A 173,437-nucleotide genomic window follows, 5' to 3' on the forward strand; every position below is an offset into this window, starting at 1 on the left:
TCGCTAAATACTTCTTTCGTTTCGGCATCTTCAAGCGAGATCGTTACTTTTTCTTTTTCAATGTCTTTCCCATTGAAGACTTGATAAAATAAACTGCTCACTCCTAAGGAGAGTGTGACAAATCCATCAAAACTATTTTCAAACATTTCCTGATCGACAACCATATTTATCTTCGTAAAGTCATCATTGTATGTAATATCGTGAATGGAGGCGAATTCTTCATCTTCTGCAACCTCAGTAATCATGTTTGTTAAGTCGTCTTTCATTTCCGCTAACAATTCTTTATGTTCTTTTTTGGTCATCTTTACCGTATAAGAACCGTCATCATTTTGCGTTATATCCGAAACTTCTTCCCCCATTTCTGCCTCGATTTCCGCAAGCTCTTCTTCTCCAAATAAGGAAGTTGGAAGTGTTATTTCTACATTAAATAGTCCTTTCTCAACTTCAATTCCACCTTCTTCTTCTGTGTCTTCCGCATCTTCTGTCGCTTCCGCTTCTTTCCCTTCAGAATCATTCGCCGTTTCCTCTTTTGGTGAAGAACAACCAACAAATAGTATGGCAGTAAGCATCAAAATTAAAAAACGTTTCATCATGTAAACTATCCCCTTTTTTTTTTTTTATAGATATGCGTTGCGCGTATCTTCTACCGTTACTATACAGGAGCAACAATCCTATTCAAAGAGGAAATATGATTGATTTACATTTTTTTGCACTTATAGTGATAAAAGTATGACATTTTATTTACAATTTAATATTCGATCTCCAAATCTATTAAATAAATATCAGGTTTTGCCTGATCCTCCTTGTAAATCAATGATCATATTTGTTCCTCTATTAGAAGTTTCATCAAAGGGCACGGCAAAAGAAACGTGAAGAAAAACATAGGACCGTCCGGATTGTTCATATTTCTTCTGCCTGTGCAAGATATGTCATTTCTCCGTATACCTCTCTTGAAAGTTATCCACATTAACTAATTGTGAATAATATTCAGCCACTTCTCCTTGCGATAATGTATAATAATGAAGTCCCTTCATCTTCCTTATCAGTAATTCCCTCAGAAAAAACACTCTATTATCTTTTTTCATGACTTCGTTATCTTGAAACGTTAATCAATCGTATAAATGTCATGAATGCAGGATTTGTTTCAGTCGAAAACCGAACTCATAAACGGTATCTTTTTTCGTACAATTACACGACGAAACAAGTAGAACATAAATAAACGATTTTTCACGATCTCCCCACTCTCCCCTGCCCTATCATTTCCTTCCTCCTTGTAAAAAGCAGATCCTTTTGCAAACCATTTGCTGTTAATCTGAATTCATTTTTTCTATTTCCGCTTACTTTTTTATTCTTTTCTCGCTTATGTTTTGTCACTTATTCATTTATTTATGCTAATATAATTTTAAATAGGCTTCATCATGAATCCTTTAAGGATTTTGGTCGTAAGTTTTTATAGGGAGATCGGGTGATACGTGTGAAATCGTTTTTCGTATGGTTAACATTTTATTTAGTCGTTTGGGGGGCTTCCATCTTCCCTTTATTCGAGGATTTAGATCAGCATATATGGCGGTTATTAGGTGTTGCATTTTTCTTTTCTTTGTTTTTTATTACACCTCTTTTCAAAGAAAATAGACAGTATTTAACCATTTCATTTTGTTTACAAATAGGCATCGTAGCTTTCATTTTTTTCCCTATTGAAACGTATAACGTTAATCAGTTCGTTTTATTCATTTTCGTACTCCTTATGGCCGAAGCAACAGAGCGGTTACCTGTTAAACAAATGGTGATCGTACACCTGCTCAGTTTCTTAGCCATCATGGTGACCTTCATATTTGGTTCTGTTTCCCTCATGACTTTCCTGTTTAATATCTTTTTCATCATTATCGTATTAGCAGGGTTCATTTTTTACAAAAGTAGATATGTACGATATCAATACCTTTTATCTCAGTATGAGAAGTTATCTAGTGAATTCCGGACGCTCAAAAGAAGGATAGTCCGGGACGAAGAAAGCGCGAGACAAGAAGAACGCCATATGATTGGGCAAGAAATTCATGATTCAGTCGGACATAAACTAACTTCCCTTATCATGCAATTAGAAGCATACAGAATCCAATTAGAAACGAAAGATAGTCCGCATGTTGATCGTCTGAAAAAATTAGCGGATGAAAGTTTGGAAGAAACACGTCGTGCAGTGAAAACATATAAACAAAAAGAAGTTGGTGGATTACAAGGGGTGATGCGACTTATACGAAAATTAGAACTAGAAAGCTTTATTCGCGTTCATTTTTCCGTTAACCATGGAGCGTTTGCCGCGCCACTCACTGGTGAACAATCTTTTACGATATATCGTGCCGTTCAAGAAGGATTAACGAATATGATGAAACATAGTAAAACAAGAGAAGCCCAAATTACCTTTGATGCACCTGGAGGAAGCATTTTTCGGTTTGAAATGACGAATCCGGTTAAACATACCCACAATATCAAAGAAGGTTATGGCCTTATTTCCATGCGGGAACGATTGGAAAAGCTGGGTGGCGGTTTAGAAACCCAACGTCATGAAAAACAATTTATTTTACGGGGATGGGTAAGATTAAAAGAACGGGGGGATCGTCATGATTCGAGTGCTTCTAGCTGAAGACCAAATGATGGTTCGCCAAGGCTTAAAAGTGATGATTGAATCTGATCCAGAAATAAAAATAACTGGCGAAGCAGATGATGGTAAAGCAGCAATTAAACTTTGTGAACAACATATATATGACATTGTTATCTTAGATATTCGCATGCCTGTGATGGATGGGATTGAAGCAGCGAAAATTATTCGGGAACGATGGCCATCGGTAAAAATATTGATGCTAACTACATTTGACAATGATCAATATGTGTTAGAATCACTCAAGTTAGGTGTCAATGGCTATTTGCTTAAGAGCGGGGATACAGCATCACTCATTCGCTCTATCAAAAGTGCTTTATCTGGTGGCTTATCGATTGAAGATCAAGTAGCAGCCAAAGTGATGCCGACTTTGTTGCATCAACAATCACCACCAAAAAAGGTCGATGAGCGTTTAACCCCACGTGAAAGAGCGATTTTAACATGTATCGGTGAAGGATTAAGCAATCAAGAAATTGCTAATCGTCACGGACTTTCTGTTGGTACGATTAAGAATAATACGAGTAACATATTAAATAAGCTTGAATTACGTGACCGAACACAATTAGCCATTTATGCCATTCGCCACCGTCTCGTTGATATAGAATGAAGACAACGATTCCGATGCACAACAAGACTTGGTAGGAAAAACGTTACGACAATGCTTTTGGTTGGGCCGAGCGAAAAGCGTTTGACATTGACAACGCTAGGACGTCCTGTCCATGGAAAATAGTTATTTTATAAATAAAATGACGAAAGTAACTGTTTTCTGTTGCTTCATGACTAGAGTCAGTATCGGCTCTAGTTTTTTTCATTTATTCTTATAGATACATCAAATCAAAAGGAGTTTTCATGTATGATTGAAACCATTCAATTAAGTAAAGTGTATAAAGATAAAACGGTTGTCAACGATGTTAATCTGTATTTAGATCAAGGAGAATCTGTCGGATTACTCGGACCAAATGGAGCGGGAAAATCAACGACGATTTCGATGATTTCATCCTTATTGAAGCCAACATCCGGTGATGTGAAATTAAATGGAAAGAGTGTGATCAACGATCCGAGTGATTTAAGAAAAGTACTCGGTGTCGTCCCCCAAGAGATTGCCCTATACCAAGAACTATCTGCCTATGAAAATTTAAAATTTTTCGGACGGATTTATCAGGTGCCGAAAGATCAACTGGAATCACGTATTCAAGAAACACTAGAAATGGTTGGTCTTAAAGATCGACAAAAAGATATGATCAAAACGTTTTCAGGTGGAATGAAACGTCGGGTCAATATTGCGACTGCTTTATTACACAATCCGAAAGTTTTAATTCTTGATGAGCCAACAGTCGGTATTGATCCACAATCGCGTAATTATATTTTAGAAATGGTTCGCCAATTAAACGAGCAAAGTGGAACAACCGTCCTTTACACAAGTCATTATATGGAGGAAGTCGAGCAACTTTGTCATCGTGTCTACATTATGGATCATGGAAGAGTGATCGCTTCTGGCAACCAATCGGAACTGTTAAGTATTCTTTCTAATGAAGATACGATTAAAGTTCAACTCAATCAAATGAGCGAAGATTTTTTACAAGCAATACAAGACATCGACATTGTTCGTCAAGTTGAGGAAACAGGAGATGGTATCAAAATCATCGCCAAAAAATCGAGAAATATTATTAGTGATCTCGTTAAACTGGCAGACAAAGAAAACATTCAAATCCTCAACTTCCAAATGGAAAATCCAAGTCTTGAGGATATTTTCCTCCATTTAACTGGTCGGACATTAAGAGATTAGGAGGAGCCTATATGCTGACATTTTTAATGAAAGATTTACTATTATTTTGGCGCGACCGTAAAGAAGTTATCATTGTGATCCTTTTACCACTTGTATTAGTTGTCGTTCTCAGTGTCGCGATGTCCGGATTATTTGATGGAAATTTAAATGAGAATTACGAATTATCTTTAGGTGTAGTCAATGAAGATAACCAAGAAGAAGCAATCACAGATTTTGAGGCATTAGTCAACCAATCGCAACAAATTCCTGAAGAACTAAAACAAGAACTTCTATTACACGTTCAAGCAGCACCACCCGTGGAGTTGTTAACCGACTCTTTAACTAGCCCTGATGTAGAGAGTTGGATTACCGTTCAAACGATGTCAAGAAGTGAAGCAGAACAAAGTGTTGACAATGGTGATTTGAACGCCATGCTCGTCATTCCAGAAAATTATACAGCACAATTATTAACAAACATCTACCTCGATCAAGGAACCGAACCTTCGTTAACTTTTTTAGCAAAGGAAACAGCAGTTGAAGTGGATATGGTTTATGATGTAATCCAAAATTTCTTAGATCAAATGAACTTACATTATGCTCTATCCACATCAGGTGAGGACATAGATATCACTCACGTCGAACTGCCTGAAGGTGGCACGGAAAACATGGAAGACAATCAATCTTTTACCTTTACGATGAATCAATATTTTGCATTTTCGATGGGTACTTTGTTTGTATTGTTTATGACCAGTACAGTCGCGAGTCGAACTGGGATTGAGAAACGGGAGCATACGTTTAATCGAATCGCCTTAACGAATACACCAGCACTGCACTTTTTATTCGGCAAAACAGTTGCAACCTTTATCCTTTCCTGGCTACAAATCATGTTCGTTTTTATTGGCTCACATCTTATTTTAGGTGTTTTTGAAGATCGATCTTTTACGTTTTGGATTGGGTTAATCGTCGTGGCGTCGATGTATTCCCTTGCTATTGCAGGAGTGTCATCGATTCTGACATCGATCTCATTACGACTGAAAAATCCTGATGCTGTTGATGGTATTTTTATGATCATTATTATGCTTTTTGGTATCATCGGTGGCAGCTTTGTACCAATCTATATATTGCCGAACTGGCTCCAACAAATTGGCGAATGGACCCCAAATGGTCTGACACTTGCTACATTAATTGAGTGGTTCCAATTTGAAGATGTATCTATGCTATTGATACCTATGATCGTTTTACTCGTTATCACTTTCATTACGATCATCCTCAGTATCTTCTTATATCCTAAAAGGGGGGAATTCTCATGATTCCAATTTTTTTAGCACAGTTAGCGAAAGAGCGTCGTAACCCACTGCTGATCATCTTATTTATTGTCGCTAGTGTCGGGGCAACGGTCTTTTTTACAGATGGAACAAAAGCCCCGACAACAATAGCCATTTTTAGTGAGGGAGAAAACGCACAAACCATTGAGGAAAAATGGGAACCCTTATTAAATGAACAAGGCGATATTCGTTTCGTTATTACTGACTCTGAAACAGCAAGAGAGGATGTCCAACAGGGGCGATCAGATCTGGCAGTTAAATTATTGGAGCATGATTATCAACTGATTACGTCATCCAATTTACCGACCATCCAATACATGGATCAACATGTAAGAAAAGTTTTTGAAAAAGAAGCATTCATCGAAGCAGCCACTTCAAACTCGAATGATCCAACTGCATTGAGAATAGAAATGGAAGAAAAATTGGATAGTCCAGTCCTGAAAATGGACGTTACCTCTATTAATGGTAATGAACTTTCCAGTTATAATATGGGAACCCAATTAATGTTCGCGTTCACCTTGTTAGTAGCGATGTTTATTATCGGATTTAGAGTCAACAATGTTTTGAAAGATAAAGTGTATGGTTTATGGGATCGAATGATTTTATCACCTGTTTCAAAAACTGGTATGTATACAGGCTATATCTCTTATGCTTTCTTTATCGGCTTTGTTCAAACGTTCATCGTTCTACTCGTCTTTAAATATATTTTAAACTATGACCTTGGGAATCGTTTGGATCTACTAGTTGTCATTATCGCTTTTTTCACTTTCAGTATGGTGAGTGTTGCCACATTATTAACGGGGCTTTTGAGGAAACCTGAACATTTTTATGCGATTTATCCATCCGTCATCCCAATGATTCCATTAGTCAGTGGGGCTTATATGATGCCTGGAACAATTACCAATCCCATCTTGACATTTGTCGGAGACCTTTTCCCACTTTCTCATGCAATGGATGCTATCTTAGATGTTGTCATGTATGATGCTACTTGGCAAGATATCATACAACCACTTGTATTGATGGCTCTCATTGGAGTTATTGCCATGGGAATTGGGATTAATCTTGTTGAACGTAGAAGTTGAAGATAGTATAAGTGGCGAAAATATTTAAAAGGATGGGAGGAAGCAAAAATATGGCTTTGAAGAATAGCAATTATGGTAATTAATGATTATGTGATTATTTTTAATAAGCTACAGCTACATTAAATAGGACATACAATTTACAGTTGTTTTAAGTACTTTACTATTCGTCAAAATATTATAAGGGCTTACGTGGGTTAACTTTATCCGAAAATAAAAATAGCTTTATTCGGCACTAGGTAATCCCACCATAAAATAAACCTTGAAAGGCATTTAGCCAATCAAGGTTTTTTCAAATTCTATATTTCTTGCTTAACCAAATCTAATAAAAAATCACCAAAATCATTAGCAATTATTTCATAGGTTTGATTTTCCAAGTCAACTCCAGGCACAAAAGATACTACATTCGGTTCCCCATTATCATCTGATTGATTAAAGTCTAAACAAAATAGTTCGTCACTCCCAGTATCATATATAACTAGAAGGTTAACAGGTAGATTAATTTCTTTTCGTTCTGTTAAAGTGGACCATATAGCGTCCGGAACTGATGAATTTTCAAAATCGGCATTAATAATCCCGTAAATCTCTTGGGCTCCGAAATTACCTGCTCCAAATGTCTGTAAATAATCTAAATATAAACCAGTAAACTTTAATCCTAACTTTTCTTCTGCCAAACTTATTAATCCATCTGGATGACCACCCACAAAATCAGCAATCTCTTCTTCATTCAAAATTATTTCCTTTGCTTTTTGATAAGTATCTTTACTCATTTTCATCCCCCATTTTCACATTAGAAGTCATTGGCTCTATTTTTCCAGTATTCGGTTCTCCATTTATTAAATTCAGACCTATTTATGCCAGAAGGTATAGTATTAGGATTGATGTGAATTACAGAACTATTATCTTTATGAAACGTCTGAGTAACCTCAGCTATCGAACTTTCATTTCTTTGTGTCATGTGATGAAGGTTTATAGACTTTCCATCTGAACCAAGTGGAGCTAATCCCTTCTTCATTCTCTCAAGATTAGTTCTCCCACGTGCGTCTTTCATATTTGGATTAATAATATCATCTCTTTGGTAAACTTTCACGTTTTTAAATTGGGTGGTTTTATTCCAATATTTATAACCATTATCTGTACCCTTACCTAACTTATTCAACCCACCCCCAACATCATTCAATGATTTATATAATGGTTTTCCTAACTTAAACGGATTTGGAAATAAAAAGATACCTGCAATAACTTTTTCAGCTACGGTTGAATCTGAATCAGATAATGTGATAATCTCATCAATCGGGCTAATAACGTGATATACAATATAACCTCCCCATATAACACATTCCCTATTAAGGGTAGCCCTTCCATCGTTCCAGCATATGGAGAATTGCCTCCCATTACTTTTCTTCGATCTTGATATGTGATTGGACCATAATCAGGATTTTCATAACCCGCAAATGGATTCCCTCCAGAATTCGGCTCCAAATTATGTAAGTATTTACGAAGTGCATCTTCTTCTTTAGTAAGTTTATTTTCTTCAGATAAATCTTGATATTCCTTCGTTTCTTTTAATTTGTCAAGATCAGAGGCAGTGACAGGATGATTCCTGTACAGCACTGGAAGCATTTTGTCTGGATGTAAGAAAAAAATAAGTGGTTCAATGGTAGAAAGGATATTTACAAATTTTATAAAGCCATCTTCTACAGGATTGACCTTTCCAACTAATTCATTGAAGGCACCACTGTCCCGAAGTTGATTCGGATTAAAATCAAGAACCGTTATATCTCCATTATGAAGCATACTTCCGATTTCTTCTACATAGTTTTTCATCTTTTCAGTCTTACACAACATGCGATCCAATGCATTTGACTGAGCATGATCCAATTCATGTAAATTTTCTATCGTTGTCTTAGTCTTTTTCTTTGCCTCCTGTACTTTTTGGATTAACTCAATTTCATTCAATTTCGGCAAGGAAACAATATCTTGCACTTCATATATTTTTTTGTTCACTTCATCGGTAATTCCTTGCGTTACGTCTACCAACTTATTTAACTTTTGCTCAATGTCTGATTCTAAAAAGTTTTGTTCAATGAAACCGTCTGATTCTGGCTCATATGAATGAATTGCTTCTTGCATCTCCACTAAGGTTTTCTTATAATCCTGCAAGACTTCTGTCATATAAAGTAAGAAAGGTTTGTGACAAGTTGCATAAAACATTCGGATCGATTCAGCAGCTTTGCCTTTAAAGGAACTTTCGAGTGAAATAACTCCTTCTATAGCTTTTTGTATTGTTTCAACTTGTTCATTGCAAGCTTGTATATTTTTTTTGTCCCATCAATCCCTTTATCCAATGCATGTACATCTAAGGTTTTCATTTATACCTCCTAGCATAACGTGAACTATTTTAATGATTGGATTTCCGTGGCGATATTTTCTTCCGTTTCTTTTAAAACATCAACAGATTTTCTCGTTTTTTCTTCACTATTTAATAGCAACGTTTGATACATTTCTAAAACATTTGTAAATGCATCATTAAGTTGGTTACACTTATCGACCATTTCAAGTTTGCATTTTCCTTGAATGGTAGTTGAAAAACTTGTCTCCATCGATTGAATCGAATTTTTTAGATCATTCAAAACGTTCTCCACATCAGCTTCGATTACTTTAATTTCTGTACTCACTTACGCCATTAACTCCTTTCGTCTTTGATCCCTTAAACCAGATAATTTTGACTCTCGGAAAGAAATATTTCCTTCTATTGATGTGATTGATTGTTTGATAGACTGAATTTCATTTTTCAATTGTTGTAAGATCGAATCTAGTTGTTTCTTTGAAATAGACTGGTAGCTAACTTCGATTTCTGATTCCTGAAATGATTCAAAATCCCTTGCTAAACGTCCATGCCAAGTATGATTAGATAATCTCGGTGTGGTACAAAAATTTTTATATTGTTGAAATTCTGTTTGGCTACGTTGTAAATCGATATATGTTTTCTCCAAACGATCAAGGTTCATTCTTTGTTCATATAGCGTTCCATTTAACTCACGTATAGAGGCTTCCGTATTAAAAATTTGCATATTAATTAAAGATAATTTACTTATTTTTATCATCCCATCCGCTTCTTTTAAATATAAATTTCCTGTCTTTCCCCCAACTATTTTTGGGTTATTTACCCTTATGTTTAATATAATTTCAACAACTTTTCTGCCTTATTTATTTCATCAAAAGAAAAAGTTAAACTTTCTTTTTTGTCTAATTCTTTTTTTGCTTGTTGCAGCACTCTTAGTTTAAATTGACCATACTGTTTATACTTATCTCCGACTCCTAACATTTGCTGAAGCAATATATGATAGCGATCTTCAGCTACTGAACATAAAATATTACGATATGCTGCTAGTAAAATAAGAGCTTTTGTTAGATAATTATAATTATAATATAAAAACAGAAGACATAAACAGATGGGAAAAATTCGGAATTAATTTACTCAGTGAGGTGTTGGAAGAGGTAAATGGAAGAAATATTACGTACCCAAAAGCATATATTGAAAAAGTATTGGAAGAAAAATTTGAAAGTACTGGAAAACAAATAGAAAAAATTTGGGGCCAAAATAAAGAATACATACTAAAAAGTTTACAAATTTAAGCCTTTAATTTTCCCTTTGCTTGATGACGAAAGAGGTTGCCTTAACGGCAACCTCTAAGCCTTTAGGCAAATGAGCGCCTAGTTGGAGTAGTACCAGAAAAGCTGTCATCAAGTGCATATGCTATTTATACTGTTACTATCTTGTTAGTGTGCTGTTATTCCCGTTATGCAGAATCTGATGGCTTTTTCTTTATGATTTATACGCCACATCCAACGCAACCACGTTTAATTCTTTCTGCTTTACCTAAATATACATTTTTACCATTATAAACCGCATAGTCATATGATACTGTCTTACGATCAACCAAAGGAGATTTACCTCTTGTGTACATGTATAAATGAGATCTACCTACATTAGTTGGATATTGTGACGATGCAGCATAATTGTATGCCATTCCAACGGCTAAACTTCCCACCATACTACCAAAAGCTCCACCTATAACCCCACCGAGGATCGTTCCTATAATACCGCCTAATGCACTCGCCGTATAGGTGTGAAAGTTTCTTTGTGCATTGACATTAACCCATTTAGTTGATTGCAGTTTCCAACTGCTCATTATCCCGACTTCACCAGATTCGATAGTTTCATTATTAAACGTCAAAGCTGTTTCACTGTCGTCTGAACTATCACTTATAGTAACTTCAATGTGATGTTCTTCTCCATTAATCAAGAAGTCATATTCGCCAATCCGCTCCACTACTTCAATTATTTCATCAGTAATGGCTACAAACGTGTCCTCATTATCCGTACCTAATATTATATTCTTTTCACCATTATTAATACCTGCGTAAATAAGATTCTTCTCAAAGCTTTCTAATGACTTCTTGGCAATCTGTTTGTTTTCCTTAGATAACTCTTCGCTAGTATCGGCTGTTTTCAATTCGAGTGCTTCAAGATGATTTGTTATGTCCTGTTGTTCCGTTTTGCTTAAATTATTCATTGTTTCAGAGAGTCCATGCTCTGTCTGATTTGCAAATGCGGATGGGGTAATGTTGAATATCAACATTACGATTAATCCTAAAACAATAGGTTTTAAAAATCTTTTCTTCATTTTTTACACTCCTTATATTATATATTTACCTGATTGAAACCTTTGACACCAGTTAAAAAATGAACTAATATCCCCCCTCTATTTTAAACAATGTTTAGCTTCTGTAATGTAAATCTATCATTAAATTCAATAATTTGCAAACTATCATAGTATTCTGACATATCATAAAAATAACTTGCAATTTTTTTGTGGTTTGTTATGATGTAAAAAAGTTCAAAAACAATCGAAATGGTGGGCTTTTCAAATAAAATGTCATTTTTCACATCGAAAGGAGGGTAAATCATTATGCTATTTAATAAAGAACATCCGTGGCGTTTTACTATAGGGGGTTGGGGAGGATTTGTTCTGGCAACTATTTTGCTCTTAATATTTGGTTCTGATATATATCCGATACTTGGTTTTTTAACTGGAGCAATATTAGTGACTATTGGAAACGTTATTTATGTACTTTACACAAAGTGGAAGTCAAAGGAAGGGGAAAAATAAAGCCTTTGTTTTCAGGTTAGTTTGTTTTAAATTAATGTAAACTTCTTCCGCCTGTATTTTAGTGGCAACAAATAGATGAAGTATGACAAACATGGGCTCTGCCTTTGAATTCACCCCAAATAATAGCACACACGAGATCATAAAGTGACTAGTACTATAAACGGACGTAAATCGCGATTTTCTTTTGTTAAAGGGGCAGCGCCCAATGAGTTAATGGCTTCAGCATTAGCAACAAATTCCGCTCGTTGTTCTTTTGTCGTATTGGTAACACTGTATTTATTCAATTTTTCATACTCGGCTCCTTTTTAATACCAAGTGCCACCAGTCAACATTAGCATAATGCACATTCAAGCAATTTTCTTCTTTGTTCCGCTCAACCTTCACAATGTCCGTTAAAGTGTAGTTTTTACGCTGTTCCAATCCCGTGCTACTGGGTATGGATTGCATATGTTTCTAGTAAAACCTTGTATTCTTGGTTATTTAGATGTCTGGCTACTAGGTAGATTTTTCATTGTTTTTCCCTCGATTCATTTATTTTATCAATCAAATCGCTCAAATAAAAAATAATGAAGAAATAGGATGGTTTCCTTGGCTATCCGCTCTTAGATATAAGAATGATGTAATCTATCTCTCTTTTAACATACATATTAAAGAACTCATTTTTGAACTTAAAAATGGTTATACAAAATATGAGTTCAACTATATTGGTAATATGAGAAGCCCCTACACTATAAGATTATTTGAACTAATTAAGCAATACGCCAAGATTGGTAAAAGAAGACTTAGAGTAGAAACATTAAATTTTTAATTCTCTTTCTTGTTAATTCATCTGCAATTTGTTCAAATTGTTGGTGATATCTGTTACTTCTTATACCGGCAGCTTGCATAAATTCTGTAACAGTAAATTTTACATCTAGAAACTCTCGTTAGAACTTTCTAATATTTCCATTAATATTGAATACCATTATAAGTCTATACCAAGATGATTTGATAACAAATGGTAAAAATGCAAGCAAATAATGCTTGATGACAAATTATTTTTTCATCATCTGTTTTGCTTCTCTTGTGGAATTTTAGTAGAATACGATTATATGTGTGTGGCAGCAGTAATACTAAAAAGGAGAGTTAGTAAATGAGTAAGAATACAACAAATAATGAGCCAGTTTTCGAAACAAATCATCCATATGCTATTATTTCTGGGTGGTTAATTATTCCTGCGATTGCGACTGTGTTAACATTTATCGGATCGATTATTATGGTTACTTTTCAGAAACCATCTCAGCTTGAAGGTTTTGACTTATTTATCTATTATACTGATTTATTATTTGTTCCTTTTTTATTAATCGTATTCTATACTTGGATCAAGCGTAAGAAAATTTTGCCGATATTAATGATTGTTTTCTTTCTATTAAATTCGGCTTGGAACTTAGTATATTTAGCGAATGGATATAATATTGATTTACTCAATTTAGGAATGAGCATTATTTGGATCATTTATTTTATTAAATCTAAACGTGTGAAAGCGACATTTACCGCTTAATTATGATCTGCCTTCTATTCCCCATTAAGAAGGCTTTTCAATTCTCCCCTCCTAGTTTTCATTTTTACCACCTTTTAAAAAAACCACCATTTGCAATCTCCAAATGATAGATAAATTTTTTGTACTTGTAGAACTTCATATTTATCCTTGTCTTATAACAGATCTATAGTTTATGGCGAATCTCAGTGGTTTTATGGCGCTTCTTCCCGAGTATATGGCGAATCTCAGAGGTTTTATGGCGCTTCTTCCGGGTTATATGGCGGATCTCGAGGGTTTTATGGCGCTTCTTCCGGGGTATATGGCGAATCTCGGGGGTTTTATGGCGCTTCTTCCGGGGTATATGGCGAATCTCCGGGGTTTTCTGGCGCTTCTTCCGGATTATACGGCGAATCTCGGGGGTTTTATGGCGCTTCTTCCGGGTTATATGGCGAATCTCTATTGGTAGAACTCCTTTTATTGTTCATCAACTATTCATATACAAGAAAAAAAGACCATACTTTGAAGTAAGGCCCCCATTAATTTACAACTTCCCCCAAAATCTCAATCGTTTATACTAGTAATAAAAAAAATGAAAAGGATCTATAAAAGATAAATGTATAAATCATTGAAAAACCTATCATCCCGCCTTATCCATTACACCATCTTTTTCTATTAACTCTCCGTTTATATTCCATACAGCATACTTTACTACTCTCCCAACAACTCCCTCGTTTTATTTAAAATTTCTTCATCTTTTAGACGAAATTTAAATTCAACTCTACGTGATGCGTCAGCGCTGTAATTTCCGTCCTCATCCGTTCGAAAGTCAGTAAATGATTTGCTGTTGACGGTTAATTTTTCTTCAAGTTCGGCTTGAATATGTTTGTACGGAAATTCATTGCTCATTATATATGATGCGACACTATATGCTCTATCTTGAGCGAGTTCAAGATTGTATAAATAATCCCCATCCCTGTCCGTATGCCCTTCGATAATAATTTCAGCAATATAATCTTCATAACCACTTTCGAGTAGTACATCTAAATATCTCGGTACGAATTCATCTAAAAAAGTATATGACTGCTTTTTTAGTGCCGCATCGTCATAAGCAAATAAAATTTCTGTATCAAAAATAATGGCCCCTGTTTTTTCATCGACTTCAATTCCGTAAGCTGAATCGGTAAATTCTGTATGTAACTCTTTGACAAGTTCAGCACGCACCCCCATAATTTGGTCAAGTGTCCTCTTCATTTCTTCGATTTGAAGGGATTTGATGACCATCATGATGATAAAAATTAACATAAAACAGAGTAAAATAGTTGTCAGCAAGTCCGTAAAAGATGGCCAAAAACGCCCTTCCTCTTCTTCTCCTTTAAATAGTTTTTGATATTTAGTATTCATTTTGATCCAACCCTGTTCGTTTACTTGCTGCTTGTTGTCCAATCGATTCTACATGCCTATTCAGTGTCTGGGTTTCACGATTTAACTCTTGCAATAATTGCTGAACTTGACGTGCATGATTTTGATTGGTTTCTTCTGATAGACGTCGCATTTCTGTTATTTCTCGTTTCAATCCGTCACTTGTGACATACATAGAATTTTCGATGTTGCGGATGACGGTATCTAGTTTTTGTCCCAGGGTGCCTTCAAGGCTTGAGACATAATTAGATAATGTTTCCTTTAGCATCGCCACATTTGTTTCAAGTTGCTGGTCTCTTTGGATAAATGTTTGATTCACTTGTGTTACTGTCCGATTTATTTCATTCATTAGTTCATTATTTTTTGTTGCCATCTGTTCAAAACTTGTTGTTGCATCGTGCATATTTTTTTCAAAGTTTGCTGAGTCTGTTGCATGACTTTTCAAATGCTCGTTAAACGATTCATTAAATTGCTTTAATTCGCGGAAACGATCACCTAATAAACTTTTATATTCTGTTTGTGTTTTGTTAATGATATCTAATGCTTCAGGCAATGTTGTGATCGAACTGCCGATTTTGTTCAAGCTCGTTGTCAGTTCACCTAAGTGATTCGTCATATTCGAGAGTTTTATTTGTAAATCGTCGCCAAAAATATCTCTTAATTGCCGTTCATGCTGTCCCATTATGTTCACTAAGTCTTCTGTTTTATTCGATATCCCATCGAGTGCATCGTGAACATCTTTTTGTTCATCTAATAAGGAAGAAGTAAAACTTTTTAGATCAGAAACAGATGTATCAAACTGTTCTAAACTATTTATTTGCGCTTGAGAAACATCTTGGATTTTTTCATACGTATGTTCAAAAACATGTGCGATTCGTTCGTTTTTTCGTTCTGCTTGTTTAAAATAAGTAAATAAGGAAGCGAAATTTTTATTTAATTGGGTCGTCCCTTCACTAAATCCATCTGTAATTACTTTCATTTGCTGAAAAAGCTCTTGAAATGTTTCTAAATTTTCAGAGAGCCCATCATTAAATGCTGCTAAATCTTTCGCTGATTGCTGGAGCCCTGAAGTATAGTCTTTAAAGCCGTGAAACGCATCAACAATTCCTTCATTCGTCTGTTGTAAATGGATAATCCCCTCATGGATCTTTTCAGATACTCCAATCATCCGGTTCATTCCATGTTGCTCTTCGCCTTCTAAATGAGATTCTAATCGTAACATTAAATCGGTAAGCATATATTCTGTATTGAAGATCCGAACGAGAACGGTCATGATGAGGGAAAAGCCCATCCCGATAATGCTCGTATAAAATGCAACGTCAATACCAGAAAGCACACCAGCAACATTTTCCACTAGCTGTTCACTACTTGCATTGATGCTTCCAAGGGAGATCGTCAGTCCAATAAATGTCCCAAGCACACCGAGCAAAATAAAGACGGATATCGTCATTTGTACTAATTTGATTGCACTTATGACAGGGAGTTGAAAAATACGCCAGCTTGATATTTTTTCTTGAACGAATGTTTCTACTTTCATCGCTTCATCTGTTTGGCGGTCATCAAATTCTCGCTTAAATGTTTGAAGTGGCTCGATATCAAAACGATTTGTTTCTTTGATATAATTACGTGTTCTTCTAATCTTGAAAAACAATGCTAAATGTGTGAAAAGTGTCACCAAAAAGAGGATAAACAAAGCCATGAAGATGACTTCAATAATCGGATTTTCTAGCATTGCTTCTGCCTTTTGTTCTGTAGTGATAAGTTCTAATAAGGCTTGTAACATTATTTTTCCTCCTACAAAAATACTTCTTTCTTCATAAGTATTCGAGGCTTGGTCAAATCATGTTATAAACCTGATGTAATTTAAAAATCCACTAGCAGAAAATGGCATTGGTTACTTTTGATGCTTTTTTGAGGGATACTCGCCTGATAGAGCAGAATGCAGGTCACTTCTTCCGCTTTTCCGATAGTTCATACCCGAGGGAGATCGACGCAGGTCACTTCTTCCGCTTTTGCCGGGAGTTCATACCCGAGGGAGATCGACGCAGGTCACTTCTTCCGCTTTTGCCGGGAGTTCATACCCGAGGGAGATCGACGCAGGTCACTTCTTCCGCTTTTGCCGGGAGTTCATACCCGAGGGAGATCGACGCAGGTCACTTCTTCCGCTTTTGCCGGGAGTTCATACCCGAGGGAGATCGACGCAGGTCACTTCTTCCGCTTTTTTCGGGAGGTTCATACCAAAGTGAGCTTGGCACGAGTTATTTATTTTGCTTTTCGTTTACTTTTTCCGGTCATGAATATCTTGCACAATAGTTGTATAGTGATGATCTAATCTGTACATCCAAAGGAGAATTACTTGCCCTATTCCAAGTAGCAACGGAATATGAATATTAAGAGCATAAATCATTTGTGTAGCTGAAGCAGTTTGCTCTGGAATACCTGCAGCATAACCACCGAATGCTAACAGCCATCCAATGATTGCACCGCCAATCCCTGCTCCAAGCTTCATACCAAAACTTGCACCACTATTGATTAATCCTTCGATACGAATACCTAATTTCCATTCGGTAAACTCCGCGGTATCGTTAATCATCGCATAAAGTACTGTAATCGTTGGAATTAAGCCAAATCCTTGAATAATACTTCCAATGATATAAATAGTTACGTTTGTTGGGTCAATCAGCTTAACCAAGCCTCCAACAACTCCGATAATAACTGCAACAAGAGCGACATTACGTTTACCAAACTTGTTAACTAGTCGGGCAATAAAAAAGAAACTAACAATAGTAGGTACGAATAAGGCTAGAGCAAAAAGAGAAAATAAACTTGTATTACTAAATACATATGTTGCGTAATAGAGACCCGCACTAGAAAGCAATGCTTGAAATATATACGAGATGACACAATATAGAGAAATAATGATCCAATATTTATTTGTAATAAGTGCCTTGAATTCTATTTTAAATGCAGTCTTTTCCTTCTTCTCTAATGAAGGTTTCTTCTGAATCCGTTCCTTTGTGGATCGAAAAGCAATGTTGCTTGTAGCGACAGTGGTTAATCCTAATATGCCGGCAACGACAGTCCAACCAATGCTTCCTCCAATTGCACTTGCTATAGGTTCTGTAAGGATCATAACCGAAAGCGTAGCAAGCATGGTAAAAACACCAGTGTAAATATTAATAAGTGAACGTCCTTGTTGATCTTGTGTCATTAATCCTAACAACGTTTTATAAGGGATAGAAATAGCTGTATAACATATAATTAGGGCTATATAGGATATGTAAGCGTATACAATTTTATACGTCATACTCACATCAGGGACAGCAAAAAGTAAGACAGAGGTAACACCAAAAGGGATAGCCATCCAAAGAACCCACGGACGTGCTTTTCCATGTTTCGATTTCGTTCGATCAACAACTGTTCCCATTCCCAAGTCTGTTATCCCATCGAACACACGTACAATGAGCATAAGTGTCCCGACGACTCCTGCAGATATCCCTACAATATCCGTGTAATAAAATGTTAAGAATGATCCAACCATTGTCCAAACTAAAATAATACCAAAAAAACCAAGTCCATAATGGATCATTTCCTTACGAGCTGGAACTTCTTTGTGAACAAGGATTTGTGATCCCTGATCTTGTTTATCTTCTAACTGATTCGTAGACATTCTCTGTTCCCCCTCTCCTTACAATTAATAGATGTAAAAATGCTATTGAAATTTTTAGATTATTAAGAATTATACCACAACATGATAATGTTTGTCATGCTCATATTTTAGAAGAGATTGTCGAAATTGCTTACTATGTTTAGATGACAAGTAAACAAACCCTTATGGAGAACTTGTAGACTTATTAAAAAGTAGAATTGGATTAAACGATCATATACTAAAATTTTTAGGATAACAAATTCCATACTTCCCTTTTAGTAGGTAAAAATACTACCTTCTTAACTGTTTAAGTGCAACGTTCATTCTCGCAAGGGGGTTGGAATTAAGCCAAGTTTTCTAATCACTTTCAGTTAAATATTACGTAATAAGTATATAAATTCCGCATCTGTACAGGTTTTGGCTATTGTACATGTCTAACTAAAACAATGAATAATTTTTGAACCGTAAACTATTAATCCAACTTTATTTAACCATACACTCAAGGAAAAATAGAATACCCTTTTCTCACTAATCCTTCATACAATTTGTAGTATAATAGTTTTTTAATTGTATGAAAATTTAAATTATGCTTTATTTTCCATTAATAGTTCAGTAATATAGAGGATAACAGTATATACTGAATATATTTTTAGGAAATCCTAACTATTCTTTTGTTAAAGGGGGAAATTAAGCTTTTTTCGTACTATATTATGCTTTTTCGTAGTTGAACAGAAAAAAATTTACCTATACTATGTAAATAACCATTTTACTTTTACTAAATTTCTTTATTCATTTAGTAGCTGTAAATTGTAAAAAAAATTAGGGAGGTCATATGAGAATGAGAAAATGGTTAGTAGTTCTTGCACTTTTTATTGCTTTTGTATTTGCATTATCAGCTTGTGGCGACAGTGCGAGTAGTGGCAACGGTGAAGATAGTGACAGCTCAGATCGACTTACCCAGTTACAAGAAGATGGAACCGTTGTTGTTGGTTTCGCAAATGAAAAACCTTATGCATATGAAGAGGATGGAGAATTAAAAGGGGTTGCTGTTGATGTAGCAACTGCTGTGTTAAATGAATTGGGAATTGAAAATGTGGAAGGTCATTTAGCAGATTTTGGTCAATTAATCCCTGGACTTGAAGCGAAAAAGTACGATATTATTACTGCTTCTATGGCTATCAATGCTGAACGTTGTGAAAACGTCGCATTTGGAGAACCAGAAGTAAAATATGGAGAAGGATTAATCGTTGAAACTGGTAACCCATTAAATTTACACAGCTATAAGGATATTGCTGATAACCCAGATGTAACCGTTGCCATTATGTCAGGTGCTACGGAAATTGAATTCGTTCAAATAGAAGGTGTCGACCCTAATCAAATTCAAAATGCTCCAGATATTCCGGCGACATTTTCTGCTGTTGAATCTGGGCGTGCTCAAGCGACAACAGGAACAGAAATGACGATAAAAATGGCTTTGGAGAGTTTAGATTCAGATAAATTGGAGTTTGTAGAGGATTTTGAACAACCTAATATTGAAGGTGTACCAAGTTATGGTGCAGCGGCATTTCGTCTAGATGATAATGAACTTCGTGAAGCGTATAACGAAAAGTTGGCAGAATTAAAAGAATCCGATTTATACGGTGAACTTCTAGAAGCAAATTATTTTAGTGCGACAAGCAATGCTGTTGAAAGTGATATTACGACTGAAATGGTTTGTTCAGGTGAAGTGTATGAATAAGCTCTAATAAGCGAAGGGTCAAGTTCTTTTCTCTTGAAATGAGCTGACCCTTTTTTGAAAACGTTATCATATCAACTAATATTTAATCATTTTTCTATTCTTCTAAAGGAGGGATTACTATTAGTGCAATAGCAGAAGTATTCCCAGTATTACTAAAAGGAATTCAAATTACAGTAATTGTCCTCATTTTGTCGGCAATTTTAGGTTATTTTATCGCTATTGTTGCAGGATTATGTCGTTTATCTAGGTTTTGGATTATCCGAACATTCACTGGTTTTTATGTAGAAGTGTTTCGGGGAACTTCCTTAATTGTCCAACTTTTTTGGTTATATTATGCTTTGCCTATGTTATTTGGGTTTAATGTTGGTAGTAATCTTGTTGCTGGTGTATTAGCTATTTCTCTAAACTATGGTGCTTATATGTCAGAGATTGTTAGAGGGTCGATCGTTGCAGTGGACAAAGGACAAACAGAGGCATCTGTAGCTTTAAATATGACTAGATTTCAACGGATGCGCCTCGTTATTTTCCCCCAAGCATTTCGCATGATGTTACCCGAGTTTGGGAATTATTTAATCCAAATGTTAAAAGCAACATCACTCGTTTCACTCATTGGTATGCACGATATTTTATACCATGGTAACTTAATTAGATCTTCCAATCTATCCATGGCCCCTACTGTTTATATTTTAGTGCTTATTTTTTACTTTATTATTGCCTTACCTTTCATCTTTCTTGCACGAAAAATGGAGACTGTTTCAAAGAAAGGAGTTGCTAGTTCATGAACTGGAAATGGGAAGTATTTTTTGATGCACTCCCCCTCGTTACTAAAGGGTTAACAATAACAATTTCCTTAACAATCATCTGCTATCTATTTGCACTCCTTTTTGGCTTTGTATGGGTCTTTTTAAGGAGAATTCCATCAAAGATCATTAATTGGATTGTTACTTGGACAATGGAGTTTATTCGATCAACTCCGCCCCTTGTTCAATTATTTTTCCTTTATTTTGGTTGGCCGATGGTTCCAGTTGTAGGTGTTTCCCTTTCTCCTTTTACATGTGCAGTAATCGGTCTTGGTATCCATACGAGTACATATATTGGCGAAGTATATCGGTCAGGTATTGAATCTGTTGATAAAGGACAGTGGGAAGCATCAACCGCCTTAAATCTTACTACACGCCAAAAATGGCTGAAAATCATTTTGCCACAAGCAGTTCCACCGACAATTCCGATGTTAGGGAATTATTTTATTATTTTATTTAAAGAAGTTCCACTTGCCTCCACAGTCGGAGTACTAGGAATTTTAGCGTTGGCAAACAATTATGGTGCAGCTCATTTTAGATATCTAGAGCCATTAACGATTGTTGCTTTATTATTTTTACTGCTCAGCTATCCTTCTTCTCTTTTAATTAATAAATTAGAGAAAAAAATGAATCGCCGTTTTGATAAAAAATCATCAACTGGCTCTATATCAATGTGAAGGAGGTTTTATGATGGTAGAACCAATTGTTCAGTTTAAAGATGTACATAAATCTTTTGGAGAGTTTGATGTATTAAAAGGAATTGATTTAAATATTGCTCCATCTGAAAAAATTTGTATTATCGGTCCATCAGGATCTGGAAAAACGACTATTATTCGTATGTTAATGACGTTAGAAGAGCCTACTTCTGGTGATATTTATGTGAATGATGCGAACTTGTGGAAGATGGAACGAGCGGGTAAAATGGTTCCCGCTAATGAAAAACATCTCAGGCAAGTACGAGGTGATATTGGAATGGTGTTTCAGCATTTTAACCTATTCCCGCATATGACCATTTTAGATAATTGTATGGTCGGTCCTATTCATGTAAAGAAGGAGAGTAAAGATGAAGCGAAACAACATTCAGAAGAAATGCTAAAGAGAGTAGGATTAGAGGAGCATATGGATAAATACCCTAGTCAATTATCAGGTGGGCAAAAGCAGCGGGTCGCCATGGCAAGGGCACTAGTAATGAAACCTAAGATTATGCTGTTTGATGAAGTTACATCTGCACTTGATCCTGAGCTCGTTGGTGAAGTGCTCGAAGTAATCCGTAATATTGCCGAAACTGGGGAAACTGCTATGGTTCTCGTCACACATGAGATGGATTTTGCGCTTGAAGTGGCGGATCGTGTTCTTTTTCTAGATGACGGCGTTATTGCCGAAAGCGGGACAGCTAGTGAAGTGATTGAGCATTCGGAAAACAAGCGTCTCCAATCCTTTTTAAGACGATTTAGGAATTCAGATTAAAAGAGAGTAAGCATTGCAATTAGTTTAAATATTGCAATGCTTTTCTCATCCCATGTATGCTAAATGCATCCCTATCATTGCAGTAAATTCGGAAGCTCATTCATATCTACATTACCACCCGAGAGGATAAGCATGACCTTTTTCCTTGTAACTCCTAATTTTCCGTTCATCGCTGCTGCTACAGTAACGGCACTAGAAGGTTCGATCACTTGTTTCATTCGTTCAAATACAAATGACATTGCAGCCCGAATCTCATTTTCTTGTACTAAAACGAGATCATCTACATATTTTTTTACCACTGGAAATGTTAGATCACCTGGCTGACTAGTCCTTAACCCATCGGCAACAGTCGTTGTTTTTGCAATGCTCGTAATTTTATTGTTTCGTAACGATAAAAATGTGTCATTCGCTGTCTCAGGTTCAACCCCGATCACTTGGATGGTTGGATTTGATTCTTTTGCCGCGGTAGCAATCCCTGACATTAATCCACCACCGCCGATAGGAACGACTATCACATCGACATCTGCTACTTGTTCCAATATTTCGAGGCCAATTGTCCCTTGCCCAGCCATAATGAATGGATCGTCATACGGCGGAATAAATACTCCTCCTTTTTCACTAGCAAGTTGTTTTGCCCGTGGAATTCTTTCAGCAGAGGTTGTTCCACACTGTTCAATATTTCCGTTATACGCTTCAATCGCAGCGATTTTACATCGACTTGCATTTTCTGGGACGACAATCGTTGCCGGTATCCCTAACTGATCGGCAACATATGCAACTGCTTGTCCATGATTTCCCGATGATGCTGCAGTAATGAATTTCGCTCCTTCCTTCACGACTTGTTTCACTTTATTCGTTGCACCACGAATTTTAAAGGAGCCTGTTTTTTGTAAATGCTCGGCTTTTAAAAATATTTCATTGTCGCATGCTTTCGATAGCTGATCAGATGTTAATATCGGTGTAACTTTCGTTATGTCTGATATAGTTTCCCTCGCTTTTTGAATGTCGAATAATGTAATCAAGGTTGCTCTACTTCCTTTCTTATCATTTTTCATAGCATGTTTCACAAAAAATGTCCCCATTGTTCTGTAAATATGCTTTTATTTCCGCATCCCTCTCGTCGTTGGATATTTCATTCTCACAAAAACAAGATCATTCCCCTTTATTTCTTTTGCGCATTTGGCACATGCTGGTTTTATTGTAAACACTTTTCTTCCCCCAAAAAAGTTTATCTATCTGGAAAAACCGATAGTTTATTTTTTTCTCATGATGAAACTTAGATGTCTTCCTGTTCGTTTGTCTTCACGATACGAAAATCCTTCCGTGTTTAAAAACGTGCAAGTCGTATCTACCTTCATTTGATCTTGCGAAATGCCAGCAAGTTCACATTGTTTGATAACTGTTTTTTGGTTATCAATATGATATTTTTTTGTAGCTTCATTATAATGAATACATGATTCTGCATAGCCTAGTTCATGAAACTTCTCGTACACATCTTCGTCCACTTCAAATTTTTCCTGACAAAGTGCACTGCCAATTTGGATATAAAATTCATTGGGTTCGCACTTTTCTTCTGTGATTAAATGGTGGAAAAGTTTTCGCGTTATTTGTTTTACAGTTCCTTGCCATCCTGAGTGTATCACTCCGATCACATTTCTCTTTTCATGATAAAAAATAACTGGTACACAGTCCGCCGTAAAACAGCATAATACAATATTAGGCTCAAATGTATATAATGCATCTGTATTAGGTATCGCCGTTTCCATTGAAAATGCGCCACACCCTTTATCTTCAGCCGTTACTCGATAAAAATTTGCGCTATGTGTTTGGTTAGCACAAACGAAGTTTTCCAATTGAGTGTCTAAAGTAATAGCAAGATTTTTTCGGTTTCCAATAATTTTGGACGGGTTGTCACACGTATGAAGTGCCATATTATTTTGTTCAAATGCTGTCTCGCTTTTTAATGTCATTCCAGATACGAAATGCTCATTACGGAAGAAAAAGTGAGTGTTCATTCTATCACCTATTTTTTAGATATTTCTTTAATCATAACATACGTATATATTTGTGTGTAATTGTGTTAATTTATCTTAGCGGCGTTACTAAAACTCGCGCCTCGATAGGCAAGGGATAAGTGCTGCTAAAGAAAAAACAATGACTGACAAGCTAGAAGGGAAGTCAGAAGTGATGTTGCCCTTATATAAATAAATCGTCATTTCTTTATTTGCCAAGCTCCGAAATACTGACACATCAATAAGGAACTTGGCATATCATTATTTTCCTGGTACATAAATCACCACGTTCCCTTCACAGTCGAAAATCATTTTCAATGTAACACAGTGTAAATCTCGGCACATAATCATTTTTCTAGTTACATATTGCCCAAACCTAGCAATTGCTCCCACACCAACGGATTGTACATTCTTATTTAGTCGAACATGTACACATCTTGACAATTTATACGTATTCGGGTGAGGAAGTTTTCCAATAATGACAAAAAAGGGCCACTCCCTAATAAAAGTGACTCCAGCAAATTACTTCATGTTTGAAACTAGCTTTATGTACCCTCACTTCCTTTTTCAAAGGTATGTTTCCATTCCATATATCTTCTATCAATCACTGCTTTTATTTTTGAATAATTTCCCCAACTATCTTCCACCTCATATAGACTGTCTAATTCCGAAAAGGCTTCCTCATAATCATCTAGAAAAAGTCCATTTTCAAAATCAAAATATTCCATTGCAAATTGATTAGCTTCTTCATTTAACATATCATCTGCTAACACTCCATCTGCGTTCCTATATATTTCTGCTCCAGTTATTTCGCGCTGTATAAATTTTTGTATGTCTAGCTCCATTTCTGTCTCAAACTCTTTACTCAGCAATTGATGATCAATTAACCAACCGAGAAACATACCCGTATGCACATAGGCTTGCTTCAAGGATAAGTCATTTGGAAAATCACCTTCATAATGATATTTTGCCTTATCATATACAATTATTTCGGACATTACTCTTCAGCTCCTTTAAAAATTCCCTGTTCAAGCTTTCCCCTTGCTGTAACTATACCATAAGATAACTTCTTCCTATTTTTACGATTTGTTTTTTTACATAAAAGAAACAATCATGAACTTTTTTATCTTTTATAATTAAGGTAGAAGAGAAATAAAAATGTAAAGGAGTTGGAATATGGAGGAAAGCCAATCAGCTAAATTTTCTTGTCTGCTTTTTCTTTTCATTATCCTGTTTATCTTTTGTATACATGTAGCTATATTATTTACTTCAATACGGGACTACAAGATGCATACAGAGGAAATTAGTTTACTAGAATCAGATATCCAAACATTATCTAATCAGAAAAAGAGGAATCGGCTCTTTTACTTTTTACCGAATCAGCATCCAGTAGTGTTAATGAAAGAGTCTAGCAGTATTCGAATGCAAGAGTTAAATAAAGATGGTTCTGATATCATTCAAGAACAAATACTTGATTCGGACCCCTTTCATCATATGATTGTTGCCTATCAAAAAGATGGTCTTGCCATCGTAACAAAAGGAGCATCAGTGTTAGAGGGAAATAATCATGTTAATTTTTATTATTATGAGTCAGGTCAACCATTAAAAAAACTTGATAGTCAACCATTTTTTATAGAAACCTATTTAGATCAATCAGCTAAAGTGTTTAACAATGAAATATACTTGGTTGGAAAAGACGAAAAAGAGGACTTCATCACATCATCTATGATCAACTTAACCATCCAAATGCATCGCTTGGCAGATGAAACAGGATTGCAACAAGTTATCTCGAGCAAGCTTCAAAATAATTCGGTTATTTCCAATCTTGTACCTATGATTGAAATACAATTATATGATTTCGGTCTTCAAACAGTGAAAAATCAACCATTTCCTGTCGCCAAAGAGCATCGAAGCGATAATAAGAATATGGTTCAACATTATGTCCATGATCCAGTTGTTGCGATCGTGATGAATAATCAATTTGTGCAATATGATCTTCTGAATGACGAAATAATCCAACCGATTGAAATGCCAGAACCGCTTTATGATCCGAAAGCTTTTTCATTACCGGATTATACAGTAGTTATTGGTAAAAGTTCGCCTACTAAGTCAAGTGAAGTGATTGGTTTTATCACTAATCCTTCTGGTCAAAATGTTCAGCCACTACTTATCGAGAAAGGAAAGTTCTTACAAAGTTATGACGAGAAAACATTTAATGTTACACAGATGGGGAAACAACTTTACCTCGCTTCTGAAACAGGTGCAGGTGTTTTTGATTTAGTAACGAATGAGTTTATCTCTTACAGTGAAAAACAGTATGATGAGTTGCTACTATCTCCTATCCTTAAAAAGGAGACAGAATTAACCCGTTTGCATGAAGAAGACGATGGGTTATCTATTCAAAAGTTTTTTCACTTTATTCTAAATGATTCTGCTGGAAAAGGTGTTGTTCTTAGCTTTTCTATATTTATGGCATTCCCCTTCTTGTTCGTCATTATTAGTTTAGTTGTTCACCATCATAAAGAAGCAAACATGAAAAAAGCTTATCGACACGGCGGAAAGAAACAAATCGCCACCATTGAAAATATTGATCGAACAAGAATAACAGCCAATGATGATTCGCAAGTTAATCTAACTATTGTTTTTGCACATCAAAATGAAATGATCAAAAAAGAGGTAAAAATGTATGCAGACATTCTCTATCCACCACAAATTGGTGACACCGTCCAAATACTCTATGACCCCATCTTAGACAAAGTATTTCTTTTGAAGGAAACGAAATAGAAAAAATACACTTATTTTTACGAATGTTGTATTAAATAAGTGGTTTTCGCGATGAAATGAAATTCGATTTTGTGCTGATGCCGTGGATGATGTGTCGTAAACGAGAACGGTGTGTCACTAAATGCGTTTTTGTGCTGAATTTGAGAATTACCTTACCGTGACAACGAGTATATGCTAGCTTCTTTAATGAAGCACAATTTTTAGGGACAATTCATCTAAATTGATTTTTGGCGCCAAAAAATCCACACAAGTTCATACTTCCCTTTAATCTATTTATGGTCTTTTCCCTTCATTTGGCCATGTTACAATATCATTATCCTCCATAATTCCAAGCATGACATCAGTAATATTCGGTGATGTGAGCAATGTATCTGTAAGTTTAAATTTCACATCATCTGCTTCATCTAGTGTTAGCCCCTTCTTTAACTCAACCGTTACATCCACATGATATGCCCTTCCCTCTTGCACAACACGCATCCCATATATATCGACAACACATGAATCAGCGAGGAGCGTTTTTGCGATTCGCTCTTCTACCTCTGCAGGTGCTGCAACACCAATTAATCCAATCATATTATCATACCCTACACGGTAAGCAACAAGTAACATTAAAAGACCGATAATAATTGATACAACACCATCTGCCTTTAAAACACCAAAAAATTGAGCAAGTACAATTCCTGCGATTGCGAAAACAGCCCCTAATGTGGCCACAATATCTTCATAAAAAACGAGCTTTGTAGCTGGTGCAGCCTTCTTTGCATGTGTAAATGCGGAAGAAAATAAATTCCCTTGTTTTTTTACTCTTGCCTCATGCACTATTTCCTTCATTGTTTTTAACAAGATAGCTCCATCAATTAAAAAAGATAGTAGCAATACGATTATATTTAACAGAAAATCACTTGATTCTTGTGGATGATGGAACAATTCCCAGCCCGTTTTTATCGTTTCATACGCCATAACCGTTACGACAATAACTGCAATCATACAGACGATATTGATCACTCGACCAAAACCCGTTGGAAATCGTTTCGTCGGTTTCATTTCTGCGAGTACACTACCAACATAGACGAAAGTTTGGTTTATCGTATCTGCAAAAGAATGCATCGCTGTTGCAAACATTGTTCCATTTCCACTTATTGCTGCTACAATTCCTTTGACAATTGCAATTGCCAAATTTCCAATTGCCGCAAGTCCTGACGATACATTTCCTTTTTTGAGTAGAGTAAGGAGTCGCATCATTTTTATTCACTCCCAATTTGTTCATATTGATAATGTTCGTAACCATCTTTCAAAATATACATATTAGCAAGCGGGGAGAAAATAAGCAGGATTGAACTTAACGTAGTGTGTAATGGATCAGTTGATGTTTCACTTTAAACCCGAGTGATTGGTATAGTCCAATCGCATTTTTATTTCTATCACCTACACAAATGGTAATGGTATGAATCCGATCATCTGAAAAAAGCTGATTAATTGCAAACGTAGTTATTTTTTTACCTATTCCTCGTGCTCGATATGTTGGACAAACGGATACAAACTCAATTGAACCTTCATGATGAAGTGGATCCGCCTCCATATATACATAGGAGATTACTTTATGATCCTTTATCCAGAGAAATAATCGCTTATGGATGTTTAACTGCCTAATTATTTGTTCACCATTATAATAACTATTCGGAAAAGTTTTTTCATGTAATTGAATAAAAGATTCCATATATATGGGAGTGTATTCTTGAAAACTACTGTCAATCGATTCAAGCTTTTCTTGGTGACGAGAAACTATATATGTAATATGTCCTCCTTGTTTCTTTGCACCAATTTTATCCATAAAATCAATTGCATTTATATTTTCCAGATTAACAAAGAAAGAAAATGTATCGACATATTTTTTCATTTCAGGAAATGCCTCACTCCAAATCACTGATGCTATTTCATTATCTTTTGTAAATGGGCCCCATACTTCCGCGCTTCGATTTTCCATATCAACATCAAAACCGAATGCTCCGATGATGTGCCCTTGATTAGAATGGATGTAAAACAATTCTTTCAAGGGTAAATCTGAAAAATCTTCCGTTAATGCATGAAAAATTTCTGATTTGCTTACTCCACAGTATCCTATATGTTTCTCACTCTGACTGTTCATACTTACAAGGAATGTGCATAACTTTTGTAAATCAATCATTTTCATTTTTTCACTCCTAACTCAACAATGGATTGAACATTACGTATAAAAAAATCTGCTAAAATGGCAGATTAATCCCATTTTCAAAGATAAATAACCGAACTAGAGTCCTAATAAACCATTTGGTATGAAAGCACAAATATCGTTGATAATCATATCAAGATTTGTGCATTGATTGATTAATAAAGATTTCCGAGTAAAAATAAGGCTATAAAATTGCTACCCTATAACTGAAAATTACCTCTTACATCGCCTCATCATAAAAAAATAACAGTTTTATACACTCCCTTAAACGTAAGAAAAAATAGGTTTGAAATTAATTTTCTGTTCTGTATGGATTACTTAAAAAAACTCTTTCTTTTTTTTACATACGCTTTAGCTACTATGTTAGCATATTTATCCATCCTAGTTGGCTATATTTTGAACATTGCTGTCAAGACTGATAATGTCCTAATGAATCTTTTGGTTTACCCACACGATTATTGGTCATACTGAAGATATTATCTTAATTTCTAGGAGGCAAATGGAAATGAAGCGAATGTTGATGTTACTTTTTGTCATTGGATTACTTGGTCTTGCAACTGGTTGTGGTAACAATAATACAGATGGGACAAAGAATAAAGAAGAAACAAATCAGGAAACAAAGGAAGAAAAGAAAGAAGTAAAAAGCGAGTCAGTGAAGGAAGATGTAGAGGAAGAAAAAGGCCAAAATGTGACAGAACAGACTGTTAGCAAAGAAGATGAGGAATATATGAAGTCTAAAATGGAGGCACTCGACTTTTCAGAAATAAAGGTTGAAGTAAAATATGCTGAGGATAAAGAATACGAATTTAAAATCGAGCAAGATAAAATGGAAAATGAGCCAATCGAGGCAGAAGTCGAGGATGAATTAAATAATGTTTTTCTAAAAGGTAGAGATGCATTCGATGACATTTATCCAAAAATCGAAAACTTAGACGTGAAGAGTGATAGTACGGAACAAGATGTTGTAGATAAAATTTTAACCGCATTTGACCTCCCTACTGATTACGAAAAGATGGAAGTCGACATTACATTTAACGATGGAAAAGAGCTTGACTTTGACCATCGGAAATAACAAGGATTAAGGCTTAACAAAAAAAGTAGAGATGAATTTCACCACATTTATGCTCTACTTTTTCTTTTATTAAAAATCGTTAAAAATGATCGTGGTTTTAGCTTTTTCATTCCCACGTTTTTCTGCTATTTTCTGCGGTAAAGATTTTGCATACTTGCTTTTCTAGTGCTGGATGATGATGATTCAACGTGAAGCTATGCTCGGCTTCATACAATAATCTGATCCAATTGCATTTCTTTTTCATCTACATATCTATAATCGTAAACGACTGTACTATCTGTACGGTCAAAGAGGACCAATTTTTCATTCGAATCAATAAATCCATTCGGATATTTAATACTCATATCCCTTATGGCATTATTTGATTCTAAAAAGAGCTGAAGTCCAATAACGAACGATCTTCCAAAGTGTAGTAGTGATATCCACTCATACAATCAACCCTCCCCAGTATTTTTATCCCAACGTTTATTAATTTCATTCATTATTAGATCTACCGAATGCTTTAAAGGTTTTAATGATACACTTACTTGTGCTTTCAAATAACTACCTTCGGGTACCACTTCTTTTAATTGTTAATTTGATGAGTAAATATGGTATAACTAGAATTAATCGGAATGAGTTTTGATATACACAGAAGCCTTTCATTATACCCTCTCCATCAAAAAGTTCGCATGTTAAAGATCACCAAATTTTTCCTAAAGTAGAAAGAACCATTTTCCCTCTGTTTTGTAATAATCAATTTACATACTTGCAAAAAATCCCCTATGGTCTATATCACATCATCCCCATTCAAAATATGTTATTATTTTGATGAGTATAAAAGGTATCCCACTAACACTCTCAAGACGATTTAATTTAGGGAATAAGGTGATTAGATGAGTAAATGGTTTTTCATTAATTTAGCTGTTTTTATTTTTGCGCTTTGGAAAATGAGTACTGGCCATCTTGGTGTTCATATTCTTTTTGGTGGATTTGGCCTTTTATTTATTTTATATAATTGGACAAGGCATGCTGTTTTTTCAACGATTCGTTCTAATATTAGTCGTAAAAGAAAAATCAAATACGCAAAGTTATCCAAAAAGGTTTTACCTATACATAAATGGACAGGAACGACTGCCCTTATCCTCATTCTTTTTCATATTTTTTTCGTCATTCATTATTTTGGATTTCAAGTTACTAATGTAAAAATGGTAAGTGGACTTCTCGCAGTTATCACTTTATCACTCGTTGTGATCACTGGTTGGATGCGATTTATAAAAACAACCTATAAGAGACGGATGATACATTTAACATTAGGTTTCTGTCTATTTACCTTCGTTTTGCTACATTTAATATTTTAACGTGACTGGCGATTATCAAGTTTTCTATAATCTGCTACAATAATAGTAATCGGTTACAGCAAGAAGCAAGAAGGAGGAGAATAAATATTTCTACGTCTATCATCATATTATTCATTATTGGAATCATCACATTAGTAGCGGGATTTTTAACGAAAAAACGTTGGTTGAATTTAATTACTGTTTTTTTATTCGTACTTGCTGGTTGGATGTTAATCTCAGAATTTTTAACAGGTGCGAAGTTTTGATCTTACATGTTAAAAGCATTTCGTTCACTAAATAGGACATCTTTTTAAATTTGTCCTATTTTTTGATAGTATGATAAGTACTAAACATTGAAAGGGGAATGTAAAGTGCCGAAAAAGGTTAGACAAATTCATGATCAGTTAGAGCAATTAGATGGATCTGTTTTATCGATTTACTTGAACACGAACCCTGGAAGTGAAGATTGGAAGATTAGACTTAAAAATGGATTGAAGAAAATGGAGGAATATGTCGCCGCTTCCAATCCTGAAGAAGTCAAAGATTTGACTAAAATTTGTAAAAAAGTCGATGTTGCGATTAAGGATAGGCGACGAGAAATGACGAATAGTCTCGTTTGTTTTGCATCAGCCAATCATTTAGTTATCTATCATTTACAAATTCCTGTCATGAATGATTTTCAATGGCATGCACACGCTGCAACTGAGCAATTAGATGAACTATATAAACAATATTCAAAAACAGGAGTCCTCCTTTTACAACGAGATAAAATTACATTGATCACTTCATCTTTGGGAGAACTGATTGATGAAAAACATTTCGAACTAGATATAGAGCTTGAAAATTGGAAACAATATAAAGGTGTTGCTTATGGATCTATTTATTCGAGTAGTGCGAATCATCGGGAGAAATTTGAAAATCGCCTACGTGAAAATCAAACAAGATGGTATCGTAATATTATTCCATCGATCGAAAAACATGCAAGAACACTTAATTGGAAAGGTGTACATTTGGCCGGACCTTCCGAATTAACAAATGTAATGAAAGACTTATTAAATATAAAAGTGATTGGTGAAACAACGAGAAACTATTCTGGCAAATCTGCACATGCTGTATTAAACAGAACAATTCTCGCTACTGATTAAATCTACGTAACAATCCCACTTTGGATTACGGGTGGGATTGTTTGTTTATATGAGATCTTTCACCTGAAATATTTTTTCTTTTTTCAAAAGTTTCACTGAATCAATAACAACACATAGAATTGCTATAGTAAAAATAGCATATCCAGCATACAGACATATTTGTAAAAACACCTCGATATTACCGATTTGAACCGTATGATGTAAAAAATGATGTATTTCATTTTTAAAAACAAATTGTAAAACGACCATAAATAAAGAAGCAACTACAAGCATAATGGTAGAAATAATAAAAGAAATTCGATTAATTAAGCAAATGATGGGATGATAGACAAGTGCAATAATAAATCGAGTAAAGGGTTTTGATTCTTTTTCTTCATATTTTTCGGCAATGGAGATAATTTTCATCATAATGCGCGGCAAGAAAAATTGGATAAAAAAGAAGAAAGAAAGATATGCAAGTCCTATGTTGTATAAGCTAATTAAATTAATTAATAAACTTAACGTTATGAGAGTAACCATTAGTTTTATTTTCATGTAATATCAACCCTTTCCATGTTTCATTATTAGTTTAACAATTTAATAGCATATTTGAAAGTTGTTTTATATTTGTAGGAATGACTAAAATAATACTTTTACCTCTTACTATTTAGGTGAATTATCGATATAATGATTTTGATTACTTTTTGAAAGGATTGAGTCAAATAAAGAAGCTATTCATAACATCTATGCTCATACTAGTTCTCATCTTAACTGGTTGTATGTCCATCTTCGGGGACGATGAAAAGAAAACAAATAAGGTAGAAGACAATGCAACATCGGAGGAAACTAATGCTGAAGATGCAGATAAAAAGGATGAGGAATTAAACTCGGAAAAGGATGAATCTGAGGAAAAAGATCGTGATGCAACTGCTGGTGAAAAAGCAGATTTGACATTACAAGTGACAAAAGTTGATGCCGATGATGGTATTACGATTGAAAATAATGACATTTATCAACAGTTGGATCAAATGGTGAAAGAAAATCCACAAGACGGTGATGCGAACGACTTTAGTCTCTTTCTAATTGACTTTGTTGAGTTTGAAGATGATGAGTTACAATTACTTTTCCTCGGAATTAACCGTTTAGACAAGCCAATTAAAAATATTTCCTTCGATTTTACATTAGGGTATGAAGATGGAGAATATGTTTGGGAAGACTTAAACGTATCGATCCCTGAAGATGAGTTTGGGGCAATCAAGGTTGACCATGCCATGCCAATCCTTCTTCCAGTAACAGAGGAACAAATTGAAATTATTAATGAAATTAATTTTGATAACCAAATTTTCGAGATGGAAAACTTTGACTTTGAAACAGAATAAAGATCCATTAAGACGGACATAATTGTTCCCTTCCTTTTCCTATTAATTTAAATTAGTAAAAAAGCTGTTGGAGTTTTCTGATCCAACAGCTTTTTTAGAGGAGGCATTTCCTAGTTTTTTATTGATTTTTGTATAAATAAAGTCTTTTTCAGTTTGCTTAAGGAGCACGTCCACCTGTAAATAGACGGATAATTAATACAATTAACGCTATAACAAGTAAGATATGGATTAGATTCCCTGCGATATCAAATGAAAAACCTAAAAGCCATAGCAAAATTAAGATCCCAATAATTGTCCATAGCATATTTGAATCCCTCCCTTTTCTTTGATTCATTATTCATACATACCATCAATTTGCTACATTTAAACTTTTTATTTCTAAGGATTAAAACACGACATGTTAGGGTAAGGAAGTAACAACAGTATGTATAATGGAGGCTGAATAATATGCCATGGGATATAAATAACTATCCAAATTCGCTTAAAAACTTACATCGAATTACGCGAAAAAAGGCAATTGAGATAGCAAACGCCATGATTGAGGAAGGATATAGTGAAGGTAGAGCGATTCCTATTGCCATTGAGCAAGCAAAAAAGTGGCATCAAAATGCAACAAAAGAGGAAATTGACTCATTTGATCAATAAGGAAACATGAATGAATCGTCAAACCGACATAGTCGTACAAAATTGATAGATATACTTTGGACAATCATATCAAAGTGAAAATGGTTGGGTTGTACAAAGATGATGTGCGGGATTTCTAACGTATATGCCGCTAAAGTCGTTTATTAGAAATGAAATTTCTATTAAATACTATTTTTAGCATGTAAGGACTTACACAAACTTCTTTACACCATTGAATGTTTACAGTAGAAACCTATTACCCTGAAACATTCTTTAACGACTTTTGGTCAAGTTAAATAAAAACGCCCATTTTCATTATCATATTGAAAATGGGCGTTTCTCATCCTCTTATTTTGAAACATGTACCGCATAATCTGCAAGAAGGCGAGCACCAAAGCCTGTTGCTGAATTGCCATAGTACCCTTTTTCTTTACTTTCCATCACACCAGCCATATCAACATGAATCCATTTTGTACTTTCCGGTACGAAGCGTCTTAGGAATAGTGCAGCTGTAATGGAACCTCCTGATGCTTGGTTACTAATATTGCTGAAATCAGCATAATTACTTTTAAGCGTACGATCATAATCATCCACTAAAGGCATTGGCCAAACAAAATCGCCATTTTCATCGCCAATTTTCTTCATTTCAGCCAGTAGCTCTTCTTCACCGAAAATACCACCTAGCTTTGGCCCAAGTGCAAATGCAATCGCTCCTGTAAGTGTAGCAATATCAATCACATATTCCGCCTGTAATTCTCCGGAACGAATCAGCCCGTCGGCTAAAATGAGTCGACCTTCCGCATCGGTATTTCCTACTTGAACCGTGTGCCCATTTTTATACGTAATAATATCTCCTGGCAAAATTGAATGTTGATCAGGCATATTTTCAACTGTTTGAATAAGTCCAACGACATTCACTTTTGCATTAGATTCTGCTAAAAGTTTTACCGCACCAGCAACAGCTGCTGCTCCGCCCATATCCATGCGCATATCACTCAGGTCGCGACCACTTTTTAGGCTTATTCCACCTGTGTCAAATGTTACCCCTTTTCCAACGAGTGCAATCAGTGGCTTGGTCGCATCCCCTTCATAATGAAGCTCGATAAAAGCTGGATCGTATTTACTGCCCCGATTCACTGTAAGCAGTCCGTTCATTTGCATTTCTTGTAATTTCTGTTTATCGTGCACTATGACATTCACATTCGTATCTGCAAATTCTTTTTCTAAAATGTGTGGAAATGATTCCGGATTTAGTGTACTTGGTATTTCGTTCATTAAATCACGTGAAAATGCAGTCGCTGTCGCACGTGTTCTTCCCATTATGATAGCTGATTTTACAGCCGCTTCGTCTGAAAAAGTCAATGTTGTTACATCCGCACTTTTCTTTGATTTATACGATTCAAAAGAATAGCCACCAAGCTGCCATCCTTCCACAAATGCAATAATGATTTTTTGTTCATCAAGCGCGGAAAATGCTTGGAATAGTTCTTCGTTCTTGACAGATACTTGTGCAATTTTGCGCTTTGTCAATTCACGAGCTATGTCACCAGCAAGCATACGAATTTTTTCATATGTTTGGTTCCCTGCTTTTACATCTTTTACGATAATAAGTAATTCATTGTCGACAAATAAGCTAACATAATCACCAACACTATTTTTTACAAAATCTTGCAATCCACTATCCTCTGTTTGAAACGTAACTTTCGTTTCTATCCCCATATTATCCTCTCCTTCATTCTATCTATCTAGTTAAAAGTATCGCTTACTTTCAAATTTTTCGCAAGTAGCGCACCCAAAATGGTTAATTATGATACGATGTTAAGGAAGGAGGGACATTTATGAGAACCATTACTGACCAATTAGGACGTTCTATTTCATACGATTTTCCACCTAAACGAATTATTTCCTTCGCTCCTGCGATAACAGATACATTATTCAGTTTACAATTATACGAACATATAGTTGGAAGAACAAGATTTTGCATTCACCCGAAAGGAAAAGTTGAAAATGCGATCAATGTAGGCGGAACGAAAGATATGAAAATAGAAAGAATCCATGAGTTACAACCGGATTTAATTATTGCAGAAAAAGAAGAAAATACAAAAGAAATGGTAGAGGAACTAGAGAAATTTTACCCTGTTTATGTATTTGAAATCCAGACAGTGAACGACGCATTAAACATGATTCTCAACCTAGGAACTTTAACAAATCGAATCGAGAAAGCACGAGCTTTACATCGGACCATTACGACCGCAATGGAACACATCCCTACGAAGTATAAGGGAAAACGAGTTGCCTATGTTATTTGGAAAAATCCTTATATGGTCGTCGGAAAAAATACATATATTCAATCATTAATGGAAAAGTTAGGCTTTATCAACCCTTTTACACAGTTTGAAGGACGTTATCCGACGGTAACAGAAAGTGATTTTTGCCATGCAAATCTTGACTATATTTTACTTGCAACAGAGCCATATCCTTTCAAAGAAAAAAACATAAACGAATTTTTAAACATTTCCCCACTTTCTCAACCTGTTATCGTCAATGGAGAAATGTTTTGGTATGGCGTAAAAATGTTTGATGCTGTTACTTATTTCAATGAACAATTTTTACGATAATCGCTAATTCCAGGAGGAAGAATCTTAGCAAATTCGGATTCGCCATTGCACTCTGGGATTCTCCTAATAACGCGCCAGAATCGCCACATAATTGCGGAGATGCGCCATATTAACACCGAGATTCGCCAGATAAATACGGAGGTGCGCCATATTAAAGCTGGGAACCGCCATATATACGCAGAGATGCGCCACATAATCGCGGAATACACATATATACACAAAGTAGCGCCAGGTATACATACCCTTTTCATTCGGATGAGGATGTAAAATATGTCCCAATGAATATCCCATCAATAATAGTTCCCCCTTTTAACGCTTTGAACAAAACCTTATTCTCAAAGCTAGGCTACGTGTGGTTCAAGTACCAAGGGATGATCCGATTTTACAATCATAACCTTCTACCTTGTTTAGCGCCGCCTTTTTATTATGTCTTTCACCCACCCATCAAATGCTTTTTGCACATGAACCAAAAGGAGTGCTCTTTTACCTGTATTAAGTTCCTTTTTAAGGAAAGTTATGATAAAAAAAGAAGAAGAGGATGTCTACGATCGTAGAGAGTTGATTTCTCATCGGCATGCTCTACTTTTCGGACTCCCCTTCTTTTCATTTGTCACCCGACCATCGGTTCATCAAATTGACTTTTGTATAAATCAGCATAAAATCCATCCGCTTGAATAAGTTGTTCATGCGTTCCTTGCTCAATCACTGCTCCTTGATCCATGACTAAAATAAGATCTGCGTCTTTTATAGTCGATAATCGATGAGCAATCACAAAACTCGTTCTATTTTTCATTAATGCATTCATCGCTTGTTGAATATGAATTTCCGTTCTCGTATCTACACTTGATGTCGCTTCATCTAAAATCATCATGGGAGCATTTGCTAACATTGCTCGGGAAATCGTTAATAGCTGCTTTTGTCCTTGTGAAATATTCGATGCCTCTTCATTTAACAACGTATCATATCCATCTGGTAATGTTTGGATAAAATGATGTGCATGAGCGGCACGGCTGGCAGCGATAATTTCTTCTTCTGTCGCATTTGTTTTTCCGTAGGCAATGTTTTCTTTAATTGTCCCTTTAAATAACCATGTATCTTGCAAAACGATCCCGAAGTTTTCTCGTAACTGGCTACGTTTCATTTTCTTTATATCTATGCCGTCAATGGTAATTCGTCCTTTATCAAGTTCATAGAAACGCATCAACAAATTAATTAAAGTCGTTTTCCCCGCTCCTGTTGGTCCAACAATCGCCACCGTTTGCCCTGCTGAAATATCGATATTCAGATGTTGCATTAACAATGTATCATCGTATCCAAAATCAACTTGTTCAAAACGGACATTTCCTTGAATTTTTTTCATCACTACTGGATCAGCGACCGGCTCTTCTTCTTGTTCATCTAACAATTCAAAAACTCTCTCTGCTGCCGCAATGGTTGACTGAATAATATTGGCAATATTAGCTGTTTGGGAAATTGGTTGAGAAAATTGATTTGTGTACGTAATGAACGCTTGAATATCTCCTATCGTAATTGCCCGCTGTGTCACTAAAATCCCGCCAACAATACTAATAAGCACATAGCTAATATTACCGATAAATGACATAAGCGGCATGATAATTCCTGAAACAAATTGCGCACGTCTTCCTGCATCATATAGTTCTTCATTTACTTGATTAAATGTATCAATGGACTGCTTCTCATGCCCAAACGCTTTTACCACTTCATGCCCCGTATACATCTCTTCAATATGTCCATTTAAATTTCCAAGTGTTCGTTGTTGTTTGCCAAAATGTTTTTGTGATTTTTTTAACAACGGACGAATGACATAAATAGACAATGGGATACTGACAACCGCAATAACAGTAAGTAGTGGACTAATCCATAACATCATGATAATAATCCCAATAATCGTCACAAAGGAAGTAATAAATTGTGTCAAGCTTTGCTGCAATGTCGTTGCAATCGTGTCAATATCATTCGTTACACGACTTAAAATATCTCCGTGTGAATGACGATCAAAGTAAGCGATTGGTAGCTTATTCATCTTATCAAACACATCTTCACGTAAATCATACACCGTTTTTTGTGCGACACTTGCCATAATGAATTGTTGAATAAATTGAAAAAGGCTACTGAAAACATAAAGACCACCAAGGATAAGTAATAGTTGGGCAATCTTAGTAAAATCGATTGCTGCACCTGGTATACCTTGAAATTTAGCATAGGCCCCTTCAAATAAGACGGTAATAGAATCCCCCATTATTTTCGGTCCTAACACCGCAAAAACAGTACCAAAAATCGCAACACATAAAACGAGGATTAAGCTTTTGGTTCTCGGTTTTAAATATGTTATTAATCGTTTAAATGTTTTTTTGAAATCTTTCGGTTTCTCTAAGCCAACAAGCATCCCGCCGTGACCACGAGGGGCTGGTTGCTCTCTTTTTTCCTTTGTCATGCAATCTCCCCCTCACCAAGTTGGGAAGCAACAATTTCTTGATATACTTTATTATTTTCTACTAGTTCTTCATGAGTGCCGATCCCGACCATTTTCCCTTTATCAAGCACAATAATTTGATCTGCGTGCATGACAGAGCTAACTCGTTGAGCAACAACCATAACGATTGACTGTTTTGTTTCTGCTTGTAAGGCTGCCCTTAATTTAGAATCTGTTTTATAATCAAGTGCTGAAAAACTATCATCAAAAATGTATATGTCTGGTTGTCGCACAAGCGCACGCACGATAGATAATCGTTGCTTTTGTCCTCCAGATAAGTTCGCGCCACCTTGCTCAATCATTGTCTCATATCCTTCTGGTAAATGTTCAATAAAATCATTTGCCTGCGCGATAGTCGCCGCATGGATGATTTCTTCTGTTGTTGCATCCTGTTTTCCGAATCGAATATTATCATTAATACTACCGGAAAATAATAAGGACTTTTGTGGCACAAATCCGATTTTCTCACGGAGCTGAGGAAGTGATGTCTCTGTAATGTCTACTCCATTCAACCGAATGGTACCAGCTGTAAGTTCAAAAAAGCGAGGAATTAACTGCACAAGTGTCGTTTTTCCTGAACCAGTCCCTCCAATGACCGCCGTTATCTCCCCTTGTTTTGCCGTAAACTGAATATGCTCTAGTGCTGGTTCGTCTGCTCCTGGATAATAGAATGTAACATGGTCAAATTCAAGTACCCCTTGTCCATTGTCTATTCTTTTATCCCCTTGTTTTAACTTCAACCTTTCCATTTCAAGCACTTCCCGAATTCGATTCGCCGATACCGTTGCTCGTGGTAAAACGACAAACATCATCGACGCCATCATCAGTGCGAACATGATAAGCATGACATATTGAATAAATGCCATCAAATCACCAATTTGCATACTTCCGTTGTCAATTCGTATCCCGCCAAACCAAATGATGAAAACGACAGTGACATTCATTAACAACATCATTAATGGCATCGTAAACGCCATTAGCTTGTTCACTTTAATAGATATATCTGTTAAGTCTGTATTCGCCTCTTTCAAACGAGCTCGTTCTTCTTTTCCTTTGGCAAATGATCGAATGACTCGGATACCTGTTAAATTTTCTCGGAAAACGAGATTTAATCGATCAAGCCGCTTCTGAACCCCTTGAAAAAGTGGATATCCTCTTTTTAATATAATCAAAATTGCTAGAGCAATAAACGGTATCGCAATCAAGATAACGAGTGATAATTTTGCATCTTTTGATAAAGCCATAATAAGCCCGCCGATAAGCATAAACGGTGCCATTAAAAACATACGAAGCACCATAATGGTTGCTTGTTGTACTTGTGTAACATCGTTTGTAGTTCTAGTAATTAATGAGGCTGTTCCAATCGTATCAAATTCATGTAATGAAAAATCACTTACATTCGTAAAAATATCCTCTCTTATCTTACGACCAACTCCCATCGCAACCTTCGAAGCAAAATGACTAATCAAAATAGACATGAAGACGCCAACTGCTGCAACTGCAAGCATGACGAATCCAATTTTCCAAATATAAGCGATATCCCCTTTGACAACCCCATTATCCACAATATCACCCATTAATGTCGGAAGAAAAAGTTGGGAGATAGATTGAATAAAAATAAGGAAAAATAGTAGCATAATCAAAAATTTATAGGATAGTAAATAGTTTGCAACCTTTCGCAAAATGAGTCACCTTCTTTATATTCATACAATTATTCCATACTCCATCTTAGCATAACTAGGAAAGTGACACATAATGAGGTGTTTAAGGAACATTAAGTTTTTTAAAATGCGAGGAAGAGATATGGATCGCTTTTGAGTGAAGGGTCGTTTAACTGGGGAGTTTTATTAAACACGAAAAACAAGGGCGGAAAGGAAACATTGCATTTCAACGCATGAAAATAATAACGCATGAAATCAAGACTCATCGGATTTCATGCATTATTATTTATCTTAATAGTTTTTCCCAGACCCTTTTAATAAAAAGCAATTTTCCTTTTCTTGTTGCTTTACAAACTGATGACATGCCTCGACAATCGTCTCTTTGTCATTGTCCATCGTTGCAACATGATATGAATTCGTTAAAGTAATTATTTCTTTCTTTGTTGCACCAATTTTCTCCAAAATATATTCCGTATTTTCAGGAGGGCAGACATGGTCAATTGTTGATTTAATTCCAAGTATAGGGGTTTTAATGTTTGACAAAATAGCTGGCGTACTTTCCATTAAGTTTTGCAACTCATGAATAGCTGTTAACGGAGTCTTTTGATATGTTATTTCATGTACATTTTTTGCTTTAATATCAGGGGTTCCCTCATCGATAAATCGTGGCTCTGTGCTTCCTTTTACATATTCCAATGTCGGGATCGTTAATGCTGCATTGATTAACATAATTCCTTGAATTGACTGAAATTTATGAGCAAGATGGAGTGCTAACGTTCCACCCATCGATTGTCCCATGACAAAAATAGTTGAGCATCGTCTTTTTAACACGTTATATGCCTTTTCCATGGAATGAAACCAATCTTCTTTCGTACAATTTTCAAGATCATGATAGTGGGTTCCATGTCCTTTCAGTCTAGGAGCTAAAACAGTATACCCTAATTGTGCCAATCTTTTTCCAACATATACAACACTTTCCGGTGTTCCCATAAATCCGTGTGAAATTAGGATACCAACATCGTTCCCCTCAAAATAAAATGTTTCAGCTCCAGCAATGACTGGATATATTTCACCCATTTTAGATTCCTCCACTTATTTATGCTATTTTTTTCTCCATTTAATTCTTAAGGATCCTAAACCATCATGAGGGTGACTTTCTGTTAAAAATAATTGATACTTATTTTCTAGTTCCTGCAATGACATATGATAAAGATGCTGATCTTCTCTTTTATATATCTTAAATGCAATTAATTTATTTATTAGAATTTCCCGACGATGCTTGTCTGTAGTCTGAATAATATGAGCCAATGAAATCTCTCCTTCTTTTCATACGATATTTCGATTAATTTCATTATATAACATACAATACCAATCGGTCAAGTATGAATTGAGATCCAAAAAAGCAAAAATCGTTAAAAACTCTTTCCAATGGTCCTACCTTAGCCTCGGCCAGAAGGTATTTATTGGTCGCAGGACGGGATGCATTAATTAAACTTTGCTGAATATCGGAAGTTTCTGGTGAAAATAGCATTAAGTGACTTTGAACTGGTGGCGTAATGGCCCAACTCATCATTCCCCAAAAAACTAAAATAATCCAAAATAAGGCTACAACTTTTACCGTATACGGGATAATAAATAAACAAAAAGCTAATAAAGCAATTACTGTATATAAGCGATATCACCTTTTACAACCCCATTGATGTTGGAAGAAAAAGTTGTGATAAAAATTGAATGACTATAAGAAAAATATAAGTATAACTAGCAACTTATATGATCATAAATAGTTTGCAACCTTTCACAAAATGAATCACCTTCTTCCATTTTTTCATACAATTATTCCACACCTTATCTTAGCATAACTAGAAAATGACACATAATGAGTTGTTTAGGGAGCATTGACAATTTTTTGGAGAAGCTAACTGTTACAAAGGAATGAGATATGGATAGTCATCTTTTGAGTGAAGATAATTCATTAGGGAGTTTTATCTAAACATTTAAAACAAGTGACTAGTAAGCCTCTGTTTAAAGCCCATCGACAAGGTTGCTTTATCGTAGGAAGAAACTTGAAATTTGACTAGCTTCTGCTTAAGCAAGACACAATTAATTTCGCAAATACATTTTTATCCACAGCTATAGTCAAAGACAAGTTCCTAGACAAAAAAGAGTAAGCAAATGCTCCCCTTTAATTTCCATTATAAAACAATCACGTCCGATTAACTAAGATTCATTTTCGGAAACAGATTTTTGATTATCAAATACGGGTTCTAATACACCTAATAGTAATGCCACTATTAATTTCGTTTTCAAGGAAAGTGTGATGCTTTCCATCAACGCATCCACTATAAAAAGAACAAGCCAATTTGATGCAAATCCAAATAACAATTGTATTAAAAATGCATTTACATTTTCAGTTATGTTTTCAACAGTTAATTTGGCCATAGCATCAAAGAATAAATCCACAATAATTCCTAAAATAAAGAAACTGACAACAAAAATAAGTAATGACCAAATAGATTCATAATGAACACCTAGTAATGTAAAAACTCCTGCGAAACCAAAGAAGAAAATCCCTAAAACAAACCCGATTACTAAAACAATAAAAAGCGTAAAACCAATAATTGTTGTTGTCTTTTCTTTTAGATTCTTATTTTTAAATGAACCGTTATTATGTTCATCCATTTAAAAACCCCTTTTCAACAATCTCGCTCGTTTATTAAAATAATTCTGTCGTTCCTAATTCCTATAAAACGTTTTCGCTCGTTTCATCTTCCTCATCATCTGTCATATAATCTGGACCCCTAACTGGATACTGTATAAAGATGCTGATCTTCTCATTTATATAGTTAAAAGCAATTAATTTTTGAGAATTCCCAAAGATGCTTGTCCATAGTCTGAATAATATCTCTCTTTCTTTTCGTACGATATTTCGATTAATCTTACTATATAACACAACTTTCGCACCTATAAAAGGCGTTCAAATCGTTCGTATGGTTACGCTTGGGATACTTTAATTATCCCCTTGACAACTTTTGTATCACAACCGTTTTCAAAAAGATTGGGACTCCGGGAATATGCTCCTCCCAAATAGATTTGTTATTTTAGGCATAAGTAGAGATAAACTGTACAGTAAATTAGTTTAATTTTCATTCTACAAACCTAGTCACAGCAACGTTGATTTGCGCTTCGGACAGTCGCTTTCCGCGGGCACGGCGGTCTGCCTCCTCGCGGAGAAACCACCGCTGCGGGGTCTTCAGACACGTGGGACTGCGCTAAATGCTCGTCCCATCGAAGAACATTTGCTTTTCCCGCAGGAGTCAACTGTCCTACGCTCCAATCAACTGTACGTTAGGTTAGGTGAATATAAATGAGAATAATTTCAAACATAAATTACCGTAATGATTCAACCTCACCTGAGCGAAGGAAATACACGGAGACTCCTGTGGGAGGATAGGCCTAGATGAGACCCCACAACGAGCAAAGCGAGTGAGGAGGCTCAACAGCCGCCCACGGAAAGCGGAGTGTATTTCCGTAGCGGCCGGCTAAAATGTTATGTCGCAGCTAAGCTCAAATACGTGATAAGAACAAAAAGCAAACAATGAATCCAAAGTCAACTTGCACACCGATGTCTCACCCATTTAATGCTACGATGGCTTTTGGATCTGTTTTACTCTGCGAAAGTTGAGTATATAATAAATATTACCAATCGTTCAAGTATAAATAAAAGTATGGAAAATACTAAAATAATTAAAAAATGTCTCCGAATTCTACCTACCTTAACCTCCACCAGAAAATGTTTATTGGTCACAAGACGTGTTAGTGTGGATAACAAACGTTATATAGACATGATGCTCGTTATCAAGCTCGATCTGCTTTAACGTTTTCCACTAACGCTCTTCATATCTGGAGCTAGGAGTGCTCGATTTTTTAACCATTTAAACATGCAGAAAATTAAATTCATTGGTAATGATTTTTTTTTGTAATACACTTTTCAGACAGTACCTTGTTGTTCATTTGATCAAGCAACATTTTTGGCAAAATGGAGTTCTCGTCTTGTCGAAATCATCGCTGTAATAAAAGCAATCACAATAAAGATAACTCCAACATGTGCATTCATTTCGATAGAGCCAAAATGAACGATCATGCTACCGATAAATGTACCAAAGGCAATTCCTAAATGAAGAGATGCATTATTTAAACTTTGCTGAATATCGGATGTTTCTGGTGATAGCAGTATTAAATGACTTTGAATTGGTGGCGTAATGGCCCAACTCATCATTCCCCAAAAAACTAAAATAATCCAAAATAACACTACTATATTTACCGTAAACGGTATAATCAATAAACAAAAAGCTAATAGAGAAACGACGATAAGGATCGTCTGACGGATGCCAAATCGGTCTGCCGCTATCCCGCCTAACCCACCGCCACTAACTGCAGCAATTCCATAGACAAAATATAAAATTGAAATCGTCGTTCCACTAAACCCAAGCATTGTTTTCGTAAATGGAGTTAAATATCCATATAACGTGAAATGACCAGCTAAAAAGAAAAATGTTGTTAAATGGGCTAATGAAATTTTATAGTTTTTTAATGTCGCGATTTGTTTACGTAGTGGAATAGCCTTTTTGGGCGGAACTCTTCTCAGAAAAACTGGCATAGCAATCATTAAGCATACGGTTAGCGTTGCAATTAAAATGAATGGTGCTCTCCAAGTAAACATATTGCCTAGTGTTACACCAATTGGAAGACCTAAAACGAGCGACCCACTCACTCCCATTACAACAAGTCCAATCGCCCTTCCACGGAATGCAGGCTCAACAATGTTTGATGCAAGATTAATACATAATACAACAACTAATGAGCCACTTGCAGCCGAAATAATTCTTGCAACAATTAACATCATAAAAGTCGGACTGAAAATTGCAATGATATTTCCGATCAAAAAGAAGATTAGCGCTATAAAAGCTAATCGTGTCCGCTCGACTTTGGCAAAAATAATAAGAAAAATTGGAGCCGATATAGCAAATACAACGGCAAAAACGGAAATTAATAATCCCGCATTACTAATACTTATGCCTAAATCTATAGCAACTAAATCTAAAATACCGCCAATAATTAATTCGGCCATTCCTACGACAAACGCGATAATCGTTAGCATATAGACACGTTTATCAATCAAAATGTTCTCCTCCTACATGAAAACCTACCATTAGAACTTTACCATATTAACAGGAAAAGAAACAGTCACTCGCTCCATTTTTTTAATACGTGATTTTGGTTATACCGAGGAACCCTAGTTCCAAATCGCGATTATGGGCTTATTGTGAATTATGCCGACTTTAAAACAGGAATGTGAGCTTACCATGAATTATGCTAGCTTTAAAACAGGAATGCTCCATTAGTGTGAATTAGGATGGCTTTAAAAACGAGAATGCAGTACTTTTGGACAAAATATAGTTCAAAGAATCATCCCAAACTTACGAAGATTAAAAAAGTCGTTCCAACAAACGAACGACTTTTTCAGCTTATTACTCTCATATTTAAATAACAAATTTGTTTAATTTTTCGCGTTTTTTGCAAGTTTAAATGGTGCATAAATTAGTGCAAATATCAAGAATAATCCTAAATAACCGATTGTTGAGTAAAATTTGGAAACTAATGTTGTAAATCCTACAAAACTTGCAATAAACCCAACTACTAAAGTTACTACAGTTGCAAGATAAGCTTTTTTCGTACCCATTTCAAAAAACCTAGCAACAAATGCGTAGAACATACTTACAGCTGTATTAAAGATCATTCCGAACAATACGAGTGACATAAAAATTCCAAGTACTGGTGAAATTTCTTCAACAATTTTTAATAAAGGTAAATCATATGCTGCCACGACATCGACTTTTGAGAAGATGGCAAGATGAGCAAGGATGATAAGAACTCCAATTCCAAGTCCCCCAACAAGGCCACCGAGTGACGCAATTTTTTCATCTTTTTCTGCTCCACCCATTACGATTGCCATACCTGCCCCAACTGCAATATTAAACGATACATAGTTAATAGCAGAAATAAACCAGTTCGGCATAGAAGATTCTTGTTGTTGTGCAATCGGATTCAATTCGTTAAAAGAAGCATCCATCGTAAATAAACTATAAACTGAAATAATAATAAGTGCTAAAATTAAAAATGGTGTAATACTGCCGATTACTGCTACGACTTTATCAACTTTCAACATCATCGTTAATATTAAAAGGACAACTAAAATTAAGCTACCGACAAATGGTGCAAGTCCAAATTGTTGGTTTAATGTTGAACCAGCTCCCGCAATCATAACAACTCCAACGCCGAATAATGTAAAAACGATAATGGCATCAACGATTATTCCTAAAAAACGACCACTTATTTCATATATCGCATTTTTATGTGAATTAGTTTGTAAGCGGCTGCCAACTTTCGTTAGTGTCATACCAAGATAGGCAAATAATGCAGTTGAAACAATTGCTGCCAATGTCCCTAAATGACCAAAACTTGTAAAGTATTGCAAAATCTCTTGCCCAGATGCAAATCCAGCTCCGACAATAATACCAATAAATGCGCTTCCTATCTTTAAGATTCTAAACATGATAATCCCCCGTCGTTTTCTAGAAAATATAATATGATTTAATAAGCTAAATTATTATATCAACTTTTTTTACATTTTTCTATTATTTTAACGCTTACATAAAATTTTAATAAGCATAAATAATTACTAGCAGAATAAAATTAAATGCGCGAACTTATTTATACAGGCACGGGTAACAAGTTCGCGCTTCTTCTTAGTCGTTAGTGTTTATACATATTTAGTTAAAATCTTATTTTCCATTCGCATCATAACATAAACATTTTAGGAAAGACTCTAAATAAAAAGATACTTTTTGATACTGTTCTTATGATAGTATTTTCGACTTAGCAAATCGATCATAACGTAAAGGCTCTGTTGGAATAATTGTTTCCGACTTTTCATTAATTAATTCCTCAATTAGTTTCCCTGTCACAGTTGCTAAACTAATGCCATCTCCTTCATGACCTGCCGCAATGTAGAATCCCGGTACTTCTTCCACTGCTGAAACAATTGGTAAATGATCTTCTGTAAATGGACGGAAACCTGTATACGTACGAATAATTTTAAAGTCATCCATTTTAGGGAAAAAGCGTAACGCACGTCTTGCAAGTGTTTGCACTACTTGAATGTCGATAGAACTATCATAGCCGACAAATTGACGACTACTTCCAAGTAAAAAGTTTTGACATTCTGTTGGCTCAAGTACTAATGCAACACCATGTTCAGCTGTACGTTTATCGGCAATACGCTCGCGACCAAATTTATTCATTAAATACCCAAATTCCATTACATTTCGCATCATTACTGGCTGTTGTCTTGAACCAACAATAATATGCCCCTTCCGTGGAATGATCGGAATGTCAATATCGAGCATTTCACCGATAAATGGAGCCCAAACGCCAGCAGCATTGACCACTTTGTTCGCTTGGAATGTTCCGTCACTCGTTTCAATCGTAAAATCACTTTCACCACGTGTTATATTTGTCACTCCTGCTTGTGCTTTAACATCTAAGCCAAAATCTTTTCCGGCTTTTTCAATTAATGAGTAACAAAATAAATAAGGGTTAATTAGTGAATCTGTTTCACATTCTAGTCCCCCAGGAATATCGTGCGCAAAAAATGGTGATTCTTTACGAATATCATTTTGGTCTAATACATTAAATTTAAGTCCATTATCGCTTTGCGTTTTTACCCAATCTACTGCTGCCTGCATTTCATCGTCATTATCGCAAACTAGAATACTACCATGCTCCCTAAATTCAAAAGGAAGATTAAGTGTTTTATGCAAATCATTCAATAATTCCTGACTAACTAACGACATTTGACTATCAAAACCAGGATCTTTATCGACAATTGTAACATTTCCATCACAACGAGAACTTGTCCCGCTTGCAATATCATTCTTTTCAATTAATAAACACTTTAATCCTGATTCAGCAAGATAGTAAGCAACCGCACAACCAACGATACCTCCGCCAATTATGGCTACTTCATAGTTTTTATTACTCATAAACAATACCTCCAGCTACAATTATTAAACTTTTTCTCATTATATTCTAATTTTAACATAAAATAAAGAATGTTTTGTGTTAGAATAGAATTATTGCTTAATATTTTTTATCATATCCGTGTAAGGAGGCTAATTTATGCAACATTTAATAATATGTCGCTGTGAGGAAGTTTCTTTGAAAGATCTTGAAGAAACTGCTAAAAAATTTAATTGCACTGCCCGTGAATTAAAATTACGGACTAGAGCAGGTATGGGCTTTTGCGGTGGGCGTACTTGTCGACCAGCCGTAGATAAAGTATTAACGGACTTAACGAAAGAAAATCCAACAGATGCAATCCCATTAAAAGTTTCACCACCTGTTCGACCAATTTCTTTATCTGATTTAGGAGGAAAAGCAAGTGACGACTAAACGAATTGTGAATCACCCTGTTTTAGGTAAATTAGAAGAAAATAAGAAAATTACCTTTACATTTGATGGACAATCATATGATGGGTATGAAAACGATACGATTGCTTCAGCATTACTAGCTCATGGTATCCGTACACTAAGAAAACATGAAGAATCAGGAAATCCACGTGGCATTTATTGTAATATTGGTCACTGTTATGAGTGTCGCGTTACAGTGGATGAGGTGTCAAATGTACGCGCATGTTTAACACCCATTAAGGAGAATATGGTAATTGAAAGCGGTAAAGTTCAACCGTCTCCGTTAGATCCAAAGAATGAAGGGGATCTTCCAAGAACGTATGATGAATTTATTCGATCGGAGGAGCAGAAGAAGAATGCAAATAAATGATGTTGTAATTATCGGTGCAGGACCAGCTGGTTTATCTGCCGCTATTCAATGTAGAGAAAACGATTTACGTGTTACTGTACTTGATGAATTCCCAAAACCGGGCGGGAGACTTCTCGGACAGCTTCACCAAGAGCCAACTGGTGAATGGTGGAATGGTATTGAAGAAACGAAAATTTTAGTAGATAAAGCTGAAAAGCTGAACACAGATATTCGCTGTGGAGTTTCAGTACATCATATTGAAAAGCTTGAAGATCATTTTGTCGTACATACGAATAAAAAGAACTTCCCGGCTAAAAATATTTTAATTGCAACAGGTGCTGCTGAAACGGCTGCTCCAATCCCGGGGTGGACATTACCTGGTGTTATGTCAATCGGAGCGGCACAAGTAATGACGAACGTTCACCGTGTAAGTGTTGGCGAAAAAGGAATTGTCGTTGGTGTCAATGTCTTATCAGCTGCGATTGCACGTGAATTACAGTTAGCTGGAATTGATCTTCATAGTATGGCACTTCCTGCTCGAAATGCCGTTTCAGAAGACCAAGCAAATCCACGATTAGTAATGGAGCGTTTAGTACGAATCGCACATTTAGCCCCATCTGCATTTATTAAATTTGGAAGCAAATTCGCTAAGTTTAAGTTTGTACAAAATATTGCTTTGCAGTTTTTTCCTAAAGGTGGAGTGAAAATGTGGGACATGCCAATTCACCTTCGTAAAGCAATTAAAGAAATAAATGGAACGGACAAAGTCGAATCGGTTACGATGGTTGATGTCACTGTCGATGGTGATATTATTCGTGGGACAGAAGAAACGATTCCAGTCGATTTCGTCTGTATTGCAGGTGGATTATATCCATTGGCTGAGTTGGCTGCAGTTGTTGGTGTTCCATTCCAATATAGTGAGGAATTAGGTGGACATGTGCCTATCCATAATGAAGCAATGGAAACTTCGATGAAAGGCATTTACGTTGCTGGTAATATTACTGGAATTGAAAGTGCAAAAGTTGCCCGTGAACAAGGTGCAGTTGCAGGTTTATCAATCGTGAAAAATACGTTGCAAAATGCGACTGTTGATGGTAAATTGAAAGTTGCAATCAACAATGTTAAAGCGACACGTGAAGCAGCGACGATTCAGTTCCATCCAAGAATTGAAGAAGGTCGTGAAAAAGTTACGACAGCGTTCAACCAATTAACATAATTTTTTGTTGATCGTATGAGGGAGAAAAATGAATATTGAAAATCTATCCATGCGTGAGAAAAGCCTTGTGTTTATTGGCTTTATGGGAGTAGGAAAAACGACAGTTGCGCAACTTGTTGCAAAGAAACTGTACAGAGATTTTGTCGATATTGATCTTGAAATTGAAAGAGAGTTTGGAATGCCAACGACGGATATTTTTAAGAAAATTGGTGAACGGAAGTTTCGTGAAAAAGAAAAAGAATATGTTCTCCGCTACTGTAAACAGCCATTAAAAGTGATCTCGCTTGGTGGTGGTGCTTTTATGCAAGAAGATATTCGAAATGCTTGTCTTAAACACAGTATCGTTTTTTATTTAGATATTTCTTGGGACTCTTGGAAAGAGCGTCTGCACATGTTGGTCGACAGTCGCCCCGTTTTGCAGGATCGTTCTTTAGAAGATATTGAAGAACTATTTAACGCAAGAAAAAGCACGTATGAAGAACATAATTCAAAATTAATGACCGATCACTTTAACGAAGAAGAAGTTGCCAACTACATTATCGACTCCGTCAAACTCGCATGGGATCTTCACGAATAAAAAAGCTACCTTTTTTAAAAAGGAGCTTTTTTATTATGTATTATCAGATTTTTTGAACCAATAAAATTTATTGAACTTGGTATTTTCCTAACATTCGCTGCATGATCGATTTGAACCTTACATTATTCGTTGGAACTACGCATTCCACTTTCGAACTCTGCATTATTCTTATGAACTTGCGCATTATCGACTTGAACTTAGCATTATTTTCGTAAACTGTGCATTTGGGTTTTGAACTCTGCATTATTCTCTGGAACTCCGCATTACTGACTTGAACTCTGCATTCCACATTTAAACCTTGCATTTTTCACTTTAAACATAACATTTTACCCATAAACAATTTTTCACTTAAGCTTTTCCCCCAACTGTTGTTCTTCCCAAAATAAAACAAAAAAACGAATAGAAATTTTCATTTTACATAAATAAATCTAGCTAATTTGCCATTTCCTTATAAAATAATTGTATTTCCACATTCATTTATCACTTTTTGTTAAAAAATTCTTTCTATTTTTTATTTTTGCGATTTTGACATTCTTTTTTTCTCAAGGTAAAGTAGCAATTAGTTACTATCCGGAAAGGAGAAGGGAATGTTTTTACGAAAACGAAAAAAACCGTTACCACTTCAAACGATTGATGCAATAATTTCTCGGCTACCAGCCAGCCATAAAAAATTACCACTACTTCGAAAACAGGCTGCTTTTTATCAAAAAGGATACAATGGTGAGCGGAAATTAGATTATCATCTACAAATGTTGCCTAAGGAATATGCTATTTTAAGTGATGTTACTTTGAGGCTAAATGGAAAAGCATGTCAAATAGATTCGATCATTCTCACACCCTATGCAATTTTTATGATAGATGTAAAAAGTTTTGATGGCAATGTCAATTTTGATACAAAGTTAAAACAATTTACTCGAAGTGATGGAGAAAAGCTTGTGGGGTATAAAGATCCGATTACACAAATTGAAAATGCGCAATTCCACTTAATTCGTTGGCTACAAAATTTGAATTTAAGTGGTCTACCTATTTATTATTTTATTTCATTTGCGGAACATAGCACTGTATTTACTGTAACAGGAGATGCAAGATCAATAGAAAAAATAGTAGCTTACGTAGACGAAGTTCCCCTTAGAATAATAACAATAAATGAACAATTAAAAATAACAAATCAGAATAATAATCCTTTAAAAAATAACATCATAACGAGAATTATGAATAAAAGTGAGGACTTTCAATATAATGTATTTCAAACGTACGGGATTCAAAAAAGTGACATCTTAACTGGTGTTCAATGTCCATCGTGTAGGACACTTGGAATGAAGCGATTTACACGTTATTGGCGCTGTATGAAATGTACTTTTTGTTCTAGTAATGCACATATAAAAGCTATATATGACTACATATTACTCTTTGGAAACAAAATAAAAAATGAAGATTGCCGAAAGTTTTTAAACATCAGCAGCCGAGGCACGATGCGTACGTTATTAAATCATGCAGGACTAACATTAATGAATGGATCGAAATTTTGGATACTAGATCAATCAATAGTCAACGAAAAATAAAAAGGGCTATTCAGATCCGTGAACCTTATAGTGCTTGTTCAAAAAGGTCGATAAAAAGACCAAGAAGTTCCACTGGCTAAAAACGCCACGTCCTGGGACTCCGCTAAATGCTCGTCCCATCAAAAAGCCTTGGGACTCCGCTAAATGCTCGCCCCATCAAAAAGCCTTGTGTGGCAACGCCAGTACTAAACATCGTGTCGCCTGAGGCGGCGTAGCTCTCTGGAACGGACCTTCAGAGGATATGATGACTTCCGTTACATTCGCCCACGACGCTCAGGATGTGGGCGAATGTAACGGAAGATCCCCTAATGTTTTTACATTATTGACTAATTGAATAGCCCGTTTTCACACCTATTCCCTTTTCATTTTACCCAACCACCTTTAATCCTACCGCACCAGAGATAATACATGTTAAAAATAACAACCTTAATAATCCCGCTGGTTCCTTAAAGAATAGTACGCCCATTATAACTGCACCAGTTGCTCCTAGACCTGTCCAAATCGCATAAGCAGTTCCTAAGGGAATTTCTTTCATCGCTAGAGCTAGAAAAATAAAGCCGAAAGTAAATGTTACCACGATTGCTAGTAACCATAAAAATGATTTTCTTTTTAAAAACATATTAATACTTGCAACACCAAATATCTCACCTAAACTAGCAATAATTAAGTAAGTCCAAGCCATGTAAACTTCACCCTTTCAAAATGTTTCGTCACACAACTACAGTTTTCAGAAGAAATCATTAACTATCTACTTGCCCTTCTTCCTTTTTCAGCTTTCCTCTCCCTCTCGTTTCATCTACTCCACCACTGCTTGTCGTCAACTGAATTCCAACTACACCAGTTATAATTAGACCAATAAAAAAGGCTTTCCAAGTAGTAAACTCAGCACCTAATAAAGTAAAATCAATAATTGCTATTGCGGCAGCTCCCGAACCAGTGAAGACAGCATATACTGTACCAGAAGGCAACAGGTCACACGCTTTAATAATAAAATAAAAACTAAAAATAATTGTAATAACTGTACCCGACCACATGAGAAAGTTAGAAGAATATTTTAATCCTAACACCCAAAATATTTCTACAAAAGCGGCTAAAAAAACATATATCCACCCCAAACATATTGCCTCCTCCATTTTTTTATATCTTAATAAAAAAGATAAAACCACAACATGATTTTATCTTTTATCATTCACTTTGATTAAACTATTATTCATTTAATGATTTTATTATTGGCATTATTTCCTTTAACCTACTTACCTCATACGTAGGTGTCACTTCTGTAAGTTCTTTATTATGATGGTTAATCCAGATAGAATCGATGCCAATTTTTGAAGCACCTAAAATATCAGTTAGCGGATTATCCCCAACCATAATTACTTCTCTTTTTTCAACTTCTAATAGACTTAATGCATAATTAAATAATTCGGTACTTGGTTTTCCACTGCCAAAATCACCTGAGATGACGATATGATCAAAATAAGGCTCAATTTCAGGTGATAAAGATAACTTCGTATGTTGTAAATGAGGAGAACCATTCGTTAACATTAATAATTTATATTTCCCCTTTAATGCATCAAGCACTTCCAAAGTTTCATCATATAAAAAAATGTGCTTTTTTCTTTCTTCTGGAAAAGTTTTTGCTAACGTTTCTGCTAGTTCCTCATCTTCAATATCTAAATCTTTAAGCCCTTGTAACCAGGCTTGCTTTCTGTAAAGTGGCACAGTTTCTCGGAGTTTTTGAAATGCTTCTCCTTCATCTTGAAACTCTCCCCACATCCCTTCAAAAGTGCCTATCCCAATATTACTGACAAACTTATACGTTTCATATGTTGGATATAGATCTTCCGCATGTTTCCGTACATTTTCTTCCAACTGTAATGGGTCAATATCATATTTTTCTACTGCTTTTGCACAAGTTGATTTGAATGCCTCACTTACACTTTTATGATCCCATAATAATGTATCATCTAAATCAAATATTACTGCTTTTAACATTTATTCATCTTCCTTTGTTTGCATGCTTATAGCAATTTTTACCCTCTTCATATCTTAACGATAATTAGAGAAAAAGTCCATTAAAGAAAAAATATATTCGTTTAGTGATTATTCTAACAACTAATAGTATAATATTGGAAAAGAAGGAGGTTAGTAGATTGAAAATTATATCTTTACGTAGATATCCAGTTAAATCGATGATGGGAGAAGAACTTAATGCTTGTGATCTTACCGAAAACGGAATCTATGGTGATAGGATGTATGGTGTAATCGACAAAGAGACTGGTAAACTCGCGAATGCAAAAAATCCTAAAAAATGGCCAACGATGTTCCGTTACCATTCTACATATAGAGAGCCTGTCACCATAACGAAAACCCTACCTCATGTACAAATTATGTTACCAAGTGGTGATATGATTTATAGTAATGATCATGATATTGATGAAAAATTAACCGAAAGTTTCAACAGAGAGGTAATGCTTCGCTCTCCGTCACAATCTGCTACTTTTTTTGAAGGGTATGTTCCCAAGGAAATCGAGGAATTAGCAGATCGAGGAACCATATTTTCTAGACAATCTCCTACAAATACTTTTTTTGATATTGCTTTTATTCATATCATTACAACAAATACAATAAATTCCCTACGAAAATTACTACCAGAAAGTAGAATTGAAGCCCGACGATTTCGCCCGAATATCATTATTGACGTACCAGATGAAGAAGGTTTCGTTGAAGAAAGCTGGGTAAATAAAACCTTACAAATTGGCAAGGAAGTCAAACTTAACATTATCCAGCCGACAAAACGTTGTGTAATGACGACATTAGCACAGGGTGATTTACCTAATGATATTCATGTGTTAAAAACGCTCGTTAAAAAGAATGAAGGAAACTTCGGTGTATATGCAGAAATTATTCAACCAGGTCAAATAAAAGTAGATGATAAAGTAAAAGTTCTTGATTTGTAACACTTAATTGATTCTGATTACTTGAATGAAAGAAAATACGTAGTAGCTTCTGTTCTACTCTTTGGCTTAGACTCTGTCTAATGTAAACTATGTATAGGTAAAAGCAGGTATCCACATTGTGAACTGCACCCCAATTGTTCGTCACACCTAACAATTGGGGTGCAATCTAAAATTGAACACCTGCTTTTATTCGATATTACATCAAAGCAAGATAACATTGACTCATTTTTACTCTTTGGTTACTTAATAATAAAAATTACCACCAGCCTCTTCTACGTCTACCACAACATTTATTATCCCTTACGCCACCGACCCTTCCGTCACATTTTCCTCCATATGCACCTCTTACTTCATTACCTGGCCTCTCGTATGCACCTCTTACATCGACTTCATTTACCCTGTTTTCACATGATGTCGAATGAGGATACAAATGTTCATTTTTAATAGTATGATGATTGACTACTGTTGTGTGAGATGGGTGGATATGTTGTACGCGTTCTTCTGTATGGCAATGTTTAACCTCTTCTCTTACTGGATAAACAATTTGGCGTGGTTTTTGACAATTACATTTACCTCGGCATCCGCAATGGTTTCTACTCATTTTACCTCTCCTTTCTTTACCTATTCATTCTTAATTTATGTCACAAAATTATTTTTGTATAAACAATAACCTACTCACTATAAACATATGTCACAAATTTTTCACAGAACCTTCCATGTTTATCTATTTACGATTCAACTTTCTATGTTATGCTATGTTTAATGTTGTTTTATTGAAACATCTCTTTTATTTACGATTCTTCGAAGAAAATGATCAAAGGATGGATTTGGATGAAAAAATTAATACAATGTACAATGATTTTCACTTTACTCATATTAGCCGCGTGCGGTGGCAATAAAGTAGAAACGACGATGTCTGAAGAAGTGATGGACTTTGAAGCAACGACACAAGCTGGGGACACATTAACAAGAGATGATTTAAAAGGTGAATATTGGGTTGCTGATTTTATTTTTACTAACTGTACAACTGTATGTCTACCAATGACTCGAAATATGAAAATCTTACAAGACAAAATGCAGGAAGCAGGAATTGAGAATGTCCAACTTGTTTCCTTTTCCGTAGATCCCGATCGTGATACACCGGAAGTGTTAACGGAATATGCGAATGAATATGGAGCAGATTTAGAAAATTGGACGTTTTTAACAGGGTATGATTTTGATTCGATTAAAGAATTATCAATTAAATCCTTTAAAAGCTTAGTTGCTGAACCACCTGAAGGTGATGATCAAGTAATGCACGGTACGTCATTTTTCTTAGTTAACCCTGAAGGAGAAGTAATCAAAAACTACACAGGAATAGAAATGGATGCAATGGATGAGATTGTTTCCGACTTAAAAAACTTACAATAGTCAAATAGTCACAAATTAAATCATCTTACATAGGAATTATGTATGATGATTTTTTCTTTTATTTTCGATAAACTATATATGGTTTAACTTATCACAATTAATGGAATAACAAATGAAAAGGAGGGTTATCTTTGAAAAGAACTGGTGAAATAGTTATGACGGTTATCGGACTTATTTTAAACGTATTAGGTGCAATTGGTTTTCTATTGTTAGCATCGTTTCTCAATACTGATTATTTCCGATTAGGTTTTGAGGAAGGCTTCAATGATAGTTTAGCCGAAGATGGATTAGAAGGTGCTTTTGAAGCAGGCTCTTTCTTAAATGTGATTGCTGGTTTCGGTTGGTTCATGTTCTTTTTATGTTTGATCGGAGTCGTTGCTGGCATTGTTGCACTAATATTTTTTAAAGGAAATAAAAAACCAAAAGCTGCTGGAATCATTCTAATCTTAACTTCGATTGTTATATTACTTGGAACGCTTGGTACTGGTTTCTTCCAGTTTATCTTATACTTAATTGCTGGAATAATGGGACTTGTTAGAAAGCCACCTTTAGTAGATGAAGATATGGATGATGAAACAGTGATCGATGTAAAATAACAAACAACAGCCGTCAGTGAAAATGATCACAGATGGCTGTTTTTTATTTCAAAAGCTTCTGGAAAATAGACTCAAAATACTTAAAGAATATGACTGCCACATTTCTTGGTTAACGATTCAGTTGCACAAGAGAGACGTAGATTTGTCTTCTTTTTTTCAAGGAGTTTATGTATATGGAAGATTTTTTCTTACCCTAAAGAAGCTATAATAACGTTTCTACTCATGGCAGTTCAACGTCTAAGTGGGTTGATGTTATTTCGTACACTCTGCGGGTAAAATGAACCGAGAATAAATCAGGGGTAGAAAAGCACTATGACCATACTCAGCATAAACTCATAAACTGACAGATTTTTTGTCATGATTGTAGACTGTGAAATCCTTTGCAAAATTCAGTTCAGACTTACATAACGTAAACAATAAATAAAACACGTAACAAGTTTTTCACTTCGTTTTCTTACTTTAATTTTTTTCTTCGTCGTTCTTCTTTTTTGTAACTTTTGCTTCACCGTTCTGCCCTTTTATAAGCTCAGCAATATAAAGTGTACAACCTACGATTAACCCGCTCAAAAAGATAATGCCAAGATAAATAGGTTTTAAATGTGATTCTCTAACACCTCCCCATGGAAAAAGAATATCTTCTAAAAAAGCACCTATTATAAAGATAAATATATAACAGAAAATCATTGTAATTAATATTGTCCTCATTGCTACCACTCCTACGATCAGTTAGAAAGAAGTCCCTCATTTTTTAAAGTAGGCTAAAATATCAGTTCTGTTACTACGATTAAATATCTTTCTAATCCGTACTGAAGATACCCCACCCTTACCCTCTTCTATAATTAAAGGCTATTCTCCTGCTCCCATGATAAAACACTTAAAATGTCATAAACTTGTCATAATTGGACACTATTCAAAGCATCCTGTAGTTTATTTTTTAAATTCTAGATTGGCAATGTTTTATGCCAGCCGGTTATCTATGGAGATATTTTCAAATGAGACTTATTATGAAGTAAACAATTCATTTCATATAATGAGACGCCCACCGCTGCATCTTTTTAGGTGAGTCAATTTCATACATATTAATTCCAAGGATAAATTCGAACATGATTGAAAATACCCTTATTCGCATAATGTAACGAACACTTATAGTGGAAAGCAATAACTCAACTTTTGTAGAGTGAAATGGACAAAAAGCCTTCGTAGACTGAAATAGGATAAGATTTCAGTGCTCAATTTGACTTTGGCGGAACTGCTTGCTCTAACAGGCTGTTTACACTCAGACTCCACCTGCTCTGTTCGTTACGTTTGTTACTCTTATACGCAATTGAAATATATTTATTTGGGAGGAGAGTATTCGCGGGTCCTTATTGTACCAAGACTGTCAAGGAAATAATGTGAAGCACCCGAAGCTTAACAAGCGAACTGGTTGAACTCATTTTATTGGTGCGAAAGTTGAGTCAATAACAAATCTTCGTTATTCAAATTTCAACTACAAATTGAAGCAGTTCCATTCCATTATAATGATAACGAAAAGGTAAAGAGCCAGAAACGGTTTCGCTGATCGTTATTACATTCGCTAAACAGAAGGATTTTAAGCTGGCGTTTGAAATTTGGTTACAAGTTATCGTAAAAAATAAAAAAGTGACAAGGGATAAAAATTCATTTATCCCTTGTCACATATAAGTTTATCACTAGCGCGCCCGAGAGGACTTGAACCCCCGACGCCTGGTACCGGAAACCAGTGCTCTATCCAGCTGAGCTACGGGCGCAAATAGCTACATTGGCTATTATACCGCCTCTTATCTATTATTACAAGTCTTTCAAAAATCATTTTTAAAAACTTCTCCTGTAGTTTATTTTTGGTAAAAATTACGCTATACTTTTTATAGTTCTTAACTTTTTTCCTTATTTTTGTTTGAATAGTAATGGAGTTGGACATGATGAACGATAGATGTTTTTACGAAAACATATTATTTGACCTTTCTTGACCAAATAGTTATGATAAACTTAGGTTCAAATGAAAATTGGGATAAAGATAAAAAGGAGGATGTTAAAATGGTTTTAATACCTACAGTTATTGAACAAACGAATCGCGGAGAACGTGCATATGACATTTACTCACGTTTATTAAAAGACCGAATCATCATGTTAGGAAGTGCAATTGATGATAATGTAGCTAACTCTATCGTTGCACAATTGTTGTTTTTAGAGGCAGAAGATTCGAGCAAAGATATTTCTATATATATTAACTCACCAGGTGGTTCAATTACAGCTGGAATGGCTATTTATGATACGATGCAATTTATTAAATCAGATGTGTCAACTATTTGTACTGGAATGGCTGCTTCAATGGGTGCATTTTTACTTGCTGCTGGGACAAAAGGAAAGCGTTATGCCTTACCTAATAGTGAAGTGATGATTCACCAACCATTGGGTGGTACACAAGGGCAAGCATCGGATATTGAAATCCATGCTAAACGGATTATTCGTATGCGTGAAAAATTAAACGAAATCCTTTCAGAAAGAACTGGTCAACCATTAGACGTCATTCAAGCAGATACAGATCGTGATAATTTCATGTCTGCTGAACGTGCGGTTGAATATGGTTTAATCGATAAAGTGTTAGAGCGAAAAGAATAAAACGATATCCCCCTTTCCTTACTTAGGAGAGGGGGATTTACGTTTAAATGCGAAATAGCTTTCTAATATATTCATTTACAAATAACCGACGATGATCCAATTGTGATCGTATTTTTAAGAAATCTATTAGTCTTGGGTATAGATCAACTAATTTGTCATATGTCATCGTATGCATTTTCCCCCAATGTGGTCGCCCTTCATAATATTGAAAAATATTTTCTATTGTAGCAAAATAATCCGTATAATCCATTCCCTTATACATATGAACTGCTATATAGGCTGAATCCCGTTTATATGAAGGACTTAGCCAAATACTATCACCTTTTACATAGCGACATTCGATTGGAAAATGGACATTAAAACGTTTTTTCTTCATTGCTTTATCGATGTCTTGAAGTACTGACCCCATCGCAGCAGCCGGTACACTATACTCCATCTCATGGAACTTTACGAGGCGAGGTGTAGCATATAGCGAATGACTATCATCTATTTCTGAACCAACTGGAACTCCAATTGATGAAATTGTACTAACCATTTTTGCCGTACGGGGAACGATCCGGCTCATTTCCGACAACGCCAAAAATACACCATTTTCCATTACTATTTTTTTAAATGTATGCTGCTTTGGACGTATATTCCTTTCTCCCTCTTGCTTATTCATCGTTTTTACTTGTACCTTATTCGTATACGGAAACCAAAAAAATTCAAAGTTACGGTTGGCATCGTTTAATTCATTAAGTTGTTGCAAACAATTTTCGAGAGAATATCGGTAACTATGTCCTACCAGTTGATAAGCTGGAACAACTTTTAACGTCACTTTTATGATGATTCCAAGCATTCCTAATGACAATTTAACTGCTTCAAATAAATGTTCATTCACAGAAGGAGAAATGTCCATTAACTTACCAGAAGAAGTTAAAATAGTTACACTAGCCACTTGTGTTGAAATACTCCCAAACTTAACTCCTGTACCATGTGTTCCTGTACTAATTGCCCCTGCAATCGACTGAGTATTAATATCACCGAGATTTTCCATCGCGTATCCATGTGCATGAAGTTGTTCACCTAGTTCCTTTAATTTTGATCCTCCCCACACGGTAATAAGGTTATTATCTCGGTCAATTTTATCTATGCCAGAAAGTTCATCGATTGAAACAAGTACTTCACTCGTTGCGACGAGAGGAGTAAATGAGTGACCTGCGCCAACAACACGAATCGTTTTATTTCGTTGATGGCATTTTTCGACAATCTCGATTAGTTCCGTCAAATTTTTCGGTCTAAAATAGTCTTCTGGTTCACAATAAATTGATTCGGACCAATTTTTCCATCTTATTTGTTTCCTTTTTCTTATAGAAAGCATTTTCCTTCCCCCCGATACGTAAGAAACTCATCGATAATTTTTCCATTTTTAATAATATGCAGCTCATGAAAGCGCTCACATAATTCGCCAGCTTTACTATGCCTAAAAATGATTGGATCTCCATGTTGCAATTCAATTGGTCCATTATACTTTATAGGTGTTTGCACTTCTCCTACTCCTTCATTTTTAGTTAAGGTTGCACCTTGTGGCAAAAAAATTTCTGGCAATTTATCTTGATTAACTGCACCAGAAGCGACATATCCTCCACCAAAACAAGTATACATATTTTCTTTTGGTATTCTCGTAATTTCAACTGCAAAACCTGCAGCAACTTCTAGTTTAAAATGTTCATATTTATCGAAAAGATGTGAATTATAAAAACCTGATCCGACCGTTACTTCCGTTACACTTGCTTCTTTTATCGTTTCGTGTAAACTTCCTGTTCCACCACCGTTTACAAAACGAAGTACTATTCCTGCTTTCTTAATTTGTTCCATTATTTGTTGCCGCTTCTTTACAACTAGTTTTGATGATCTTCTTTTTAACATTCGAATTATTGTACTACGTATTTTTTCATTCGGATCATCATCTTTTACACCTGCTATTTGTGCTTCATAACCCATGAGCCCATCTAACTTTATATATGATGAATTCACGATCCGTTGTATGATATAGATAGCATCTTCCACTGTTTTAATGGGGGAACGATATACTCCAAAATACAATCCATATACATTTGTCGATACATCGATATCTACACAAACGAGAAACTTTCCGTTTTCTTCTAAAGCGATCATTTCTAGTCTTTCTATATGTTCAATGCAATCGACCATTACCGTTATCGTTGCGCCTTTTTTTACCAAATTACATATATCTCGTAATTGTTGTTCATCCCAAATCGGATACGCAATTAATAGATCATTAAATCCATATTCATTTAAAAAAATCGCTTCTTCAGCTGTAAAACACATAATCCCTTGAAAAATAGGTGATGATGACAAAATATGCTTTAATACATCGACACTTCGAATCGATTTACTAGCTATCCGAATTTTCTTATTCTGCGCTGCTTTTGTAATCGCTTCCATATTTTTTTGTAAAGCATCCATATTTAAAAATGCGCAAGGTTTCTTCGTACGAGCCAATGCTTGTTTTAAATAATCATAATGTGCCATTTATCTACCTCATTTAAGTTTTAATGTTGCGAAATATCAGTCAATAGATGGTATACTTGCTTTCTGTTCAAACAAAACAGATAAGCAACTATTAAACGTTAGGGTCATAATGATTTTGATGTAATCAAGGAAACTAGTTCATTAAGTGCAATATCTTCATCCGGACCATCTGCAATTAATGTAATTGTTTCCCCTTTTGTTATTGCGATACTCATTAAACCCATAATACTTTTCGCATTGATTCTTTTTCCTTCTTTTTCCAGAAATAAATCTGCTGTAAATCTGTTTGCTTCCTGAACAAACTGTGCAGCTGGTCTAGCCTGTAATCCTGTTTCTAGTTTAACCTCTACGGATCTTTCCACCAAAATAAATCATCCTTTCTTTTTCACTTGTTATGGAGGCGTTATCAAGTTGCCCACTATCAGTATAATTATCGTATTCGTTTCGTAAACATGTTAAATTACCGCTATTATATCATTTTAAATAATGAAAAGAAACTGAACTTAATTCGAATTACCCATTTTAAGCGTTTCTGCAAAAGCTTCGATCTTTTTCAGACGATGATTAACCCCTGATTTTGATAATGTACCAGTTGGCAGTAATTCGCCAAGTTCCTTTAACGTTACTTCTGGATATTCTAATCTTGTTTCAGCAATTTCTTTCAATTTTTCTGGTAATACATCAAGCCCAACACTATTTTTAATCATTTTAATACTTTCAATTTGGCGTACAGAGGCACTTATCGTTTTATTTAAGTTTGCAGTCTCACAATTAACGATTCTATTTACCGAATTACGCATATCCCGAACAATTCGAACATCTTCAAATTTAAATAATGCATTATGTGCACCGATAATCCCTAAAAATTCCGTGATCTTTTCTGCTTCTTTTATATACGTAATATATCCATTTCTACGTTGTAGTTCACGTGCTCGAAGTTGATATTCATTTAATAATTGACATAACACATGGTTATGGTCTTGATCTAAATTAAATATTTCTAAATGATAGGAAGATGTTTCTGGATTATTGATGGACCCTCTTGCAATAAAGGCCCCTCGTAAATATGCTCTTCTGCAACATTCTTCTTTGTAAACGGCGCTCAAGTCCGTTTGTTCAAATCCATCTTGTTCATGATCAATTTCTAAAGTTTGTAACAATAGTTCTACTTTTTCTTTCACACGGACGATATAGACATTATTTTTTTTCAACTTCATCTTTTTACGGACGAGTAATTCAATTTTTCCGGGGAAAATTGTTTTTAATAAGGTGAATATTCTCCTTGCGATTGCAGCACTCTCTGTTTGAATATCAAGTGTCTCATTTGGTTCCATTGTCGAAATAACACCATTCATTCGAATAATAGCTGCTAATTCCGCTTTTAAGCAACATTCCTTTTCATCGATGCTGATTAATTCTTTTTTTATTTCAGAAGTAAATGACATTTCACTTCATCCTCTTCTTGCTTATTTATTATAAGTATTCGGAAATTAAGTGTGGAATGATGTTTTCCTAAACCAGCACCTGAATATACTCGCTTTCAGCAGGCGATTGGCATGCCTCCCCCGGCATTCGCTCTGTGAGGTCTTGCCAATCTCTTCCCTATCCCGCAGTAGTCTCGCATATTTCGGTTGGTAGGAGAGCTAGCCAGTCTATTTTACCACACGATAATTTTTGATTACCTTTTCTTATTTATTGCCAAATCATATAGTAACTTTGCAATCTTATTCGTATTATGTCGGATCACTGTTTGCGAATGATCAATGATATCTTCTTCCATCACTTGAAGTCCTAACTGGAGCAAATTTTCCTTTTGATAAATGACTGGTGCTGAATGTTGTCGAGCATAAAGCTGTAATGTAGCTTCAGGGATTGGCTGATTATGGACGATAATCGAATCGATCGTATTAGGACCAATATGGTTATAAATAGCTTGCACATGGTCAGATGCATGATAATTATTTGTCTCACCATCTTGTGTCATCACATTACATACATAAACAACTTTTGCCTTCGTATCATTTAGCGCTTTTACGACGTCAGCAATAATTAAGTTCGGTAAAATACTCGTATACAAACTTCCGGGAGAGATAACAATTATATCCGCCTCTAAAATTGCTTGAACGACTTTTGGCATTGGTTCAAGATTGTTTGGCGTTAAAAAAACGCGTTTAATTTTTTTATTTTTCATTGGTATATTTGATTCACCAGATACGATCATTCCGTCATCCATTTCTGCATGTAATGTAACAGATTCATTTACAATTGGATAAATATTTCCCTTCACTTGGAATAAATCAGATACCTTTTTTACAGCTGAATAAAAGTCTCCAGTTAAAGCATTCATCGCAACTAATACAAGATTTCCTAATGAATGACCAGATAACCCATTAGATACTTGAAAGCGATGTTGAAACAGCTCCTTTAATTCGGCATCTACATTCGATAAGGCTGCTATGACATTCCGAATATCACCGGGGGCTGGTATTTCAATATCCTTTCTCAATCTTCCGGTACTACCACCATCATCTGCAACTGTAACGATAGTTGATAATTCAATCGGATATTTTTTTAATCCGCGTAAAAGAACCGGCATCCCTGTGCCGCCCCCTAATACAACTATTTTTGGTTCGATGCTGCAAGACATATTAATGACCCTTTCTTTTCTTTATATCCCGGTGGGTAATATGAGTCAAATTAGTTTCGGAGATGGTTTGCGAATAATATTCTGTAAGTGCTACGGATCGGTGTTGTCCACCTGTACAACCAATGGCAATGACTACTTGTGATTTTCCTTCTTTCTTATATTGCGGAATAATAAACTGCAATAAATCAAGAAGTTTTTCATTAAATTTAGTCGTATCCGTCCATTTAAATACATAATTAGCTACTTCTTCATCTAGTCCTGTTAGAGGTCTCATATGTTCGACATAAAAAGGATTTGGTAGAAAACGTACATCAAAAACTAAGTCAGCATCGATTGGTATTCCATACTTAAACCCAAACGAAACAAAATGGACAGAAAAAGTTGCTTCTTGCTCATCAGCGTATAATCCATGGATTTTTTCCCGTAACTCTTTTGGCTTTAAGTTGGTCGTATCGATAATTTTCTGTGCACGCCCTCTTAATTCATCTAAGATTTTTCGTTCTTGTTTAATTCCGTTTAGTGGAAGTCCACCTTTATCTAAAGGATGTGAACGTCTTGTTTCCTTATAACGACTCACAAGTGTTTCATCTTTAGCATCTAAGAAGATAATATGTTCTTGAAGCCAATCTTCTTCACTGATCACATCAAGTGACTCATAAAGTGTATCAAAGAACTCTCTGCCTCGTAGATCAATAACGAGTGCGACTTTCCGGATATTGTTCGTTGAATCTTTCATCAGCTCTAGAAATTTGGGGATTAATGTTGGTGGCAAATTATCCACACAATAATAACCTAAGTCTTCAAAACTTTGAATGGCGACTGTTTTTCCTGCACCTGACATTCCAGTAATAATCATTAACTTCGTTTCAAATCCAGTCATTAAACTTTTCCCCCTAAAATAGTTAGCATACATTTTAAAAAATACGAATGACGTAATTATTTTTATTCCTTACTTCTATTATACAGTATAGTACGTATTGCACCAAAAAGAACTACCGCGTTAAGTACTGAGTAAACGACAAAAGTGCAAACACTCTTACTAGTTAAAAGCGAGACGGTATGGGACTGGGACTGCGATTACTCATCCCATCGAAGACCTTTGCACTAACGCTCGTCTCATCAAAAACGTTTGTGACGTTGACGTTAGGCGCACGAGCACGCCCTGTGCGTCGAAGCTAGTAATAGCCAATTTAGCAATAAATTTTATCCACCGTATCATCAAGAATAACTTCCTAAACGACAAAAAAAGCACAGGATTTTTCACCTGTGCCAATAACTAATTTATTAAAGGGGGTCAATTAGTTTAAATATATTATACACCATGAATATTTCTAATTTATTACAATACGATTAAAAAGTAATAACGTTTTAGGTAGTAAGACTAACGCTTTTCAGGTACGTTAGCTCACTGGTGTTTTTAATTCTTCAATATATTTGATTGCTGTTTCAGCCGCAATACTTCCATCACCTGTCGCCGTCACAACTTGTCGTAAATCTTTTACCCGAATATCTCCCGCTGCATAAATACCAGGAATTTTTGTTTCCATGTTTTCATTTGTCGGAATATAACCTTCATCGTCTACAATTCCTAATGATTTAAACGGTTCACTTAAAGGTACCATCCCAATATAGATGAATACACCATCAATGGCAAATTCGCTCTTTTCATCTGTTTTCACGTTTTTAAGTGATAAGGAGCCTACTTTACCGTCTTTTTCATTAATTGTTTCAACGACAGTGTCCCAAATGAATTCCATTTTATCATTATCAAATGCACGATCTTGAATGATTTTTTGTGCACGCAATGTGTCACGACGGTGAATAACTGTTACTTTTTTGGCAAAACGTGTTAAATAAAGCCCTTCTTCTACCGCTGAGTCACCACCACCGATTACTGCTAATTCCTTGTCTTTAAAAAATGCACCATCACAAACTGCACAATAGGATACACCACGTCCTGTTAATTTTTCTTCTCCAGTAATGCCTAATTTTTTATATTGTGCCCCTGTCGTAATAATCAATGCTTTCGTTTTGAATGTTTTGCTTCCTGCGTGAACCTCTTTATAGTCACCATGATCAATTATTTCTTTAATGTCACCATAGGCATACTCTGCACCAAATTTTTTTGCATGTTCAAACATTTTATTTGATAAATCTGGACCTAAAATACTTTCATACCCAGGATAATTTTCTATTGCTTCCGTATCTGCCATTTGTCCTCCTGGTACTCCACGCTCCACCATTAGTGTGTCAAGATTTGCACGCGATGCATATACTGCGGCTGTCATTCCTGCTGGTCCTGCTCCTGCGATAATTACATCATACAAACGCTCTTCACTCATTACGATCTCCCTTTCCGTTTTGTCAAATTATCTACATTATTGTCCTATTTTGATACCATTCATCTCTCTATGTATAGCTTATAAGAATGGATACATTCCGTCTATTAATATGCTCACAATTGAACAAGCATTATTCCAAGCTTGTTGTTGTTATTTAATTGTATTATTTCCTGCTGAAACAGACGTCAAACAATGGATTTTTTTAAGAAATTTTTCAGTCATCATGGTATGGAAGAAGACATCATTTCGTGCTGATTTGGCATCCATTCATGGCTCTTAAAAATCATTTCTCTATTCCAGAATTGGTAATCGTCTAAGGGACTGTTGTTTTTCAGCTTTTCAAGATGTGATTAGAAGCTAATCGTGACCGGTTCAACAATTTCACATTCTTTTCGGACACCTTTTACCCACTAATCGTACCCTTTGACGACTCCTCACTCCAGTGAACCATTCATTCTTCGCTTACCGAATTCTTCTGTTGTCGTGCTTCCATTTCTTCTTTTGTATAAATAACTTTCATTGGGTTTCCGCCAACAAATGCCCCAGCAGGAACATCTTTATGCACGAGGGATGCAGCTGAAACAATGGCATGATCACCAATCGTTACACCAGGTAAAATCGTCGTGTTTGCACCTATTAACACATCATTGCCGATAATAACCTCGCCAATTCGATATTCTTCAATTAAATATTCGTGGGCTAAAATGGTTGTATTATACCCAATCACACTATTATTTCCAACTTTTATCTTTTCCGGAAACATAATATCTGGCATGACCATTAAAGCAAACGATGTTCTTTTGCCCACTTGCATCCCCAAGAAAGTGCGATAAAGCCAATTTTTCACACTTAAAAAAGGGGTATAACGGGCAATTTGGATAATAATAAAATTTTTCATTACTTTAAAAAAGGAAACTGTCTGATAAATATGCCATAAAGAATTTGCATCAGCTACCTTAAATCGCTTCGTTTTCCGCATATTTACACACCTACAATCGGTAATAAATCACGCATATCGTTTACCATATATGTTGGATTAAATTGTCGTAAGTATTCTTCTCCTTTTAAACTCCATGCTACACCTACCGTTTTTAAACCTGCATTTTTTCCTGATTCAATATCATGATAATTATCCCCAACCATAATCGAAGTTGTCGGAGAGCCATCTAAGTTTTTCATCGCCTTTAAAACTGGCTCAGGATGTGGCTTTGCATTATTTACATCATCTATCGTTACAATCGTATCGAAAAATCGATCTATTTCCGTGAATTCTAAACCAAGCATTACCCCTGGACGCATCTTTGTTGAAACGATACCCATTTTAAATCCATGTGCGTGCAATTTCTTTAATGTCTCTTTTACATTTGGAAATAACTTCACATATTTATTATGATGTTCTAAATTGTGAGTACGATACGTCTGAATCATTTCTTCAGCCGTATTTGGGTTTAACTTAGAAAATGTTTTAATTAATGGTGGACCGTTAAATGCTACTATTTCTTCTCTCGTAAACGAATATCCATGCTGATTAAATGTATGGACAAATGATTGATGAATAAGTTCATTCGAATCAAGTAATGTACCATCTAAATCAAACAAAATTGTATTAATGCTCATACGTAACCTCTCTCTCCTTTCGTTGATCCATTCGGTTCCAAACAAATGCAACAGCCATCGTTAAGATGATCGCCATGACAAGTCGGATCACCAGTAACGGCCATACAGGAATACCTAAAGGAATGAAAATAACGGTATCTTCGACAACAGCGTGACAAGTAACGAGGAAAATAAGCGCGAGCATCATGTCCTTTCTTGAAACTCCATCTTCCTTTACTGCCTGTATCATCACTCCCGCTCCAAAGGCTAATCCGATTGTTAAACCAGTGACAAGCGTGAAGGATGTATTTTCCTTCATGCCTAAAAATCTAGTGAATGGTGCGAATACTTTAGATAAACGTGTTAACCAACCAAGCTCACGTAAAAACTGCATCATTAGCATTAATGGAAAAATGACGAAAGAAAGTTGTAAGACCGCGATTGTCGCTGTTTTTAGTCCATACAGAAAAATAGCGACCCAACTTTCTAAAATAACATCAGATGAGGCGATCAAACCATATTGTGCTGGCTCGCTACCTCCACTCCATACTAAATTAATGATAAATGCTGCAATTAACGCTAATGCAATTCGAATTCCCGAAATAAGCCACCAACTAACACCAACCTTTGAGGCAACAGCGGACTCAATAAACAAATTATGCGAAAAAGAAAGCATCATTGCCATAATGAATACTTCCTTCACTGTAAAATCAAACGAAACAATGGCACCAATTGCCGCATATAAATTTAAGGCATTTCCTAAAACGAGTGGCATTGCCGCCTCACCAGGAAGTCCGATAAGCTGCATGACAGGTGATACTAATTTGATAAACCAAGGCAAAATCGGTGTATACTGTAATATTGTAACTAAAATAGTTACTGGAAAAACAATTTTTCCTAACGTCCAAGAAACTTGAACACCTTGTTTAAGACCTCTTTGTATGATATTCACTCTCGTACCTTCCCTAATAGAGGATGTTCAAAAAGTCCAAAAAAATGATGCATCGAATTTCTGCGTTGGCAGTTAAGAAAGGAAAAATCCCTTCTTACTGCATAAATGCTACTTTAGTTCTCGCAGTAAAGGCGTAGCGAAAGCTAAATTTTCTAAGCTTGCTTTTTTAGGTACTCACGTATGTAAAAGCATACGTGAGTACCGGAAAAGTTACGCGCCTTCGACGAACAATGTTTTCGATGGGACGAGCGAATGCGCAGTCCCAGGACGTGGCGCTTTTAGCCAATGGAACTTCTTGGTCCTTTTTATCTACCTTTTTGAACACGCACTAATATTACTATATTTTTGACCCATCATATCTTCTATCGACTTGATTTGCTTTTCGGCGATAAATCATAAAAATAATAGAACCAATAATTAAAATGACTGAGAATAATTGTGCTTGTTTTAATGGTCCGAAATATAAACTATCTGTCCGCATCGCTTCGACAAAAATCCTTCCAATCGAATAAAGGATGACATAACTTAAAAAGAGTTCGCCACGGAATGGGTTATATTTACGTATCAATAATAATAATATAAAGACAATGATATTCCACACGGATTCATATAAAAAGGTCGGATGATACATGACTCCGTTAATACACATTTGATTCATAATAAAATCGGGTAAGTATTGGAGAAAGTTTTGATAAGCTGCTTCTGATATTGGACCTCCGTGCGCTTCTTGGTTCATAAAATTACCCCAACGTCCAATTGCTTGTCCTAAAATTAAGCTTGGTGCCACAATATCAGCTAATTGCCAAAACGACACATTTTTTACCCGTGCATATACAATGGTTGTTAATACCGCACCAATTAATGCTCCATGAATCGCGATTCCACCTTCCCAAACCGCAATTAGTTTCCATAATGGTTGCCCCTTGTACATGTCCCACTCAAAAATAACGTAATAAATACGGGCAAAAAGAATGGCAATTGGTGCTGCAAACATCACTAAATCAACAACTAAGTCTTTCTTTATACCGAGTCGATCCGCCTCCCTCGTCGCTAAATAAAGCGCCAAAAAAAGACCTGTCGCAATAATGACTCCGTACCAATAAATCGAAATTGGTCCAAGTTGAATAAAAACACGATCTAACGCTTCCGCATTACAATTCAAACAAATCCCTCCTGAATCAAGATTCACTTCTATTACAACGAAAAATGCAATTAAGAATAATTATTTTCATTGTTTTTTTGAATCATCGTCGCTAGCTGATCTGAAAAATCTTCCGCAGCATTTACTCCCATTCGTTTGAGACGAAAATTCATCGCTGCTACTTCTATGATAACAGCTAAGTTTCTTCCCGGGCGAACTGGTATGGTCGCTTTTGGAATATTGACATCCATTATTTTCATCGTTTCTTCTTCAATCCCAAGACGCTCGTATTGCTTTTTATCATCCCATAATTCTAACTGAACGATATAAGAAATACGCTTATAACTTTTAACAGCACCTGCGCCAAATAAGGTCATAATATTCAAAATACCAAGTCCGCGAATTTCAAGCAAATGTTCAATTAATGGTGGCGAATTACCAATCAACGTATCATAATCTTCTTGTCGAATTTCCACACTATCATCGGCAACGAGACGATGCCCTCTTTTTACTAATTCAAGAGCCGTTTCACTTTTACCAACACCACTTTGTCCCATAATAAGGACACCTATCCCATAAATATCAACAAGGACTCCGTGGACTGCCGTTGTCGGTGCATATTTAGCTCCTAAAAAGTTCGTAATTCGAACAATGACTCGATTCGTCGTACGAGGTGATTTCAAAATGGGTACGCCCGCTTCATTTGCAGCATTTATTAATACATCTGGTATATCCATCCAATTAGTGACAACAAGTCCGGGGGTTATATCAGTACAAAGGCGTTCAGCACGATCTTGCTGTTCTTCCTCCGATAATTTTAAAAAATAATTCATTTCTGTTTTCCCGATTATTTGAATTCTTTCTTTTGGATAATACTCAAAAAAACCGGTCATTTCAAAACCGGGACGATGGATGTCATTTGACGCTATTTCACGGTGAATGCCATCTGCTCCTGCTACCAAAGTTAAGTTAAAATTATCTAATAAATCCTTTGTTCGTACAACCCGCATCATTATACCCCCAGAAAGTTGTTCCTTTGTTTTCATATTTCAATCTATTTTCAGTTTTCTTTCATCCTTAATTTTACCGTTAATTTTCGAATTTATCTATCAAAAGCATTACTATTGCATGCGCGTTTATAGAACGATTGTCTTAAAGAAACATAAAAAAGATGGATTGAACCATCTTTTCAACGTATTTATTTCTCTTTCACATCACCAACGAGTCGGTGTAAAAACATACTGATAAGTGAAATAATAATGGAAGCAATAAAGGCAACGCCAAATCCATTAATCACAAAACTATCGCCCATTATTTTTTGTGCTAGCATTAGTGTAATTGCATTAATAATTAAGATGAAAAAACCTAATGTGAGAACAGTAATAGGTAGCGTTAATATGATCAAAATTGGACGAACAATCAAGTTTAACACAGAAAGAATAACACTCGCTATTAACGCCGTTTTAAAATCTGCAATGTAAAAAGAATCAAATAATTGGCTCACCGCAATTAAAGCAATTGCATTTAAAAAAACCGATGTAAACCAACTTAAAAATGAACGTACGAACACAAATATACACCCCTCGTTCTCGCATTTAATTTGATTCGAAATTCCAAATAAAGAAACGTTCTTTTCCTAGTCTTTCTTTTAATCCATCAATATACACTTTCATTTCATCTGGCATATTTTGCATTTTCTTTAACATACCTTCTGCTTGTGATTTATGTTTTAAAATAGCTTCTAGCTTAAAATCAAATTGGTCCTTCACTGGAATAATGACATCGGGTTCTCCAAGCACTTTTTCAAAGTCCTTCGTAATTGCTGAAGCCCAAATTGTCGGTCTATCATCTGGATCCATAAGTCGAACTGCTTCAATCGTCGCTTCTCCAAGTGCGTTATGGTCTGGATGAACGCCATGTTCGGGATAATGAGTGATCACTAATGTTGGCTTTATTTCTTCCAAAATAGTTTTTACATGGGTAGCGACTTTTTCTTTGTTTTCAAATTCGATCGTTTTATCACGATAGCCCAATAAGCGGTAGTCAATATCTAAAAACTCACATGCTTCTTGTAATTCCTTCTCCCTTATTTTTGGCAATGTTTCTCGATTTGCAAAGGGAGGTGTTCCCATATTTCTCCCCATTTCTCCAAGCGTTCCACATAAATAGGTGACAGGTATTCCTTGCTTTCGAAATTGATAAATTGAACCAGCTGCCCCAAATGACTCATCATCAGGGTGTGGATAAACGATAACTACATGTTTTTGACTTTCCATTTAATCTCCCTCATTTATTCATATATTGGTAAACTTTCATTTGTACAGACTGTTCAAAAAGTCCGATAAAAATGACACTTTGCATTTCTTTGTTGGCTTGTTTTTCCGCTACTTACGTATTAAAATGCATAGGTCGCGTTACTCAAAGTTACGCCGCTTCAAAACTGCTTGGTCTTTTTATCCTCCTTCTGAACACGCACTTGTTATGACAATCCATGAAAAAAAGCATTTTCATCCTTTATTGAAATGGTGTTTCACTAATTTGCAAGGCAACCATTAGTCTTCCATCTGCATCATGACCTGCAAGTAATAATTGGTTTTGATTATACAATTCCCAATCGGTTAGCCCTTCTGCATAAAGCCAGCCTAATTCCGTTTTAAGTCCAACGCGATACCCAACATCCCCTTTGATCACGGCTTCTGTAAAGGTAATTTGTGCATTCCTTATATAAGCACCTACGTTTACACCTTGATTCCCAAAATGACTAGCATAGGCACCATTTGTCGTTTCCAAATGAATATAAACACGTTTATTTTTAAAGCTATTTAACTGCTCTTGTACAATATCTTTCCTAATGGCTTCCATTTGCGAAGACCTCCTCCAATATTCCTCTTTTTAGCTTACAAACAAAGTCATCTTACGTCAAAATATATGACTGAGTGTAAAAGAAGTAGTGTTATAAATAAGATGTGTTTCATTTTAAAAAAATTGCAGGCGTCTGTTTATTTTTAGAGGACCATTATGATATAATTCCATCAAAATGTGCTGATTTAGCGAATGATGGGCTGGGGATGTCCGTTATGTGTCCTAACAGACGATGAGTAAATAATTCAGTTATGCGCTGAACGAATGATGTTGCCTCTTCAGTTTGGTTGGACAAATATAACTTGTGCCCCCATAAATGTAGAGTTGAACTTGGTGTGATCATGAATGTAACTTCTCCTGCGCAAAAAAAGTTACCGACAAATCGGTAACTTTTCTGTTTAAACCTTATTCATTACTTTTTTGAGTGTCGATTCTAAACGCTTTCGGTCACGTGCTATCAATTTCGCCAAATATTGTCCCGTAAACGACTCTTTCACTGCCGATATTTCTTCAGGTGTCCCTGTAGCGATAATTTCGCCACCACCATCGCCACCTTCTGGTCCGAGATCGATAATGTGGTCAGCTGTTTTAATGACATCTAGATTATGTTCAATAATGATGACCGTATCTCCATTATCAGCAAGTCTTTGTAAAACTGCGAGTAGACGTTTTATATCGTCTGTATGCAACCCAGTTGTTGGTTCATCTAAAATATAAACTGTTTTTCCATTTGAACGTTTATGCAATTCACTCGCTAATTTTACACGCTGTGCTTCTCCACCAGATAATGTCGTGGCTGGTTGTCCAAGCTTTATATACCCTAAGCCGACATCTGCAACAGTTTGAAGTTTTCTTTTAATTCTCGGGATATTACTGAAAAATTGTAATGCTTCTTCAATGCGCATATCTAATACATCTGCAATGTTTTTTCCTTTAAACTTAATATCTAATGTTTCCCGATTATATCTCTTTCCCTCACATACTTCACAAGGGACATAAACATCAGGTAAAAAGTGCATTTCAATTTTTAAAATACCGTCGCCGCGACAAGCTTCACATCTACCACCCTTCACATTAAAACTAAAACGACCTTTTTTATAGCCACGAATTTTTGCTTCATTCGTCTCAGCAAACACGTCACGAATATCATCAAAAACTCCCGTATATGTTGCTGGATTTGACCGCGGTGTTCGACCAATTGGTGCTTGGTTAATATCGATTACTTTATCGATATGTGTTAAACCTTTTATCTTTTGATGCTTACCAGGACGGTGTTTCCCAGCGTATAAATTTTTCGCCAATGATTTATACAATATTTCATTTACAAGTGTACTTTTTCCTGAACCAGAAACACCTGTAACAACTGTCATTACACCGATCGGAAAGCGCGCTGTAACGTCTTTTAAATTGTTCTCTTCTGCACCAATAATTTCGATAAAACGTTCATCAGGCACCCTACGTTCGGCTGGTAAGGCAATGTATTCTTTACCAGCTAAATATTTACCGGTTAATGATTTTTTGTTTTTCATAATTTGTTTCGGTGTACCATCTGCAACAATTTTACCACCATGATCTCCTGCTCCGGGACCAATGTCAATAATCCAATCAGCCGCAAGCATCGTATCTTCATCATGTTCGACAACAACAAGTGTATTATCAAGGTTGCGCATATGTTGTAACGTTTCAATTAAGCGGTCATTATCGCGTTGATGAAGGCCAATCGATGGCTCATCAAGTACATATAGTACCCCCGTTAACGCTGACCCTATTTGGGTAGCTAATCGGATTCGTTGAGCCTCTCCGCCGGATAAGGTTCCTGAGGCACGAGCAAGTGTTAAATAACTTAAACCAACATTCATTAAAAAAAGTAAACGATCATTAATTTCCTTTAACACCATATTCGCTATTTGTGCTTCTTTTTCCGTTAACTTTAATGACTTAAAAAATTCATATGCTTCCGTAATGGAAAGTTCCGTCACTTGACTTATATGTTTGTCTTGAATGAAAACAGAAAGGGCTTCCGCATTTAGACGATACCCTTCACAGGTTGGACAGGCATTTTCCGCCATATATTTCTCTAATGTTTCACGAATATAATCGGAGGACGTTTCTTTATAGCGTCGAGCTATATTGTTCATCACTCCTTCAAATTGAATACGATTTTTTCGCTCAGAACCAAAATCATTCACATAGTAAAAATCAATATATTCCTTGCCACTACCATATAAAACTTTATTCATTAATTTTTTCGGAATGTCTTTTACCGGAATGTCCATATCAATTCCATAATGTTCACAAACACATTTTAATAATTGTGGATAATATTGCGAACTGATCGGTTCCCAAGCTGCAATCGCATGTTCATTTAAAGATAAACGCCAATCAGGAATAACGAGATCTAGATCGACTTCTAAATTTGTCCCTAGCCCATCACATGTTGGACAAGCACCAAATGGACTATTAAAGGAAAATAGCCTTGGTTCTAGCTCGTCAATGGAGAAGCCACATTCAGGACAAGCATGATTTTCATTCATGACGACTTCTTCTTTGCCTATGATATCGATAATAACTCGTCCTTCACCAAGTGGTAAAGCTGTTTCAAGTGAATCAGTTAGGCGGCTTTCAATGCCTTCCTTCACAATAATTCGATCGACTACTACTTCAATAGAATGAGTTTTATTTTTATCGAGCTTTATCTCTTCTGTTATTTCACGCATTTCTCCGTCTACACGAATTCGCACATACCCCTCTTGTTGTAAACGTTCTAAAACTTTAACATGCTCCCCTTTTCTACCTGAAACGACAGGTGCTAAAATTTGAATTCGGGTTCTTTCCGGGTAATTCATTATTTGATCGACCATTTGCTGGATCGTTTGAGACGTAATTTCAATCCCGTGAATAGGACAAACTGGTCGCCCAATTCTTGCATATAATAGTCGTAAATAATCATAAATTTCCGTCACAGTTGCTACCGTAGAACGCGGATTTTTACTTGTCGTTTTTTGATCAATGGAAATGGCTGGTGATAATCCTTCAATTGTATCAACATCAGGTTTATCCATTTGCCCTAAAAATTGACGCGCATATGCAGATAACGATTCAACATAACGTCTTTGTCCCTCTGCATAGATAGTATCAAAAGCGAGCGATGACTTTCCTGACCCAGATAATCCAGTCACAACGACAAGTTTATTTTTAGGAATATTTACATCGATATTTTTTAAATTATGAGCTCTCGCTCCACGGATTTTGATCATTTTATTTGGCATAAGGTTTGTTCATCCTCCCAATCGCCTATTCTACTTAATTTTCAACCTTCAATTCGAAAATAATATCACGTAATTCTGTTGCTCGCTCAAAATCAAGCTCTTTTGCAGCAGCACGCATTTCCTCTTCCATACGCTCAATTACTTCGGCGCGTGCTTTCTTCGGTAATTTGGCTATTTTCGCCAATTCATTTGTTTCATAATCTTCTTGATCTTCAGCAGCAACAGTTGCTCTAATTAATTCTCTGACATCTTTTTTAATCGTTGTCGGAGTGATGCCAAACTTTTTATTAAACGCCTCTTGAATTTCACGTCGGCGATTTGTTTCATCGATAGCCACTTGCATGGAATTTGTTATTGTATCAGCATACATAATAACTTGACCATTCTCATTACGAGCTGCCCGTCCCATCGTCTGAATAAGGGAACGTTCCGAGCGTAAAAATCCTTCTTTGTCTGCGTCCAAAATCGCCACTAATGATACTTCGGGAATATCAAGTCCTTCACGAAGCAAGTTAATTCCGACGAGTACATCATACTTTTTTAAACGTAAGTCACGAATAATTTCGATTCGTTCGAGCGTCTTTACTTCTGAATGTAAATAAGCCACTTTTAAGTTAATTTCTTTTAAATAATCGGTTAAATCTTCTGACATCCTTTTCGTTAATGTCGTAATTAATACTCGTTCTTCACGATCAATACGCTTATTAATTTCGCCAATTAAATCGTCAATTTGGCCTTCAATTGGTCTTACTTCAATTTTAGGATCTAACAATCCAGTTGGACGAATAATTTGTTCAACCATTTCTTTCGTATGTTCTATTTCGTATGGCCCCGGTGTTGCTGAAACATAAATACTTTGACCTGCTTTTTGTTCAAATTCTTCAAATTTTAAAGGACGATTATCAAGCGCTGATGGTAATCTGAATCCATGATCGACAAGCATTTGCTTTCTCGCTTTGTCACCGTTATACATGCCACGTACTTGTGGTAACGTTGCATGTGATTCATCGATAACGACTAAAAAATCATCTGGAAAGAAATCGAGCAATGTGTAAGGTGTGGAACCTGGTTCTCTAAGCGTTAAATGGCGAGAGTAGTTTTCAATTCCTGAACAAAAACCCATCTCCCGCATCATTTCTAAATCGTAATTTGTTCGTTGTTCAAGTCTCTGTGCTTCTAATAAATGATTCTCCGCTGTGAGCTCTTTTAAACGCTCTTCTAATTCTTTTTCAATATTTTGAATCGCGAGTTTCATTTTTTCGTCACCTGTAACGAAGTGGGACGCAGGAAAGATAGCAACATGTTCTCTGTCACCAATAATTTCTCCAGTTAAGGCATCTACTTCACGAATACGATCAATTTCATCACCGAAGAATTCAATTCGTACGCAATGCTCTTCCTTTGATGCTGGAATAATTTCGACAGAATCACCACGAACACGAAAAGTTCCCCGTTTAAAATCAATATCATTACGGGCATATTGAATGTCCACTAGTTTTCTAAGTAATTGATCCCGTTCTATTTCCATTCCCATTCGTAAAGAAAGAACTTGGTTTTTATATTCCTCAGGAGAACCTAATCCATAAATACAGGAAACACTTGAGACGATTAATACATCACGCCGTTCAAATAGGGACGATGTTGCCGAGTGACGTAATTTATCAATTTCATCGTTAATGCTTGCATCTTTTTCAATAAATGTATCTGTTGATGGTACATATGCTTCTGGCTGGTAATAATCATAATAACTAACAAAATATTCGACCGCATTATTGGGGAAAAACTCTTTAAACTCACTATATAATTGACCAGCTAATGTTTTATTATGTGCAATTACTAATGTTGGTCGATTTACTTTTTCCACTACATTTGAAATAGTGAATGTCTTCCCTGTACCTGTTGCGCCAAGTAGAGTTAAATGGTTATTTCCCTTATTCACTTGCTGGACTAATTGATCAATTGCTTTCGGTTGATCCCCACGGGGTTCATAAGACGATACAAGTTCAAACTTTCCTGCCATAATGAGAACTCCAATCTTTGATTGTACTATAGACGATGTTCAAATTCTGAAATGTTATCACACTGCTTATTATCCAATATTAGTAATTGTATCACAAAACCGAACTAACATTCCATAATTTCGGTTTATGTTACAATGAAAACTAATAGTAGAGCTGCCAGACGGAAATTCATTGATATGAGCTTTTCCATTTTTGTGTATATGCATTTACCGTATAAGCAAAAGACCTGGTACTCGTGGTGGAGTAGATCGTTCTTGTCTTGTGGAAAATGCAGAAGGTGGGTGTGGACGGAATATAGTCGCCTCTTACATGGGTAAATCTAGAAGGTTGGGCACGGGAATGGGCGAGTGCCCAATCAAGGATAAAAAATTGGAGATGCGGAACCGGGTAGGGCCAGCACACTTGTTTCAATCAGAAACATCCCATCAAAAAACTGAACATCTACCCATCTATATTTTGCTGTTTTAAAAGTCAATAAAAGACAGCAGATGGATCATTTTTAACAACAATTCATCTGCCACCTAAGTGGAATAGAAAGCACCGGCAATTTTCTTCATTATTCTGCGGAGTGATCAATAAATACATTTTGCAAAATATAGAATAACATACAGAACATTAACGTGAAAAATCCCCATCCGAGAATCTTTTGTTCACTTTCTAAATAGTTGTTACAAAGTTGAATTGGTGCGTCAATATAGAGCCACGCCATAACTCCAAACATCGGAATATAGTTAAAAATAACAAACCCTTTTGCCAGTCCGGAAAGTCGTGGCCAACTATCTCGTAACGGAATACCTACTAGAAAAGGAAAACTTACATACTTAAATACGTTAACGAAATGAATAAGTAATGCTTCATCCATTGCCCTTGGTAACATCCAATACATCGTCACTATATACACTAATGTCATACCAGGAATCCCGCTTCCATTCCATTTTTCAAAAAAGGATGGACATTTTTTAGTTACAAAATCGCCGATTAAAACCCCACTTATGAGAAGGAGTGGCATTTGCAGTAGCATATGGGTGACGATAAATTTTTCCATCAAAGAAATGACAGAAGGTAAAAGCAATACAATGTAGAGAATTATTCCATACATTAATCCTTTCACTTCATTCCCCTCCATCACTTTATTGTTTAGGCGATTTCTTTTTCCACTGAAAAATCTTTATTTCGATTTACCATGTAACGGATGAAATAGATAATAAAAATACCAATGGCAATCATTAAGAATATGCCTGATACTCCTCCGAAAATTGCAGGTGCTTGCCATTGCTCAAAATGGGTTGCAAATTTTCGCGGTGTACTGATGGCACCAGATGTTAAAAAGGAGAAACTAACACCTAAAATTGATAAGGTATATAAACAAAAAGCAAATCGATCTAATTGATTCGGTCTGATTGACTGATCATTTTGTACTAAGTAGTACATGAAACCGAAAAGCATTGCGATGACTCCTAGCCCCATATACATATGAAAATGGCCTGGCACCCATTTCGTATTATGCATGACATGGTTAACCATGATCGCCGAGTCTAAAATTGCTGGAATAACTCCAGCCGTCCACCCGAACATAGAAAGAAATATTAATGATGAGCCCATCCTCCATTTAATACCGGATTTATAGACGATCATAAGTGCACCATAAGCAGTAATGACGAGCACTGGCAAACCATTTGCAAACGATAAAACTTGTCCAACGATGAGCGCCCATGTAGGCATGACAGTATCTTGTAAAAGATGATGTGGATACACAATCATCGTAAATAATGTTGACATCGTCCAAGCGATTAAAAATGCTTTATTTGATTTCCACGGCCTTCCTGTCGAACGAGATAATATTTCATAAACGGCAATAACCGCCATGTAAATAGTTGAATTCGCTAAAATATGCCCAAAAGCAAATGTTAAGTTTTTGGCAAGAAGCGGATCAAAAGTAAATGCTGGATTTATCACATGAATAATGTTCATGAAAATGACGATTGTTCCAGAAAGTAAAGCGGCCGTGTCGACAATTACAACCATCGTAGAAGCAACAACCGCAGCAGGTGGGGCGTCTTGTTCCCTTTTCTTTCCTGTAATCACATCCCACCCTAGTCCTTTTCCTAAGCTACCATATTTTTGAATAATCGCTCGCCCAGCATCTAATAACACGATTAATAAACCAAGTCCAACTAATTGGAGACCTATTAAATAAGTAAGGGCGCCCGCAGTTCCCCACGCCCCCGACGATATCGCTGGCAACGGGTATAAAAACGTCCATGACCCTGAAAACTCAAATGCAAACACACCAACAATAATCATGACGACACCTAAAACGAATAATACGATATTCAATTTTAAAACAGATAACGATAATTTGACATATTTATTGAGAAAATACCACATAATTGCAGTTGCCGCTAACACAGCTCCACCAATCATTCCAGTGCCATGAATGGTTAAAAATTGATAAAATGCAGCTGGACCAAAATCTACTACGCCCCCTTGCTGTAACAACATTAATACACCAAACCCCATCATTAAAATGATCATCATCGCAGCAATGATTAACTGTTGAATAATCGTACTCTTTCCTTTTTCCATCCTCATAAATGATCACACCCCATTCGAAATTATTTAACTACCATTTCAGTCATCATCATGTGATGGGCTAAGCCACAATATTCGAGACAAAGCACTTGATACGTTCCTGGCTGATCAAAAGTTAAATAAAATGTATTCGTGTATTCCGGCATTGCTTGCGTTTGTCCAACGAGTACCATATCGGGATCGTATACTCCAAATCCATGGGTAACATCTTTTGTTGTCACATTAAATTCTACTGTATCGCCTACTGAAAATTCAGTCATATTGAGTTCGAAACCAAACTGAAATGCCTCTACATGAACTGGTATTACTTCAACACCTTCTACATGGGACGGTTCGTTAAATGGTAATTCTCGCAATGTATAAATCGTAACAACTAGCATTAAAACTACTAAGAGAACACCGTAAATCGAACGAGCTTTATACCACCTTTTTATAATTGGAGCATAGTCTTGTTTCTTTTTCGATGAAAAAGCTACCCATCCAAATACCACCGCAAGAAGTATGATAAAAAGTAACGTTGCATACCACACTATTAGTTGAATCATTTTCTTTCCCCCTTTTTTCACTTTATTTCCTATTTCCTCCATCATAAAATAAAAAAAAGTTACAAGTCTGTGAGCGTTATCACTTCTTGTAACTTTTTCCACTTATTCTTTCACAATATTTATCTAGTAATCTATTGATTATCTGGTTTCTCTGGAAAAATAATTCCTAATTCATGATGATCCTCTTCATACAGTGCACTATTGATGAACCGAACTTCCCCTTTATGATCTAATACATCTAGTTTGAAAAATGCACCACTATTTTGCAATGCTTCATAAAATTGTGTCGGATTTGTGACGATATTTCCATTTACTTTTAATACTGTTTCTCCTACTACGATACCTAAACGATCTGCTGGTCCATTTGGAATCGTTGCTAATACTTTAATCCCTTTATTTAGTGGACTAAAAAATGCTGGTTTCTTTTTATCTTTCAATTTATGACGATAGGTAATCCACTCTTTCCCAATAATAGCGATAAATATTGCCGCAAATGCTAAGTAAGGAAAAAACAAGCTACTAAAAGCACATGCTAGGACGAGTAAACTTAACCAAAAGGTAGCATATCCGACTCGTTGAGCTGCGATATTCGGTAATTCTCCTTGAACTCGGTAATGAAAGCCGAGTAAAAATGGGATAAATACTAAACTAAACGATTGTTCACCATAATGAAAATAAGGCCAAAAAGGAGCAATCCCAGATAGCTTATCGATTGGCATCAAAACAAAAAAAGGAATAAATGCCAATCCTTTTATATGATGCTGACCAATCCATATCCCCCTATGGCTAAGTGTAAGGTGTGGAAATGTTTGTCTATTCGTCTTTCTACTTACTAAGATTGCTTCTATTAATAAAAAAACACCTGCCAAAATAGCTAAACTAATAAAATGAATAAGGGAAATATTATTAAATCCAATGAATGATTCAATCGCGCTTAGTTGCAAAAATGGTAAAATTAATAGCAAAATAAACGTCATGCCAATTGTATAACTAGCTGATAAAAAAGTCGTCGAACCGGTTATACTCACTAAAACGGTTACAACAATAATCAAAAGAATTGTTTCAAATGTTAAAACAATCCCGCTAAAAACAGTGATGATAGATAAGATGATGCTAAAAGCGATTGAAATGATAAGCGTTTTTTGTCCCTCCGCAAAGAGATTGAATATTTTCGTGCTAAATTGCTTTCTTTCCATCTTAACCCGTTTATAGCCTGTCAACAAAAATAAAAATAATGCCCAGTACGATAAAGGGTTAAGAAAAAATTTACCAATCCCCTTTGCCATTTCAATTAACCACGTTTCTAGCATCATCCTTCACCTTCTTCGATTCTTGTTATTTATATAATACTTCCAACGCTTTTTGTAGTTGCAAATCTTTTTCACCGCTACGTATCATATCAATTACTTCTGTTTCTATTGCATAGGCCGTCTTCTCATCAATTTCTCCAGTTACTTTTATGTTATTATCCTTTTGAAATTCACTTACTGCCTGTTTTGTCTGTTTATCAAAATATCCATCCTCACGCTTTGTATCATAGCCAATACCTGATAACATTACTTGCGCATTTTTAATTTGCTCATCCGTCTCGTCTAATGTTAATGTGTCTTCTATTTGAATTGGATTTGTATAATAAAATTCAGGCTGTTTTTGTTCTACCGTAGGCTCTACACCAACTTCATTAATCCAATTTCCTTCTGGTGATAACCATTTATAAAAAGTTAATTTTACTGTACTTCCGTTTTTTTCATTTCCTAACGGGACAGCTTGTTGAACGGTTCCTTTTCCAAAAGTAGTTGTACCGACAATGTCATATCCGATCTCTTTCATTGCTACTGCTAAAATTTCCGAAGCTGAAGCACTGCCCTCATCCGTAATAATATTTATCGGATATGGTTTTTTAGCTTTTAAATTCGAATAAAATTTATCGACTTTTCCTTGACCATCTTCAATTTGTAAGTAAGGAATATCACTCGGTACAAACGATTGTAAGATTTCCTCAATCGAATCTAATAATCCACCTGGATTTCCTCTAACATCAATAATGAGTCCTTCCATTCCATCTTTTTCAAGTTTCGTTAATGTTTCATTAAATTCATTTGCTGTCGTTTCCGAAAAAGACGTGATATCAATAATTCCTGTCTTTTTTCCATCCACTTTTTTCAATTCTCCATGAACCGTTTCAATCGGTATATCATCACGTATAAGCGTATATTCAATTGGTTTAGAAGAACCTTTTCTTTGTACTAGTAAAACAACTTCTGAGCCTTTTTCCCCTCTAATTTTTTCAACCGCTTCATTTAAATCAAGTCCTTCCAATTTTTCATCATCCACTTTAATGATTTGATCATTTGGGCGCAATCCAGCTTTTTCTGCTGGCGAGTTTTTAATTGGTGCAATAATGGTCACTTTCCCTTCCACCATACTTACTTCCGCACCAATTCCTTGAAAGGAAGATTGAATTTGCTCATTAAAGCGCTCCATCGCCTCAGTATTCATATATGAACTATATGGATCATCTAACGTGTCAAGCATCCCTTGTATCGCGCCTTCAAGTAATTCATCTTCATTAACTTCTCCAACATAATGCTGGGTAATTAAATCATATGCTTGTTTAATTGTTTGTAAACCTTCCTCAATATCAGCATGTTGGTTTTTCTCTTCTTTAAATGGCACTTCGATATTTTGTGTTGCGATCATTTTTGGTTGTAATAATTTTAAACCTGTAAAAGCACCTAAAAATCCAACTGCAAAAGTTATCAAAATAAAAATAATTAAATCGCGCTTTTTAACATTCATTCTTCCACCTCAAATGTTGTGAAATCTCTTCTTTCTATAGTTTACCATAAAGACCTTCTTGTTTCCTATAAAGTATTCAACCCTTTTAATGAATTATATGAAAGTTTCATTACGAATAAATATGAAATTTATCGGTCATTTTTAATCAATTAGAAAAGTAGAGCAATAAATAGCTCTACTTTTCCTCTAGGCTTTGTAGAAAAGCCCCTTCTTATCAAATTTTCATGTTAAACTTATCGTAAATAATTCATTGGATCGACCGGATTTTTATACCCACCCGGATGTATTTCAAAATGTAAATGTGACCCAGTCGAATGACCTGTGTGACCCATGCCACCAATTTGTTGACCTTGACTTACTGTTTGACCAACAGAAACATTCACACTTGATAAATGTCCATATAAAGTAGAAAATGTTTTTCCATCTATGTAATGCGTAATAATAATAAAGTTACCATATCCTCCACCACAAGAAATATCTCCTTCGACACAACCTGTTACAACACTACTTACAACTCCCGAAGCTGATGCTACTATCGGCGTCCCTCTTCCGTTAGCAATATCTATTCCATTATGATTTGTTCCCCATCTTGGACCAAATCCTGAAGTAAATCTACCGTTTGCTGGCCAAATAAAAGAGCCACTACCTCCACTGGAAACAGCTGGACTGCCTGAAGACCCAGAGTTATCAGATGATCCTGAAGAACTAGTCGTACTATCATTACTAGTATTCTCATTTTTCGACTCGGCTGCCGCTTGTGCTCTAGCTTCTTCTTCTCTAGCAATTCTTTCGCGTTCTTCTTGTTCTAGTCTTGCTTTTTCCGTTTCTGCTAGTTGTTTTGCCTTTTCTATTGCGGCTGCTTGTTCAGCAATCAATTTATTTTCCTCTTCTAAACTTAAATTATACTCTTCTAATTCTTCGTATTCCTCTTCTAATTTTTCTTGTGCTTTTTCTTTTTCAGCCATTTGCTGATCTAATTCCGTTTTTAAAGATTGTAGTTTTTCTTTTTGTTTTTCTTGTTCCGCTTTTTTATCTTCCACATCTTTTTTCTTTTGTTCTACTTCTTTTTGTTTTTGTTCAAGTGCTTTTTGATCAGCAATTTGTTCTTCCATAATAACTTTATCTTGATCCATTATCGAGTTAACAGCAGTTGATCTACTAATTAATTCACTGAAACTTTCGGAGCCGAGAATGACGGACATGTATTGAACATTGCCCCCGATTTCTTGAATGGAACGAAGGCGATCCTTTAACAGCGCTTCACGCTTTTCAATTCTTTCTTCCAACTCTTTTATTTCATTTTTCAACTTTTTTATATCAGCTTCTAATTCGGCAATTTCCTTTTTGGTCGCTTCAATTTCCTGTTCCTTTTCTTGAATATCTGCCTTGGTAGAAGATAATTTTGTATCAATTTTATTGATCTGGTTTTTAACCGACTTTTGACTAGTTAAGTTGTCGTCCATTTTGTTTTCGACAGATTTTTTATTGCTTTTTACATCACTTTCCTTATTTTTCAACTTGCTTTGCTCTTTCTCTAATTCCTGTATTTCATTTTGATAATCATTAATAGATTCTGCATTTACTTTAGTTTGATTTCCGAGCACTATAGCAAGAAGAAAAGTAGTCATCAGTATGTAAAAATTGTATTTCCTCATATTTCGTGTCCCCTTTTTATGCTGTAAATCCAACGGTAATTTTTCCTTTCTTCCCTTTTACACTTTCAAGAACTTCCGTACGCTCATGCCACTTCCCCACATTCCTATAAAAGCACCGATAAACAAAATGATTGCTGATATTTGCCATACAAATGGACTATACGGAAGGAGTTGGACAAAATGAAAAGATGTTTGTCCACTTACATTTTTAAGGGTGTAATAATACCCAGTTGCGATAATTGCAATTGGAATAACCGACCCTAATATACCTAATAGCAGTCCTTCAACAAAAAATGGCAATCTAATAAATGTATTCGTTGCTCCAACAAGTTTCATAATTCCAATCTCTCGACTACGAGCCATAATTGTTAGTTTAATAGTATTAGAAATTAAAAATACAGCTGTTAGTACTAAACCAACAATTAACGCTACACCTATTGTCCGAGCATATTTATTAAACTTGAACAGTTGAGGTACAACTTCTTGTCCATAATTCACTTTATAAATATTATCGAGCTGTTCAATTTTACTCGCTATTTGCTCCGTATCTTGTGGATTTTTCGCCTTAATAACGTATGCATGGTTTAAAGGGTTATCCTGTTCAAATAATGCCCATGCTTGTCCTTGTTCTCCCATTCCTTCTACAAGACTTTCTAATTCGTCATCTTTAGAAGAAAATCGAACCGTATTTACTCCAGGGATACGCTCAATTTCTTCGCCTACTATTTTTACTTCATCTTCATCCGCAGTTAATTCAATCAATGCCTTTATTTCTACATCTTCTTCCACCTTTACCGCCATTTGATTGATATTTAGCATTAGGGCGACAAAAGTACCAACTAATACTAAAGTAACTGTTACTGCTCCAACTGATGCTACTGACATCCAACTATTACGTACTATATTTTTTGCACCTTCACGAAAATGTCGTTGTAAAGTTCTAAATTTCATACCCATAATCTCCTCGGTCTTCATCTCTAACAATAATCCCGTTTTCAATTGCAATGACTCGTTTTTTAATCGTATTCACTATTTCCTGACTATGTGTTGCCATAATGACAGTTGTTCCCCTTGCATTTATTTCCTCTAATATTCTCATAATCGTCCATGATGTATCAGGGTCTAGGTTACCAGTAGGCTCATCAGCAATAACGATATTAGGTCGATTTGCGATGGCTCTTGCGATGGCTACTCTTTGTTGCTCCCCTCCTGAAAGCTCATCAGGGATAGAACGGGCTTTATTCTTTAATCCTACAAGATCTAAAACTTCCATCACACGTTCCCGGATTTTATCAGGGACCTCCTCAATAACTTCTAAAGCAAATGCGACATTTTCATAGACTGTTAGCTTTGGTAATAATTTGAAGTCCTGAAAAACAACCCCGATATCTCGGCGTAATAATGGTACATCTCTATTTTTCATCTCGGCTGTTTTTATCCCTTTTATCATTATTTCACCTTTAGTCGGTTTCTCTTCACGATAAATAAGTCGAATAAACGTTGATTTACCTGCTCCACTAGGTCCAACGATATAGACAAATTCCCCACGATCAATTTCTACATTGATTCCATTTACTGCCGTAACTCCATTTGAGTACGTTTTATGTACATTTTTCATTGTAATCATCTATCAATTCACCTTCATACTATTCATATTAATGATAACTAATAAGTTTTTCCTGTTTTTTCTACAAAATGTTTAACTAACATATATAGCATACCATAAAACTACAGTATTTTTCCTTATAAAATTATTACAATTATATTTCAAATGACAATAATGAAGAAGATTCGACAAAACGAATCAGGAAATATGATATATAGGAGATAGAAAGCGAGACTACTTCATTTTAATGAAATTTTGGCGGAAAATATTGTTCAGATTTAGGAAAGATGGTTGCGAGAGTAGATCGATGGGGGTAAAAATTCGATTATGCCCGGATTCACGAATGATGGATCGCTGATTTGCCGGATGCGCAAATCATGGGTCAAATTAACTAATTTCATAGGATAAAAGCTAAGTGCAAAACGAAACATTACCTAATAAGCATTTGAGAAAGAAATGAATGCAATAAAAAACTTGTCTAACTTATATCCAAGTTAGACAAGTTTTTTTAATCTAAGTATTATTTATGCTCAGCTAACCACTCAGCGACTGCAGTAGCGTCATCTCCAGATAATAATCCACCTGGCATTGACCCTTGACCATTTGCAATAATTTCTTCAATATCAGCTGCAGTACGATCTGCACCAACTTTTTCTAGTGATGGTCCAGCTCCGCCTGAAAGATCTTGACCATGACAGCTTGCACAACTAGCTTTGTAAGCATCCTCAGCTGCCGCAGTATCTACCGCACCGCCATCTTCTGCAGGTTCTTCCGTACCTTCATCGGCTGGTTCTGATTTGTCCTCATTTGTAGCACCACCGCCACCACAAGCTGCAAGCACTAGCATTGTACCAAAAAGTACCGCCATTAACCATTTTTTCATTAAAATCCCCCTCACTAATATAGTTTAATCATTTATTATTATAACCCATTTTATATGTTTTAAAACTACATCTGAAAAGAAGTCATTAATTTGTCTTATTTATTTTACTCTATATGTGAACGTAGATAAGCGTCGATAAATGGATCAATATCACCATCCACCACCCCTTGAACATTCCCAACATCTAAATTAGTCCTATGATCTTTTACCATTGAATACGGATGAAAAACATATGATCTAATTTGACTACCCCAACCAATTTCTTTTTGTTCTCCCCGAATTTCAGCTAGCTCTTGTTCCTTCTTTTCAATTTCTAATTGATACAATTTTGATTTTAACATTTTCATTGCATGTTCCCGATTTTTTATTTGAGAACGTTCAGATTGACAAGTGACAATCGTGTTTGTTGGGATATGTGTAATTCGTACGGCTGAATCGGATGTGTTTACATGTTGACCACCTGCACCGCTTGAACGATACGTATCAATTTTTAAATCATCTGAATTAACCTCTACTTCAACATTATCATCTAATTCTGGTGAAACATCACAAGAAACAAAAGATGTATGTCTTCTACCCGATGAGTCAAATGGTGAAATTCTCACTAAACGATGAACTCCCTTTTCGGCTTTTAAATAACCATATGCATTATGCCCTTTTATCAGTAAAGTGACACTTTTTACCCCAGCTTCATCACCAGCTAAATAGTTTAATGTTTCTACTTTATAATTTTTACTTTCTGCCCATCTTTGGTACATGCGAAGTAGGATACTTGCCCAGTCTTGTGACTCAGTTCCACCAGCACCAGGATGAAGTTCTAAAATGGCATTATTTTTATCGTAAGGCTCACTTAGTAACATTTCTAATTCGAAATCTTGAATTCTATTTCTTAAATTAGCAACTTCATCTATTAACTCGTTAAGTAATTCTTGATCATTTTCTTCTTTTACCAATTCATATAATACTTCCGCGTCATCCATTTGATTGGTCAAAGCCTCAAATTGATCAACCTTGTTTTTCAACCAATTGGATTCGTCAATTACCTTTTGGGCTGCATCTTGATCATCCCAAAAAGTAGGTACAGCCATTTTTCCTTCCAGTACTTTTATTTGTTCCTTCTTATGGTCAAGGTCAAAGAGACCCCCTAAATTCAACGATTCGTTGTTTCATCTTATCTAATTCTTGTTTGCCTTCAGTAATATCCATATTTACACCTCAACTATTCCTTCTTAATAAGTGAAAAGGGAGGCTGGACAAAAGTGATTTTGACTAAAGAAAAATCCGAACAACGGTAGCTGTATAACCCGCTTCAGAAATACAAGCCTCTTTCCACATGCGACTAGTAAGCCTCCGACGTACAATGTTTATTGCACCCGAGTGAGCATAGCAGATGCAAAGGTCCTTGACGGGACGAGCATTTAGCGCAGTCCCATGACGTGACCATTTTTAGTCGACCAAGCGTCTACGTCTATTTCCTCCGCTTAGTTATTGGATTGTCCACCTTTAGAATTGATCGTTTTCGTTATGTCCTAACCTCATCTTTCTATTTTCCATGACAATGTTTATATTTTTTTCCACTTCCACAAGGGCATGGATCATTTCTGCCTACATTTTCTTTTCTCACATACGGTTTACGCACTTTCGCTCCTTCTTCACCACCACCTGAAACTGCCTTTGTATCCTTCACAACAGCTTCCCTTTGTAAATTACTCCGAATTTGAGCTTTCATAATATACTTTGCTGTTTCTTCCTCAATACTTTCAATCATCGCTTCAAACATATTAAATCCTTCTAATTGATACTCTCTAAGTGGGTCGTTTTGACCGTACGCACGTAAATGAATACCTTGACGCAATTGATCCATTTGGTCAATGTGATCCATCCATTTTGTATCTACTGTTCGAAGTAAAATAACTTTCTCAAATTCACGCATTTGCTCTGGGGATAGCTCTTCTTCTTTTTCATCATATCGATTACGCACTTTATCCATAATAATTTCTTTCATCTCAGACGGATCTTTACCTTTTATATCAGCAATAGTTATATCTTCTGCATCAAGTAAATTTCCATGTACATATTTAACAATTGCTTCTATATCCCAATTATCTTCATCGTCATCTTGAGTATGTGTGCTAACTACACGCTCGACGGTAGATGTAATCATTTGTTCAATGATGTCTCTTACATTTTCATCGGAATCGATTACTTCAAAGCGTTGTTTATAAATAATTTCTCGTTGTTCTCTTAATACATCATCGTAAGAAAGAACTGTTTTACGAGCATCAAAGTTATTTCCTTCCACTCTTTTTTGGGCCGATTCAACTGCACGGGACACCATTTTACTTTCAATTGGCTGGCTATCATCCATTCCGAGTCGTTCCATCATTGTTTTTAAATTATCGGAACCGAAACGGCGCATAAGCTCATCTTCCATCGATAAGTAAAATTGGGACATTCCTGGATCACCTTGACGACCTGCACGTCCCCGAAGCTGATTATCTATTCTTCTGGATTCATGGCGTTCTGTTCCAATAACTGCTAATCCGCCAAGATCAGTGACCCCTTCCCCTAGTTTAATATCTGTTCCTCGTCCTGCCATATTTGTCGCAATCGTTACTGATCCTTTTTGACCAGCATTTTCGATAATTTCTGCTTCACGATAATGATTTTTAGCGTTTAATACATCATGTTTGATGCGTGCTTTCTTTAACAAATTAGAAATAAGTTCTGACGTTTCGACTGCAACTGTTCCGACTAAAACAGGCTGACCTGTCTCATGTCTATCTCTAATTTCTTGTACAACAGCTTGAAACTTTCCTTCCATCGATTTATAAATCATATCTGCACGGTCATCACGAACAATTTCTCTATTCGTCGGAATCGCAATAACATCCATATTATAAATATTTCTAAATTCTTCTTCTTCTGTTTTCGCTGTCCCAGTCATTCCCGCTAATTTATTGTACATACGGAAAAAGTTTTGGAATGTAATCGAAGCAAGTGTCATACTTTCATTTTGAATTTGTAACTTTTCTTTCGCCTCAATTGCTTGATGAAGTCCATCACTATAACGACGGCCTTTCATTAAACGACCAGTAAATTGGTCGACAATAACGACTTCGCCTTCTTCAATGACATAATCCATATCACGGTGCATCGAAACATGTGCTTTTAATGCTTGGTTAATATGATGAGTTAGGGACACATTACTTAAATCGAACAAATTTTCAATACCAAAAAACTTCTCCGCTTTATTGATCCCTTCCTCTGTTAATTGAACACCTTTTGTCTTCTCATCGTACGTAAAATCTGTTTCACGATCTAATGTTGAAACAAAGGTATTCGCTTGTTGATACAGATTAACGGATTTTTGCGCACTACCAGAAATAATGAGTGGTGTTCTCGCTTCATCAATTAAAATGGAATCCACCTCATCAATAATGGCAAAATTCAAATCACGTTGTACCATCTGTTCTTTATAGAGGACCATATTATCACGTAAATAATCGAACCCAAATTCATTATTCGTTCCGTACGTAATATCGCATTCATATGCTTCCTTTTTCTCTTCTTTTGACTTCCCACTTATATTTAATCCAACTGTTAAGCCTAAAAATTCAAATAGCTTTCCCATTTCGGTCGCATCACGATCCGCTAAATATTCATTCACAGTAATAATATGGACACCTTTACCAGTCAATGCGTTTAAATAGGCAGGCATTGTCGAGGATAACGTTTTACCTTCCCCTGTTTTCATTTCCGCAATATTTCCTTCATGTAAAACTGTTCCACCCACGAGTTGGACCGCAAAAGGACGCATGTTTAATACTCGTTTAGATGCTTCTCTCACTACCGCAAAAGCTTCCACTAACATGTCATCTATACTTTCTCCATTTGCATACCGCTCTTTAAACTGCTCTGTCATTTGTTGTAATTCCGTATCCGAAAATTTCTCATATTTTTCTTCTAATGCATCTATTTCATCAACTGTTTTCTGTATACGATTTAATTGTCTTTGGTTCCCGTCTCCAAAAATCTTTTTTAACAATTTCACCATTTTAAACGCTCCTCAATAAAGTAATCCCTAATAGCTTTATATTATTTATTAGCTATCTCTTGAGTATACCAATAGCAAAGAATGAATAAACAATCTTTTTTTAAAAACACTTTCTTAATGTACTATTTAAGTCCTCTTTATGATACCACTATTCAATTATAGATGACAACTAGAGGCATCTTTCCCTTTCATGATGAACAAAAATGGTGAATTCCTTTGTGAGTAATGATGAACGAAATAAGGAGAAAACATGCAGAATATTAAAGTATGTTACTCAACTTTCGGCATTGTGAAATGAACAAGAAAGCCTTGGTAGAATTAAATGGAATGAGGATACAGTGTTTAAGTTGAGTTTGGATGATTCATTTGCTCTTAAATTTGAGCTGATATCCCCGTCTGGGCTCGCTCCGTGCTGAAGCTTTCCGCGGGCAACGCTTCAGTCACCTTAGAAGAAAATCACTTCTTCGGGGATATTCAGTCGTTCTTTTTCCCGTAGGAGTCGCCGCACTGCGCTCACCGAGACTCGTTTGGAGATATATACTAGAAACCTAACTGGAATGCCAAATCATATTTATCATTCGGAGCGGTTCAAATCCATCAAGATGCCTGTGGGAGGAAGGCCTAGGCGAGATCACATAGTGTGTCAGCACGAAGGGAGCTCAACAGCCGCCGAACTTTCAGTAGGCATCCTATCAGCTAAATTCAGTTTATTATACCGAGGTTGTCAACGATATCATTAGAAGTACCTCAAGCTTTACCAAGCAAACTGTTTGAACTTATTTTATTGGTGCGAAAGTTGAGTATGTTGCAGTAAAGTAAAAAAGAGTAGTTGGGCTACTCTTTTTTACCATGAGGAATAATGCGAAGATAATACTGCGTGGAATTATATTTTATTTATTAAATGAACCTTTTCCATACTTTCTTGTTTAACTTGTAACTCTGATATTCGATGATTAGTGGCAGCAATTATTTTCACCAACTGTGCAACTGTATCCTCCTGTTGTTGAACTTTTCTCACTAGTTCTTCATAGGAAATTAGCTGATCCAAATTTTCTCCTCCAGTCATTTTCATTTTATATTCTAACTAAAATATAACAATCAAATTCTTTTTAAGCGAACTTGTAATTTACAATTTTTATGTATCTTTCGACAAAATTATTAGTCTTTTTAGCGATTTCAACATCTTTTTTTACGCTATTTTTCAAAATTATCTATCTTTCATCTAAGAGAATTTAATTTTTGGCAAGTCGTTCGACAATTACAGACAAAAAGTGCACTGTCCTAGGACGGCGATTACTCGTCCCACTGAAAACATTTGTACTAGCACATCCGTTAGATGCGGCCAATTTCGCAAATAATTGTTATCAGTAAGTAGATTCAAATATAGTTTCCTTGAAAGCTAAAAAGCTACTCCACTTTTTAGTAGAATAGCTTTTTTTCCGTTAATTAGTTGGTTCAATTAAACCGTATTTTCCGTCTCTGCGGCGATACACAACATTTGTATCGTCTGTTTCTGCGTTAGTAAAGACGAAAAATGCATGTCCTAACATATCCATTTGTAAAATTGCTTCTTCAGAGTCCATTGGTTTTAAGTTAAAACGTTTTGTACGAACGATTTCAATATCATCCGATTCAACTTCATTGTTCGCTTCTTTTTCTAATTCCGCAAAAATATGTTTTGCTGCACCTTTTTGACGGAATTTTCGGTTTACTTTTGTTTTATGCTTTCTAATTTGTCTTTCCAATTTATCCACAACTAAATCAATAGCTGCATATAGATCTGTGTGCTGCTCTTCAGCACGTAATAATAAATCTGTCATTGGAATGGTTACTTCAATTTGTTGCTCTTCATTATAGACACTTAGGTTCACATGAACATCAGATGTCGGCGGTGTATCAAAATATCTGTTTAGTTTACCAATCTTCTTTTCTACATAATCACGTATCGGCTCGGTCACCTCAATATTTTCACCACGAATGTTGTAATTCATTTAAGTGTCCTCCTTTTTTCTTTATATCACTCATTATACTATGATTTCTCTTTTATTTCCTTCTTAATATGATACATAGTACATAAGTGTTAAAACTTACTTACATTATAGATTAACATGTTATCATTTAGATGCAAAAGAAATAGATAGATAAATAACGATAATTTTTTAAAAAATCACCCTCTTAAAAAAGGAAAAGCCCCATAAGGAGCTATTATTGTTTGCTATCCAAATACATGCCATCTGTTGTTTTAATTTGCCCATATGGATTAATGTAAGAGCGATTCAATTCTTTTTTTTGTTTTACTTTTTTCATATCACTTTTTACATCATCGTACAGATGATCCATTTTCAATTTTACTTGTTCATTCAATTGAACGACTTGTTGACCAATTTCTATTTCTTCTTCTGTATAAGGTGCTTTTATCTTTTGTATGATGGCATCCCTGCTTACGATTAATTCGTCCATTTTTTTTATGACTGACTCTCGGTCGAGTTTCTTTTCCTCTAATTGTTGAAGTGTCGAAAGCATGTTTACGGTTACGTCATGTAATTGTTGTAGCCGACCCATTATACTTGTGCACCCTGAACATAAGAAGATGATTCTGTTTTCATTACTTCTTTCCACGTATTACGAAATTCAGTAATAAAGGCAAGTGCTTCTTCTAAGTATTTTACATCGCTTTTAATATTTCCTTGTTGCAATTGAAAATAAATAAATTCATACAAAGATAAAAGTTGTTTCGAAATTTCTACCTCTTGATCCAACGTTAACATAAGTTCTTGGACAATATCTTGTGCCTTTTGAATATTTGTATTTTTTGTTTCATGATCGTTATCATTTACTGCTTTAATTGCCTGATTAATAAATTTAATACATCCATTATACAACATCATCGTTAATTGTGGACCTGAAGCTGTATTCACAGCATTATTTTGATACGTTTGAAACTGTTTTGTCATCATAAAGTATCCACTCTCCTATCGTACATAATATTACATTTCACCAAATTGAGAGAATAAATAAGATGATTGTTGATTCAAATTAGCAATAGCCTTTTCCATTTGCGTAAACTGATTCCAATACCTTTGTTCCACCATAATCATTCGTTTCTCAAAATCTGAAATTCTTTGGTTTAATTCTTTCATTCTTTTTCCAATAGTATAATTGTCTAATGTATGTGTGCTATTACCTGCTTTTTCTTCAATTTGTTTCCTTGCCCGACCAAGGGTATCATCAAACCGGTTGATCAGTCCACGATTATCACCAGTTCCACTATTCGAGAATAGTCTATACACATCATCTGGATGGTCACGTAAGGCTTCTTTTAATTTTTCTTCATTAACTTCTAATTTCCCGCCATCCAAATAATTAATTGTAGTCGAAATACCGATTTGACTAAGCAATTTGTATTCTCCATCAGTTTCAACGACGGATTGTAAACTTTGACGTAGGGCATACATACTATCTCTTATAGCTGATTCTCCACGCAAAATGCCACTTTTCGCTTTTTCTTCCCACTTTTTAATTTGCTCTTCAGACATTTCCTCTTTTTGCTCATCGGTTAAAGGTGGGAAATCACGAAATTTTTCTTCTGTTTGTGAACTGTTCATTATGTCAATCGCTTTATTGTACGTATCGACAAACTTCATAATCGCATCGAAGGATTGTTCTACATCTGTATCGACATTAATACGAGCATTTCCATCTGTTACATTATTAAACTCAAAATGAATATCGTTTAACGTATAATGGTTGTTTTTGGACTCTAATTCTAATCCATTATTGTAAATGAATGTAGCGTTTTGACCGCCTGTTTCATTAGCTGGATTTAATTTTAAGACATTTGTAAAAAAATGATTGTCTTCTTCGCTAAAAGTTATTTCTGCACCATTTGAATTATATTTACCAGTTCGTGTCGTCTCTAGCACGACCTTCCCTGATGTTTCATCTAGAAACGCCCGTACGTTATTATTTTTATCATCTGTAATACGCTTAAATACTTTATTTAATGTATCGCCTTCTTTAATTTCAAATGTATGTGTTTGGCGTTCACCATCTTCATCAAACGTATAAAATGTATATGTATCGTGATAGGATGCATCCAAAACGTCATTGCCTTTTAGATCTGTATTCGTTGTACTTATATTCATTGCATTTGTCGCCAGCTGAGTCACGTTAATTTCATACGAACCATTTGATGCATTAGACGTTGCAGTCGCTTTTACTGCATTTTCTTGTGTCGAAGTAGCCGTTTTCGGTTTATACGTAGTAGACAACTTCATGTCTGTCATCATGTTCTTTAATTCCAACAATACACTATTTATTTCCCGAAAAGCATCTCGTTTCCACGTTAATGTCGTTTGTTGCTGCTTCAGCCGTGTTAACGGCATTCGTTCCGCTTCCATTAACTTATTAACCATTGACTCAATGTCCATACCAGATGCAATACCACCGACTCGCATTACCATAATTAATGTACCTCCTTAAATCTTTTCATCTACTAATAATCCCATATACTCGGTCATTGCTGCATACATATCGAGCATTTTTTTAGGTGGGATCTCCCTTATCACTTCATTTGTCAGGGGATTAATCACCGTTACATAGTATTCATGTAAATCCTCATGAAAAACAAATTTTAAATTCGTTCGTACCGGATCAACGAAATCATTTAACTTTTCAACAGTAGATTTTACTTCTTGTTTACTTACTTCTTTTCCATTGTTAATCTCTTTATGTTCTGATGAAAGATTATTTTTTGCTTGCTGTTGTGTCCGATCCGGTGTTAGTTCACTTTTCTTTTGTATGGCGGGCACACTATTTTGGATATTACTAACATTCACTCCCATACAACTCCTAACTATTCAATTTTCTTATTATTTATATCGGTTCATTTGTGGAATAGTTTAACAATAAAGGGCGAAATACTGTTGAATAGCTTTATTTATCAAATAAAGTCGTAATATCAATCGTTAAACTTGCCGCTTCACTATTTTGCTTTTGTATAGAATCATAAATTTCTTTACGATGAATTTCGACCGACTTTGGTGCAGAAATTCCTATCTTTACTTGATCCCCTTCAATAGCCAAGATAGAAATTTCAACATCTTCACCAATCCGTATTGCTTCTTTTGTTTTTCGCTTTAAAACTAACATCGTTACTCCCCTCTCTTTTCAGTTGTGGGGAAAGATATAGTTGCTTTCATGGAATATTTTTCATCATTTAATATAAACTGTTTGCCATATTTTTTGTTTGAATTAATAATAAGCGGTGCTTGTAAATTGATCGTGCTTAAATGAAACGGCTCTTTCATCGTCATGATCGATAAAATGACCACGTCTTTTTCATCTATAATTTCTAAAGATTCAACGATATGTTCATCTAATGAAAATTCATAATCATCGTAAAAATAGTGGGGGTTCGTTACAAAAAAAGCTAAGCTAGGTGTATGAATAGATTGTAAAATTTGCAGCAAATTATTTCCCGGTATGTCAAGTACGATAAATTGGCGTTCCTCAAGAAATCCTGGTAATCCCGATCCAAAGGTTATTATTTTTCTTTCATCTATCTCCATCTCATCGAAATATTTAGTTTTTACTAACATCTTTCCTGCATCCTTTCCATAAACATTCAAATGGAATGAATGTTTATACATAGAGATTATCAAAATCTATTTTTAATTGTGCATATTGTTCCATCGATATTTGAACGCCACCTCGATGAAACGTTAATTCTGGCTTATTTATTTGTGAATCAATGATTGGCTTTCTTTCTTGTACATCCATTTGCACGTCACCACGTTCATAATGAAACTTTACAGCAAGTGGGGATGGAATATATGTAAAACTTAAAGTCTTTGTTGGCGGATGACCATTTTGCACCGCTTGTTCAGCGATTATATCGACACCAGTATGGATGTTTAATAATTCTACGCCTTGTTCCGCTCTTCTTGCTGTACCTTCTGATGCTGCTCTCAATCCTTCATCTGCATGTAGCTCATTTAATCTTCTCGTGCTCATTAAATTCATTTCTTCCCATGCTTGTGTTTGATCGATTGTTAATTTCCCCTTCATCGTCCGCATGGATACTTCTGCCTTTGGCTGTTGAATGGATAAATGTGCTTTTCCTTGCTTCATTTCAATACGTGCTGGAGTCTGCTCGATCGCAATTCGTGCCATTTGAGATTCCAGACGAAGTTGTGGAAATTGCATAGGATCTTCTCCTTTTTCGTTATCGAGCAAGCTGTTAGTAAATAAGAAAATCAAAAATAAAAGTAGGGTACAAATTGATTAAAATGCAACTCTACTTTTATTTTTAACTTTGGGACAGCCCACTTATATTTATCTTAAAAAGTCGATTAAAGATGGCTGAATTATCTTTGCACCAGCGGCTAAGGCTGCACGATGGATCACTTCTTGTGTTAAAAGATTTGTAACTGCTTCTTCGAAGTCGACCCCTTCGTTTTTTGCCATCGTATCTTTCGCAATGATTTCTTGCTGGGCTAAACGATCTTCAATTAATTCTAAACGATTCATTCTTGCACCAAGCTCAGCACGACCATTAATAATATTTAGCGAACTCTTATTTAGAGTATCCATACTATTATCAAGTTCTTCTTGATTATTATTTTCAAGTGCTTGAATAAAGTTTTGAATATTGTCAAATAAATCTTGATTGAAGATGTTCTCAGGACTAACATTAACTTCAAGTTGAATTCCTTTTGATACCTCTATTTTAACAGGATGAATTGGATTATTAGGCCCAAACGTCACTTCATATCCATTGGCGCCTGCTTCTGGATTCACAGGCTTTGTATCGGTATTTGTCCCATTAAAAATATATTTGCCATTTACATTTGTGTTAGCAAGCTCCACTAATTGTTCTTGTAGTTGTTTCACTTCCTGCATGACACTTATCCGTTCATCTTTGTCATAAGAACCATTTGCAGCTTGGACAGCTAAATATTCCATTCGCTGTACTGCTTTTGTCGCTTTATCAAGCACATCATCTGAATGATCCATCCAGTTCCATACTTCTGTCGCATTTCGGCGGTATTGTTCCACTTCTGTCACTTGTGTTCGATACCCCATCCCTTTCATTGCGATCACAGGATCTTCGGAAGGGCGTCTAATTTTTTTGCCCGTATTGAGTTGTGTTAAATATTTATCCATTTGTGCTTGACTATTAAATAAGTTTCGCAACATGTTGTTTTGTAACATTGATTGTGTTACTCGCATTTTATATCAACCTACCTTCCTACTAATCCCATTTGATTAATGATCTTATCGAGTAATTCATCGATTGCTGTCATACTTCTGGCCGCAGCATTGTATGCATGTTGAAATTTAATTAAATTGGAAATTTCTTCATCTAATGAGACAGCACTAACCGACATACGAGAATGGGATACTTGTGCTTGTAATATTTCTGAACTTTCTTTCTCACTTTTTGCTTCTTGCCCTTTCACTCCAAGCTCCCCAATTAACGCTGTGAAAAATTTCCTAGTCGAAGTATTCCCAAGATCGCTCAGAGAATTTTCGAACACTTTTGCTAGCTCAAGAGCATTGTCTGCATTTCGACTTCCAGCATCTGGATCTCCTGCAGCGATTAAATCTGAATTGTTCAGTATATCTGGGTTAATGGTAATACTTTCCGCTGTGATTTCTGTTGCACCGTCTTTTGGTATAAAAAAATCAATAGTAGGTTGATCGCCATTTAAATCTATTCCTTGACGATGAACACGATTAAACTCATTCGCAAATGCTGCTGCCATACGATCAAGTTCAGCAAGCATTTCTGGATAAGTGCCTTTCACATCTCCATCAACATAACCAAACGACTCAATTAAAGCACTTAAAGAACCATTTGACTTCATTAAGTCTAAACCTAAATCCTCACCATCGACAGATATATTAGTAATTGGACTATTCTCATTGTCAGGATAGACGTTTATTTCTTTTACTGCATTTGCAACTGTATTAGGACTTCTTGCATCAATGAGAAATACCCCATCTCCAATGGAGTGTCCCCTACTATCAAGCACTTCAATGGAAGCAATCCCATCAGCAATTTCTAGTGCACTTTCACTACTTCTTGAATAATGTACTTTAATATTCATATGTTCCGATAGTTTATCAATTAAACGATCCCGCTCATCATATAAATCATTTGCTAAAAATCCGTGTGGTTCAATCTTTTGAATTTGCTCATTTAAACCGTTAATTTGTCTTAGAAGAGAATTAATATTTTTTACGGATACGTCTATTTGATCTTTTAAGTCAGCTTGAATCGATTGCAGGCTTTTAGATAAATGGTTATATGTTTCCGCAAGTGCGAACCCTCGTTGGGCAACAACAGAACGAGCGCCTGAATTTTCAGGATGGTCTGCTAGATCTTGTAATGATTGCCAAAAACGATCCATCATGTTATTCATACCATTTGCTGATGGCTCATTTAATAGCTCTTCCATACGACTTAATGCTTCTTGCTTTGTATTCCAATAACCTAACCGGCTATTTTCCGCACGAAATTGAAAATCTAAAAATTGATCACGAATTCGTTGGACCGTACCGATTTTCACTCCTGTTCCCATTTGCCCTGCTATTTGTGGCTGGACCCGAGAAGGGACTGGAAAAGGTGTTGTTGTTTCAAAGTTTACTCGTTGCCTTGAATATCCCTCCGTATTGACATTTGCAATATTATGACCTGTCGTATACAATCCACCTCGTTGGGCAAATAACGCTTTTTTGGCTAATTCTAACCCTTGAAATGTACTCATCGTTTATCTCCTCTTACCTAATAGTCAATTTACGCTTTCGAATCAAAAACAGAACGTTTCACTGTTTCATTCCCTGAACTTTTTTCATTATAATTCATATTTTTCATAGACGGCTGTAACATATCTAAGGAAAACTGCACGAATTGCATTGATTGTTGAAGCAAGTCATTGTTTAATTGCTCACTTTGCTTTAATTTGACAATGATTTCAACTAATGCAGTAACATGATGTTCTATTTCCCTTTTTTCGTCTTCGGTATTGACATATTTTAATAGCTCACTTACTGTTTTATCTTCTGAATCGATATGTAAATGATTAAAAATATGTTCCACCTGTTGTTGACGGTCTGCTTCTATTTGTGTAATTAATTGTAACTGCTTTCGTTCTTGAATTAATAGTTTGGATAGTTGTTCCATATCACCTTTTTTAATGTATTCCGTTTTATCTTCAGATATTTGTAGGAGCTCTTCATGCAAGGAAACCAGTTTTTGTAGTCTTTTGCTAACCTCTTGTACAGCTATGAGAAAAACCTCCCGTTAAGTTCGCTTTGTCCAAAAGTCAATCATTTTTTGTGCTGTTTTATCATGATCCACTTTATATTCCCCAGATTGAACGAGTTTTTTTATTTCATCAACATATTTTGAACGTTCTATATCATAGTGTTTATTCTTTTGTAGTTGTTTTGCTTCTGTAGAAATATTAAGCTGATCTTTTTGTTGTTCGGCCCTGTTACTCATCTGTTTCTGTCGTTGTTGTTTATATGCATTTAAAACAGGATTAGGTCCTTGAATTTTCATTTCAATCCACCTCACTTACTTATTATGAACGTCCTAACGTATATTCTACTATTAATATCGGCTATTTTTATCGTTATTCAATAGTTATTTCATCTTAATTTGGGAAAACATTCTAATCTTCTTTCTAATTATCTTACATTAATTGTTTTCTTTATTAATGGTGTAATAAATCGACTCATGTTCTTTTTTTTCTGCCGATCTTTTTTCCATTTTATCATGTAATGCTAGATCCGTTTTTATTTGTGTAGAACAATTAGAACACAATCTTCCTTCCACAATATCTGCGCCACACTTTTCACAAGGATAAGCAAGCTTTGGGAATTGAGAAGAACGTAATCGCTTCTGTTTCATAAATTTTATAATTAATTCTTCCTCTACTTTTGTTGCTTCAACGATTTCATTTATCGTTGCTTCACGGTTTTTGCGTTTTGTTAAAAAACGGTATACTGTTTGAAATGCTTCTTCTTCTTCTCGATAACATTTTCCACAAATATCTCTTAATCCTCTTGCAAAAACTACTCCACAGCGTGTACAGTTGTCTAGTTGAGCCATTCTCATCACCCATTTTTCTCTTAGTATATCATAATTTATGACATGACCATGTACATAGAAAACATATGGAACTGTTTAACAGTCCATAAGGTAAGCCACTTTGTAAAGACTCGTTGTATATATCATCGTCTAAACAAGACTAATTGTTAATAGTTTTTCCAAAAGTTATCTGATTTTAATAGAAAATGAATGTTAAGGTAGTTGTGTGGTGAAAGCTAATGTAAAAAAACTTATAGAATGCCTTGACATGAGGTAGATGATATTGTTCCTGGATGGGCATATAATTAGCATGACATTTCATGAGCATATTATATTTACAGTTGGTGCATGTTTTTTTAACGCCACATAACCTTCGAAACTGGCACATATTGTATTTTCGCGGTGCATTATCCGATAAAATTGACATATAACATGTTTTGAGGGCACATTATTCTTGGAATTGTCGCAAATGTCATGCAATTATTTCCGCAAAGCGATGGAAAACTTAGTAAGTGCAATTAAACTTTTTCCGTTAAACAAGTAACTACACATTCACCAATTAAAACATACTAAAATTAATGGGTAAGGTCTTGTACAGGAAATTGGAATCAAAATGAATAAGTGAAGATATTTCATACAAACAGAAGAGGCTTGGGCAAAATAAAACGTTCCGATCCAAAGACAGGGATAGAAGTTTTAAATTAGAGGATAGATTTTACATATAAACGTAGTTGATCTAAACTGCACAGTAGCTTCAATTAGTGAATGTCTTATCGCTGCGGAAATACACGCTGCTTTTTAGCGGTTGGCTACCTTATCCTCCATATTCGCATTACTCGTTGCAGAGTCTCGTCGTCTTCGCTTTCCCCTCTTTACTAAGGAATGTCATGAGCAAAAAGCAGCGTTCCATACAGGAATGCACAGTTTTAGGAAATAAGGCGAAGTGCAATTCACGCATGCACAGTTCCGGAGAAGAATGCAGAGTTCAATTCAAGTATGCACAGTTCCAAGGAATAATGCGGAATGCAATTCACGAATGCACAGTTCCAGAGAAGAATGCGAAGTGCAATTCAAGCATGCACAGTTCCGGAGAAGAATGCAGAGTTCAATTCACGAATGCACAGTTCCAGAGAAGAATGCGGAGTGCAATTCAAGCATGCGCAGTTCCAAGGAAGAATGCGGAGTGCAATTCAAGCATGCGCAGTTCCAAGGAAGAATGCGGAGTGCAATTCAAGTATGCACAGTTCCAGAGAAGAATGCAGAGTTCAATTCAAGTATGCACAGTTCCAGAGAAGAATGCGGAGTGCAATTCACGAATGCACAGTTTCAGAGAATAATGCGAAGTGCAATTCAAGCATGCACAGTTTCAGGGAAGAATGCGGAGTTCAATTCACGCATGCACAGTTCCAGAGAAGAATACGGGGTTCAATACACCAATGCACAGTTCCAGAGAATAATGCGGAGTGCAATTCACGAATGCACAGTTTCATAGAATAATGCGGAGTGCAATTCACGAATGCACAGTTCCAGAGAAGAATGCGGGGTTCAATACACCAATGCACAGTTCCGGAGAAGAATGCGGAGTGCAATTCAAGCATGCGCAGTTCCAGAGAAGAATGCGGAGTGCAATTCACGAATGCACAGTTCCAAGGAAGAATGCGAAGTGCAATTCACGAATGCACAGTTCCAGAGAAGAATGCGGAGTGCAATTCACGAATGCACAGTTTCAGAGAAGAATGCGGAGTGCAATTCAAGCATGCGCAGTTTCAGAGAAGAATGCGGGGTGCAATTCAAGCATGCACAGTTCCGGAGAAGAATGCAGAGTTCAATTCAAGTATGCACAGTTCCAAGGAAGAATGCGGAGTGCAATTCAAGCATGCACAGTTCCAAGGAAGAATGCGGAGTGCAATTCAAGCATGCACAGTTCCAAGGAAGAATGCGAAGTTCAATTCACGAATGCACAGTTTCATCATTGTAATTCACCTTTACGTATAGTTGATTGGAGAGTAGGACAGTCGACTCCTGAGACTGCGATTTCACGTCCCAACGTAAAGGTTTGCACTAGCGCGTTCTGTCATTGGAAGCAGACTGCCGTGCCGCTAAAAGTGATTATCTGCAGGGAAATCAACTTTGTTGTGACTAGGTTTGTAGAAAAAATCTAAAAAAGTTATGTCGAAGTTTATAAAAAATTGGTAACATGCTTTTAAACACAGCTAAAGGAAAATCCGAACGAATGAAAATGGTAGAAATTTGAATCATTGTTCGGATCTCTCTATGACTAAAACACTTTGTCTTAGGTTCTTTAAGGAAAGTGATGATTAAATGATTTCATCAATTCGATACGTATGCGTATATACATTCATGGAATTACCACGAACGAAGCCCACTGTTGTAATGCCTAAATCTTCTGCTAGCTTTAATGCGAGATCGGTTGGTGCTGACTTTGATAACAAAATGCCCACTCCAATTTTCGATATTTTTAATACTACTTCAGAAGAAATTCGTCCACTAAACACGATTAATTTATCTTTTAGCGGAATTTTTTTCATTAATATTTCTCCATAAATTTTATCAAGGGCATTATGTCTTCCAATATCGGTTCTAATCGTGAAAATGTCATCTATACTACAAAGGGCCGCATTATGAACCCCACCCGTTTTGTGAAAATATGTTGATTGTAATTGTAGTTGTTCCATTAATTTATAACATTGTTCTACCGATATAGATAGTTTTCCTTTGATCATTTTTGTAGTTCTTACATCACTTTTAAAATAAAATTGGCGACTTTTCCCGCAGCATGAACCAATAAAACGTTTAGAATGATCTTGTTCAAGTGACGTAACTGGCTTATCTATCTCAACATAGGCAAATCCTTTCGTTTCATCGATATTCATGGAGAGGATTTCTTGATATGTTCGGATGATTCCTTCTGATGCGAGAAAACCTACAACCAGTTCATGCATATCTTTCGGTGTGCAAATCATTGTCGCAAATTCCTCTCCATTTAACATAATCGTTAGCGGGAATTCGGTTGCAACCTCTTCTTCCACGGTAGAACTAAAATCATTTTGAAACCGAACTGTTTTCCAACCACCATGTATGATTGTTTTCATCTTTTTCACCTTCTATGGATTCTTTTCAAAAACCGTTTGCGAAAGGATATTAGAAAAGAAACAGCCATAACTACTTATCTTAACAAATCCACCATGTCCTTTCTATCATATGGGACATGATGGATTTGTAAAACGGAAGAGCTCTCGTTAGCTTATTTCCATTTCTAGCTCTTCTACTCTTTTCTCTACGTATTTTGTATCCTTTTGAGCATAATATGTTTCAGCCTTTTCAACGATGACGGCGGTATTATATTCCGGGATACCTGCAAATTGTTCATAGACACCTTTTGGAATTAAAGGATTTCCTTCTGGCCAATGAACCTCTACATTTCCAGATTTAATCGGAACAAATTTTGCCCTTCCATTAAACGATCCATATTTGTTATAAACAACGATAGCGTCGCCTTCTTTAATTTCATGCGTCTTACCGTCTTCTTTATTCATTAACACATCGTAACGATCCGCATCATTAAATGGATCTTTTTCACCGTAAATCATTGAATTAAATTGTTTTCCTCTTCTTGTCGTTACATAAAAATGGCCTTCAGGTTTTCTTCGTTCCGGTAACTCTACCGCAATTAAATTGCCCTTTCCATCTGCAGTTGGACAAATACCGCCTTCACACAACCATGCACCACCCCACTGAAATAGATCACCACTTTCTTTCAAGTGCTGAATTCCATTATAGTTTGGTGCTGCAAGGGCGATTTCATCTCGAACAGCATATGCATCTTTAAAATCGATTAAATAACTATCTTCTTGTTTCACCCGTTTGGCTAAATCAACATAGATTTCCCATTCAGATCTAGCCTCACCAATTCTCGGTCCTTTTATTTCTGGAGAAAAATAAACCATTCTTTCCGTAGAAGTAGATGTGCCTCCTCCAGGTTGTTCATATCTTGTCATCGCTGGTAATACAATGACTGCTTCTTTCGCATCGACAAAAGTAGATGTATTAAAAATAATATCTTGATGTACCCTAATATCGACATTCTCTAAACAATCTTTTACAAAGTCCGGATCTGGCATTGTTTCAAGGAAATTCCCGCCAGACATATAATATAGTTTCAATTTTCGTTCGTGTTCTTCTGGTAATAGAGCATTTTCCAGTGAAACCCCAACAATATCTCCTTGCCACTCAGGGATATCAAAGCCCCATACCTCTTCGACACGCTTTCTTCCTTCTTCATTTATTGCACCACCAGGTAATGAAAATGGATCAGCCCCCATTTCTCCAGATCCTTGCACACCCGAATGACCGCGTATAGGCATAAGCCCGCAATGCTTCCTACCTAAAAACCCACGTAATAATGCTAGATTTGCCACTTGTGAAATATTATCCGTACCGAAACGATGCTGTGTTAATCCCATCGACCAAACGAATACACCTGATGTTGATTTTGCAAGTATTTCAGCGAGTTCACCTATACGCTCTTTTGAGAGACCAGATGTTCTCTCTAATTGGGCCCAATCATAGGCGGTAACCTTTTCACGTAATTCCTCAAACCCATTTACATGTTCTAAAACGAAGGAATGATCAATTGCGGAACCGTGTTCTTTTTCTTCCATTTCAAACCAATGTTTCATCACCCCATGCATAAAGGCAATATCACCGCCGATATTTACTTGGTACACATCATCAGCAATTTTTGTTCCAAATAAGGCGGACTCTGGAACAGAAGGTACCCAATATTTATCCATCGATGGCTCATAATATGGATTAATCATGATTATTTTTGTACCTTTACGTTTTGCCGCATACATATATTTTGTTGAAACAGGTTGGTTATTAGCTGCTACTGACCCCCAAAAAACAAGGACATCTGTACCGATCCAGTCTAAATAGTTACAACTCGACGCCCCAATTCCGACCGACCGAGTAAGGGCTGTTTTGGATGGTGAGTGACATATACGTGAAGCGTTATCGATGTTATTTGTTCCAAGAAAACGAGACACTTTAGCTGCAACGTAATAAGATTCATTCGTTATTCCGCGTGATGTTAAATAAAATGCGTATTGCTTCGGATCAATTGATTTTATTTTATCTGCAATCGTATCCATTGCTTCATCCCAAGAAATCCGCTTGAACTTTCTTTCTCCAGGTCGGCGGATAAGTGGGTATGGAATACGTCCAAGCTTCCGCAATTCCGTACTACTCATATTCCGTAATTCATCAATATCAGCATGAAGTATATCTGGTTTCATTGCTTTCATTGTATTTAAACGTAGTACATTTAGTCTTGTTGTACATATATGTGGTCCAACTAACGTTTGATCATGCAGGCCTTGTACACCTAATGCACAACCATCGCATACTCCCTTCGTTAAAATCCGTGTCGCATAAGGCAAATTATCTTTGTTTTCCCAAACGACTTTCATTGTATCACGGATATGATGTGGTTTGATTTTTCCTAATCCAAAAGGAACCTTACTTACCCAAAGACTTGGATCAGGTTTTTTTGGCAGTTTGATAGGTCCAGTATGTTTCGTTTTTTCCACAAAAAACCCCTCCATTCGTTTTGATATCGATCCGTTCATCATTCATTATGCAAAAATTTCAGTTGTTTGATCAAACTAAAATGATAGTGTCCTATTACATTGATAAAAAGCCGTAACAATCATCTATCATTGAAAAAGAAATTGCTACGGCTTTATAAATAGTATACATGAATTCGGTACATCATTAAGGCTCGCTGCACTTAATTCTTCAAATCCGTCCATCAGCACTTTTTTCGCTGCTCTTTATTCTGGTATTGACAATTGACTAGGACATAATTAAACGATCAAGTCTAAATATACGCCAAAACTAGTACATCTCGTACGTCGGAGACTCACCATTCGCCTGAGGTACGCCAAATACTATTCCGAGGCAGGTGATATGCAACTACCATTGTTCGGGTATTTCTTTCGTAAAAACACTTTTTTCCTAGCCTCATTTACTCTTTCTTATGCCTTGGTCGCTACCCTAGATACTCTAGGTTTCGATTTAACTTGTTTTTCCTGTAAACGCCTAATATCTGTACGAATCCAAATCGAAACGAAAAGTGCAACAGCAAATAGAACACCAAATATCATCATCGTCATATTATAACTATTTGTAAGATCATAAATTCGGGATAATAATACTGGACCGACAACTCCTGCAAGTGCCCATGCAGTTAATATATAGCCATGTATCGCTCCAAGCTGTTTTGTTCCAAATAAATCGCCAATATACGCTGGGATGGAAGCAAATCCGCCACCATAGCAAGTTAAAATTAGAAAAAGTAACAGTTGGAATACGATTGCATTCGTTGCAAATGGAAGAACAAAAAACGCGATTACTTGAATGACAAAAAATGCTGTATATACATTTGGTCTACCGATATAATCCGATAAGGACGCCCAGCCTAGTCTGCCCGCTCCATTGAATAAACCAAGAAGTCCAACCATTGTAGCCGCTGCAATCGCAGTCATACCAGTAATCTCTTGAGCCATCGGGGAGGCAACAGCTAAAATAGCAATTCCACATGTTATATTAATAAATAGCATGATCCAAAGCATCCAAAACCTTCTCGTTTTCACTGCTTCATTGGCAGTTAGTTGAGACAAATCTGCTTTTATTTTACTCGTACCGTTCTTTTTACTTTCAATAAACCCTTTAGGTGCCCATCCTTCTGGCGGTGGAGATAGATATTGTGCCGATAACGTCATCACAACGAAGTAAATAAGCCCTAAAATGTAAAATGTACTAGAAATCCCGACATTTTCTATTAGAGTTGCTGCTGCTGGCCCACTTATTAGTGCCGCAAAGCCAAACCCCATAATAGCAAGCCCTGTCGCAAGTCCTCTTCGATCTGGGAACCATTTTACAAGCGTTGACACAGGTGCAATATATCCGATTCCTAATCCCGTACCACCAATCACCCCATAAAAAATGTATAATAAAGATAGTGACTCCATCATCGTTGCTAATCCTGATCCCGCAACCCCAACACCGAAAAAAACCGCTGCTAGCATACCTGATTTTCGTGGTCCATTTTTTTCAACGAAACGTCCCATGAATGCTGCTGACGTTCCTAAAAAGAAAATGGCGATACTAAATGCAAGTGAAACTTGGGTTGTATCCCACCCGTACTGATCAACCATAGGATTCGTAAAAACACTCCAAGCGTAGGCAGAACCTATTGAAATGTGTATTCCTACAGCAGATGCAGCAATTAGCCAACGATTTTTTACTTTTTGCATGAAAATCCCCCTTATAAATGATTGTTATTATGATAAACCAACATAATAAAATGAAGGTTTGTTCCAAATTCATTACATTTACACTGGAAAGTAATTTCATGATGTGAAATACGTAATTTGATAGACTTCTTATATAATCAATTGTACCTATTTAGTTAAGTATTAAAGTTATGCTTTTCTATATTTAAGAAATATTCCGTTTTTTATATACGTGCTATCATATCATGTAAGCGATTGCAAATCAATAATATTGTCAACGTTTTGTCACATTTTTGTCGAAACTAGTTATTCCCCAATTATATGATGCTAGCTGTTAAATCATGAACTTACCCACGAACTAAAGTATACGCATATACTTTTGGACACCCATTTATTTTTAGGAGATTAGCAGCATGACGGATCGTTCTTCCAGTCGTATAAATATCATCGATCAAAATAACTGGTTTCGTTATTGGCTTTGTTAATGTAAAGGGGTTTTCAGACATCATGCGCTCGATTCTCGTTTTTTTTGATTGTTTTTCAGAATGAATTCTTTTCAGTATCTCCATTTGTTTCAAGTTTAAAAAAGAAGCTAATAATTGGGACTGATTAAATCCTCTTTCAATTAATCGTTCATCACTTAAAGGTATTGGAATGATCGCTGCTTGCTTTTTTAACGTTGAATAACTTTTCATAAAATGGATCAACCATTCTCTTCTGAAGACTTCACCTAATATATAATCGCCTCGATACTTCCATTTTGCAATCATCTCTTTCATAAAATGATTATACGAATAAAGGGATACATTTCTGTCCAATGGATCATTCCCTGCATAAATGCTTTTCCATTTCTCGCAATCTTCACATGTCTTGTTTCCAGATGGGCGACTACAAATCGTACAGCGATTTCCAGTGATTTTTTTAAATTTAGCTATACAAAGGGGACATAATTTTTGCTGTTTTTGCAAATGGATCACATTTCCCCAATTAGTATGAACAATTAATTCTTCATCGCACCATAAACAATAGTTCATCCATTCACTCCTTTTTTGAATTAGTTGTTAATTTCATTGCCCGTTTATTCATCTCTAGTATCGAATCACGAGCCATGATCATTGCATCTGTCTTTCCATCATGAAAAAAGACTACTTCCCCTTTCGGATCGACTGGGCTTCTTCCTGCCCGTCCAGTGATTTGTACTAATGCAGCTTCATCAAAAATGATATGACCTGCGTCGAGAACTGCAACATCAATGGACGGGAAAGTAACGCCCCGTTCTAAAATCGTTGTCGTAATAAGCGCATATATTTTCTTTTCACGGAAAGAAGTGATCTTTTCTTCCCGTACTTTATCTTCTGCATGAACACTAATCATTTCTTTTTGATTTGAAATAAGTTGATGGTGTAGAAAAAGTGAAATAAGAGGTTCTCTAAGGGAGTTTGCAAGTTGAATGGTTGGAACAAAAATAAGCATTTGTCGAGTTGGCTTTTCTCTCTCTTTTAGCCATTGAATAAACTTCTCTGGAAGCATATTGTTTTCTAACCGACGTTTCAAAGAGGAACAATAGAAGAGGTTAGGAATTTCAAGAGGAAGCCCATGAAAACGAACGGGTACAAACACATAGTCTATTTTCTTCGTCATAACTCTATTTCGCAGCTTTTTTCGCGGGGTAGCCGTCAAATAGATTCGTGCAGCGTTCTTTTTTGCTGCTCTCCTTGCTGCAAATTGAAGAGACTTGTCATGATGAAAAGGAAATGCATCAATCTCATCAATAATAAGCACATCGAATGCATGTTGATATCTTAGAAGCTGGTGAGTTGTCGCGATCATAAGTTGAGCTGTTCCATCATTATCCCGACTCCCGCTATATAATGCCTGAATATGGAGAGAAGTGAAGGCTCGCTGAAGGCGGGGTAATAATTCTCGGACAACATCTGCTCTAGGTGTTGCGATACATACTCGCTTCCCCAGCTCAAGCGCTGTCGTAATCCCTTGAAAAAGCATTTCTGTTTTTCCAGCCCCTGTCACCGCCCATACTAGCTGCTCTCCTCCTCGCTTGACTGTTTCCATAATTTTATCGGCTGCATGCTGTTGTGCTTCGGTTAATGTTCCGTTCCATGTACAAGGACTTTTTAATTGTGGCCAACGGTACCTTTCCCCCGACCAATAATATAAATGTTCACATTCCATTACTCTACCCATATTGATACAGTTTCGGCAATAACGATGTCGTTTTTGACAACGAGAACAGGGGATTTCCGCAAATAAAGACTTCTTTTTATTATTACATCGGATACACTTTGTGAAAAATAAACCGTTTTGAATGGAGGGGATTGGGGTAAATATACGGTAGGTTAGTAGTTTCTGAAAAAGTGCTTCTTGTACTACTATTTCATCTCTAAGCAACAATTTTCCTGTATATTTCTTAGCTAAGTCTTTCACATAGTTATTATCAAGTTGAACGTCTTTAGTCCTAAGGGGTGGGGAGTGATGACTTGTTATTCTCCCCTTTTTTCCAATCAGTTGATTCCACATCGAAACTAGTTTTCGGCTGACATATGTAATCAATTTTCAATACCACCTTATTCAGTATACCAACAAACACCGATCGACCCTTCACCTAAGTGCGTACCAATTACTGGTCCAAAGTAGCTGATGATCGACTCGATTTCTGGATGATTTTTCGCAAAATCTTCTCGCAATTTCGTTACTACCGCTTCATTATTTGCATGAATAAAGACAACTCGTACAATTTTTTTATTCACCGCTTCATCTTCAAGCATGGACATCATTCGGTTAATCGCTTTTTTTCTTGTACGTATTTTTTCAAACGGAACAATTAATCCGTCAACAATATGTAAGATCGGTTTAATATTTAACAAGCTTCCTAACAATGCTTGGGCACTATTTAATCTTCCACCCCTTTGTAAATGACTTAAATCATCTACCATAAAATAAGTGCGGGTTTTACTTTTCATATCATCCAAATGAGTGATTATTTCATCTACTGTTTTCCCTTGTTGAACCATTTCGGCAGCTGCGATTGCATACAAACCTTGTGGCATAGCACTTAATTCTGAGTCATATGGGTATACTTTTACGTTTTCCACCATGTTCCCTGCACTTTTCGCTGCTTCATATGTACCACTAAACTTCTTAGAAAGATGGATAGAAATAATTGCATCATAGTCCTTTGAAAGTTCCTCAAATAATTCGATAAATGTACCGATCGCCGGTTGCGATGTTGAGGGTAAATCTTTTGATTGTTTAACTTTTGCATAAAATTCTGCGGTCGTAATATCCATTCCTTCACGAAAGGACTCATCTCCAAAAACAACACTTAATGGTACGGTATGAATATGATACTTTTCTAGTAAATTTTCTGGAATATAAGCAGTACTATCCGTTACAATTGCTACTTTCATCATTGCCCCCCCTTTAACAATAAAGTGATTAAAATACTTCAACCCAACCGTTTCGAATAGCTGTAACAACAGCTTGTGTACGATCGTTTACATCCATTTTTTGCAATATATTACTGACATGATTTTTGACCGTTTTTTCGCTAATGACTAGAGTCTCCGCGATACGACGGTTGCTTTGTCCCTCTGATAAAAGTTGTAAAACTTGGCATTCACGTTTCGTTAGTAAATGTAGTGGCTTTCTATATTCTATTTCACCTGCACCTGAAGATGATTCCTTATTTTCTACTAATTTACGATACTCTTGAACTAGATTGTGAGTAACTTTAGGATGTAAATAAGAGCCACCATCATAGACGACTTTTATTGCCTCCATTAAAGATTCTGTATCCATTTCTTTTAGTAAGTACCCTTGTGCACCTGTTTGGAGTGCATGAGTAACATAACTCTCATCTTCATGGATCGATAAAATAATTATTTTTACATCAGGATTATTTTGTAATAAATCTTTCGTAGCTTCGATCCCATTCATCTCTGGCATATTTATATCCATTAATACAATATCTGGTTGATATTTTTCAACTATTTCTTTTGCATCATACCCATCGTCTGCTTCTGCGACAACTTCAAATGATGGTTCAAAGCTTAGTATTCTTTTTACTCCTTCTCGAAATAGTTTATGATCATCAATTAGTGCAATAGTAATTACTTCTTTCGAAACCATAAAAGTATTCCCTCCATTAGTTTTATTTTATTGTATCTGTTTATCAAACAAAATGCACCATATTATACGAAAACATAATATAACAAGGTTATTAAGACCTATCAAAACTTTGATTATATGGTACTATTATCCTAATAGTAGTTCCTTCTCCCCTTCCTGATTCGATCAATAATTTCCCGTCTAATATTTCAACACGTTCTTTCATTCCGATTAATCCGAATGAATCTTTTTTCTCAATATCATGATCAAATCCAATTCCATCATCTCTAATTATAACAGTTATTTGATCGGGAAGTACTTCAATCGTCACTTTGATTAAATTTGCTTCGGCATGATTTATAGCATTTTGTAGTGCTTCTTGTACTAAGCGAAAAATTGCTACTTCATAATTTGCTTCTAACCTTCTTTCATCCCCAAGTAAAATTAATTCAATTTCAATATTGTTATATTCTGACATGGTCGCAATATGCTTTTTAATTGTTGGAAAAAGTCCAAGGTCATCTAAAGCCATTGGGCGTAAATCATAAATAATCCGTCTTACCTCTTGTAAGGAAGAACGAATATTTCCGCGGATACTTTTCACTTCTTTTAGTGCTTGTTCGACATTGCCTTCTCGAAAAGCTAAATCAACAATTTCAGAGCGAATTAATATGTTTGCAAGCATTTGTGCAGGCCCGTCATGGATTTCTCGTGAAAGTCTTTTACGTTCGATTTCTTGAGCCTCGATAATTTTCAACCCAAATTGTTGTTTTTCTTTTGCTGTTTTTAATGCTTTATTTACTTTACTGAAATCATCATGTAAATACGTCAATACGACAGATACTTTTCTACCCAAGTTGGTTGCATGTTCAATCGTTCGTTTTAAACGAATAATTCGTCTTTCTAACTCGTCCCGTTTTTGGCGAAGTCTTTTTTCTTCTTGACGCATAATCGCTAAGTTTGTCTGTAAGGAATGCGTTTCTTCATAGACATGGCGAATATCGCTTTCCGTATAACGATTAAATTCACGACTTACGACCGAAAGTTTTTGCCTTGACTTTCTTACCTCTACTTCTAGTCGGTCGCCACGTTTTATATAATCTTTCACCATCATTTTAGTTTCTTCTAGTTCCCGTTGTAAATGAGCGTGTTCTTCCATCGCTTCTTCACTTATATGAAATATTTCATCTTTACTTTTTTCAACGACATTCGTCATTTCGTCTATAATAGTGTCTAACGTTTTTTTATCCATTTGATTCTCCAAAACCATTTTCCAATCACCGACCTATGTTATAATTAGGAAAGCACTATCTTATCGGAGGAATTAATCTATATGCTAAATTATTATTATACCGTAAAACAAGCTGGTACACACGAAATAATTATTCAAAAATCTCGATTTATCGGATATGTAGAAAGAGTAAAGTCAGCGGAGGAGGCTCAACAATTTGTTCAAAAAATCAAAAAAAAGCATCATGATGCCACACATAATTGCTCGGCTTACTTAATCGGTGATCATGATGAAATTCAAAAGGCAAATGATGATGGAGAACCTAGTGGTACAGCCGGCATCCCAATGTTGGACGTATTAAAAAAGCTTCAATTAAAAAATACTGCTGTTGTTGTTACACGCTATTTCGGTGGGATAAAACTCGGTGCTGGAGGATTAATCCGAGCTTACAGCAGCACAACTTCTGAAACAATTAAAACAATAGGCATCGTAAAAGGTGAGTTAATGCAAGGGATATCCTTGAGCATCGAGTATCCTTTACTTGGAAAAGTGGAAAATGCCTTACGGATGTCATCCCATGTGATCGATCATATTAATTATTTAGAAAAAGTAGAATTAATTGTCTATGTCCATATCGGAGTTGCTGATTCCTTTCAAGCGGAAATGATTGATTTAACAAATAATCAAATTATACTTAATGAAATAGATAAAAAATATATTGAAACGATCGTATCTTAAGGTCTGTTGCTTGCAATTAGTAATGTTTTCTGGAATTCTCGGACAATTAAATGAATTAATTCGTCTGTTGAAGTTATATTATCTTGTTCCGTTTCGTAAATTATATTTTGTAATAAGCTTTTAAATCTTTCTTGTTCAGTCATTAATGATCATCCTTATTCTCAGTTATTCGAAAAGTCATCTTTCATTCCTATTCCTACATTATTTTAAACAATAATTGTAAATTCGACAAGACTTTTCTATCAATTGTTTTACTTTTTTTATCATATGCTATTTCAAAAGAAATTGGAATTTGTACAAGTGTGATGGAAGAACGTTTTTTGTTGGTTTTTTTGAACGTTTAAATTGTGTTAATAAGTAATGAATATTTAATTTATTTGTTTCATTTCCCTTGGTAAGACGGTATAATAAGCGTAATAAAATGATTTAGAAATGTTCGTTTCAAGGAGTGATTTTTTGCGCAAATTATCTGTTTTTTTAATGATAATCGGAATTGGTATCATTGGTTACGCTGGCTATCAATTAGTCTTAACAAACATGTTACAAAAAGAAAGTTTAGCGGAAGCTCAAGAAATACTAACTTCAACCGACGACGTAGATAATTTACTAGAGGCATATAAAAACTTTTCTCCGAATGTGGGAGATACAATTGGAATTTTAGACATTCCAAAAATTGATGCGGAATTACCGATCGTCGAAGGAACAGATGAAGATGAGTTAGAAAAGGGAGTTGGTCATTATAAAAGTACGGTCTTTCCATCAGAAAATGATCAAATCTTGTTATCAGGTCATCGGGATACTGTTTTTAGGAGAATGGGTGAATTAGAAATTGGTGATATTTTAACGGTTAAAGTGCCGTACGGGGAATTTTCCTATGAAATTGTCGAAACGAGAATAGTCAGTGCAGATGATCGTACTGTCATAAAATCGACAGCACCTGATGAAGTATTAACGGTTTCTACTTGCTATCCATTTAATTATGTTGGAAGTGCACCAGATAGATATATTATTAACGCACTCCCTGTGGATACTAAATAATGTCATTTTGATTAAATTGATCAAAATGATTTTTTATACATTTAAGAAGCTGTTCAAAAAGTCCGATAAAAATGACATTTCAGCATTTCTTTGGCAGAAAAGCTGTGCTGGCAATATTTTATATGCAAAGTAATCGCAGACATAATCTTTTTCGATGGGAGGAGCATCCAATGCAGTCCCAGAACATCAGCGATCTTAGCTAACCTCGGATCCTTTTTTATCTTCCTTTTTGAACATGCACTTAAAGAAAAAAGTGAAACATAACGTTTGTTTCTCACATTGTCCTATATAAAGAAATAGAGAGAGATCGCTTAACCAATCTTGGGGGTTTTAAAATGAAAAGATATTTATACGTAGTTAGTCTTATATTTCTAATTTTTCTTGCAAGTTGTTCCAATGAAGAACATAACCCAGCAGAGCAGCTTGATACATACATTTCCCTTTGGAACAAAAATGAGTTTATGAAAATGTATGAGATGCTGACAGATGAAGTGAAAGCTGAATATGCAAAAGAAGATTTTGTTGATCGCTATGAGAAAATTTACAATGATCTAGGAATCGAAAATTTGGCTATATCTTCAACCGAATTATCAGATAAAGAGTTGTCCAAAGCTCGTGAAGAAGGGATTGTCACTGTCCCCTTAGAAGTAGAAATGGATAGTATCGCTGGTCCAATTCAATTCACATATGATATTACCCTTCACTTGGTGGAAGAAGATAATGAGGAAGAAACAAAAGACTGGTATATTGAATGGGATCCTGGACTTATTTTTCCTGATTTGGCGGATGGCGGAAAAATTAAGATTGATGTAGAAAGCCCAAGAAGAGGAGAAATTCTTGACCGCAATCAAATGCCACTTGCTATCAATGATATCGCTTATGAAATTGGAGTTGTCCCAAGTAAATTTGAATCTGAAGAAAATGAAAAAGAGCAAATTGCAGCATTATTAAATATGTCGGTTAATGCAATAGATGAAAAGTTAAATGCAGCTTGGGTTGAGCCTGACCATTTCGTTCCATTAAAAATAATTCCCAAAAGTGCGGAAGAAAAAATATCTCAATTGTTGCTTATTCCTTCCGTCACTTCTGTTAAAACAACTGGTAGAACATACCCATCCAATAAGGCTGCCGCACATTTAACTGGGTACATTGGGCAAATCACGTCTGAAGAAATGAAAAAATATCCAGAAGGTGCGTACAAAGAAAGTGATATGATTGGTAAACGCGGTCTGGAACTCTTTTATGAAGACAAATTACGTGGCGAAGAAGGAGTTAAAATACTAATCATTAAAGATAATGGCGATAAAAAAGAAGAAACGATTCTGCTAGCGGAGAAATCTGTAAAAAATGGGGAACATATTCAAATTTCAATTGATGTTAATATTCAAGAAAAAATATTTTCGTCTTATGAAGGTAAATCTGGAACTGCAGCTGCCATTAACCCAAAAACTGGGGAAATTCTAGCATTAATAAGCAGTCCATCGTTTGATCCGAATGAATTAACGTATGGAATCTCTCAAAGTAACTGGGATGCACTAATGAATGATAAAGAAGAACCATTTGTTAACCGCTTTACAGCAACGTATGCACCTGGTTCAGTTCTAAAGCCTGTTTCAGCTGCAATAGGGTTATCAAATGGCACGATTAAGCCAGAAGAAGGAATTACGATAAATGGGTTAACATGGGGGAAAGAAGGATGGGGAGACTTCAAAGTAAAACGGGTTTCTACCACTTCGAAACCAGTCGATCTAAGAGAAGCTATTATTAAATCAGATAATATTTATTTCGCAATGAAAGCTGTTGAAATGGGTAGTGATAATTATATTGAAGGGTTGAAAAAATTTGGTTTTGGAGAAAAGCTTCCAGTCTCTTTTCCGTTTAATGCATCACAAGTGTCAAATGATGGGAAATTGACGGATGAAGTTCTCCTTGCAAATACGAGTTATGGGCAAGGGGAAATCGAGGTAAGCTCTCTGCATATGGCACTTGCCTATACTCCTTTTTTAAATAAGGGGAACATGATAAAACCGAGCTTTTTACAAGAGGATAAAAAAGGAGAAATTTGGGTTGAAAATGTGATTAGTGAAGAAGATGCCGAACTAATGCAACAATATTTACGTGATGTTGTGACAGATGGTACTGCAAAAGCAGCGAAAGATGAGGATTTCCCTGTATCGGGAAAAACCGGAACTGCAGAGCTTAAAGTTGCCCTCGATACGAAAGGTCATGAAAATGGTTGGTTCGTCGGATATCCAACAGAAGATCAAGATATGTTAATTGCGATGATGGTAGAAAAAGCGGAAAATATTGGCTCAAGCAGTTTTGTTGCTGGTAAAGTATTGGATATTTTAAAAGATACAAAGTAATACTGCGGTTTTGAGGCTGGGACATAACTAAAACGACCATATCGAAAGACGAATAATGCATTATCTTAGCGGAGGAAATATACGTAGACTCCTGCGGGAGGAAAGGCATCGGTGAGACCCCACAGTGCGCTAGCCGAGGAGACTCACCAGCCGCCCGCGGTAAAGGAGTCACTGTGAAAACAAGCGATAGCGCAGGTTGAACAGATGTCGCTCTTATGCCCTGTGGTGAAAGCGAAGTATATTTCCAGAGCGGATTATATGCAGCTACCATTGTTCGGGTTTTTCTTTGGTGAAAACACTTTTGTCCCGGCCTCTTCTATTATGCTTACGTGAGGATAGGAATAAACGTTGTCTAGTTCCTTTACCGACGATAAAAATCGTCTCTTTCGCGAAAGGAAACACGCTGATTGGTAAGCAGTTAGGCGTTGAAAAGGCTATGTTGTCGGTTTTATTATTTCTGTGAGCAAAAAAAGAGAAACTTTCTATTGTTAAATAGAAAATTCTCCTTTTATAATAACTTCACTAACATATTAAATGTTTGAATATCTTTTTCATCCAGTGATTTATCTATTAATCTTTTAATATTTTGCACTTCTAGTTCCTTAATAATTAATTCGGTTTTATCATTCAGTTGACTTTCTTGTTTTTGTACAACTAATGATTTTTCATAATAAGGCTTAATGATTTCTTCTAATTGATCCATAAAATCAGCAAGGGAAGTTAATTTTTTTACGGTTAAATAAATAATATCTTTCCCTTTTTGAAAGGCAAATTTTGTTTCTGTATTAACAACCTGTTTTGTTTTACGATTAATTAATATTTCCTGACCTTCAATCGGAACAAAATGGTATACTTTCTTATTAATAAATAACGAAAAATACTGATACGCCAATATGATCCGGATATATTCTGTATTCATTTTAATATAATAAGGTTTTAATAATTTAACTGTCACCATTTCCCCCACCTCCTAATTGAAAGATACTATGTTAGTTGACTTATTTTACAATGAATTCAGAAAAATTGCAAGAGTAAATTTATTATTTGGGCATAATTTCCTCGACGATTTGATCAAAATTGTTTATTTCTGTATGCAGCCAACTTTTTTCTTTCTTTTCCTCTAATTCCTTTGTAGCTTCGAGTTTCTTTAAGCCCTTTTTCATTTCGGCTTTATATCTTTTTGTATAATGAGTTATTTCAGCCTCATATTTTTCATCTGTTCCCTTCGTTACTGTTTGTTCGTATAGATCGACAATTGCATCACCAATTCGTGTTGGAAATAATTCATGTGGTGGCGTGCTGTCAAATAGACAACAATCAAGATCGCGAATGATGAGCATATCAAGACTTTTTGGATCAAAGCTACAATGGTAGACTTCTACATCATATCCATATTGATGACATGCTTCTAATACTTTTTTCATAAATACTGATTTTCCTGTTCCCGCTCTCCCTTTAATAAAAATTCGATTTTGGATAGGTTCGATTAAATCTTGCACATGATTGACGATCCCATCAGGCGTATTTGTACCAAATAACCTTTTATACACTGTAATTGGTTGTGAACTTGTTTCAGTATCATGAAATAATTCCGCTATACAATTTTCTGCCGCATGATCCGCTTTTGTAAAATCCATTTCATTAATATAGATTTTTTCTAAATCATCGTGGATTTCTAATCCTCTTTTGAAATAAGCATATGCTTCTTCATATAGTTGATTTTTTTCTGGCATGTGAACAGCTTTGTCTGAACTACCTGGAATAAATTCGGTTAAATCAACGATTATTTCATTTTCTATCGAAGGGTCATTATTCGCTAATATTGCTACAGATAGCTCACGAACTATTATTCCATCCACATATTCTTTACTTTGAGGACTACTAATTATTTCAAGATCATATTCTTTACTGTAAAAATTGGCAATTTTTTTTAACACTTTCGTTTTTACTATGTTTGAAGGATGTTGTAAAATAATTATTTTCTTTATGTCTTTTATATTCGATTGTAAAAAGGTTACATATCCCTCTGCTGTATGACCATGTACATAGTATTTTATTTCTTGATGCACAACAACACTTCCTTTTATTTCTACGAGTTTATTCATATTATATGCAAATTATGTGTAGATGTTTTTGCCTACAAAAATTCAACAACTTACCATTTAAAAAATTTATCCAATACCTAATTGCTTGCGTTCTTCGGTCGTGAAAACGCGAGAGCGTGTTAAAAATCTTTTTCCTTCTGGCCCCTCGAGTGAAAACATCCCTCCACGTCCATCAACAACATCAATAATTAATTGTGTATGTTTCCAGTAATCATATTGATCTTTCGACATATAAAATGGTGTACCACCAATTTTACCTAATAAAACATCCGAATCTCCAGTTCGGAACTCATCTCTCGGATAGCACATTGGGGAACTCCCATCACAACAACCTCCAGATTGATGAAACATAAGGTCTCCATGTATCTCTTTTAAATGTTTGATTAAAGAAAGGGCTGCTTCTGTCGCTGTCACTCGTTCCACCATTTTCATCACTCCTCTTATCATATTATATATAATGGGCTACTTTCTAATGCACGTTTTATCTCTTTTGTACAAAAAACTCCCACTATTTTCTAGAGTGGGAGTTTTTCATTTGATTAAAAGAATCCAGCTGGACCTTCACTATAACTAACAAGTAAATTTTTCGTCTGCTGGTAATGGCTTAACATCATTAAGTGTGTTTCTCTACCAATTCCGGATTTTTTATATCCACCAAAAGCTGCATGCGCTGGATACTGGTGGTACGTATTTGTCCATACGCGACCAGCTTGGATACCACGTCCAAATCGATACGCTTTATTAATATTGCGTGTCCAAACTCCAGCACCTAATCCATATAACGTATCATTTGCAATTTCCATCGCTTCATCATCGTCAGAGAATGTCGTCACTGATAAAACAGGTCCAAAAATTTCCTCTTGGAAAATGCGCATTTTATTATGACCTTTAAAAATAGTCGGTTCTACATAATATCCGCCCCCAAGTTCTCCTTCCAATTTATTTGCATTTCCACCGATTAATACTTCTGCACCTTCCTCTTTTCCGATGTTAAGATAAGAAGTGATTTTCTCCAATTGCTCTGTAGAAGCTTGTGCACCCATCATCGTTTCCGTGTCGAGTGGGTGTCCGATCTTTATCTTCTTCACTCGGTCAATCGCACGCTCTATGAAAGAATCATAAATCGATTCATGAATTAACGCTCGTGATGGACATGTACAAACTTCCCCTTGGTTTAGTGCAAACATGACTAATCCTTCAATCGCTTTATCTAGAAATCCGTCATCTTCATCCATGACATCTTTAAAAAATATGTTTGGTGATTTCCCACCGAGTTCTAACGTTACTGGGATTAAATTTTCAGAAGCATATTGCATAATTAAACGTCCTGTAGTCGTTTCTCCAGTAAATGCTACTTTCGAAACACGACTATTGGAAGCAAGTGGTTTTCCAGCTTCCACCCCGAATCCATTGACAATATTCAGTACCCCAGGAGGAATCAAATCACCAATTAATTCAAGTAATACATGAATAGATGCTGGTGTTTGTTCTGCTGGTTTTAAAACGACACAGTTACCTGCTGCAAGTGCTGGTGCAATTTTCCACGTCGCCATTAAAATTGGGAAATTCCATGGAATTATTTGACCTACCACTCCAATTGGCTCATGAAAATGATATGCTACCGTATCATTGTCGATTTGACTAATCGTTCCTTCTTGTGACCTAATTGCTGAGGCGAAATAACGATAATGGTCGACAGCAAGTGGTATATCTGCTGCTAATGTTTCTCTAACTGCTTTTCCATTATCCCACGTTTCTGCTACAGCTAACATTGCTAAATTTTCTTCGATCCGATCCGCTATTTTATTTAAAATATTCGCTCTTTCTGTGACAGAAGTTTTTCCCCAAGCATCTTTCGCATCATGTGCTGCATCAAGGGCTAGTTCGACATCCTCTTTCGTTGATCTAGCAATCTCACAAAATACTTGCCCTGTTACCGGGCTTACATTTTCAAAGTATTTACCGTTTGTTGGGGGAACATACTCTCCACCAATATAGTTATCATACCGCTCTTTGTAATGAACAACTGACCCCTCTGTATTCGGATTTGCATACCTCATCCATTCATTCCTCCCTATATTTTTTGAAATCGCTTACATCAAGTTGTTAGATCATGTTGTTTTACTTAATTAGATAATATCAATAACGTGCAAACATTTCAATCCCTTTTAAAACATTTTAACTAATGATAAAGTGTGCAAAAATTAAAAAACTCGGCATATACCAAGTTTTTTGATAGAAATATTTATTTATGAATACGATAGCGCCTCCAACGCCCCTATTAATAATTCATTCCAATTCTGGTAGCATCCGTATTTCCTGCTCCATTTTTGATTGACAAAGCGGACATTCTGGTTCTTTTTCAAAGCTAAATGACTCTCTCATCCAACCTTGACATTCATCACTTGTACATGACCATACATTCGTCTCAACCTCAGGTAAAGGTTCTTTTGGACCCCGTGAAAAAGCCATGTTACCATCCCCTTTCAATATCCCTATTATACCTCTTTTTTGAAAATAAAGAAAGTTATTATATGAATCATTTGTTCGCGTATGGGTGATTGATCACCATATCAACGAACGTTTTCATTGCCTTCGTTTCAAACTCTTGCCTTATTTTTATAATGGAAAAATCGCGTTGCACAGGTGTTTGCATAACGGGTAATTGTTTCACTGTCCCAAGCTTCAGTTCTTTTTTTATTGCCCATTTTGATACTAAACTAATACCTAATCCAGCTTCCACCGCTTCTTTTATTATTTGCGTACTACCAAAAATGAGGATCTGTTTTGGATTAATGTTATTTTTACGTAAAAAATGTTCGGTTATTTTTCTCGTTCCCGAACCTTCTTCACGGATGAGCCATGTCATATCATTTAATTCTTCCGGTGCGATTGGTCCCTTTCTATGTAAGTTTTTCCTACCGCTTGCGATAATATACATTTCATCCGTCGTAAACAATAGATGATTCATTGTCTCGTCCTTAAAATTCCCTTCAATCAACCCTACATCTATTTCATGATTAAGTAACTTTTTTCCAATCTCTTCCGTATTCCCTATTAAAATATGTGGGGTTATTTGAGGGAATTGTTTAGAAAGGTTTTTGACTATTTTGGGTAAAAGATATTCACCAATTGTATAACTTGCACCAATTTTTAAGTTACCACTAGGTTCATTTTCCAATTCTGAAACTAAAGCTTCCATTTGCTCATATTTTGCGATTATTTCTTTGCCAATTACATAAACTATTTCTCCTGCTTTATTTACATGTAATTGTTTATTATTTCTTTCAATTAATTTTGTTCCAATTTTTTGTTCCAAACTCTTGATTGATTGACTAACAGCTGGCTGGGTCATATGTAATTTTTGAGCAGCGCGGGTAAAGCTCTTTGATTCAACTACTTCGATAAAAACTGCTAAATATTGATCCATAGTGAATTACTCCTTTCATAAGTATTCCTTATGCGAACCATCATTAATATCTATTTTACTAATGATATAGATCATTTTATACTATTTATGTAACAAAATAGAGAGAAGGGTATATCATGATAAAAGATTTACACTGGAATAAAGTAATTTTAGGGATTGGTTTTACTTTTTTTATCGCTTTACTTGGCTATGTATTAGCAATCGTACCAGGATTTAATCGGGTCGGTCCTTTAGCTTGTGCCATTATACTTGCAGTAATTTATCGTCAAATCTTTGGCTATCCTACATTTCTTAAAGCTGGAATTGATATTACCGCAAAATATATTTTACGATTAGCAATCATTTTGTACGGATTAAAGCTAAATATTAACGTAATATTTGAAGATGGGCTTGGATTATTAGTCAAGAGCATCATCGCGATTATTTTTGCTATTTTCCTTATGATTTATCTAGCAAAATGGTTGAAGGCCGAAGAGGAAATTTCACTTTTATTAGGAATTGGGACTGGCATTTGTGGGGCTGCGGCAATTGCAGCTACCGCTCCTATTTTAAAAGCGAAGGAAGAAGATACCGCAATAAGTATTGCCATTATCGCGTTAATTGGAACCGTATTTTCGATTTGTTATACGTTGGTTATGCCAATACTCCCAATTTCAAGTATTGACTTTGGGATTTGGTCTGGTCTTAGTTTACACGAACTTGCCCATGTAGCGCTGGCGGCTGAACCTGCTGGGGAAAATGAACTTGCGATCGCTCTGCTTGCAAAGTTAACTCGTGTATTTTTACTTGTTCCTGTCTGTTTTATCTTAATTATGTGGCTAAAACGTAAAAAGAATGGCAATGAAGGGGCTAGTATTACGTTTCCGTATTTCTTACTTGGATTTATTATGATGAGTTTGTTCGGGAGTTATGTATTAAATAAGTTCATTTTTATTTCTGATCCTATACAACTATGGATTAGTAATGGGACAACGTTTTTACTTACTTCAGCAATGGTTGGACTTGGTTTAAATGTCAGTTTATCTTCCATTCGAACGAAAGCGTTAAAACCATTGCTTGCGATGATCATTACTTCTGTTGTGCTAAGTATTGTGATGTTCTTGCTAACAGTTGTCTTTTAAGAGGGTGGGACATAACAAAACGTCCCACTCAAAAGATAAATTATTATCAAAATAGAAAGTTTAAAATATTACTCGGCAGCTGTCGGATTTTAAATATAAACGTAGTTGAACGAAACTGTGTAGTAACTTTTAAATAGTGAATATACCATCGCTACGGAAATGCACTCCGCTTTCGACAACTGAAATGGTTTTAAAAGAACTTTGGAAGGATTGGTATACACCTGCATCCTGAATATGCTGCGCTTTCCATAGGCGGCTGATGAAAAAGTCCCCAAGGTTTGTTTACATGCGTTCCATCCGAATCCACTTCGCTTTCCTCGGGCAACGCCTCAACTAATTTCAAACGTTTTATTCAAAACGTTTGAAATGGATTTTCGGCTGTTGCTTTTCCCGCAGGAGTCTTCGTGCATTCGGATTCCACACAAATATGGAATGTTGACTTTTTCTTTCATCCTATTGTATTAGCGATACAGAGGTATGGAAAACATGCCATTTGGCCATAAAATAACCGTCTTTTTGGTATAATTTCGAATAGTTTTTTTCGGTAGCCTCCCTGTCCATCCACAGGAGTCTCCGTGCATTTCCTTCGCTAAGGTGAGGTTGAATCATTAGGTAATTTATGTTTGAAATAAATATCATTTACATTCACCTAACCAAACGTATAGTTGATTGGAGCGTAGGACAGTCGACTCCTGCGGGAAAAGCAAATGGTCTTCGATGGGACGAGCATTTAGCGGAGTCCCACGAGTCTGAAGACCCCGGAGGAAGCGGTTTTCTTCCGAGGCGGGTTAAGTTCGCGACGTCCTTGTCGCAACACCCGCACTAGCACGTCCTGTGCGTCGGAGGCTGAAGCCGTGCCCGCGGAAAGCGACTGTCCGTAGCGGAAATCAACGTTGCTGTGACTAGGTTTATAGACGAAATATCAAACTAAGATACTGCACAGTTTAATTTTTATGAGCAACACGTTTTTTTAAAAAACATCATGCAAAATCCGAACTTATGCATTCTTCATTGAAGTATTTGCACCAAGTTCGGATTTTTCCATGACTAACCTATTTTTCCCGTCCTCTTCCTCTGTTATAACGCAAAGCGCTCAATTGCTTTTGCAACACCATCATCATTATTCGTATCTGTCACATAATCGGCCGTTTCAATAATTAATTGCTGTGCATTTGCAACTGCAACTCCTACTCCAACTTGTTCGATCATTTTGAGATCATTTAAACTATCACCTGCTGCCATAACGTTTTCCATTGAAATACCGAGCTCTTTACAGATCGAACGAATCGCTTTTGCTTTATTTACCCCTGCTTTGTTTATTTCTATATTTGTAAGCGATGAATTTGTTATTTCAATACTTTTATCATCTTGTAACTGTTCAAGTAAAAATTGTTTCGCCTTCTCATCCAAGTTACCATATCCAATTTTCAACCATTCATGTTGATGGAAATTTTCAGGACGTCTACGATTGACAAAAATTTCATCTGTTGCAACGATCCACATATGGTAATTGTTTTTATCTCCTAACTCCCATAATGATTCTATTTTATGAGCATCTAATGTATGTCTTTCTAGTAACTTATGATCAACAGTCCATATTTCTGCACCGTTTGATGTAATAATATAGGAAGTTAATTTTAACTCTTCTGCATAAGAAGCACACATTTGTAGTGGTCTTCCAGTACTTAAGACAATTTCAATATCCTCATTTAATGCTTGATTGATAACATTTTTCGTATAATTAGATACAATTCCATCATCATTTAACAAAGTTCCGTCCATATCTAATGCAACTAATTTAACTTTTTTCATGTAAATCCCCTTTTCTATTTATCTAGTACATATTTATTTTGACCTGCAGCCATTCCGAAATAGATGATAACAATAGTTATACCAATTAATAAATATAATGGGATTGTCCACACTTGAGTCAGATCATAAATAAAGCCAATCATAATTGGTCCGGTTGCGGCAAGAAGATAACCAATTGATTGTGCCATCCCTGATAATTCAGCAGCTTGTTTCGCATTTCTAGCCCGAATTGCAAGAAATGATAATGCTAAGGCGAAGTTCGCACTTGAGGCTGTCCCTATACAAGCGATAGCAATTAAAGTTACGACAAAAGATGGATTCATTATTAAACAAGTGACACCAATAATGTATAACGTATTGACAATCAAAACTAACAAGCTTTGTGATTTCATTTTTACGGCAATCATTGGAACAATAAAACTAACTGGGATACCGATAAACTGAAAATAAGAAAGCATCACTCCAGCCGTTGTCTTGTCCATTCCATATCCCATTAAAATTTCTGGTAACCAAGATATCGTTATGTAAAAAATCGATGATTGCAGACCCATAAATAAAGCGACTTTCCAAGCGAGAGGCGCTTTCCACATGCCACTTCCTTTATCCGGTTCAAAAAACGCCATCTTCTCTTCACTTTTTATGTTATTCTTCCGGTAAATAATCGTCCAAATAATAAGGCCAATTGCTGCGGGAATAATCCAAATGAATAAGGCGAGCTGCCATCCTAACTGTAAACCTTCCGCTAAAGGTACACTAACACCTGATGCCGAAGTAGCAAAAATGGACATAGATGATGTATATATACTTGTCATAATCGCCACTTTTGTTGGAAACTTTTCCTTAATGACTCCTGGAAGTAGTACATTGCAAATTGCGATTCCAAAACCGATAAATAAAGTTCCTAAAAATAACAAAAAGATAACCGAAATAGATCGTAAACTTATGCCTATTATTAACACGAGTAATCCAAAAGCTAGTGTCCGTTCATTTGAAAGTCTATTTGCAAGCTTCGGTGCGATAGGTGACATAATGGCAAACGCAATTAACGGTAAGCTCGTTAACAGTGCGACGCTCCAATTAGAGAAACCTACATCGTCTCGAATGGTTCCAATTAATGGTCCAACCGATGTGATAGCTGGTCGTAAATTGAAGGCGATAAAGACGATTCCAGTAAATAATAATATGGTATATGCTTTTCCTTTATTTTCTTGATGTACTATATTTTGTCCACTCAAACGATAGCCCACCTTCCTAAACTCTTATTCATCATAACATATAAACTTAGTTGAATTTAAGAGAAGTAGATTAAAATACTGCAAATGTATGGCTTGAACGTTTGAAATAAAAGGTGGCTTGCTCTTTTCGTCGAACGAAAGTCTAAATTACCATCAAAAAAACTGTCTCACAAGCCTTGGCTGGAAGACAGTTTTTTCATTTCTAGCTACAATTTATGAAGTTACCTGAGATGGAGTCTGTTGCTCTAATCCACCACTATCATCTTTTCGTTGTTTTTGAATAAACCAAACGAGACCAATAAGCCCAATCCCGACAAAATTTGTAATCATTTCCGGTAAAATTAAACACATTCCACCTATAAACATGAACAACCGCTCCCACACTCTTGAATGACGAATAAAAAATCCAATCATCGCACTACTGACACCCATCATTCCGATTACAGCTGTTGCAATGGCCACGGTTAACTCAAGTGCCGTCACATCAACTAAAACTAAAATTGGATTATACACAAATATATAAGGAATAATAAATGCCGCTATCGCGAGTTTTACCGCTGTTACACCACTCTTAAATGGATTCGCCCTAGCAATTCCAGCCCCGGCATAAGCGGCAAGGCAAACTGGCGGTGTAATATCAGCAACAATACCAAAGTAAAACACAAACATATGAACCGCAATCGGTGCTAGATCGAAACCATTAATTAAAGCTGGAGCAGCGATGGTTGCGGTTACAACATAGTTCGCTGTTGTCGGCAGCCCCATGCCTAAAATGAGGCAAGCAATCATTGTGAAGAAGAGCGCTAATATTAAGTGGCCCGATGATAAAGAAATAATACCAGCAGCAAATTTCGCCCCAAGCCCTGTAATACTAACGACACCAGCAATAATTCCTGCTGTTGCGACTGCTGCAATAACAGGTAATGCAACACGAGCACCTTGTTCTAGAACGTAGAACGTCTTTTTCAATGACATCCGTGATTCTTTACGAATTAAACTAACTAAATAAGTGGAAATAATTCCATAAATTGCGGCACGTTGTGGTGTAAATCCAATCATTACTGTTCCAATAATGACAAATAATGGAATAAGCATGTAACCATAACGAATCATTTGTTCTTTCAAATTCGGTAATTGCGACTTAGGTAATCCTAAAATTCCTAACTTTTTCGCTTCAAAATGAGTACCAATAAAAATTCCAGTAAAGTATAGAATCGCCGGAACGATTGCTGCTACCATAATTACTGCATAGGAAACACCTAAATATTCCATCATAATAAAGGCTGCAGCACCCATTATTGGTGGCATAATTTGTCCCCCAGTAGATGCAGATGCTTCTGTACCTGCTGCAAATTCAGGTTTAAATCCTGCCTTTTTCATCATCGGAATTGTAAAGGAACCAGAAGCAACTGTATTTCCTACTGAACTCCCTGATACCATTCCTTGTAAAGCGCTAGCGACAACTGCCGCTTTTGCTGTTCCTCCAGTGAACCTTCCTGTTAAAGCAAATGCTATATCATTAAAAAACTGGCCGATTCTCGTATGAACGAGCATGACACCGAAAAATAAAAACAAGTAAATAAATTTAGATGAAATTTGAATGGGCGTCCCGAAAACTCCACTCTCTTGATACCAAAGATTAGTCGCTACACGATTAAATGAAAATCCCGGATGTGATAAAACCTGAGTTGGTATATATTTCCCAAATAATGCATACAGAATCATGACAGATGCAACGATAACGATTGGGATTCCTACCGTACGACGTGTTGCTTCAAGTAGTAATAAAATTGCGACAATAGAAATAATCGTATCAAGCATACTATAACCCGAAATTCTGCTTTGAATAATCGAATCGAAAAAGATTATTTTATGATACGTTACATACATCGCTGTAAAAGCTAATATAACATCATACCAAGGAACTGTTTTTTGCTTTTTTTGCAAGCCACTTTTTGCTGGATAAAGTAAAAATATAATTCCAAGCGCTGTCCCTAAATGGATCGCCCCTTGCTTTTGTGAAGGTAGCGTTCCAAAATAACCCGCATAAATATGAAAAACCGTTAAAGCAACTCCCAAAAAGGTAACAATCCACGCCCATTTACCAATATGTTCCCGAAATTGACTTTCTCGATCATATTTTTCCAACATTTTTTTTGCGTCTTTTTCCGCTTGAGATTGTTCTTTTAAACGCACCTGTTCATCCATCTTCCCACCACCTTTTTCTAAAAAGGAAAAGAGCATATAAAGATTGCTCTTTTCCCAGCTTTTTTTACACTATCTTACTTTCCGTCTAAACTAGTAATCCCTGTCGTTTCTCTCGTAACAATTTGAACAATCTCAGGATAGATATGACCGATAAAGGCAACGTTTTCAATTACGTTCCCTTCAAAATCACCTTCCCCATTAATCGCAGCTAACGATGGAACATGAACAGCCATCCCTAAGTCCATCTCGCCTTCACCAATTGTTGCTAAATTTTCAACAGAAGCACCTGTTTCCATATTGGTAAAATTACTATCTAAATGGTTATTCCACACGTTAGCAATCTCTCCACCTAACGGATAGTATGTTCCACCTTGACTTCCCGTACCTAATATAAATTCTGTTTTACGATCTGCTTCGTCTGCGGTTAAGTCCGCAACTGGATTATCGACTGTTAATCCTTGTTCCTCATAATAACGTTTTGCGCCCGGGTGAATTGGTAAGCCTTCTGCACCATTTAAAGCGTTTTCTAACGTCATTTCGGCTCCCTGAGCATGGGTAACTTCATTCGCGTGTTCCACCATAATTCTAGCAAGCTCATACCCTAGCTCTTCATCGATTGTATCCGTGTTCCCCATTAAGACTGCATAAGCTGCAACTGTCTCAATGTCAGACTCTAAAAAATCATAACTATCTTGTGGTATAGTGTAACGTTCGTATCCAGTATTTGCTTCCATCTCTTCAATCGCTTCTTCTGATAATCCAAGCATAACAACATCCCCTGCAGACGCTTGCAAACTTTCGATACTACCAGCTGGAAGTCCTAAAATTCCTATCGAGATATCAATATTTCCGTCCTGTACCAAATCGGCTGCATCTCCAAAACCTTCTTGGTAAACTTGATAATCTCCCTCTTCTAATCCATGAGCTGCTAAAAGTATTTTAGAAACTGTGTTTGTTTCACTGGCAGCTGGACCGATTGCTATTTTTGCATCCTTCGCTCCACCACTAGTAGAACTACTTCCGCCACAAGCGGCTAGTACTAAAATAAGACCTACTAGCACCATCATAACAGTGAACAACCTAGTTTTTCTCATTGCTTATCCCCCTTATTTATTTGCCTCATGTAAACTAAACATGATGTAGGTAAGTAAAATAGTAAAGAATGGTAATGATGTCATTAGCTCACATTATAGCTTTATATAAGTATACTGATTATTCGACGAATTTTCAACCTACTTTTTCCTTATAATCCTCTACCTACCAAACAGTAATATGTATGTGCTTTCATGGAAAAATATGCTATTCATTTAAGTGCGTGTTCAAAAAAGAGGATAAAAAGAATCAAGGTCGCATAAGATCGCTGCGTTCTGGGACTCCACTAAATGCTCATCCCATCGAAAAGCTTTTGCATCTACGATTACTCGGTGCAATAAACATTGTACGTGCATTCGAGGTGGTGTAGCTTTAAGCAAGGGTGTATGCATTTTAATACGTGAGTAGCAGAGAGGCTAGCCAATTAGAAAACTTGACATTCGCCAGTCCTTCATTGTAATACCTTATTGCTACTTTGGCTATTCAAGAATGGATTTACACTTTCTTAAACAGCCAAAGAAATGTGAAGTGTCATTTTTTACCAAACCTTTAAATAACCTCTTTAAGGAATTAGTTGTTCAAATGTTAAACTATGAACGGTTCATGTTATAATACGAATGGAACAATTGAAGGAGGATTTACATTGAGTGAACCGCAATTAGTGTATAAAAGTAAAATTAATAAGATTAGAGGATTTGCACTTAGCTTAATCTTTATTGGTATAGCTGTTATGTATGGAGGAATATTAACGAAAAAAATCCCTTGGTTAATGGTTACTTTTTTCACCATAGGTGTATTATTTGTTATATTAAGTACAGTCGTTTATTTTTGGATAGGTCTTCTATCCACGAAAGCTATCCCAATCATTTGTCCAAGCTGTGAAAAACCGACAAAAATGCTCGGTCGTGTCGATGCTTGTATGCATTGTAAACAGCCACTCACATTGGATAAAGAACTTGAAGGTAAGGAATTTGATGAAAAATATAATACACGAAAATATCGTCGACAATCAGAAGAACAAAGAAAACAATAATAAGTGGTGGGGCTAATGGTAAAGCAAACCTTACAATTTGATTTTATGATAAACGAAACACAACGAAAGCCTCTTTTATTCTCACAGCCAGAAGAATTAATCATTGCTAATCACCTAAAGGATGTAGCAAATTGCTTAGAAAAAGTGGAGCAAGCGGTCGAAAATGGTTATTATGTTGCAGGTTATATAAGTTATGAAGTTGCTCATTCATTTTTTGACATACATAAAAAAACGGACAACCATATGCCTTTTATTTGGTTTGGCGTTTTTCGTGAGCCTTCTGTTCAAGTATTTGACCAAAATGGCGGATTTTCAGTTGAAAGTTGGGAAATCGCTCAATCAAAGCTGGAATATAATGAGACATTTCAGCACATTATGGATGCCATTATGGAAGGAAAGATCGATCAAATAAACTATACGGTCCCATTCCGAGCAAATTTTCATGGCGATCCTTTTACTTATTATAACCAATTAAGGAATGCACAACGTGCGAAATATTGTGCTTACTTAGATATTGGTGATTTTCAAATTCTATCGGCATCGCCAGAGCTATTTTTTCACGTTAAAAACGGTAGAATAACAGCGAAGCCAATGAAAGGCACCATTCATCGTGGAAAAACGTATGAAGAAGATATCCAAAATAAACATTGGTTACAAACATCGAAAAAGAATCAACAGGAAAATAATTTAATTACAACATTAATGTCTGATGAACTAAAAAGAATAGCAAATGAAGCAAGTATTGAAATTGTGGAAAAGTATTCCGTGGAAAAATATCCAACCGTATATCAGATGACCTCAACGATTTCTGGGGACATTTTACCAGAAGTTCGTTTCATTGATTTAATCAAAGCACTTTTTCCTTGTGGTTCCATATCCGGTGTCCCGAAACGTGAATCAATACAGATGATTACAGAACTTGAACCCGTCCCACGTGAAGTTTATTGCGGGGCAATTGGTTATATTACCCCTGAAAAAGAAGCTGTTTTTAATGTCCCTATCCGAACAGTCGTCATTGATAAACAGAATGGAATTGCTCGTTATGGTGCAGGTGGAGCAATAACGAAAGATTCAAATGTGGACGAAGAATATGACGAAGTGTTAACAAAGACAAAAGTATTACACATCAAAAACCAACCTTTTCAACTTTTGGAAACGTTTGGACTGTACGATGGGAAATATGTTGTTTTTAGTGAGCACATAAGTAGACTTGAAAAATCAGCAAACTATTTTGATTTTCACCTTAATCTTCCACGAATTAAAGAAAAACTAATGCAATATGCACATTGTCACAAAGATGGAGCATGGAAAGTCCGCTTATTAGTCGATGAAAATGGTCAGGGGCATACAGAAATTTTTAGATTACATGAAATAGAAAATCCGAAAGTTTGTTTAGCTAAAAAGCCGATCAATAAAGAAAATACATTTTTATACCATAAGACAACGAATCGTTCATTTTATAAAGAACATATGCGAGATGATGTACTTGATGTTTTATTATGGAATGAAAACGATGAAATCACCGAATTTACAATTGGAAATGTTGTAGTAGAAATCGATGGTGAACGCTTCACTCCCCCTATTGAATGCGGATTATTACCTGGTACATTTCGCGAAAAATTACTATCCGATGGTACAATAGTGGAGCGTAAAATCAAGAAAGCGGATTTACATAGTTGTACGCGAATATGGCTTATTAATAGTGTACGAAAATGGGTGGAAGTAGAATTAGTAAAACAGGATCGTTCACATTAACTAATTCGATTATTAAAAAAAGAGAAAAAACAATCTCAATAGAGCCAAGAATTCAGATATGGATATCTTGGCTCTATTCTCATTGTTATGACGATTACAAATCATATTTAATAATAAATGTTGTATGTAAACTAAAGGATTATTTAATTAAATAGAATTATCATATCCAAATATATACAAAGGAACAAATATTCGCGTTAAAATTATTTTAATGTTATTAAATAAAGGGGAAGTGAAATGAAAATAAAAAATATAAACATCCAAGAACAGATGATGCATTATAAAGTTCCAGGTTCTGTTAATTCTTGAATTACTGAATGCTTTAAAGGGAGTAAGATCGGAATATCTGCATAATAGAGCAAAAGAGATGATAAGTCCACAGGGCGGAAAGGCGTGGATTGGTCTTGGTGCATTTGCAAAAAGAGTCCATAGTAAAAGACTTTTATATTTAGAGTTCAAGGTGCTACCAATTCAACCTTAATTCTATCTGGGTCTTCAAAATAAACAGCGTAATGTTTTTCACCTCCTGCAAAGGGATGCTTATCGATATAAAGGATTTTAACCCCCTTGCGTTCTAACTTTCTTGTCATATCATCTACTTGTTGACGGGAACTTGCATGGAATGCCAAATGGTTTAGCCCAACTCTGCATCTATGGTAAGGTATGTCCATAAATCTTTCTTCTGCTTGTACGAAAACAATATATGTCTCTCCGATTTTCCAACTTTGTCCACTTTCCCACGATTGAAAAGTCTCGTATCCTAATTCCTCTAAAAACTCACCCCAAAAGTTGATTGAACTTTTTAAATCTGAAACATATATTTCAATATGGTGAATAAGTCCTTTTGACAATGGTTGACCTCCTTTGCTAAACTATATTGATTATTTTATCAGAAAACTTTAAAGTTACAATTTTTTATCATAAAAACAATAATCTTTAAGAAAACAGCCTTTCATCACAAGGTAAACCATTATAATAATATTTCTAAAATGAAGAGCTTTCATGCATTAACTGAAAGCAAAGTGAGCCTAGTAGAGAATAAGTGATAGTCAGAGTCAGGGGTTTTTAAAACTTCGAACAGATAGAAAATAGATTATACCCTCGTCAAAAATTGGAAGTCTTTAATGAATACTAATTTTTCTCTTCATTTTCCACTGTTAAATAATAGATAAAGAAAAAAATAGCAACTGATATAATCAGTTACTATTTTTTGAATCGATGCAATTTAACGTTTTTCCCATTATCATAATTTGTATACACGAAACTCTTTATTATGATTATTTATTGCACCTTTACTTTGGAACATTCATGACATTTACCGTAGAGTTCCATCCTATGATGGCTAATCTCAAATCCACTTACTTTTTCTGCTAATGATTCAATCTCATCAAGTGTCGGATAATGAAAATCTACAATCTTCCCACAATCTTCACAAATAATATGGTAATGATCATTCATATTACTATCAAATCGACTTGAATCGTCTCCGTACGTCAATTCACGAACAAGTCCAATTTCACGTAAGATGCGCAAATTGTTATATACAGTTGCAACACTCATGTTTGGGAACTTTCCCTCAAGGGCCTTGTAAATTTCATCTGCAGTTGGATGAGACATCGATGTTAGCAAATATTCAAGAACCGCATGACGTTGTGGTGTTATACGAACCCCAGACTTCTTTAATGTTTCAATCGCTATTTGTAATTTGTCGTCTATCACCGTCATGCACCTCGCTTTCACGTATATTTCATAATCCCAAAATACAGATTATAATCGCTATTATTAGTTTACATTGTTCTCGTAGGTATTGTCAATCTAAACCTAATACTGAATAATAATTAGTTTAAAGTAAGTGTGATTTCAATCACAATTTTGCCATAATAATTGAGAAGGAAATTGGTGTATTGAGAATAAGTTGTTCCTATACCAATTTATACATCTACTTGCAGCGAAATTTCTTCCCCTTTTAACTCATTGTTTACATATCTTGCTGCTACAAATAAATAATCTGATAATCGATTTAAATAGGAAATGGCTAATGTATTATGTAGTTCATCTTGAACCCCGACAGCTATTCTTTCCGCACGCCTAACTACTGTACGCGCTAAATGGAGTGAGCTTGAAGCACTATGCCCCGATGGTAAAATAAACTGCTTTAGTGGAGGTAAGTTCTCACTCCACTCATCGATTTGGTCTTCTAATTCTTTTATATGTTTATCCTTTAACTTCCATGCCACCTCACGATCACTTGGTGTCGAAAGTTCTGCTCCAACATGAAATAGGATCGTTTGGATTCGATACATTTTCTCTAAAAAATCAGCTTTTTTATCCCACTCCACATCATTTAAGAAGCTAAGCGCTAAGCCGATCATCGAGTTTGCTTCATCACAAGTGCCATATGCTTCAACACGTAAATCATTTTTTGCAACCCTTTTTCCATACACTAAAGAAGTGGTACCTTTATCACCAGACCTCGTATAAATTCTCACGTTATTTTCTCCCCCATTTTTCTTACAGTGTTTTCACAACTTCTAACGTTTCCTCGATATGACCTTTCACACGAACTTTTCTATATTCTTTTTGTATGATTCCTTCTTTATCGATAATAAATGTTGATCTTTCAACTCCATAAAATTCCTTGCCAAACATCTTTTTCAATTTCCATACTTCATAAAGCTCTGCCACTTTATGCTCAACATCTGCCAGTAATTGAAACGGTAAATCATGTTTATCAATAAATTTTTGATGACGCTCAATTGGATCCGGACTAATCCCTATAATAACTGTGTTGTAATCACTAAATGCTGCATAATGATCACGAAAATCACAAGCTTGTGTCGTACAGCCTGGAGTCATGTCTTTCGGATAAAAATATAAAACGATATTTTTACCTTGAAAATCGGCTAAACTAACCTCTTCTCCATCTTGGTTTTGTAACGTAAAATTAGGTGCTTTTTGTCCAACTTCTACAGACATCAAAATCCCTCCATTATTGTTATATATTTAACTATACCATAGGAAGCGGGCTTGCCTAAGTGATTATCACTTAAGAGCGATGCCGTTTTTGTTCAAAATTAAGATGGACTAATTTCAACACAAATGCTGTAGGTAAAATAAAGCCGATTAACGCTTGGATAATCGCAACGAATCTTCCGAAGCCTAACGGGGTGATATCCCCATAACCAATTGTCAGGAGAGTAACACCACTAAAATAAAAACTACGTAATAAAAGACTCGATGTGGATGAATCACTATCTTTTACATTTTCAACTAATGTCAGTTCATAAAAAGATAAAACAAAATAAATGAGCCCAAATCCAATAATGACGATACAATAAATGACAATAAGTGTATAAAACACTTCAAAAGATAGACTAATTTTATGTGTTTTTAACGGATGACTTTCTTGTCTAAACAAAATAAATTGAATTAAACTGTTTAATATGACGAAAAGTATAAGACTCATTATAATTATTTTCATATGATCCCTACTAACTTGTTCATTTATTTAAGCGTATGCATAACTAATACCCTGTTATTCTTCTTTTAAAAGAAGTACTAGGTTTTAAGTGGCTCTTTTATAAAAAATGGAAATGAATGATATGATTTTGTTGTTGAGGTATGTGGGGCTGGAGGAATAATGCATGAGTCAAAAGGAGAATGCAGCGTTCCTGAAAAAATGCGAAGTTCAAAGTGAAAATGAAGATCATTTGGGATAATAGTGAATTCAACAGGAAAATGCCTTTACCTAAATAGTAATTGCGTGTAATAAAACGTTTCCCCAACGTTACAGGAAAAATAATGGGAACCCCATTTATTTAAGGTTCCCTCTAAATCTATCCTTTTATTAAACTAGCACTTGAATCAAAATCTTGATGTTGATACAAGTCATAATAACTTCCTTTTTTACGCATTAATTCTACATGGGTACCCATTTCCGTTATTTGTCCATGTTCCACTACAATAATTCGGTCTGCATGTGTAATTGTTGCAAGACGATGCGCAACGATAAATGTCGTTCTATCTGCCGCTAAATTTTCAAGTGCCTCTTGAATCGTATGTTCACTCTCTAAATCAAGTGCGGATGTTGCCTCATCAAAAATAAGTATTGGAGGATTTTTTAAAAACACTCTGGCAATCGCAATTCTCTGTTGCTGACCGCCTGATAGTTTAACTCCACGTTCACCGACTAAAGTATCATACTTATTAGGTAGAGCTTCAATAAAATCATGGGCATTTGCTGCTTTTGCTGCAGCAATGACCTCTGCATCTGTTGCATACGGATTTCCCATGCGAATATTCATTGCAATTGATTCACTAAATAAAATATTATCTTGTAATACCATGCCAATATTGTTTCTCAACGACCGTTGCGTGACATCACGTATGTCAATCCCATCGACTTTAATCGATCCTTCTGTCACATCATAAAACCGCGGGATCAAACTAATTAAGGTGGACTTTCCTCCCCCACTCATTCCGACAAGCGCGACTGTTTCCCCTTTTTCGACATGTACATGAATATTATTTAATACTTTACTTTCATCTTCATTGTATTGAAAAGAAACATTTTGTATTGAAATATCACCATGAACTCGCTCTAATTCAATCGCATTTTGCTTATCATACACATCATATTTTTCATTCATAAACTCAAAAACACGATCAATCGATGCGATCGATTGCGTCAGCACTGTGGAAGCATTAATTAATCGTCGCAATGGACTATATACCCTTTCCATATACCCGACAAATGCAACCATTGTCCCAACCGTTAAATTACCAGTTATCACCTGATATGCTGCAAAAGCTATGACGAGTAATGGCGCTAAATCAGTAATCGTATTCGTAACGGCAAACGTTTTTGCATTCCAGCTCGTATGGTCGATCGCCTTTGTTAAAAAGTTTTTATTACGCTGATCAAATTGTTCTTGTTCATACTCTTCCAGTGCAAAACTACGTGTCACAGAAATTCCTTGCACTCGTTCATGAAGATGTCCTTGCACCTCTGCCAGCGCCTGCGAACGATCCCGGGTTAATTTCCGTAATTTTGCATAAAAATATTTCACTGAAAAACCGTACAACGGAAATAAGATTATCGATACAATCGTCAATTTAACGTCCATCGTTAGCATAATACCAATGGCAATGAGTATCGTTACCATATCAAGCCAAACATTCATTAAGCCAGTGATCACAAAAGTCTTCGTTTGCTCGACATCATGTATTACCCGGGAAATGATTTCTCCTGTCTTCGTATTAGAATAATACTTCAAACTAAGTCGTTGAATATGATCAAATAATCGATCTCTTAAGTCATATAAAATTTTACTACCAACTAATTGTGCCAAATATTGTCTAATATATTCAATAGGAGGACGTAATAAGAGAAACACAACAAATGAAATTCCCATTAACCAAAAAAGTTGGCTGATTTTATCTGCTTGTGACATGTTTCCCTGAATAATATTGTCGATCACATATTTTAAAATGAGTGGTATTAATAACGGAATCGCAAATTTAAATATGCCAATCATAATCGTCCAAATAATATGCCATGTATATGGACGAACAAATTTCAAATATTGTTTAATACTGCTCATGAAAAATCTTCCTTTTTATATACATAATCTTTACTTTTTTCGTATTTAAAGCCCTGTTACAAAAGCAACAAGGCGTTAAACTTCAGACTGCAATGTTAAAAACTTATCATACCAATAATGAATAAATGATTCGTTAAATGGATCATGATGATGTTGAATCCAGTTTTGTAACACGATTAAATCAGTTTCAATCGCTTGTTGAACCGTTATTGGATAAGTATATTTTTCGTTGTTTGTTTCATATTCTTCTTGATCGAGAATCTTGTAAGACCAATCTAACGATACAATGATATCTATATCATAATCAATATATTGTATCATTCTGTTTTTATACGTATATGGTGAACTTATATTGCAATAATAAAATGATTCGTCTTTGCCAAGGATAAATATAATGTTAAACCAGTACCGTCGATCAAAATAAAAAATCGCTGGCTCCTTTGTGCGCCACCTATTTCCTCCCGCTTCTTCTACAATTGTTTTATTGTTTCCACCAATAATTTTTTGTTGATCACTGTAAAGAACAATATTTTCTTCCCATCTTCTATGCAGTGTCTGATCATGTTTTAAACTATTAATGTGAATGACTGAACCAATGCTTGGTATCTCCATCCAATCGACCTTTCACTCGGTTATATCATAAGTATACAGGTTCAACAATTATATAGAAAGTTTATTGTTTCTATTTGATCACACTTTAAGCCTCTCGTAATTTTTAAGTTGTTATTTTGATTATGCATATTCTAACTGTAATTCCCCTAGCAGTTTCCTCTTACATGTCCAACTTCGTTAAATTCGTACCCCACTCTTTCAGAAACCTTGCCATTCGCTAAAGAAAACACATCGATTGGCAATCCACAAAGCGGGGACTAGGAGATGTTGCACTTATGTACATAATTAAAGCCTTTATTGCGAATACCTTAGTTGAACTTACGGTGGGACAAACGAGAGTGAAGTCCAGGTCGTCGCGTTTTCAGCCAATGAGCAGGAAGAAAGAATTTATACTTTCTTATCTGCTAAAGAATAAAAAGCTTTCCCGCCTAGGAAAGCTTTCATACATAATCATGTATTTCATTACTTTTTATTTTGTTGTGATTTTTGATTTTGCTTCCTTACTTCTTGTGCGTCTGTTTCTTCAGCAAACTCCGTTCCGTATTGTCCAGGTTGAGCTTGTGCCGCTTGCTGGTTTTGTTTTCTCACTTTTTGCACATTAGTGCCTGCTTTTTGCTTGCGATCCATTTTATATCACCTCCGCAGTTATTAACTTATCCAACTTGGTAAAAGTTATCCAAACTCCCCTATTGGTATTATTTGGAACAACCTTTTTTTACTTTGGAGGTGTATACTATTTTTTTATATTAAATTAGCCATGTTTACCTTGCAAAAATTCCCTTACCTTTATATGGGACACTGAAAAAGGATAGTCCTGTAATTCTTCTTCCTTTATAAAGGATAATCTCACTTGTTCACTTATTTCAGGTCGTGTCGCACAAATTGCTTCATATACATGTAAATCCCAAATTAAATGGGAAAAAACATGATTGACATGTCCTAATTCTTCTTTCAATATAAGTGGAATTCCATACTTCTTTTCTGCTATTTTTTCTAAAGAGTGTTTATCCTTCAGTTCTATCATCGGAAATTGCCACATATTTGCGAGTAACCCTTTATCAGGACGTTTTTCTATGGCAATTTTTCCATCCACATCACGAATAAGTAACACGAGATAAGATACTGTTTTTTGTTTTTTCTTTTTTAATTTAACGGGCAGCTTTTTCTCACATCCTTCAGCAAAGGCACGACATTCATTTTGTACCGGGCAAAGCAAACATGCTGGTGATGTCGGTGTACAGATTAAAGCACCAAGCTCCATTAATCCTTGGTTAAAGGCAGAAGGATCTGAATGGCAAATTAACTCTCTTACAATATGTTCAAACTTTTTCCTCGTTCGTTGTTCACTTATATTATCCTTTACGAGCAAAACACGGGACAATACACGCATAACATTTCCATCAACGGCGGGTTCTGGTTGCTGAAATGCAATCGATGAAATGGCTCCTTGTGTATATGGACCAATTCCTTTGAGTGTTCCTAATTGCTTCGGATTTTTTGGAACTTCACCATGATAAGTTGCTACAACTTCTCTTGCCGCGTCATGTAAATTTCGTGCCCGTGAATAATAACCCAATCCTTCCCACTCTTTTAGTACTTCTTGTTGTTCTGCCTTAGCTAAGTGAAAAATTGTTGGATAACGATTCATAAACTTCTTATAATAAGAAATAACGGTATCAACTTTTGTTTGTTGTAACATAATTTCAGAGACCCAAATTGCATACGGATTATTCGTATCACGCCATGGTAGTTCTCGTTTGTTTTTATGATACCAAGAAATTAGATTATGGTTAAACATTTTTTTGTCAAATTTATGTAACGTTTTATCAGTCATAAAATCACTCCGTTATGTTACAATTGTACTAGATGATTGGTTCGTTTTAAGGAGGACATAAATGGATACTGGAACCCATGTAGTAATGGGAATTGCACTAGGAGGTGTCGCTACTTTAGATCCTGTAGTTGCAAATGACCCTACACTATTTAATGCTGTTTTAATCGGAACATTAATCGGATCACAAGCTCCTGATTTTGATACTGTCTTAAAATTAAGAAATAATGCCACATACATTCGTAACCACCGTGGATTAACACATTCTATTCCAGCAGTTATCTTTTGGGGTGTGTTTATCTCAACGATTATATATATGTTCGTACCGGAAATCAGTTTTCTCCATCTTTGGCTCTGGACGTTTTTAGCTGTGATTGTCCATGTGTTTGTCGATATTTTTAATGCCTATGGAACACAAGCTTTGCGTCCGTTTACTCACAAATGGGTTGCACTTGGCTTTATTAATACGTTTGATCCATACATCTTTTTTTTACATGTTGCAGGAATAATCGCTTGGATGTTAGGAGCAAACCCGGGCAGCACTTTTTTAACGATTTATGGTGTTATTACCCTTTACTATATTAAACGTTTCTTTGATAAAAGGGAAATCGTTAAAAAAATTCATGAATATTTTCCAACAACAGAACAAGTTGCAACATCTCCAACAATGAAGCAAAATTATTGGCGGGTAGCAATAACGACGAAAGATCGCTTTTTTGTAGGAATAGTTGAAAATGGCCATATCCAGTTAATGGATGAATTCGAGCGTGTCCCATTGCCGAAATCTGAAATTATTGATATTGCAAAAACAGATAAAAATATTGAAGCGTTTTTGTCATTTTCCCCTGTTTATCGTTGGGAAATCATTGAAAATGAACGCTATACAGAGGTCCGTTTTATCGATTTAAGATACCGTTCCAAAGGATATTACCCATTTGTCGCCGTCGCCCAAATTGATGATCATTTTACCATTATCAATTCCTATACTGGCTGGATATTTTCAGAACAAAAATTACAAAAAAAATTGTATTTTGGCGACAGCCCAACGTAATCAAACAAGTTTCCTGGCAAGCAGTATGATTTATGGTATAAGTCCGTTTAAACGCTATTCGTTACCCTTAGATTCTAACTAGCCAGTTCGAGCGCAAAGTAAAATTTAATCACTTGTATACGAAAGAAAACTCGCATTTTTAGCGAGTTTTTACTTTCCCTCTACCTTTTCTCCAAGTAATGATATGGGTAATGCTTCTTCCGTTTCATGCATTTCTCCCAATAAATTAATTCGATGTCCCCAAGCCATCACACCGTTAATAAAATTAATTTTGAATGTATAACCAGGATCTCCATTCAATTTGTGAATATCATCTGACTGAAATTCATCTGGATTCATCATATAAGAAGAAACAATTTGCATTTTTCTTTCGTAAATGGCGACTTTATTTATTTCACCTAATTGCTCTGCTTTTTGGGCTTTTTCCTTCAACTTCCCTAATTCTTCACGTAATTGTTCAATGGAATAATCACTATATCGTAAACTCATTGCTTCATCCCCTTACTACTACATATTTTACATTTATTCCTCTAAATTTTCTACATATTCGTTAATAAGTTCACTTGAAAATCCTCTACTATATAATCCAGCCTTTATTTTCGTTTTTAATTCATAACCGGAAAACTTTTTGCTATAACGTCTAACCAATTTGTCACCTTGCACTTGTAAAACAGATTTTTCCTCCTCATGATCCTTTTCTCTTGATACCTCTCTCATGACATCAGTGACAACATCATTTGTAAAACCTTTTTGTAATAATTTATAGGTTAATTGTTCCTGTCGTTTTCGATAAGAGTGTTTACTTTTTTTGTTGAATTCTCGTTCTGCCCATTTGATTGCTTTTGCAAACTGTTGTTCCTCGCTATATTGAAGAGCTGCACGATTGGCTATTTCAAATGAAACTCCTTTTTCTTGTAATTCTTTAGCAATGAGGGTTGGTCCTTTCGATGTGAAATTCATGCGATCTTTGACATAAGCATTTGCAAATTCTTCATCGTTTAAGACCTTTTCTAATACTAACCGATCGATTACTTGATCGATTGCTGTTTCTTCCATTTCTTTCCCTTTTAAGTAGGTGCGCATTTCTAGCATCGATCTCATTCGGTAGCTTACGTAATTAATAGCTGATAAATATGAACGTTGCAATGATTCATTTTCAGTAATATTTTTAATCATTTCATCTGATAAAGTTAACCCTTTATGTAAATGAAATTTTATTAACACATCTTCATCCACACTAAAAGCGTACTCATGATCTAAAAAAATATTGTAGCGATTCGCCGACTTTTTTTGTGTTGAAATTTTAGTAATTGTTCGCAAAAATTGACTCACCCCTTGATCTATCATAACATGAATATACTATTATAAAATTTGTGCTGTTTATATGAAGGAGGGGGTTTTCTTGAATATATTATTGACTGGTGGAACTGGATTTATTGGAAGTCGTTTTGTCAAAAGATTAGTGGCGGAAGGTCATCATGTCTATGTTTTAACCCGTTTCCCTAAACAACACCAAGATACAGAATACGTATCTTACATTAGTTACAACTATTCCATGAATAGATTACCATTTATTCATGCGGTTGTGAACCTTGCTGGTGAATCGCTTTTTGGTTATTGGTCCGAAAAAAAGAAAGCGGATGTTGTTTCAAGCAGGATTCAAACGACCGAAAAATTAATCGCAATTATGATGCATATGGAGACAAAGCCTGAAGTATTTATTTCTGGTTCAGCTATCGGTTATTATGGTGTTTCTAACGATAAAATTTTCACCGAAGCAACAAAAGAAGCAAGTGATGATTTTTTAGCTACCGTTACTTCTCAGTGGGAAAATGTTGCCCATACTGCGGAAGATTTCGGCATTCGAACAGTGTATGCAAGATTCGGAGTTGTTCTTGACGAGAATGAAGGAGCTTTGCCACAAATGGCAAGACCGATAAAATTATTTGCAGGCGGAAAAATTGGCTCAGGCGAACAATGGATTTCTTGGATCCATATAGATGATTGTGTGGAAATGCTTTTATTTGCTCTCCAGGAAAAAGCCATTAAAGGCCCTCTTAATGTTACTGCACCATATCCGAGACGAAACGCAGACTTTACAAAAGTGTTGGGGCAAACATTACACCGCCCTACTTTTTTATCAGCACCTACAGCTATGTTAAAAATAATGCTTGGAGAAATGCATCAACTCATTACAGAAGGACAATATGTCTATCCAAAAAAAGCAGAAGAAAATCATTTTACATTTACATATCCTCATTTAGAGGAGGCACTTCAACAAATATATCAGTGAAAATGGTAGCACATAGATTTAATAAAACTCTATGTGCTTTTTATATTGTTTTCATTTAGCCCTTTCCTTCAAAGAACTTTTCTGAATAATATTTGGAAGTTCTTTTTTTATTTTCAATAGTTGGAAAATTAAACAGAACAAATTCCTATACTATTTCTTTCCATAGTAATAAAGATGTTGTACATCGAATATAATGGTATAACTTTCGACCGACAGGAGTGGTAAACATTGGTTCAAAGGGCAAAAATAGACATTTTTCATATAAAAGAAATAAAAGTAGTTGTAAAACAGTATAAATTCTATTTTGTTATAAAGAGATTTATGGATATTATTGGGAGTCTCTTTTTATTGTTTTTACTATTACCGTTGATACTTATTACAACATTAACGATCATCATTTTTGAAGGCACTCCAGTTTTATTTAAGCAAGAACGAATCGGTAAAGACGAAAAGTCATTCATTATATGGAAATTCCGTACGATGCAACTAAATAAAAGTTCTACTAAAAAATCAGGACGCTCATGGACAAATGGGGTTCCTGATGATTTTATCTTTAAATCAAGTGTAGCCATGAATGTAACGAAAATTGGTTTTTGGCTTAGAAAATTTAGTATTGATGAAATACCTCAATTAATTAATGTCTTAAAAGGAGAAATGAGTTTTATCGGTCCAAGACCAGAAATCCCTGAAATTGTTCATTATTATAATGAATGTCAAATGCAACGACTTTATGTTAAACCAGGGATTACTGGGTATGCACAAGTAAATGGAAGATCAAATATAAATCATGGAGAAAAAATTCATTATGATCTGAAGTATGTAAAAAATTGTTCATTTCTTCTAGATACAAAAATTGTTTTTTTAACAATTATAAAAGTTATTAAGGCAGACGGTGCAGTTTAGGAGGCATATTTTCAACTAAACTTCATCTACTAGTTCCACTTCACAAATAGTAGAAGCAAGGTCAAACGTTGAACCATACTTAACAATCATTTATTAATGACTCAACTTACGCACTGATAAAACGAATTTAAACAGTTAGCTTGGTTAAGTTTTAAGTGCTTCTAAAAAGATGCCCTTGACAACTTGGGTATCATGAGTAGTTTTCTTAAAATTAAGAGCGTCATTCCGTCTCCTACAAAAATAAATTTGATGTTGCATAATAAGAAATAAACTGCGCAGTAACTTTAGGTCTGCTAAACAACTAAATTGCGTTCCATGCTACCGTTGTCTTCCGCGAAATGTGACATGCTTTCCGCAGGCACGGCTTCAGCCTCCGACGCACAATGTTTATTGCGACGAGTAATCGCAGTCGCAGGACGTGCTAGTGCGGGTATTGCGACAAGGACGTCGCGAACTTAACCCGCCTCGCGGAGAAACCACCGCTGCGGGGTCTTCAGACACGTGGGACTCCGCTAAATGCTCGTCCCATCGAAGACCATGTGCTTTTCCAGCAGGAGTCGACTGTCCTACGCTCCAATCAACTGTACGTTAGGTTAGGGGAATATAGATGATAATAATTTTAAACATAAATTACCGTAATGATTCAACCTCACCTGAGCGAAGAAAATACACGGAGACTCCTGCGGGAGGAAAGGCATCGGTGAGACCCTGCCCCGGCAAGGGGTATGCCGACGTTGGCCGCAAAGGCCGGTTTTAGTTGGCCTTCCATTAATTTCAAGCGAGGAGGCTTACCAGCCGCCCGCGGAAAGCGGAGTGTATTTCTGTAGCGACGGGGAGTGCTGCTAGCTTAGTTATTGCACAGTTTCGTTCTACTATTTGATCAGATTTGGAAGCTTAAGAGCAATGTACTTAGATGTAAACATGTTTCTAAAGCAAACAAATAATCCAAAGTCAACCTGAGTACTGTCTCTTCATCCAACATCATTCTACTAAGGCATAACTGTTCATTTCAATATGCGAAAGTTGAGTTAATGAGTAACACATTATTGAATATTGGGGCTGTTTATCGATGGATCAAACTTTTCAAATTCGTGATTTTTTACAAATTTTTAAAAAACGAATCAAATTTATTATTACTGTTCCACTACTCTTTGCACTTCTAGCAGTTATTGTTAATTCTTTTATCATTAAACCAGTCTATGAGGCTCGTTCTGATTTACTCGTTAATAATACTGTACCAATGACAGAAGAAACATTAACCGCTCTCGACATCGAAACTAATTTACGATTAATAGAAACGTATCATTTCATTATTCAAAGCGATCGTATAATCGATTTAGTCGTAGAGGAGTTAGATGAACCTTTTACCAATAATGAATTACAGAAGAAGCTTCGTGTGGAAACAAACGACAATTCTCAAATTATTTCCTTATACGTAAAAGAAAATGATCTTGATACAGCTGTTGAGATCGCAAATTTATTTGCCACCAAATCTAAGGAAGAAATAAGTCAATTAATGAATTTAGAAAATGTCAATATATTAACAGAAGCTAAAGTCGAGAAGCATAAAACCCCTATTTCACCGAAATTATTTTTTAATACGGTCATTTCGTTTATAATCGGATTTCTGTTTGCTTGTACCTATGCTTTTTTATCAGCTTATTTCAATACAAAAATAAGTTCAAAAGAAGATATTGAGAAATATCTTGGTTTATCCTTTTTAGGAGAAGTAGGTATTATTTCAAAAAATCGAAAGAATCGCTTGAATTCAAATAAAAAAGAGGATTTACATTCTATTCTTACTTCGAGAAAAGGTCCGATGTCTACTCCAGTTTTAGAGGCATATCGTTCCATAAGAACAAATTTACAGTTTCAACTAATGGATAAATCTTTAAAAACGATTTTAGTTACAAGTACTTCAAAAAATGAAGGGAAAACAATAACCTGTAGTAATTTGGCAATGATGATGGCAATTGATAATAAAAAAACAGTCGTCATTGATGCTGATTTACGTAAAGAAAAAATGGGAATGTCGAACGGTCAAATTGGCTTAACACACTATTTAGCAGGAAATAGATCTGTTCAAGATATTTTATTGGACACATTTACACCTAATTTACAATCGATTACTTGTGGTCCGATTCCACCGAATCCAGCAGAATTATTATCGTCTGAACGAATGGATCAACTACTTCAGGAATTGAAAGAACATTTTGACCGAATTATCATTGATAGTCCTCCGTTATTTTTTTCCGATGCAGCAATTCTCGCGACAAAAGTCGATGGTTGCTTACTCGTCGTTCAATCCGACACAACGAAAGTTACTCATATTCAGCAAGGTTTAGGTCAACTAACAAATGTAAATGCAACTATTCTCGGTGCAATCATCAACAAAAAGAAAGAAAGGAAGAATGATATTAACTATTATCATTATGGAACAAGGTGAAGTGAATGAAAAATAAGTTGTTACGAAGTTGGAAAATAACGGATAGCGACTTTATTAAAAGTGTTGCAGTCTTAATGTCTGGCACGATATTATCACAAATTACTCTCGTTTTAGTAACACCATTATTAACAAGAATGTATGGTCCTGAACAATTCGGTGTTTTTGCTGTCTATACGTCGATTTTATTTACTATATCAGTTATCACTTCTCTTCATTATGAGACTGCGATTCCACTTCCAAAAAAAGATAATGATGCCGTACATGTATTGGTCGTAGCATTACTTATATTATGTGGAAATGTGCTCGTCCTATCGCTCATCATTATCTCGTTTAGGTCACATATTGTACATTTATTTCAATTTCGAGAACTTACCCTATATTTATCGTTCCTTCCTGTAAGTATTTTAGGCCTCGGTACTTTTCAAGTTTTTCAATTATGGGCACTTAGAAAAGAAGCTTATCCGAGAATTGCACAAAGTAAAGTAAAAATGAATCTCTCACAAATTTGCTCTCAACTCAGTTTGGGAATTTTTTCAAATACTGCTGGATTTTTAATTGCTGGTGAAGTATTAGGAAGAATAATCGGTGGATTCAGCTTAGCATTTTCATCGAGAAAAGACTTTAAAGGAAAACGTATGAAGTTCCGATGGGAAAAGTTAAAAGTAACAGCTATTCGCTATAAACATTTCCCTCTAATTTCAAGCTGGTCCTCCGTGTTTGCTGGTTTTTCCGCCCATCTGCCAATTTTATTTATTGCAAGCAGTTTCGGTGTTAAAGTTGCAGGATGGTATTTAGTAGCTACTCGCGTCCTTGCCCTACCAGATGCATTACTCGGTTATTCAGTGAAACAGGTATATTTAGCAAAATCGGCAAAAATACTCCATATTTCTTTTTCTGATTTTGTCAAACTGTTTTGGAATACAGTAACAAAGTTATTTTTGATCGCTCTCGTTATTTTTGTTAGTTTAGCCATCGTTTCACCGATTGTTTTTCCTTTTATCTTTGGCGATGCATGGGGAGAAGCTGGAAAATTTGTTCAATACTTGAGTATTCTTTATTTCTTTCAACTTATCGTTGGACCAATTAGTCCTAATTTTTACGTACTTGAATTATTACATATTCAAGTATTCGCTGAGGCATTTCGATTAATTATCCTTGTACTTGGGATTGTTTGTGCTTATTTTTTTCTTACAGAACCATGGCAAGTCATTCTTACATTAAGCGTCTTTGGGGCAATTGGCTTTATTATGCTTGGGATCGGCTCTTGGTACACGATGTATCTAAAACTTAAATCAACTCGTAAAGCGAACATATTCATATCAACTATCGATAATGATAAAAGTAGGCGATCAATTTGATTATCTATCCCATAAATAAAAATGATACGTTTTTAAAGCTTATTGCTTTTACGATTTCAACTAGTGCATTTGTTTTATTTGAACCAGCACCATATGAATTTATTATCACTCTCGTTCTATTTGTTGCTTTTTTTTACGGATATACGAGCTATGGAAACAAACATTTCTGGCCGATGACGCTCCTTGTTTTATTTATTCAGATGAATTTAATTTCTAGTTTTTTTGTAACGGATGTTAAAAAAGGGATTCTATATTTCTTCATTACATGCTATTTAATCATCTCTTGGATTGGGATTGCAGGTCTTAGTGCATATTTTCAAGAACGATTACTCCCGTATGTGTTTAATGGATATATGATCGCATCTGTTGTATCCGTCGTAATTGGAATCGGTGCTTATAGCCAAATAATTCCTGGGGTCGATTTTCTTTTAAAATTCGATCGAGTGCAGGGTTTCTTTAAAGATCCAAATGTTTTTGGCCCATTTTTAGTCCCCCCTGCCCTATATGCTTTATGGAAATCTAGTATTTTAGGATTTTACAACAAGAAAGGATATGCGTTTTTTAGTTCCTTTTTAATATTAACTACTGGTATTTTACTTAGTTTCTCTAGAGCCGCTTGGGGACATTATATTTTAGCAATTACTATTTATCTATTCATTATTAAAAAAAGTACAAGTAAACGACTAAAATTGATGCTCCTTCTCCTGCTCATCGTTATCCCAGTACTTATTTATTTTGTAACTTCGACTAATATTAGCGACTTATTTTTTGATCGACTTAGTCTACAAGAATATGATAATACTCGTTTTCAAAATCAAGCAAATGCAGTGGATAATCTTATTCGCTATCCTTTCGGTTTTGGTCCAGGGCAAGCAGATGTCATGTTAGAAATATCTACACATAGTCTTTATGTACGAATTCTATATGAAAATGGCTTGATTGGCTTCCTAGCCTTTTTTACCTTTTTTCTTATTTGTCTTGGACGTTCCGTTATCCATTTAATTAAAGTTCCTTCTAGAATGCAAGGTTATTTTGTCATTATTACTGCTTCATTAATCGGAATTTTATTTAATAGTATTTTTATCGATACGATGCATTGGCGACATATGTGGTTACTATTAGCTCTTCCTTTTATGGATATATATCAAGAAGAAAGAAAGAAGTGATTCCATGTGAAAATTGTTCAGTTTATTACACGAATGGATGTGTTAGGTGGTGCACAAATACATGTATTTGATTTGACGAAAGCACTTATCAGTCGAGGTCATAAAGTAATTGTTATTGCAGCTGGTTTCGGTAAAATTCCACAAGAACTTGAGAAGCTCGGTATTGAATATTATCAATTGAATCATATGACTGTTCCAATTCGTCCAGTTAAAGATGTTCGCGCATTATTTGAGGTTAAAACAGTATTAAAAAAGTTAAATCCTGACCTTATCGCTATTCACTCCTCAAAAGCAGGGATCATTGGTAGACTTGCGGGAAAAATGCTTCGGATACCGACTGTATTTACCGCGCATAGTTGGTCTTTTTCTGGTGTAACAAACAAAATGAAAAAAAATCTATTTATTACGATAGAAAAATTAATTGGTCCACTATCTTCGGGCATAATTACCGTTTCACAATTTGATTACGATGCGGCAAAAGCTCACAAAATAGCGTTCCATGTCAATATGAAGATGATTCATAATGGGATTCATGATATAGAAAAAAGTGTTCCAAAAACCTCCTCTGACAAAGTGAAAATGGTTATGGTAGCGAGATTTGCCTATCCAAAAGATCATCTTTTATTACTCAAAGCATTAAAAGATATACCACATGAAAACTGGCAACTAACACTCATTGGAGATGGTCCGTTATTAACTGAGACGAAAGCTTATGCATCAACATGCGAGTTTGCTAATAATATTATTTTTGCAGGAGAATGTGCAAATGTTTTTAATTATTTAGCGGAGGCAGATATTTTTTTGTTAATCACAAGATCTGAGGGACTTCCAATTAGTATTATTGAAGCAATGCGTGCAAATTTACCAATTATCGCTTCAAATGTCGGTGGTGTTAAAGAATTAATTGATCATCAAATTTCTGGCTTACTTGTCCCTCGTGACAATGTTAACAATTTACGTACAGCAATCCTTTCATTATTATTTGACGAAAAGTTAAGAAAACGGCTCGGAATAGAAGCACGCCGTAAATATAAAGAAATGTTTACCTTTTCGATCATGCTTCATGAAACAGAAAATTATTATAAAAAAGTTTTATCACATGGTAGAAAAACAAAACAGGGGGTGCATGAAGGATGAAAGTACTCATCACAGGGGGATCGGGATTCATCGGCTCTCATCTAATAAACAGATTAATAGACGAGCGAGTAAATGTAGTTGTTCTAGATCATTCAACGAGCCTAGAAAATCATTTTCACCATAATATAGTGAAATTCTATCACATCGATATTACTGATCCTAATATAGCAAAAATTTTTGATGAGGAGCGTCCAGAAATCGTCTTTCATTTAGCCGCACAAGTTTCTGTAGCTAACTCGATGAAAGATCCAGCAATAGATGCAAATATAAATATTTTAGGAACAATCAACGTTTTACAAAATGCCGTGAAATATAAAGTAAAAAAGTTTATTTTTGCTTCAAGTGCAGCTGTTTATGGCACTCCAAAGTATTTACCAGTAGACGAGCACCATCCTTTGAGTCCAACTTCATTTTATGGTCTTTCCAAGGCAATTGGAGAAAAGTACATTCAATTATATGGAGAATTATTTCATTTAGATTATTGTATCTTACGGTTTTCGAATGTGTATGGTCCTGGTCAAACAACAGACGGAGAAGCTGGAGTTATTTCTATCTTTCTTCAGCGATTAAAGGATAATTTACCTTTAATCATTTATGGTGATGGTACACAAACACGCGATTTTATTTTTGTCAAAGATGTGGCAGACGCTTGTTTAAATGCAATGACTTTACCAGGCTCCCATATTATTAATATTAGTGGCAATGAAAAATTTTCGTTAAATGAACTTGTCCAAATTTTGATGGAGCAATTCGGTACTACCATTTTAACAAAATATCAACCTAGTAAAGCTGGTGATATCCTTCATAGCTGCTTACAAAATCAGCTTGCCTCCGATATATTGCGCTGGACTAAACAATATTCGATCATTGCAGGGTTAAAAGAAACATATGAACATGCGGAAAAAATAAAATAGAATTTTCCTTTTGAATAGAGAGGATGGCTTTAGATGAGAATGCAAGAAAATGTAGGTACATTCATCATTTCTTTAGATTTTGAACTTTATTGGGGAGTTCATGATGTATTTAAACGGGAAAAATATGAAAAAAATATTCGTGGTGCCCACGATGCAGTGTTAGCAATGTTAGAAACATTTCAACAGTACCACATCCATGCTACATGGGCAATTGTTGGCATGATCTATTGTACGAATATAATGGATTTGAAAAAACATATACCGAGACATACACCAACTTATAACAATAAAAAACTATCTGCTAACCATTATGTAGAAAACAATCCAATTACCGAACAAGATTACGATCTATTTTTCGCTCCTTACCTTATTCAACGCATTCGTGCTACTCCTAATCAAGAAATAGCTACCCATACATTTTCACATTATTATACGTTAGAAAAAGGACAGTCCGAAGAACAATTTTCAAGTGACTTAAAAACTGCCATACACATAGCAGGGAAAAACGGAAATAATATTTCCTCGATCGTTTTTCCAAGAAATCAAGTGAATGAAAAATTTTTACAAACTTGCGGTTTACTTGGAATTACCGCTTATCGTGGAACTGAAAATAGTTTTATTTATAAACTAAATTCGAATGAGCGAAAAAGATTTATTAAGCGCGTATTGCGTCTGTTGGATTGTTATATGAATCTTTTCGGACATCACACATATTCTTTACCTTCACCAACAAATAATCTCGTTAACATAAAGTCGAGTAGATTTTTAAGACCTTATTCAAAAAAACGGAGTAAACTTGAGAGCTTACGTTTAAAGCGAATTAAAAATGCAATGACCTACGCAGCAAAACGTGGAGAGATATATCATTTATGGTGGCATCCACATAATTTTGGGATAAATCTTGATTTAAATATGGTGCTTTTACAAGAAATACTTAATCATTTTATTTTGTTGCAAAAAACATACGGCTTTCAGAGCCGAAATATGAGACAGTTAGCTAGTGATATTTTAGCTAATAATACATCAAAAAGTAATTATTAAAAGGAGTGTTTATCATGGCAATTCAGTGGAAAAAATATATTTTTACACTAAATGAAATGTATGAAGATGAAGAAGTAGAGAAGGGACTTCCGAAAGCCGATCTACATGCCTATTTTATGCAAAAAGAATTATGTAACTTCGACAAATGGTATACGCTTCATAAACAAGTACTAACCCTGTGCATCGATTTAAACAAAACGGAAGATGAATTACGAAAAGAGATGAATCGGACGACGAGATATCAAATAAATAAAGCGGGACGAGATAGTCTTTCTCTCCATTTTCTCACAGAGCCAAAGCTAGAAGATATCGAACAATTTACAGCTTTTTTTAATCCATTTGCCAGAGAAAAAGGAATTGAATTATGTCGAGTCGATAAACTAATGTCTCTAAGGAAAAATGGCAGGATCGTCATTTCTTATGTTTGTCATCCTGATGGTCGAAAATTAGCAAGCCATGTGTATATATTAACTAAAAGACGTGCGATTATGCTCTACTCTTGTTCAGGTCGTTTTGCTAATGCAGATATTCCAGGACTCCATATTGGTCGTGCAAACCGGTACTTACATTGGAATGATATACTATTTTTTAAAGAAAGAAATTTTCAATATTATGACTTCTTAGGACTATCAATTAATAAGGAAGATAAAGCACAGCAAAATGTCAATACGTTCAAAAAAGGATTCGGTGGATTCGAAAAGATTGAATATCAAAGTTTTGTTCCACAAAATTGGCGTGGTAAAATCTTAGTTCTCGCCTTAAGAGTAATGTGGCGTAATCAGCTAGAATTAATTCATGGAAATAAGATGCCTGTTTTTAAATATTTAGCGAATATTGAAGAGAAATAATATACCTTAACTCATTAATAAAGGTTAAAGAAAATAGTGAAAACCAAAATTAGCCTAATATATTTTATTAATCATAGCAAATATATTACATTCTTTGGTATAATAACATTGTTTTAAAATTGCCACTGTAGCTCGAGAAGGGAAGAGCGCTGGAAAACAATTGTAGAACCAGGTCGCAAGGCAAGGGTTTCAGAAGCACCGAAAAGCAAAAACAGCTGAGGCAGGTGCAATTCCTGCCGGTGAAATTCCGTAGGGAAGCGTGTTCTCCCCTAGCCTATGCTCAGGAAACGAGTGCGGGTTCGAATCCCGTCAGTGGCTTCTTTCCAATTTTCTATTAGATCCCCACCATTAAGTTTTAATCACTAGATCTAATGATTCTCCATCCTCAATAGGTATATCATATAGAAGGTCAAATGTCTTATGATGAATAACGAGTAAATGATCATTGTTTTCATCTGTACCTAACAAATATATTTCCTGCTTTTTTACGTCTTGATATAAAATTTTATAATAATAGTTTTCTCTCAAATAATCAGTGTCTATAATAGTAAATGTTGGTATATCATGAAATGAAAATATACCTAATGTCGGGATTGAAACATTCTCTTCTTTATAGACGATATGCAATGCTGTTAAATGGTCAATGAAAAGACTAGCATTCATATCGTGGTAACATTCCTGTTGAGGCATTGAATCAAAAGGGGTATATTTCTTTACGTTTAATTGTTGATTTAAAACGTAGAGCATCCCTTGCTCACCTAAAATATAGGCATGTTCTTCTGTAGCATATAGTGGAAAGTATTCCCACTCTCCTATCTCATCATCTAAAGAAACGTGTTCTGTCGTTCCAGTTAGACTATTAATAATTGCAATAGATGATTGGTATTCATTATTCTCATGATAGTTTCCATAAATTATTTTATGGCCAAATTGTAAAATTGCTTCATCAGTCGCTTTGTACCCTTTCGTAACTTCCCAACTTACTTTTTTAGAAAAGTTTGATATAGACGATCCGTAGTAATCTCTTTCTTCATCAAAATGAGTTGTTTCAGTGTTACTAATAGCTTCAAATAAAATATCATTCCCATAATGTTTTATTTGTCTTATACCAACCTTACCATAAAGATATTCATCGATCTTCACTTGTGTAAACTTCTTTTTGTCAATGTCATATATGTAAAAACAATTGTCGATGATTGCTTGTCCTTTCAAAGACATATAAAGTTGATGTAACTCATTAGGTTTTTGATTTACATGAAAACGCCTGAATACCTCGTCTGTAACTTCAAACTCTCGGATAACTTCACCAGTCGTCAACACCTCTTTAATCAGAGTCTCCTTTTGCGATCTACTAGCCGGATATACTAAATAAAAAGTGTTACTGTTATTTACGTTTTCGAATGAAATATTTTCAATCCCAGTAATTTTTATACGGTCTATTGATTCAGGGCTAGATGCAAATTTATACAAAAGGATAAGGCCTACCAAAATGAATAAAATTATGATAAATACCGTCATTTCCTCACCTAACTTTTTGTTTTTTCTCTTTCTATTTCTCTACTAAAGGAACAACTGAACAACTAGAGTAGTTCTTTGCAATAAGATTCTAATTTCAACTTACGTGCAAAGGTTTTATCGTAAAACAGTCAAAATCCTTGCATTTCTATCACGTTAAGCATCGTTGAACTCTCTTGGAAATACCATTTAACACTGCATTCGAAGAGGTGTAATACAAGAGGTTATCGTTGACCTTGCAATTGTTCAATACCTCTCCTATATATGTTAACGTATTTTTCGTATTTTATGAAGATAACTGGATCATTTTATGTAAATAAATGAATATTATTAATTCACCAATATACTAAATTTACGTTAAATTATTTTGTCATCATCCTGAAAATTAAATTGGCTATAAACTCTTATTTCAAAAGGCTTTCCCAACTTTATAAGTGGATATATTATCGCGTTAAAAAATTGTTCAAATTTAATTACTTTTTTACAAAAAAACTATTCCCATTTCACCTTAGTTCGTGTTAAAATAAATTGACAAAAATATTGGAGATAAATATAGGGAAGGCAAATGGTGCGCCACCAGAAATAATCTGGTTCTAGCAGGTTCGATTCCTGCCCCGAATTTTCGTTGTCCGTTAACTTAAATTCGTGGGTGTCCACCAGGCCTGAAAAACCCTAATTTGGGCACCCGACTTTTAGTAAATAAGCAATGGGAAATTGCTTATTCCACATAAGTCATACTAAGTTACGAGTCACCTTTTTGACTCAAAAATTAGTTTTCTTAAATAAAGGAGGGTGCATTATTATGCTCAAAAAACGCGATTTACATGAAGTTCCAGCATTATTTGAATTATCTTCTCATCCTGATGTCTACCCCTATATTCGACATAAGGCAAATACGAGTGATGAGTTTTACTTTTTAACAAAACAAATGATGGAAGCTGAAAATAATGGTGAACTCATTTCACGTACAATTGTTGATGAATTTGAACATCCAATTGGGACAATTAATTTATATGATATTCATGAAAAAAGTGGTTTTTTAGCGACATGGGTTGGTCAACCTTATTTTGGTAAAGGCTATAATAAAGTAGCAAAGCAATTGTTTTTGGAAGAATTATTTTTCACCTTAACGATCGAAACAGTCTTTATGAAAGTGCGAAAAAATAATGCCCGTTCTTTACGAGCCGTTTCCAAACTACCATACGTTGAAAATGCCAATCAACTATACCCGGAAATATATTATACAATTAATTATCCAGAAGAAGTGTATGACTTATTCGTTACTACGAAAGAACATTATTCTTCTTACGTACAATTTGCACAAGCTGGAGAAGCCGCAGAAGCGGAAGTTGTTTCCTAATGATAATGGAACTGAACCAACCTTATCTTTTGCTTAAATACAAGACAAAGAAAAGAGCTGAATGATTTCAGGCTCTTTTTTCTTTTGCCTATTGTTTTATTATTTTTCGTATGTTATATTACTTATATAACATATATCACGAATAGTAAGGGTGGTGTTTATGTATATTCAGTTAGATTTTGAGTCGGAAACCCCCATATATGAACAACTAAAGAATGAAATTATCATTGGCATTGCGAAAAAACAATTAGTACCGGGTGAACGTCTACCTTCTGTTCGCTCATTAGCAAGTGATATAGGAATCAATTTGCATACAGTAAATAAAGCTTATCAACAATTAAAACAAGAAGGTTTTTTACTAATTCATCGCCAACGTGGTGTCGTCGTACATCCAGATGGTGCCCCTAAAGCTGATGAACATTACGAGCAAAAATTAAAAACTACCCTTCGCCCACTTATTGCCGACTCTTATTGCCGGGAATTGAGTAAAGAACAATTTAGGAGACTAGTTAAAAGTATTTATTCGGAGTTAGAGGAGGGAAAAAAAGATGAATAATCATCTAATGTTTTTACTTTTTTTATATCCTACGATCATTCTTGTTTTAGCAACTATTCCTTATTTAACGAGAAAAACAGAGAATTTCGGAGTATCGATACCTGAATCGATGTATGGACGAGATGATTTTAAGGCGATGCGTAAAAAATATTCACTATTATTAACGTCAATAGGACTTTTGACAACTGTTATTCTTTTTATCATAGGATTACAAGTAAGCGAAGCAACAGCATATATTATTTATTCCGTCCTGATCATTGTATTTATTATTGGAAGCTTTCTTTTATATCTACCTTTTCACTTTAAAATGAAACAGATAAAGCAAGCGGAAAATTGGCAAGCTGCTCGAACACAGTCATTAATCATTGATACGAAATTTCACCAAGAAAAACTAACTCATTCCAATTGGTGGTTCACCATTCCAGTCTTAATTACACTTGCGACCATCACAATCACGTTTATATTATACGATGTTATACCAGAACAACTTCCAATGCATACAGATTTTTCCGGAAAGGTAACATATAGCGATAAATCCATTGGTACGCTTTTACTCATCCCTGGATCGCAAGTTTTTCTGGTCATTCTATTCATTTTTATCAATGTCATCATTAGAATGACGAAGCAACAAGTGAGTGTTGAAAACCCGGATAAGTCAAAGCGACAAGGGATTATCTTTAGAAGAAGATGGTCTGCTTATCTGGTCTTCACATCGACATTAACAGCCATACTTCTTTTGTTTACACAACTAAGCTTTATTTACCCAAGTTTAGACAATTATCATGAACCTGTCATTTTCACAATTACCGCAATTATTATGATCGTGACATTAGCCCTCGCCTTTACAACTGGGCAAGGCGGAAGTCGCGTAAATATTAATGATCAGCATGATGAAAGTGTGATTGACCGTGATGATGACAGGTTTTGGAAGCTTGGACAATTTTATGTGAATAGAAATGATCCTTCCATTTTCGTTGAAAAGCGATTTGGGGTTGGATGGACAAATAATTGGGCTCATCCATTATCGTGGGTTCTTGTCGGGGCTCTCATTCTAGTCATTGTTATACCAATTTTATTATTTTCATAAGGAGGTTATATCAATGGAAGTTTTAGCCGAAATTAATTGGGGTATTATTGCTCCTATTATCGTTATCCAAATGATCTTAATGATCGTTGCTTTCATCGATTGGATTAAAGTTGAAAAAACCAATGGTCCAAAATTATTATGGCTTTTTATCATTCTACTTATTACTACATTCGGTCCGATTTTATATTTTATTATCGGAAGAAAGGAACGTTAAATGGATATTTTAACTGTACATCAATTAACGAAACAATATGGAACACAAATGGTCGTTGATCATATTAGCTTTACTTTAGGTGCGGAAAAATGTATCGCTTTAATTGGACCAAATGGTGCTGGTAAAACAACGACAATAAGAATCCTAACCGGGTTAATTAAACAATCTGGTGGCACAATTCAGTTTATGAATGATAAAAACATGACTGATTTTCGTTCATATATTGGCTATTTGCCACAACATCCCGTTTTCCATCATTGGATGACTGGAAAGGAATATTTAATTTATTGTGCGAAATTAACGTATATAAATAAGCTGGAGGCTGAAAAGCAGGCAGATATTTTGCTTGAGAAAGTTGGTATTGCCCATGCTAAAAACAAACGAATTGGCACTTATTCAGGTGGAATGAAACAACGTCTTGGCATCGCACAAGCAATTATTCATCAGCCGAAAATACTTTTTTTAGATGAACCAGTCTCTGCACTTGATCCTATTGGTCGACGTGAAGTGTTGAATTTAATGGAAGAATTAAAAAAAGAAATGACGATTCTCTTTTCTACCCATATTTTAAGTGATGCAGATGAAATCAGTGATGAATTAATCTTATTACATGGTGGAAAAATCGTCGAATCAGGTTCAATGGACTTATTACGAAAAAAATATCAAACGGCAAAAATTGAATTGGAATTCGAAAATGGTGTGGATGATTATGAACAGAAATTAACATCCATACATGCAGTTACAGATACTTCAATTGAACGCTCTGTTATCCATGTAACTGTATCAAATATCGAAGAAGCAAGAAAAGAAATTTTAAAAATGGCTTCTGAAAACAATTGGCGATTGATGAATTTTACCGTTAATCGTGCCTCCCTTGAAGATATGTTTATGAAGGCGGTGCAATAATCATGCAATGGATCACTTTATTTCAAAAGGAAACGAAAGAAAATTGGCATAATAAAAAATGGGTTTGGGTTCCAATCGTCTTCACCATGATCACAATTATGGATCCCATTACTAATTATTATTTACCGGAAATTATTAATATGGCTGGTGGTCTACCAGATGGAACTGTCTTTGAATTGCCTACCCTTGCACCAGAGGAAGTAATTATGATGAGTATAGAACAATTAAGTATGTTCGGCGTGTTGATTATTGCACTTATGTCAATGGGAATCATTGCTGCCGAGAGAAATAGTGGTGTAACTGAAATAATATTGGTAAAACCAATTCGTTACCGTAATTATATCACAGCAAAATGGACTACTTTACTGTTATTAGTTTGGTTATCCCTTTTTGTAGGTATGTTCCTTAGTTGGTATTATACGAATCTATTATTTGGTGATATAAGCTTTCTCATGTTACTGCAAATTATCTTTTTTTATGGATTATGGCTTACGTTTGTTTTAACAGTCTCTGTGTTTTTTAACACAATGTTTAAAATACCCGGTCTTGTTGCTGCATGTACGATATTAACAGTTATCTTTATGAGCATCATCAACATGATTTTTGGCCATAAGCTTACTTGGTTCCCAAATCAACTATCTGCTCATATTCAAGAGCTAGTTATCACGAATACAGTTTCTAAAGAATTAATCGGAACATCTATTATTACTTTAAGCTTAACAATCATCATTCTTTTTGCAGCTATTGTTCTATTTCAACGAAAAGAAATATTTTAACGATTTAGGTTTAGGGCACTGACTTTTAGTTAGTGCTTTTTTAGTTGAGCTTTTTTGGGAAAGAAGATAATCAAGAAATTTTTTTATTACAATGATAGAATAAAACCGTGAAATTTTATCTGTTTGTTTTAATATAATAATAAAGAAGACTTGGTTCAGTGGGAGTTTTAAACTCCATCCGAATCTTAGTCGCACTTATTTCGGAGCTTGGGGGGAGTTTTAGTAACCCGCGGAGATAAAGAATTGTTAATTTTACAGAAAGGTAGGAAAATAAATGCTAAATGTGCTTATTATTGGTGGAGATGCGAGATATTTAGAAATAATTGAGGGCTTAAGGAAGAAAGGAGCAAATGTTTTTTTGATTGGATATGAAAAGATTTCATTCGAACATCCAACTATTTTTACTTGCAAACATGCTGATGCTGATTTTTCAATTATGGATGCGATTATTTTACCTGTTCACGGGACGACAAATGAGGGCAAAGTAACTTCAGCCTACTCAGATGAAGACTTTACATTAAATAAAGATATGATCGCCAAAACACCAACCCACTGTGTCATTTATACTGGGACGACGAATGATTTTTTAAATGAAGCGGTAGCAAATCGGAAATTAGAAGTACTATTTGCTCGCGATGATATAGCCATTTATAATGCGATTCCAACTGCAGAGGCTACGTTACAATTAGCAATCGAACATACAGACTACACTATTCATGGCTCCAATGTCATAGTACTTGGCTTTGGAAGAGTTGGATTTACCGTTGCACGTTTATTTAAACATGTTGGAGCAAATGTGACAGTATGTGTTCGTAATTCTGCTGATGTTGCTCGGATATCAGAGATGGGAATGAACCCACTGTTCGTGACAAACTTACATCAAGAAATCGAACACAATGAACTATGTATTAACACTGTTCCACACCTCCTTCTCGATCGCAATTTGATTACGAAGATGAACCCTAAGACACTGGTCATTGACCTTGCCTCTGCACCCGGTGGAACTGATTTTGAGTCTGCTAAAGATCGAGGTATACATGCCATACACGCCCTCGGTCTACCAGGAAAAACAGCGCCCAAAACCGCTGGACAAATTATCGCTAATACGATTATTTCATTGATGGAATCGATTGAAAAACAGTGATTACTTTATAAAAGAAACATGGTTCAGTATGGAGCTTCGACGCACAGAACGTGCTAGGGCTGGCACTCGCGATAAGCTTTTCGGTGGAGTGAGCGAAAACGCATTCCCAGGATGCCCAAGTGCTTCATTCTTCATCTGAACCTTAGTCACATTTATTTCGAAGTTTGGCGGAGTAACACCGCGGAAATAAAAGGAGCCTTTCCACAACATTTTAAAAAGAAACGAAACCGCACAAGAATCTTAACATTTTGTGCGGTTATTATTCATAAATCATTTTAGTAAAAGGAAATTATTGCTATATTACCCTACTTATGTGTTTGCTACTTCATTTTCGACTGACACTAATAATAAACCACTTTCTGAAACATCTAGTCTCTGAGAGCCCACTGGCAAAATACCGTTTTTTAACATTCGTTTCTAGAAATGTTCCAGCATGGAAGGGAAATGATGAATTGAACGATGAAAATAAACGAATACCATTCATCAACTTTTCGCAATGCTATCGTATTTGTTTTTCCTTTGTTGGACACCCTCATTTCCCTATCTCTCTTCTTTAAGGACGTTTCGAGTATTTACCCTTTTATAGTAAATTTTCGTAATAACAAATAGGAAAACAAATAAAGAAGAATACTGAATAAAAATAATTGAAAAAAGAAAGATAAATTAAAATCAGCGAAAATAGGCAGGAATAGTTTAATTAACCATCCATTTGAAATCCCGAAAATTAATAGTAATAGTAAAACACCGATCGTACTAAATCCTCCGATTAACCCATACCGATAAAAAATCAAACCCAAAATAAACGAGCAAACGAGTAAAATAAAACAGATAGATGAATCAATCACAAAACGAGTAAACCATGTATCTTGAAATAGGTTAAGCCCAAAAGGTGGTGGTTGTGTATTAAGAATCGCTGTACCTTCATTCACTCCAACGACTTTGTATATTAACTGTACAATCAAATAAGTAGTGTTTGCTATTATCGCATTTACCATCGCTAAGCCTAAAAAGTGGACGGCAAAACTAATAAAAACATTTTTCCGGGTAGATCCCATTTTAATTAAATACGGAACACCGCTTTTCACTAATATTTGTCCAGCAATAGCTGAATATATATATACTGGAAATGCGAGTGTGAAAACAACATTCGTTTCTTTAAATAGAAGGTCAATAAAAATCGAAAGAGCTAATAAAGATAATAATATCGACCAAAATACCGATAACGAATAACGTATTTCGCTAGATAAATAATAAATCGATCCTTTTAGTTGTTCAGACATCTTTTACGCTCCTTTCTTTTCCGTTAAATAAATCATCAAGTCTTGAATGGGCACGCCTTCAACAGTCAATCCTGCTTGCTTTGCTTCCGTTTTACTCCCAAATACATATGCTGTCATCATTCCAGCAAGTTGATCGCGCTTGATCACTTCTTTATTTTCTAGAAATTGTTCTACCTCTGTAATCGGACCTGAGACAGAGCATGTATTATGTCTTAGTGTTTCCGCACCTTCTTGCAATAAAAGTGTTCCCTCTTGTAAGATTAAGACTTCCTCAAATAAAAGGCTTACCTCATCAATTAAATGAGTAGAAAAAATAATCGTTCGCTTTTCTTTTTCATATTCTTCAAGTAAAATTTCATAAAACTTTTTCCGAGCTGCTGCATCAAGTCCAATATAAGGTTCATCAAATATCGTAACCGGTGCTTTGCACGCTAACCCAACAATAATTCCAAGTGCTGACGCCATCCCTTTCGATAATGATTTGACTTTTGTATGTAAAGGTAAGTTATATTCTCTAATAAGATCCATTGCCAATTGGTGATCCCATGTAGCATAAAACAAAGAATAAGACCGCAATATTTGTTTCACTTTCATGTCTTTATTAAAGTTATCGCCTTCTTTAATAAGACATATCTTCTCCGTGAGCTTCCGATTATCGAATGGTCGGTCACCATTAATTAATATTTCCCCACTTGAAGCTAAAATATGGCCCGCTAAAATTTCCATAAAGGTCGTCTTTCCAGCTCCATTTCTACCAAGCAAGCCGTATATTTTTGGCTCGGTTAAAGAAAAAGATACATCCTTTAATGCTGCTGTCTGGTTATAAACCTTCGATAAATTTTTTACTTCAATTCTCATCCATATTCCCCTCCTTCTCAAGCATTTCGATCAGCTGATCTTTCGTAATCTCTAACTTATTTGCCTCATCTTGTAATGGGACGATATAATTTTCATAAAATTGTTTTTTCCGGTTGCCAATTAATATTTCTTTTGCATCTTCTGTTACAAACATTCCAACACCTCTTTGTTTTCGCAAAATATTATCCATGACTAATTCGTTCATTCCTTGTCTGGCAGTAGCAGGGTTTATATTATAAAATTTTGCTAATTCATTTGTTGAGGGTACTCGTTCACCGATTTTTATCGTTTCATTAATAATGGAGTCTTCAATAAATTCCTTAATTTGTATATATATCGGTCGGCTGTCATCCAGTTTGGTCTTCAATTTGCCACCACCCATCCGTTAGGTTAGTTACATCTATAACTAACTATATAAGTAATGAACATTTTTGTCAATAGATATACTAACTTTATTAAGGTAATAAAAATGAGTATGGAAAAAGTCTTGCCTCTCATGACGTAATTGAGTATACTAGCTTTCACCACGGGTACAACCTCAATCGCCTCCCCCTAGCCGATTAGAAGTCTCGAATATTCCGTTTGCTAAGTAAGCACATACCATCTACATTTTTATTTTTCGATAATTCGAATATCCTTTTTTAATAATATTATTGAGCACAAAAAAAACCATATAAAATGGTTTTTAATAAAATTTGATTCTATTAATCATCGTTAAGTGAACCTGTATTAATGATTGGTTGAGCACCGTTATCTGCTACGATAGAAACGAGTAAATTGTTCATCATCGTTACTCGTTTCTCATTATTTAATTTGACAACCCCATCTTGTTCTAGCTGTTCCATTGCGTCTTGCACGATACCGACTGCCCCTTCGACAATTTGTTTCCGTGCGGCAACAATAGCACTCGCTTGTTGTCGTTGCAACATCGCTTGTGCAATTTCTGTTGAATATGCTAAATGGGTTAGGCGGGCTTCAATAATTTCAACTCCCGCTACATACAACCGTTCATGAACTTCTGTTTTTAATTCATTTGAGATTTCTTCCGCATTTCCACGTAATGTTAATTCATGCTCATCAAAACTGTCGTACGGATATTTTGTCGCGACAGCGCGCAATGCGGTTTCACTTTGAATTTCAACAAATTGTTCATATTGATCTACATCGAACATTGCTTTAGCTGAATCAACCACTTTAAAAACAATGACTGCCGCAATTTCAATCGGATTTCCATTGACGTCATTTACTTTTAGTCGACTACTATGAAAGTTGCGCACACGTAATGAAATTTTTTTCCGTAAAGAAAGTGGGACTGTAATGACAAGCCCTTCTTTTCGAACACTGCCAATGTACTTTCCGAAAAATAATACAACGCAAGCTTGATTCGGTTGAATTAACGTTAATCCTGTTGCAAGTAAAATAGCCATAAGTAAACAAATGATTCCTAAAGAGAATTGTCGATATACGAGACTAAAAGCAGCACATCCTAATAGAATTGCAATAATAATTATTCCTAAATATCCATTCATTGACCATGCATCTTTTTCTGTCATCACATTTCTTCACCCCTAAACATTGTATCTAACAGTTTTGCCATTTTTAGCAAAAATAATAGCTACATGTCTCATGAAAATTTTCGTCGTAAAAAATGTAAGGATGAAATTGAAAAAAGTTATCAAATGTAAAGCCACGCACTTCTTCTTCGGAATAGCATGTAAGTAGTTCATTAATAAGCGTTTGATAAGTGGAAGCACCTTCTAGTCCTACAACAAATTGGTCGATTCCGTCAAAATCAGAACCGAATCCAATATTCTTTCCCCCGTTAAATGAACAAATAAGGGTCCGGTCGATTAAATGACCAATGGTAACTTTACGCTTATTTTTTCATAAATTAGACAAGATGGATTTAGTTATATGCTGAGATAGAAACCATTTTAATTTGTTTATCTTCAATCTGTATAAATACAAAAAACCGCTAATACGTAATTAGCGGTTTTTTACAAGTTATGCACTTTTCACGATAATTTCTTTATTTTCTATATCCACTTTGACATTTGTGACATTTCCTTCTTCTAATAGTAAATCTGTTAACTGGTTTTCAATCTTATCTTGAATGACACGACGTAATGGTCTTGCTCCAAATCGTGGGTCATATCCTAGTTTGACTAGTTGTTTTTTCGCTTCATCTGAAACAGTAATATGAATTTCATTGTTTTCAATTGTTTCTTCTAGATCATGAAGCATTAAGTCAACAATTTCAAGTAAGTTTTCTTCTGATAATTCGTTGAATGTAATGATCGCGTCAAACCGATTTAAAAACTCAGGTTTAAAGTAATCTCTTAAGTTTTCAAATGTTGAAATGGCTTGATTATCTTTTTCAAAACCGACATTAATCGGCTTCATGCCTGTTCCAGCATTACTTGTCATAATAATAACAGTATCTTTAAAGCTTACTGTTCTACCATGGGAATCTGTTAAATGGCCATCCTCCATAATTTGCAGAAACATATTTTGTACGTCTGGATGTGCTTTTTCAATTTCATCAAGTAAGATGATTGAATATGGATTTCGACGTACTTTTTCCGTTAATTGACCTGCTTCCTCATGGCCAACATAGCCTGGAGGAGAACCAATAATTTTAGACACAGTGTGTCTTTCCATATATTCACTCATATCAAGTCTGATCAACGACTCGCGGGTACCGAATAATTCTTCTGCAAGCACTTTTGAGAGTTCTGTTTTACCAACACCAGTAGGACCTACGAATAAGAAAGATCCAATTGGACGATATTTCGACTTTAATCCAGCACGGCTTCTTCGGATCGCTTTAGCAATATTATCAACCGCCTCATCTTGACCAATTACTTTAGCTTGTAAATGTTTGGCAAAGTTTTTTAATTTTTCTTGTTCATCTGCTTGTAGTTTTGTAACCGGTATACCAGTTTTTTCTTCAACCATTTCCTCTACATCATGAACGGAAACTTCTGTACTTACTTCTTTTTGACTGTCATTTGCTTTTTCAAGTTGTTTTTGTAATTGAATTTCTTGATAACGTAAATTTGCTGCTTTCTCGTAATCTTCTTGTTCGGCTGCTCGTTCTTTTTCTTGGATAATTGCGTTTAATTGCTTTTCAATCGAGTCAGTATCTTTTTCCGCATTCGCTAAATTTAATCGTGAACCAACTTCATCCATTAAATCAATCGCTTTGTCTGGTAAAAATCGATCTTGAATATAACGATCAGCTAATGTAACAAAGGCTTCAATTACTTCATCAGCATATTTTACTCCATGAAAATCTTCATAACGACTTTTTAAACCTTGTAAAATTTGAATTGCTTCTTCGATCGTTGGCTCTTTTACGATAATTGGTTGGAATCGACGTTCTAAAGCCGCATCTTTTTCAATTTGACGATATTCTTTTAATGTTGTTGCACCAATTATTTGTAATTCACCCCGTGCAAGTGCAGGCTTTAAAATGTTGCCTGCGTCCATTTGTGAACTTTCGGCAGTACCTGCACCAACTAATAGATGAATTTCATCAACAAATAAAATGGCTTCTGGACGATTTTTTAACTCATTAATTAATTGTTTCATCCGTTCTTCAAATTGACCACGAATTCCAGTGTTCGCAACGAGGGATGCAACATCCAATACATATACCTCTTTGTTCATTAATTTTGCTGGTACATCGCCTTCCACTATTTTTAGTGCAAGTCCTTCAGCAATCGCTGTTTTACCGACACCAGGTTCACCAATTAAAACCGGATTGTTTTTGTTACGTCTGTTTAACGTTTCAATGACACGTTTAACTTCATTGTGCCGGCCGATAACAGGATCAATTTGGCCGTTACGAGCAGCGTCAGTGACGTTTCTTCCTAATTCATCCAGTAAGCCACTACCACCTTGTTTTTGTTTTGTTGTTGTTCTAGTTTGACCTTGTCCCCCCATGTTTCCTTGGAAAAATGGATGAGAGAACATGTCCCCACCTTGGAAAAAATTATTTGAATCTGCTATTTGATTTTGGATTTTTTGAAAACAATCATGACATACATGCAGTTGCATTTTTTCCTGATTAAGTTGCATAGACATATTTACAGCAGCCCTATTTATACCACATTGTTGACATTTCATTAGTTATTTCCTCCTCAAAATTAAATTATTTATTGTTCATTTTCATGTTTAACTTCACATTTGACCTTGACTATATTTGACCTTTGACTTTATTATACACTGACCTTTTTTGACTTTCAAGTCTTTTACCTAAAATTTTTAATTCTCAACAGAAATGAACTAATCATATCAATAATGAAGTTTCGCTCTTTCCATAAAAAAACATGCATATTGCTTGTATTCATACTGTGCAAATGGAAAAGGCAGGCAGGATCTGAAAGAGATTATTGGATTTCAGAGCAACCATTGCGAAATTGAGGAGGTGCTATTGATGTAACGAATGTCAAACTATTTTGTATGTAAAATTTTCTAAACAAAAAAAGCCAGTATCATGATGATGGTATGCTCCCCTTAAAGTAGACACCTAAAAAACAAAACTACTTTAGGGGGTTTTTTTATGCGTTCAAATAGTAAGCATCCCGTTGATGAACTT

168 protein-coding genes and 1 tRNA gene are annotated in these 173,437 nt (G+C 35.5%); 53 read left to right on the forward strand and 116 right to left on the reverse strand.

What is annotated here, in order from left to right; translation table 11 throughout:
• On the reverse strand, window positions 1-593 hold a 593-nt coding region (locus tag DFR56_RS04110), incomplete at its 3' end, for a hypothetical protein (RefSeq protein ID WP_110394158.1).
• Window positions 594-1,465: 872 nt separating this feature from the next.
• Between DFR56_RS04110 and DFR56_RS04115 the strand changes: the two genes are divergently transcribed.
• From DFR56_RS04115 to DFR56_RS04135, 5 genes are all read left to right on the forward strand, one after another.
• Window positions 1,466-2,635 (forward strand): sensor histidine kinase, encoded by a 1,170-nt coding sequence (locus tag DFR56_RS04115; protein ID WP_244916425.1) that lies wholly within the window; start codon window positions 1,466-1,468, stop codon window positions 2,633-2,635.
• The gene (locus DFR56_RS04120; RefSeq protein ID WP_110394159.1) at window positions 2,613-3,257 is read left to right on the forward strand and encodes a response regulator; all 645 of its coding nucleotides are present in this window, start codon (window positions 2,613-2,615) and stop codon (window positions 3,255-3,257) included. Before DFR56_RS04115 ends, DFR56_RS04120 begins: the two co-directional genes overlap by 23 nt.
• A gap of 246 nt (window positions 3,258-3,503) precedes the next feature.
• Window positions 3,504-4,436 carry an ABC transporter ATP-binding protein gene (locus tag DFR56_RS04125; RefSeq protein ID WP_110394160.1) on the forward strand — a complete coding sequence of 311 codons (933 nt, stop codon included), beginning with the start codon at window positions 3,504-3,506 and terminating at the stop codon, window positions 4,434-4,436.
• Window positions 4,437-4,447: 11 nt separating this feature from the next.
• Window positions 4,448-5,725 carry an ABC transporter permease gene (locus tag DFR56_RS04130; RefSeq protein WP_110394161.1) on the forward strand — a complete coding sequence of 426 codons (1,278 nt, stop codon included), beginning with the start codon at window positions 4,448-4,450 and terminating at the stop codon, window positions 5,723-5,725.
• Window positions 5,722-6,822, forward strand: coding sequence for an ABC transporter permease (locus tag DFR56_RS04135; RefSeq protein WP_110394162.1), 1,101 nt, complete (start codon window positions 5,722-5,724; stop codon window positions 6,820-6,822). Before DFR56_RS04130 ends, DFR56_RS04135 begins: the two co-directional genes overlap by 4 nt.
• Before the next feature lie 296 nt (window positions 6,823-7,118).
• Here DFR56_RS04135 and DFR56_RS04140 read toward each other — a convergent pair whose 3' ends face one another.
• The 6 genes from DFR56_RS04140 to DFR56_RS04165 form a co-directional block, all read right to left on the reverse strand.
• On the reverse strand, window positions 7,119-7,589 hold the full coding sequence (locus tag DFR56_RS04140; RefSeq protein ID WP_110394163.1) for an SMI1/KNR4 family protein: 471 nt from the start codon (window positions 7,587-7,589) through the stop codon (window positions 7,119-7,121).
• Between the two features lie 20 nt (window positions 7,590-7,609).
• A complete protein-coding gene (locus DFR56_RS04145) occupies window positions 7,610-7,978 on the reverse strand; it encodes an HNH/ENDO VII family nuclease (protein WP_211320607.1) in 369 nt (122 codons plus the stop codon).
• A 92-nt stretch (window positions 7,979-8,070) separates the two neighbouring features.
• Entirely contained in the window at window positions 8,071-9,135 is a 1,065-nt protein-coding gene (locus tag DFR56_RS04150) for a T7SS effector LXG polymorphic toxin (RefSeq protein WP_110394164.1), read from the reverse strand.
• A gap of 80 nt (window positions 9,136-9,215) precedes the next feature.
• Entirely contained in the window at window positions 9,216-9,497 is a 282-nt protein-coding gene (locus DFR56_RS04155) for a YwqI/YxiC family protein (RefSeq protein WP_110394165.1), read from the reverse strand.
• Window positions 9,498-9,926, reverse strand: a complete 429-nt coding sequence (locus DFR56_RS04160; RefSeq protein ID WP_110394166.1) for a YwqH-like family protein — start codon at window positions 9,924-9,926, stop codon at window positions 9,498-9,500.
• A gap of 71 nt (window positions 9,927-9,997) precedes the next feature.
• Window positions 9,998-10,159 carry a RepB family plasmid replication initiator protein gene (locus DFR56_RS04165; RefSeq protein ID WP_110394167.1) on the reverse strand — a complete coding sequence of 54 codons (162 nt, stop codon included), beginning with the start codon at window positions 10,157-10,159 and terminating at the stop codon, window positions 9,998-10,000.
• 68 nt (window positions 10,160-10,227) lie between these two features.
• On the opposite strand from DFR56_RS04165, the gene DFR56_RS04170 reads away from it, so the two are divergent.
• Complete coding sequence (locus DFR56_RS04170) at window positions 10,228-10,458, forward strand: hypothetical protein (protein ID WP_110394168.1); 231 nt, start codon at window positions 10,228-10,230, stop codon at window positions 10,456-10,458.
• A 197-nt stretch (window positions 10,459-10,655) separates the two neighbouring features.
• Here DFR56_RS04170 and DFR56_RS04175 read toward each other — a convergent pair whose 3' ends face one another.
• Entirely contained in the window at window positions 10,656-11,510 is an 855-nt protein-coding gene (locus DFR56_RS04175; RefSeq protein ID WP_110394169.1) for a hypothetical protein, read from the reverse strand.
• 285 nt (window positions 11,511-11,795) lie between these two features.
• On the opposite strand from DFR56_RS04175, the gene DFR56_RS04185 reads away from it, so the two are divergent.
• Entirely contained in the window at window positions 11,796-11,996 is a 201-nt protein-coding gene (locus DFR56_RS04185; RefSeq protein ID WP_110394171.1) for a hypothetical protein, read from the forward strand.
• A gap of 137 nt (window positions 11,997-12,133) precedes the next feature.
• Here DFR56_RS04185 and DFR56_RS22815 read toward each other — a convergent pair whose 3' ends face one another.
• A complete protein-coding gene (locus DFR56_RS22815; protein ID WP_158525500.1) occupies window positions 12,134-12,280 on the reverse strand; it encodes a hypothetical protein in 147 nt (48 codons plus the stop codon).
• A 227-nt stretch (window positions 12,281-12,507) separates the two neighbouring features.
• Between DFR56_RS22815 and DFR56_RS23945 the strand changes: the two genes are divergently transcribed.
• The 3 genes from DFR56_RS23945 to DFR56_RS04200 all read left to right on the forward strand — a co-directional run bounded on the left by DFR56_RS23945 (window position 12,508) and on the right by DFR56_RS04200 (window position 13,981).
• A complete protein-coding gene (locus DFR56_RS23945; protein ID WP_110394172.1) occupies window positions 12,508-12,804 on the forward strand; it encodes a RepB family plasmid replication initiator protein in 297 nt (98 codons plus the stop codon).
• Window positions 12,805-13,128: 324 nt separating this feature from the next.
• Window positions 13,129-13,536 (forward strand): DUF2569 family protein, encoded by a 408-nt coding sequence (locus DFR56_RS04195; protein WP_110394173.1) that lies wholly within the window; start codon window positions 13,129-13,131, stop codon window positions 13,534-13,536.
• 172 nt (window positions 13,537-13,708) lie between these two features.
• Window positions 13,709-13,981 carry a carbon-nitrogen hydrolase family protein gene (locus tag DFR56_RS04200; RefSeq protein WP_146214247.1) on the forward strand — a complete coding sequence of 91 codons (273 nt, stop codon included), beginning with the start codon at window positions 13,709-13,711 and terminating at the stop codon, window positions 13,979-13,981.
• A 242-nt stretch (window positions 13,982-14,223) separates the two neighbouring features.
• Here the strand turns inward: DFR56_RS04200 and DFR56_RS04205 are convergent, their stop codons facing one another.
• The 3 genes from DFR56_RS04205 to DFR56_RS04215 all read right to left on the reverse strand — a co-directional run bounded on the left by DFR56_RS04205 (window position 14,224) and on the right by DFR56_RS04215 (window position 18,604).
• Complete coding sequence (locus DFR56_RS04205; protein ID WP_110394175.1) at window positions 14,224-14,916, reverse strand: OmpA family protein; 693 nt, start codon at window positions 14,914-14,916, stop codon at window positions 14,224-14,226.
• A complete protein-coding gene (locus DFR56_RS04210) occupies window positions 14,906-16,717 on the reverse strand; it encodes a MotA/TolQ/ExbB proton channel family protein (protein ID WP_110394176.1) in 1,812 nt (603 codons plus the stop codon). The genes DFR56_RS04205 and DFR56_RS04210 overlap by 11 nt, the downstream gene beginning before the upstream one ends.
• Window positions 16,718-17,212: 495 nt before the next feature.
• Window positions 17,213-18,604 (reverse strand): MFS transporter, encoded by a 1,392-nt coding sequence (locus tag DFR56_RS04215; RefSeq protein ID WP_110394177.1) that lies wholly within the window; start codon window positions 18,602-18,604, stop codon window positions 17,213-17,215.
• Between the two features lie 817 nt (window positions 18,605-19,421).
• Between DFR56_RS04215 and ehuB the strand changes: the two genes are divergently transcribed.
• The 4 genes from ehuB to DFR56_RS04235 all read left to right on the forward strand — a co-directional run bounded on the left by ehuB (window position 19,422) and on the right by DFR56_RS04235 (window position 22,588).
• Window positions 19,422-20,321, forward strand: a complete 900-nt coding sequence (gene ehuB / locus DFR56_RS04220) for an ectoine/hydroxyectoine ABC transporter substrate-binding protein EhuB (RefSeq protein WP_110394178.1) — start codon at window positions 19,422-19,424, stop codon at window positions 20,319-20,321.
• A 119-nt stretch (window positions 20,322-20,440) separates the two neighbouring features.
• Entirely contained in the window at window positions 20,441-21,103 is a 663-nt protein-coding gene (locus DFR56_RS04225; protein WP_170124492.1) for an amino acid ABC transporter permease, read from the forward strand.
• Window positions 21,100-21,798, forward strand: a complete 699-nt coding sequence (gene ehuD / locus DFR56_RS04230; RefSeq protein ID WP_110394180.1) for an ectoine/hydroxyectoine ABC transporter permease subunit EhuD — start codon at window positions 21,100-21,102, stop codon at window positions 21,796-21,798. Before DFR56_RS04225 ends, ehuD begins: the two co-directional genes overlap by 4 nt.
• A 13-nt stretch (window positions 21,799-21,811) precedes the next feature.
• Entirely contained in the window at window positions 21,812-22,588 is a 777-nt protein-coding gene (locus DFR56_RS04235; protein WP_110394181.1) for an amino acid ABC transporter ATP-binding protein, read from the forward strand.
• Window positions 22,589-22,662: 74 nt separating this feature from the next.
• Here the strand turns inward: DFR56_RS04235 and DFR56_RS04240 are convergent, their stop codons facing one another.
• The 3 genes from DFR56_RS04240 to DFR56_RS04255 all read right to left on the reverse strand — a co-directional run bounded on the left by DFR56_RS04240 (window position 22,663) and on the right by DFR56_RS04255 (window position 25,598).
• A complete protein-coding gene (locus DFR56_RS04240; protein WP_110394328.1) occupies window positions 22,663-23,610 on the reverse strand; it encodes a threonine ammonia-lyase in 948 nt (315 codons plus the stop codon).
• Between the two features lie 231 nt (window positions 23,611-23,841).
• Window positions 23,842-24,603: a peptidoglycan editing factor PgeF gene (gene pgeF / locus DFR56_RS04250; RefSeq protein ID WP_110394182.1), complete on the reverse strand. Its 762-nt coding sequence runs from the start codon at window positions 24,601-24,603 to the stop codon at window positions 23,842-23,844.
• Window positions 24,604-25,145: 542 nt separating this feature from the next.
• Window positions 25,146-25,598 (reverse strand): DUF7832 domain-containing protein, encoded by a 453-nt coding sequence (locus DFR56_RS04255; protein WP_110394183.1) that lies wholly within the window; start codon window positions 25,596-25,598, stop codon window positions 25,146-25,148.
• Window positions 25,599-25,776: 178 nt separating this feature from the next.
• Here DFR56_RS04255 and DFR56_RS04260 point away from each other — a divergent pair, with 178 nt between their 5' ends.
• Window positions 25,777-27,384, forward strand: coding sequence for a hypothetical protein (locus tag DFR56_RS04260; RefSeq protein WP_110394184.1), 1,608 nt, complete (start codon window positions 25,777-25,779; stop codon window positions 27,382-27,384).
• A 273-nt stretch (window positions 27,385-27,657) separates the two neighbouring features.
• On the opposite strand, the gene DFR56_RS04265 is transcribed toward DFR56_RS04260, so the two are convergent.
• Both DFR56_RS04265 and DFR56_RS04270 read right to left on the reverse strand, forming a co-directional pair.
• On the reverse strand, window positions 27,658-28,623 hold the full coding sequence (locus DFR56_RS04265) for a cation diffusion facilitator family transporter (RefSeq protein WP_110394329.1): 966 nt from the start codon (window positions 28,621-28,623) through the stop codon (window positions 27,658-27,660).
• Window positions 28,624-28,723: 100 nt separating this feature from the next.
• Complete coding sequence (locus DFR56_RS04270; protein ID WP_110394185.1) at window positions 28,724-29,575, reverse strand: GNAT family N-acetyltransferase; 852 nt, start codon at window positions 29,573-29,575, stop codon at window positions 28,724-28,726.
• Between the two features lie 523 nt (window positions 29,576-30,098).
• Here DFR56_RS04270 and DFR56_RS04275 point away from each other — a divergent pair.
• Window positions 30,099-30,665 (forward strand): YusW family protein, encoded by a 567-nt coding sequence (locus DFR56_RS04275; RefSeq protein WP_158525501.1) that lies wholly within the window; start codon window positions 30,099-30,101, stop codon window positions 30,663-30,665.
• Between the two features lie 206 nt (window positions 30,666-30,871).
• Here DFR56_RS04275 and DFR56_RS04280 read toward each other — a convergent pair whose 3' ends face one another.
• A complete protein-coding gene (locus DFR56_RS04280; RefSeq protein ID WP_110394187.1) occupies window positions 30,872-31,099 on the reverse strand; it encodes a hypothetical protein in 228 nt (75 codons plus the stop codon).
• Between the two features lie 441 nt (window positions 31,100-31,540).
• Between DFR56_RS04280 and DFR56_RS04285 the strand changes: the two genes are divergently transcribed.
• Together DFR56_RS04285 and DFR56_RS04290 are read left to right on the forward strand one after the other, a co-directional pair.
• A complete protein-coding gene (locus DFR56_RS04285; protein ID WP_110394188.1) occupies window positions 31,541-32,005 on the forward strand; it encodes a hypothetical protein in 465 nt (154 codons plus the stop codon).
• A gap of 350 nt (window positions 32,006-32,355) precedes the next feature.
• Window positions 32,356-33,129 (forward strand): VLRF1 family aeRF1-type release factor, encoded by a 774-nt coding sequence (locus DFR56_RS04290; protein WP_110394189.1) that lies wholly within the window; start codon window positions 32,356-32,358, stop codon window positions 33,127-33,129.
• 45 nt (window positions 33,130-33,174) lie between these two features.
• On the opposite strand, the gene DFR56_RS04295 is transcribed toward DFR56_RS04290, so the two are convergent.
• A complete protein-coding gene (locus DFR56_RS04295) occupies window positions 33,175-33,663 on the reverse strand; it encodes a hypothetical protein (RefSeq protein ID WP_110394190.1) in 489 nt (162 codons plus the stop codon).
• Between the two features lie 191 nt (window positions 33,664-33,854).
• On the opposite strand from DFR56_RS04295, the gene DFR56_RS04300 reads away from it, so the two are divergent.
• The gene (locus DFR56_RS04300; protein WP_146214248.1) at window positions 33,855-34,487 is read left to right on the forward strand and encodes a hypothetical protein; all 633 of its coding nucleotides are present in this window, start codon (window positions 33,855-33,857) and stop codon (window positions 34,485-34,487) included.
• Between the two features lie 157 nt (window positions 34,488-34,644).
• On the opposite strand, the gene DFR56_RS04305 is transcribed toward DFR56_RS04300, so the two are convergent.
• Window positions 34,645-34,791 carry a lmo0937 family membrane protein gene (locus DFR56_RS04305; protein ID WP_110394192.1) on the reverse strand — a complete coding sequence of 49 codons (147 nt, stop codon included), beginning with the start codon at window positions 34,789-34,791 and terminating at the stop codon, window positions 34,645-34,647.
• 143 nt (window positions 34,792-34,934) lie between these two features.
• Between DFR56_RS04305 and DFR56_RS04310 the strand changes: the two genes are divergently transcribed.
• On the forward strand, window positions 34,935-35,132 hold the full coding sequence (locus DFR56_RS04310; protein WP_110394193.1) for a DUF2188 domain-containing protein: 198 nt from the start codon (window positions 34,935-34,937) through the stop codon (window positions 35,130-35,132).
• Window positions 35,133-35,459: 327 nt separating this feature from the next.
• Here the strand turns inward: DFR56_RS04310 and DFR56_RS04315 are convergent, their stop codons facing one another.
• A complete protein-coding gene (locus tag DFR56_RS04315) occupies window positions 35,460-36,830 on the reverse strand; it encodes a leucyl aminopeptidase family protein (protein WP_110394194.1) in 1,371 nt (456 codons plus the stop codon).
• A gap of 119 nt (window positions 36,831-36,949) precedes the next feature.
• On the opposite strand from DFR56_RS04315, the gene DFR56_RS04320 reads away from it, so the two are divergent.
• Complete coding sequence (locus tag DFR56_RS04320) at window positions 36,950-37,729, forward strand: ABC transporter substrate-binding protein (protein WP_110394195.1); 780 nt, start codon at window positions 36,950-36,952, stop codon at window positions 37,727-37,729.
• Window positions 37,730-37,792: 63 nt separating this feature from the next.
• Here the strand turns inward: DFR56_RS04320 and DFR56_RS04325 are convergent, their stop codons facing one another.
• The 10 genes from DFR56_RS04325 to DFR56_RS04370 form a co-directional block, all read right to left on the reverse strand.
• Window positions 37,793-38,020 (reverse strand): hypothetical protein, encoded by a 228-nt coding sequence (locus DFR56_RS04325; protein ID WP_146214249.1) that lies wholly within the window; start codon window positions 38,018-38,020, stop codon window positions 37,793-37,795.
• Between the two features lie 319 nt (window positions 38,021-38,339).
• Window positions 38,340-40,184, reverse strand: a complete 1,845-nt coding sequence (locus DFR56_RS04330) for an ABC transporter ATP-binding protein (protein WP_110394197.1) — start codon at window positions 40,182-40,184, stop codon at window positions 38,340-38,342.
• Window positions 40,181-41,905 (reverse strand): ABC transporter ATP-binding protein, encoded by a 1,725-nt coding sequence (locus DFR56_RS04335; protein WP_372442847.1) that lies wholly within the window; start codon window positions 41,903-41,905, stop codon window positions 40,181-40,183. Before DFR56_RS04335 ends, DFR56_RS04330 begins: the two co-directional genes overlap by 4 nt.
• 270 nt (window positions 41,906-42,175) lie before the next feature.
• Window positions 42,176-42,961 carry an alpha/beta hydrolase gene (locus DFR56_RS04340; protein WP_110394198.1) on the reverse strand — a complete coding sequence of 262 codons (786 nt, stop codon included), beginning with the start codon at window positions 42,959-42,961 and terminating at the stop codon, window positions 42,176-42,178.
• A 24-nt stretch (window positions 42,962-42,985) separates the two neighbouring features.
• Window positions 42,986-43,192, reverse strand: a complete 207-nt coding sequence (locus tag DFR56_RS04345; RefSeq protein WP_110394199.1) for a Fur-regulated basic protein FbpA — start codon at window positions 43,190-43,192, stop codon at window positions 42,986-42,988.
• Between the two features lie 909 nt (window positions 43,193-44,101).
• Window positions 44,102-44,563, reverse strand: coding sequence for a YrvL family regulatory protein (locus tag DFR56_RS04350; RefSeq protein WP_110394200.1), 462 nt, complete (start codon window positions 44,561-44,563; stop codon window positions 44,102-44,104).
• Window positions 44,564-44,624: 61 nt separating this feature from the next.
• Window positions 44,625-44,834 carry a hypothetical protein gene (locus tag DFR56_RS04355; protein WP_110394201.1) on the reverse strand — a complete coding sequence of 70 codons (210 nt, stop codon included), beginning with the start codon at window positions 44,832-44,834 and terminating at the stop codon, window positions 44,625-44,627.
• Between the two features lie 1,065 nt (window positions 44,835-45,899).
• Window positions 45,900-47,063, reverse strand: a complete 1,164-nt coding sequence (locus DFR56_RS04360; RefSeq protein WP_342353138.1) for an MFS transporter — start codon at window positions 47,061-47,063, stop codon at window positions 45,900-45,902.
• Window positions 47,064-47,441: 378 nt separating this feature from the next.
• Window positions 47,442-48,497, reverse strand: coding sequence for a YkvI family membrane protein (locus tag DFR56_RS04365; protein ID WP_110394202.1), 1,056 nt, complete (start codon window positions 48,495-48,497; stop codon window positions 47,442-47,444).
• A 304-nt stretch (window positions 48,498-48,801) separates the two neighbouring features.
• Window positions 48,802-49,986 carry an NAD(P)/FAD-dependent oxidoreductase gene (locus DFR56_RS04370; protein ID WP_110394203.1) on the reverse strand — a complete coding sequence of 395 codons (1,185 nt, stop codon included), beginning with the start codon at window positions 49,984-49,986 and terminating at the stop codon, window positions 48,802-48,804.
• Between the two features lie 136 nt (window positions 49,987-50,122).
• Between DFR56_RS04370 and DFR56_RS04375 the strand changes: the two genes are divergently transcribed.
• From DFR56_RS04375 to DFR56_RS04395, 5 genes are all read left to right on the forward strand, one after another.
• On the forward strand, window positions 50,123-50,395 hold the full coding sequence (locus DFR56_RS04375; RefSeq protein ID WP_110394204.1) for a (2Fe-2S)-binding protein: 273 nt from the start codon (window positions 50,123-50,125) through the stop codon (window positions 50,393-50,395).
• Complete coding sequence (locus DFR56_RS04380; protein ID WP_110394205.1) at window positions 50,385-50,783, forward strand: (2Fe-2S)-binding protein; 399 nt, start codon at window positions 50,385-50,387, stop codon at window positions 50,781-50,783. The genes DFR56_RS04375 and DFR56_RS04380 overlap by 11 nt, the downstream gene beginning before the upstream one ends.
• The gene (locus DFR56_RS04385; protein ID WP_110394332.1) at window positions 50,776-51,978 is read left to right on the forward strand and encodes an NAD(P)/FAD-dependent oxidoreductase; all 1,203 of its coding nucleotides are present in this window, start codon (window positions 50,776-50,778) and stop codon (window positions 51,976-51,978) included. Before DFR56_RS04380 ends, DFR56_RS04385 begins: the two co-directional genes overlap by 8 nt.
• A gap of 28 nt (window positions 51,979-52,006) precedes the next feature.
• Window positions 52,007-52,555: a shikimate kinase gene (locus tag DFR56_RS04390; RefSeq protein WP_110394206.1), complete on the forward strand. Its 549-nt coding sequence runs from the start codon at window positions 52,007-52,009 to the stop codon at window positions 52,553-52,555.
• A gap of 587 nt (window positions 52,556-53,142) precedes the next feature.
• Window positions 53,143-54,117 carry a nuclease-related domain-containing protein gene (locus DFR56_RS04395; protein ID WP_110394207.1) on the forward strand — a complete coding sequence of 325 codons (975 nt, stop codon included), beginning with the start codon at window positions 53,143-53,145 and terminating at the stop codon, window positions 54,115-54,117.
• Between the two features lie 367 nt (window positions 54,118-54,484).
• Here the strand turns inward: DFR56_RS04395 and DFR56_RS04400 are convergent, their stop codons facing one another.
• The 3 genes from DFR56_RS04400 to DFR56_RS04410 form a co-directional block, all read right to left on the reverse strand.
• The gene (locus DFR56_RS04400) at window positions 54,485-54,799 is read right to left on the reverse strand and encodes a DMT family transporter (protein ID WP_110394208.1); all 315 of its coding nucleotides are present in this window, start codon (window positions 54,797-54,799) and stop codon (window positions 54,485-54,487) included.
• A gap of 58 nt (window positions 54,800-54,857) precedes the next feature.
• Window positions 54,858-55,232 carry a DMT family transporter gene (locus DFR56_RS04405; protein ID WP_110394209.1) on the reverse strand — a complete coding sequence of 125 codons (375 nt, stop codon included), beginning with the start codon at window positions 55,230-55,232 and terminating at the stop codon, window positions 54,858-54,860.
• A gap of 91 nt (window positions 55,233-55,323) precedes the next feature.
• On the reverse strand, window positions 55,324-56,112 hold the full coding sequence (locus tag DFR56_RS04410) for an HAD family hydrolase (RefSeq protein ID WP_110394210.1): 789 nt from the start codon (window positions 56,110-56,112) through the stop codon (window positions 55,324-55,326).
• A 158-nt stretch (window positions 56,113-56,270) separates the two neighbouring features.
• Between DFR56_RS04410 and DFR56_RS04415 the strand changes: the two genes are divergently transcribed.
• The gene (locus DFR56_RS04415) at window positions 56,271-57,077 is read left to right on the forward strand and encodes an MOSC domain-containing protein (RefSeq protein WP_242694456.1); all 807 of its coding nucleotides are present in this window, start codon (window positions 56,271-56,273) and stop codon (window positions 57,075-57,077) included.
• Window positions 57,078-57,333: 256 nt separating this feature from the next.
• Here the strand turns inward: DFR56_RS04415 and DFR56_RS04420 are convergent, their stop codons facing one another.
• Window positions 57,334-57,678 carry a CotD family spore coat protein gene (locus tag DFR56_RS04420; RefSeq protein ID WP_110394211.1) on the reverse strand — a complete coding sequence of 115 codons (345 nt, stop codon included), beginning with the start codon at window positions 57,676-57,678 and terminating at the stop codon, window positions 57,334-57,336.
• A gap of 230 nt (window positions 57,679-57,908) precedes the next feature.
• On the opposite strand from DFR56_RS04420, the gene DFR56_RS04425 reads away from it, so the two are divergent.
• Together DFR56_RS04425 and DFR56_RS04430 are read left to right on the forward strand one after the other, a co-directional pair.
• Window positions 57,909-58,487, forward strand: coding sequence for an SCO family protein (locus DFR56_RS04425; RefSeq protein ID WP_110394212.1), 579 nt, complete (start codon window positions 57,909-57,911; stop codon window positions 58,485-58,487).
• 131 nt (window positions 58,488-58,618) lie between these two features.
• The gene (locus tag DFR56_RS04430) at window positions 58,619-59,083 is read left to right on the forward strand and encodes a DUF4064 domain-containing protein (protein WP_110394213.1); all 465 of its coding nucleotides are present in this window, start codon (window positions 58,619-58,621) and stop codon (window positions 59,081-59,083) included.
• Between the two features lie 459 nt (window positions 59,084-59,542).
• On the opposite strand, the gene DFR56_RS04435 is transcribed toward DFR56_RS04430, so the two are convergent.
• On the reverse strand, window positions 59,543-59,788 hold the full coding sequence (locus tag DFR56_RS04435; RefSeq protein WP_110394214.1) for a hypothetical protein: 246 nt from the start codon (window positions 59,786-59,788) through the stop codon (window positions 59,543-59,545).
• Between the two features lie 990 nt (window positions 59,789-60,778).
• Window positions 60,779-60,852: transfer RNA gene (locus DFR56_RS04440), tRNA-Arg, on the reverse strand.
• Between the two features lie 229 nt (window positions 60,853-61,081).
• Here DFR56_RS04440 and clpP point away from each other — a divergent pair.
• Entirely contained in the window at window positions 61,082-61,723 is a 642-nt protein-coding gene (gene clpP, locus DFR56_RS04445; protein WP_110394334.1) for an ATP-dependent Clp endopeptidase proteolytic subunit ClpP, read from the forward strand.
• Between the two features lie 43 nt (window positions 61,724-61,766).
• On the opposite strand, the gene DFR56_RS04450 is transcribed toward clpP, so the two are convergent.
• The 50 genes from DFR56_RS04450 to DFR56_RS04700 all read right to left on the reverse strand — a co-directional run bounded on the left by DFR56_RS04450 (window position 61,767) and on the right by DFR56_RS04700 (window position 118,023).
• Window positions 61,767-63,083: a D-arabinono-1,4-lactone oxidase gene (locus DFR56_RS04450; RefSeq protein ID WP_110394215.1), complete on the reverse strand. Its 1,317-nt coding sequence runs from the start codon at window positions 63,081-63,083 to the stop codon at window positions 61,767-61,769.
• Window positions 63,071-64,258, reverse strand: coding sequence for an amino acid deaminase/aldolase (locus tag DFR56_RS04455; protein ID WP_110394216.1), 1,188 nt, complete (start codon window positions 64,256-64,258; stop codon window positions 63,071-63,073). Before DFR56_RS04455 ends, DFR56_RS04450 begins: the two co-directional genes overlap by 13 nt.
• A gap of 104 nt (window positions 64,259-64,362) precedes the next feature.
• Window positions 64,363-64,623 (reverse strand): HPr family phosphocarrier protein, encoded by a 261-nt coding sequence (locus DFR56_RS04460; protein WP_110394217.1) that lies wholly within the window; start codon window positions 64,621-64,623, stop codon window positions 64,363-64,365.
• Window positions 64,624-64,761: 138 nt separating this feature from the next.
• Window positions 64,762-65,703: a DNA-binding protein WhiA gene (whiA, locus tag DFR56_RS04465; protein ID WP_110394218.1), complete on the reverse strand. Its 942-nt coding sequence runs from the start codon at window positions 65,701-65,703 to the stop codon at window positions 64,762-64,764.
• 233 nt (window positions 65,704-65,936) lie between these two features.
• The gene (locus DFR56_RS04470) at window positions 65,937-66,905 is read right to left on the reverse strand and encodes a gluconeogenesis factor YvcK family protein (RefSeq protein WP_110394219.1); all 969 of its coding nucleotides are present in this window, start codon (window positions 66,903-66,905) and stop codon (window positions 65,937-65,939) included.
• A 1-nt stretch (window position 66,906) separates the two neighbouring features.
• The gene (rapZ, locus tag DFR56_RS04475; RefSeq protein ID WP_110394220.1) at window positions 66,907-67,785 is read right to left on the reverse strand and encodes an RNase adapter RapZ; all 879 of its coding nucleotides are present in this window, start codon (window positions 67,783-67,785) and stop codon (window positions 66,907-66,909) included.
• Window positions 67,786-68,305: 520 nt separating this feature from the next.
• On the reverse strand, window positions 68,306-69,247 hold the full coding sequence (gene trxB / locus DFR56_RS04480; RefSeq protein ID WP_110394221.1) for a thioredoxin-disulfide reductase: 942 nt from the start codon (window positions 69,245-69,247) through the stop codon (window positions 68,306-68,308).
• 451 nt (window positions 69,248-69,698) lie between these two features.
• Complete coding sequence (locus tag DFR56_RS04485; RefSeq protein WP_110394222.1) at window positions 69,699-70,226, reverse strand: acyltransferase; 528 nt, start codon at window positions 70,224-70,226, stop codon at window positions 69,699-69,701.
• 2 nt (window positions 70,227-70,228) lie between these two features.
• Complete coding sequence (ppaX, locus tag DFR56_RS04490) at window positions 70,229-70,864, reverse strand: pyrophosphatase PpaX (RefSeq protein WP_110394223.1); 636 nt, start codon at window positions 70,862-70,864, stop codon at window positions 70,229-70,231.
• Window positions 70,854-71,795 (reverse strand): nucleoside recognition domain-containing protein, encoded by a 942-nt coding sequence (locus DFR56_RS04495; RefSeq protein WP_110394224.1) that lies wholly within the window; start codon window positions 71,793-71,795, stop codon window positions 70,854-70,856. The genes ppaX and DFR56_RS04495 overlap by 11 nt, the downstream gene beginning before the upstream one ends.
• A gap of 337 nt (window positions 71,796-72,132) precedes the next feature.
• Window positions 72,133-72,957: a prolipoprotein diacylglyceryl transferase gene (gene lgt, locus DFR56_RS04500; RefSeq protein WP_110394225.1), complete on the reverse strand. Its 825-nt coding sequence runs from the start codon at window positions 72,955-72,957 to the stop codon at window positions 72,133-72,135.
• 50 nt (window positions 72,958-73,007) lie between these two features.
• Window positions 73,008-73,946, reverse strand: coding sequence for an HPr(Ser) kinase/phosphatase (gene hprK / locus DFR56_RS04505; protein ID WP_207518827.1), 939 nt, complete (start codon window positions 73,944-73,946; stop codon window positions 73,008-73,010).
• A 188-nt stretch (window positions 73,947-74,134) separates the two neighbouring features.
• Window positions 74,135-74,506 carry a phage holin family protein gene (locus tag DFR56_RS04510; protein WP_110394226.1) on the reverse strand — a complete coding sequence of 124 codons (372 nt, stop codon included), beginning with the start codon at window positions 74,504-74,506 and terminating at the stop codon, window positions 74,135-74,137.
• 25 nt (window positions 74,507-74,531) lie between these two features.
• Window positions 74,532-75,212 carry a bacillithiol biosynthesis deacetylase BshB2 gene (bshB2, locus tag DFR56_RS04515; RefSeq protein ID WP_110394227.1) on the reverse strand — a complete coding sequence of 227 codons (681 nt, stop codon included), beginning with the start codon at window positions 75,210-75,212 and terminating at the stop codon, window positions 74,532-74,534.
• 238 nt (window positions 75,213-75,450) lie between these two features.
• A complete protein-coding gene (locus DFR56_RS04520) occupies window positions 75,451-75,798 on the reverse strand; it encodes a YojF family protein (protein WP_110394228.1) in 348 nt (115 codons plus the stop codon).
• A 398-nt stretch (window positions 75,799-76,196) separates the two neighbouring features.
• Window positions 76,197-79,067 carry an excinuclease ABC subunit UvrA gene (gene uvrA, locus DFR56_RS04525; RefSeq protein WP_110394229.1) on the reverse strand — a complete coding sequence of 957 codons (2,871 nt, stop codon included), beginning with the start codon at window positions 79,065-79,067 and terminating at the stop codon, window positions 76,197-76,199.
• 34 nt (window positions 79,068-79,101) lie between these two features.
• Complete coding sequence (uvrB, locus tag DFR56_RS04530; protein WP_110394230.1) at window positions 79,102-81,087, reverse strand: excinuclease ABC subunit UvrB; 1,986 nt, start codon at window positions 81,085-81,087, stop codon at window positions 79,102-79,104.
• A gap of 557 nt (window positions 81,088-81,644) precedes the next feature.
• Window positions 81,645-82,199: a hypothetical protein gene (locus DFR56_RS04535; RefSeq protein ID WP_110394231.1), complete on the reverse strand. Its 555-nt coding sequence runs from the start codon at window positions 82,197-82,199 to the stop codon at window positions 81,645-81,647.
• Window positions 82,200-82,225: 26 nt separating this feature from the next.
• Window positions 82,226-83,680, reverse strand: coding sequence for a cbb3-type cytochrome c oxidase subunit I (locus tag DFR56_RS04540; protein WP_244916426.1), 1,455 nt, complete (start codon window positions 83,678-83,680; stop codon window positions 82,226-82,228).
• A gap of 23 nt (window positions 83,681-83,703) precedes the next feature.
• Window positions 83,704-84,225 carry a cupredoxin domain-containing protein gene (locus tag DFR56_RS04545; protein WP_110394232.1) on the reverse strand — a complete coding sequence of 174 codons (522 nt, stop codon included), beginning with the start codon at window positions 84,223-84,225 and terminating at the stop codon, window positions 83,704-83,706.
• A gap of 131 nt (window positions 84,226-84,356) precedes the next feature.
• Window positions 84,357-85,538 carry a PDZ domain-containing protein gene (locus DFR56_RS04550; RefSeq protein ID WP_211320608.1) on the reverse strand — a complete coding sequence of 394 codons (1,182 nt, stop codon included), beginning with the start codon at window positions 85,536-85,538 and terminating at the stop codon, window positions 84,357-84,359.
• 22 nt (window positions 85,539-85,560) lie between these two features.
• Complete coding sequence (locus DFR56_RS04555; protein ID WP_110394234.1) at window positions 85,561-87,024, reverse strand: S41 family peptidase; 1,464 nt, start codon at window positions 87,022-87,024, stop codon at window positions 85,561-85,563.
• Window positions 87,025-87,257: 233 nt separating this feature from the next.
• Window positions 87,258-88,679 (reverse strand): murein hydrolase activator EnvC family protein, encoded by a 1,422-nt coding sequence (locus DFR56_RS04560; RefSeq protein ID WP_110394235.1) that lies wholly within the window; start codon window positions 88,677-88,679, stop codon window positions 87,258-87,260.
• Window positions 88,680-88,736: 57 nt separating this feature from the next.
• Window positions 88,737-89,630: a permease-like cell division protein FtsX gene (gene ftsX / locus DFR56_RS04565; RefSeq protein WP_110394236.1), complete on the reverse strand. Its 894-nt coding sequence runs from the start codon at window positions 89,628-89,630 to the stop codon at window positions 88,737-88,739.
• Entirely contained in the window at window positions 89,620-90,306 is a 687-nt protein-coding gene (ftsE, locus tag DFR56_RS04570; RefSeq protein ID WP_110394237.1) for a cell division ATP-binding protein FtsE, read from the reverse strand. The genes ftsX and ftsE overlap by 11 nt, the downstream gene beginning before the upstream one ends.
• A 499-nt stretch (window positions 90,307-90,805) precedes the next feature.
• Complete coding sequence (gene cccB / locus DFR56_RS04575; protein WP_110394238.1) at window positions 90,806-91,168, reverse strand: cytochrome c551; 363 nt, start codon at window positions 91,166-91,168, stop codon at window positions 90,806-90,808.
• Window positions 91,169-91,272: 104 nt separating this feature from the next.
• A protein-coding gene (prfB, locus tag DFR56_RS04580; protein ID WP_146214250.1) for a peptide chain release factor 2 occupies window positions 91,273-92,374 on the reverse strand; the annotation gives its coding sequence in 2 pieces (ribosomal slippage) (window positions 91,273-92,301 and window positions 92,303-92,374; 1,101 coding nt in all).
• A 337-nt stretch (window positions 92,375-92,711) separates the two neighbouring features.
• The gene (gene secA / locus DFR56_RS04585; RefSeq protein WP_110394240.1) at window positions 92,712-95,225 is read right to left on the reverse strand and encodes a preprotein translocase subunit SecA; all 2,514 of its coding nucleotides are present in this window, start codon (window positions 95,223-95,225) and stop codon (window positions 92,712-92,714) included.
• An 883-nt stretch (window positions 95,226-96,108) separates the two neighbouring features.
• On the reverse strand, window positions 96,109-96,273 hold the full coding sequence (locus DFR56_RS22580) for a hypothetical protein (RefSeq protein ID WP_207518819.1): 165 nt from the start codon (window positions 96,271-96,273) through the stop codon (window positions 96,109-96,111).
• Between the two features lie 394 nt (window positions 96,274-96,667).
• A complete protein-coding gene (gene hpf / locus DFR56_RS04590; RefSeq protein WP_110394241.1) occupies window positions 96,668-97,216 on the reverse strand; it encodes a ribosome hibernation-promoting factor, HPF/YfiA family in 549 nt (182 codons plus the stop codon).
• Between the two features lie 214 nt (window positions 97,217-97,430).
• Window positions 97,431-97,787 (reverse strand): flagellar protein FliT, encoded by a 357-nt coding sequence (fliT, locus tag DFR56_RS04595; protein ID WP_110394242.1) that lies wholly within the window; start codon window positions 97,785-97,787, stop codon window positions 97,431-97,433.
• A complete protein-coding gene (gene fliS, locus DFR56_RS04600) occupies window positions 97,787-98,182 on the reverse strand; it encodes a flagellar export chaperone FliS (protein WP_110394243.1) in 396 nt (131 codons plus the stop codon). Before fliS ends, fliT begins: the two co-directional genes overlap by 1 nt.
• Window positions 98,183-98,212: 30 nt before the next feature.
• A complete protein-coding gene (locus tag DFR56_RS04605; protein WP_242694453.1) occupies window positions 98,213-99,688 on the reverse strand; it encodes a flagellar hook-associated protein 2 in 1,476 nt (491 codons plus the stop codon).
• Window positions 99,689-99,703: 15 nt separating this feature from the next.
• Window positions 99,704-100,063, reverse strand: coding sequence for a flagellar protein FlaG (flaG, locus tag DFR56_RS04610; protein ID WP_244916427.1), 360 nt, complete (start codon window positions 100,061-100,063; stop codon window positions 99,704-99,706).
• 97 nt (window positions 100,064-100,160) lie between these two features.
• Complete coding sequence (csrA, locus tag DFR56_RS04615; protein ID WP_110394245.1) at window positions 100,161-100,376, reverse strand: carbon storage regulator CsrA; 216 nt, start codon at window positions 100,374-100,376, stop codon at window positions 100,161-100,163.
• 2 nt (window positions 100,377-100,378) lie between these two features.
• A complete protein-coding gene (fliW, locus tag DFR56_RS04620; RefSeq protein WP_110394246.1) occupies window positions 100,379-100,825 on the reverse strand; it encodes a flagellar assembly protein FliW in 447 nt (148 codons plus the stop codon).
• Window positions 100,826-100,868: 43 nt separating this feature from the next.
• Window positions 100,869-101,432: a DUF6470 family protein gene (locus DFR56_RS04625; protein WP_110394247.1), complete on the reverse strand. Its 564-nt coding sequence runs from the start codon at window positions 101,430-101,432 to the stop codon at window positions 100,869-100,871.
• Window positions 101,433-101,561: 129 nt separating this feature from the next.
• Window positions 101,562-102,458, reverse strand: a complete 897-nt coding sequence (flgL, locus tag DFR56_RS04630; RefSeq protein ID WP_110394248.1) for a flagellar hook-associated protein FlgL — start codon at window positions 102,456-102,458, stop codon at window positions 101,562-101,564.
• An 11-nt stretch (window positions 102,459-102,469) separates the two neighbouring features.
• The gene (gene flgK, locus DFR56_RS04635) at window positions 102,470-103,999 is read right to left on the reverse strand and encodes a flagellar hook-associated protein FlgK (protein WP_110394249.1); all 1,530 of its coding nucleotides are present in this window, start codon (window positions 103,997-103,999) and stop codon (window positions 102,470-102,472) included.
• Window positions 104,000-104,028: 29 nt separating this feature from the next.
• A complete protein-coding gene (locus tag DFR56_RS04640; protein ID WP_110394250.1) occupies window positions 104,029-104,520 on the reverse strand; it encodes a flagellar protein FlgN in 492 nt (163 codons plus the stop codon).
• A 15-nt stretch (window positions 104,521-104,535) separates the two neighbouring features.
• Window positions 104,536-104,796, reverse strand: coding sequence for a flagellar biosynthesis anti-sigma factor FlgM (gene flgM, locus DFR56_RS04645; RefSeq protein WP_110394251.1), 261 nt, complete (start codon window positions 104,794-104,796; stop codon window positions 104,536-104,538).
• Between the two features lie 138 nt (window positions 104,797-104,934).
• On the reverse strand, window positions 104,935-105,354 hold the full coding sequence (locus DFR56_RS04650) for a TIGR03826 family flagellar region protein (protein WP_342353140.1): 420 nt from the start codon (window positions 105,352-105,354) through the stop codon (window positions 104,935-104,937).
• 2,291 nt (window positions 105,355-107,645) lie between these two features.
• Entirely contained in the window at window positions 107,646-108,440 is a 795-nt protein-coding gene (gene fdhD / locus DFR56_RS04665; RefSeq protein ID WP_110394255.1) for a formate dehydrogenase accessory sulfurtransferase FdhD, read from the reverse strand.
• A gap of 147 nt (window positions 108,441-108,587) precedes the next feature.
• On the reverse strand, window positions 108,588-110,939 hold the full coding sequence (locus DFR56_RS04670; protein ID WP_110394256.1) for an FdhF/YdeP family oxidoreductase: 2,352 nt from the start codon (window positions 110,937-110,939) through the stop codon (window positions 108,588-108,590).
• Between the two features lie 447 nt (window positions 110,940-111,386).
• A complete protein-coding gene (locus DFR56_RS04675; protein WP_110394257.1) occupies window positions 111,387-112,667 on the reverse strand; it encodes an L-lactate MFS transporter in 1,281 nt (426 codons plus the stop codon).
• Window positions 112,668-112,993: 326 nt separating this feature from the next.
• Complete coding sequence (locus DFR56_RS04680) at window positions 112,994-113,680, reverse strand: ComF family protein (protein WP_110394258.1); 687 nt, start codon at window positions 113,678-113,680, stop codon at window positions 112,994-112,996.
• Between the two features lie 4 nt (window positions 113,681-113,684).
• Window positions 113,685-115,214: an ATP-dependent helicase ComFA gene (locus tag DFR56_RS04685; protein WP_342353139.1), complete on the reverse strand. Its 1,530-nt coding sequence runs from the start codon at window positions 115,212-115,214 to the stop codon at window positions 113,685-113,687.
• Between the two features lie 14 nt (window positions 115,215-115,228).
• Window positions 115,229-116,071 (reverse strand): DegV family protein, encoded by an 843-nt coding sequence (locus DFR56_RS04690; protein ID WP_110394259.1) that lies wholly within the window; start codon window positions 116,069-116,071, stop codon window positions 115,229-115,231.
• A 28-nt stretch (window positions 116,072-116,099) separates the two neighbouring features.
• Window positions 116,100-116,792 carry a response regulator gene (locus DFR56_RS04695; protein WP_110394260.1) on the reverse strand — a complete coding sequence of 231 codons (693 nt, stop codon included), beginning with the start codon at window positions 116,790-116,792 and terminating at the stop codon, window positions 116,100-116,102.
• Window positions 116,793-116,883: 91 nt separating this feature from the next.
• Window positions 116,884-118,023, reverse strand: a complete 1,140-nt coding sequence (locus DFR56_RS04700) for a sensor histidine kinase (RefSeq protein WP_242694451.1) — start codon at window positions 118,021-118,023, stop codon at window positions 116,884-116,886.
• Window positions 118,024-118,104: 81 nt separating this feature from the next.
• On the opposite strand from DFR56_RS04700, the gene DFR56_RS04705 reads away from it, so the two are divergent.
• Complete coding sequence (locus DFR56_RS04705; protein WP_110394261.1) at window positions 118,105-118,740, forward strand: YigZ family protein; 636 nt, start codon at window positions 118,105-118,107, stop codon at window positions 118,738-118,740.
• Here DFR56_RS04705 and DFR56_RS22825 read toward each other — a convergent pair.
• Window positions 118,737-118,883, reverse strand: coding sequence for a hypothetical protein (locus tag DFR56_RS22825; RefSeq protein ID WP_158525504.1), 147 nt, complete (start codon window positions 118,881-118,883; stop codon window positions 118,737-118,739). The two genes, DFR56_RS04705 and DFR56_RS22825, sit on opposite strands and share 4 nt — an antisense overlap.
• Before the next feature lie 313 nt (window positions 118,884-119,196).
• Between DFR56_RS22825 and DFR56_RS04710 the strand changes: the two genes are divergently transcribed.
• A complete protein-coding gene (locus DFR56_RS04710; protein ID WP_110394262.1) occupies window positions 119,197-119,778 on the forward strand; it encodes a class D sortase in 582 nt (193 codons plus the stop codon).
• Window positions 119,779-120,113: 335 nt separating this feature from the next.
• Window positions 120,114-122,144, forward strand: a complete 2,031-nt coding sequence (locus DFR56_RS04715) for a penicillin-binding transpeptidase domain-containing protein (RefSeq protein ID WP_110394263.1) — start codon at window positions 120,114-120,116, stop codon at window positions 122,142-122,144.
• A gap of 508 nt (window positions 122,145-122,652) precedes the next feature.
• On the opposite strand, the gene DFR56_RS04720 is transcribed toward DFR56_RS04715, so the two are convergent.
• The 6 genes from DFR56_RS04720 to DFR56_RS04745 all read right to left on the reverse strand — a co-directional run bounded on the left by DFR56_RS04720 (window position 122,653) and on the right by DFR56_RS04745 (window position 127,679).
• On the reverse strand, window positions 122,653-123,102 hold the full coding sequence (locus DFR56_RS04720) for a hypothetical protein (RefSeq protein WP_110394264.1): 450 nt from the start codon (window positions 123,100-123,102) through the stop codon (window positions 122,653-122,655).
• Window positions 123,103-123,184: 82 nt separating this feature from the next.
• Window positions 123,185-124,213: a hypothetical protein gene (locus DFR56_RS04725; RefSeq protein ID WP_110394265.1), complete on the reverse strand. Its 1,029-nt coding sequence runs from the start codon at window positions 124,211-124,213 to the stop codon at window positions 123,185-123,187.
• Between the two features lie 102 nt (window positions 124,214-124,315).
• Window positions 124,316-124,675: a DUF779 domain-containing protein gene (locus tag DFR56_RS04730; RefSeq protein ID WP_110394266.1), complete on the reverse strand. Its 360-nt coding sequence runs from the start codon at window positions 124,673-124,675 to the stop codon at window positions 124,316-124,318.
• Window positions 124,676-124,788: 113 nt separating this feature from the next.
• Window positions 124,789-126,309: an aldehyde dehydrogenase gene (gene adh / locus DFR56_RS04735; protein WP_110394267.1), complete on the reverse strand. Its 1,521-nt coding sequence runs from the start codon at window positions 126,307-126,309 to the stop codon at window positions 124,789-124,791.
• A 229-nt stretch (window positions 126,310-126,538) separates the two neighbouring features.
• On the reverse strand, window positions 126,539-126,721 hold the full coding sequence (locus DFR56_RS04740; protein ID WP_110394268.1) for a cold-shock protein: 183 nt from the start codon (window positions 126,719-126,721) through the stop codon (window positions 126,539-126,541).
• A gap of 67 nt (window positions 126,722-126,788) precedes the next feature.
• Entirely contained in the window at window positions 126,789-127,679 is an 891-nt protein-coding gene (locus DFR56_RS04745; RefSeq protein ID WP_110394269.1) for a LysR family transcriptional regulator, read from the reverse strand.
• A gap of 116 nt (window positions 127,680-127,795) precedes the next feature.
• On the opposite strand from DFR56_RS04745, the gene DFR56_RS04750 reads away from it, so the two are divergent.
• Entirely contained in the window at window positions 127,796-128,800 is a 1,005-nt protein-coding gene (locus DFR56_RS04750; RefSeq protein ID WP_110394270.1) for a YeiH family protein, read from the forward strand.
• Window positions 128,801-129,877: 1,077 nt separating this feature from the next.
• On the opposite strand, the gene DFR56_RS04765 is transcribed toward DFR56_RS04750, so the two are convergent.
• The 4 genes from DFR56_RS04765 to DFR56_RS04780 all read right to left on the reverse strand — a co-directional run bounded on the left by DFR56_RS04765 (window position 129,878) and on the right by DFR56_RS04780 (window position 135,149).
• Complete coding sequence (locus tag DFR56_RS04765; RefSeq protein WP_110394273.1) at window positions 129,878-130,612, reverse strand: Cof-type HAD-IIB family hydrolase; 735 nt, start codon at window positions 130,610-130,612, stop codon at window positions 129,878-129,880.
• 14 nt (window positions 130,613-130,626) lie between these two features.
• The gene (locus tag DFR56_RS04770) at window positions 130,627-131,847 is read right to left on the reverse strand and encodes a CynX/NimT family MFS transporter (RefSeq protein ID WP_244916428.1); all 1,221 of its coding nucleotides are present in this window, start codon (window positions 131,845-131,847) and stop codon (window positions 130,627-130,629) included.
• Window positions 131,848-132,060: 213 nt separating this feature from the next.
• A complete protein-coding gene (locus DFR56_RS04775; RefSeq protein WP_110394274.1) occupies window positions 132,061-134,055 on the reverse strand; it encodes a TRAP transporter permease in 1,995 nt (664 codons plus the stop codon).
• 74 nt (window positions 134,056-134,129) lie between these two features.
• Window positions 134,130-135,149: a TAXI family TRAP transporter solute-binding subunit gene (locus DFR56_RS04780; RefSeq protein ID WP_110394275.1), complete on the reverse strand. Its 1,020-nt coding sequence runs from the start codon at window positions 135,147-135,149 to the stop codon at window positions 134,130-134,132.
• A gap of 641 nt (window positions 135,150-135,790) precedes the next feature.
• On the opposite strand from DFR56_RS04780, the gene DFR56_RS04785 reads away from it, so the two are divergent.
• Window positions 135,791-136,180 carry a YgzB family protein gene (locus DFR56_RS04785; protein WP_242694449.1) on the forward strand — a complete coding sequence of 130 codons (390 nt, stop codon included), beginning with the start codon at window positions 135,791-135,793 and terminating at the stop codon, window positions 136,178-136,180.
• 15 nt (window positions 136,181-136,195) lie between these two features.
• Complete coding sequence (locus DFR56_RS04790; RefSeq protein WP_242694448.1) at window positions 136,196-137,935, forward strand: chorismate-binding protein; 1,740 nt, start codon at window positions 136,196-136,198, stop codon at window positions 137,933-137,935.
• Window positions 137,936-138,390: 455 nt separating this feature from the next.
• Here DFR56_RS04790 and DFR56_RS04795 read toward each other — a convergent pair whose 3' ends face one another.
• The 9 genes from DFR56_RS04795 to mutY all read right to left on the reverse strand — a co-directional run bounded on the left by DFR56_RS04795 (window position 138,391) and on the right by mutY (window position 145,984).
• On the reverse strand, window positions 138,391-138,786 hold the full coding sequence (locus DFR56_RS04795) for a VOC family protein (protein WP_110394277.1): 396 nt from the start codon (window positions 138,784-138,786) through the stop codon (window positions 138,391-138,393).
• Between the two features lie 430 nt (window positions 138,787-139,216).
• Complete coding sequence (gene perR, locus DFR56_RS04800; RefSeq protein WP_207518811.1) at window positions 139,217-139,660, reverse strand: Fur family transcriptional regulator; 444 nt, start codon at window positions 139,658-139,660, stop codon at window positions 139,217-139,219.
• 206 nt (window positions 139,661-139,866) lie between these two features.
• Window positions 139,867-140,424 (reverse strand): cob(I)yrinic acid a,c-diamide adenosyltransferase, encoded by a 558-nt coding sequence (locus tag DFR56_RS04805; RefSeq protein WP_110394279.1) that lies wholly within the window; start codon window positions 140,422-140,424, stop codon window positions 139,867-139,869.
• A 22-nt stretch (window positions 140,425-140,446) separates the two neighbouring features.
• Window positions 140,447-140,911, reverse strand: a complete 465-nt coding sequence (bcp, locus tag DFR56_RS04810) for a thioredoxin-dependent thiol peroxidase (protein ID WP_110394280.1) — start codon at window positions 140,909-140,911, stop codon at window positions 140,447-140,449.
• Between the two features lie 70 nt (window positions 140,912-140,981).
• Window positions 140,982-141,416, reverse strand: coding sequence for a potassium channel family protein (locus tag DFR56_RS04815; RefSeq protein ID WP_110394281.1), 435 nt, complete (start codon window positions 141,414-141,416; stop codon window positions 140,982-140,984).
• Window positions 141,417-141,771: 355 nt separating this feature from the next.
• Entirely contained in the window at window positions 141,772-143,538 is a 1,767-nt protein-coding gene (locus tag DFR56_RS04820) for an ABC transporter ATP-binding protein (RefSeq protein ID WP_110394282.1), read from the reverse strand.
• 75 nt (window positions 143,539-143,613) lie between these two features.
• Window positions 143,614-144,150 (reverse strand): DUF402 domain-containing protein, encoded by a 537-nt coding sequence (locus DFR56_RS04825; RefSeq protein WP_110394283.1) that lies wholly within the window; start codon window positions 144,148-144,150, stop codon window positions 143,614-143,616.
• 462 nt (window positions 144,151-144,612) lie between these two features.
• Entirely contained in the window at window positions 144,613-144,777 is a 165-nt protein-coding gene (locus DFR56_RS04830) for a gamma-type small acid-soluble spore protein (protein ID WP_110394284.1), read from the reverse strand.
• Between the two features lie 124 nt (window positions 144,778-144,901).
• Window positions 144,902-145,984 (reverse strand): A/G-specific adenine glycosylase, encoded by a 1,083-nt coding sequence (gene mutY, locus DFR56_RS04835; RefSeq protein WP_110394285.1) that lies wholly within the window; start codon window positions 145,982-145,984, stop codon window positions 144,902-144,904.
• Window positions 145,985-146,045: 61 nt separating this feature from the next.
• Between mutY and DFR56_RS04840 the strand changes: the two genes are divergently transcribed.
• The gene (locus DFR56_RS04840) at window positions 146,046-147,032 is read left to right on the forward strand and encodes a metal-dependent hydrolase (protein ID WP_110394286.1); all 987 of its coding nucleotides are present in this window, start codon (window positions 146,046-146,048) and stop codon (window positions 147,030-147,032) included.
• A gap of 150 nt (window positions 147,033-147,182) precedes the next feature.
• Here DFR56_RS04840 and DFR56_RS04845 read toward each other — a convergent pair whose 3' ends face one another.
• Together DFR56_RS04845 and recX are read right to left on the reverse strand one after the other, a co-directional pair.
• A complete protein-coding gene (locus DFR56_RS04845) occupies window positions 147,183-147,521 on the reverse strand; it encodes a YfhH family protein (RefSeq protein ID WP_110394287.1) in 339 nt (112 codons plus the stop codon).
• A gap of 33 nt (window positions 147,522-147,554) precedes the next feature.
• Window positions 147,555-148,352 (reverse strand): recombination regulator RecX, encoded by a 798-nt coding sequence (gene recX, locus DFR56_RS04850; protein WP_158525505.1) that lies wholly within the window; start codon window positions 148,350-148,352, stop codon window positions 147,555-147,557.
• An 82-nt stretch (window positions 148,353-148,434) separates the two neighbouring features.
• On the opposite strand from recX, the gene DFR56_RS04855 reads away from it, so the two are divergent.
• The 9 genes from DFR56_RS04855 to DFR56_RS04895 all read left to right on the forward strand — a co-directional run bounded on the left by DFR56_RS04855 (window position 148,435) and on the right by DFR56_RS04895 (window position 159,138).
• On the forward strand, window positions 148,435-149,325 hold the full coding sequence (locus DFR56_RS04855; RefSeq protein WP_110394289.1) for a TIGR01777 family oxidoreductase: 891 nt from the start codon (window positions 148,435-148,437) through the stop codon (window positions 149,323-149,325).
• Window positions 149,326-149,553: 228 nt separating this feature from the next.
• Entirely contained in the window at window positions 149,554-150,228 is a 675-nt protein-coding gene (locus tag DFR56_RS04860; protein ID WP_307786782.1) for a sugar transferase, read from the forward strand.
• 1,069 nt (window positions 150,229-151,297) lie between these two features.
• Window positions 151,298-152,674, forward strand: coding sequence for a tyrosine-protein kinase domain-containing protein (locus tag DFR56_RS04865; RefSeq protein ID WP_110394290.1), 1,377 nt, complete (start codon window positions 151,298-151,300; stop codon window positions 152,672-152,674).
• Window positions 152,675-152,679: 5 nt separating this feature from the next.
• Complete coding sequence (locus DFR56_RS04870; RefSeq protein WP_110394291.1) at window positions 152,680-154,032, forward strand: lipopolysaccharide biosynthesis protein; 1,353 nt, start codon at window positions 152,680-152,682, stop codon at window positions 154,030-154,032.
• Window positions 154,029-155,198, forward strand: a complete 1,170-nt coding sequence (locus DFR56_RS04875) for an O-antigen ligase family protein (protein WP_110394292.1) — start codon at window positions 154,029-154,031, stop codon at window positions 155,196-155,198. The genes DFR56_RS04870 and DFR56_RS04875 overlap by 4 nt, the downstream gene beginning before the upstream one ends.
• A 6-nt stretch (window positions 155,199-155,204) precedes the next feature.
• Window positions 155,205-156,335: a glycosyltransferase family 4 protein gene (locus tag DFR56_RS04880; protein ID WP_110394293.1), complete on the forward strand. Its 1,131-nt coding sequence runs from the start codon at window positions 155,205-155,207 to the stop codon at window positions 156,333-156,335.
• Window positions 156,332-157,249 carry an NAD-dependent epimerase/dehydratase family protein gene (locus DFR56_RS04885; RefSeq protein WP_110394294.1) on the forward strand — a complete coding sequence of 306 codons (918 nt, stop codon included), beginning with the start codon at window positions 156,332-156,334 and terminating at the stop codon, window positions 157,247-157,249. The genes DFR56_RS04880 and DFR56_RS04885 overlap by 4 nt, the downstream gene beginning before the upstream one ends.
• 33 nt (window positions 157,250-157,282) lie before the next feature.
• On the forward strand, window positions 157,283-158,290 hold the full coding sequence (locus tag DFR56_RS04890; RefSeq protein ID WP_110394295.1) for a polysaccharide deacetylase family protein: 1,008 nt from the start codon (window positions 157,283-157,285) through the stop codon (window positions 158,288-158,290).
• Between the two features lie 14 nt (window positions 158,291-158,304).
• Window positions 158,305-159,138 carry a hypothetical protein gene (locus DFR56_RS04895; protein WP_110394296.1) on the forward strand — a complete coding sequence of 278 codons (834 nt, stop codon included), beginning with the start codon at window positions 158,305-158,307 and terminating at the stop codon, window positions 159,136-159,138.
• A 348-nt stretch (window positions 159,139-159,486) separates the two neighbouring features.
• Here DFR56_RS04895 and DFR56_RS04900 read toward each other — a convergent pair whose 3' ends face one another.
• Window positions 159,487-160,608, reverse strand: coding sequence for a hypothetical protein (locus DFR56_RS04900; RefSeq protein WP_207518805.1), 1,122 nt, complete (start codon window positions 160,606-160,608; stop codon window positions 159,487-159,489).
• Between the two features lie 847 nt (window positions 160,609-161,455).
• Here DFR56_RS04900 and DFR56_RS04905 point away from each other — a divergent pair.
• From DFR56_RS04905 to dpsA, 7 genes are all read left to right on the forward strand, one after another.
• Window positions 161,456-162,013, forward strand: a complete 558-nt coding sequence (locus tag DFR56_RS04905) for a GNAT family N-acetyltransferase (RefSeq protein ID WP_110394298.1) — start codon at window positions 161,456-161,458, stop codon at window positions 162,011-162,013.
• Window positions 162,014-162,173: 160 nt separating this feature from the next.
• The gene (locus DFR56_RS04910; protein WP_110394299.1) at window positions 162,174-162,569 is read left to right on the forward strand and encodes a GntR family transcriptional regulator; all 396 of its coding nucleotides are present in this window, start codon (window positions 162,174-162,176) and stop codon (window positions 162,567-162,569) included.
• The gene (locus DFR56_RS04915) at window positions 162,562-163,656 is read left to right on the forward strand and encodes a DUF1648 domain-containing protein (protein ID WP_110394300.1); all 1,095 of its coding nucleotides are present in this window, start codon (window positions 162,562-162,564) and stop codon (window positions 163,654-163,656) included. The genes DFR56_RS04910 and DFR56_RS04915 overlap by 8 nt, the downstream gene beginning before the upstream one ends.
• 13 nt (window positions 163,657-163,669) lie before the next feature.
• Window positions 163,670-163,870, forward strand: coding sequence for a PLDc N-terminal domain-containing protein (locus tag DFR56_RS04920; RefSeq protein ID WP_110394301.1), 201 nt, complete (start codon window positions 163,670-163,672; stop codon window positions 163,868-163,870).
• Complete coding sequence (locus tag DFR56_RS04925) at window positions 163,871-164,776, forward strand: ABC transporter ATP-binding protein (RefSeq protein WP_110394302.1); 906 nt, start codon at window positions 163,871-163,873, stop codon at window positions 164,774-164,776.
• A 2-nt stretch (window positions 164,777-164,778) separates the two neighbouring features.
• The gene (locus DFR56_RS04930; protein ID WP_110394303.1) at window positions 164,779-165,552 is read left to right on the forward strand and encodes an ABC transporter permease; all 774 of its coding nucleotides are present in this window, start codon (window positions 164,779-164,781) and stop codon (window positions 165,550-165,552) included.
• A gap of 274 nt (window positions 165,553-165,826) precedes the next feature.
• A complete protein-coding gene (dpsA, locus tag DFR56_RS04935; protein WP_110394304.1) occupies window positions 165,827-166,696 on the forward strand; it encodes a dipicolinate synthase subunit DpsA in 870 nt (289 codons plus the stop codon).
• 572 nt (window positions 166,697-167,268) lie between these two features.
• Here the strand turns inward: dpsA and DFR56_RS04940 are convergent.
• The 6 genes from DFR56_RS04940 to DFR56_RS04965 form a co-directional block, all read right to left on the reverse strand.
• Complete coding sequence (locus DFR56_RS04940) at window positions 167,269-167,976, reverse strand: hypothetical protein (RefSeq protein WP_110394305.1); 708 nt, start codon at window positions 167,974-167,976, stop codon at window positions 167,269-167,271.
• 3 nt (window positions 167,977-167,979) lie between these two features.
• A complete protein-coding gene (locus tag DFR56_RS04945; protein WP_110394306.1) occupies window positions 167,980-168,834 on the reverse strand; it encodes an ABC transporter ATP-binding protein in 855 nt (284 codons plus the stop codon).
• Window positions 168,824-169,201 carry a GntR family transcriptional regulator gene (locus tag DFR56_RS04950; protein WP_110394307.1) on the reverse strand — a complete coding sequence of 126 codons (378 nt, stop codon included), beginning with the start codon at window positions 169,199-169,201 and terminating at the stop codon, window positions 168,824-168,826. Before DFR56_RS04950 ends, DFR56_RS04945 begins: the two co-directional genes overlap by 11 nt.
• A 337-nt stretch (window positions 169,202-169,538) precedes the next feature.
• On the reverse strand, window positions 169,539-170,387 hold the full coding sequence (locus DFR56_RS04955) for an SPFH domain-containing protein (RefSeq protein ID WP_207518935.1): 849 nt from the start codon (window positions 170,385-170,387) through the stop codon (window positions 169,539-169,541).
• 46 nt (window positions 170,388-170,433) lie between these two features.
• Window positions 170,434-170,697 (reverse strand): membrane dipeptidase, encoded by a 264-nt coding sequence (locus DFR56_RS04960; RefSeq protein ID WP_110394309.1) that lies wholly within the window; start codon window positions 170,695-170,697, stop codon window positions 170,434-170,436.
• A gap of 141 nt (window positions 170,698-170,838) precedes the next feature.
• Entirely contained in the window at window positions 170,839-172,965 is a 2,127-nt protein-coding gene (locus DFR56_RS04965) for an ATP-dependent Clp protease ATP-binding subunit (protein WP_110394310.1), read from the reverse strand.
• Window positions 172,966-173,437 lie beyond the last annotated feature (472 nt).

Origin of the sequence: Pseudogracilibacillus auburnensis, assembly GCF_003201975.1 — a bacterium.
In the GTDB taxonomy this organism is placed as follows: Bacteria; Bacillota; Bacilli; order Bacillales; family Amphibacillaceae; genus Pseudogracilibacillus; species Pseudogracilibacillus auburnensis.

Coding starts and splice junctions, on each gene's coding strand:
- DFR56_RS04940 (WP_110394305.1), bottom strand. CDS start 167,976: ATGTCTGAACAACTAAAAGGATCGATTTATTATTTATCTAGCGAAATA.
- ehuB (WP_110394178.1), top strand. CDS start 19,422: ATGAGAAAATGGTTAGTAGTTCTTGCACTTTTTATTGCTTTTGTATTT.
- DFR56_RS04895 (WP_110394296.1), top strand. CDS start 158,305: ATGGCAATTCAGTGGAAAAAATATATTTTTACACTAAATGAAATGTAT.
- DFR56_RS04435 (WP_110394214.1), bottom strand. CDS start 59,788: ATGAGGACAATATTAATTACAATGATTTTCTGTTATATATTTATCTTT.
- DFR56_RS04705 (WP_110394261.1), top strand. CDS start 118,105: ATGCTAAATTATTATTATACCGTAAAACAAGCTGGTACACACGAAATA.
- DFR56_RS22825 (WP_158525504.1), bottom strand. CDS start 118,883: ATGACTGAACAAGAAAGATTTAAAAGCTTATTACAAAATATAATTTAC.
- DFR56_RS04215 (WP_110394177.1), bottom strand. CDS start 18,604: ATGTCTACGAATCAGTTAGAAGATAAACAAGATCAGGGATCACAAATC.
- DFR56_RS04485 (WP_110394222.1), bottom strand. CDS start 70,226: ATGCGGAAAACGAAGCGATTTAAGGTAGCTGATGCAAATTCTTTATGG.
- DFR56_RS04315 (WP_110394194.1), bottom strand. CDS start 36,830: ATGGGGATAGAAACGAAAGTTACGTTTCAAACAGAGGATAGTGGATTG.
- DFR56_RS04910 (WP_110394299.1), top strand. CDS start 162,174: ATGTATATTCAGTTAGATTTTGAGTCGGAAACCCCCATATATGAACAA.
- perR (WP_207518811.1), bottom strand. CDS start 139,660: ATGACGGTGATAGACGACAAATTACAAATAGCGATTGAAACATTAAAG.
- uvrA (WP_110394229.1), bottom strand. CDS start 79,067: ATGCCAAATAAAATGATCAAAATCCGTGGAGCGAGAGCTCATAATTTA.
- DFR56_RS04135 (WP_110394162.1), top strand. CDS start 5,722: ATGATTCCAATTTTTTTAGCACAGTTAGCGAAAGAGCGTCGTAACCCA.
- DFR56_RS04945 (WP_110394306.1), bottom strand. CDS start 168,834: ATGAGAATTGAAGTAAAAAATTTATCGAAGGTTTATAACCAGACAGCA.
- DFR56_RS04370 (WP_110394203.1), bottom strand. CDS start 49,986: ATGAGTAATAAAAACTATGAAGTAGCCATAATTGGCGGAGGTATCGTT.
- secA (WP_110394240.1), bottom strand. CDS start 95,225: ATGGTGAAATTGTTAAAAAAGATTTTTGGAGACGGGAACCAAAGACAA.
- DFR56_RS04325 (WP_146214249.1), bottom strand. CDS start 38,020: ATGGGATATTCATTGGGACATATTTTACATCCTCATCCGAATGAAAAG.
- DFR56_RS04185 (WP_110394171.1), top strand. CDS start 11,796: ATGCTATTTAATAAAGAACATCCGTGGCGTTTTACTATAGGGGGTTGG.
- DFR56_RS04625 (WP_110394247.1), bottom strand. CDS start 101,432: ATGCAATTTCCACAACTTCGTCTGGAATCTCAAATGGCACGAATTGCG.
- DFR56_RS04210 (WP_110394176.1), bottom strand. CDS start 16,717: ATGTTACAAGCCTTATTAGAACTTATCACTACAGAACAAAAGGCAGAA.
- trxB (WP_110394221.1), bottom strand. CDS start 69,247: ATGAGTGAAGAGCGTTTGTATGATGTAATTATCGCAGGAGCAGGACCA.
- DFR56_RS04550 (WP_211320608.1), bottom strand. CDS start 85,538: ATGATGCTAGAAACGTGGTTAATTGAAATGGCAAAGGGGATTGGTAAA.
- DFR56_RS04375 (WP_110394204.1), top strand. CDS start 50,123: ATGCAACATTTAATAATATGTCGCTGTGAGGAAGTTTCTTTGAAAGAT.
- clpP (WP_110394334.1), top strand. CDS start 61,082: ATGATAAACTTAGGTTCAAATGAAAATTGGGATAAAGATAAAAAGGAG.
- DFR56_RS04765 (WP_110394273.1), bottom strand. CDS start 130,612: ATGAAAAAAGTTAAATTAGTTGCATTAGATATGGACGGAACTTTGTTA.
- DFR56_RS04120 (WP_110394159.1), top strand. CDS start 2,613: ATGATTCGAGTGCTTCTAGCTGAAGACCAAATGATGGTTCGCCAAGGC.
- DFR56_RS04920 (WP_110394301.1), top strand. CDS start 163,670: ATGGAAGTTTTAGCCGAAATTAATTGGGGTATTATTGCTCCTATTATC.
- DFR56_RS04700 (WP_242694451.1), bottom strand. CDS start 118,023: ATGGATAAAAAAACGTTAGACACTATTATAGACGAAATGACGAATGTC.
- flgL (WP_110394248.1), bottom strand. CDS start 102,458: ATGCGAGTAACACAATCAATGTTACAAAACAACATGTTGCGAAACTTA.
- DFR56_RS04870 (WP_110394291.1), top strand. CDS start 152,680: ATGAAAAATAAGTTGTTACGAAGTTGGAAAATAACGGATAGCGACTTT.
- pgeF (WP_110394182.1), bottom strand. CDS start 24,603: ATGAACACTCACTTTTTCTTCCGTAATGAGCATTTCGTATCTGGAATG.
- whiA (WP_110394218.1), bottom strand. CDS start 65,703: ATGTCATTTACTTCTGAAATAAAAAAAGAATTAATCAGCATCGATGAA.
- DFR56_RS04815 (WP_110394281.1), bottom strand. CDS start 141,416: ATGAAAATAATTATAATGAGTCTTATACTTTTCGTCATATTAAACAGT.
- DFR56_RS04455 (WP_110394216.1), bottom strand. CDS start 64,258: ATGGCACATTATGATTATTTAAAACAAGCATTGGCTCGTACGAAGAAA.
- fliW (WP_110394246.1), bottom strand. CDS start 100,825: ATGTTAGTAAAAACTAAATATTTCGATGAGATGGAGATAGATGAAAGA.
- DFR56_RS04695 (WP_110394260.1), bottom strand. CDS start 116,792: ATGGTTTCGAAAGAAGTAATTACTATTGCACTAATTGATGATCATAAA.
- DFR56_RS04720 (WP_110394264.1), bottom strand. CDS start 123,102: ATGGTGACAGTTAAATTATTAAAACCTTATTATATTAAAATGAATACA.
- DFR56_RS04930 (WP_110394303.1), top strand. CDS start 164,779: ATGCAATGGATCACTTTATTTCAAAAGGAAACGAAAGAAAATTGGCAT.
- DFR56_RS04890 (WP_110394295.1), top strand. CDS start 157,283: ATGAGAATGCAAGAAAATGTAGGTACATTCATCATTTCTTTAGATTTT.
- DFR56_RS04715 (WP_110394263.1), top strand. CDS start 120,114: ATGAAAAGATATTTATACGTAGTTAGTCTTATATTTCTAATTTTTCTT.
- DFR56_RS04200 (WP_146214247.1), top strand. CDS start 13,709: ATGGCGAATCTCAGTGGTTTTATGGCGCTTCTTCCCGAGTATATGGCG.
- DFR56_RS04350 (WP_110394200.1), bottom strand. CDS start 44,563: ATGGATGAACATAATAACGGTTCATTTAAAAATAAGAATCTAAAAGAA.
- DFR56_RS04650 (WP_342353140.1), bottom strand. CDS start 105,354: ATGAGAATGGCTCAACTAGACAACTGTACACGCTGTGGAGTAGTTTTT.
- csrA (WP_110394245.1), bottom strand. CDS start 100,376: ATGTTAGTTTTAAAGCGAAAAACAAAAGAAGCAATACGGATTGGTGAA.
- bshB2 (WP_110394227.1), bottom strand. CDS start 75,212: ATGGAAAGTCAAAAACATGTAGTTATCGTTTATCCACACCCTGATGAT.
- DFR56_RS04865 (WP_110394290.1), top strand. CDS start 151,298: ATGGATCAAACTTTTCAAATTCGTGATTTTTTACAAATTTTTAAAAAA.
- DFR56_RS04295 (WP_110394190.1), bottom strand. CDS start 33,663: ATGAAAATAAAACTAATGGTTACTCTCATAACGTTAAGTTTATTAATT.
- mutY (WP_110394285.1), bottom strand. CDS start 145,984: ATGACTGATAAAACGTTACATAAATTTGACAAAAAAATGTTTAACCAT.
- DFR56_RS04745 (WP_110394269.1), bottom strand. CDS start 127,679: ATGGATCAATATTTAGCAGTTTTTATCGAAGTAGTTGAATCAAAGAGC.
- DFR56_RS04675 (WP_110394257.1), bottom strand. CDS start 112,667: ATGCAAAAAGTAAAAAATCGTTGGCTAATTGCTGCATCTGCTGTAGGA.
- DFR56_RS04605 (WP_242694453.1), bottom strand. CDS start 99,688: ATGGTAATGCGAGTCGGTGGTATTGCATCTGGTATGGACATTGAGTCA.
- DFR56_RS04260 (WP_110394184.1), top strand. CDS start 25,777: ATGGAGGAAAGCCAATCAGCTAAATTTTCTTGTCTGCTTTTTCTTTTC.
- DFR56_RS04395 (WP_110394207.1), top strand. CDS start 53,143: ATGTTTTTACGAAAACGAAAAAAACCGTTACCACTTCAAACGATTGAT.
- hprK (WP_207518827.1), bottom strand. CDS start 73,946: ATGCGGGTTGTACGAACAAAGGATTTATTAGATAATTTTAACTTAACT.
- DFR56_RS04205 (WP_110394175.1), bottom strand. CDS start 14,916: ATGAATACTAAATATCAAAAACTATTTAAAGGAGAAGAAGAGGAAGGG.
- DFR56_RS04390 (WP_110394206.1), top strand. CDS start 52,007: ATGAATATTGAAAATCTATCCATGCGTGAGAAAAGCCTTGTGTTTATT.
- DFR56_RS04285 (WP_110394188.1), top strand. CDS start 31,541: ATGAGTAAATGGTTTTTCATTAATTTAGCTGTTTTTATTTTTGCGCTT.
- fliT (WP_110394242.1), bottom strand. CDS start 97,787: ATGGGTCGGCTACAACAATTACATGACGTAACCGTAAACATGCTTTCG.
- DFR56_RS04275 (WP_158525501.1), top strand. CDS start 30,099: ATGAAGCGAATGTTGATGTTACTTTTTGTCATTGGATTACTTGGTCTT.
- DFR56_RS04730 (WP_110394266.1), bottom strand. CDS start 124,675: ATGGTGGAACGAGTGACAGCGACAGAAGCAGCCCTTTCTTTAATCAAA.
- cccB (WP_110394238.1), bottom strand. CDS start 91,168: ATGAAAAAATGGTTAATGGCGGTACTTTTTGGTACAATGCTAGTGCTT.
- DFR56_RS04740 (WP_110394268.1), bottom strand. CDS start 126,721: ATGGCTTTTTCACGGGGTCCAAAAGAACCTTTACCTGAGGTTGAGACG.
- DFR56_RS04450 (WP_110394215.1), bottom strand. CDS start 63,083: ATGCTTTCTATAAGAAAAAGGAAACAAATAAGATGGAAAAATTGGTCC.
- DFR56_RS04845 (WP_110394287.1), bottom strand. CDS start 147,521: ATGAGTTTACGATATAGTGATTATTCCATTGAACAATTACGTGAAGAA.
- DFR56_RS04820 (WP_110394282.1), bottom strand. CDS start 143,538: ATGAGCAGTATTAAACAATATTTGAAATTTGTTCGTCCATATACATGG.
- DFR56_RS04420 (WP_110394211.1), bottom strand. CDS start 57,678: ATGAGTAGAAACCATTGCGGATGCCGAGGTAAATGTAATTGTCAAAAA.
- DFR56_RS04885 (WP_110394294.1), top strand. CDS start 156,332: ATGAAAGTACTCATCACAGGGGGATCGGGATTCATCGGCTCTCATCTA.
- DFR56_RS04560 (WP_110394235.1), bottom strand. CDS start 88,679: ATGAGGAAATACAATTTTTACATACTGATGACTACTTTTCTTCTTGCT.
- DFR56_RS04330 (WP_110394197.1), bottom strand. CDS start 40,184: ATGACAAAGGAAAAAAGAGAGCAACCAGCCCCTCGTGGTCACGGCGGG.
- fdhD (WP_110394255.1), bottom strand. CDS start 108,440: ATGAAAACAATCATACATGGTGGTTGGAAAACAGTTCGGTTTCAAAAT.
- DFR56_RS04955 (WP_207518935.1), bottom strand. CDS start 170,387: ATGACAGAAAAAGATGCATGGTCAATGAATGGATATTTAGGAATAATT.
- DFR56_RS04690 (WP_110394259.1), bottom strand. CDS start 116,071: ATGAAAGTAGCAATTGTAACGGATAGTACTGCTTATATTCCAGAAAAT.
- DFR56_RS04680 (WP_110394258.1), bottom strand. CDS start 113,680: ATGAACTATTGTTTATGGTGCGATGAAGAATTAATTGTTCATACTAAT.
- DFR56_RS04310 (WP_110394193.1), top strand. CDS start 34,935: ATGCCATGGGATATAAATAACTATCCAAATTCGCTTAAAAACTTACAT.
- DFR56_RS04305 (WP_110394192.1), bottom strand. CDS start 34,791: ATGCTATGGACAATTATTGGGATCTTAATTTTGCTATGGCTTTTAGGT.
- adh (WP_110394267.1), bottom strand. CDS start 126,309: ATGAGGTATGCAAATCCGAATACAGAGGGGTCAGTTGTTCATTACAAA.
- DFR56_RS04840 (WP_110394286.1), top strand. CDS start 146,046: ATGGATACTGGAACCCATGTAGTAATGGGAATTGCACTAGGAGGTGTC.
- DFR56_RS04265 (WP_110394329.1), bottom strand. CDS start 28,623: ATGCGACTCCTTACTCTACTCAAAAAAGGAAATGTATCGTCAGGACTT.
- DFR56_RS04555 (WP_110394234.1), bottom strand. CDS start 87,024: ATGAATGTTAAAAAGCGCGATTTAATTATTTTTATTTTGATAACTTTT.
- DFR56_RS04365 (WP_110394202.1), bottom strand. CDS start 48,497: ATGTTTAGAATCTTAAAGATAGGAAGCGCATTTATTGGTATTATTGTC.
- DFR56_RS04300 (WP_146214248.1), top strand. CDS start 33,855: ATGCTCATACTAGTTCTCATCTTAACTGGTTGTATGTCCATCTTCGGG.
- DFR56_RS04750 (WP_110394270.1), top strand. CDS start 127,796: ATGATAAAAGATTTACACTGGAATAAAGTAATTTTAGGGATTGGTTTT.
- DFR56_RS04915 (WP_110394300.1), top strand. CDS start 162,562: ATGAATAATCATCTAATGTTTTTACTTTTTTTATATCCTACGATCATT.
- DFR56_RS04235 (WP_110394181.1), top strand. CDS start 21,812: ATGGTAGAACCAATTGTTCAGTTTAAAGATGTACATAAATCTTTTGGA.
- DFR56_RS04195 (WP_110394173.1), top strand. CDS start 13,129: ATGAGTAAGAATACAACAAATAATGAGCCAGTTTTCGAAACAAATCAT.
- DFR56_RS04340 (WP_110394198.1), bottom strand. CDS start 42,961: ATGGGTGAAATATATCCAGTCATTGCTGGAGCTGAAACATTTTATTTT.
- DFR56_RS04925 (WP_110394302.1), top strand. CDS start 163,871: ATGGATATTTTAACTGTACATCAATTAACGAAACAATATGGAACACAA.
- DFR56_RS04790 (WP_242694448.1), top strand. CDS start 136,196: ATGGTAAAGCAAACCTTACAATTTGATTTTATGATAAACGAAACACAA.
- DFR56_RS04775 (WP_110394274.1), bottom strand. CDS start 134,055: ATGGATGAACAGGTGCGTTTAAAAGAACAATCTCAAGCGGAAAAAGAC.
- uvrB (WP_110394230.1), bottom strand. CDS start 81,087: ATGGCAGGAAAGTTTGAACTTGTATCGTCTTATGAACCCCGTGGGGAT.
- DFR56_RS04255 (WP_110394183.1), bottom strand. CDS start 25,598: ATGTCCGAAATAATTGTATATGATAAGGCAAAATATCATTATGAAGGT.
- fliS (WP_110394243.1), bottom strand. CDS start 98,182: ATGATGACAAAACAGTTTCAAACGTATCAAAATAATGCTGTGAATACA.
- ppaX (WP_110394223.1), bottom strand. CDS start 70,864: ATGAGCATTAATACAATTTTGTTTGATTTAGATGGTACATTACTTGAT.
- hpf (WP_110394241.1), bottom strand. CDS start 97,216: ATGAATTACAACATTCGTGGTGAAAATATTGAGGTGACCGAGCCGATA.
- flgM (WP_110394251.1), bottom strand. CDS start 104,796: ATGAAAATTCAAGGACCTAATCCTGTTTTAAATGCATATAAACAACAA.
- DFR56_RS04545 (WP_110394232.1), bottom strand. CDS start 84,225: ATGATTCAACTAATAGTGTGGTATGCAACGTTACTTTTTATCATACTT.
- DFR56_RS04160 (WP_110394166.1), bottom strand. CDS start 9,926: ATGATAAAAATAAGTAAATTATCTTTAATTAATATGCAAATTTTTAAT.
- DFR56_RS04140 (WP_110394163.1), bottom strand. CDS start 7,589: ATGAGTAAAGATACTTATCAAAAAGCAAAGGAAATAATTTTGAATGAA.
- DFR56_RS04320 (WP_110394195.1), top strand. CDS start 36,950: ATGAGAACCATTACTGACCAATTAGGACGTTCTATTTCATACGATTTT.
- ehuD (WP_110394180.1), top strand. CDS start 21,100: ATGAACTGGAAATGGGAAGTATTTTTTGATGCACTCCCCCTCGTTACT.
- DFR56_RS04175 (WP_110394169.1), bottom strand. CDS start 11,510: ATGAAGAAAAGATTTTTAAAACCTATTGTTTTAGGATTAATCGTAATG.
- DFR56_RS04905 (WP_110394298.1), top strand. CDS start 161,456: ATGCTCAAAAAACGCGATTTACATGAAGTTCCAGCATTATTTGAATTA.
- bcp (WP_110394280.1), bottom strand. CDS start 140,911: ATGTCTGTAGAAGTTGGACAAAAAGCACCTAATTTTACGTTACAAAAC.
- flgK (WP_110394249.1), bottom strand. CDS start 103,999: ATGAGTACATTTCAAGGGTTAGAATTAGCCAAAAAAGCGTTATTTGCC.
- DFR56_RS04965 (WP_110394310.1), bottom strand. CDS start 172,965: ATGAAATGTCAACAATGTGGTATAAATAGGGCTGCTGTAAATATGTCT.
- dpsA (WP_110394304.1), top strand. CDS start 165,827: ATGCTAAATGTGCTTATTATTGGTGGAGATGCGAGATATTTAGAAATA.
- ftsX (WP_110394236.1), bottom strand. CDS start 89,630: ATGAAATTTAGAACTTTACAACGACATTTTCGTGAAGGTGCAAAAAAT.
- DFR56_RS04520 (WP_110394228.1), bottom strand. CDS start 75,798: ATGGAAGCCATTAGGAAAGATATTGTACAAGAGCAGTTAAATAGCTTT.
- ftsE (WP_110394237.1), bottom strand. CDS start 90,306: ATGATTACAATGAAAAATGTACATAAAACGTACTCAAATGGAGTTACG.
- DFR56_RS04425 (WP_110394212.1), top strand. CDS start 57,909: ATGAAAAAATTAATACAATGTACAATGATTTTCACTTTACTCATATTA.
- DFR56_RS04540 (WP_244916426.1), bottom strand. CDS start 83,680: ATGAGGATGGAAAAAGGAAAGAGTACGATTATTCAACAGTTAATCATT.
- DFR56_RS04125 (WP_110394160.1), top strand. CDS start 3,504: ATGATTGAAACCATTCAATTAAGTAAAGTGTATAAAGATAAAACGGTT.
- DFR56_RS04830 (WP_110394284.1), bottom strand. CDS start 144,777: ATGGATCGCAAGCAAAAAGCAGGCACTAATGTGCAAAAAGTGAGAAAA.
- DFR56_RS04130 (WP_110394161.1), top strand. CDS start 4,448: ATGCTGACATTTTTAATGAAAGATTTACTATTATTTTGGCGCGACCGT.
- rapZ (WP_110394220.1), bottom strand. CDS start 67,785: ATGACTGGATTTGAAACGAAGTTAATGATTATTACTGGAATGTCAGGT.
- DFR56_RS04470 (WP_110394219.1), bottom strand. CDS start 66,905: ATGTCTTGCAGCATCGAACCAAAAATAGTTGTATTAGGGGGCGGCACA.
- DFR56_RS04780 (WP_110394275.1), bottom strand. CDS start 135,149: ATGAGAAAAACTAGGTTGTTCACTGTTATGATGGTGCTAGTAGGTCTT.
- DFR56_RS04270 (WP_110394185.1), bottom strand. CDS start 29,575: ATGAAAATGATTGATTTACAAAAGTTATGCACATTCCTTGTAAGTATG.
- DFR56_RS04825 (WP_110394283.1), bottom strand. CDS start 144,150: ATGGAGATACCAAGCATTGGTTCAGTCATTCACATTAATAGTTTAAAA.
- DFR56_RS04410 (WP_110394210.1), bottom strand. CDS start 56,112: ATGTTAAAAGCAGTAATATTTGATTTAGATGATACATTATTATGGGAT.
- DFR56_RS04400 (WP_110394208.1), bottom strand. CDS start 54,799: ATGGCTTGGACTTACTTAATTATTGCTAGTTTAGGTGAGATATTTGGT.